The organism is Halodesulfovibrio marinisediminis DSM 17456, assembly GCF_900129975.1.
Classification (GTDB): Bacteria; Desulfobacterota; Desulfovibrionia; order Desulfovibrionales; family Desulfovibrionaceae; genus Halodesulfovibrio; species Halodesulfovibrio marinisediminis.
The window spans coordinates 519,045-749,730 of record NZ_FSRG01000005.1 but is presented as its reverse complement, the minus strand read 5'-3'; the positions used below and the strand labels follow the sequence as shown (position 1 = coordinate 749,730).

Annotated in this window: 199 protein-coding genes and 2 tRNA genes (1 of these 201 running past the window's edge); 131 read left to right on the top strand and 70 right to left on the bottom strand. The window is 45.7% G+C overall.

Annotated elements, in window-relative coordinates:
- On the top strand, positions 1-217 hold the final stretch of the coding sequence (locus BUR09_RS11245) for a DNA repair protein RecN (protein ID WP_074217024.1). Its footprint begins 1,385 nt before the window's first position; the window shows 217 of its 1,602 coding nt (coding positions 1,386-1,602); its start codon lies off the left edge, out of view; its stop codon occupies positions 215-217.
- A gap of 52 nt (positions 218-269) precedes the next feature.
- Here the strand turns inward: BUR09_RS11245 and rnr are convergent, their stop codons facing one another.
- The 4 genes from rnr to BUR09_RS16575 form a co-directional block, all read right to left on the bottom strand.
- The gene (rnr, locus tag BUR09_RS11240) at positions 270-2,432 is read right to left on the bottom strand and encodes a ribonuclease R (protein WP_074217023.1); all 2,163 of its coding nucleotides are present in this window, start codon (positions 2,430-2,432) and stop codon (positions 270-272) included.
- Positions 2,433-2,506: 74 nt separating this feature from the next.
- The gene (gene lpxK, locus BUR09_RS11235) at positions 2,507-3,655 is read right to left on the bottom strand and encodes a tetraacyldisaccharide 4'-kinase (RefSeq protein ID WP_074217022.1); all 1,149 of its coding nucleotides are present in this window, start codon (positions 3,653-3,655) and stop codon (positions 2,507-2,509) included.
- Between the two features lie 129 nt (positions 3,656-3,784).
- A complete protein-coding gene (locus tag BUR09_RS11230) occupies positions 3,785-4,492 on the bottom strand; it encodes a Bax inhibitor-1/YccA family protein (protein WP_074217021.1) in 708 nt (235 codons plus the stop codon).
- A 174-nt stretch (positions 4,493-4,666) separates the two neighbouring features.
- Entirely contained in the window at positions 4,667-5,965 is a 1,299-nt protein-coding gene (locus tag BUR09_RS16575) for a (Fe-S)-binding protein (protein ID WP_084539446.1), read from the bottom strand.
- 661 nt (positions 5,966-6,626) lie between these two features.
- Here BUR09_RS16575 and greA point away from each other — a divergent pair.
- A complete protein-coding gene (gene greA / locus BUR09_RS11215; RefSeq protein ID WP_074217018.1) occupies positions 6,627-7,100 on the top strand; it encodes a transcription elongation factor GreA in 474 nt (157 codons plus the stop codon).
- A gap of 116 nt (positions 7,101-7,216) precedes the next feature.
- Here the strand turns inward: greA and BUR09_RS11210 are convergent, their stop codons facing one another.
- On the bottom strand, positions 7,217-7,966 hold the full coding sequence (locus BUR09_RS11210) for a tetratricopeptide repeat protein (protein ID WP_084539445.1): 750 nt from the start codon (positions 7,964-7,966) through the stop codon (positions 7,217-7,219).
- Between the two features lie 158 nt (positions 7,967-8,124).
- On the opposite strand from BUR09_RS11210, the gene BUR09_RS11205 reads away from it, so the two are divergent.
- The 11 genes from BUR09_RS11205 (at position 8,125) to BUR09_RS11155 (ending at position 19,543) form a co-directional block, all read left to right on the top strand.
- Positions 8,125-10,383, top strand: coding sequence for a DUF3536 domain-containing protein (locus tag BUR09_RS11205; protein WP_074217016.1), 2,259 nt, complete (start codon positions 8,125-8,127; stop codon positions 10,381-10,383).
- A 199-nt stretch (positions 10,384-10,582) separates the two neighbouring features.
- Positions 10,583-11,389 carry a phosphate ABC transporter substrate-binding protein gene (locus tag BUR09_RS11200; RefSeq protein WP_074217015.1) on the top strand — a complete coding sequence of 269 codons (807 nt, stop codon included), beginning with the start codon at positions 10,583-10,585 and terminating at the stop codon, positions 11,387-11,389.
- 83 nt (positions 11,390-11,472) lie between these two features.
- Positions 11,473-12,366, top strand: coding sequence for a phosphate ABC transporter permease subunit PstC (gene pstC, locus BUR09_RS11195; protein WP_074217014.1), 894 nt, complete (start codon positions 11,473-11,475; stop codon positions 12,364-12,366).
- Between the two features lie 49 nt (positions 12,367-12,415).
- Entirely contained in the window at positions 12,416-13,300 is an 885-nt protein-coding gene (gene pstA / locus BUR09_RS11190) for a phosphate ABC transporter permease PstA (RefSeq protein ID WP_074217058.1), read from the top strand.
- 181 nt (positions 13,301-13,481) lie between these two features.
- Positions 13,482-13,766 carry a late competence development ComFB family protein gene (locus tag BUR09_RS11185; protein ID WP_074217013.1) on the top strand — a complete coding sequence of 95 codons (285 nt, stop codon included), beginning with the start codon at positions 13,482-13,484 and terminating at the stop codon, positions 13,764-13,766.
- Between the two features lie 12 nt (positions 13,767-13,778).
- On the top strand, positions 13,779-14,600 hold the full coding sequence (locus BUR09_RS11180; RefSeq protein WP_074217012.1) for a histidinol-phosphatase: 822 nt from the start codon (positions 13,779-13,781) through the stop codon (positions 14,598-14,600).
- Between the two features lie 9 nt (positions 14,601-14,609).
- Positions 14,610-15,314: a phosphoribosylanthranilate isomerase gene (locus BUR09_RS11175; RefSeq protein ID WP_074217011.1), complete on the top strand. Its 705-nt coding sequence runs from the start codon at positions 14,610-14,612 to the stop codon at positions 15,312-15,314.
- Positions 15,315-15,919: 605 nt separating this feature from the next.
- Entirely contained in the window at positions 15,920-16,903 is a 984-nt protein-coding gene (locus BUR09_RS11170) for a 4Fe-4S binding protein (RefSeq protein ID WP_074217010.1), read from the top strand.
- Positions 16,904-17,054: 151 nt separating this feature from the next.
- Positions 17,055-17,906, top strand: coding sequence for a zinc metalloprotease HtpX (gene htpX / locus BUR09_RS11165; RefSeq protein WP_074217009.1), 852 nt, complete (start codon positions 17,055-17,057; stop codon positions 17,904-17,906).
- A 295-nt stretch (positions 17,907-18,201) separates the two neighbouring features.
- Positions 18,202-18,840: a YrbL family protein gene (locus BUR09_RS11160; RefSeq protein ID WP_074217008.1), complete on the top strand. Its 639-nt coding sequence runs from the start codon at positions 18,202-18,204 to the stop codon at positions 18,838-18,840.
- A 277-nt stretch (positions 18,841-19,117) separates the two neighbouring features.
- Positions 19,118-19,543 (top strand): PaaI family thioesterase, encoded by a 426-nt coding sequence (locus BUR09_RS11155; RefSeq protein ID WP_074217007.1) that lies wholly within the window; start codon positions 19,118-19,120, stop codon positions 19,541-19,543.
- Positions 19,544-19,780: 237 nt separating this feature from the next.
- Here BUR09_RS11155 and ftsZ read toward each other — a convergent pair whose 3' ends face one another.
- The 15 genes from ftsZ to mraZ form a co-directional block, all read right to left on the bottom strand.
- Positions 19,781-21,322, bottom strand: a complete 1,542-nt coding sequence (ftsZ, locus tag BUR09_RS11150; protein ID WP_074217006.1) for a cell division protein FtsZ — start codon at positions 21,320-21,322, stop codon at positions 19,781-19,783.
- A 69-nt stretch (positions 21,323-21,391) separates the two neighbouring features.
- Positions 21,392-22,630, bottom strand: coding sequence for a cell division protein FtsA (gene ftsA / locus BUR09_RS11145; protein ID WP_074217005.1), 1,239 nt, complete (start codon positions 22,628-22,630; stop codon positions 21,392-21,394).
- Between the two features lie 17 nt (positions 22,631-22,647).
- Entirely contained in the window at positions 22,648-23,484 is an 837-nt protein-coding gene (locus BUR09_RS11140; RefSeq protein WP_074217004.1) for a cell division protein FtsQ/DivIB, read from the bottom strand.
- 6 nt (positions 23,485-23,490) lie between these two features.
- Positions 23,491-24,378: a UDP-N-acetylmuramate dehydrogenase gene (gene murB / locus BUR09_RS11135; protein WP_074217003.1), complete on the bottom strand. Its 888-nt coding sequence runs from the start codon at positions 24,376-24,378 to the stop codon at positions 23,491-23,493.
- A complete protein-coding gene (gene murC, locus BUR09_RS11130) occupies positions 24,378-25,745 on the bottom strand; it encodes a UDP-N-acetylmuramate--L-alanine ligase (protein WP_074217002.1) in 1,368 nt (455 codons plus the stop codon). Before murC ends, murB begins: the two co-directional genes overlap by 1 nt.
- Positions 25,746-25,748: 3 nt before the next feature.
- Entirely contained in the window at positions 25,749-26,891 is a 1,143-nt protein-coding gene (gene murG / locus BUR09_RS11125) for an undecaprenyldiphospho-muramoylpentapeptide beta-N-acetylglucosaminyltransferase (protein WP_074217001.1), read from the bottom strand.
- Positions 26,888-28,018, bottom strand: a complete 1,131-nt coding sequence (gene ftsW, locus BUR09_RS11120) for a putative lipid II flippase FtsW (RefSeq protein WP_074217000.1) — start codon at positions 28,016-28,018, stop codon at positions 26,888-26,890. The genes murG and ftsW overlap by 4 nt, the downstream gene beginning before the upstream one ends.
- Positions 28,019-28,058: 40 nt before the next feature.
- Complete coding sequence (murD, locus tag BUR09_RS11115) at positions 28,059-29,363, bottom strand: UDP-N-acetylmuramoyl-L-alanine--D-glutamate ligase (protein WP_074216999.1); 1,305 nt, start codon at positions 29,361-29,363, stop codon at positions 28,059-28,061.
- 10 nt (positions 29,364-29,373) lie between these two features.
- Positions 29,374-30,447 carry a phospho-N-acetylmuramoyl-pentapeptide-transferase gene (gene mraY / locus BUR09_RS11110; RefSeq protein ID WP_074216998.1) on the bottom strand — a complete coding sequence of 358 codons (1,074 nt, stop codon included), beginning with the start codon at positions 30,445-30,447 and terminating at the stop codon, positions 29,374-29,376.
- Positions 30,437-31,879, bottom strand: a complete 1,443-nt coding sequence (locus BUR09_RS11105) for a UDP-N-acetylmuramoyl-tripeptide--D-alanyl-D-alanine ligase (RefSeq protein WP_074216997.1) — start codon at positions 31,877-31,879, stop codon at positions 30,437-30,439. The genes mraY and BUR09_RS11105 overlap by 11 nt, the downstream gene beginning before the upstream one ends.
- Entirely contained in the window at positions 31,879-33,324 is a 1,446-nt protein-coding gene (locus tag BUR09_RS11100; protein WP_074216996.1) for a UDP-N-acetylmuramoyl-L-alanyl-D-glutamate--2,6-diaminopimelate ligase, read from the bottom strand. Before BUR09_RS11100 ends, BUR09_RS11105 begins: the two co-directional genes overlap by 1 nt.
- Position 33,325: 1 nt before the next feature.
- Complete coding sequence (locus tag BUR09_RS11095) at positions 33,326-35,251, bottom strand: penicillin-binding transpeptidase domain-containing protein (RefSeq protein WP_074216995.1); 1,926 nt, start codon at positions 35,249-35,251, stop codon at positions 33,326-33,328.
- Between the two features lie 106 nt (positions 35,252-35,357).
- Positions 35,358-35,651, bottom strand: coding sequence for a hypothetical protein (locus BUR09_RS11090; RefSeq protein WP_074216994.1), 294 nt, complete (start codon positions 35,649-35,651; stop codon positions 35,358-35,360).
- Positions 35,652-35,661: 10 nt separating this feature from the next.
- Positions 35,662-36,639 (bottom strand): 16S rRNA (cytosine(1402)-N(4))-methyltransferase RsmH, encoded by a 978-nt coding sequence (gene rsmH, locus BUR09_RS11085; RefSeq protein ID WP_074216993.1) that lies wholly within the window; start codon positions 36,637-36,639, stop codon positions 35,662-35,664.
- Between the two features lie 15 nt (positions 36,640-36,654).
- Positions 36,655-37,104 carry a division/cell wall cluster transcriptional repressor MraZ gene (gene mraZ / locus BUR09_RS11080; RefSeq protein WP_074216992.1) on the bottom strand — a complete coding sequence of 150 codons (450 nt, stop codon included), beginning with the start codon at positions 37,102-37,104 and terminating at the stop codon, positions 36,655-36,657.
- Between the two features lie 155 nt (positions 37,105-37,259).
- Between mraZ and pyk the strand changes: the two genes are divergently transcribed.
- The 18 genes from pyk to BUR09_RS11000 all read left to right on the top strand — a co-directional run bounded on the left by pyk (position 37,260) and on the right by BUR09_RS11000 (position 55,937).
- Complete coding sequence (gene pyk / locus BUR09_RS11075) at positions 37,260-38,672, top strand: pyruvate kinase (RefSeq protein WP_074216991.1); 1,413 nt, start codon at positions 37,260-37,262, stop codon at positions 38,670-38,672.
- 2 nt (positions 38,673-38,674) lie between these two features.
- Positions 38,675-39,673 carry an HD-GYP domain-containing protein gene (locus BUR09_RS11070; RefSeq protein WP_074216990.1) on the top strand — a complete coding sequence of 333 codons (999 nt, stop codon included), beginning with the start codon at positions 38,675-38,677 and terminating at the stop codon, positions 39,671-39,673.
- A gap of 175 nt (positions 39,674-39,848) precedes the next feature.
- A complete protein-coding gene (locus BUR09_RS11065; RefSeq protein WP_074216989.1) occupies positions 39,849-41,093 on the top strand; it encodes an efflux RND transporter periplasmic adaptor subunit in 1,245 nt (414 codons plus the stop codon).
- Positions 41,094-41,098: 5 nt separating this feature from the next.
- Entirely contained in the window at positions 41,099-41,827 is a 729-nt protein-coding gene (locus tag BUR09_RS11060) for an ABC transporter ATP-binding protein (RefSeq protein ID WP_074216988.1), read from the top strand.
- 26 nt (positions 41,828-41,853) lie between these two features.
- Complete coding sequence (locus tag BUR09_RS11055; protein WP_074216987.1) at positions 41,854-42,777, top strand: glycine betaine ABC transporter substrate-binding protein; 924 nt, start codon at positions 41,854-41,856, stop codon at positions 42,775-42,777.
- Positions 42,778-43,001: 224 nt separating this feature from the next.
- A complete protein-coding gene (locus BUR09_RS16875) occupies positions 43,002-43,169 on the top strand; it encodes a symporter small accessory protein (RefSeq protein WP_175566023.1) in 168 nt (55 codons plus the stop codon).
- A gap of 14 nt (positions 43,170-43,183) precedes the next feature.
- Entirely contained in the window at positions 43,184-44,779 is a 1,596-nt protein-coding gene (locus tag BUR09_RS11050; protein WP_074216986.1) for a sodium:solute symporter family protein, read from the top strand.
- Between the two features lie 496 nt (positions 44,780-45,275).
- Complete coding sequence (locus tag BUR09_RS16870) at positions 45,276-45,437, top strand: symporter small accessory protein (protein ID WP_175566022.1); 162 nt, start codon at positions 45,276-45,278, stop codon at positions 45,435-45,437.
- 16 nt (positions 45,438-45,453) lie between these two features.
- Positions 45,454-47,055, top strand: a complete 1,602-nt coding sequence (locus BUR09_RS11045) for a sodium:solute symporter family protein (RefSeq protein ID WP_074216985.1) — start codon at positions 45,454-45,456, stop codon at positions 47,053-47,055.
- 439 nt (positions 47,056-47,494) lie between these two features.
- Positions 47,495-48,751, top strand: coding sequence for an ABC transporter permease (locus BUR09_RS11040; RefSeq protein WP_074216984.1), 1,257 nt, complete (start codon positions 47,495-47,497; stop codon positions 48,749-48,751).
- Positions 48,751-49,971: an ABC transporter permease gene (locus tag BUR09_RS11035; protein WP_074216983.1), complete on the top strand. Its 1,221-nt coding sequence runs from the start codon at positions 48,751-48,753 to the stop codon at positions 49,969-49,971. The genes BUR09_RS11040 and BUR09_RS11035 overlap by 1 nt, the downstream gene beginning before the upstream one ends.
- Before the next feature lie 127 nt (positions 49,972-50,098).
- Positions 50,099-51,136 carry a TRAP transporter substrate-binding protein gene (locus BUR09_RS11030; protein WP_074216982.1) on the top strand — a complete coding sequence of 346 codons (1,038 nt, stop codon included), beginning with the start codon at positions 50,099-50,101 and terminating at the stop codon, positions 51,134-51,136.
- 8 nt (positions 51,137-51,144) lie between these two features.
- On the top strand, positions 51,145-51,687 hold the full coding sequence (locus BUR09_RS11025; RefSeq protein WP_245796731.1) for a TRAP transporter small permease: 543 nt from the start codon (positions 51,145-51,147) through the stop codon (positions 51,685-51,687).
- Positions 51,688-51,689: 2 nt separating this feature from the next.
- The gene (locus BUR09_RS11020; RefSeq protein WP_074216981.1) at positions 51,690-52,973 is read left to right on the top strand and encodes a TRAP transporter large permease; all 1,284 of its coding nucleotides are present in this window, start codon (positions 51,690-51,692) and stop codon (positions 52,971-52,973) included.
- A gap of 33 nt (positions 52,974-53,006) precedes the next feature.
- Positions 53,007-53,765 (top strand): M15 family metallopeptidase, encoded by a 759-nt coding sequence (locus BUR09_RS11015; RefSeq protein ID WP_074216980.1) that lies wholly within the window; start codon positions 53,007-53,009, stop codon positions 53,763-53,765.
- 128 nt (positions 53,766-53,893) lie between these two features.
- Positions 53,894-54,670 (top strand): acyl-[acyl-carrier-protein] thioesterase, encoded by a 777-nt coding sequence (locus tag BUR09_RS11010; RefSeq protein WP_074216979.1) that lies wholly within the window; start codon positions 53,894-53,896, stop codon positions 54,668-54,670.
- A 29-nt stretch (positions 54,671-54,699) separates the two neighbouring features.
- Positions 54,700-55,116, top strand: coding sequence for an acyl-CoA thioesterase (locus BUR09_RS11005; protein WP_074216978.1), 417 nt, complete (start codon positions 54,700-54,702; stop codon positions 55,114-55,116).
- Between the two features lie 29 nt (positions 55,117-55,145).
- Positions 55,146-55,937 (top strand): amidohydrolase family protein, encoded by a 792-nt coding sequence (locus BUR09_RS11000; protein WP_074216977.1) that lies wholly within the window; start codon positions 55,146-55,148, stop codon positions 55,935-55,937.
- A 412-nt stretch (positions 55,938-56,349) separates the two neighbouring features.
- Here the strand turns inward: BUR09_RS11000 and BUR09_RS10995 are convergent, their stop codons facing one another.
- The 3 genes from BUR09_RS10995 to BUR09_RS10985 form a co-directional block, all read right to left on the bottom strand.
- Positions 56,350-56,694, bottom strand: coding sequence for a ferredoxin-thioredoxin reductase catalytic domain-containing protein (locus BUR09_RS10995; RefSeq protein ID WP_074216976.1), 345 nt, complete (start codon positions 56,692-56,694; stop codon positions 56,350-56,352).
- Positions 56,691-56,948 carry a glutaredoxin family protein gene (locus tag BUR09_RS10990; protein WP_074216975.1) on the bottom strand — a complete coding sequence of 86 codons (258 nt, stop codon included), beginning with the start codon at positions 56,946-56,948 and terminating at the stop codon, positions 56,691-56,693. The genes BUR09_RS10995 and BUR09_RS10990 overlap by 4 nt, the downstream gene beginning before the upstream one ends.
- Before the next feature lie 130 nt (positions 56,949-57,078).
- Positions 57,079-57,576 carry a hypothetical protein gene (locus tag BUR09_RS10985; protein ID WP_074216974.1) on the bottom strand — a complete coding sequence of 166 codons (498 nt, stop codon included), beginning with the start codon at positions 57,574-57,576 and terminating at the stop codon, positions 57,079-57,081.
- Between the two features lie 277 nt (positions 57,577-57,853).
- Here BUR09_RS10985 and BUR09_RS10980 point away from each other — a divergent pair, with 277 nt between their 5' ends.
- From BUR09_RS10980 to BUR09_RS10965, 4 genes are all read left to right on the top strand, one after another.
- Complete coding sequence (locus BUR09_RS10980) at positions 57,854-59,908, top strand: elongation factor G (RefSeq protein ID WP_074216973.1); 2,055 nt, start codon at positions 57,854-57,856, stop codon at positions 59,906-59,908.
- Between the two features lie 243 nt (positions 59,909-60,151).
- Positions 60,152-61,285 carry a GGDEF domain-containing protein gene (locus tag BUR09_RS10975; protein WP_074216972.1) on the top strand — a complete coding sequence of 378 codons (1,134 nt, stop codon included), beginning with the start codon at positions 60,152-60,154 and terminating at the stop codon, positions 61,283-61,285.
- Between the two features lie 257 nt (positions 61,286-61,542).
- On the top strand, positions 61,543-62,277 hold the full coding sequence (locus BUR09_RS10970; RefSeq protein ID WP_074216971.1) for a lysophospholipid acyltransferase family protein: 735 nt from the start codon (positions 61,543-61,545) through the stop codon (positions 62,275-62,277).
- Positions 62,256-63,911: a ribonuclease J gene (locus BUR09_RS10965; protein WP_074216970.1), complete on the top strand. Its 1,656-nt coding sequence runs from the start codon at positions 62,256-62,258 to the stop codon at positions 63,909-63,911. The genes BUR09_RS10970 and BUR09_RS10965 overlap by 22 nt, the downstream gene beginning before the upstream one ends.
- Positions 63,912-63,998: 87 nt before the next feature.
- Here BUR09_RS10965 and BUR09_RS10960 read toward each other — a convergent pair whose 3' ends face one another.
- The 3 genes from BUR09_RS10960 to BUR09_RS10950 all read right to left on the bottom strand — a co-directional run bounded on the left by BUR09_RS10960 (position 63,999) and on the right by BUR09_RS10950 (position 65,767).
- Positions 63,999-64,520: a hypothetical protein gene (locus BUR09_RS10960; protein ID WP_074216969.1), complete on the bottom strand. Its 522-nt coding sequence runs from the start codon at positions 64,518-64,520 to the stop codon at positions 63,999-64,001.
- Positions 64,521-64,528: 8 nt separating this feature from the next.
- Complete coding sequence (locus BUR09_RS10955; protein ID WP_074216968.1) at positions 64,529-65,113, bottom strand: hypothetical protein; 585 nt, start codon at positions 65,111-65,113, stop codon at positions 64,529-64,531.
- 111 nt (positions 65,114-65,224) lie between these two features.
- Positions 65,225-65,767, bottom strand: a complete 543-nt coding sequence (locus BUR09_RS10950; protein ID WP_074216967.1) for a hypothetical protein — start codon at positions 65,765-65,767, stop codon at positions 65,225-65,227.
- Between the two features lie 250 nt (positions 65,768-66,017).
- Between BUR09_RS10950 and BUR09_RS10945 the strand changes: the two genes are divergently transcribed.
- The 14 genes from BUR09_RS10945 to fliS all read left to right on the top strand — a co-directional run bounded on the left by BUR09_RS10945 (position 66,018) and on the right by fliS (position 79,530).
- The gene (locus BUR09_RS10945; protein WP_074216966.1) at positions 66,018-66,800 is read left to right on the top strand and encodes a fumarylacetoacetate hydrolase family protein; all 783 of its coding nucleotides are present in this window, start codon (positions 66,018-66,020) and stop codon (positions 66,798-66,800) included.
- A 225-nt stretch (positions 66,801-67,025) separates the two neighbouring features.
- Complete coding sequence (gene rpsB / locus BUR09_RS10940; protein ID WP_074216965.1) at positions 67,026-67,790, top strand: 30S ribosomal protein S2; 765 nt, start codon at positions 67,026-67,028, stop codon at positions 67,788-67,790.
- Between the two features lie 23 nt (positions 67,791-67,813).
- On the top strand, positions 67,814-68,629 hold the full coding sequence (tsf, locus tag BUR09_RS10935; protein WP_074216964.1) for a translation elongation factor Ts: 816 nt from the start codon (positions 67,814-67,816) through the stop codon (positions 68,627-68,629).
- Between the two features lie 67 nt (positions 68,630-68,696).
- Complete coding sequence (locus BUR09_RS10930) at positions 68,697-69,467, top strand: glycosyltransferase family 2 protein (RefSeq protein WP_139296821.1); 771 nt, start codon at positions 68,697-68,699, stop codon at positions 69,465-69,467.
- 56 nt (positions 69,468-69,523) lie between these two features.
- Complete coding sequence (locus BUR09_RS10925; protein ID WP_074216962.1) at positions 69,524-71,065, top strand: aminotransferase class V-fold PLP-dependent enzyme; 1,542 nt, start codon at positions 69,524-69,526, stop codon at positions 71,063-71,065.
- Between the two features lie 26 nt (positions 71,066-71,091).
- Positions 71,092-71,808 (top strand): UMP kinase, encoded by a 717-nt coding sequence (pyrH, locus tag BUR09_RS10920; RefSeq protein WP_074216961.1) that lies wholly within the window; start codon positions 71,092-71,094, stop codon positions 71,806-71,808.
- A gap of 2 nt (positions 71,809-71,810) precedes the next feature.
- The gene (gene frr, locus BUR09_RS10915; protein WP_074216960.1) at positions 71,811-72,365 is read left to right on the top strand and encodes a ribosome recycling factor; all 555 of its coding nucleotides are present in this window, start codon (positions 71,811-71,813) and stop codon (positions 72,363-72,365) included.
- Positions 72,366-72,535: 170 nt separating this feature from the next.
- The gene (locus tag BUR09_RS10910; RefSeq protein ID WP_084539442.1) at positions 72,536-73,279 is read left to right on the top strand and encodes an isoprenyl transferase; all 744 of its coding nucleotides are present in this window, start codon (positions 72,536-72,538) and stop codon (positions 73,277-73,279) included.
- A complete protein-coding gene (locus tag BUR09_RS10905; protein WP_074216959.1) occupies positions 73,272-74,075 on the top strand; it encodes a phosphatidate cytidylyltransferase in 804 nt (267 codons plus the stop codon). The genes BUR09_RS10910 and BUR09_RS10905 overlap by 8 nt, the downstream gene beginning before the upstream one ends.
- Before the next feature lie 20 nt (positions 74,076-74,095).
- Positions 74,096-75,541, top strand: a complete 1,446-nt coding sequence (locus tag BUR09_RS10900; RefSeq protein WP_074216958.1) for a pyridoxal phosphate-dependent decarboxylase family protein — start codon at positions 74,096-74,098, stop codon at positions 75,539-75,541.
- 8 nt (positions 75,542-75,549) lie between these two features.
- On the top strand, positions 75,550-76,758 hold the full coding sequence (dxr, locus tag BUR09_RS10895) for a 1-deoxy-D-xylulose-5-phosphate reductoisomerase (RefSeq protein ID WP_074216957.1): 1,209 nt from the start codon (positions 75,550-75,552) through the stop codon (positions 76,756-76,758).
- A 35-nt stretch (positions 76,759-76,793) separates the two neighbouring features.
- A complete protein-coding gene (gene rseP, locus BUR09_RS10890; protein ID WP_074216956.1) occupies positions 76,794-77,867 on the top strand; it encodes an RIP metalloprotease RseP in 1,074 nt (357 codons plus the stop codon).
- Positions 77,851-78,627, top strand: coding sequence for a tRNA (adenosine(37)-N6)-threonylcarbamoyltransferase complex dimerization subunit type 1 TsaB (gene tsaB, locus BUR09_RS10885; protein WP_074216955.1), 777 nt, complete (start codon positions 77,851-77,853; stop codon positions 78,625-78,627). Before rseP ends, tsaB begins: the two co-directional genes overlap by 17 nt.
- Before the next feature lie 375 nt (positions 78,628-79,002).
- Entirely contained in the window at positions 79,003-79,530 is a 528-nt protein-coding gene (gene fliS, locus BUR09_RS10880; protein WP_074216954.1) for a flagellar export chaperone FliS, read from the top strand.
- Positions 79,531-79,636: 106 nt separating this feature from the next.
- On the opposite strand, the gene BUR09_RS10875 is transcribed toward fliS, so the two are convergent.
- From BUR09_RS10875 to BUR09_RS17225, 5 genes are all read right to left on the bottom strand, one after another.
- The gene (locus BUR09_RS10875; protein WP_139296819.1) at positions 79,637-80,365 is read right to left on the bottom strand and encodes a hypothetical protein; all 729 of its coding nucleotides are present in this window, start codon (positions 80,363-80,365) and stop codon (positions 79,637-79,639) included.
- A 139-nt stretch (positions 80,366-80,504) separates the two neighbouring features.
- Positions 80,505-80,840, bottom strand: a complete 336-nt coding sequence (locus BUR09_RS10870; protein WP_074216952.1) for a hypothetical protein — start codon at positions 80,838-80,840, stop codon at positions 80,505-80,507.
- Between the two features lie 17 nt (positions 80,841-80,857).
- Positions 80,858-82,270 (bottom strand): zinc-ribbon domain-containing protein, encoded by a 1,413-nt coding sequence (locus BUR09_RS10865; protein ID WP_074216951.1) that lies wholly within the window; start codon positions 82,268-82,270, stop codon positions 80,858-80,860.
- A gap of 101 nt (positions 82,271-82,371) precedes the next feature.
- Positions 82,372-83,352, bottom strand: a complete 981-nt coding sequence (locus BUR09_RS16865) for a YIP1 family protein (protein WP_074216950.1) — start codon at positions 83,350-83,352, stop codon at positions 82,372-82,374.
- Between the two features lie 111 nt (positions 83,353-83,463).
- Positions 83,464-84,012, bottom strand: a complete 549-nt coding sequence (locus BUR09_RS17225) for a YIP1 family protein (RefSeq protein WP_407645273.1) — start codon at positions 84,010-84,012, stop codon at positions 83,464-83,466.
- Positions 84,013-84,461: 449 nt separating this feature from the next.
- Between BUR09_RS17225 and ahbC the strand changes: the two genes are divergently transcribed.
- The 5 genes from ahbC (at position 84,462) to BUR09_RS10830 (ending at position 90,561) form a co-directional block, all read left to right on the top strand.
- A complete protein-coding gene (gene ahbC, locus BUR09_RS10850) occupies positions 84,462-85,649 on the top strand; it encodes a 12,18-didecarboxysiroheme deacetylase (RefSeq protein ID WP_074216948.1) in 1,188 nt (395 codons plus the stop codon).
- Between the two features lie 187 nt (positions 85,650-85,836).
- On the top strand, positions 85,837-86,829 hold the full coding sequence (hemB, locus tag BUR09_RS10845; protein ID WP_074216947.1) for a porphobilinogen synthase: 993 nt from the start codon (positions 85,837-85,839) through the stop codon (positions 86,827-86,829).
- A gap of 199 nt (positions 86,830-87,028) precedes the next feature.
- The gene (gene ahbD, locus BUR09_RS10840; RefSeq protein ID WP_175566025.1) at positions 87,029-88,141 is read left to right on the top strand and encodes a heme b synthase; all 1,113 of its coding nucleotides are present in this window, start codon (positions 87,029-87,031) and stop codon (positions 88,139-88,141) included.
- 35 nt (positions 88,142-88,176) lie between these two features.
- Positions 88,177-88,653, top strand: a complete 477-nt coding sequence (ahbA, locus tag BUR09_RS10835; RefSeq protein WP_139296818.1) for a siroheme decarboxylase subunit alpha — start codon at positions 88,177-88,179, stop codon at positions 88,651-88,653.
- A 111-nt stretch (positions 88,654-88,764) separates the two neighbouring features.
- Positions 88,765-90,561: a sensor domain-containing diguanylate cyclase gene (locus BUR09_RS10830; RefSeq protein ID WP_074216946.1), complete on the top strand. Its 1,797-nt coding sequence runs from the start codon at positions 88,765-88,767 to the stop codon at positions 90,559-90,561.
- Between the two features lie 336 nt (positions 90,562-90,897).
- Here BUR09_RS10830 and BUR09_RS10825 read toward each other — a convergent pair whose 3' ends face one another.
- The 6 genes from BUR09_RS10825 to aprB all read right to left on the bottom strand — a co-directional run bounded on the left by BUR09_RS10825 (position 90,898) and on the right by aprB (position 99,077).
- Entirely contained in the window at positions 90,898-91,641 is a 744-nt protein-coding gene (locus BUR09_RS10825) for a coiled-coil domain-containing protein (RefSeq protein ID WP_074216945.1), read from the bottom strand.
- A 94-nt stretch (positions 91,642-91,735) separates the two neighbouring features.
- Positions 91,736-92,887 (bottom strand): quinone-interacting membrane-bound oxidoreductase complex subunit QmoC, encoded by a 1,152-nt coding sequence (gene qmoC, locus BUR09_RS10820; RefSeq protein ID WP_074216944.1) that lies wholly within the window; start codon positions 92,885-92,887, stop codon positions 91,736-91,738.
- Between the two features lie 13 nt (positions 92,888-92,900).
- Positions 92,901-95,141, bottom strand: a complete 2,241-nt coding sequence (locus BUR09_RS10815) for a hydrogenase iron-sulfur subunit (protein ID WP_074216943.1) — start codon at positions 95,139-95,141, stop codon at positions 92,901-92,903.
- A gap of 5 nt (positions 95,142-95,146) precedes the next feature.
- Positions 95,147-96,385 (bottom strand): CoB--CoM heterodisulfide reductase iron-sulfur subunit A family protein, encoded by a 1,239-nt coding sequence (locus BUR09_RS10810; RefSeq protein WP_074216942.1) that lies wholly within the window; start codon positions 96,383-96,385, stop codon positions 95,147-95,149.
- A gap of 171 nt (positions 96,386-96,556) precedes the next feature.
- Complete coding sequence (aprA, locus tag BUR09_RS10805) at positions 96,557-98,554, bottom strand: adenylyl-sulfate reductase subunit alpha (RefSeq protein WP_074216941.1); 1,998 nt, start codon at positions 98,552-98,554, stop codon at positions 96,557-96,559.
- A 34-nt stretch (positions 98,555-98,588) separates the two neighbouring features.
- Positions 98,589-99,077 (bottom strand): adenylyl-sulfate reductase subunit beta, encoded by a 489-nt coding sequence (gene aprB, locus BUR09_RS10800; RefSeq protein ID WP_074216940.1) that lies wholly within the window; start codon positions 99,075-99,077, stop codon positions 98,589-98,591.
- Positions 99,078-99,844: 767 nt separating this feature from the next.
- On the opposite strand from aprB, the gene BUR09_RS10795 reads away from it, so the two are divergent.
- The 4 genes from BUR09_RS10795 to BUR09_RS10780 all read left to right on the top strand — a co-directional run bounded on the left by BUR09_RS10795 (position 99,845) and on the right by BUR09_RS10780 (position 104,375).
- Positions 99,845-101,461, top strand: a complete 1,617-nt coding sequence (locus BUR09_RS10795) for a 3-phosphoshikimate 1-carboxyvinyltransferase (RefSeq protein WP_175566021.1) — start codon at positions 99,845-99,847, stop codon at positions 101,459-101,461.
- Positions 101,394-101,654, top strand: coding sequence for a hypothetical protein (locus tag BUR09_RS10790; protein WP_139296817.1), 261 nt, complete (start codon positions 101,394-101,396; stop codon positions 101,652-101,654). Before BUR09_RS10795 ends, BUR09_RS10790 begins: the two co-directional genes overlap by 68 nt.
- 282 nt (positions 101,655-101,936) lie before the next feature.
- Positions 101,937-103,127, top strand: coding sequence for a pyridoxal phosphate-dependent aminotransferase (locus BUR09_RS10785; RefSeq protein WP_074216937.1), 1,191 nt, complete (start codon positions 101,937-101,939; stop codon positions 103,125-103,127).
- A gap of 174 nt (positions 103,128-103,301) precedes the next feature.
- Positions 103,302-104,375 carry a DUF6765 family protein gene (locus tag BUR09_RS10780; RefSeq protein WP_074216936.1) on the top strand — a complete coding sequence of 358 codons (1,074 nt, stop codon included), beginning with the start codon at positions 103,302-103,304 and terminating at the stop codon, positions 104,373-104,375.
- Positions 104,376-104,391: 16 nt separating this feature from the next.
- On the opposite strand, the gene BUR09_RS10775 is transcribed toward BUR09_RS10780, so the two are convergent.
- Complete coding sequence (locus BUR09_RS10775) at positions 104,392-105,555, bottom strand: hypothetical protein (RefSeq protein WP_074216935.1); 1,164 nt, start codon at positions 105,553-105,555, stop codon at positions 104,392-104,394.
- A 366-nt stretch (positions 105,556-105,921) separates the two neighbouring features.
- Here BUR09_RS10775 and ffh point away from each other — a divergent pair, with 366 nt between their 5' ends.
- The 20 genes from ffh to BUR09_RS10675 all read left to right on the top strand — a co-directional run bounded on the left by ffh (position 105,922) and on the right by BUR09_RS10675 (position 126,002).
- On the top strand, positions 105,922-107,469 hold the full coding sequence (gene ffh / locus BUR09_RS10770; RefSeq protein WP_074216934.1) for a signal recognition particle protein: 1,548 nt from the start codon (positions 105,922-105,924) through the stop codon (positions 107,467-107,469).
- A gap of 100 nt (positions 107,470-107,569) precedes the next feature.
- Positions 107,570-107,806: a 30S ribosomal protein S16 gene (rpsP, locus tag BUR09_RS10765; protein WP_066852338.1), complete on the top strand. Its 237-nt coding sequence runs from the start codon at positions 107,570-107,572 to the stop codon at positions 107,804-107,806.
- Between the two features lie 82 nt (positions 107,807-107,888).
- Positions 107,889-108,122 (top strand): KH domain-containing protein, encoded by a 234-nt coding sequence (locus BUR09_RS10760; protein WP_066852339.1) that lies wholly within the window; start codon positions 107,889-107,891, stop codon positions 108,120-108,122.
- A gap of 16 nt (positions 108,123-108,138) precedes the next feature.
- Positions 108,139-108,669: a ribosome maturation factor RimM gene (rimM, locus tag BUR09_RS10755; protein ID WP_074216933.1), complete on the top strand. Its 531-nt coding sequence runs from the start codon at positions 108,139-108,141 to the stop codon at positions 108,667-108,669.
- Positions 108,670-108,676: 7 nt separating this feature from the next.
- The gene (trmD, locus tag BUR09_RS10750; RefSeq protein WP_074216932.1) at positions 108,677-109,954 is read left to right on the top strand and encodes a tRNA (guanosine(37)-N1)-methyltransferase TrmD; all 1,278 of its coding nucleotides are present in this window, start codon (positions 108,677-108,679) and stop codon (positions 109,952-109,954) included.
- A gap of 58 nt (positions 109,955-110,012) precedes the next feature.
- Entirely contained in the window at positions 110,013-110,360 is a 348-nt protein-coding gene (gene rplS, locus BUR09_RS10745) for a 50S ribosomal protein L19 (RefSeq protein ID WP_074216931.1), read from the top strand.
- A 128-nt stretch (positions 110,361-110,488) separates the two neighbouring features.
- Positions 110,489-111,142: a ribonuclease HII gene (locus BUR09_RS10740; protein ID WP_139296815.1), complete on the top strand. Its 654-nt coding sequence runs from the start codon at positions 110,489-110,491 to the stop codon at positions 111,140-111,142.
- A complete protein-coding gene (locus tag BUR09_RS10735) occupies positions 111,136-111,540 on the top strand; it encodes a YraN family protein (RefSeq protein ID WP_074216930.1) in 405 nt (134 codons plus the stop codon). Before BUR09_RS10740 ends, BUR09_RS10735 begins: the two co-directional genes overlap by 7 nt.
- Complete coding sequence (rsmI, locus tag BUR09_RS10730) at positions 111,482-112,312, top strand: 16S rRNA (cytidine(1402)-2'-O)-methyltransferase (RefSeq protein WP_074216929.1); 831 nt, start codon at positions 111,482-111,484, stop codon at positions 112,310-112,312. Before BUR09_RS10735 ends, rsmI begins: the two co-directional genes overlap by 59 nt.
- Before the next feature lie 30 nt (positions 112,313-112,342).
- Positions 112,343-113,101: a PTS system mannose/fructose/sorbose family transporter subunit IID gene (locus BUR09_RS10725; RefSeq protein WP_074216928.1), complete on the top strand. Its 759-nt coding sequence runs from the start codon at positions 112,343-112,345 to the stop codon at positions 113,099-113,101.
- Positions 113,102-113,116: 15 nt separating this feature from the next.
- Positions 113,117-113,410, top strand: coding sequence for an HPr family phosphocarrier protein (locus BUR09_RS10720; protein WP_074216927.1), 294 nt, complete (start codon positions 113,117-113,119; stop codon positions 113,408-113,410).
- The gene (gene ptsP / locus BUR09_RS10715) at positions 113,410-115,197 is read left to right on the top strand and encodes a phosphoenolpyruvate--protein phosphotransferase (protein ID WP_074216926.1); all 1,788 of its coding nucleotides are present in this window, start codon (positions 113,410-113,412) and stop codon (positions 115,195-115,197) included. The genes BUR09_RS10720 and ptsP overlap by 1 nt, the downstream gene beginning before the upstream one ends.
- Positions 115,197-115,670 (top strand): SsrA-binding protein SmpB, encoded by a 474-nt coding sequence (gene smpB, locus BUR09_RS10710; RefSeq protein WP_074216925.1) that lies wholly within the window; start codon positions 115,197-115,199, stop codon positions 115,668-115,670. Before ptsP ends, smpB begins: the two co-directional genes overlap by 1 nt.
- Positions 115,671-115,932: 262 nt before the next feature.
- A complete protein-coding gene (locus tag BUR09_RS10705; RefSeq protein ID WP_074216924.1) occupies positions 115,933-117,312 on the top strand; it encodes an FAD-binding oxidoreductase in 1,380 nt (459 codons plus the stop codon).
- Between the two features lie 11 nt (positions 117,313-117,323).
- Entirely contained in the window at positions 117,324-118,661 is a 1,338-nt protein-coding gene (locus BUR09_RS10700; RefSeq protein ID WP_074216923.1) for a (Fe-S)-binding protein, read from the top strand.
- 189 nt (positions 118,662-118,850) lie between these two features.
- Positions 118,851-121,364, top strand: a complete 2,514-nt coding sequence (gene secA, locus BUR09_RS10695; RefSeq protein ID WP_074216922.1) for a preprotein translocase subunit SecA — start codon at positions 118,851-118,853, stop codon at positions 121,362-121,364.
- 399 nt (positions 121,365-121,763) lie between these two features.
- A complete protein-coding gene (gene argJ / locus BUR09_RS10690; RefSeq protein ID WP_074216921.1) occupies positions 121,764-122,942 on the top strand; it encodes a bifunctional glutamate N-acetyltransferase/amino-acid acetyltransferase ArgJ in 1,179 nt (392 codons plus the stop codon).
- Positions 122,943-123,084: 142 nt separating this feature from the next.
- A tRNA-Ser gene (locus BUR09_RS10685) sits at positions 123,085-123,178 on the top strand.
- Between the two features lie 462 nt (positions 123,179-123,640).
- Positions 123,641-124,393, top strand: a complete 753-nt coding sequence (locus BUR09_RS10680; protein ID WP_074216920.1) for a DNA/RNA non-specific endonuclease — start codon at positions 123,641-123,643, stop codon at positions 124,391-124,393.
- A gap of 220 nt (positions 124,394-124,613) precedes the next feature.
- Positions 124,614-126,002, top strand: coding sequence for an aspartate ammonia-lyase (locus BUR09_RS10675; protein ID WP_074216919.1), 1,389 nt, complete (start codon positions 124,614-124,616; stop codon positions 126,000-126,002).
- 90 nt (positions 126,003-126,092) lie between these two features.
- On the opposite strand, the gene BUR09_RS10670 is transcribed toward BUR09_RS10675, so the two are convergent.
- Genes BUR09_RS10670 through BUR09_RS10660 form a run of 3 tightly spaced genes read right to left on the bottom strand, consistent with a single transcriptional unit; the run spans position 126,093 to position 131,084 of the window.
- A complete protein-coding gene (locus BUR09_RS10670) occupies positions 126,093-129,296 on the bottom strand; it encodes an efflux RND transporter permease subunit (RefSeq protein ID WP_074216918.1) in 3,204 nt (1,067 codons plus the stop codon).
- Positions 129,293-130,351, bottom strand: a complete 1,059-nt coding sequence (locus tag BUR09_RS10665) for an efflux RND transporter periplasmic adaptor subunit (protein WP_074216917.1) — start codon at positions 130,349-130,351, stop codon at positions 129,293-129,295. The genes BUR09_RS10670 and BUR09_RS10665 overlap by 4 nt, the downstream gene beginning before the upstream one ends.
- Entirely contained in the window at positions 130,278-131,084 is an 807-nt protein-coding gene (locus BUR09_RS10660; RefSeq protein ID WP_074216916.1) for a TetR/AcrR family transcriptional regulator, read from the bottom strand. Before BUR09_RS10660 ends, BUR09_RS10665 begins: the two co-directional genes overlap by 74 nt.
- A gap of 504 nt (positions 131,085-131,588) precedes the next feature.
- Between BUR09_RS10660 and BUR09_RS10655 the strand changes: the two genes are divergently transcribed.
- From BUR09_RS10655 to BUR09_RS10630, 6 genes are all read left to right on the top strand, one after another.
- Positions 131,589-134,012 carry a Cache 3/Cache 2 fusion domain-containing protein gene (locus BUR09_RS10655; RefSeq protein ID WP_074216915.1) on the top strand — a complete coding sequence of 808 codons (2,424 nt, stop codon included), beginning with the start codon at positions 131,589-131,591 and terminating at the stop codon, positions 134,010-134,012.
- 263 nt (positions 134,013-134,275) lie between these two features.
- On the top strand, positions 134,276-135,127 hold the full coding sequence (locus BUR09_RS10650; RefSeq protein WP_074216914.1) for a glycerophosphodiester phosphodiesterase: 852 nt from the start codon (positions 134,276-134,278) through the stop codon (positions 135,125-135,127).
- 668 nt (positions 135,128-135,795) lie between these two features.
- Positions 135,796-137,529 carry an adenine deaminase gene (ade, locus tag BUR09_RS10645; protein WP_074216913.1) on the top strand — a complete coding sequence of 578 codons (1,734 nt, stop codon included), beginning with the start codon at positions 135,796-135,798 and terminating at the stop codon, positions 137,527-137,529.
- Positions 137,530-138,097: 568 nt separating this feature from the next.
- The gene (locus tag BUR09_RS10640; RefSeq protein ID WP_074216912.1) at positions 138,098-139,264 is read left to right on the top strand and encodes an efflux RND transporter periplasmic adaptor subunit; all 1,167 of its coding nucleotides are present in this window, start codon (positions 138,098-138,100) and stop codon (positions 139,262-139,264) included.
- The gene (locus BUR09_RS10635; protein ID WP_074216911.1) at positions 139,264-142,377 is read left to right on the top strand and encodes an efflux RND transporter permease subunit; all 3,114 of its coding nucleotides are present in this window, start codon (positions 139,264-139,266) and stop codon (positions 142,375-142,377) included. Before BUR09_RS10640 ends, BUR09_RS10635 begins: the two co-directional genes overlap by 1 nt.
- A gap of 77 nt (positions 142,378-142,454) precedes the next feature.
- A complete protein-coding gene (locus BUR09_RS10630; RefSeq protein WP_074216910.1) occupies positions 142,455-142,946 on the top strand; it encodes a MarR family winged helix-turn-helix transcriptional regulator in 492 nt (163 codons plus the stop codon).
- Positions 142,947-143,378: 432 nt separating this feature from the next.
- Here BUR09_RS10630 and larC read toward each other — a convergent pair whose 3' ends face one another.
- Entirely contained in the window at positions 143,379-144,542 is a 1,164-nt protein-coding gene (gene larC / locus BUR09_RS10620; protein ID WP_074216908.1) for a nickel pincer cofactor biosynthesis protein LarC, read from the bottom strand.
- A 223-nt stretch (positions 144,543-144,765) separates the two neighbouring features.
- Here larC and BUR09_RS10615 point away from each other — a divergent pair, with 223 nt between their 5' ends.
- The gene (locus BUR09_RS10615; protein WP_074216907.1) at positions 144,766-145,443 is read left to right on the top strand and encodes a CBS and ACT domain-containing protein; all 678 of its coding nucleotides are present in this window, start codon (positions 144,766-144,768) and stop codon (positions 145,441-145,443) included.
- A gap of 553 nt (positions 145,444-145,996) precedes the next feature.
- Entirely contained in the window at positions 145,997-146,314 is a 318-nt protein-coding gene (locus BUR09_RS10610) for a TusE/DsrC/DsvC family sulfur relay protein (RefSeq protein WP_074216906.1), read from the top strand.
- A gap of 187 nt (positions 146,315-146,501) precedes the next feature.
- Here BUR09_RS10610 and BUR09_RS10605 read toward each other — a convergent pair whose 3' ends face one another.
- The 8 genes from BUR09_RS10605 to BUR09_RS10570 all read right to left on the bottom strand — a co-directional run bounded on the left by BUR09_RS10605 (position 146,502) and on the right by BUR09_RS10570 (position 154,639).
- On the bottom strand, positions 146,502-146,777 hold the full coding sequence (locus BUR09_RS10605) for a hypothetical protein (protein WP_074216905.1): 276 nt from the start codon (positions 146,775-146,777) through the stop codon (positions 146,502-146,504).
- Between the two features lie 366 nt (positions 146,778-147,143).
- Positions 147,144-148,217: a nucleoside hydrolase gene (locus BUR09_RS10600; protein ID WP_074216904.1), complete on the bottom strand. Its 1,074-nt coding sequence runs from the start codon at positions 148,215-148,217 to the stop codon at positions 147,144-147,146.
- On the bottom strand, positions 148,201-149,430 hold the full coding sequence (locus BUR09_RS10595; RefSeq protein ID WP_245796730.1) for an ABC transporter substrate-binding protein: 1,230 nt from the start codon (positions 149,428-149,430) through the stop codon (positions 148,201-148,203). Before BUR09_RS10595 ends, BUR09_RS10600 begins: the two co-directional genes overlap by 17 nt.
- A gap of 269 nt (positions 149,431-149,699) precedes the next feature.
- Positions 149,700-150,497: a sulfite exporter TauE/SafE family protein gene (locus tag BUR09_RS10590; RefSeq protein WP_074216902.1), complete on the bottom strand. Its 798-nt coding sequence runs from the start codon at positions 150,495-150,497 to the stop codon at positions 149,700-149,702.
- Positions 150,498-150,539: 42 nt separating this feature from the next.
- On the bottom strand, positions 150,540-151,262 hold the full coding sequence (locus BUR09_RS10585; protein WP_074216901.1) for a FadR/GntR family transcriptional regulator: 723 nt from the start codon (positions 151,260-151,262) through the stop codon (positions 150,540-150,542).
- A 286-nt stretch (positions 151,263-151,548) separates the two neighbouring features.
- Positions 151,549-151,908, bottom strand: a complete 360-nt coding sequence (locus BUR09_RS10580; protein WP_074216900.1) for an ArsR/SmtB family transcription factor — start codon at positions 151,906-151,908, stop codon at positions 151,549-151,551.
- Between the two features lie 107 nt (positions 151,909-152,015).
- Complete coding sequence (locus tag BUR09_RS10575) at positions 152,016-154,034, bottom strand: sensor histidine kinase (protein WP_074216899.1); 2,019 nt, start codon at positions 154,032-154,034, stop codon at positions 152,016-152,018.
- Positions 154,035-154,330: 296 nt separating this feature from the next.
- Positions 154,331-154,639, bottom strand: a complete 309-nt coding sequence (locus tag BUR09_RS10570; protein ID WP_074216898.1) for a hypothetical protein — start codon at positions 154,637-154,639, stop codon at positions 154,331-154,333.
- 136 nt (positions 154,640-154,775) lie between these two features.
- Here BUR09_RS10570 and BUR09_RS10565 point away from each other — a divergent pair, with 136 nt between their 5' ends.
- The 18 genes from BUR09_RS10565 to BUR09_RS10480 all read left to right on the top strand — a co-directional run bounded on the left by BUR09_RS10565 (position 154,776) and on the right by BUR09_RS10480 (position 180,009).
- A complete protein-coding gene (locus BUR09_RS10565) occupies positions 154,776-155,936 on the top strand; it encodes a radical SAM protein (RefSeq protein WP_074216897.1) in 1,161 nt (386 codons plus the stop codon).
- Between the two features lie 126 nt (positions 155,937-156,062).
- A complete protein-coding gene (locus tag BUR09_RS10560; RefSeq protein ID WP_074216896.1) occupies positions 156,063-157,268 on the top strand; it encodes a glycosyltransferase family protein in 1,206 nt (401 codons plus the stop codon).
- Positions 157,261-158,625, top strand: a complete 1,365-nt coding sequence (locus BUR09_RS10555) for a glycosyltransferase (protein WP_074216895.1) — start codon at positions 157,261-157,263, stop codon at positions 158,623-158,625. The genes BUR09_RS10560 and BUR09_RS10555 overlap by 8 nt, the downstream gene beginning before the upstream one ends.
- Positions 158,622-159,734 (top strand): glycosyltransferase family 4 protein, encoded by a 1,113-nt coding sequence (locus BUR09_RS10550; protein ID WP_074216894.1) that lies wholly within the window; start codon positions 158,622-158,624, stop codon positions 159,732-159,734. The genes BUR09_RS10555 and BUR09_RS10550 overlap by 4 nt, the downstream gene beginning before the upstream one ends.
- Positions 159,735-159,759: 25 nt before the next feature.
- The gene (locus BUR09_RS10545) at positions 159,760-160,377 is read left to right on the top strand and encodes a histidine phosphatase family protein (protein WP_074216893.1); all 618 of its coding nucleotides are present in this window, start codon (positions 159,760-159,762) and stop codon (positions 160,375-160,377) included.
- A complete protein-coding gene (locus BUR09_RS10540) occupies positions 160,377-161,558 on the top strand; it encodes a glycosyltransferase family protein (RefSeq protein ID WP_074216892.1) in 1,182 nt (393 codons plus the stop codon). The genes BUR09_RS10545 and BUR09_RS10540 overlap by 1 nt, the downstream gene beginning before the upstream one ends.
- A gap of 111 nt (positions 161,559-161,669) precedes the next feature.
- Positions 161,670-162,473, top strand: a complete 804-nt coding sequence (locus tag BUR09_RS10535; protein ID WP_074216891.1) for a polysaccharide deacetylase family protein — start codon at positions 161,670-161,672, stop codon at positions 162,471-162,473.
- Between the two features lie 152 nt (positions 162,474-162,625).
- Positions 162,626-163,318, top strand: a complete 693-nt coding sequence (locus tag BUR09_RS10530) for an FtsX-like permease family protein (protein ID WP_074216890.1) — start codon at positions 162,626-162,628, stop codon at positions 163,316-163,318.
- Between the two features lie 9 nt (positions 163,319-163,327).
- Complete coding sequence (locus BUR09_RS10525) at positions 163,328-164,224, top strand: class I SAM-dependent methyltransferase (protein ID WP_074216889.1); 897 nt, start codon at positions 163,328-163,330, stop codon at positions 164,222-164,224.
- The gene (locus BUR09_RS10520) at positions 164,206-164,946 is read left to right on the top strand and encodes an ABC transporter ATP-binding protein (RefSeq protein ID WP_074216888.1); all 741 of its coding nucleotides are present in this window, start codon (positions 164,206-164,208) and stop codon (positions 164,944-164,946) included. The genes BUR09_RS10525 and BUR09_RS10520 overlap by 19 nt, the downstream gene beginning before the upstream one ends.
- Positions 164,946-169,919 carry an FtsX-like permease family protein gene (locus BUR09_RS10515; protein ID WP_074216887.1) on the top strand — a complete coding sequence of 1,658 codons (4,974 nt, stop codon included), beginning with the start codon at positions 164,946-164,948 and terminating at the stop codon, positions 169,917-169,919. The genes BUR09_RS10520 and BUR09_RS10515 overlap by 1 nt, the downstream gene beginning before the upstream one ends.
- Positions 169,916-171,892, top strand: coding sequence for a DUF6785 family protein (locus tag BUR09_RS10510; RefSeq protein WP_074216886.1), 1,977 nt, complete (start codon positions 169,916-169,918; stop codon positions 171,890-171,892). Before BUR09_RS10515 ends, BUR09_RS10510 begins: the two co-directional genes overlap by 4 nt.
- Positions 171,893-171,895: 3 nt before the next feature.
- Complete coding sequence (locus BUR09_RS10505; protein WP_074216885.1) at positions 171,896-173,851, top strand: OPT family oligopeptide transporter; 1,956 nt, start codon at positions 171,896-171,898, stop codon at positions 173,849-173,851.
- 476 nt (positions 173,852-174,327) lie between these two features.
- Positions 174,328-175,209: a formate dehydrogenase accessory protein FdhE gene (locus BUR09_RS10500; RefSeq protein WP_074216884.1), complete on the top strand. Its 882-nt coding sequence runs from the start codon at positions 174,328-174,330 to the stop codon at positions 175,207-175,209.
- Positions 175,209-175,928: a formate dehydrogenase accessory sulfurtransferase FdhD gene (locus BUR09_RS10495; protein ID WP_074216883.1), complete on the top strand. Its 720-nt coding sequence runs from the start codon at positions 175,209-175,211 to the stop codon at positions 175,926-175,928. Before BUR09_RS10500 ends, BUR09_RS10495 begins: the two co-directional genes overlap by 1 nt.
- Positions 175,928-176,542, top strand: a complete 615-nt coding sequence (locus BUR09_RS10490; RefSeq protein WP_074216882.1) for a molybdenum cofactor guanylyltransferase — start codon at positions 175,928-175,930, stop codon at positions 176,540-176,542. Before BUR09_RS10495 ends, BUR09_RS10490 begins: the two co-directional genes overlap by 1 nt.
- Positions 176,539-177,573 carry a GTP 3',8-cyclase MoaA gene (gene moaA, locus BUR09_RS10485; RefSeq protein ID WP_074216881.1) on the top strand — a complete coding sequence of 345 codons (1,035 nt, stop codon included), beginning with the start codon at positions 176,539-176,541 and terminating at the stop codon, positions 177,571-177,573. The genes BUR09_RS10490 and moaA overlap by 4 nt, the downstream gene beginning before the upstream one ends.
- Positions 177,574-177,885: 312 nt before the next feature.
- Positions 177,886-180,009, top strand: a complete 2,124-nt coding sequence (locus BUR09_RS10480) for a methyl-accepting chemotaxis protein (RefSeq protein ID WP_074216880.1) — start codon at positions 177,886-177,888, stop codon at positions 180,007-180,009.
- Between the two features lie 70 nt (positions 180,010-180,079).
- On the opposite strand, the gene BUR09_RS10475 is transcribed toward BUR09_RS10480, so the two are convergent.
- From BUR09_RS10475 to BUR09_RS10460, 4 genes are all read right to left on the bottom strand, one after another.
- Positions 180,080-180,556, bottom strand: a complete 477-nt coding sequence (locus BUR09_RS10475) for a glycine zipper 2TM domain-containing protein (RefSeq protein ID WP_074216879.1) — start codon at positions 180,554-180,556, stop codon at positions 180,080-180,082.
- Between the two features lie 144 nt (positions 180,557-180,700).
- Positions 180,701-181,399 (bottom strand): response regulator, encoded by a 699-nt coding sequence (locus tag BUR09_RS10470; RefSeq protein WP_074216878.1) that lies wholly within the window; start codon positions 181,397-181,399, stop codon positions 180,701-180,703.
- Between the two features lie 15 nt (positions 181,400-181,414).
- Positions 181,415-183,412 carry an ATP-binding protein gene (locus tag BUR09_RS10465; RefSeq protein ID WP_074216877.1) on the bottom strand — a complete coding sequence of 666 codons (1,998 nt, stop codon included), beginning with the start codon at positions 183,410-183,412 and terminating at the stop codon, positions 181,415-181,417.
- Complete coding sequence (locus BUR09_RS10460) at positions 183,412-184,659, bottom strand: ABC transporter substrate-binding protein (protein ID WP_074216876.1); 1,248 nt, start codon at positions 184,657-184,659, stop codon at positions 183,412-183,414. Before BUR09_RS10460 ends, BUR09_RS10465 begins: the two co-directional genes overlap by 1 nt.
- Positions 184,660-184,896: 237 nt before the next feature.
- Here BUR09_RS10460 and BUR09_RS10455 point away from each other — a divergent pair, with 237 nt between their 5' ends.
- The 5 genes from BUR09_RS10455 (at position 184,897) to BUR09_RS10430 (ending at position 191,135) form a co-directional block, all read left to right on the top strand.
- Positions 184,897-185,772, top strand: a complete 876-nt coding sequence (locus BUR09_RS10455; RefSeq protein WP_074216875.1) for a transposase — start codon at positions 184,897-184,899, stop codon at positions 185,770-185,772.
- 265 nt (positions 185,773-186,037) lie between these two features.
- On the top strand, positions 186,038-186,268 hold the full coding sequence (locus BUR09_RS10450) for a hypothetical protein (RefSeq protein WP_074216874.1): 231 nt from the start codon (positions 186,038-186,040) through the stop codon (positions 186,266-186,268).
- Between the two features lie 25 nt (positions 186,269-186,293).
- On the top strand, positions 186,294-189,332 hold the full coding sequence (fdnG, locus tag BUR09_RS10440; protein ID WP_084539438.1) for a formate dehydrogenase-N subunit alpha: 3,039 nt from the start codon (positions 186,294-186,296) through the stop codon (positions 189,330-189,332).
- Positions 189,333-189,335: 3 nt separating this feature from the next.
- The gene (locus tag BUR09_RS10435; RefSeq protein WP_074216871.1) at positions 189,336-190,046 is read left to right on the top strand and encodes a 4Fe-4S dicluster domain-containing protein; all 711 of its coding nucleotides are present in this window, start codon (positions 189,336-189,338) and stop codon (positions 190,044-190,046) included.
- A gap of 375 nt (positions 190,047-190,421) precedes the next feature.
- Positions 190,422-191,135: a molybdopterin-guanine dinucleotide biosynthesis protein MobB gene (locus tag BUR09_RS10430; RefSeq protein ID WP_074216870.1), complete on the top strand. Its 714-nt coding sequence runs from the start codon at positions 190,422-190,424 to the stop codon at positions 191,133-191,135.
- Between the two features lie 203 nt (positions 191,136-191,338).
- On the opposite strand, the gene BUR09_RS10425 is transcribed toward BUR09_RS10430, so the two are convergent.
- Genes BUR09_RS10425 through BUR09_RS10415 form a run of 3 tightly spaced genes read right to left on the bottom strand, consistent with a single transcriptional unit; the run spans position 191,339 to position 194,391 of the window.
- A complete protein-coding gene (locus BUR09_RS10425; protein WP_074216869.1) occupies positions 191,339-191,671 on the bottom strand; it encodes an STAS domain-containing protein in 333 nt (110 codons plus the stop codon).
- A 13-nt stretch (positions 191,672-191,684) separates the two neighbouring features.
- On the bottom strand, positions 191,685-192,125 hold the full coding sequence (locus tag BUR09_RS10420) for an ATP-binding protein (protein ID WP_074216868.1): 441 nt from the start codon (positions 192,123-192,125) through the stop codon (positions 191,685-191,687).
- Complete coding sequence (locus tag BUR09_RS10415) at positions 192,118-194,391, bottom strand: SpoIIE family protein phosphatase (protein WP_175566020.1); 2,274 nt, start codon at positions 194,389-194,391, stop codon at positions 192,118-192,120. The genes BUR09_RS10420 and BUR09_RS10415 overlap by 8 nt, the downstream gene beginning before the upstream one ends.
- Before the next feature lie 164 nt (positions 194,392-194,555).
- On the opposite strand from BUR09_RS10415, the gene BUR09_RS10410 reads away from it, so the two are divergent.
- Both BUR09_RS10410 and BUR09_RS10405 read left to right on the top strand, forming a co-directional pair.
- Complete coding sequence (locus tag BUR09_RS10410; protein ID WP_245796729.1) at positions 194,556-197,003, top strand: ABC transporter ATP-binding protein/permease; 2,448 nt, start codon at positions 194,556-194,558, stop codon at positions 197,001-197,003.
- A gap of 35 nt (positions 197,004-197,038) precedes the next feature.
- On the top strand, positions 197,039-197,551 hold the full coding sequence (locus BUR09_RS10405) for a cyclic nucleotide-binding domain-containing protein (RefSeq protein WP_074216865.1): 513 nt from the start codon (positions 197,039-197,041) through the stop codon (positions 197,549-197,551).
- 481 nt (positions 197,552-198,032) lie between these two features.
- Here the strand turns inward: BUR09_RS10405 and BUR09_RS10400 are convergent, their stop codons facing one another.
- The 3 genes from BUR09_RS10400 to BUR09_RS10390 are packed head-to-tail and all read right to left on the bottom strand — an operon-like array spanning position 198,033 to position 199,661.
- Positions 198,033-198,644 carry a C-GCAxxG-C-C family (seleno)protein gene (locus tag BUR09_RS10400; RefSeq protein ID WP_084539436.1) on the bottom strand — a complete coding sequence of 204 codons (612 nt, stop codon included), beginning with the start codon at positions 198,642-198,644 and terminating at the stop codon, positions 198,033-198,035.
- A complete protein-coding gene (locus BUR09_RS10395; protein WP_245796728.1) occupies positions 198,631-199,140 on the bottom strand; it encodes a rhodanese-like domain-containing protein in 510 nt (169 codons plus the stop codon). The genes BUR09_RS10400 and BUR09_RS10395 overlap by 14 nt, the downstream gene beginning before the upstream one ends.
- Before the next feature lie 38 nt (positions 199,141-199,178).
- Entirely contained in the window at positions 199,179-199,661 is a 483-nt protein-coding gene (locus tag BUR09_RS10390; protein ID WP_074216864.1) for a MauE/DoxX family redox-associated membrane protein, read from the bottom strand.
- A gap of 158 nt (positions 199,662-199,819) precedes the next feature.
- On the opposite strand from BUR09_RS10390, the gene BUR09_RS10385 reads away from it, so the two are divergent.
- The 4 genes from BUR09_RS10385 to BUR09_RS10370 all read left to right on the top strand — a co-directional run bounded on the left by BUR09_RS10385 (position 199,820) and on the right by BUR09_RS10370 (position 203,971).
- On the top strand, positions 199,820-200,932 hold the full coding sequence (locus BUR09_RS10385) for a cobalt-precorrin-5B (C(1))-methyltransferase (protein WP_074216863.1): 1,113 nt from the start codon (positions 199,820-199,822) through the stop codon (positions 200,930-200,932).
- Between the two features lie 41 nt (positions 200,933-200,973).
- Entirely contained in the window at positions 200,974-202,203 is a 1,230-nt protein-coding gene (locus BUR09_RS10380; RefSeq protein WP_074216862.1) for a bifunctional cobalt-precorrin-7 (C(5))-methyltransferase/cobalt-precorrin-6B (C(15))-methyltransferase, read from the top strand.
- A 21-nt stretch (positions 202,204-202,224) separates the two neighbouring features.
- Positions 202,225-203,004 carry a precorrin-4 C(11)-methyltransferase gene (cobM, locus tag BUR09_RS10375; RefSeq protein WP_074216861.1) on the top strand — a complete coding sequence of 260 codons (780 nt, stop codon included), beginning with the start codon at positions 202,225-202,227 and terminating at the stop codon, positions 203,002-203,004.
- Positions 203,005-203,113: 109 nt separating this feature from the next.
- Positions 203,114-203,971 carry an AraC family transcriptional regulator gene (locus tag BUR09_RS10370; RefSeq protein WP_074216860.1) on the top strand — a complete coding sequence of 286 codons (858 nt, stop codon included), beginning with the start codon at positions 203,114-203,116 and terminating at the stop codon, positions 203,969-203,971.
- Between the two features lie 325 nt (positions 203,972-204,296).
- Here BUR09_RS10370 and BUR09_RS10365 read toward each other — a convergent pair whose 3' ends face one another.
- From BUR09_RS10365 to mqnE, 3 genes are read right to left on the bottom strand one after another with little or no spacing between them, the layout of a single operon-like run.
- Positions 204,297-205,142, bottom strand: coding sequence for a menaquinone biosynthetic enzyme MqnA/MqnD family protein (locus tag BUR09_RS10365; protein WP_074216859.1), 846 nt, complete (start codon positions 205,140-205,142; stop codon positions 204,297-204,299).
- A gap of 3 nt (positions 205,143-205,145) precedes the next feature.
- Entirely contained in the window at positions 205,146-206,258 is a 1,113-nt protein-coding gene (mqnC, locus tag BUR09_RS10360; RefSeq protein WP_074216858.1) for a cyclic dehypoxanthinyl futalosine synthase, read from the bottom strand.
- Between the two features lies 1 nt (position 206,259).
- Positions 206,260-207,384: an aminofutalosine synthase MqnE gene (gene mqnE, locus BUR09_RS10355; RefSeq protein ID WP_074216857.1), complete on the bottom strand. Its 1,125-nt coding sequence runs from the start codon at positions 207,382-207,384 to the stop codon at positions 206,260-206,262.
- A 292-nt stretch (positions 207,385-207,676) separates the two neighbouring features.
- Here mqnE and BUR09_RS10350 point away from each other — a divergent pair, with 292 nt between their 5' ends.
- Entirely contained in the window at positions 207,677-208,513 is an 837-nt protein-coding gene (locus BUR09_RS10350) for a 1,4-dihydroxy-6-naphthoate synthase (protein WP_074216856.1), read from the top strand.
- Between the two features lie 376 nt (positions 208,514-208,889).
- Here the strand turns inward: BUR09_RS10350 and BUR09_RS10345 are convergent, their stop codons facing one another.
- The gene (locus BUR09_RS10345) at positions 208,890-209,747 is read right to left on the bottom strand and encodes a DMT family transporter (RefSeq protein WP_074217051.1); all 858 of its coding nucleotides are present in this window, start codon (positions 209,745-209,747) and stop codon (positions 208,890-208,892) included.
- A gap of 50 nt (positions 209,748-209,797) precedes the next feature.
- A complete protein-coding gene (locus tag BUR09_RS10340) occupies positions 209,798-212,197 on the bottom strand; it encodes a tetratricopeptide repeat protein (protein ID WP_245796727.1) in 2,400 nt (799 codons plus the stop codon).
- A 186-nt stretch (positions 212,198-212,383) separates the two neighbouring features.
- Here BUR09_RS10340 and BUR09_RS10335 point away from each other — a divergent pair, with 186 nt between their 5' ends.
- From BUR09_RS10335 to BUR09_RS10310, 6 genes are all read left to right on the top strand, one after another.
- Entirely contained in the window at positions 212,384-212,896 is a 513-nt protein-coding gene (locus BUR09_RS10335) for a nitroreductase family protein (protein ID WP_074216854.1), read from the top strand.
- Positions 212,896-213,522 carry an MBL fold metallo-hydrolase gene (locus tag BUR09_RS10330; RefSeq protein ID WP_074216853.1) on the top strand — a complete coding sequence of 209 codons (627 nt, stop codon included), beginning with the start codon at positions 212,896-212,898 and terminating at the stop codon, positions 213,520-213,522. Before BUR09_RS10335 ends, BUR09_RS10330 begins: the two co-directional genes overlap by 1 nt.
- A 413-nt stretch (positions 213,523-213,935) precedes the next feature.
- Positions 213,936-214,568 carry a flavodoxin family protein gene (locus tag BUR09_RS10325; protein ID WP_074216852.1) on the top strand — a complete coding sequence of 211 codons (633 nt, stop codon included), beginning with the start codon at positions 213,936-213,938 and terminating at the stop codon, positions 214,566-214,568.
- A 119-nt stretch (positions 214,569-214,687) separates the two neighbouring features.
- Positions 214,688-215,425 carry a ComF family protein gene (locus BUR09_RS10320; protein WP_175566019.1) on the top strand — a complete coding sequence of 246 codons (738 nt, stop codon included), beginning with the start codon at positions 214,688-214,690 and terminating at the stop codon, positions 215,423-215,425.
- A gap of 396 nt (positions 215,426-215,821) precedes the next feature.
- Positions 215,822-216,583 carry a DUF4198 domain-containing protein gene (locus BUR09_RS10315; RefSeq protein ID WP_074216850.1) on the top strand — a complete coding sequence of 254 codons (762 nt, stop codon included), beginning with the start codon at positions 215,822-215,824 and terminating at the stop codon, positions 216,581-216,583.
- A gap of 83 nt (positions 216,584-216,666) precedes the next feature.
- The gene (locus BUR09_RS10310; RefSeq protein WP_084539434.1) at positions 216,667-217,602 is read left to right on the top strand and encodes a Tim44 domain-containing protein; all 936 of its coding nucleotides are present in this window, start codon (positions 216,667-216,669) and stop codon (positions 217,600-217,602) included.
- Positions 217,603-217,670: 68 nt separating this feature from the next.
- Here BUR09_RS10310 and BUR09_RS10305 read toward each other — a convergent pair whose 3' ends face one another.
- Entirely contained in the window at positions 217,671-218,345 is a 675-nt protein-coding gene (locus tag BUR09_RS10305; RefSeq protein WP_074216849.1) for a response regulator, read from the bottom strand.
- A 293-nt stretch (positions 218,346-218,638) separates the two neighbouring features.
- Here BUR09_RS10305 and BUR09_RS10300 point away from each other — a divergent pair, with 293 nt between their 5' ends.
- The 6 genes from BUR09_RS10300 (at position 218,639) to BUR09_RS10275 (ending at position 223,529) form a co-directional block, all read left to right on the top strand.
- On the top strand, positions 218,639-218,908 hold the full coding sequence (locus BUR09_RS10300; protein WP_074216848.1) for a phage regulatory CII family protein: 270 nt from the start codon (positions 218,639-218,641) through the stop codon (positions 218,906-218,908).
- A 96-nt stretch (positions 218,909-219,004) separates the two neighbouring features.
- On the top strand, positions 219,005-219,379 hold the full coding sequence (locus tag BUR09_RS10295) for a response regulator (RefSeq protein ID WP_074216847.1): 375 nt from the start codon (positions 219,005-219,007) through the stop codon (positions 219,377-219,379).
- Between the two features lie 181 nt (positions 219,380-219,560).
- On the top strand, positions 219,561-220,358 hold the full coding sequence (locus tag BUR09_RS10290) for an HD-GYP domain-containing protein (RefSeq protein ID WP_074216846.1): 798 nt from the start codon (positions 219,561-219,563) through the stop codon (positions 220,356-220,358).
- 17 nt (positions 220,359-220,375) lie between these two features.
- Positions 220,376-221,842, top strand: coding sequence for a hybrid sensor histidine kinase/response regulator (locus tag BUR09_RS10285; protein ID WP_074216845.1), 1,467 nt, complete (start codon positions 220,376-220,378; stop codon positions 221,840-221,842).
- Positions 221,843-221,862: 20 nt separating this feature from the next.
- Positions 221,863-222,810: a pseudouridine synthase family protein gene (locus BUR09_RS10280; RefSeq protein WP_084539432.1), complete on the top strand. Its 948-nt coding sequence runs from the start codon at positions 221,863-221,865 to the stop codon at positions 222,808-222,810.
- A gap of 266 nt (positions 222,811-223,076) precedes the next feature.
- On the top strand, positions 223,077-223,529 hold the full coding sequence (locus BUR09_RS10275; RefSeq protein ID WP_074216843.1) for a flavodoxin: 453 nt from the start codon (positions 223,077-223,079) through the stop codon (positions 223,527-223,529).
- A gap of 663 nt (positions 223,530-224,192) precedes the next feature.
- Here BUR09_RS10275 and BUR09_RS10270 read toward each other — a convergent pair.
- The 3 genes from BUR09_RS10270 to BUR09_RS10260 form a co-directional block, all read right to left on the bottom strand.
- Positions 224,193-224,702, bottom strand: coding sequence for a DUF456 domain-containing protein (locus BUR09_RS10270; protein ID WP_074216842.1), 510 nt, complete (start codon positions 224,700-224,702; stop codon positions 224,193-224,195).
- A 10-nt stretch (positions 224,703-224,712) separates the two neighbouring features.
- Positions 224,713-226,005: a phenylacetate--CoA ligase family protein gene (locus tag BUR09_RS10265; RefSeq protein ID WP_074216841.1), complete on the bottom strand. Its 1,293-nt coding sequence runs from the start codon at positions 226,003-226,005 to the stop codon at positions 224,713-224,715.
- Between the two features lie 85 nt (positions 226,006-226,090).
- Positions 226,091-227,116: a DUF1786 domain-containing protein gene (locus tag BUR09_RS10260; RefSeq protein WP_074216840.1), complete on the bottom strand. Its 1,026-nt coding sequence runs from the start codon at positions 227,114-227,116 to the stop codon at positions 226,091-226,093.
- A gap of 358 nt (positions 227,117-227,474) precedes the next feature.
- On the opposite strand from BUR09_RS10260, the gene BUR09_RS10255 reads away from it, so the two are divergent.
- The 3 genes from BUR09_RS10255 (at position 227,475) to BUR09_RS10245 (ending at position 229,262) form a co-directional block, all read left to right on the top strand.
- A tRNA-Leu gene (locus BUR09_RS10255) sits at positions 227,475-227,560 on the top strand.
- 556 nt (positions 227,561-228,116) lie between these two features.
- Positions 228,117-228,380 (top strand): RNA recognition motif domain-containing protein, encoded by a 264-nt coding sequence (locus BUR09_RS10250; protein WP_074216839.1) that lies wholly within the window; start codon positions 228,117-228,119, stop codon positions 228,378-228,380.
- 528 nt (positions 228,381-228,908) lie between these two features.
- On the top strand, positions 228,909-229,262 hold the full coding sequence (locus BUR09_RS10245) for a RidA family protein (RefSeq protein ID WP_074216838.1): 354 nt from the start codon (positions 228,909-228,911) through the stop codon (positions 229,260-229,262).
- 198 nt (positions 229,263-229,460) lie between these two features.
- Here the strand turns inward: BUR09_RS10245 and BUR09_RS10240 are convergent, their stop codons facing one another.
- On the bottom strand, positions 229,461-230,402 hold the full coding sequence (locus BUR09_RS10240) for a hypothetical protein (RefSeq protein WP_139296811.1): 942 nt from the start codon (positions 230,400-230,402) through the stop codon (positions 229,461-229,463).
- Positions 230,403-230,686: the final 284 nt, after the last annotated feature.

Sequence of the window (230,686 nt, the reverse complement as noted above, 5' to 3'; positions counted from 1 at the left end):
TGCCGAGCGTCAGCAGATGCTACTTATCACCCACTGGCCACAACTTGCCGCAAGGGCAGAAAAACACTTCCTTGTCCGCAAAGATGTTAGTGGCAGCGCAACCTTTACCAGCTGCAATGCCCTTTCTGAAACAGGTATTCGCGAAGAATATGAACGCATGGCCGGTGGTGGACAACAGGGCGAAGCTCTAGCCCGTGAGTTATTGGGAACTGGATAAAACAAGGCTTCACATGGTACCATGTGAAGCCTTGTTCTTATTATCTAATTAGTTACTGATCTTCAAAATCTTCTTCACGCAACTTAAAGTTGATTTCCATTCGACCTACATTCACATCATAAAGCCAAACTTTTACAACTTGTCCTAACGCAAATCTGCGTGCTGTACGTTCGCCCACAAGTTCATTTCGCTCTGAAAGATAGACATAGTAATCATCATCAATGCTGGACAACCGAACCATACCCTCTGCCATAACTTCTTCAAGCTCAACCCAGAAGCCAAAATCTGAAACGCCGGAAATAACACCTGTAAACTCTGCCCCAATATGGCTCAGCATGTACAGTGCAGTGATACGCTTCAAAATTTCACGTTCTGCTTCCATAGCAACACGTTCACGCTTGTTAAGGTGATCACTAATTGGCTGAATTCTATCCACAGGACGAATATTCTCGTAACCTTTCATCTTCAATGCATGCTTCAACGCACGGTGAACAACAAGGTCAGCATAACGCCTGATTGGAGATGTAAAGTGACAATAGCAATCCGAAGCAAGACCATAATGAGTCTGATGTACTGCCGTGTACTGTGCCTGCATCATAGTTCGCAGAGTCAGACGGTTAACCACAAACTCCTGCTCCGTTCCTTCAGCAATTTTCAGTACAGCCTGCAAGTTCTCCGCAGATGGTTCCCTTGGGAAAGCTTCACCAAGGTCCGTACGATGCAACATCTTAAACAGACCAGAAAGTTTATCAAGCTCTGGTTCAGGGTGAACACGATACAGAAACGGTACATCAACCTTGGTAAGGAATCGTGCAACTGCCTCGTTTGCGGCAATCATAAATTCCTCAATCATCATATGGGAGAAGTGACGAATTCTACGATCAATTGCAATGGGATCACCAACAACATCGAACGTAATTTTTGCTTCAGGCAAATCAAAATCAAGGCTACCACGATCAATACGTTTCTGCCTTAACAAATGAGCAAGCTCTTCTGCACGCTCGAGCATCGGTAACACAGGCGCGACAACTGCACGCTCTTTTTCATTCTTATCGACTAATGCACTTTGTACCTGCTCATAAGTCAACCGTGCTTTACTCTGAATTACTGCCGGATAAAACTTTGACTTACCGTAGCTGCCGTCTGCATAAAAATACGTCTCTGCCACCATTGCCAAACGGGGAACTCGAGGATTCAAGCTGCATAATCCGTTGGATAATTCCACAGGAAACATAGGCTCAACAGACTGCGGAAAATAGTAGGAGTTCGCACGCTCAACAGCTTCCTGATCCAAAACTGAATCTTCTTGCACGTAGTGACTTACATCAGCAATAGCAACCCACAAACGGTAACCATCACGCTGTTCTTCTACATAAATTGCATCGTCAAAGTCACGTGCGTCTGCCCCGTCAATGGTTACAAAATCAAGACTACGAAGATCAATGCGGTCAACAAAATCTTCCTCAGATGGAACTGAGGGCAGTGCTTTTGCGGCTTCAATAACCCCATCAGCAAAACTTGTTGGAATATCGTTATTAATTTTAACAAGACGTTCCTGTACACTGCCTTCTTCTTCGTTGCCGAGGCTTTCAATAATGGTTGCGGCCCATAATCCACCTTCGACCAATTCACTTGGTTCAACGACAAGCAACTCATTCTTGCGCGGACGACGATCCAGAGCATTACCTGTAGCAAGGATGGAGAAATTCAAACGAGAATCTGTAGGACGACAAATATACCCGTCCTTGCCCATCTTTTTAATAACACGACACGTTATTGTGTCACGAGCGCGCTCCAGAACACGGACAATACGTCCGTCAGGATTTTTACCTCTCTTACCCGGCAGTACCGCAACCATCACAGTATCGCCATGCATTGCAGTACCAAAAGCGGATGGTGCAACAAAAATATCTGCACGCCGCTTATCCTTTGGCAACACAAAGCCCACACCAGAGCGCTGTACCTGCAATTTGCCCGGGAGGAGGTGTAAATTTTTAGTCAACCCCCATGCGCCACCGCGCAGACGAATTATTTTCCCATCCTTTTCGAGAAATTCTATCATCGCCTCAAGATCGTCTCTCCATCGTTTGCTTAAATTCAGAAAACGATAAAAATCATTCATCTTAATCGGACGCTTTACTTCACGGAAAAGCCCAAGAAGGTCTTTAGGGGAAATCGGGCACTCACCGGATTTCTTTTTTTTCTTTTTTGCCATGCTATATGCTTATACCTTGAACAATGGTTGCTGAAAAATATTCACTATCCACATTGCCACAGGTTTTCGTTATATTATTTTTCATTTTTTAAAACAGGACGCGGACTCGTTGTCACAACAGCCGATTTTCGTCCTGTTTTTTTTCTGGAACCAGAAACCTCACGCATGGCAGCCCATTGCTCCTGCCACCAATCAGAGAACGTCTTGCCTGTAAACATAGAGTCCCCAAACTTTGTACGCAGGGCAAAAGTCCATACTTCAATCCCTAAAACTTCCGGAACCTTTACAGCATCTTTAGGTGTACAAACTAACGGCAAGCCTAAGTTACCCATCTCAGCAATTTCAGCCTCTGTGTACGCATGATGGTCTGCAAAACGCTGATGTTTGCATGGGGCGCGTCCCATAAATTTCTTTGCAGTCTCTTCTACCTGCGCAGGTTCTCCCACCCCGTTAAAAAGAATATAGTTTTTTAATAAAACAGGGCTATGGTTTTCTTTTGCCTTTTCAAAGACTTCTACCGCAGCGGCACTCACCGGAACAAGCTTTTGCGGTACTAAAGAGAAGCTGAACACAGGTACACCGAACTTACCAAGCCGTTCTTTAATAACACCTTTAAGCGGCGCTAGCGAGTCTGTTTTTATAAGAAAAGCATGTGCACGCGATAACGCACTCTGGTCCTCACGCCATGAGCCAGCAGGAATAACTCTATCCCACTCTGTTGTTAAATCTTCCGGTTTTAATAACACCAGATTCAAATCACGTTTTACAGCTAAATGCTGAAATCCATCATCAAGCACCATCAGTTCTGGCCTAAATTTTTTTTCCGCCCATGCACCAGAACGCATCCGCACAGGATCAACCACGATGCGTGCTTTGCGATGTGTATTGGCAAGCATAACAGGCTCGTCCCCCGCCTGCTTAGCTGTACTTTCCGGTGTAACAAGATATGGAGTTCTCGGCGGCGCAGCCTTGTAGCCTCGGGTAAGAACAACCGGTGAGTAATGATTACGCTCTGCCCATTCCAGCAGCCAGCTTACAACCGGAGTTTTACCACTGCCCCCCCAACTAATATTTCCCACTGCAACACATGGAGCCTTGGGAGAAAACTGCTCTTTCGCACCGGCTTCATACTGTTTACGGCGGTGCGACATAGCAAAAGAGTAAATTTTACTAAATGGATATAAAATCGGGTACAGTGCACGCTGCACTGGCAGTGAAGACATAACCTCTCCTGAGGGATAGCAGTTTCAACATATAGTATAGTCGGTGTCAGAAAATATGTCTCATGCAAAAAAAGGAGAGCCATTGCAGGCCCCCCTTATTTTCGTCATCTATTAGTGGAGATGAGAGTACTAGTCACGAGATGCTGCAAACAAGCGAAGCAGCATGAGGAACAAGTTGATGAAGTCGAGGTACAGGGTAAGTGCACCAAGAATTGTACCGCGGCGAACTGCGGTAGCATCATTTGCAGGCATGGTTTCACCCATTTCTGCAAGACGCTGGGTGTCGTATGCGGTAAGACCAGTAAACACAATTACACCGATCGCGCTGATCACAAGTTCCATTACGGTAGAACCAAGGAAAATGTTCACCACCATTGCGATAACGAGACCGAAGAGTCCCATCATCATGAAGCTGCCCATACTGGTCAGATCACGCTTGGTAGTCATTCCGTACAAACTCATAGCACCGAACATACCTGCAGCGGTTAAGAACGCTGAAGATATGGTGCTTGCTGCATACACAAGAAGAATAGCAGATAATGTTATACCGTTAAGCGCACTGTACAGTAAAAACAGCCCGGTTGCTGCCCCTGCAGAAAGTTTAGCAATTCGCGCACTCAGATACATTACCAAGCCAAATTGAGCAATGATCAGCCCGAAAAAGGTGAGCTGGCTACCAAAAACAAACTGCTGAACAGCAGGGGTAGTTGCAGTTAAAAATGCAAATACAGCGGTCACAACAAGACCAAGCATCATCCAGCCATACACGCCACGAAGATACGCGTTTACAAGCTCAGCACGGCGTACATCCGTTGCTGCTGCATTTCGTCCTAACATTCCATCCTCCGGAATTGAGTTATATTCAGTTGAGACTAATTTTTGTAATTTGTTAAAATCACGGTATCAAGCCCACTCCCGTATTGCAAGTCTATCAACACGAAGGGAATATGGTAAATAAAAAAAAGCCCAGTCATATGACCGGGCTTTCTATGGGCGTACGGTGTGGTCTGGTTATAAACCACAATTGCGAAGATCTTCGCCAAGGTATTCACGTTCATTTTCACCGAGAATCCCCAGAGACAGTGCAATAAGAGTCCACAAGTGAACAACATGATAGCCTGCTCCGTAGTATTCGGAAAGGTCGTGAATCTGTGAGTGGCAGTTGTGACACGGAGCAATGACATAAGGTGCACCAGTCTTAACAATCTGCTCGTTTTTAATTCTACCGTAGTAGCGGCGTGCATCTGGGAAGCCTGCCTGAAGAGATCCACCACCACCGCCGCAACAGTAGTTGTTGGACTTATTAGGCCATGTATCAATAAAGTTCTCTTCACCGACAACTTTTTTGATTACGTAACGCAGATCATCCGCCGCAGCATCGCCGTAGCCCTTACGAACGAGCTGGCATGGATCCTGTACGGTAAATTTAACGTTATTGACGTTCCAATCTGAATTAACCTTCAGAACTCCTTCTCTTACCCAACGGGCATAGAGACGGATAATGGATTCAATTTCAAACTTAGGCTTAATGCCGAATTTTTGCATTCCGGACCGGAGTGCGTAAAGTTCGTGGCCTCACTCGGTGTTGAGCCAATACTTGGCGCCGAGGTCCTCCACTGCCTTGACTTTGGTTCGAACAATTTTTTCCCAGGATTCATCATCCGCTGCGAACATACAGTAGTTTTCCGCAGCCCAACCATTGGAACCATAAGTCCAGTCATCACCGACACCGATATTCATGATTTTCCACAAAGGAACCATTTCATCCGGCTCAGTTACCGGCTCACGGGAGTTCTGGTTGAGGTAGTATTTTTTACCGAGTTCATCAAAAGGTACTTTAAGAGTTTCCATACCTTCCTGTTCGGTCTGCACTTCCTCGAGAACGTCTTCCACTACGAACTTAAAGTCCTCAGAGGAAGCACCCATTGCGCTGTGACCAGGGTTACGTAAGGCCACATCACAAGAGTTAATAATACCTTTCGGGCGGTCTTCACGCGGCCAGGCCTGACGCGCCTGGTACACGAGTTGCGGAATGTTGATCTGCATAGGGCAGACATACGTACACCGCTGACACATAGTACACATCCACACCCAAGGGGTAGAGGTGATTTCTTCATCCATTCCCAGTGCGGCAAGACGCAAAAATTTGCGAGGGTCCATATCCTCAAGTCCAGTTGCGGGGCAGCCTGCAGAACAAGCACCGCAAGTGAGACACATATTGAGGTTACCACCTTCCGGCAGTAACTGGGCTACACTGTCTATGAAAGAACCACCGCACTCCTTCTCAGGATGTTGCTTTGAATCTGACATATTACATATACTCCTTAACCGCTTTGCGCTGCTCTTTGTGTTGCGTTTTTCTCATAAAGCGGCTTGCGCTCTATTATAATGGGCTAGCACTGGTTACAAGGTAATGAGTACACCGGCACAACAAAAATTTTCTTGTTCTGCATCCATGTGCTCTTAAAGCCACTCTACCAGCGATCACTGTCCCACCTACATTTTTACAGCATTTACAACCTAATAAACAACGTATAAATAGACTATAGAGGAACCGCGATGGTCGCCAACCCTCAGTGGTTACACGCATTATAAAGAGCGCACCAACTATTTTGCTTTATATCGCAGGGCGGTTTCCCATCCTCATAACAGCATTTTTGTGTTACGTCATACTGATTATGAATGAAACCGGTTAACTTTGCATTTTATTGACACAGGCGAGACTTTGTTGGTAATTTGACACTCAAGTGAGTTGGTCATACCACCAACATCTTCTGAATATATCCTCAACAAATAACCTGTTATTTTCTGGTATATTCTCGCATATTCTACAACTACGTACTTGACCACTCGCCAAGTATGTTCTACCTCAGAATTACGCCCGCCACGTCGGGCGCTTTTTCTTGTGAAGAAGAAGCGGCCTCCTGACCGCCAGAAAAAAAGCAGGAAAGAATTTTTTAAGGGAAAAATGATGAGTAGTATTCCTATTTCTATTGAAGGCTTTGAAAAAGTTAAACAAGAGCTTGAAGCTCTGAAAAAAGAGCGCCCAGGAATCATTCAGGCTATTAAAGAAGCCCGAGAAGAAGGCGACCTTAGCGAAAACGCAGGATACGATGCAGCACGTGAGCGTCAAGGCATGCTCGAAGCACGTATCTCCTACATCGAATCCCAGATGGCTCGCTACAACGTTATCGACCTCAAAACCCTCGGTGGCGACAAAGTAACATTTGGTGCAACCGTGGAAATTGAAGACCTCGACACCGGTGACTTGAAAAAATACACCCTGCTCGGTCCAGATGAAGCCGACTACCAAAACGGCAGCATCTCAGTTCTTTCTCCAGTGGGCAAAGCTATGCTCGGCAAAGAAGAAGGCGACGAATTTGTTGTGAACGCACCTAAGGGGCGTATCTCTTACGAAGTTGTTTCCATCGATTTTGATTACTAGCAGCAGGGGCATCCTTCACCGGATGCACCCTACGCTCTCTATCAAGAGAAAAAGCCATGCCTCATCACACAGTTGTGATGGGGCATGGCTTTTTACGTAGATACAGCAAACTGCGATTACGCAGCGTTATTCATTTTTCTATCTAACAATTCGAAAACTTTTTTGGCTTCTGCAAACTCAGGGTTCACCTCTAAAGCTTTTGCAAGCATAACAAGCGCTTTTTTATACTCTTTAATTTCAATAAGAACGCGTCCTATATTGTACAACAAATGCTCATCCAGTGCCGAAAGCTTCTGCGCCCTGCTATAAAATTGCAGTGCTTGTTCATACATTTTATTTTTTCGAAGTTTAATGCCGAACTCGTTAAACATATGCTTATGTTCCGGAGCAAATGTAGCTTCTATTCCTACCAACTTCGAAAAAACGGCCTGCCCTTTGCTTATCTCGTTTCTGTCAAGATACGTCAGACCAAGGCCGAATGTAGCACGGACATTATCTTCATCCATTTCCAGAACCTGAAGAAATTCAACTTCAGCTCCGTAAGGCTGCCCGTTCACACGTAATCGCTCACCTCTGGCAATACCCTGAGCAACCTTACGCATGGCTGGATAAATTTTTTCTTGATAAAAAGCAGGTTCGGGAGAGTAGTCTGCCATAAGATTCTCAAATGAGACTTTATCGTACTTTTCAAACGGAATATGGCTCTTATTCAGCTTCCATAACGTAATGTCACCATTACCTTCTTGTTCTGCATATACCATTACTTCAATTTTATTTGTCCGCTTTGTTGCACCAAAGCCCACTCGTACTAATTTTTCAACAGAAAAAGCCCCACGAATAGGCTGCTCCTGATGGCTGCCTTTCATACACATACCTCTAGCTAATAAAAAAAGCTCATTACAACCTAGTAATACAGAATAAATAAACCATACATAGTTGTTATGTCGTTACATAATCATGCTAACGGCCATCTGTCATCCTTTTATGGTACAATTTTTCCGAATTGAAGCATTACGGAGGATATATGTCTCGTTATCTCTGTATTCACGGTCACTTTTATCAGCCCCCCCGCGAAGACCCATGGCTCGGCGAAATAATGCCGGAAGGCAGCGCTGCCCCTATGCTCAACTGGAATGAGCGAATTACACGCGAAAGCTACAACCCGCTTGCCTTTGCCAGACGTCTTAATGGCAATGGTAATATTATCGAACTGGTAAACTGCTACGAATGGATCAGTTTCAATGTCGGTCCGACACTCATGCGCTGGATGGAAACAGCATTCCCCGACCTCTACAACCGTATCATTGAAGCAGACAAAGCAAGTATCCGTAGGTTCGGGCACGGCAATGCCATTGCCCAAGTCTATCATCACAGCATTCTCCCACTGGCAAAAAATAGAGATAAAGAGCTCGAAGTGCAGTGGGCAATTGAAGACTTTGAAAGACGTTTTGAAAGACGTCCGGAAGGAATGTGGCTTGCGGAGTGTGCTGTAGACACAGAGACTCTTGAGGTACTGGCAGCACATGACATCAAGTTCACCATTCTTTCGCCGCATCAGGCAGATGCTATAGAAAACAACGGAGAATGGTACACAGTCAATGGCAACTCATTTGACACGTCCATACCATACCGTATCGATCTTCCAAGCGGACGTTCTATCGCTATATTCTTTTATGAGGCAGATATATCACAGGCAGTAGCGTTTGAACGACTTCTTGCTGACGGTGAAAAGTTTTGGAAAAAAATTGCGTCATTTGCCAACAACGGCATCCTTACAATCAGCACTGATGGAGAAACATACGGCCATCATTGTAAGTTCGGCGAAATGGCTCTTGCCCATGTAATAAACAACGCACGCACAGAGCGGGACAATATCGAACTAACAAACCTTGCAGCATTCCTTGCAAGTCATCCGCCGCAAATACAGGTTCGGTTGCATGAACCTTCTGCCTGGAGCTGCGCGCACGGCGTAGAACGCTGGCAGAGTAACTGTGGCTGTACTGATGGCGGCCATCCGGGGTGGAATCAAAAATGGCGCAAGCCCTTGCGTGACGCCCTGAATTTCATGAAAGACTGCGTGGACAATTACTTTGATTTAAAAGCACACGAATATTACAACGCACCAGAAAAAGCACTGTATGCATACGGTACTGTCCTTTCCGGAAAAACACACCTTGATGACTTCTTATCTGCTTATGTCCGTGATGGACTAACAGCCCAGCAACGACACGAAGCCACCCTTCTCATGTTTATGCAGGAGCAGGCACTTTCCAGTTTTGCAAGCTGTGCATGGTTCTTTGACGAATTAACGCGAATTGAACCCAAAAATGCCCTGTCCTTTGCCTTACACGCGCTAGACATTCTAGCAGAGTTTGAAGGGCACACTCGTCTTGATGACTTTGAAGAAATACTCGAAAGCGCTGTCTCCAACAAAACAGAACATAAAACAGGCAAAGACCTTTTACATGACAGAGTACTCCCCCGCAGAGAATCTGAAGCATCATTATTACTTCAGGCACTCCTACTAGTTGAGAACGACAAGGATTTTCCGCAAGAAGGAAAAACAAGCATTGTTTCATGGAACAATGTCACCGTTAAACTCACTCCGGACAATGTAGAAAACAACCACTTTTCAGGAAGTGCTGTCATATTTTGGAAGGACTCCAAGGTAGGAATTAATCTTACATGGCAATCTGCCAAACTCCCGCACGGCTTCATAAACAGCACTACAGTTAGCGCCACTGTTGAAGGAAAAGGGAAACAAAGTTGCAGCTACACCTCTCTGCCTCGAAATAAACGGCAGTCGATTACCTACCACTTCATGCAGCACGTAATTGATGACCTTGTCGCAACATACACCCCACTAGGGCTGGATGCTACAGTGCTCTTCGAAACATGGACTGAAAGCCAGTACGATCAACCAGCAGGCCATCTCTGGGAAATCATATGTCCAGCACTTATTGAAGGCTATATCTTCTCTGAGCACTGCGAAGTACAGCTTGATGCAGAGCAAATACGCTGCTTGCGCAGATACCTACTCCACTGGATCTCTCGTAAGCAATTTGACCCTAAAATAACAATGGACAAGGTAGAAGCAAAGTTAATCAAAATGCTCTCCGGCACTGCCCCTGATTACTTAAAAGCAGCCAGTGTCCTCCAGAGAGCAAAGGAGCTGTTCCCTGAAGCTCCTATGGATGCATTGCTTCACTTCCTTTGGCTGGAAAAACAGCATGATCCACATATTCGTAACATTGCGCGTCTCATTAACCTTGTTTTACCGTAAGTTCGACAGAAACATGCTACTTAAGGATGGAGAAAAAATCTCCATCCTTTTATTTTTGCAGGTAAAAAACACCGAAACATAGTTATCACATTGCGTCACAGACTTGTGCAACATGCGACACTTTTTCGTAACACTGCTTCATTACTTTCCACCCAACGCAACGAAAACTATCTATGCTTTTAATTTTGGAGGAATCATTATGCGTCCTTGGTACTATATTCTTTCTGCTTTTTTAGTTGTAACCCTTACTGTTCCTGCTATGGCAGCTAATTCTGTTACCGTAAAAGGCTCCACTACTGTACTTCCTATCATGCAACGTGCTGTTGAAGCATTCATCGCTGAAACCGGTACTCCAGTAGCTGTTTCTGGTGGCGGATCTTCAAACGGTATCAAAGCGCTTCTCGACGGCAGCACAGATATAGCTATGGCATCCCGCACAATGAAAGGAAAAGAGATCAAGCTTGCTGAATCTAAAAACATCAAACCGGTTGAACACGTTATTGCACTTGATGCTGTTATCCCTATTGTTCACCCATCCAACACAGTAGACAACCTCACTTCTGATCAGCTTAAAGCGATCTACGAAGGCAAAATTACTAACTGGAAAGAAGTTGGCGGCACCGACGGTAAAATTATCGTTATCTCCCGTGACACATCTTCCGGTACTTACGAAACCTGGCACAAAATTATCATGAAGAAAGCACGAGTATTCCCTGGTGCACTTCTTCAGGCTTCTTCTGGTGCTGTACTTCAGGCTGTAGCGAAAAACAAAAACGCTATCGCATACGACGGCATTGGTTACATCAACGATACGGTTAAATCACTTTCTGTAGACAGCGTCATGGGTAGCGCAAAAACTGCTAAAGACAAAACCTACCCAGTAGCACGGACCCTGCAGATCTACACCACTTCTAAACCTTCTCCAGATGCAACTAACCTCGTTGAATTCATTCTTTCTCCGAAAGGTCAGGATATCGTCGAGCAGGCTGGCTTCATCCGCCGCTAGGCAAGCAGCCGAACTATCAACCTGCCTTTCCTTACCTTCAAGGAGAGGCAGGTTTCATACATCTGCACTATTAGGGACATGCTATGCGGATTACAAGACAACATAAGGAAATGGCAATTCACGGCAGCTTTTTTGCCATTGCCTCAACGAGTATTCTCGTCCTTACCCTCATTATGTTTTTTCTCATTTTTGAGGGATTGCCTATCTTTCAAAAAGTTTCCTTCACGGATTTTATCTTCGGGCAATACTGGTATCCAACTGACGATCCGCCAGACTTCGGCATTTTCCCGATGATTGTCGGTTCCCTTGCGGTAACAGTGCTCTCTTCCTGTATTGCAATTCCCCTCGGGCTGATGACTGCAATCTATCTTGCAGAAATAGCAACACCACGCATGCGCGGCATCATCAAACCGCTTGTTGAAATGCTGCAAGCACTTCCTTCCGTTGTTATCGGTTTTTTTGGCATGGTGGTAGTAGCACCAATGCTTCAGGAGTGGTTTGGAATCGCCACAGGACTAAACCTGTTTAACGCTTCTGTGATGCTTGCTTTTATGGCAGTTCCAACAATCACATCTATTGCAGAAGATGCCATCTACAGCGTACCGGAGGAACTTAGAGCTGCCTCCCTAGCTCTTGGTGCAACAAAATGGCAAACCATTGCCAATGTGGTTGTCCCTGCGTCCCTTTCGGGCATCAGCACAGCTGTTATCCTTGGCATGGCACGTTCTATCGGTGAAACAATAGTTGTTCTCATGGTTGCTGGCGGCGCAGCTATGATACCGGGTTCAATTTTTGATCCGGTACGTCCAATGCCTGCTTCCATTGCCGCAGAGATGGCAGAAGCACCATACCAAAGTGACCATTACTATGCTCTCTTTGCAACAGCCATGGTTCTGTTCATGTTCACTCTGATATTCAACATTCTTGCAGCGTATGTTGCAGAAAAGAAAAAACAAACCGGCACGGCGTCGCTGTAACAGTAAGGAGAAAAGAATGTCCCAATTAGCAGACACCACAGGAGTCCCTATGGCACAGCTTCCTCCTGCCACATCCAAAACACACTCCATACGGCATTTAAAACAAAAATGCATGTTCACGCTATTCAAGCTATGTGTAGCTGTTAACGCACTTGCATTAGCCATTATCTGCGGCTTTGTGCTCTACTACGGCGCCCCGGCCATCTCTTGGGAATTTTTATTGGAAAACCCACGCAACGCCATGACTGAAGGCGGCATTTTCCCATGTATCCTAGGGACAATTGCCCTTTCTTACGGTTCCATGCTCATTGCCCTACCATGGGGCGTTGCTACAGCAATATACCTTCACGAATATGCAAGACCGGGCAAAGTTGTCCACCTGATTCGACTGGCCATTAACAACCTTGCAGGCGTCCCCTCTGTAGTGTTTGGTCTATTCGGCTTATCACTCTTTGTTACGGTTCTTGGAATGGGGGTTTCCCTCCTTGCAGGTATTCTCACACTCGCAGCTCTTGTCTTACCTCTTATTATCGGTGCCTCCGAAGAAGCGCTGAAGAGTGTTTCCCCCACTTATCGTGAAGCTTCATTAGGACTTGGTGCTACAAAATGGCAGACCATTTATCATATTGTGTTGCCAGCCGCAGCTCCTGGTATTTTAACCGGTGCTATCCTCTCTGTAGGACGTGCAGCCGGTGAAACAGCAGCTATCATGTTCACAGCAGCAATGTTCTTTTCACCAGAACTTCCACATTCCGTTTTCGACAGCGTTATGGCGCTGCCATATCACATCTATGTTCTAGCAACAGCAGGTACAGACATTGAGCAGACCCGCCACCTGCAATATGGAACAGCGCTTGTGTTGATTGCACTTGTTTTAAGCATGAACTTTCTGGCTATTATGCTTCGAGCACGTATGCAGAAAAAGCTCTCATAGGTTGTTACCCTAAAACTCGAGCCCACTATATACAAAGAGCCCGCAGAAGCCCGACCCTGCGGGCTCTTTGTATTTTATTCAATTCTAACAGATTGCATTGGTAGCTCCCCGCTTGCAGTGTTATTCGTTGCGAGCCTACGGTATTGTGTGTATTTTATAAAAAAAACTGCAAGGGAAACATATGCCTAACGAAAAATACCTTCTTAACGATGTGGATTTTTTTGGTATCAGAAACCGAAACGAAGCACGCGTGATTAAGATGATCAAAAAGGTTATGGAAACTCCTCCATATTATCAGCCATCTGAAAAAGACTTATTTGACATTTACGCATTAGCACTTAATTCTCTTCCAGCAAGGTATGCACAGCAAGGAACCATCGTTTTACGTGACCCTGTCCGTGACAATGAAATAGAAGATGCTGTACGCAAAGCCTTTGCAATCGTCGTTGAAAACCCTAAACCCTAATTCAGGATTAGTATGATCTCCGTTGATACCCACATACACACGCTGTTCTCCCACGGCAAAGCCACCCCGGAAGAAATGTACGAAGCTGCCATAAAAAAAGGGATTCGTGTATTCGGCTTTTCTGAACACTCTGCACGTCCACTGAACATGAATTATCCACGGGAATACAGAGACCATTTAGCAGCACATTGGGACACCTACATTGAAAAAGTAACAGCGCTGAAAGATAACAAAGACGACGTTACTGTTCTGCTGGGTATCGAGATGGATTGGATGGAAGGCAACGAGGATTTCATTAAAACCGAACTTGCCAAGCATGAATTTGACTATGTGCTCTGCGGCATTCATTTTTTGGAAAACTGGGGATTCGATTACGCAAAAGCGGACTGGGAGTCTCTCCACTACAATGAACTGGCAGCAATCTACGAAAAATACTACAGCACCATGATCACCATGGCTGAAACAGGTATTTTCGACACTATTGCTCATCCGGACATCATTAAAATTTTCTCCTGCGATGATTTTACTAAGTGGATTGCAACAGAAGAAGCGCAAGTTTTAGTAAACAAAGCTCTTACTGCCGTCCGTGACGCAGGCATGTCCATGGAGATTTCTTCTGCCGGTATCCGCAAATTTTGTCAGGAAATCTACCCAGGTGAAACAATCATGGGAATCGCCAGCAAGCTTGAATTGCCGATTACCTTCGGTTCTGATGCACACTCCACTACATCTGTAGCATTCAGCTTTGACAAACTGGAAGAACATGCACGTCGCTTCGGCTACAAGGAAAGCGTATACTTTAAAAACCGTAAAATGCATTCACGTCCGTTTTAACTGACACGTATGCTGAATAAACATTCAAAATTTAACAGCCTCACACAGATTGCTGGAGTTCACGATACGCAAGAAACTCTTATGCTTGCAGATTGTGGAGTGCACTGTGTGGGGCTGCCATTACGTTTGCCGGTCAACAAAGAAGACATCACAGAAGACGAAGCTCGCACAATCATCCGCGAAACTCGCAATAAAATTATTCCTGTCTGCATCACATATTTAGATCATGCTGAAGATATTATGCAATTCTGCCGTGAACTTGATGTCGCCCATGTACAATTACATGGCCACATTGAGTTAGAAGAGCTGCAAAAGCTTGCACGCATTGCACCACATCTTTACATCATCAAATCACTCGTCGTGCAGGCTGATGGCAGCAACAAAGAAGCACTCCTACAGGCCGTAACTGAAACAGCCCCTTTTGTTGATGCATACATTACCGATACGCACAATCCAAAAAACGGAGCCGACGGCGCAACTGGTCTGACACATGACTGGAGCATTTCCGCTCAGCTTGTGCAACACTCTCCACACCCTGTCATTCTTGCAGGGGGGCTGAATCCTGAAAACGTCGCCAATGCCATCCGCACCGTAAAACCGGCAGGTGTTGACGCTCATACCGGAGTTGAAGATTCTACCGGTAGGAAAAACAAGGCTCTCGTATGCAAATTTGCCAGTGAAGCAGCCAAAGCTTTTGCAGAGCTCACATCCTAACCGCCTCTCTCCCAAGGAATTACAGCACCTTTACCAATTCTATCTTCTTGTGAATCTCAGTGATTTACAGTATGTATCCTGCGTGGGCTAAAAGATTTCAAGAGCTGGCAGGCTCAACAGACAAGGAGTGACAGAATGGATTTCTTTTTCTTTTTTCTCGGCTTAGCTTGTGTACTTGGCGCACTGCGCTACATCAAAAAAACTAGCTAACGACCGCAACCACGTACCACAAAGTACGGGTTGACCGGACCGTCGGTCTTTTTTAGGACATGAACTGCTGCAGTACATGTCCTTTTTTGTGCCCTACAGCACAGCATTCCCGCATGTTATTGCTTACGATCTCGCTCTATGTGCGAGATTTTTTATCTTGTAACCAGATAGCAGCTTGCAGCCACAAAAAACACTATTCCATTAACTCCAACTGAGATTGGGTTCGTTATCCATAATCAGGCTTACAATACCCAGTCTAGTGTGAGGCAACTAGTTTGCTCTCATAAATAAAGAAATGTCAGCTAGGCGACAGATAGGTAACACCTCTCAGCGGTATTTCTTGGTAGGCATTGCTATATTTTTTTTTAACCAAACGTAGACGAGGTTTGAAGACTATGTCTCAAAAGATTGTGACGCCCCATGCTCTACGGCGCGTTATCCAGTGTCTTTTTCTCTTTTTCTGTCTCTTTATTGGCTACCGCCTCTTCCAGCACTTCCTCTGGGCAATCGGTCAATCTTCCGAGTTCGTTCCAAAGCCTCCGTCCGTTGAAGCCTTTCTTCCTATCAGCGCGCTTATGGCGGCTAAACGTTTCATCCTTACTAACAAATGGGACATGGTTCACCCAGCTGGATTAACACTCTTTTTTGCTTTCATCTGGATGGCGCTTCTTTTCCGTAAAAGCTTTTGTGGCTATATCTGTCCAGTAGGATTTGTATCCAACCTTGTTGAACAACTCGGACGCAAGCTAAAACTGCAAAAAGAACTGCCAACTAAAGTAGAACACATTCTTTCAGTACCCAAATATCTTATTCTAGGTGGCTTTGTGTACTTCATTGTTATCAAAATGAGCACACGTCAGATCGAAAGCTTCCTTACGCTTCCGTACAACTATGTTGCAGATTCCAAGATGCTGACATTCTTCCTAGCCCCATCTGGAACCACACTTCTCATCATTGCTGTCCTCGCGGCTCTTTCCCTTTTCATCCGCAACTTCTGGTGCCGCTTTCTCTGTCCTTATGGTGCGTTGCTCGGTTTATGCTCCACATTCAGCCCTACCGCCATTACCCGTAATACAGAAATTTGTGTGTCCTGTGGTAAATGTAGAAAAATCTGCCCATCAGCTATCCATGTTGACGAGCGCAGTGTTATACACTCACCAGAGTGTATAGGCTGTGCAGAATGTGTGGGAGTTTGCCCTGTTAATAAATGCCTTACCGTCCGCACGTTCAACAAGAAAGTTCCATTTGTAACTATCGCCATTGGTTGTTTGGGGACTCTAATGGTCTTTTATAGCACAGCAGTTCTAACTGGACACTGGTACTCTGAGACCACACCGGAATTAATCCGAAAGTTCCATATGCTCATCTTCAACAAATAATCTACAAAGAAGAATAACGTTCCAATAAGTTAGGCAACCTTTTCCACTCGAAAGGTTGCCTTTTTTCTGGCGCGTCTTATACATTCCAGTTAAAGGAATTATTCATATTCATTCAGGCAATTGTTTATTTTCGTAAGGAGACTCGAGAACAATGACAAGCAACTTAAAAACAATGATGTTACTTGCCCTACTCTCCGGTATTATTATCGTTCTGGGTGGTGCACTTGGTGGTAAAGGCGGAATCATTATCGCTTTTGCTCTGGCGCTTCTCATGAACGTGGGTAGCTACTGGTACTCTGATAAGATTGTTCTTCGCATGTACGGAGCACAGGAAGTTGGTCCTCAGGATGCACCTGTTCTGCATCAGATAGTAGAAGAGCTCGCGTACAAAGCTGGTATCCCTAAACCACGTATCTGTGTAATCCCAGAACAGGCACCAAACGCATTTGCAACAGGCCGCGACCCTGAACACGGCGTTGTTGCTGTAACTCAGGGCATTATGCAGCTTCTTTCCACGGAAGAACTAAAAGGCGTTCTGGCACACGAAATTGGACATATCACCAACCGTGACATTCTGATCCAATCCATTGCAGGTGTTCTGGCATCAGCCATCGTCAGTATCGCTAACTTCATGCAGTTTGCCGCTATCTTCGGTTTTGGCGGTGGAGACGATGAAGAAGGCTCTAACCCGTTTGCGGCGCTGCTGCTTGCGTTTGTGGCACCAATCGCAGCCAGCCTTATCCAGTTCGCAATTTCCCGTTCCCGCGAATACCTTGCTGACGACACAGGTGCAAACCTGTGCGGCAATCCGCTGTATCTCGCTTCAGCACTTGAAAAGCTGAATGCCTACTCACAGCGTGTACCAATGCAGCATGGTGGTGAAGCAACTGCGCACATGTTTATTGTTAACCCGTTTTCTGGCGCCAACTTAGCAAAACTGTTTAGCACTCACCCGCCAATTGAAGAACGCGTAAGCCGACTTCGCCAAATGGCACACAGGTAATCACAAGCCCCGCTCTTGCGGGGCTTTCTTTTTGCTTGCTAGGCTCTTTTACCTCAGACAAATCTCCGAAGAAAAAAAGCCAGTTTCTAGTAACCGACAGGTTGTCTACAATTAAATCTGATATTGTTTTAAGATATGGTAGACGTTCGCCTCACATAGTAAGGTCACCTGTACGATAACAACATACTTTCTATGAAAGGAACATAGCGATCGTCAGGAGACACTTGCTAAGAATTTAGCAAGAAGCTACAACGCGACTTTGACTTACGATTAATTTAGGACTGTAGAAAGAACTATGATTGAACTTGGTGAATTAATTTCTTCCGTTGGTGGTTGGAGCAATATTTACGTAGTAAAAGACGCACCTAATAAATGCGTGAAGGTGCTTGCACCACATCGTAAGTATCAAGGAGAAAAGCCCGATCCAAATCTAGTTGCAAAGAAAAAATACGGCATCGACAACATGCTCGAATTTGAATACGCCAACTACCAGAAAATTATGAAATGTGTGCCGGACAACCTCAAAAAAAACTTTGTCCATATAGATGGTATGCAAATGACATCCATCGGCGTTCGTGGCCTCGTCATGGAACGAGTCATGACAGCCGAAGGGACAACCGCACCAAGCCTTGATCACTACAAAGGTGAACCACTCCCTGATGCGTTCTTCTGCAAGCTTGAACAAATTCGTCGTGAGGTTTTCCATAAACACTCACTCGATCATTTCGGCGTAGCACTACGAAATGTTCTCGTTCGAGACAACCGAACCCCTGTGTTGATCGACTTTCAGAAAAACCGTCGAATTTACCGCAGTCAAATAAACCTCTACATCCCATACTTCACACGCCAGAAAGTAAGACGTAACTTTCAACGCCTTTACGAAGAAGCTCACGTACAAGACTGGACAACTGTTAAAGACTTACATTGCGACTAATACGTTACCTCTCAGAACTTTCTCAAAAACAAAAGCTCAGAACTCTTCTTTGGTTCTGAGCTTTTCTCATTTAAACAGCTCCCCTTATGCGGCACATATTCTTCTTAACGTATTCTATGGACAACAGCTAAGCGCTCACCCCACAATTAAGGATACACCCTGCTTAAAGATGAAGGGCAGATTCCTCCCGAAAATACAACTAAATTCTCCTGCCTTCTTATTCACTCATATTGTATTGCGATTGCAGAGAGCTTCATTTCTCCATACACTGTTGTGTATGAAAGATATTCACCACGAACTTATAGACTTTATTGAATCCGGCAGCCCATTTCATCGTTTTCTTAACATTCAAGTTATTGATGCAAAGCCTGGCTTCATAAAATTACGCCTGCCATACAAAGAAGAGTTTGGTGGAAACATGGAGCGTGGAATTTTACATGGCGGTATCTCTGCCATGTTTGTTGATATTATTGCAGCTTCTACGTTGTGGACCCACTTGGGACCGGAAGATAAAACCGCAACAATTGACCTTCGTGTAGATTACCAACGACCAGCGATGCTGGAAGATTTACTCGGTGAAGGCGAGGTTCGCATGTTGTCTAATTCTATTGCTAACGTACATGTACGCACCTACAGTGCGTCTACTCCGGATACCGTACAAGCTGAAGGACGTGCGGTTTTCCATATCAAGCGGAAAAAATAAGCCACCACTTAACCGTGGTGTTCCCGCGCGCTCTATTCACAAACAAAAAGCGCTGTTCAGTTTTACTGAACAGCGCTTTTAAACTGTTTCTAAGCAGAGAGGCGTGAGTACTGCTCAGAGACAGGGTCTACTATCTAAAGCGAAAGCTCATAGAACGCCCTTCCCCCGAACGGTGTGTCTGTAACAGAATCACTCTGTTCTATCAGCTACGCGGCACACCATCGTGTGCCTAATTTTTTAATCAGCCTGCTTACGGATAAAAGACGGAATTTCGAAATCTTCCTCGAAAACGAAAGTGTCTTTGCCTGGCTCATGAGCATGACGTACTTTGTGTGCACGCTGTGCAGCCTGTGCACTACGACGGATATACGTTGGCACGTTGGTGTCGTCTGCTTTAAAATCGTAGCCTTCACGTGCTGGCTCTGGATGAGTGATATCCATCTTGGGCTCAACACGAGGAGCAGCAACTGGCTGTGGCTGCGGCACTGGCTGTACAGGCTGAACGGCCTGTGCAGGAGCAGCTTGAGCAGTATAAACCTGCTGTACAGGCTGTGCTGGCTGCTGTGGCGCAGCTGGTGCTTCCTGAGTCTGAGGAGCCTGAACTGGCGCTGGCTGAACTGGCTGTACAGGTGCTGCCTGAGCAGGTTGCGCCTGAGGTGCCTGATATGCCTGTGACTGTGGAGCTTGGTATGCCTGAGTCTGCGGAGCAGAAGCTGTTTCGGCACGTGGTGCACTTGCACGGGCGGATGAAAGAGACGTTACGCTGCGTGCACCATTGCTGTTAACCGCAACGCCTGATCCGTTTCCCTGTGTTCCTGTATCCATAGTATCAATACCAGTAGCGATAACAGTAATACGCATTTCATCGCCAACAGTATCGTCGAACACAGTACCAAAGAAGATACGTGCATCGTCGTGTGCTGCTTCCTGAATTGCGCCAGCGGCTTCGCTAACTTCATCAATAGTAAGGTCAGGACCACAGGTAATGTTCATAAGAACACCACGAGCACCATCAATAGAAACATCTTCAAGCAGTGGACTGGTGATTGCCTTCATTGCAGCTTCACGCGCACGGCCTTCACCAACAGAACTGCCGGAACCCATCATAGCAAGACCGGACTCACCCATAACCGCTTTTACATCAGCAAAGTCAAGGTTAATGAGACCTGGAACCATAATAAGGTCGGAAATGCCTTTAACTGCGAAGTACAACACTTCATCAGCTTTCTTAAGCATTTCAACGAAGGTTGCTTTTTTGGAAGCCAAAGAAAGCAGACGATCGTTAGGGATGGTAATCAAGGAATCCACATGCTCGCGGAATGCTTCAATACCGGCGTCAGCAGCTTCCTGACGCTTTTTACCTTCAAAGAAGAAAGGCTTGGTTACTACACCAACGGTAAGAGCACCCATTTCTTTTGCTACCTGTGCAATTACAGGTGCAGCACCAGTACCGGTACCACCACCCATGCCTGCGGTAACAAAAACCATATCCGCTTCGCCGATTGCGTTACGAATCTGGTCAACAGATTCCATTGCAGCTTCACGGCCAACTGCAGGGTTTGCGCCTGCACCAAGACCTTTTGTGAGCTTATCACCAAGTTGAATCTTAATTTCTGCCTGGGAATTATTAAGCGCCTGTACGTCAGTGTTTGCAGTAATAAACGTAACACCTTTTAGTACGGAGCTAATCATGTTGTTAACGGCATTACCTCCGCCGCCACCAACACCGACAACCTTAATCTTCGCTTGGCTGTCGTTTTCTATTTCATGAAATTCCATACGCCTCTCCTTTTGCCAATACCTAGGTTACTTGTAGACCCATTAACGTATTACTATTTACAGGAGCGTCTAAGAGACATCTGTAAACCATTTTTTCATTGTAGTCAGTACACGGTTGAACATAGAACTTTCGCGGCTTGGACTACTGCTACTGAAATGAATATCAAAATCTTCTTTTTCAGATCCGTAATTGAGCAGACCAACCGCTGTTGCGAACTTAGGGCTGTTAACGACATCCTTCAGACCGCCCACGCCTCGCGGGTACCCGATACGGGTCGGAAGTCCAAAGATTTGCTCACCAAGTTCCTGGCAGCCTTCAATAAGAGAAGTACCACCGGTAAGAACAATACCCGCACCAATAAGATTCTTAAAGCCGGAACGAATAAGCTCCTGATCCACAAGAGTAAGAATCTCTTCCATGCGTGGTTCACAAATTTCTGCCAAAACTTGACGGGAAAGTTTTCTAGGCTCTCTACCACCAACGCTTGGTACTTCGATAACTTCATCACCCTGCACTATTTCAGCCAGTGCACAGCCGTACTTAATTTTAATCTTTTCCGCACTCACCATCGGAGTACGCAAACCAAAAGCAATGTCATTAGTCAGATTCTGTCCACCAAGTGGCAGCACAGCTGTGTGCTTAACAGAATCGTCTGCGAATACGGCAATATCAGTAGTTCCACCACCGATATCTACCAACGCAACACCAATTTCGTTTTCTTCTGCAGTAAGTACAGCTTTGGAAGACGCCCATGCTTCAAGCACAATATCAGAAACATCAAGGCCGCTTCTGTGACATGAACGCACAATATTCTGAGCGCTTGTCACTGCCCCTGTCACGATATGCACACGAACTTCAAGACGAACGCCTGCCATGCCGAGCGGATCAGCAATACCATGCTGATCATCGACAATAAATTCTTGTGGTAATGTGTGAATTACTTCGCGGTCAAGCGGAATAGCTACAGCCTTTGCTGCATCCATAACTCGTTCCACGTCACGGCTACACACCTCACCGCCCTTAACAGCAATCACGCCATGGCTGTTAAAGCCTTTAATATGACTACCGGCAATACCAGTATATACTGAGCCAATCTCACAGCCTGCCATTAGTTCTGCTTCTTCCAAAGCTTTCTTAATGGACTGCACGGTCTGCTCAATATTTACCACAACGCCTTTACGCAACCCAGTGGACGGAGCAGTTCCAATGCCTACAATATCGACCCCGCTCGGAGAAGGCTCCCCGACTACGGCACAAATTTTTGTCGTTCCAATATCAAGGCCCACTATGAGGTCGGACTTAGACATGCAACACTCCTCTTTATCTAACTTGCCGGATTGGATGTAGTACCAGTACTCACCCAGACATTTCTATCTTCAGCCTTAATACCACGAACACTTGTAAATTCACCGCGCCGCTTCAAATCATCTATTGTTGCGACAAGATGGCGCAGGTTGGATGCCCAGTTATCTACTCCAATACTCAACAGAATATCTTCTGATTCCAGAAACAACGTAATACCACCGCTTAAACTAAGCTTAATCCATGCAGCATTGTGTGATGAAACTGGAAGTCTGGAGGAGTCCAGTTCTGCCACCAGTTGCGGCAAACGCTGCAATAGATGTTCAGTTCCGTCATCTACAGAAAGAAAAGGAAGGGAGGCAAATTTGTACGTGCCTACGTAGTCAATAGGGTTTCCTTTTTCATCTGCATATACGATGCGATTCTCTTGCCGCATCCAGTAGCGCGGTTCGCGCTCTTCAATGGTAATTGCGAGATCGCCCGGCAACTGACGCTTTACTGATACGTTTTTAACCCAAGGGCTGCGCAGCAGGTTGTATTCGATATCGGAAATATTTACTGCGAGACTATTGTCACCATTTTTAAGGTGAGCAAGATTCAAAACGTCTTCTTGTTCCAAACGAACAGTTCCAGAAACCTGAATTTTTTGCACCGCAAAAAAAGTACTGTTTGTAATGGAACGATAACTGAATAACAGTCCGACACTTATTATGACAATAAATGCCGATCCAGTAAAGAGGGTTATCGCCCAAGAAAGCAACAAAGAAGTCGCTTTTGCATGGAAAAAATCGGAAAGCAGACGTCTATAGCTTTTGTTCACTAAAGAATATGGAGCTTTTTTTTGCCTTCTTGCAGCCATTATGCGTTACCCGATTACTTTTACTTCAAGCTCTAATGAATAACCGGTCTGTTCCAGAACAGTGTTTTGTGCCATATGTAACAACTCAAACGCTTCTTTGCTTGTACCGTTATTTATGTTGATAAGAAAATTTGCGTGCAACGGTGAAAATGCAACACCGCCATGAATTTTCCCTTTAAATCCGCACTGATCCAAAAGCTTTCCGGCACTCACACCTTCTGCAGGATTCTTAAAAACACAGCCTGCACTGTGTGCTGAAACAGGTTGAGTTGCTTTTTTTCTCGTTAGATTATCATCAATAACTTTTTTAATTTTTTGAGGATCAGTTTTCTGCAGCGTGAATGCGCTACTCAAAATAACGGGCTGATCGTTTACAGTTGGAATAGAAAAATGTCTATACTGTAATACTACATCTGTTTTTTTGAACACTACAGTGCCAATACTTTTTTCAAAAACTTCTACAGACTCTAAACAGTCTACAACCTCACATCCGTATGATCCGGCATTCATTGCCACAGCACCGCCAACGGTTCCGGGTACTCCAGCCAGTCCTTCCAACCCTGAATACCCACGAGTGGCGCACCAGTTTAAAAAACGGGGCAGGCGGAAGCCCGCCCCGACATGTACAGTGACAGTATCATCAGTTTCTTCAACGCACACAGGATCAGTCGTGACAGCCGGATTTATGATCACAAATGGCAGCTCGCCGTCTTTAGCAAGCAAATTACTACCACGTCCAATGACAAGCGGTTCGCCACCCAATGATGCAAGCAACTCCGGCAACTGTTCACAATCATCAGCATGTGTAAACACTACTTCCGCAAGAGCATCACCGCCCATGCGAAGCGTTGTTCGCTTACTGAATGAAAAAGACTGATGAACCGTAATCGCCATTAGCTAGCTCCGTCCAGATATCCCTGACCGACAGTCCAGATATTACCGGCACCAAGAGTAATAAAGATATCGCCGTCCTGTAATTCATCCGGCAGTTTCGCGGAAACTGCTTCAAAATCTTCGCAGTATTCCACTTTAGTTGAAGACGCCTGCCGAATACCGTGCGCCAATGATTCACCGTTAATACCAGGAATCGGAGATTCGGAAGCAGGATAAATTTCTGTCAGCAACAGCTTATCCACACCTTCAAACGCGATGCAGAACTGACCAAACAAAGCCTGAGTGCGACTAAAACGATGCGGCTGAAATGCTACAACCAGTCGACGCTCTGGGAAACATTGGCGTGCAGTGCGGATAGTTGCCGCTACTTCTACAGGATGATGCCCATAATCATCAATTACCAGAACTCCGTTACGTTCGCCCTTACGCTCAAAACGACGACCTACACCATTAAAACCTGTAAGGCCTGAGATGCATTTTTCAGCAGAAATACCGGATTCGATTGCAACACCGATTGCACCAAGAGCATTTAAAATATTGTGACGTCCTGGTTGTGAAAGTACAACATCGCCAATTTCTTTACCGTCTACTACAACAGTAAATTCGGACTTTTCAGCACAGCACTTTTCTATTGCGCGGATATCGTTGCCTTCTTCAAAACCGTAGGTGATTACACGACGCTTAACCTGCGGGATAAGACGCTGAACGCCTTTGTCATCGCCACACACAACGTTTGCACCATAAAACGGCACGCTGTTCATGAACTGGATAAAGGCTGAATCAATATCTTCCTGTCCGGAATAGAAATCAAGATGATCACAATCTACATTAGTAACGACTGTAATAATCGGGAAAAGACACAGGAAAGAACCATCAGACTCATCAGCTTCAGCAATAAGGAATTCACCTGCACCAAGACGGGCGTTTGCGCCGTATGCATTCAATCGGCCACCAATGATAACAGTCGGATCTGTGTTCGCTTCATCAAAAATAGCAGCTGTCAAAGATGTGGTGGTGGTTTTACCGTGGGTACCAGCAATAGCAATACCAAGACGGAGACGCATCAGCTCTGCCAACATCTCAGCACGCGGGATAATTGGAATCCCCTTTTCTGTAGCAGCTACAATTTCCGGATTATCATCAGAAATAGCAGTGGAACGCACAACAACCTGTGCATCCCCAATATTTTCCTCAGCATGACCAATGCTGACTGTTGCTCCCAACCCACGCAGTCTCTGGACAGGTGCCCCGTTGGATACATCAGAACCAGTCACGTTGAAGTCGAGGTTCAGTAATACTTCAGCAATGCCGCTCATTCCAGAGCCACCAATGCCGATCATATGGATATGTTTAATTTTAGAAATCATATTCTAATCCGTTGCTTCATTGTTTTCGGGCTCATCCTTATAAGGTTGAACCAGAGATTCAAGAGGGGCTTTAGGCAGCAGATCCATAACACCACTCACCACACTTGCTGCGGCTTCGGGTCTACCAAGTTTTTTTGCTGCCTTACTCATGGACTGAAGTTTTTCGTCGTTTGTAAGTAACTCAGTCACTATGGAATTCATATCTTTTTGAGCAAGCTCACACTCTTCCACCACCACGGCTGCACCTTGTGTTTCCAAATAACGGGCATTGTGCACCTGATGGTTATGCGTTGCATAAGGAAAAGGAATAAACAACGCAGGCTTACCGGCAACTGTCAATTCTGCAATAGTTGTTGCACCTGCACGGCAAATAACAAGATCCGCTGCTGCATACGCCGCAGCCATGTCTTCCACAAAAGGCTCAACAATGCAGTTTTTTATTCCCGCCTCAGCATATGCCGCCTGAACCCGTTCCAAATCTGCTTTGCCAGTTTGGTGGTGAATAACGCAGCCCAGCTTCTTCAAGGTCGGCAACATATCGACAACTGCACTATTTACAGCTTTTGCACCAAGACTTCCACCACAAATGAGAACGGATGGAGCTTCTATGTCTAGTTTTTTTGTAACCTTACGAATATCAGCAATCGCTGCCCGTACAGGATTGCCAGTCAACACAGTATAGTCCGGTTCGAAAGTTTCCTGTTCATCCGGCAAAGAAATAAAAATGCGCTCAGCAATTTTACTCAGCATTTTGTTTGTTAACCCCGGAACAGAGTTCTGTTCATGAATCGAAACCGGAATACCGCACAGTTTGCCGCCGACACAACCGGCAACTGCAGCATAGCCACCAAAGCCGATGACTAGCTCTGGATTAAATGTGCGAATAATACGCATAGCTTTGAGAGCGGAGACTCCAAGCCCGAACAATGCGCCAATGGCTTTTATACCGCGACCAAGCACCCCGCGCACAGGCAACCCTACAAAAGGAATACCTGCTTTTTCAACCAAAACGCGCTCCGGACCGTACTGACCACCAATAAACAAAAATTCAGCATCCGGAAAACGCCTGCGGATTTCTTCCGCAACGGCCAAAGCGGGAAATACATGTCCGCCTGTACCACCAGTAGTTAACACTACTCGTTTCATTTTCTACCCCTACCCTCGCGCTCTTCTTGCGAGCGGGAAAAATTCAGTAACAAACCAGTGCAGAGCATCATTGCAATAAGATTACTGCCGCCATAGCTCATAAATGGCATGGCAATTCCTTTAGGAGGTGCAGCACCCATAACTACAGCAAGGTTCAACACAGCGCCAAGGGAGATAATAAGAGCCAATCCAAAGGTAATAAACTTATCCCGAAGCTCTGCCTGCTTATACGAAATGGCAAATGCTCTGAAGAGCACCATTCCCATCAACACGAAAAAGAGGGACATTCCCAAAAATCCGAGTTCTTCACCAACAACGGCCATAATAAAATCGTTGTGAGCTTCCGGCAGATAAAACAACTTCTGCTTCCCTGCTCCAAGTCCCTGCCCGCTGAAGCCACCAGAACCGAACGCGTACAAAGACTGTACCAGCTGATAACTGATGCTGTCTGCATCCTTGAACGGGTCAAGAAATGCAAGAAGGCGTCTGAAGCGATACGGCGACTGTACAATCAACAGATATCCGGCGCCGAGAGCCAGCAGACCGGAACCTCCGAGGTATAATGGGCGGGTACCGCCATACCAGCACATGAAAAAGAGCAATGCTGCCAACACAGCCGCACCACCAAAGTCAGGCTGCCCCAACAAGAGGCCGCAAAGAAGAGCAGTTATAAAAAACGGCGGGATAACACCTTTTGAAAACGTTTTAACTAATTCCTGCTTCGTACTGAAAAAGTATGACAAATACAGCACCAGAGAAATCTTCGCGAATTCCATCGGTTGAACCGAAAATGGTCCGATACTTATCCAACGGCTTGCCCCGTTTACTTTAACTCCAAGCGGAGAAAGGGTAATAAGCAGGGCGCATATTGATACACCGAGCAAAGGATAATGCAGTTGGTAAATCAGACGCTTCGGGAGCAGCACGCTAACTCCCATAGCAATAAGACCAATGCCGGCAAACATAAGTTGCCTCTGGAAAAAGTGGTACTTACTACCAAAGTTACGCTCTGCCATAATGCCGCTGGAACTCAGAACCATTATCAGCCCGAACGCAAGAACACACAGGACCGCAATCAGCATAATCCAGTCTATTGAAATAGTTGTGTCTTGTCGCTTATCAGCCATGTAATGACTCCACACCTAGCCGGAATATTCCGGCGATTATCTATTGTTCGCTAAGCAGACTGGCAATGCGTCTAAAATCATCACCGCGTGCTTTGTAGTTCGCATACTGGTCAAAACTGGAAGTGGCCGGAGAAAGCAGCATCACATCTCCGTCATGTGCTTTACTCATCAATGATCGCGCAGCATCTTCCATAGATTCATGCCACTCAAGATCAACAACGTCATTCCATGCAGCTTCAAAAACCGTACGACTGTCACCATAAAGGCCTACAGCTCGAACGTGTTTTTTCAACAGCTCATTAAGGGAAGCTAAGTCACCGCCTTTGTAATGACCACCGGCAAGAAGCAATACGGGTTCTGCAAAGCTTTCCAGTGCTGCACGAACGGAATCAACAGTTGTAGCTTTTGAATCGTTCACAAAAACAACCCCGCGACCTTGAGCAACAGTCTCCAACGTATGCGGTGCAGTAGAAAAGTCTTCAACAGCATCAAGGGCATTCTCGAAAGTAACACCAAATCGGGAAGTTGCTGCATAGGCAGCTTCCATATTCAACCGATTATGCAAGCCTTTTAAAGGCGCTTCTGTAAACCGTCCGGTGTCAGAAAACACATGCTGCTCTGCACGCTGCAGGCCTGCGCTGTTGCTGGAAGCTGTGAGCTGTTGTGCTTCTTCACCCAACACGGCCATGTCGCCCTGTTCCATATTGGCAAAGAGCTTCAGCTTGGCATCAATGTATTCCTGCATGTCCTCATGATAATCGAGATGATCTTCAGTTACGTTGAGCAACACACCGACAGTCGGACGAAATTGACGACACGTCTGTAGCTGGAAACTGGATACTTCCAGCACAAGCACATCTGCTTCCTGCTTTTCGAGAACAAATTCGCTAAGCGGTGTCCCTATGTTACCACCCAGAAAAACACGCTTTCCGGCTTTACGCAGCATCGCATCGCAAAGGCGGACAGTGGTTGTTTTACCATTTGTCCCTGTTACAGCGATAGCGGGGATATGAGGAATACATGACCATGCAAGTTCCACTTCCGCCAAAACGACAGCCTGATCAGGAATAAACGAAGCAAGCTTGAGCATGGGAACGCCCGGGCTTGGCACGACGACATCTGCACCGGCAAACTGTTCTGCAGTATGAGGGCCGAATGCGGTCTCAAATCCGCATTCGGCAATAATTTTACGGAAGGATTCCGGAACGGACTCCTCATTCATATTCACAATGCGTACAGAAGCACCAAGTGAATGCAACAACCGTGCGGCAGCCTGACCAGAACGGCCAGTGCCGACTACTACGGCTTTGCACCCCGGTGTAACTACCTGTGGTCGATATTCCACGAGTAACTCCTTAACGCAGTTTCAGAACGCTGAGAGCCATTACGCCCAGCAGGATTGAAATAATCCAGAAGCGAATAATGACTTTGGATTCCGGAATACCACTTATTTCAAAGTGGTGGTGGATTGGGGCCATCTTAAATATTCTTTTTCTCCGAAGCTTGTAGGAACCCACCTGTAAAATTACAGATAAAGTCTCTACAACAAACAGACCACCGACAATGACCATCATCAGCTCCTGCTTGCACAGCACGGAAATAAAACCAAGCGTGCCACCAATAGAAAGTGAACCGACATCACCCATAAACACTTGAGCCGGATACGCGTTGAACCACAAGAAGCCAAGTCCAGCACCAACTAGCGCACCACAGAATACGGTAATTTCACCAACACCTGGTACACCTGCAACTTGCAAATACTGCGACAAGGCAGCGTGACCGGCAATATACACGAAGACCCCGTACACAAGTGCGGTAACAACAGCCGGAACAATAGCAAGACCGTCCATACCGTCTGTCAGGTTCACACCGTTTGACGTGCCGATAATAACCAGCATGGCAAACGGAATATAAAAAAGTCCAAGATCCGGACTTACGTTTTTAAAGAGCGGAACATACAACTCAGTGGAGTACGCCGGAAGCTGTACCAGCAGGTACAATGCTATTCCCGAGATCACTATCTGCCACAGGAACTTTGCACGGGCAGACAAACCCTGATTCTCTTTACGGCGCAACTTTGTAAAGTCATCCAGAAATCCGACCAAACCAAAACCTACATAAACCAGCAGGGTAAGCCAGACATACGGGTTACTTAAATCACACCATAACAGCGTACTTACGATAAGAGAAAACGCGATCAAAATACCGCCCATGGTTGGCGTACCAGCTTTACTGGTATGACAGGCCACCTCTGACTGAATGTACTGTCCGCATTTGATCTTTTTTAACCAGTTGATAAAATATGGACCTAAAGCAATTGAAAGAATAAGGGCAGTAAGCAACGCCCCGACGGTTCTAAATGAAATGTATTTAAATACATTCAAAAAGCTCAGATCTGAACTGAGCGGGTAAAGCAGATTATAAAGCACCAGTTATCCCCGTTGTTCTGTTTGGACAACAATTGTCACAGAACACAGAAACAAAACGCTCGAGCTTATTACCACGAGAGCCCTTAAATAGAATGGCTCCATCGTCTACACAAAGCGTTCTGCACAGGTTAAGAAATTGCTGCGGCGTTTCCACACAGTGGAATTCCCCGGTAAAGTTAGTCTCATCAAGACCTTCTTTCACCGCATCGCGGTTTTTGCCAATCCAGCACACAACATCGGCTTTAGATTCAGTAATCTTTTTGCCAAGATCTTTATGCGCCTCGTAAGCCTGCTCCCCCAGTTCCAACATTTCACCCAACACCAGAACAAGCGGCTTATCTTCTGCCAGCTCTGCCGCTGTTTCCAGCGCACGGACACAAGATAGCGGATTCGAATTATAACAATCGTCTATAACAAGCCAGTTACCGCGCTGAGAACAATTAAACCGTTTTTCCGGCAATGTTGCCTGCGCAAATCCCTGAATAATTTCTTTAGACGTAAGTCCGATAATATCTGCAGCGGCAGCCACAGCTATTACGTTTTCGGCTGCAAATGCTCCCCTGAACGGAGCAGTCACTTCGAACTCTTTGCCACAGAGATTTACACGGTATTTACCCTGAACTTCAGATACAGGCCCGCTGTATTCTGCATAATATGCACATTCAGGGTCTTTGATGCTGAAATACCGCATTTCATCAAACTTTTTAGCACAAGCTTTTGAAAGTTCTGGATAGTCAGCAGAAACAAGTCCTACACCACCCTGTTGAATATATTTCAAAAGCTGAGATTTGTAGTGGGCTACACCCTTGTCACCCAGTCCTTCTGTGTGACCTTCACCCACGTTCAAAATAATGCCGAGGTCTGGTCGCAAAATCGCACCAAGCTCATCCATATCGTTAGGCTGGCTGATACCTGCTTCCATAACCCAATATTTTTCATCACCGGAGGCACCGAGCATTGAAACCGGCAATCCGATCTGGTTGTTTAAATTAAGATGGTTTCTAGCTGTCTCTCCGCGAACAGAAAGAACTTCTGCAAGCAGTTCCTTTACAGTTGTTTTTCCAGCAGTTCCTGTAATTCCGGTAACAACCGCTTTGGTAAGCAGACGATGGTACGCAGCCAGTCTGCCAAGAGCTACAACACAATCCTGAACCATCAAAAGCGGCACACCACCATCCTGACATTCCATCCCCATCATCTCATCCATAGAGAAAGGAGGACGTTCTGCCACAATACCGCATGCACCACGCTCCAGAGCCGCCTTTGCGAAGTTATGACCATCGAAGCGCTCGCCTGAAATACAGAAGAACAGTTCACCGCGCTTCAGAACACGGCTATCAGTCTGTACGCCAACAGGCACGGTAGATTCCGCATCACCGAGAAATCCCACAGCACCCATCGCACTCTGAATTTGTTCGAGCGTTAACTTCACTAGAGCAACTCCTTAAGAATTGCCTGATCGCTGAATGAGACTTTCTTTGTGCCGATTACCTGATAATCTTCGTGGCCTTTACCGGCTACGAGAATACAATCACCAGGATTTGCAATGGATACTGCAAGCTCGAGAGCTTTTTTACGATCCACCTCAACATGCACTTCTTTACAGTCAGCAAGACCCGGCTTCACATCTTCAAGAATAGCATTAGGATTTTCAGTACGCGGATTATCAGAAGTAAGCACCGCCACATCAGCCCCTTTTGCTACTGCCTCGCCCATAAGAGGACGCTTGGTACGGTCACGGTCACCACCGCAACCGAACACAGTGATAATACGTTCAAACCCTGTTTTGCGCAGAGCAGAAAGAACGTTTACCAGCGCGTCAGGGGTATGCGCGTAGTCAACAAAAGCATAAATGCCTTTATCGGTTGGAATACGTTCAAGACGTCCGCAAACCCCGTTGTATCCGGAAAGACACTGCATCTGATCCGGCATGAGTCCCATACCGAGACCTACAGCCATAGCCGCAAGCAGGTTAGACGCGTTATGTGTACCCACCATAGGGGAAACAATATCCCACTCCTGACCTTCAAAGGTCATATGGAGCTTAAGACCATCTACGGTTGATTCAATAACCTCACCACGAAGAATGCGGCACCCTTCAATTTCAACATTAGTCAAAGTAAAGCCGATACCGTTAGCAAGTTCAGGCAACAGACGTTTACCATAGGCATCATCAAGATTTACTACGCCAAGCTTTCCGTCATCTGGAACCGAGGTAAAAAGCTTTTTCTTTGCTTCATAGTAGCTTTCCATATCACCATGATAATCAAGGTGATCCTGTGTCACGTTTGTGAGCACACCACCAGCAAAACGGATACCAGCGGAACGGTTCTGATCTAGCGCATGAGATGAAACTTCCATAAAAGCATTTTCTACACCGGCCGCTTCCATGCGGGAAAGCAAAGAATGCAGCTTCAGGCAATCCGGTGTTGTCATGCTGGCAACAATTTCTGTACCCGGCCAACGGTATGCAACCGTGCCGATAACACCAGTCTTGCGCCCCGCCTGAGCAAAAAGAAACTCCAGAATACTGGTTACAGTGGTTTTGCCGTTTGTACCAGTAACTCCCACCAATTTCAGATTAAGATTAGCTGTACCGAAACGGGCAGAAGCTAACTTGCCAAGAGTTTCTTTTGGATTTTCTGTCACGACAAACACAGCGTCTGTTGCGTCTGCCGGAATATTTTCTTCGCGGCACACAATATATGCTGCGCCATTCTCAATGGCATTTCCAATAAATTTTCCGCCATCAACGGAGGCTCCCGGAAGCGCGATAAACACGTCTCCCTGCTTCACTTTGCGGGAATCGATATGCAGCGTTAGCAAACCGGTTGCTACTTGCTGCTCCAGCTGTTCCATAGGTATAGTCTGCGCCATATTATGATTGCTCCGATAGCCAGAGAGTATATTGCTGTTTCCCACCGACAGGCCACTTTGCGCCCGCTGCCGGTTTTTGTTTTTTAACAAAAGCACCGCTACCTTTTACAGACGGGATAATACCCTGACGTGCATATACTTCCATTGCGAAGCGTATAGACTTGCCCCGTAAATCCGGAATAGACTTGCCTGCAATCTGTGGTTTGTCACCAACACCGAAGCGCCGTTCACCGTATTTTGGAATCAGCGTTGACGGAGTTGCGGTTGCAAGCAAGCGGGACTTTTCAAAGTCAGGTAAGGTGCCATTAAGAGCCATGTAGCGCATCGCGATTTCTTTAAACGCCGGTGCAGCAACCTTGCTCCCGTAATAGTTTTTAGCCGGTTCATCAACCACAACAAGCGTGATGAACCTTGGATTTAATGCAGGTACCAGCCCGACAAATGATGCTGTATACTTCCTGCCATACCCGCCACTGCGCGATGCTTTTTGCGCTGTGCCGGTTTTACCTCCAATAGAAACGCCGGAAATAGCAGCACTTTTACCCGTGCCGGAATCCACTACATCCTGCATCATCTTTAATACTGTATAAGCAGTTTCTTCTGAAAAAACTCGTTGGGAATTTTCTTTCAGCACATTTTCATTTAATGGAAAATTCTTCACCAAGCGTAACGGTTTTCGCACTCCACCGTTAGCAAGGGCAAGATAGGCTTCTGCCAACTGCGGCATTGTTGAAGCAAAGCCCTGTCCAAATGCCGCGTTTGCAAGATCAACCTGCGTCCACCTATTCAACGGACGTAAGATACCAGAAGACTGCCCAGCCAAAGGTAGTGCCGCTTTCTTGCCAAATCCTAACCGGACAAGATAATCACGATACTTGGTCGCACCAAGTTCGAGTCCTATTTTTGCGGTACCGATGTTACTGGAATACGTCAGCACCTTTTTTGCTGTAATCCACTGTAACTTTTTCGTATCGCGAATACGCACATTATGGAGTTTCCATTTACCGTTTTCACAGAAGTACAACGTATCCGGCTTGGTAATATGTTCTTCAAGCGCCGCAGCCATAAGAAATGGTTTTATTGTGGATCCCATTTCAAAGGCATCCTGCGCAATCCGATCCCGACGCTGGCTGGATGAGTACTGCCCATATACGTTCGGGTTAAACATCGGAGCCTGTGCCCATGCAAGAATGTCACCACTGGCAACATCTACCACCATGGCACCACCCCATCGGGCATCATATTTATTCACTGCATACTGCACAGCCTGTTCAGCAAAGAATTGAACTTCTGAATCAATGGTCAGAGCTATGTCATCACCCTGAAGCGGCGTGGTTTCCTCAGCTCCCTGTAAAAAGAGTCTGCGTCCCGCAGCATCGCGCTGCACAACAAACTTAGAAGATGATCCTGTAAGCGTTTTGTTAAACGCATATTCAATACCAGCCAAACCTTTTTCGTCTACGCCGACATAACCAAGCAAATTACCGCCCAGCATCTTGTTCGGATAGATTCGACCAAATTCAGTCTGAAGGTAAACGCCCTTCAAACCTTGTTTCTTAATTGCAGTGGCTGTTCTGTCGTCAATTTTGCGTTTTATCCAAACAAAATTCCGACCTTTTTTAATTTTCTTGCGAATATACTTAGGATCTACTCCAAGAATTTTGGCAAGACGCACAGATACAGTATACGGACTCTCTACTTCGTACGGGCGTACAAAAACAGATTTAATGGCAAGGGTAGATGCCAATACCCTGTTATCCCTGTCAAGAATCTTTCCTCGACGGCCTGTCACCAATTCCGATGTAAGATGTTGACGAAGCGCTCTGCCACTTAGATTCTGAGTATCCACAACTTGCAAACAGTATGCACGTGCCCACAAAGAGCACCATACGACTGCAATAAGCGCAGCAACGCACAAAAACCGCACACGGCTCCAATCCCACTTTTGTAAAGCAGAATCCCTGTTCACCGAGGCGGTTCTTTTTGATCGGGAATGTGATCTAGTTCGCGTTGCCTTGGCCACGGTCACTCCATCAATCCTTTATAGGTTTATCTGGCATTCGCCTTATCTGTCCGACCTGAGCAGCCTGCATTCCGAGCCGTGCGGCTTCTTTCTTCAGCCTGTAAGGCGAAAGTAAGTTATCTCGTTCAAGCTGAAGCCTTGCTGTATGAGCTTTCTTTTTATTAACGCTTACCTGAAGTTCTTTCAGGGCATACCCCATATTCACCTGCTCAATGTTCAACCACACTGTGGTAAGACACAGAGCTAACGTGACCACTCCGGAAAGGATCAAAGAAAGAATCCATACATCAACTTTTTTTGCCATCGGCTTCCCGCTACAGTTTTTCAACCACACGCAGTTTCGCGCTGGAAGAACGTGGATTTACCTTCAGTTCTTCAGCAGTTGCAGTAACCGGTTTTCTAGTAATCAACTTAATATTCGGTTTATGGTTGCAAATGCACACAGGAATCTGTTTTGGACAAATACATCCAGCAGATTCTTCCTTGAACATGCGCTTCACCATACGGTCTTCCAAAGAGTGGAAGGTGATTACTGCAAGTCGTCCACCAGGACGCAGATGATCCAGAATGCGTTTCAAAAATGCTTCAAGCTCTTCTAATTCGCTGTTCACCACCATACGCAGCCCCTGAAAAGTACGCGTTGCAGGATGGTTTCTGGACTTGGCACGCCATTTTGCCGGATATGCTTTCTCTACAATGGAAGCCAACTGTGTTGTTGTCTCGATTGGAGAAACGGAACGTGCTTCAATAATTGCCTTTGCAATACGTCCGCACATCGGATCTTCACCATACCGGCCGATAATAAATTTTAATTTTTCGTAGGAGGCCTTGTTTACAATGGTACTGGCCGGAGCCATTCCACCGGAAGGATCCATTCGCATATCAAGCGGCCCTTCAACCCTGAAGCTGAAACCGCGCTCAGGCTGATCAATTTGCATAGAAGAAACACCGATATCAATCAGCGCTCCATCTAACTCATCCCAACCTGCATCGCGCATAACCATTTCAAATTCACTGAATCTGGCATGGGCGGTTACAACGTGATCTCCAAACGGCTCAAGACGCTTACGTGCGCGCTCAAGTGTTTCAAGGTCCCTATCGATACCGAGCAGATGCGCTTTACCTTCTGCTTTTTTCAACAAAGCTTCGCTATGCCCTGCAAGACCAAGGGTGCCATCTAAGTAATAGCCACCCGGCTTAGGGTCGAGATAGTCGATCACTTCGTTCAGCAATACAGAGACATGATCGTCCCATTCTTGCCGGTTTTGTGCGCTATCCTGTTCGGAATTCATTACTTCACCTTATTCCTAAATCGGGAAATCAATCCCGCTTTCTGTTAATTCGTCGGCCACATCATCAAAGTTAAGTGTCATCAGATCTTCGAATCTGGTCTTATCCCAAATCTCAAACTTATTTCCCTGTCCGACAATCACTATATCTTTCTGAAGCCCACCATATACCACGTGGTCAGCAGGTATTCGGATACGCCCTTGCTTGTCCACAACAACTTCTTCGGCTCCGCCAATAACGAGTCTTCGAAAATGACGCAACTTAAGAGATGGATTTTTTAATCGGTGGAATTTTTGCTCGAACTCTTCCCAGTCAGGCAATGGGTAGCCCATTACGCACCTGTCATAGGTCGTAAGGACAAGATTCCCGCCTTCTGAGCGAGATAGAAGGATGTCCCTAAAGGCAGTAGGCAGCATCACCCTGCCTTTATTATCGAGACTTCGGTGGGATCGGCCTCTGAAATACATATTTAACCTCTACCACCTTTTACCACACTTTACCACCCCAACTATTATAAGAATGGGATCATCGTAAAGTTGTAACCTGTTGCATCCAAACTAAAACCGGTTTCACCTGTCAATTACGCTTGACAATATGTTCCAAATCACAAAATATCGATACCATGAGAACTAAAATTATTGCCACCATTGGTCCGGCCAGTAACTCCAGACAGAAACTGTCAGAACTTATCGAAGCCGGTGTACGGATTTTCAGGCTGAACTTCTCTCATGGCGATGCGACCATGTTTGAAGGTCTTATTGCACTGATCCGCGAACTCGAAGCAGAGTACAATACCCCTATTACAATTCTTCAGGACCTTTCCGGTCCTAAGATGCGTATTGGTCAGCTCAGCGAAGACAGCTATACGCTGAAGAAATATGACCGCCTTGTACTTGGCCCTTCCGGTTCTGAACATGTGCGTCAACTTCCATTCATCCCGTTCGATGTTCCTGAGATCATGGAAACTCTGGAACTCGGCGACAAAATCGTGCTCGCAGACGGTGTACTTCCGTTCCGCGTGACCGAAAAACTCGATCTTGGCGCATTTGAGATCGAATGTCGCAACGACGGGTTCCTGACCTCCCGTAAAGGTCTGGCTCTTCCTGGCAAGCCGATCAACCTTCCGGCTATGACTGAAAAAGACCAAAAAGACCTGCGTGACGGTCTACGTCTCGGTGTTGATGCGTGCGCACTCTCCTTTGTTCAGACTCCTGCTGACATTGAAGTTGCCCGCAAAATCATCCTTGAGGCCGGGAAAAACATTCCAATTATTGCAAAACTCGAACGCCAGACTTCTGTTCAGAACCTTGATGCTATCCTCGAAGTTACTGACATCATCATGGTTGCCCGTGGTGACCTGGGCGTTGAATGTCCCCTTCCACAGCTTCCAGCTATGCAGAAACGCATTATCGAAGCATGTAACCGAGTTGGTAAACCTGTAATCGTTGCAACCCAGATGCTTCTCTCCATGGTGAACAACCCTGTTCCTACCCGTGCAGAGACCACTGACGTTGCCAACGCAGTACTCGACGGCACTGACTGTCTCATGCTCTCTGAAGAAACCGCTATGGGCAACTTCCCTGTTGAGACAGTTAAGTACATGACCAACATCGCTCAGGAAGCAGAAAAATACTACTTTGAGCAAGACCGTGACATGACTCCGAGCAAAGACCAGTCCACTCCAGACTTCCTTGCATACTCTGCATGTCTCATGGCTGAAAAAGTAGAAGCCAAGGCACTTGTATGTCACTCTAACAGTGGCGCATCCGCCCGTCTGTTGTCCGCACGCCGTCCGGATCAGCTTGTTCACGCACTGACTCCGAACGAAAATGTTCGCCGTGCATTGAACTTCTCATGGGGTGTTGTAACCGATCCTGTTGACAAATCTATTGAAGCCCACCTACAACGAGCTGAAACATTTGTTGAAACATCCCCTGAATTCCATGCTGGTGACCGCATTGTTATTACTGCAGGACAGCCTAAACCGGGAGGACAAGCCAGGGGTACAAACTTGGTAAAAATCTACCACAAGTAAGTATGACAACAGCCCATTCCACTGCTTCCGAAAGCTTTAGAGAGGCCTATTACCAGATTGCAAAGTCTATTCTGGAGAGCTTCCCGAAGTACAGGCCACCACTGGACCTGTTTGTGTACAAAGATGAGTCTGCAACGCTTGAGACCTATTGCCGTAAAGGCCATAGACTATCCAATGAACAGGTAGATGAAATCCACAAGCTTTGCGATAGTGGAAGCCTGTTTGTAGCCCGAGCAGACCATGCGGTTTACTTTAAGCACATTGTCAAACAGCTTGACCTCGTACTTATTGATGAGAACCTGAAAGAGACTGAAATTGCTGAAGTAATTATTCAGGCGCTAACCATCCGCCTTGAAGAATTCATGAGCCAGCCTGTACGCCCAGTGTTTGAAACACTATACAAGGACGTCATGGTCTTCACCGAATTTCTCGCTCAAGACAAGTTCCGCATTAAGCTCTTCATGCGTCGTTTGGCAATGGGAGAACACACACTTTGTTCGCATTCGCTCAACACAGCGATAACCGGACTCTGGCTCTTCTTTGAAACCCGTAAGGATTTCAAACGCAGAGATTTGGACAAAGCGACACTGGCACTGCTATTACATGATATTGGAATGTCAAAAGTACCTTCCTTTATTCTAGCTAAAACAGAGCCGTTGAAACGTGATGAACGAGCGAAAATCATCGAGCACGCCCTGCAAGGCGGAAAAGTAGTACACAAACTCGGATTTGCTTTCGACGAAATGGTGCAGGCAATTATGCAGCATCATGAGCGGTTGGATGGGTCAGGGTACCCTAACAAACTCAAAGGTGATGATATTGGTTGGTTCGGCAGACTTACTGCTGTTGCAGATTCATTCAGCGCCATGATTACAGACCGTAATTATGCAAAGGCAATATCGCCTGCTGAAGCTGCCGCTTCCCTTCAAAAGGATGAAAAACGTTACGACAGTAAATATGCCTCACTGCTAAATGCAGCATACGCAACCAATCTGTTTTAGCATCACCGCTATTACGCCCATAAAAGACCACTACGGATGCAGTGGTCTTTTTTTATGCCTTCCCCCCGAAACGCGAGCGCATGATTATTCCCCTGTTTTACCCCTTTGAATAGCTATCACAGGCAAATATAGAGTACAGTTAACATTGTCACTACTTGCAAAAGGACACACGTAAATGGGTAAACGGACAACCATTATTCCAGCTGTGCTCATCATTCTGCTACTCGCCGTCGTAGCAGTATGGTTCTTTGTTGTCCGAGAGACTGGCACTACAGTCCGTGTGTTACAGACCGCCCCAGCAACACGGGGCAGCGTATCTGTTCAACTCAAATCCACCGGCATTATCAAGCCCCAAGTCGGTGCCATTGTAAAAACAGGCACTCGCGCCACAGGTGTTATTGAACGAATGCTCGTGCGTGTGGGAGACAAAGTTAAAAAAGGCGTACTCATAGCCAAAATCGACGATAGAGAACAACGTACTGAATACCAGTCTAAAGAAGCAGCGTTAAGGCAAGCACAAGCAGACCTAACAAACGTCAATAAAACATACCCCATTAAATTAGAGCAGGCACAGGCAACCCTCGATGGTTCCCTCGCAAAGCGCCGCTTCACGTACCTAACTTGGCAACGCAACACCGAACTTGTTGCAACCGGAGTTATGGAGCAAGCCGCACTGGATGAAGCCTATCAGAACTATGTTGTTGCAGCGACACAAGCGAAAGCAGACAAAGAAGCCCTCAGACTTGTAGAAGAAAACTACATAAAAGACCTGATCAATGCAGTAGAAGCCGTTGTTGCTGCACAGGCCGATCTTGAGAACGCCAGCATTCAAATCAGCTATACGGAAATCTACGCCCCAATCACCGGCCTTGTCAGTCAAGTCGCCATACAGGAAGGTGAAACTGTAGTTACAGGATTAGAAGTAGCAAACCTCATTACCATCCTCGACCCCACCCGTCTTGAAATGCTGATCTATGTTGACGAGACAGATGTAGGAACTGTTACCAGTGGGATGCCGGTTAATTTCACGGTCGACGCATACCCGAATGTTATCTTCCGAGGCATGGTTTCCAAAATATATCCAGAAGCTGTGATACAGGATAACATTGTGTACTATCAGGCTCTTGTTCCACTCTCACCACAAACAGCCCTCCAGTTACGACCTGAAATGACTACACAGTGCTCCATCATAACGAAAGAAATCGATGGAGTGCTCGTCATTCCCAACGAAGCAATCAAATGGGTTAATGACAAAAAACACGTTTATATAGTTGACGCTGATGGCAAAGCAAAACCTGTTTCACCAAAATTTGGAGTGATGGGAGAAAACAATACTGAAATTCTCTCAGGTATTAACGAAGGAGACAGGGTTGCCACTCGAATTATCATTCCAACCATAACCTCGGATAACAGTAAGTAAAAAGTATGAGCAGATCGGTAGTCGAAACAAAAGGGTTAACAAGAACCTTTTATCAGGGCGGTCAAGTCATTGAAGCCGTTAAGCCTCTTGATTTAATCATCAAGCATGGCGAGCTGGTAGCTATTCAAGGCACTTCAGGCTCAGGGAAATCCACCTTGCTACACCTACTTGCTCTTCTTGATCGCCCTACAGGCGGCTCGTATTTTTTAGATGGAACAGACACAGCCCAAATGTCCGACAATGAACAAAGCGACGCACGGAACAGGCTTACCGGCATTGTTTTTCAGAACTTCTACCTTATCCCATATGCAACGGCTGCAGAAAATGTGATGCTCCCCGGTCTCTACAGGAGAACTCCCCACCCCAACATACGCAGACGTGCCGAGGAGCTTCTTGATTCAGTAGGGCTTGGAGACCGTATCAACTTTAAACCATCAAGCCTTTCCGGTGGACAACAGCAACGGGTCGCAATCGCCCGTGCCATGTTCAACAATCCCCCTCTCCTGTTAGCGGATGAACCCACAGGACAATTAGATACAAACACCAGTAATGAAATCCTCGATCTATTCGGAAAAATAAACGAAACTGGTAAGACAATCATAATAGTAACGCATGATCCGCTCACAGCGGACAGTGCAAGACGTCGCATTATTTTTAAAGACGGGGAAGTACAGAGTGATCAAAAGCAGGTATCTGTCCGCAGAGGCACTAATACTGCTGACAGCACTACATAATAAGCAACAACAAGCGAGGAAAGATTATGTATAAGTCCCTCATCACTTTTCTTTTTGCATTAGCCCTCATAGCTTCAGCAGTTCCTGTATCTGCGGAGAAAACTCCTATTCGATTTGCTGTACCGCCATGGGCGGGTGCAATAGTAAAAGCCGAAATTGCCACTCAAATACTTGAGGCAGTGGGATACAAAACAACCATCATCTCCATGGATGCCGACGAAGCCTATCAGGCTCTTGATAAAGGTGAAGTAGACGTCTTTATGAGCGCATGGCTTCCAACACAAGAAAAGCTACTTGCCCCTCTGTTAAAAAAGAAAAACGTGCGTGTTGCAGGTGTTAACGTAGCCAAAGCCCACACCGGACTGTGTGTCCCCGGATATGCTGAAGCAAAAGGAGTTAAGACAATTGCAGACCTCGCACCGAATGCCACTAAATTTGAATCCACTATCTACACCACTGAGTCCGGATCCGGTATGTATTCGTTCGTTGAAGATCTCATCCAGAAAGATACCGACGGGCTTGGAAAATGGACACAGAAAGGTGAGCCTGTAAACAACATGCTCGATGATGTAATCAAAGCATTCAAAGATAAAAAATGGGTTGTTTTCAGCTGTTGGGAACCACACTGGATGAACATTACGCTTGATATGCGCTACCTGAAAAGCGCCGATGGAACAAAAATGCTCATCAACGAAAACACCATTAACACCCTTATCCGTTCTGACATCAAAACCGAATATCCAGATGCGTTCACTTTCCTTTCCCGCTTTAACGTAAACAAAATAACACAAGGGAAATGGACATACGATGTTTCAATTAAAAAACAGTCTGTTAAAGAAACAGCTACCTCATGGATCAAAGGAAATCTTAATGTCGTGCGCCAATGGCTGGGTAACCTCAAGGCTGCAAACGGTGATCGTGCCGGGAACATAATAGAAACAAAATTTTAATATTCACCAAAAGCAAACTTGACATTTTTGTATAAAAACATGTAGAAGAGATTTATGAACAAACTCACCACCATTATCTTTTTTGCGTTTTTTGGTTTCCGCGGCATTCAGGCCTGCGGATCGGTTGAGTGTGTTCGAACGTAACATAATCTAACACTATGCACCGATGAAACCGCAGGCGAAAGCCTGCGGTTTTTTTTGTACCTAATTACAAGGAGAAACACATGTTACTTGGACTTGGAAGCATTGAAACAGCACTACCATACTGGCTTTGTATTTTGTCTACCATTGGCTGCATCGCCTACGGAATTAAAAACTGGAACAACGCAGGCGAGCCTGACACCGTTACAGCTGAAGTCGAATTAATAGTGCAAGACAGCACTGACAACTAAGAGGAGAACTTGACGTGGCCGTCAAAATTATTACCGCGATGCTGTACTTCGCAGCAGTTTTTTATCTGGGCTGGAAAGGTTGGAAAGAGACCAAAGGCACAAGCGACTACATGCTTGCTGGACGCTCTGTTAACCCGTTCATCATGGCCATGTCATATGGTGCAACATTCGTATCCACCTCCGCTATCATCGGCTTTGGTGGTGTTGCGGCAATGTTCGGAATGCCTTTACTCTGGCTTGCCTTTCTTACTATCTTTGTAGGCGTATTCATCGCCATGGTATTCCTCGGCAAGCGCACACGCCGCATGGGACTTACCTTAAACTGTCACACCTTCCCAGAACTGTTGGGGAAACGTTACAATTCTAAATTCGTACAGTCATTCTCCGGTGGCATCATCTTTTTCTTCATCCCTGTTTACGCAGCTGCAGTACTCACCGGAATTTGTCGAATGACAGAGGTATCCCTTGGTCTGCCTTATGAGTGGATGCTCATCGGTATTACAGCCATTCTATCCGTCTATGTCATAACTGGTGGCATGAAAGCAGTAATGTACACTGACGCGTTCCAAGGAACCATCATGGCAGCGATGATGCTCTTCCTTATCGGCTACACATACTACCTCCTCGGTGGTGTCGTTCCCGCACATGAAAAGCTCACTGCCATGTCCCACCTCATGCCGCAGGCGCTTCAAAAGGGCGGCATCCTCGGTTGGACACAAGGTTCCGCGCAAGGCACTCCACTTTGGCTCGTTATCTACACAACACTTGTATACGGTGTAGGCATCGGCGTACTCGCACAACCACAGCTCGCCGTACGTTTCATGACCGTATCCAGCGATAGAGAACTCAACCGAGCAGTACTCTACGGTGCTATTTTTCTTCTGCTCACAGTATTCGTTATCTTCGTAGTAGGCGCGCTTTCCAACGCAATCTTCCTTGAAAAATTTGGTAAGATCAGCATTCAAATGGCTGGCGGTAACCTCGACAAGATTATTCCTGTCTTCATTGAGAGCATTATGCCGCCGTGGTTCTCAGCAGCATTCCTGCTCGCCATGTTCGCCGCAGCCATGTCTACCCTTTCCAGCCAGTTCCACATTGGCGGAACATCTCTCGCAAACGATGTCTCACAGGTTGTCATGCCTACCAAGCGTGATACAAAGCAGGTAAACCAGCTCGGCATCTTTGCCACTATCCTCGCAACACTGGTCTGGGCGTGGCTCCTGCCACCGTCCATCGTTGCGCGTGCAACTGCATTCTTCTTCGGTCTTACTGGTGCAGCATTCCTTCCTGCCTATATATTCGGCCTCTACTGGAAGGGTATGACCAAAGCTGGAGCCAAGCTCTCAATGGTAGGCGGATTTACCGTATCCATGCTTTGGATGCTCTTCATCCACAAAAAAGAAGCTGTTGCCATCGGGCTCTGTAAAGCACTCTTCGGCAAAGCCACCCTTGTGGCGGATGCAGCACCCGGTAGCGTAATGTTCCTGCTCCAGTGGGTAGACCCGAACGTTGTCGCTCTGCCTGTGTCTATGACCATTGCAGTCGTCGCAAGTCTGCTATCCCGCAGTCTTGCTGAAGATCACATTCAGTTTTGCTGGCAAAACAACTAACTGGGCAATCGTTGCTTGCTTTCGGCAAGCCTACGACCCCAACCTCCGGCGGCGCTTGTCAGCTGAACTTTAAGAACCTTTTTAAAAAAAGGTTCTTAAAAATCTCCTAAAACTTTTATCAGCGAGCCTAGCCCGTTACTTAAAAGCCTCACGGCTCATGCTCCATACCATTCCCCTAAAAAAGGCTGTCCTATGCACAAGGCCAGCCTTTTACTTTTCTCATCTCATAAATTCACAGTTTCGACGATATCGAAAAAATCACACTTTTCTGCTTTGTCGAACTTGACATTTTTGTATTAGAATGGATACAAAGAATCCATGAACACAATCAACCGCCATATGAACAGCTATTTTTATGCATATTATGGTTACCGCGTCTCCAAGACCTGCGGATCGGTTGAGTGTGCCTAATCGCACGCAAATAGATTAAGGAAAGTATACCGAAAAACCGCAGGTGAGAACCTGCGGTTTTTTTTTATGCAAAAAGGAGAAGCTGATGCTTTTAGGACTTGGAAGTTTTGAGACTGCTCTACCTTACTGGCTCTGCATCATATCAACTATCGGTTGCGTTGCGTACGGCATCGCAAATTGGAACAACGCAGGTACGCCAGACAAAATTAATATTGAATCGTTAGTGCAGGAAAGCACTGATAACTAACTGGAGAGAATACGACATGGCCGTTAAACTGATAACCTCACTGCTCTACTTTGGAATCGTCTTCTACTTAGGCTGGAAAGGATGGAAAGAAACAAAAAACGCCGGAGACTACATGCTCGCCGGACGTTCCGTTAATCCTTTCGTTATGGCTATGTCGTATGGTGCAACCTTTATATCCACCTCTGCCATTATTGGCTTTGGTGGCGTTGCGGCCATGTTTGGCATGTCACTTTTGTGGCTGGCATTCTTGAATATCTTTGTTGGGATCTTCATTGCGATGGTATTTCTTGGTAAACGTACCCGTCGCATGGGTTTAGTGCTCAATTGCCACACCTTTCCTGAACTGCTTGGTAAACGCTACAACTCTAAATTTATCCAAAGCTTCTCGGGCGGCATTATCTTTTTCTTTATTCCGGTTTACGCTGCTGCGGTTCTTACCGGCATCTGCCGCATGACTGAAGTTTCTTTAGGTCTGCCATACGAATGGATGCTTATAGGTATTACAGCAATCCTTTCCCTGTACGTTATCACTGGCGGCATGAAAGCCGTAATGTACACAGACGCGTTTCAAGGAACTATTATGGTTGGCATGATGGTCTTTCTGCTGGGCTACACCTACTACCTGCTCGGAGGCGTAGTACCGGCGCATGAGACACTCACATCTATGGCGCACCTTGTACCTGAAGCATTACAGAAAGGCGGTATCTTAGGCTGGACGCAAGGCACAAAAACAGGCTCACCACTGTGGCTCGTTATCTACACTACTATTGTATACGGTGTAGGCGTAGGTGTGCTGGCGCAACCACAGCTTGCTGTACGATTCATGACAGTTTCCAGTGATAGAGAACTCAACCGCGCTGTGTTGTACGGCTCTGTTTTCATCTTGCTCACAATTGGTGTTATCTACGTTGTAGGTGCACTTTCAAACGCAATTTTCTTAAACCAGTTTGGCAAAATCAGCATTCAGATGGCTGGCGGCAACCTTGATAAAATTGTTCCCGTTTTTATTGAAAAAGTAATGCCGCCTTGGTTCTCTGCCATGTTTCTGCTGGCTATGTTTGCCGCAGCCATGTCCACACTCTCCAGCCAGTTCCACATTGGTGGAACCTCTCTTGCGCATGACGTCTCCAGAAACCTCATACAGCGCAAAAACAATCTGAGCGCCTCATCCATCAGCCAACTCGGAATTGTTGCTACGATCATTGCTACTCTCGTGTGGGCATGGCTGCTTCCTCCTTCCATCGTAGCGCGCGCAACCGCATTCTTCTTTGGATTAAGTGGAGCAACCTTCTTACCGGCATACGTACTCGGCCTTTACTGGAAAGGCATAACAAAAACTGGAGCCAAAGTTTCTATTGTAGGCGGATTCACCGTTTCCATGCTGTGGATGCTGTTTGTCCATAAAAAAGAAGCAGCAGCCATTGGCTTATGCCAGACACTTTTTGGAAAAGTAACATTAGTTGCAGATGCAGCTCCGGGCAGCACCATGTTTCTCCTCCAATGGGTTGACCCGAACGTTGTTGCTCTGCCGATATCTATTGCGCTGGCTATCGGGGTAAGCCTCGTATCCCGCAGCCTCGCAAAAGACCATATCCAATTATGCTGGCAAAACTGCTAGCAACGCATTGGGCAAATAGAGATTCGTTATGGCAGCAGAAGAAATATCACAACAGCTGTGATGGCCTTGTGTTTCCCTGCTGCCATAACACACCTCCAATTACTTAGTTTATATTCAAAAGAACGATCTGATGTGCGTGTTGAGCTTGTCTCACTCCATACAATCAACTCAGCAACTACATTCCTGTTTATTTAGTTGCTGAGACATAAACATCCCGACCTTGCTTACACACGGATATCAGCATAGTTGCTCCCTCCCTGAGACACTTCCGTTCTTTTGAGTCCCCCTAGCGTCCGGCTTACAATGTGTGCGTAAGCCGGACGTTTTTTAAACAAGCTTTACCCAGCGGTTGTATAAGGTTAGTTCCAACACCGAAAACATCTTGAATTTATACGCAATCTCTCTTGTTCCAGTGCCCATCTAAGGTACAATACAATGAATGAACATCCGCAACCTAAAATCAGAACTTGCCTTTATGGGCAGAATAGGACTCCTCGCGCTGCAATCACTGTGGGCGTATAAGATACGCTCGCTCTTTGTTATTATTTCAATATCGTTGGGGATTGCTTCATTAACGGTCATTATTGCCGCACACGACGGTGCAAATCAAAAAGCAGAAGAGCTTACTGAATCATTCGGACCAGATGCCGTACTTGTGATAGGCGGTGATATTTTTACCCGTCCAGTGGGGCAACGAATGCTTACGCTTTCGTGGAATGATCTGATGCAGATCAAACGCTCGTTACCGGGAACATACCTCGTAGTGCCATTAGGAACAGTACGAGGGAAAAAAGTTCGGTACAAAAACAAAAGCTGGGACGTTGCAGTTGTTATTGGCACATCTGCCAACTATAGCAAGGCATGGAACTGGCCGCTCAAGTCCGGAAGAGATCTTACACAAGAAGACATTACACGGGGATTAAGAGTATGTTTGGTTGGCGAAGCCGTCTCCAAGGCTCTTTTTACTAAAAAGGAGAGCCCCATCAGTAAAACTATATTCATCGATTCGATCCCCTTGACCATTGTTGGAGAATTAACCCACAGGGGATTCACTGGAGGCAGTGGGGTAAGCATTGATGACCGTATCATTGTTCCTTTAACTACATTAGCACAACGCTTTGGTGCCAACAGACAATACTTCATAGGCCTGCGTATTAAATTTCTTGACGCAAAAAACATGCAGACCAATGTCGATAACCTAACCAGTTTCCTGCGTCATCTTCATAAGATCCCCTCTGGTGAACCAAATGACTTCACCATACTTTCTGCTAAAGAAGTACAAGAATTTCTCGCCGCCCTTAAAGGCGGATTAACAATATTTCTTGGCATAACAGCAGTCACCGCCATGATCGTTGGTGGTTTTGTACTGGCAAATTTATTCTATCTTTCCGTGTCCGAACGGACTGTTGAAATCGGGTTAAAACGTGCCATAGGTGCCACTAAAGGAGCAATAATACGGCAATTCCTGCTGGAAGCAGTACTCTTGACTATCATAGGAGGTATAATCGGGGTTGCGATGGGCATTACGCTGGCGCGAGTGCTTTTTATCTTTCAGCTTATTAAGATACAATTATCACTCAAAATTTTCCTAACTGCACTTGGAGCAGCCATGGCTGTCGGCATTATCTTCGGACTCGGGCCTGCACGACAAGCTGCAGAACTTGATCCAATCCGCGCATTACGGGGAGACATGTGATGCTAAACTCTTTACGTATAGCCCTTCGCTCCCTTGCCACGCATAAGCTCCGTTCTGCGCTTGCTATGCTTGGAGTCTTCTTAGGAACACTTGCGCTCACGGGTGTTCTCCACGTCTCTGAGGCATTCAAGGCACAGGCACAGGTGGAAATTGACAAGCTCGGCCCTAACCTGCTTGTTGCTCTTGCAGGACAACCTACCTTCCGACGCAACGGAGAATTGCGATTCGGCCGAGTTACCACCACGTTCAAAATGGAAGATGTGGATGCCCTGCTGGAAAACAATCCTTACGTAAAGCAAGGTACCCCGTTTGTTACCAAAGACTCTACCATCACCTACCGCCGCAACACCGTTAATTCTCAATTGATTGCTGTTAACGCAGATTTTCCCGCCATCCGTGCTGCTCCAGTAACCTTAGGAAGTTTCTTTACCAAACAGGATGTTGAACAACGGGCAAAAGTATGTGTTCTTGGCTTCACTATCGCTAATAAGCTATTCAAACACCATACACAGGCTCTCGGAAAAATAGTCCGATATAATCTTACAAACCTACGCGTTATCGGCGTTATGCCTAAACGCGGGCGTGATCTTGCCGGAACAGATCAAGATGAGCAGGTGTATGTCCCGATCACAACGTACATGCGTAGAATGTCGAATCAGGACTGGGTATCCGGAGTCTTTATGACCATGTACTCAGACAAGGATGAGGCAGCTGCAAAACTAACTGCAATTGCGATTATGGTGAAACAACACAAGGTCAAACGAAAGGCCGATGAAGACTTTCTTATCATTTCACCTAAGGATCTCTCAGCGCTGAAAACTCAGGCATTACAGCTTGTATGGCTACTGGGACTCATGAGCTCGTCGATCTCTTTTTCTGTCGGTACGATGGGGGTTCTTTCCATCATGATCCTGCTTGTACAGACACGAAAAATGGAAATCGGTATCCGACGCGCCATTGGTGCCCGCCGTAGCGCCATCATGACTCAATTTTTACTTGAATCAAGTCTACTATCCGGAATTGGCGGAACACTGGGGGCTCTGGTCGCCCTCGTCCTTATTACCGTCATCTACTACGTTGCAGGGTTTCCCTACGTATACAAACCCATCCTCATTGTCGGTGCAGCCATCGGCTCCTGCCTGCTCGGCGTCCTAGCCGGAGCATATCCTGCATGGGTTGCCTCTAATATCGATGTCTTGAGCGTGCTAAGAGATGAATAGCATTTTTTTCTAACTCATTGACATACAGATTCTTTTTTAGAACAGATACTATATAAAGTGTTATTGTAAGTTGTTGGTTACGAGGCAATTTTCAAGACAGACGCTACAGTTAACTTCGGAGGATGGAATGACATTAAATGAACTCTCATGGAGATCAATCCGACGCTCAATATTAGTGGGCTTTCTTATTCTCACAATTCCTACCGCTGTATTGGCAGGAACAAACATTAAGATGAGCTACAATGGCCCAGCTTCTGCTGAAGATAATGCCGTTCATGTTTTTGCTACTAGCTTCAAGAAACTTGTAGAAAAAGAGACCAACTCTTCCATCACTATTGAACTGTTCCCAAACAGCCAACTTGGCAATGAGCAACAACGCATGGAACAGGTAATGACAGACCCAATGATTAACGTTGCGTCTTTTGGTGGTATGGAAACTGTCTTTCCTGAAATTTTTGCGACAAACGTACCTTTCCTTTTTGAGAACTACCAGGCTGCACATATTTTCTTTGATTCAAGTCCAGTAATGGCGAAGATGCGCGAAGAATTTAAAGAACGTACAGGTGTCCAGTTACTGGAAGTTATCGAAGAAGGTGGCTTCATTGCATTCACCTGCAATAAACCGATCAAATCCCCAAAAGACTTTAAGGGACTAAAATTTAGAGCAATGGATGCAAGCCAAGTCGCCATGTATGAAGCCTTTGGCGCTGCTGGAACTCCTATCCCTTGGACAGAAGTCTATCTTGCATTGAAAACCGGTGTAGTAGACGGACAAATGAATCCCCCTACATACATCATCATCGGCAGCCTCTTTGAAGTACAGAACCACCTGACTCTTGCAAACGTACAGTACTCTGACCAGTTCCTGCTCGTAAACAATGCGATGATGAACGATCTTTCTGAGAAAGAACAATCTGCAATACGTACTGCAGCCAAGAAAGCAAATGAACTCACTCGAACATTTGTAGAATCTCAAGTTGAAAACCGAATCAAGTTCTTACAAGAAAAAGGAATGAAGGTGTACACTCCGACGCCTGAAGAAATGGCATCTTTTAAAGAACTTAGTACACCATCGTATATTGCATGGTTAAGCCAGCACATTGAAAAAAAATGGATTGAGCAAGCCATCACAGACGCGCAAAAAGCGAACAATGAGGTGCACTAGTGACCTCTATGGCTACCTTATGCCAAGATATATCCACTAAACTTGAGCGCCTTTGTCTACTTGGGGCAGGGGCGCTCCTGCTTATAAACGTGGCAACAGTAATGCTGGGAGTTTTCTCTCGTTTCTATCGTCCACCAATATGGACAACAGACCTTGCTAAAATCACTCTCGTCTGGATGGTGATGCTTGCTGCTGCACCAGCATTAAAACAAGGTGAGCACATGGCAATTACAATCCTTGTAGACAGGCTACCTCAGAATTCAAGACGCATTGTTTGTTTGCTACGTAAGCTCTGCTTCATAAGCATCCTTGCGCTTATGATTTGGCTTGGATTCACCTATACGTATAAAATGCGCCTCTTTACGATCATGACACTCGGAATAAAAAAATCGCTACCACTGATGGCCATCCCAGTCGGCATGACGCTTATGCTTATTGAGTATCTGCTTCAACAATTCACGCCTACTGGAGCGTTGGTAAACCTATCAACAACAGAGGCCTCACCCTCTTCTGACACAGAATATCAAGAGCACGGGATTAAGGAGAGATAGCCATGGCGATCATTCTTCTGTGCATCTTCTTTATTACACTTGCATCAGGGCTTCCGCTCTTTGCTGCCATGCTCTCCACTGCATTTGCCGGTATCATTTATATCGACAAGCTAGGACAGCTGCGTATTATGATTCAGCAATTTTATGGAGGTATGGAACCATTCTCACTACTGGCAATTCCTTACTTTATTCTAGTAGGGGAACTCATGAGTCATTCCGGCCTTACATCACGGCTACTACGTTTTTCTGAAGCACTGGTCGGACATTTAAAAGGCGGTCTCGGCTATGTTACTGTAGTTGCGAGTATCATTTTTGCCGGAGTAAACGGCTCCGCCGCCGCTGATGCCTCAGCAGTAGGTTCCATTATGATTCCTGCCATGAAAAAAGGTGGGTACCCTGATTCATATGCCGCAGGACTAACCGCTGGCAGTTCTCTCATTGGACCGATAATTCCACCGAGCATCTTCATGATCCTCTTTGGTGCAATGACTAAAACCAACGTCGGAGCCTTATTTATTGCGGGCGTTGTTCCGGGACTCTTACTTGGAATCGCCTTTATCATTATGCACCGTATCAGCGCCGCACGTCTTGCACTTCCTATCGTAAACTCCAAGTTCTCCTTTAAAGAACTCTTGTTATCTACAGGCGGAGCAATAGCAGCGTTGTTTGCTCCCGGCATTATTGTAGGCGGTATTCTTTTTGGATTTATGACGCCCACCGAATCAGGTGCTGTAGCCTGTGGCTATGTGCTTATTATGGGTCTAATGTGGACTCGTCAGCTTTCCCGCAAAGGGATTCTCCAATCCGTTTGCAATACCGTGCGCCTAACCAGCGTTATATTTATTGTTATCGGTGCCGCAACTATTGTAGGCTGGATACTATCTTCCGAACGTCTACCTCAACAGCTTGCACCACTTGTAATGCAATACGCGTCCTCCCCGTCTATGGTGCTCCTCTTTATTAGTTGCATCATCTTTCTCATCGGAATGTTTATGGAAGAAATTGCTGCACTTGTTCTGCTGACTCCAGTATTTAGTCCACTTGCAGCTCAAGCTGGTATTGACCCGCTTCATTTTGGTATTGTGATGACGTTAAACATCACAATAGCGCTTATCACTCCCCCTATGGGAGCATGTGTCTATATCGTTTCATCCGTCGGAAATGTTCCATTAGAAAAAATGTTTAAACATATATGGCCTTTTGTCGCAGTTGCGCTTATTTGCCAATTACTGCTTATTTTTGTGCCGGAACTATCCCTCTGGCTTCCACGCCTTTTGGGATATTAGGCACGTTGACCTATACATATTATTGGATCTGTCATGCCTGATAAAATTGTACCACCCATCCATGAGATCCCAGAACCATCATGGGAATCCGTTTATGCTGTCCCTTCTGTGGAATCACATGAAGAAATTGTACCGCTCTCTTATGCACCGGAACACATGCTCAGCCGTTCAATTTATTATGAACGACAAATTCCCGGAGCACTAACAGAATGTTACGCACGTGAAGGCGTTCTTGAACGCTTACTGCATGCATCTTCCCTGCTTCCGGCACATCTGCGTCTTGTAATTCTTGATGGATGGAGATCTGCTGAAGTCCAGTCATTCCTTTTTTCAGAATGCAAAAATGCACTTGCCATGCTTAATCCCGATAAGGCTGCAGATGATATTACCATCATGGCACAACAATATGTAGCCAAGCCTATGAAAGACACCAGCACACCTGCCCCACATTCTACAGGTGGTGCCATTGATATTGCCATTGCAGACCGTGCAGGCAAAAAACTATTCTTTGGTTCGCCGTTTGACTACCCGGGGCAAATTTCCAATACGCAGTATTTTGAAAACAAGCTGGAAAAAGGCTACGAGCTGACTGATCGCGAAGAAGAAGCCCTCTATAACAGACGCCTTCTCTACTTTGTTATGACTCAAGCAGGCTTTGTTAACTTCCACTGCGAATGGTGGCATTTTGAATACGGCACTCAGCGCTGGGCCTTGGCTACCCATGCAAAACACGCAATCTATACTCCTGCACAATTCTCACTTAACCCATATGCAAATCTGAAAAAAATATAAAAATATTCCGGTGGTTACGCTTCTCCTTTACGAAGTCGTAACCACCGAAACTAAAAAGCACCCCGCTCCCCTTGCCCTCGACAGATGTCAGTGGTAGCTAACATGCTTATTCAAAAGGGGAATTACACATGACATTGAAGGGCATAGAGTCTTACACCATTAAGACCTATCATACGGACCGGTTTGGCAAAGCTTCTCCTGCAGCCTTTGCCTCTTTTTTTGAAGAAGCAGCAGCAAACAACGCTCGCTTACACGGATTCCCCGGTGAATACCTGTTGCAACATGGCTTTGCTTGGGTACTCAGTAGACTCACCGTAACTGTCGACCGCTATCCATATGCTGGAGAAACCATCTCCATACACACATGGCCCTCTGCCCACACACCCAATTTAGCGCTACGTTGTTTTGAAGTTTTCGATGCTGAGAACCATCTCATCGCCGAAGGAACTACAGCTTGGCTTGTCATTGACATTGAAAAGCGTAAATTGGTTCCTGTTCCGGAATTCATTACCCAGAACTATCCGGCCAACAACCCGCCATGCAAAGAGTTTCCCACCCGAACCGTACCACGTTTGCGCTCACCAGAGCACGAATGCCCTATTATCAGCAGAAAAGCAGATATTGACATTAACGGACATGTAAATAACGTGCGGTACCTCGGCTGGATTCAGGAATCTATGCCGGAAGAATTTATGCTGGAGTACGAACCTGTACTTATCGACATCAGCTACCGTACAGAGTGCGGGGCCTTAAAAAAACTCACAAGCAAATCCGGTAAAATGGATGATGGGGATTACCTGCACTCCGTCTCACTTGACGAAACAGGCAAAGAGTTGTGCCGTGCCCGCACAGAATGGCGAAAACGGCAGCACACCCATGTGCCGTACTTACAGCACTGCTTATAATATAGACTGAATATATAGAGGGAATGACTATGGCAGAATTTCCAACTCCAGACACATGGCTTGCGCATCGTGTTTCCTATGGTGAAACAGATGCAATGTCTGTCATGTACTACGCAGAATATCTTCATTTGTTTGAGCGAAGCCGTAGCGAATACATACGAGAACACGGTATGAGCTACAGCAAGGTGGAAGAGCGGGGGATTATGCTTCCTGTGCGAGAAGCAAAGTGCCGCTACAAACGCCCTGCCCGCTTTGATGATCTGATTTACATCCGTGTAGGCATCAGCAAATGGGGTCGTGCGTCCATGACCTTTGAGTACGAAATTTACAACGAAGAAAAAGACACTATTCTTGCCACCGGCTCAACCGAGCACGCCTGTACCAATGAAAAAGGGCGTCCTGTCAAGGTTCCGGAATGGCTTAAAGAACTCTTCGTTGGAGACTAACTTTTTAGAATAAAGAACGCTGCACTATTATGTATATCGACTTCCACACTCACGCATTCCATCCAAAAATTGCCGCTAAAGCAGTTGAGCATCTTAACTCTCATTACGGAGTAACATGCCAATGTCCGGGCGTTATGGATGACCTTATCCACCGAATTAAAAAAGCCGGTCTGGATAAAATGGTGGTTCTCTGTGCAGCAACATCAGCCGCGCAAGTTATTCCGGCGAATAACTTTGCGTTGTCCCTTAAGGCTGCACATCCGGATGCCATCCCCTTCGGAACTATTCATCCTGATTTCGACGACTGGGAAAACCAACTCGCACGCTTGAAAGCACGAGGAATTAAAGGTCTCAAGCTTCACCCTGATTTTCAAGGATTCAGGATGGATGAAAAGCGCCTGCTGCCGATCATTGAAGCTGCACAAAATGACTTTGTCATGCTCTTTCACATCGGGGACAGATTAGCCCCTAAAGACAACCCGTCCTGTCCGTACAAGCTTGCGGCACTAATCGAGAATTTTCCTAAAGCACGTTTTGTTGCAGCACATTTCGGCGGTTACCACCACTGGCAGCATGCACTTGACGTACTCATAGGAAAAGATGTCTATATCGACACTTCAAGTACTCTTGATTTCATTGATGACCCAACACTCAGTGCGATCATGAAAAAGCACCCGCATGAAAAAATCCTCTTCGGGTCAGATTACCCGCTGTATAGTCCTGACAAAGAAATCGCTAAACTTAAAAAGCGGCTCAAGCTTTCACTGCCAAAGCTGGAAAACTTCCTCAGCAACGCTGCTGACCTTCTAGGCTTGGAATAGAGTTTTTTAATTGCGGAGCGTTGCCTCCAGCGCCCATAAAACCTGTTTCACTGTCGCTATCTGTAACCTCTCGTGCCTCGAGAACAGCTACCGCTGTTGAAACAAGGTTCTCTGAACTCACCAAAAACTTTTAACCGCGAGACAAGTACGTTTTTTCATGTAACCTCGCGGGGTATGATCACTACCTTTCGTAGAAAAAAAGGCTGCCCTAGTTAGATAGGACAGCCTTTTTTAATGAAAACAACTGAGCTATAAGCCGTAGTTTTTTCTGCTTATAAATCTTTCTCGCTAATCGCGGTCAAGAGGGGGCATCCCCCTTGCGGGTCCTTGTGCCAGCAACCGTTCACGAGGGACGAATATTTCGCGCCCTTGCTCGCCGAAGGCAATTAACACTCGAAAATGCCAAAACAAACTACGCTAAAATTTTTTCTGGTGGACGGCGTTCCGGAATTGCCACTTCGCCGTGATCTTCCTGATTGTATTCTTCAGTCACGTAGAGACCGCAATAACAAACACCAAATTCTTCTAAATCAGGATCGCGGTACTCACACGGACAAACGATGTCTCGATCTTTATCAAACTCACCGTTAGGCAAACGGCAAGGACATGCCATGTAACCATACTCTTCTTTGTTAATGAGCAGGCTTTCAAGAAGCGGCATGGTGATGGACATATCTTTGTTAAAATAAAATCCACGCGGCTCCTGAATCTTTTTAAGCATTTTATAAAGCTCTTCAGCGGTCATTTTCTTACTCATAAATTCAGCGCCTCCTCAACCTGGTCCTTATGGAAACCTATGATGATGCACTCACCGTCTTTTACCACGAGTGTAGGAAAAGACAGTTTTGGATTATAATTTCTTATAATATCAAGAATTTCCTTTCGCTCTTCGCCCTTGAGTTTATCAACAAAGATATTATCAAAATCGATCTCATGATCTTCTAAAAAAATTTTCAACCTTCTACAGTGAATGCAGGTTGAAAGTGCATACAGGGTACATTCTTTCGACATTTCGCCCCCATTTGGAATATATAGTAACCGTCTAGACAGACTGAAAAACTAAACGAAAAAACATCAGTCTGCTGTTCATATCCAATCAAAACAACATACAGCAGACATTATGCAAATTACTGGCACTTGCTCACGGTTCAACAACATTTGCGATCTCACGTGCAATCAACCGTATTGCTTCTTCTTCCGTATCAGCTTCGCGGCTTGTGACAACATCGCCATGCTCATCCTTACGCTCGAGAACAAAGCGCTGATGCTTAACTACGTCATCGTCAAAATCTTGCTCACTACCACTAAGGGAAAATTGCGTCAGCCGATGCGTAATCTTTACATATGCTTTTTCAAAAACAATCACCACATTGTCACGATTATTTTCTATGACAAACTGTTTTCCTTCAGGCAACGCAGCATTCATTTCTTCTACTGCCCGTCTCACTGGAACAAGTTTTTTTATTCCGGTTTCCCGAAGCCGCTCTATATTGGCCGCTACCTGTTCCTGCTTCTCCCGCCGTTGGCTCAATTCATCTTCCATAATCCGCGCGGGCGACTTTAGGCTTTTCAAAAAGTCTTTCACTATCCACACAACAAGAACAATAAAGATAATTCCAACAATAAGGTTGATGTACATACGTACTCCCAAATCAGCAGTATTGGCAGTGCCAAAAATTAAAGACGGATTATATTTCTACAAGTTACAATAAATTTCAACAGAAAGGTACGTATCCGTTTGAGAATTTGAAAATTTCTTCTGAGAGGTTGACAAGTATCGCAGCGTTATACAAGGTGGAACCATAGGGGTGTCCCCCTGACGCATCAGGGTAGCCCCCCCTCTAGACAAGTTATGGAACACCGCCGTTTGCAATATTGCAGGCATAATCCCCTAAAACCACATAAGGGAGAGGTATATGGCCAAGACACTTGATTCTCAGAGAACTTATGCCCTTGTGGGCACTGGAGGAAGTGGAAAAACCTCGCTGGCTGAAATGCTTATGTTTCAGTCCGGGGTTATCAATCGCCTTGGGAAAATTGAAGAAGGCACCACTTCACTCGACTATGAACCAGAGGAAGTAAAGCGAAGAGGTTCTATCCAGCCCGGCTTTGCCACCATTGACTGGAACAAAAATCGCCACTTCCTTATGGACGTTCCAGGCGACAATAACTTTGTAGGCGACATTAACCACCTGTTGTTCGGGGTTGATGGCGCCGTTTTTGTTATTGACGCCGTTGACGGCGTTCGCCCCCTTACCAGCCGTCTATGGAACTTTGTTCAGGATGCAGATCTTCCTTCCATTATCTTTATTAATAAGATGGATCGTGACCGTGCAGACTTCGACAATGCTTTCAATGGATTGTCTTCAATCCTTGGGGTCCGCCCTGTATTGCTGCAGATGCCAATCGGTCAGGGTGACGATTTCAAAGGTTACGTTGACATCCTGAACAACAAAGCATTTTTCTTTAATGAAGACGGCACAACAACAGCAGGTGACGTACCAGAAGACCTTGCTGACGAAGTCGCTGTACTTCGTGAAACAACCATCGAAAACATTGCAGAAAGCAATGAAGAATTGATGGAAAACTACCTTGAGACTGGGGAACTTTCTCAAGAAGAAATTACAACAGGGCTGCGTGAGGGCGTTCTCTCCCGCGAGCTCATTCCTGTTATGCTTGGGTCTGCACTTGAAAACCGTGGTGGTGCAGAACTTCTTAACGCCGTTCAAGATCTCTTGCCTTCTCCACTACAACACGCTGCATGGGTTGATAAAGAAGGTAACGAGCGCGCATCTTCTCCAGACAACCCGCTGGCATTACTTACTATTAAAACTCTGTCTGATCCATTCTCAGGCCAGCTCTCCATCATGCGCGTGCTCTCCGGTTCTTTCTCCGGCGATGCAGTACTGACAAACATTAACCATGAAGAAACAGAGCGCATTGGTTCTCCACTGTTTATGAATGGTAAAGAATCCACGCAGGCTAAAGGGGAAATCGGTCCAGGTTCCATCATCGCTGTACCTAAACTCAAAGTTACTAAAACCGGCGATACGCTGACAGACCCTAAAGCTCCGTTTGAAGTTCTTATGCCGGAACTTCCTCCTAACCTTATTTCATACGCCATCGCTCCAAAAGATAAAGGCGATGAAGATAAGATCTATGCTGCTGTCCACAAACTTCTTGATGAGGACATTACGCTTAACCTTGCACGCGATGCAGAATCCAGTGACATTCTGCTTTCCGGCATGGGACAGCTGCATATTGAAACCAGTGTTGAACGCGCCATGCGCCGCTACAAATGCGAAATGGTGCTGAAAACCCCTAAAATTCCGTACCGTGAAACAATTAAGGGGAAAGCACAGGTTCAAGGCAGACACAAAAAACAATCTGGTGGACGCGGACAGTTCGGCGATTGCTGGATTGAAATTGAAGGCATGCCACAGGGCTTTGGTTACGAATTCGAAAACGCCATCGTTGGTGGTGTAATTCCTCGCCAGTACATCCCTGCCGTAGATAAAGGTATTCAAGAAGCAGCACAGCGCGGCTGCCTTGCAGGATACCCTCTTGTAGACTTCAAGGTAAAACTCTACGACGGCTCATACCACTCTGTAGACTCCTCTGAAATGGCGTTTAAAATTGCCGGTTCCCTTGCCCTTAAGGGTGCAATGGAACAAGTGAAACCAACCTTGCTTGAGCCGATTGTACTAATGACCGTACATATCCCTGACGAGTTCATGGGTGACGTAATCGGTGACTTGTCATCACGTCGCGGTAAGGTTCTCGGCTCTGATTCAAAAACAGGTATTACGGAGATTAAAGCGCATGTGCCTATGGGCGAAGTGCTCCGCTATGCTCCAGACCTGCGCTCAATTACCGGCGGTCAAGGTGTCTTCACCATGGAATTCGACCACTACGAAGAGGCACCACCACCAGTAATTGAAAAAGTAGTTGCAGAAAAAGAAGCAAGTTAATCCAAAAGAAGAGCCCACAGTAATGCGGGTATAATACAAAGCCCCTCTTACCTGAAAGTGAGAGGGGCTTTTTCATGCTCACACAACTTCAATAAGTATCTCAACAAACCATCTGTAGAGCCCCAATTGCGGCCTAAGCTTATCATGTAGAGTACAATTAAGAACCAATATGCTTAAACATAAAGAACCCGCAACCTGCCTCAATAAAATTATGAAGGCGTAATCATTAACTCCGGAGGGAGCATGCGCCCTACAGACTTCACACTTAATGAACAATTACGAATAACAACTCACGAAATCAGCCGACGTAAACACCTCCTCGATCTTACTGACGATGAAATCAAAACGTTGAATGAAGCCAAGCCAATTATTCTCTCCGATCTAGAGAACATCACTAATCTCTTCTACAAAGAACTAGTGGAAATGGAAGGAGCTCCTCAACTAATTGGTGACGCAGAAACTCTACATCGCCTTAAAAACTATCTACAACGATACGTACGAACACTTTTTGAAGGCCCATACGATATGGACTACGTTCAATCTCGCCTCCGAATTGGCCTAGTTCACAAACGTATTGGAGTTCCCCCAAAACTATACATTGCTGCGTATAAAATTTTAAGTCGGATTCTAAGAGGTAAGCTACGCAGTGAAAGTAAAAAAATTTCCTGCGAAGTCTGTAGTGGCCGTTCCGGCGCCTTAGAAAAAGTTATGCTTTTTGATCTAGTTTTTGTTTTTGACACATTCATTCAAAGCCTTGTGAATGAAGTAAGTCAAAGCAAACAAAATTTAGAAGAGTACGCCCGAGAACTTGAAGTAACAGTCCACAACAGAACAAAACAACTAAAAGAGCAGGCAAGCAAAGATGGGCTAACTGGACTTTTCAACCAGCGTACTTTTTTTGAACATCTCAGAGCAGAAGTATCCAGATCTCAAAGGCGAGCTGACACATTCTCTTTGTGCTACTTTGATTTGGATAATTTCAAGAAAGTTAATGACATCCATGGCCATCAACAGGGCGACGAAGTTCTCATAGCCGTCGGCACGGCTATAAACAAAGTTCTACGACAAGAAGATACTGGAGCACGATACGGCGGAGATGAATTTTGCATAATTCTCCCACAAACATCAGCAGAACAGGCAAAAATAGTCTGTAAGCGACTTATAAAAATTTTTTCTGAAATCACCCCACAAGAATCTGTCACATTAAGTATCGGTCTTGCAGAATTTATTCCCGATACAAACATCGATCCTGACACACTCATAAAACATGCTGACAAGGCTATGTATTCATCAAAGAAACAATCAGGTCACTATGTCACCGTATACACTGATGAGCTCATTCCATCCGCCAAAAAAGTTTTCTACCCAAATATCTAATAAACTCAGCAAGTCCGTTTAAAAGATCATAACGGACTGGTCTTTTTGCGCCCTTTCTACAATGTACACAAGGCACACCAAGTTCATGCTAATAATCTTTCCACATAGAAATTTTTACAGCACAATAAAGTGCTAACAACTTTCTCCACCTCCATGGTACAAGCAGCGAACCGCCAGGCCAGCCCTCGGTTTGCAGAACTTGAGTCTGGTGTTGAATTTAGTTAGGTTACCAGCTCACATTTTTATTTGGATGACGTATGATACGCACAATCTGGTTTTATTTTTCATTCTTGCTTACGACACTGTATGTCTGCATTTTTATGCCGATTGCAGCCGCTATAGATAATTCTGGAAAAATGGTTCGTTATTTTGCCATGCTCTGGTGCAAAGCCGCGCGCGATTGCTCCCAAATTAAGCTTATTACAGATACGGACAATATTCCTACTGATCAGCCTGTGATTTTTGTTGCTAACCATCAGAGTCAATTCGATATCCCGCTTTCTACAGTTGCACTGCAAAAAGCAATGCCAGCTTTTATGGCTAAAAAGAACCTGCAAAACCTCCCACTTATCGGGCGCTGTTTCAGACTTTTCGGAAACATTTCCGTAGACCGTACCAACAGACGTGCAGCAATGCAGTCTCTTGAAGCTGCAGCTACCACTATCCGTAATGGCCGTTCTGTTATTCTTTTTCCGGAAGGCACACGCCAAGAACAGTTTGAAGAACTCGGTGACTTCAAAACCGGTGCAATTATGCTTGCATTAAAAGCAGGGGTTCCAATTGTACCTGTCATTATTGAAGGTACCGGTGATATTCTACCTAAAGGCCGCATTGCTCTCGGTACCCGCAAAAAAGTGTATATTACAGCAATGGAACCTATAAGCACTGCCGAATACACCGTAAAGCAACGTAACGAATTCAGCGACATGCTCCGCGAGCGTATGAACAAAAAATACATGGAGATGCGTGCATGTCACAAGAAGGAAGCCTAACTCTAACACCACTGGGTGGCATGGGCGAAATCGGTATGAACTGCACTATGTGGTCTACCGAAACAACAACCGTTATCGTAGATTGCGGTCTTATGTTCCCGCACGACTACCATCTCGGTGTTGATGTTGTTATCCCGCAGTTTGAGCACATCCTTAACCAGAAAGATAAAGTTAAAGGAATCGTGCTCACCCACGGACATGAAGACCACATCGGCGCCCTTCCATGGCTTATCCGCTGGCTTAGCGTTCCAATCTACGGCTCCCGCTTTACCCTTGCACTCGTTGAAAGCAAGCTGCGCGAGGCAGACCTGCTCAACCGCACAAAGCTTATTCCTGTAGCACCAAGGGAACGCGTAGAACTTGGTGACATGACCTTCAACTTTTTCCCTGTTTGTCATTCTATCATCGAAGGCTACGGCTTCGGTGTTGAAACTCCTGCGGGTAAAATTGTCCACACCGGTGACTTCAAACTCGACAACACCCCGCTCGACAACCACCGAACCGACCTTGAAGCCTTCCGTGCGTTCTCCGAAGACGGGGTAGAGCTTCTCCTTTCCGACTCTACAAACGTTGAGCGCGAAGGATTTTCTTTAAGCGAACGAGACATTAAAAGTGCTTTTGAAGAGCTTTTTGCCAATGCAAAAGGACGTATCATCGTAACCCTCTTCTCAAGTCATATACAAAGAATCCAACAAGTTCTCGACATATCAGCCCGTTACGGACGAAAAATTGCCGTCTCTGGCCGCAGTCTTGTTAAAAACATAGAGATAGCCAATGAGCTTGGTTTCCTTCGCATCCGTACTCCATTATACATGGACACACGGGAAATGCCGGAGTTACCGGACGAAGAAACCGTCCTGCTCGTTACCGGTTCACAGGGCGAGCCGCTTTCTGCTCTTTCCCGAATTGCACGTGGAGAACATAAGCATCTCGCAATCAAAGAAGGCGACACTGTTGTCATGTCTTCAAGGGTCATCCCCGGTAACACACTGGCGATCACACGCATGATCAATGACATGTATCGTATGGGGGCAGAAGTATACTATGAAAGCTTCCGTAATATACATGCCTCCGGCCACGCCTACCGTGAAGAACTCAGCGAGATGTTGCAAAGCGTATCTCCAAAATTCTTTATTCCTATTCACGGTGAATACCGACATCTGGTAAAGCACTGCCGCCTTGCACACCAATGCGGTGTTGAAAAAGACAACACATTTATTATTGAAGACGGACAGCCTGTCACCTTATGCAACGGAGCTCTTACCCGCGAAGCACCACTTGAAATGGAAGAAATTCTCGTGGATGGTAAGGGTGTAGGAGACGTGGGACTTACCGTTTTGAAAGAACGCCAAATTCTTGGCGGAGAGGGTATGGTGGTGGTCTTCATGGTGCTGGATGAACAGATCTGGGAAATCCTGCACGGCCCGACTATTGTCTCCAAAGGTTTTATCTTCGAAGCCCATTACGATCACGTTCTGGAAGACGCAAAATGCATCATTCTTGAACTTCTCGAGAACATCGGTCCAGAAGACATTGAGCTGCTGCAAGACAGAATACGCTCCAGCCTACGCCGATTCTTCCGAAAAGTGTTGGAACGTGACCCTGTTGTCGTTCCGGTTATCACCATGGTATAAAATAGTTATTACAAAAAAACCCGCTCAGGTTAGCCTGCTCGGGTTTTTTTCTTTTCTTATGTAAGGAACAAACGAAATAGTTGAATACTATCGTTCCATCCCTTCTGCTTTCTCTTTAACAAGCCGCAACATTATTCGTCGAATCCATCCGCTAAAGGGTTTTATAAACAGCCAATAGCAGTGGAAGAAGACCTTGGACATTGTACCGGTCACTGCAACTCTCGTTTCCGTACTCAAGCGAGTTGTCGTATCATCAATTCTGCTACACTGATAATTGCATCCAATGCGCATGCGGGCAGCCACACTGTTTGTAGCAAAAGCCTCTCCACTCTCAATGGGAACAGGGGCCTTATTTACCATAAGCCCTAGTACCAACTCATGTGGAGATTCTTCACCAAGCAAACTAAAATGTCCCTGATCGACCAACCCTTGTATGGTCAAATGCGTTGAAGGAATCCCGCGCAATTTAAAAAGCGTGGCAATTGTCTTTGATGCACCAAAATCCACACATTTCAAAGCATCAAATACAGATTCAACCGGCTTGTTCACAGTTATTTCGTGATACTCAACTGCATCAAACTCAGGGAGTAGCGAATCGAGAAGTCCCATAGTCGAGCTTACTCCTTCGTGAGAATAAAAAACGAATTAGACAATGCTTCACGGGGAGTGCGCAACGCCACAACCAAAAAGATTATCCATGTCGCTAAGCTGATAATATTTTCAAAGTTCTTCAGCTCCGCAGGAGTCACTATATTCTGAACCATAAGAGCACTTCCGATTAATGCCAACAGCAAGGGGATAATAAACATTACTATAGGCAAAAAAAGTGGATGTCTTCCGGCAAGAACACTTATCTGCCGTAACCAACAGTAAAGAACATAGATTCCCAACCCAAAAGAACAGGAAAGTAAGACAACGCTGCCAATAATAAAAGCCTGTGCTTGTTCCTGTAACGCAACGGCCCCGACGCCTACCAACAACAGGATGATTATTAACAATAATTTTGTGTTGGAACCGTTACCAAGGCGATACGCTGTATACATATTCCATATAGGAATAATCCAATGCCACCATGGTGCAGCAATATTTCTTCGCTTTGCAATTACCCAGCAAGGGAGAACTACTAAGATTGAGTACAACGTAAATCCGGCTATACAAAGTAACACCATTGCCACTACTCCGGTTTCACTCATCTGTGGCATACTTCCCTCCAGTCTTAAGCAAAAAATCCTGACACATTCAGGGATACCACACCGCGCAGAGCAACACCGTTATTTCATAGCTGCATAGCTAGCCGTACCTACTTAACGCCACTACAGGTAACAATTCCATCCAATAAGCTCAGCCTGTCTTTTTATGATCTTCAGCATACGTTTTCTAATCACGGAACTGAACGGCTTAAAGAACATCCAATACGCGCGAAAAATCCTGCGGGTAAAGTTGGATAAACACAATACACGAGTTTCTGTTGTTATCCTTGTTAGCCCCGGACTAATTTCAAACAAACTGAAATTCCAAGCCACCTTAATCTTGGCAGAAAGAGAATCTGTTAAAAATTCTTTTGCACTCGAAATGGGGACAACCCGCTTATTTGCTAAAAAACCAATTAGATGTTCAACAGGATAATTCTCAGCAAGACGAGAGAAGCCTATATCTTCCACAAGCCCCTGCAACGTCATCCTGCGGGTCGGTAATCCACGGAGTTTGAATAGTGTCACAATCAGTGTAGACTTTGAAAGATCCACATTTTTTGCAATTTCATACACCTCCTCAATGGGGCTATGAACAATAATTTCGTGACACTCAGTAAACGTATACTCAGGTAAAAACTTATCAATCAAAGCAGACTCTGACATTACGGGCTCCTGACAGAAATACAATATCGGCCATTACTATCAGACTGAAATTACTTTTAAAAACTGTTTCAATAATAATTGGATAAACTGCGCAATCGTACATAAAAAAAAGATGATTTAATACTTTTTTTGTTACAATGACCAATATTTGCACAACTATTGTCACTCTATAAAAACATAACACTGTCGTAATCATAGATTGGCTCTGTAAGCCATCCACAAAGTTCATAGTTCATTACAGGAGTGTGTCATGAAGATAGTTCGAGTCCATTATCAGTATAAAACATTCTATGCAGCCCTTGAAGACGGACTATTACGCTGCCTCACTCCACAAATTGGAATCACAGAACGTTTTCCACTGGAGCAGGCACAACTTCTCCCACTGGTGACACCGTCCAAAGTTGTCTGTGTCGGACTTAACTATAAAGACCATGCGGCAGAACTTGGAATGCCGCTTCCAGAAGAACCTATGTTCTTTCTCAAACCACCTTCCTGCATCATCAACACAGGTCAGCCAATTTATCTTCCCCCGCAATCAACACGAGTCGACTATGAAGCAGAGCTTGCCATTATCATAGGACGTGAAGCTCGATTCCTCGCTCCTCATGCAGTGCCGGAATATATTTTTGGTTACACCTGTGCCAATGACGTAACTGCACGCGACCTGCAAAAAAGTGACGGGATGTTCGGAAGATGCAAAGGCTTCGACACGTTCCTGCCAATTGGCCCCTGGCTTGAGACCAATATTCCAGACCCGTCAGACTTGACAGTGAAGCTATATAAAAATGATCAATTGATGCAACAGGGGCACACTTCTGATATGCTCTTCAGTCCATTTGAACTTATAGCAGACATATCCCACGTCATGACTCTATTACCCGGAGACGTTATTCTTACTGGAACACCGCATGGTGTAGGCCCTATTCAGGAAGGTGACGAAATACAGGTAGAAATTAAGGGCGTTGGAACACTAATCAACCCCGTAAAGAAATTTACACAGCAACAAGATGCCGCTGGGCTTCCTGTTCAATAAATTCTGCGATACAATCGCACACTGGCAGTACAAATATCATACAGAAAAATGTGAATGAATGGCATCAACACTTGCCAAACACATTTATTCGCAGTATGTATCCCTGCCTTTTAATACAAAGCACACTCCGACGCATCTTCCCTGGGTGCCTTTGGAATTCGTAAGGTTCTAAAGGTGGCGGGACTTGGCTCGGGGTGGAAGAAAAACCCATTGAAGGAGATTACAATGGCTTACGTAACTATGAAACAAATGTTGGAAACTGGTGTACACTTCGGTCACCAGACCCGTCGTTGGAACCCAAAAATGCGTCCATTCATCTTTGGTGCTCGTAACGGCATCCATATCATGGACCTCCAGCAGACCGTAAAACTTTACCGTCGCGCTCACGACAAAGTTGTTGAAACTGTTGCTAACGGCGGCAAAGTTATCTTCATCGGCACCAAGCGCCAGGCTCACGAAGCTGTGAAAACTGAAGCTTCCCGTGCTGATCAATACTACGTAACCAACCGCTGGATGGGTGGTACCCTTACCAACTTCCAGACTATCCGTCGCTCTATCGACCGCCTCAAAAAGCTCGAAGCTATGTTCGAAGACGGCAGCGTAAACCGCTACCAGAAAAAAGAAATTCTGAGCCTCCGTCGTGAAATGGACAAACTCGAAGCTACTCTTGGTGGTATTAAAGACATGGAACGCCTGCCACAGCTCGCGTTCATCGTTGACCCTAAGCGCGAAGACATCGCTGTTAAAGAATGCCGCAAACTCGGTATTCCTATCGTTGCAGTAACTGACTCTAACTGCGACCCTGACGTGATCGACTACATCATTCCAGGTAACGACGACGCTATTCGCGCTATCAAGCTTTTCGTATCTCACATTGCTGATGCATGTGCTGAAGGCGGCGCTATGGCTAAAGACGGCAAAGACGCTGAAGCTGAGATGGTTAAAGCTGCTGAAGCTGCTGAAGCTGCTGAAGCAACCGCATCCGAATAATTCATTCAGAGGGAGAATAGATCATGGCTATTACTGCTGCTATGGTTAAAAGCCTGCGCGAAAAAACCGGCGCTGGCATGATGGACTGCAAAAAAGCACTCGTAGAAAACGACGCAGACGAAGCTGCAGCACTCGACTGGCTCCGCCAGAAAGGTCTGTCCAAAGCTGCTAAAAAAGCAGGTCGCGCTACCTCTGAAGGTCTCGTAGGCTGCGTAGTTGAAGCTAACCGCGCTGCTATGGCAGAATTTAAATGCGAAACTGACTTCGTTGCTCGTAACGAAAAGTTCCAGGAAATCGCTGCTAAATTTGCTGCTGACGTTCTCGAAAACGGTGCTGAAGATTTCGCTACCCGTGTTGAAGCTGACGTTAAAGAAGCTATCGCTACCCTCGGTGAAAACATGTCTGCTGGCCGTGCACATCGCATGGAACTTTCCGGCGAAGGCGTAATCGGCTCTTACATTCACTCCAACGGCAAAATCGGCGTTCTCGTTGAGATCCTCGGTTCTGACGATGCAGAAATGGCTAAAGGTGTTGCTATGCAGATCGCTGCTACCACCCCTGTAGCTATCGACGAAGACGGCGTACCTGCTGACCTCGTTGCTCGTGAACGCGAAGTTCAGCGTCAGAAAACTCTCGAAGAGGGTAAGCCTGAGAACATCGTAGACAAAATCGTAGACGGTCGTATGGCTAAATTCTTCAAGGAAATCACCCTTGTTAACCAGCCTTACATCCGTGACGACAAAATGACTATTCGCGACCTTCTTAAAGGCGCAACAATTGCTTCTTTCGCACGCTTCGAACTTGGTGAAGACGACGCTAAAGAAGAAGACGCTGAATAGAAAAACTACGGTTATCTAACAGCTGATAAGGGGGGAGAGTTTTCTCTCCCCTTTTTTTAAGGAAAAAATTATGCCTTCAATCACTGGATTAGTTCTCACATACAACGGTGAAAGACTTCTCGACAAGTGCCTTGCATCGTTATCTTTTTGCGACAAAATCATCGTTGTAGACTCTTTTTCTACTGACGAGACACTGTCCATTGCTGAAAAATATAAGGCAACTATCCTTCAGAACCCATGGGACGGATTTAAAAGTCAGTTTGAGTTCGGCCTAAAACACATTGAAAGTGAATGGGTTATTTCACTTGATCAAGATGAAATTTGTTCAACAAAACTGAAGGAAGAAATCCTTAAAGAGCTGGATAAGACCGACTCTTCCACTACCGCTTTCCGTCCACGCCGACGTAATTGGTACTACGACCGCTTCATGAAGCACTCCGGATGGTACCCTGACAGATTGATCCGCATATTCCGTCCTGAATATCTCACAGTTACACAAAGCGGCTCACACGAATCCTTCAAGGCATCCGGTACGGTCAAAGATATCGACGCAGACATACTACACTACCCTTACGAAAGCTTTTCTCACCACCTCAGCAAAATCAACCTGTACGCTCAGGAAGGGGCAGACGATCTCAAGAGAAAACACCGAAAGGGCGGAATCACTGTAGCATTAGCTCATGCTATAATGCGTTTTATAAAAATTTACTTTTTCAAGCTTGGTATGCTTGATGGCAAAGCCGGATTCATCAATGCAATGCACGGCTTTTTTTATGTGTTCTTGAAATACGTTCGTATTAACGAAGGGGACTGGGGCACACCTTTTGATTCAGAATGATAAATGGGCGAGCTACAATTCCTTTTTCATTCCCTCAGTACTAAGGATCATTTGATATGAACAATATCCCTAAACTCATCGACATCGAAACACATAGAACAGAACAAAGTGGTTCCCTGTCTGTCATACAGTCTAATACACACCTGAATTTTCCAATTCGTCGTGTGTACTACATTCACAGCATTGAAGACGACAAGGCCCGTGGTTTTCACGGTCATAAAAAGCTTCAACAGTGCATTGTAGCCACATCTGGTCATGTCACTCTTAGCCTTGAAGGATACGGAAAGACATACTCATTCGAGTTAGATGCACCAAACAAAGGTGTACTTGTTCCAGCAGGATACTGGCGTGAAATGAGTAATTTTTCTAACGATGCCGTACTCATGGTACTAGCTTCTGACGACTACGAGCCGAAAGACTATATTCATGACAAACAAGAATTTTATGCATTCGATGCAAATCGAACCAACGTCGAAAAAGTAGGCTACCTTGCAATGCATCGACGTTATGAAGAATTTCGTCTCCAGTTGCAGCAGGTAACCGAAGAGGTTCTTGATGAAACAAGCTACATCATGGGCCCTCGACTCGAAAAATTTGAAGAGTCTTTCGCAGAATTCACAGGAACAAAATACTGCATCGGCACAGGTAACGGACTTGATGCTCTCGAAATCATTCTTAGAGCTTCTGATATTGGTGCAGGAGATGAAGTAATTGTAAGTGCTGGCGGTTTTATCGCCACACTCCTTGCGGTAATGCGCGTCGGAGCTACACCAGTACTTGTTGATTGCACCCCTTGGGGCAACATCAATCCGGTAAAAATTGAAGCAGCAATAACTAACCACACTAAGGCCATCTTACCGACACATCTTTACGGTATTCCAGCAGAGATGGATGAAGTGCGCAGCATCGCTCAAAAACACAACCTTCTTGTATTTGAAGATGCATGTCAGGCTCATGGTGCAGAATACAAAGACGGCACCTGTGGAGCACTTTCTGATGCAGCGGCATTCAGCTTCTACCCAACCAAAAACCTTGGTGGATTTGGAGATGGCGGCTGTTTAACAACAAGCAATGAAAAAATTGCCCAAACGGCAAAAAAGCTCCGTAGTTACGGTGCAGCTATAAAATATCACCATGAAATTGTTGGATTCAACTCCCGATTAGACGAAATGCAGGCGGCATTGCTGCAATTCCTTCTTCCATACCTGCCGGAGTGGAATGCAAAACGTCGGGAATTGGCATCGTTATACCTTAATCAATTATCAGTGATTGAAGAAATTGAGCTACCTGTGGTACATGATCATTCGACACCTGTCTGGCATGTGTTCCCAATCATGGTACCAAAAGATAAGCGCGACGCTTTTTGCAATCATCTTACAAAAAATCATATTGGGTACAACATCCACTATCCATTGGCCATGCATCTGCAGCCATGTTGTAGCCATTTACAGTATAAAGCAGGAGATTTTCCTGTAGCTGAAAAACTGGCAGCCTGCGAAGTCAGCCTGCCTCTCGATCCGTACCACACAACGGAAGAGATCAACTTTGTTATCAAGGCTGTTCTAGCTTTTTTCGAACATGAATCCGCAAAAAACTAAACAGCCCGAAACCATATGGGGAATAAATGGGAAATTTAAAGTTTAAACGTGTGCTTATTAAGCTTAGCGGCGAAGCACTTGCCGGTGACGGCAAATTTGGTATTGACCCGGAAACAGTTGCAGGTGTCTGCACAGAAATCGCAGAACTTGCTGATATGGGACTTGAGATTGCGCTCGTTATCGGCGGCGGCAACATATTCCGCGGTATTTCCTCTTCTGCAAAGGGCATGGATCGCTCCTCTGCTGACTACATGGGTATGATGGCAACTGTAATGAACGCAGTTGCTGTTCAGGATCAGCTTGAAAAACTGGGCCACCCAACCCGCGTTCTTTCTGCTATTACTATGCAGGAAGTTTGCGAACCGTACATCAGACGCCGTGCAGAACGCCACTTAGAAAAAGGTCGCATCGTCATTTGTGCAGCCGGTACTGGCAACCCGTTCTTCACCACCGATACCGCTGCAGCACTGCGCGGTATGGAATTAAAATGTCAGGCTATCATTAAAGCTACCAAAGTGGATGGCGTTTATGATAAAGATCCTGTAACAAATGATGATGCAGTTATGTTCAAGTCCCTCAGCTTTATTGAGGTACTTCAGAAAAACTTGCGAGTAATGGATTCTACTGCCATTTCGCTGTGCATGGAAAACAATGTACCAATTCTGGTTTGCAACCTGTTCAAGGGTGACGTCCGTAAAGTTATCCTTGGTGAAGATGTTGGTACAATCGTACACGGAGGCTAATCATGGATGAGATTCTTCTTGATGCCGAAGAAAGAATGGAAAAAGCACTGGTAGCACTCGATCGTGAATTCGGTCGCCTTCGCACCGGTCGCGCACACGCTAGCCTTGTTGACCACATCGTGGTTGACTACTACGGCGCACCAACCCCTATTGGACAGCTCGCATCCGTTGCTGTTCCTGAAAGCCGAACTATTACTATTCAGCCTTGGGATAAGGGTGCTTTTCCTCTCGTAGAAAAAGCTATCATGAACTCTGACCTCGGTCTGACCCCAATGAACGACGGTAAGCTCATCCGCATCTCTATTCCGATGCTGACTGAAGAACGTCGTCGTGAACTTGTTAAGCTTGCGAAGAAGAGCGTCGAGGATGCAAAAATTGCTATCCGTAACGTTCGTCGTGATGCTAACGAGCAGATTAAAAAGCTTGAAAAAGCAAAAGAAATTTCCGAAGACGATTGTCGTAGCGGCCAGGATGATGTTCAGAAACTTACTGACTCATTCGTTGCTAAAGCAGACGTAAAAGGTAATGAAAAAGAAGCAGAGATCATGGAGATTTAATTTCCAGACTGCTTCGGCTGAATTTCAGTCATCAAAAGGCCGGATGTCCTATCCGGCCTTTTTTGTTATCCTGTCATCCCCCGCCAGAACACCCTTTCTTGACGGGAGACGCCCTTTCCCCTTATAACTCAACGTTTCTTTTATTACTCAAACGCATGTTGAGGTGTGTTTTGTCAAATTCACAATTACTGGACTGGACAACCCCTGAAGCACTTCCTGTGCATGTTTCATTCATCATGGATGGAAACGGACGCTGGGCAAAACGAAGAGGGGAAGAAAGAACGGCGGGACACCGTGCCGGTTCTGAAACAGTACAGCGTGTTGTGCGCGAATGCCGGAAACTGGGAATCAAATACATCACCCTGTACACATTTTCCCGTGAAAACTGGGCACGCCCTAAAAAGGAAGTAAGCTTTCTCTTTGAACTGCTTGTCAGCTTTTTAAAGAAAGAACTTCCTTCCCTTATGGAACAAGACATTAGGCTCAACATTTTCGGTGAAATGAGTGACTTACCACTTACTGCTCGCACTGCATTGCAGCATGCAATGAAAAAAACCGAAAAGAATACCTCAATGACGCTTAATCTTGCTTTAAACTACTCTGGTAGAGAAGAGATTATTCGTGCTGTAAAGCAGCTGGTTGCTGATTCAGTATCTGCGGATGAAATAACAGAAAAAACATTTGCCGACAGACTGTACTCTTCCGGCATACCTGATCCTGACCTGATGATCCGCACAAGCGGAGAAATTCGCCTCTCAAATTTTATGCTCTTCCAGCATGCTTACAGCGAAATGTATTTCACCGAAACCTTATGGCCGGATTTCTCAATTGAGGAATTCCACGACGTGCTCAAGGCATATGCCGCACGGGAACGCCGTTTCGGCAAGACCGGAGACCAGCTTAACAATGACTAATTCACACAGACAACGTTGGACGACAGCCCTTATTGCCTTCCCTTTACTTATAGCCGTTCTTGTTATCGGCGACTGGGCACTGCTCGCAGGCCTTCTTGCAACCAGTGTAGTCGGACAATACGAGTTCTATTCCATGTTCTGGCCACGTCATGAAAAAATGACGCTCAAACTTTTTGGCTGCCTCATGGGCATCGCCATTCTCATTGCATCTTACCTTGCCCTTCCTACTGCTGTTATCGGCCTCATTGCCCTCACATTCTGGCTCAGCAACTTTGCATTTCTCGGTAAATACGGCATCAGCATGCGTGATGATGCAGACTTTACTCAGGCACAAATTCTTACAAACGGCGTGCTGTACCTGCCTTTGCTTCTTCAGGCCGCATTCAGCTTTCAACGTGTCGAACTTATCCTCGTACTGTTTGCCGCTTTTGCATCTGATATCGGTGGATTCTACGCAGGGCGTTTCTTCGGAAAACATAAAATCTGGCCTCGCGTCAGCCCGAAGAAAACTGTAGAAGGCTCCATCGGTGGCATGATCGGCTGCTGTATTATTACCCTTGCACTGGGATTAGGCTTCGGCACTGCTCCATGGTACGCGCTTATTCTGCTCGGCATCATACTTAACTGCGCATCACAGCTTGGTGATTTTTTCGAATCTGCACTTAAACGAACTGTCGGTGTAAAAGATTCCGGGGCAATCCTCCCTGGACACGGTGGTGTTCTTGACCGTGTGGACTCCATCCTTCTTGTGCTGCCAACCTACTGGTTTGCACAGAGCATTTATCCGTTCTTTTAACCTGCAGGCAGGAATGACTTATGGGTGAGACACAAACCCTTGATCTTGAAAACTTAGACAACCACCTTGAAAGAGTCACCTCTATCATTGGTGATTACATTAAGCACATCTCTGATGCACCAGTTGTTACCCAGACACCGATGGAAGACATCAGGGACTCTCTATTTGAGGATATGCCTATGGAAGGCACATCCCCAGATAAAATACTGGATCAGGTCGAAAAGTCTTTCAAATCTGTATGTACCAAAATCGGGCACCCTCGATTTCTGGCGTGGATCACCACCAGCCCTTCTCCTGCTGGTACTATAGGTGAACTGCTTAGTGTCGGTTTTAATCAAGCTCCCCTGCTATACAAGGGCAGTCCACCTGCAACAATTTTAGAAAAAGTAGTCCTCAGTTGGTTTGCAAAACTGTTTGATTACCCTGACACATGGGGCGGCACCCTTGTTTCTGGTGGTACAGTTGCTAACCTCATGGGAATGACCGTCGGTCGCCATGCACATGCTCCAGAAGTAGCAGACAGAGGTATGCAAGCTCTTAAGAAGCCCCTGATCGTCTATGTTTCTGATCAAGGGCATATGTCCATTTACCGTTCTGCGATGCTTCTTGGCATCGGTCACAACAACGTACGCAGTGTTCCAACAGATAATGAATGCCGCATGATTCCTGAAGAACTGCGCCGCATGGTGGAGGCAGACAGGATGGCCGGTATGCAGCCATACTGCGTTGTTGCACAGGCAGGTGCGGTATCCACAGGCTCAATTGATCCGCTAAATACCATTGCGGACATCTGTGAAGAAATGAATCTATGGATGCATGTAGATGCTTCATACGGTGGCGCCGCAATGATTTCAGATAACTTGCGCCACCTTCTTGATGGCATCAACCGCGCAGATTCCATTGCTGTAGACCCGCACAAGTGGTTTTTTATCCCTCTTGAATGCGGCATCACACTTTTTAAAAACAAGAAACAGCAAAAAGACACCTTTATCGCCAAAGCCGTATATCTTGGTCAGGAAACGGACTGGGATTTAAAAAACACAAACTTCCAGTTATCCAGACAGGGACGTGCTCTCAAGCTTTGGTTCGCCTTCAAAACATACGGCGTAAAACGTCTTGCTGAAATTGTTGACCGCAACCATGGTCATGCGAAACTTTTCCATAAACTCACAACTGAATCTCCAAACTGGGAACCGGTATGTGGTGTTGAACTATCCATGGCATGCGCCCGCTACATTCCTGACAACTGCTGTGCATGGTCAGAAGCAGAGCTTGATAATCTGCAAGTTGCCATCCTTAGCGAATTGGAAAAAAGCGGTCTCGGTTTTATGACTCCCGCACGTATTTGCGGCAAAGGCGTTATTCGTCTGTGCGTTGCCAACCACCGCACTACCGACGACGATATTACGCTGCTTTTCAACTTTATGACCGAGACAGGCGCAAAGCTTGCTGCTCAACATGCTTAGGATTCCCTGTGATACACTACATTTCATCACTACCGGACGCGACGTACGCGGCAACCTTTCCACGCTCGATAGTCATATTGGGCTCAACAGGTTCCATCGGTACTAGCGCGCTCAAAGTAATTGAAGAACAGCCAGAACAATTCACCGTTGTAGGCTTAGCAGGTGCCCGTAACCTCACCTTGCTAGCTGAGCAGGCTATTCGCTGGCGTCCGGCTTACCTTGCCGTTCTCACTGAAGAAGCAGCCGCTGAACTTCGCACCATGCTTCCAGCAGGGTATTCCCCGGAAATATTCGTGGGTGGTGATGGTTATGCTCAAATGGCACAACTGGAAGAGGCATCAACAGTACTTTCCGCACAGGTTGGTGCAGCAGGTCTTCGCGCGACCTTTGCCGCAGCTGAAGCCGGTAAAGTGATCGCACTTGCCAACAAAGAATCACTTGTTCTTGCAGGCGATCTTATCCGCGAAGTATGCAAACGCACAGGAGCTGTTCTCCTGCCGGTTGACTCTGAGCACAACGCAATATTTCAAGCCCTGTCAGGACACGACAAAGCTGAAGTCCGCCGAATTATCCTGACTGCATCAGGTGGGCCATTCCGTGGAAAGCAGCGTGATTTTCTATCAACTGTAACCAGCAAGGAAGCTCTTGCGCATCCTAACTGGTCCATGGGCCCTAAAATCAGCATTGATTCTGCAACGCTCATGAACAAGGGCTTAGAAATCATTGAGGCATATCATTTATATGGTGTTCCACTGGACACTATTGAAGTTGTAGTGCACCCTCAGTCTATCATTCATTCACTAGTTGAATACAATGACGGATCACAGATCGCCCACATGGGACCGCCGGATATGCGTATTGCCATCGGCTACTGCATTGGCTGGCCAAAGATCATGAAGACCGGAGTTACGCCGCTTGATTTAGTTTCCTGCGGTAACTTGACCTTTGAAGAACCTGATATACTTTCTTTTCCGTGTCTTGAACTGGCACGAGAAGCATTACGAGGCGGGAAAGGACTGTGTGTAGTTCTTAACGCGGCCAATGAAATTGCTGTAGATCTTTTCCTTAAAGATAAAATTAAGTTCCTGCAGATTCCGGAACTTATCAAAAAGGCAATGGACGCACACGATATGGTCACTCCTGCTTCTCTCGAAGACATCATAGAGCTGGATACTGCAACACGCGAACGCTCCTTAGAATGGGCACGCACCCTGTAGCCGGCACGACTTAACCCACGGAGTATCTAAGCAGTATGCTAAGCAGTGCAATTGCAATCATTCTTGTTCTAGGCGGGCTTATTTTCTTCCATGAGCTCGGGCACTTCAGCGTAGCCCGTGCTTTTGGTGTGGGCATCCGCACCTTCTCTCTTGGATTCGGCCCAGCAATATACAAGTTCAAGCGTGGTCGAACTGAGTACAGACTCTCCGCAGTACCTCTTGGTGGATACGTATCCATGGTTGGGGAGAACCCTGACGATGATATCAACTCTCCGGAGAATATAGAATTTTCTGAAGCAGACAGCTTTATAAAGCGTAAGCCATGGCAGCGGTTGTGTATCGTTGCTGCTGGTCCTATTGCCAACTTGCTGCTCTCATTTTTTATTTACTGGGCACTCTTCATCGCTAACGGACAACCCCAACTCATTCCTGAAATAGGCAGCGTTCGTCCAGATAGTCCTGCGGCTGTTGCCGGCCTGAAACAGGGGGACTCCATAAAATCTATTAGCGGAAACAATATTACATCCTGGGAAGATGTTTACATATCCGTCGCTAAAAGCGAGGGGAAAGAACTTCAAATGGTCATTTCCCGCGATGGTAATACCCTGACTTTTGACATCACTCCTTCCCTGCTTTCCCGTAAAAGCATTTTCGGAGAAGAGGAGCAATCGTACCTCATCGGCATTCTGGCTTCGGGAAAAACAGAGCAGATTGATCTCGGATTCTTCAGTTCTGCTTCAGCAGCTTTTGAAAAAACATGGTCAATGACCGTGCTCACCGTTCAAGGCTTTGTAAAACTTATTGAGCGCGTTGTACCTGCTGAAACTGTCGGCGGGCCGATTATGATTGCTCAACTTGTAAGCAAGCAGGCAGAACAGGGACTTGTTGCTGTTCTTGCTCTTGCGGCACTCATCAGCATCAACCTTGGTGTGCTTAACCTCCTTCCGATTCCAGTATTGGATGGCGGTCACATCGTAATGCTTGTATATGAAATGATCGTGGGTAAACCAGTTCCTGCCAAAGTAATGGACTACTCTATCCGCGTCGGAATTTTCTTACTGTTAACTCTCATGGTATGGGCCACATTTAACGATGTCCGCAGACTCTAAAAACACCCTTATTTTTAATAGTGCAGAAGCCCGCTTGCAAATAATTTGCGGGGAGCAGGGACAACTGCTTTTTTCTAAAGAACTCTTTTCTCCACGTCAGGGAATGCAGGTGTTGTTGCCTGCCCTCATGGACGGTCTGGAGAAAATGTCACTGTCTTTAAATGATATCGGACGAATTGCCTGTGTTCGCGGCCCCGGTTCCTTCACCGGTCTGCGTCTTGTGCTTGCAACAGCACTCGGTCTTGCACGCACTCACGGCTTCCCGATGGCCGGTATCGACTACCTTCCTGCGCTTGCAATGGATACCTGTACAATCACAGACAAGGAAGTTTGGGTTATCACCCACGCAAGACGTGGTCAGGTGCACTATCAAGCCTTTCAAGGATTCTCCTCTAATGGCCTGCCAAAGGCACTGATGGGGCCAACAGCCGGAACAATTGAAGATCTCGCGACTGCAATTAACACACGAAACACTGACACCGTACTACTTGGCACGGGCGTTCAAAAAAACCGTGAATTTTTTGAAGATAATATTCAGAATGCAGTTATTCTTGATGAGCGATTCTCACATCCTAAGCCGGAAGTCTTACTGGATATAGCAGCCACACTTGAATACGGAGATACTCCAGTTGCCCCACTCTACCTGCGACCATGTGATGCAGAAGAAAATCTCGACTATATTGTTTCTATGAAAGGGGTCGATCCGGATGAAGCACGTCAAAAACTTGCAGAACTGACCACCAGCCTTCCGGAAACATAAGATCACATCACTTCAAAAAAACATAAGGGTGAAGTACCATACTTCACCCTTTTCCTTTTTACACCCGCCAGATAGCCAAACAGAAAAAAAATATATCTCTGAAAGGCTAACCACTGTTCTTTATACAATCTTTATGATGTTCTTCTAAAGGCATCGTATTTAATGCCGATACACTTAGTAAGCACGAATGGTGACGAGTAGTTACGCCACCTCAGAGCTTGGCATTCACCTTGCTTTATCTATAGAGGCGTATTGCAAACAGGAAAATTTTGCCGCTTTCACATTACACTTTGTTCGTGTAATGTTCGGCAGTATGTTTACTGCAATCCCTCTAGTATCAATAATAGTTTGTTAGAAGTTTATGAGGAGCACGCAATGAAAACGGCCGCACAAGCCTATTTTTCTACTCAAGTTTCCACAACCTCACAGGGACAGTTGCTGATTATGCTGTACGAAGGCTGCATCAAGTTCTTGAATCAAGCCAAAACCAGCATTGAAGAAAAAGACGTGGCAAAAAAAGGCATGCTTATCACCCGTGCTATGGATATTATCAACGAGCTCGATAGTAGCCTTAACGCAGAAGCCGGTGGTGAAATTGCGAAAAACCTTCACGAGCTTTACCACTTCTGTAATACTCGATTACTGAAAGCTAACCTGATGATGGACACCACTTGCATTGATGAAGTTATCAAAATTATCGACGGCATCCGTGACGCCTACGCTCAGATTATTGATACTCCTGAAGCAATCGAAGCTATGAAAAACAATTCAGCCATGCCAAGTAAGCAGACAACAGCACACGCTAACTCCGGTGTCTTCAACCAGCAGCCTGTCAAGCCAGCAGCACAGCCAGCCAAACGTGTTGGTGCCGCCATGTACCAAAAAATGGCAACCTCCGCGTAGATCACACTCAATTTTCTTTGCTTGTAAATAAGCATAAAAAAAAGACCACATTATGATGTGGTCTTTTTTTATGTCCAATAGGAATTTTTTTCCGTCAGTACTTACATTAGAATGCTGCGTTCTCTTCTGAATTATTCTCTTCCTGCACAGCTGCCCACTGCCCTGTCCACTGTTTTACAGGATTTTTCATGGAACGAGCAATTGCAGTTGTAACAACCCACAACGGGTCAGAAGGGAGTCGGCTTTCTGCTCTAAACAGTAGGAAATCGCGGGTCCTATCTTTATCCATGTACGCAAACTGATTCATAGACCAAATCAAGGCACCATTTCTTGTATCGTAAATATCAACAGTAACGCCAAGTCGTGCCCCTGTAACACTGCCACCATCATAAAAATCAGTCAGCTTACCGGTTACCGCAAACAAGGCACCACGCTGACGAGCGAGGCGAATTGCGTAAGCAGGAGAATATGACGTTTTCAACTCTCTGAACTCAAGCACACAAAACGGTGCATCTCTAAGCCACTCTTGCCAAAACCCTTTAGCCACGGCTGTACCCGTTTCAAGCGGATCATGCAAAGTGACAGTTGGCAGAAACGGGAAAAATACTGCGGTTGGTGCTGCATCCGGTTTTGTTTGTGGAAACACAGACACATTCAAGTCACCACCACGAACCCATTCATCCCACACAATGGTGTCATCAAAGCGCATCTCCGGAGTAAAACCAGATGGAACAGGTTGGATTGAAGTTTGAACCTCGGGACTGGCACATCCACCAACTGTCAGCAAACCAGCGCAACACATTACCAGCATACAACATAATATTATTCGTTTCATAACAGCCCTTACTCAATGTCAGAAAAATGGCATTTAATTTTATCTTCCCTTAAACCCTGCAAAAAAAATGCCTGATAACAAGCGGCTTAAGTTAACCGAGTGCTTATCAGGCAATTTACTCAATTTTATTGCTGGATTTCTACTGAATGACATCCGTGGCAACTGGAGTTGCTTGCATTGTATTAAGCAAATGACGTTTTGAGTCGACTAAAGATTCATGCAGCTCCAACCGGCGCTGTACAGAAAGTCTCCGGAACTCAGCCCTACTGGTCAACTCAATAAGCTGCCCAGTCTCAGACTGAATACGTTTAATCCGATCCATAGGGGTTGCTTCTTCATTCGCAAACATTTCTGCCATCTGAGCTAATTCACGCAGTTCGGAAGCCAGTACTCGAATAGCCTCTGGAGATACTTTTTCTTTGTATCGGATGCTGTCTTTAATACTGCGAAACGCGTTAGCAAGCCATGCAAACATGTCCACAACTCCTTATGCTACATAAATGTAACTCCTGCAGCTACTGCCACGAGCGTTAACGCTGCAAACAATAGTAGAACAATACCTACCAGTACAACCGATTTAAATAATGACATATTATAACCAGAACGTACGCCGCTAACATATAATAAAGGTAGATACACAAGTGAAACTATCGCTCCAACAACAGGAAGCAGTAACCAACAAAAAGCACCGCTGCTATAGGACACTGTTTTAACACCGGTACTAAATGGAACAGAATCACCTCCTAGCAGCCTTGCTCCAATCGTAGTTGCGCCGCCAAGTATAAACGGAAATACAAGCAACATACTGCCAAGGACTGCCATTATTGCCGGAGCCACATTACCCCACACCAGTGTTTCAGGAATAAGTCCCTGCTGAGACAATATTGATTGCAGCACAGTGGCTACACTCGTCCAGTTGGCAGCCAAAAGTTGTACTCCGAACGCAATCCCCGCACAAGAAACAAAACACATAAACAGCGAAAAGAGCATAGGAAGCACCAATTGGGGCTTAGCATTTACTCCGCGCCAAAAACGAACCGGCTGCACAAACAACCCGCTGAACGTACTGAAAATTCGTCCAACCACGCTTAACCGAGAATCTTCCCAAGGAATAATGTTTACCTGTGAGCCGCATCCAGGCGCAAAAGACTCAGAGCACTCATGCTCATCCCCCATGGCGGCAATGGCATCCCAAATATCAGTATCACTTCCTGTTTCGGGTACGATATGCGCTGAAGCCGTCTCAACTGCACTGGACTCCTGTTCTTGCGCATATGCCCTCACAGCTTCCTCTTCCGCTTCTGTGGTGGCATCTATAGAAACAACGCCGCGCTCACGCAAAGCCTGAGCCGAAGCAGAACGCTTAATCAAAGCTCTTGGCTGCTCAGCTTCATCATCGGCGGCTTCCGCATACTCTTCAACAATTTTTGCCTGCACATCAACAGAAGGCGCTGACAATGTTTCATCGTCTTCTGTTGTCATATCCTTGGCAGCACCTTGCTGCATATCATCAGCGCTTAGCGCCTCAGAAGAATCTTGATCATTTTCTGCCTGATCTGCCTCTTCCTCTTTCAACAGCTGCTCTATTTCTTCCTGCATAGCCGCAACCATTTGAGACTCAATGTAGTCGTCTTCAATGCTTGCTTCAGGTTCATGACCATCGCCGGAAGCTTTCTTCATTGACGCAACCTCTTCAGCCTGTGACACTGTGTTTAATTCTTCTTTAACGCTCTGTGTCATTGGCACATCTTCTTCGTTGGCTACAAGAAGCTGTTCTTCGTCATGCAAAATGCGGAATCTAAATTTTGTTTTACAGCGCGGACACGTAGCAAGCTGTGCCTTAGCCGGAATTGAGCTTGCATTTATGTTTCGGGCAAACTGACACTCTGGACATGTTATAAGCATGAACCAACCCTCTTAAAATTGGACATATCCCACTCTACCAATCAGAGTGAGACGGACACTAACCAATACACTCGGGTGGCTGCAGTCACCTGTACCGTACGTTAGATAATCCCTTGCGATTTTAGACTATATACCACAAAGGACACAAGTACGAGTACCAGAATAATCACAGGGGGCAGCACACGACTATACGTCGTGTCATGCGCACTTTTCAGTCCTTTAACAATAATGACCAACTTCCAGACTCCGCCGATTAACGGGCCAACAACTGGCACAATAGAAAGAAGGTCAGCAGTTGCTGCATAACAGAGCACTCGAAGCGTAACTCCAAGCTTACCAGTAGCTGCTCCAGTCAGCTTTAATACTCCGTGAAGCACAGCTCCTGTCAAAAACAAGTACATTACGAGAATAAGCGGACTGATGAACATAATAGAAAAAAGCTCATCAATAGAAATCGGACCTACTGCTTCTGCAGGAATAAGCGGATTACCAAAAATACCCTGCCAGATGGTTTCAACAAGTACTGCAGCAAGTGAAATCAAAATAAAGTAACTGAACGGAATGGAAAACTTTCCTTCCTTATTCATAATCTCAAAAAATAAGGATGGCTTAAGCAATACGCCCTTTATTGTAGCTGCAATTGCAGGAAAGAAGCCAATCTCTTTTACTTCCGCCCATGGAACGTCATTCGGCATGCCATCCAAAGGCTGACCATCTGAATATACCATCCGTAACGGATCTTCTTCCGAAGATGGTTTGCTTGTATTCCAAAACTCATCTTCTGAAAAATCATCTTTTTCAGAAGATGTTCCCCGACGCATAGAAGGTGGGTACAAATCTTCCGGCTTCACCGGGCGCCGTGATTCCTCAAGCTCATCCATACCTGCATCCTGTGCTGATAGTGAGTCTGTCTGCGGTTGTTCAACATCCTGACCTAAAACAAAATCAGGTTCATTTTCTTCAGCTGGGCGGAAACGAAATTTTTTACTGCATTTCGGGCAGGTAGCGACAGTAAGATCAGGCGAAACTAAGTCCGGATTTACTTCACGCGTATACCCGCACTCTGGACAACGGATTTCCATATTCTATCCTTATATTGTTACGTGACAACCGACAGCAAACATAACAAAGCCGGAGCACTACTAAAGATCAAAGGGTATGACTTACATCAATGCCATATACAAAATCTTGCCTTAGGAAAAGAGTAGCCTGCACACGACAAAAAGCACTGAAAAATTCAAAGCAATAACAGGCAACACCCTGCTCCACTTGGTTTGGTGAACTGCTTTGAGACTGTAAGCTAGAAAAATTGAAGTATATATTACAGCGGTTATTGTTCCCGAATACGGAAAAACACTTAAATACAAACATGGCACAGCATAGCATACGCACATCATTGTTGCAGCATAAGATGCATTTTTGCCTCGAGCCATCCAAAGCAAAAAGTGTAAAAAAGCCGCCGAGAATACCAGTCCTAAGGCATAAAACGGCACAAGCATAACTTGCTGCCACATTATAGCCATTGGAGTCTGCCACAATGAAAACGCAAACACGATGCTGTAAGGAGCAAAATATCCATCACCAAAAAGCCCGACAAGATTTCCAAGCCCGATTCTGACAAAGGGAATGCTCATGAGAACTAGAACAGCCAAAAAGAGCCCACGATAACGTAGACGCTTGATTTTCCGTGTTGCAAAAAAATGTGTCGGTCTCACATACACATCTAAAAGCTTAACTATCATATATCTATTAATTATTTTGTAAAAAAGATGTGACACAACGTGTGCTGGCATATCTTATTATAATTCGTTATAAGACTACATATCAATACTGATTACTACTAACAATCAGATTCCTTCTGCGGAAACAAATAATTACGCAACTCTCATCACGCTTCGTACCAATACCGTTATCTTTTACTGATTGCAAAGACCTGCTTTCCTACCTTAGCGGTTCCAAATTATACGAAAAACTTTGATTGTATTTAAGACTCAGGAAATTCTTTGCCCTGTGCGAGGTAGTTTGGTAAGGAAAAGCTGCGTTGAACGTTAGATGTACGTAAGGCGCCTGCAAAATTTTTAGATACGTTGTTTCTGAGGGAATCATTCCCTTTTTGTTTTTCTCTTGGGGCTCCTTGAGCCTCACATCGGGTCAGACGGCTTTACGCCTTTTCATATTATAAGGAGTCACAATGATAGGCATTTCAAAACTTTACTGTGGTCAGGTTGAACCTTCCGACGCACTGCGCTACGGCAGGGACTCTGGCAAACTTCCTTCACACCTGCTGCAGTTTTCTAAAGATAAAAAGCCTGTTGTCGTATGGAATATGACCCAGCGCTGTAACCTTAAATGCGTTCACTGTTACGCTCATGCTATTGATCCTGATAAGCATAAGGATCTTATCGGCACTGAAAAAGGTAAAGAGATCATTGATGACCTCGCTCAGTACGGCGCACCTGTTATGCTGTTCTCCGGTGGTGAACCACTTGTTCGTCAGGACCTTGTAGAGCTTGCTAAACATGCAACCGATAAAGGTATGCGTGCTGTTATCTCTACCAACGGTACCCTCATCACCAAACAGAAAGCTCGCGAACTTAAAGAAGTTGGTCTCTCCTACGTTGGTATTTCTCTCGACGGTATGGAAGAAGTACACAACAAGTTCCGCGGCGTTCCTAACGCATTCAAAAAAGCACTCGAAGGTATTGAGAACTGTAAAGCTGAAGGCCTCAAAGTTGGTCTTCGTCTCACTATCAACAAGCAGAATGCTCCTGAAATTCCAAAAGTTTTCCAGCTTCTTAAAGATATGGAAATCCCACGTATCTGCCTGTACCACCTTGTGTACTCCGGCCGTGGTTCTGAAATCATCAAAGAAGACCTCGACCATCAGGCAACCCGTGACGTTGTAGATCTCATCATGGATGAGACCAGAAAGCTTCATGATGCTGGACATCCAAAAGAAGTTCTTACTGTAGACAACCACGCTGACGGTCCATACGTATGGATGCGTATGCTGCGTGAAGACCCAGAGCGCGCTAAAGAAGTATTTGAACTGCTTCAGTTCAACGAAGGCAACAGCTCCGGTCGCGGCATCGGCTGTATCAGCTGGGATGGCAGCGTTCACCCTGACCAATTCTGGAGAGAAAAAGTATTCGGTAACGTTCTCGAACGTCCATTCTCCGAAATCTGGGAAGATATGAACATCGAACTTCTTGCTAAAATGAAAGACAAAAAACAGCATGTTGGCGGTCGCTGCGCTCAGTGTCGCTTCCTCAACATCTGTGGCGGTAACTTCCGTGCTCGTGCAGAAGCTGTATACGGCGACGAATGGGCACAGGATCCTGCTTGTTACCTCACCGACGACGAAATTCGTCCAGAGTAACAACTCCCCCGCTTACCTTTGATTCTATCGGCTCCCGCTGTTCCGCTCTGGAAGAGCGGGAGTCCTTTTATAACCAGTTTCAGCAGCACACCAGCCTGCTTCTGTAGCACGCCGGTTCCATCAACTTCTTTCCACTCTTACTGCTGAAGCAAGACATGAACCGATCCTTAACGATCAGGAGGATTCAATGGCAGACTTCTATAGAGGACGTCGTCTTCGCAGCAGCGCAGCCATGCGCGCTCTTGTGAGCGAGAACCGCGTTACAGCGCAAGACCTGATTATGCCATATTTCATTGTGGATACCGAAGACTCCACATTCCGCAAAGAAATTCCTTCAATGCCGGGACAATTCCAGCTTTCTCTGGATGAATTTGAAAAGCAGCTTGCAGAAGCAGTTGCAGCAGGTCTCCGCTCCATCATCCTCTTTGGTATTCCTAAATGCAAAGACGCTACTGGTTCCGAAGGATACGCGGAAGACGGCATCGTGCAACGTGCAGTGCGCCTTGCAAAAGCTCGCCACCCAGAGCTTGTTGTTATTACAGACGTATGCCTTTGCGAATACACCGATCATGGCCACTGTGGCATTCTACAGAAGAAAGACGATGACGTAACTGTTGCGAACGATGCTACACTTGAGCTTCTCCAGCGTGTAGCCATTTCCCATGCAAAGGCAGGGGCTGACATTGTTGCACCATCTGACATGATGGACGGACGCATTCAAGCTTTACGTGAAGCACTGGATGAGGAAGGCTTCGTTAACCTTCCGATTATGTCCTACGCAGTTAAGTATGCATCCGCCTTCTATGGCCCGTTCCGTGACGCAGCTGAATCCACCCCGCAGAGCGGTGACCGTAAAAGCTACCAGATGGATCCTGCAAACAGCCGCGAAGCACTTCGTGAAGCCACCGCGGATGTTCTGGAAGAAACAGACTTCCTCATGGTGAAACCTGCCGGTGCTTATCTGGACATCATCCGTATGCTTCGCGACGGCTTTGATCTGCCATTGGCTGCCTATCAGGTAAGCGGTGAGTACTCCATGATCATGGCCGCAGCCCAAAATGATTGGATCGACCTCGATGCAGTTGCAATGGAATCACTCCTTGCCATCAAACGCGCCGGTGCAGATCTCATCATCACCTATTTTGCTGAAGACTTTATTAAACGCGGACTGGTAAAATAACATGTCTGATAAAAAAGAATCTCTCTGCGGTTGCGCTTCCAAAGATATTGGACGCATTGCTGAAAAAGCACCGCTCGGCCATATGCATGCACACAAGGAAGCAATCCTTGATACAGGCCTGCCTCCGCAGAACCGTCCTGCTAAAGCTGAAAAACCAGCAGGACATCCTGACATGCCTGCTGGACATCCGCATGGCAAAATGCCAGCCGGTCATCCTCATGGCAATGGACTCTCTGGTTCCATGGCGCGCACACTTGAAGACGGTTCTCCTTCCTGTAAGCTCATTGCATGGGAAGTAACCCGTTCCTGCAACCTGGCCTGTAAACACTGCCGTGCTGAAGCACACGAAGAGCCGTATCCAGGTGAACTCAACACTGAAGAAGCAAAAGCGTTGATCGACACCTTCCCTAGTGTTGGTAACCCGATCATCATCTTTACCGGTGGTGATCCTATGATGCGCTCTGATGTTTATGAGCTTGTCGCCTATGCGACAGAAAAAGGCCTACGCTGTGTTATGTCTCCTAACGGTACGCTTATTACCCCTGAGACTGCCCAAAAGATGAAAGAATCCGGAGTACAGCGCTGTTCCATCTCCATTGACGGCCCGAGCGCTGAATTCCACGACGATTTCCGTGGTGTTGAAGGCGCATTCGACATGTCTATGCGTGGTATCCAGTACCTCAAAGATGCTGGCATCGAGTTCCAAATCAATACAACTGTAACCCGCCAGAACCTTCCATACTTCAAACAGATCTTTAATCTGTGCGAAGAAATTGGTGCTGTTGCATGGCACATCTTCCTGCTGGTACCAACCGGACGAGCAGCACAGATGGGTGCAGAAGTTATTACAGCAGAAGAATACGAAGAAGTACTCAACTGGTTCTACGACTTCCGCAAAACCACTAACATGCACCTTAAGGCAACCTGTGCGCCGCACTACTACCGCATCATGCGCCAGCGCGCTAAAGAAGAAGGCCTTGCAGTAAATGCTGAAAACTTTGGCATGGACGCATTTACCCGCGGTTGTCTCGGTGGCACCGGTTTCTGCTTTATCTCCCACACCGGTCAGGTTCAGCCATGCGGCTATCTAGAGCTGGACTGTGGTCAAATTAAAGAAACACCGTTCCCGGAAATCTGGCGTAAGTCTGAATACTTCCGTCAGTTCCGTACTAAAGAAGAATACGACGGAAAATGCGGCGTATGTGAGTACCACAATGTATGCGGCGGCTGCCGAGCACGTGGGTACTCTATGAAAGGTTCGCACTTAGCTGAAGAACCCCTGTGCAGCTACACGCCACGACGTCAGAAATAATACAGCTTGTAACCGCCAATATCATCGAGGTCGAAATGGATAAACAACTGGAATCTGCGCTGAGCAGCACTGACCGCAAAGTTCTGACTATTATTCAATCCGGTTTTCCGATTGCTCCACGCCCGTACGAAGTTATCGGCGAGCAGGTAGGCCTTACAGAAGCAGAGGCTCTGGCGACCGTACGCTCTTTAAAAGAGCGAAAAATTATCAGACGCCTCGGTGCTAACTTCAACTCTAAAGGACTCGGCTGGCGTTCTACTCTTTGTGCCGCCAAGGTTCCTGAAGATAAAATTGAATCGTTTGTTGCGGAAGTAAACTCGCATACAGGTGTAACCCACAACTATCTGCGAGATCATGACTTCAATATCTGGTTTACATTTATCGGACCTAGCTGGGATGCTGTTGTAAACACCCTAGCCAAAATTACCGAAAAAACCGGCATTGAAATCTTAAACCTGCCAGCAACAGCACTATACAAAATTAAAGTAGACTTCAATTTGACAGAAAAATAGCAGACGTTAGATACATACGTTTTCTACAACAAAAAAATGGCGTAACTACTAAAAAAAATTAGCAGTTACGCCATTTACTTATCCTCTGTCCGGTAGTACAGAAGGCAAGCCATGCCATATGTCGACAATCCATTCTTTTTTATTCTTTTACTGATTATTTACACAGGTGCAGTAATCTTTCTTGCGTATCTTTTCCTATTACGCAAAAAACCAAGATGCATCTGCGCATTGTTATGGGAAAAGTTTATCACATTAAGAGATGTAAAAAGATTTAGTTCGAAATTTCGTTCAACACTATATAGTTCTAATGCTATTATTGCTATTCGATTTAATATTCATACTAATAATATTATTGCTATAAATGAAACTGGTGCTAGGCTTTTAAGCATAACTAAAACTCATGATTCTTTTGATCAAAAAATTACACACAAAGACTTTCTTTCTAAAGAATCTCTTGATGGACTTATAAAAGAACTTGATCAACATAAAAGAGTAGAAAACTATCCAGCTATATGCACTATAGATAATTCAGTTCATAAAATTCTTATTACTGCAGAAAAGTACGATAATGGTGACATTGAAGCAATGATCATCGACATCACAAAACATTTCAATATCTATCAACAGATAGAAGACCAAAATATTTTTCTACAAAATATCCTCAATGCACTTCCTGTCCCAGTTTTTGTTTGTGATAAAACACGCCAATACCCTTTCACAAACAAAGCATTCAATAAACATTTTGGAAACGTTCACAGCGACTCCTTTAAAAAATACGAGTTCCTCACTACCCCGCTTTTCAAACCTCATAGGGGACAAGAGAGCGGCTGTTCACAATTCCATGCGAACTCATTGCCTAAGTTTCATACTGAATTTGCAACATCTATAGATGGACAATTTCATCATTTTGAAGTTCAGAGACGGCCGTTAAGGACAAATAATGGTCATCTATTTGGAATGGTCGGTGTTGCAACCGACATTACCCATCGCAAACGTATAGAACAGGACTTACGCGACACAACAAAACGCTACAAAAACCTGTTTTGGAACGCTGCAGAAGGCATTACCACAGTTCAAAAAGATGGTCGATTAACAGAAGCCAATCCTGCCATGGCCACAATTTGTGGGTATGACTCTCCCGAACAACTTCTGGAAGAAGTTCCGTTCGTTGAAAAATTATGGCGATTTCCAGAACAACGCGCTGAATATGTACAAATTGTACTCGAAAACAAAACTGCTATCGGTTACGATTTCGAGTTTATCCGTAGAGACGGTACACTAGGCTGGATGACCATCAGCTCTAATGGAAAGTTTGATGAACATGGTAATCTTGAATATACCGAAAATATTATTTCCGACATCACACAGAAAAAACAATCGGAAATAGAACTTACCCGTAGTGCAACAATAGACAGCACCACGGGCATCAACAACAGACATGCGTTGGAAAATCACTTAGCCAGCCTACTGTCTGCAACCCCTGCGACTCCTTTCGCTGTCGTCTTCATTGATTTAAACAACTTTAAACCAATTAACGATACACACGGGCACTACACTGGTGACAGGGTACTGGAAGTTATTGCTCATCGACTTGTCGCCAACTGCCGAAAATCAGATTTCACTGCACGCCTTGGCGGTGATGAATTTATTGTCGTTCTTAGTGGAGTAGATAACAAACATACGCTCCACAACATCACTGAGGTTCTGCTCAGTGCCATTGAGGAACCAATTATTCTAGGCGACTTCACACATATTATTTCTGCCAGTGCAGGCGTCAGCCAATATCCTCATGATGGGGAAACCATCATTGACCTGCTTAAAGCAGCTGATGCTTCAATGTATGAAATGAAGCGTTCAAGTAAGGCCAGCAAGATCAACGAACAACTTCAGTTGCTTGCAAACAGCTAACCAGCGCTCTGCCACAACATCCTCTGTCATCTAGCATCGCAACTTCGTAACCCGCTTGGGTTGTTTTTCGACAACCTCACTCGCACGATTCCGTCCACCCCGCCTCTGCCAATGGGTCATGGTAGCCATCCAATTCTACTAACTTGTGTAGCACGCACTGCATAAAGATGTTTCATGCTCTATGGCTCTCTTCATCCGAGCCTACACATAGTTCCGCACAAATGTATATGGGGATATTTCAGAACAACTACCCACCCCCATCTTGAACACCAAAAAAAAGCCCAACTACAAGAGCAGTTGGGCTTTCTAACTGGATGGATTAAAGCTGAGCTAAGCTTAGAAACCAAATCCGCCGTCATCGCTACCAGAAGCACCGAAGCCGAAATCATCCGGTACAGAGCTGCCAGCTTCTTCTGCTGGTGCTTCTTCTGCTGGAGCAACTTCTGCACCTTCAGCTGCTGCAGCAACTGCTGCACCTGCAGGAAGGGTTGCAAGAGCATCTTTAACAGCACGGGAAACGATATCTTTAACAGAAGATTCAACTTCAGTTTCGTTGATTGCAACTTTGCCTTCGAAAGTTTTGAGTTCTTTCTTAGCTTTTGCAAGATCAGTCTGGGCAGCTTCAAGCTTACCTGTAAGATCTTCAACTTTTTTCTCAAGATCAGCAGCCTGAGCTTTAAACGGCTCAAACTCAGCTACGTTAGCCTGAAGGCCTTCGATTGCAGAAGACTGTTCTGCAACTGTAGCTTTAGCATCTGCTAATTTATCGAGCACGATAGAAATGCTTGCCATGTCAACAGCAGGAATTGGTTCAATAGAAACATTGCTGCCAAGCTTTGATGCCTGCTTCTTAGTCCAAGCATCAAATGGTTCGCCTTCTTCGTAACAGCACTGCATAAAACGTGGTTCCATGCTGTACAGCCAGCCTTTAGACATAGGTGCTACAACACCTTCTTCATCAGCGGAAAGTTCACGCTGAGAGAGGTAGCAAAGCAAATCAGAAACATCGGTGCCGCCTTTACCAGCGATCAAACCGAGGATTGTTTCCATTTTGAAAACTCTACGAGCTTCATCAGACATTTGGGCCTCCTATTATCAAGGAAAGATTTGTTTTTGTAATGGTCTTTTCTTGTTTTAAGAAGTGTGCCCGCCTAGGCAGGCACATAGTCGTTTCTTATTGGCGTCCCATGTGACGTACATAGGTAAGCGCGATGGTACGGTACACAATGTGGCCAAGTTTAGACCAAGGCAGGTACGCGAAGAGCATCCATACAGTTACCAAGTGGACGTAGTACACGGAGTACGCAATCTGGGGGATAGCGGCCAAGCGGAAGAGCTCGGATAATACGCCTGTCAGAGCGACTGCCCAGATGACATTCAACAAATACCAGTCATAGTAATTAGACTTGGTTTTTTCCGGATCTTTACCGCGACGAGTATTGGTAAGGATTGCCATACCAACGATCAGAGCGATAGCACCAAGGTTAGCCAGAATCTTAACAGGGTTAAGCAGGTTAAGAGGTGTATGCAAAAGATCGATCATCGGGATAACTTTGCCGCCCCAGTGGGATACAGCAATAAGTCCGGTTACTACCATCAGTGCAAGGAATGCGTAGAACACAAGTAGGTGACCAGTCTTACGGTCGGACTTGTCGTCGCCACAATCTTTGAACTTTTTATGAGTTGCAATCTCTTCAATCACAACATCAATGAAGCATCGGAACATGGATTTTTGCTTACCAAGTACGAGTACTTCACCTTCCGGCTTAAATGTAGCCAGCAGGTTCTTTGCACCTTTGAAGAAGATGCCCACCATTCCGAAGAAGGTGATCATGAAAATAGGGTCAATGGTGAAATCACCAGGGAACAACTTACCGTAAACAATCTCGCCTTCTGGGAAGAAAGAACCAATCTGCCCTGCACGGATGAACCAGATTACGGCCCAAATGATTGCAGGAATGGCAATGAGGTTAACCAGGTATTTAGGGCTGGAAAGCCATTTACCGATTACAGGCATCGGATTGATGCGCTGGTATGCCATGTTACGCAGAGCGGAAAGGAGATCGCCTGGTTTTGCACCACGCGGACACAAGTCAGAACAAGTACCGCAGTTATGACAAAGCCAGATATCCGGGTTGTTCAGAAGCTTGTCTTTAAGCCCCCAGGAAGCCCATACCATTTCCTTACGTGGGTAAGGATTGCTTGCTGGAGAGATGGGGCAGGCTACGCTGCATGTAGCACACTGGTAGCACTTTTTCAGCGAGTCCCCACCGACAGCTTGTAACTCTTTCACAAACTGAAGATCAGGTTCGATTCTTTGAGCCATTTTCCATCTCCTCCTAGTAGCCCTTAAATGGGTTAGGACCTTTCTCGAAGACCATGTCCATAAAGCTATCAATCATACCAGGTACTTTATCGTACTCGTCAATTGCAACTTCGAACTGTTCTACGCGGTCAGGTTCTACACCGAGGCGTTCCAAAGTTTCTGCAATGTTGTCTTTACGACGGTTACAGATCTCAGAGCCTTTCACAAAGTGACACTGGTAATCATCACCGTACTTACAACCGAGCAGCATAACGCCGTCAATACCCTTGGACATTGCATCAGCAACCCAGATAGCGTTCACAGAGCCGAGACAACGTACTGGAATAATACGTACGTATGGGCTCCATGATTTACCGCGGATAGCAGCCATATCAAGTGCAGGGTATGCGTCGTTTTCACATGCGAGAATCAGAACGCGCGGGCCGCCAACTTCCATGTCATCCGGTACATCGATTTCACGGATCATAGAACCGATCTGGTCAATGTTGTAGTTATCGAAGGAGATAACACGTTCCGGACAAGCGCCCATACAAGTACCACAGCGGCGACAGCGGCTGAAGTTTGGAAGCGGAGTACCTTTTTCATCATCGTCCAGAGCGCCGAAAGGACACTCTTCAGTACAACGCTTACACTGAGTACAACGTACAAAGTTGAATACAGGGTAGCTAAGGTCACCAGAACGAGGATGAACAGCGACACCACGGTTAGCTGATTCAATGCACTGAATAGCTTTCATGGTTGCGCCAATTGCGTCTTCTTCTGCTGCGTCCATCATCATTGGCTGACGAACACAACCTGCAGCGTAAACGCCGGTACGACGGGTTTCATATGGGAAACAGATGTAGTTGGAATCTGCAAAACCGTCGAAGAGATCAAGATCAGGGAACGCAGGACCCTGACGGTAATCAAAGTTCATTACTGGATCTTTCGCAGTAGTAGGAACAATACCGGTTGGAAGAACAACCATATCTACTGGAATTTCAACATCTTCACCCATGAGGGTGTTGCCAGCAGAAACGACGAGAGAGCCGTCTTCTTCTGTAATGCCTTTGATCTCTGCCTTGGACATCATAATGCCAAGACGATCCTGCGCTGCTTTGTAGTAACGCTCGTGAATACCAGGAACTACCATGGAGTCATACAACACGTATGCGCGTGCATCTTCATGTGCATCACAAAGGTAGTTTGCTTGCTTAAGGGCAATCATGGAGTTTACGTAGCTGGAGTATGCAAGGTGGCGTACAGATTCCAAATCTTCATGCACGTAACCTTCTTCTTTCTCTTCAGAAGCAGCTTCTTCAGCTTCAACTTCTTCAGGTGCTGCGTAGATGTCGCCGCCTGTCACAGCCTCAGTGTTAACGATAAATGCAACACGCTTAGCGTCAATTTTGCCTTCTTTAGCAAGCTTTTCATATTCAGCAGAAGTAACAACATTCGTCATGCTACCGTAACCGAATGGAGCGAGCAGTTCCTCATCCATTGGTTTCCAGCCAGCAGCGAGAACAACTGCACCTACACTGTATTCCTGACCTGCAACCTCTGCAGTGTACTGACCAGGAGTACCAGCGAGTTTTTCAACAGTTGCGTTAAGGACAACCTTAATGTTCGCGTTGGATGTTACTTCTTCAATTTTTGCTTCAAGACCGGTGTCATGAGCTTCTTCATACGGGTATTCAAGAGGAACAGTTTTGAGCATATTCAGTGCCTTACCACCGAGCTGTGCTTCTTTTTCCACGAGAATTACATCGTAACCGTAATCTGCAGCCTGCTTTGCTGCAGTAAGACCAGCCCAACCACCACCGAGTACGAGAATTGTTTTTACAGTTTCAAACTCAGGTGGCTCAGGAACTGCGGTTTTCTGAAGCTTAATGATGCCCATGGTCACATAGTCTTTTGCCATGGCCATCAGCAGTTCAGGAGCAGTACCGCCAGCAGCAGGGATAGTTCCGTCCGGGTTTTTGTACGCCATTGCACACTGTTCGCGAAGGTTTACGCGCTCAACAATAACGTTCTCAAACTCGTAGATATCCCAATCTACACGAGGAGAAGAACCACAGATTACGATCCCGTCAAGCTCATGCTCAACAATGTCTTTTTTGATTTCTTCACGTGCACTTGATACAGCAAGTACAGGAAAAACTTTTACGACAGGGCAGGTACCGCCAAACTTGTTAGATACGCCAGTGCTCAGCTCTTCTGCATCAATGATGCCGAGTGCAGACTGGTCAAAATATACGCCAATTCTTTCGGCCATTCTACCTACCTCCCGCGAACCGTCTGGATTGCTTTAAGCGCAGCGCTAGTACCAGACTGAGCAGTACGCATAACGTCCAGAGGCTTTTGAGCACAACCAGCAGAGAAGATGCCTTTTGCTTCGCCACCAACAACAAAGCCTTCATCATCAAGAGTAACCCCGAATGGGTTAGCTTCGCCTGCAAGACTTGGCTGCATACCAGTAGCAAGTACTACCATGTCGTGACGAATTTTAGCTTTGTGGCCTTTTACAGCATCTTCAACTTCAACAATCACATCACCTGTTGCTGCGTCTTCTTCCACACCAGCAACTTTACCTTTAACGAGATGCAGTTTCTCGTCGGCAACAGCTTTGCGCATAAACTTGTCATAACGACCAGGAGTACGCATATCGATGTAGTAAATTGTTACGTCAGCATCCGGGTACTGCTCTCGAACGTACAGGGCCTGTTTGAGAGAAGCCATGCAGCAGATGTAAGAACAGAAGCCAAGGTGGTTCTGGTCACGAGAACCTGCACACTGCACGAAAGCGATCTTTTCAGGTGATTTTCCGTCGGATGGACGGGTAATAGCACCATCAGTTGGACCGTTAGGAGAAGCAAGGCGTTCCATCTGCATGTTGGAAATACAGTTGGTGATCTGGCCTGCGCCAAGGTTGGTCAAGTTGGTAACGTCGTAAGGTTTCCAACCGGTAGCGAGAATGATGCTGCCAACAGAGAGTTCGATCTCTTTTGGAGCTTCATTCAAGTCACACGCATCAGAAGCACCAACTTTAATTGCGTCAGCACTGCTTAATTTTTTTGGTTCCAAAACATAACGGTTCGGGAACGCAAAAGGCGTGTCCATGTAAAGTGGTTTACGGGTTGCAAGCCCAAGGTTGAACTCGTCAGCAACTTCGCTTTCAAGAGAAGAAGCAAGTTCACCAAGGTCAGCGCTGCTTGGAGCAGTGCAGCGTGGAGCGATAGAAACTTTGACAGTAAAGTCTCCAGCTTCGCCTTCCACAGAATCCACAGTTGCCATTGTTAGGAACTTAACATTTGGATTCTTTTTAATACGCTGGAACTGAATCTCCAATCCACAGGATGGAGGGCAGAGCTTTGGAAAATATTTATTCAGCTGTGCCACTCTGCCGCCGAGAAATGGAGATTTCTCAACGATGTACACTTCGTAGCCGAGTTCAGCAGCTTCAAGAGCGGCAGTAAGGCCGCTGAATCCGCCTCCGACGACGAGTATGGAGTTCGACATTTAGCAATCCTCCCTACAATTGTTTCGGGCCTATAGTCAAAACGGCCTAAGCACAGACAATAAGTTGAGAGCACTTACTGTCTCAGCTTAGACCGAGTTGATAAGGGAAGAAAAAGGGGCGATTGCGGTGTCCCGCAACCGCCCCGGACGTTCAGTAAGAAGCTCTACAGATTATGCAGTTGGAATGATCTGGTAGTAAGGCTTCTTGAAGATGGTGGTTTCACCAGTCTTCGGATCGTACTTGGAGTTAACGAAGCACTTCCACTTGGAGTCATCAAGACCCATGAAGTCAGCACGGTAGTAGAAACCAGGGTAGCGGGTTTCAGTACGGAATGCGATGTGCTGCATGTGGAGACGTACAGTCCAGAGACGATGGTAGTTTTCCCAACAACGGAGAAGTTCGTGGAGGTCACGAGCAGCCAGTTTGAGGGAGTCTTCTTCGAGCATATCGAGGAGGTGGAAACCAGTGTTCAATGCTGCTTCAGAAGTTGTGTAGTAGGTACCTACACCACCACCGTATTCGTCAGTAGCTTTAACCAGACGCATCATGAAGTTCTTAGGAGAGATGTATTCTGGGTTAACTACTGGGTCAGTGGAAACTGCTTTGCCTGCTTCGTAGTTCTTGAACGGACGGTAAATGAGGTCCGCAAGATCTTTGGAGTCTTCAGCAACTGCAGGTTTGTAGTCTTTGTGGTCGATGCACCAGCGAACCATCTGCTTACCACAAATACGACCTTCTGCGTGAGAACCGGAGGAGAACTTGTGACCAGATGCACCAACACCGTCAGCACAAGTCCAGAGGCCCATAACGGAAGTCATACGGTTGTATACTTTACCGTTTGCAGCACGTACTTTGTAGTCTTCTGGAACCCATTCTTCGTCTGGACCGGAAGCCCAGATACCACAACAACCAGAGTGAGAACCAAGGAGGTAAGGCTCGGTTGGCATGATTTCAGAACCGGTTTCTTCAGGCTGAATGTTCATTGCAGCCCAGAGGTTAGCCTGGCCAACACACATGTCGAGGAAGTCTTCCCATGCTTCAGACTCAAGGTGCTTCTGTTCTGCAGGGGTAAGAGTTTCGAATGTGGTCTGCAGTGCAGTCTTGGTATCCATGTAAATTGGACCACGACCTTCACGCATTTCACGGAGCATCATGTGGTTACGCAGACAGGTAGGAATAATGTGACCTTTAGCGTAGCCGCGATCTTCGTAAGGCTTGAGCATTGCGCGGTTAGTTACGCAGTAGTCTTCGCCGCGGAAGTTAGTTGCTTTAGCTTTGAAGAGGAGGAACCATGCGCCAACCGGACCATAACCATCTTTAAAACGAGCTGGTACGAAGCGGTTTTCCATCATGGTCATTTCTGCGCCAACCTGAGCACACATGGTGTAAGTGGAACCTGCGTTCCATACTGGGTACCATGCACGACCCATACCTTCACCAGTTGAACGAGGCTTGTAAACGTTAACTGCACCACCACATGCTACAACCATAGCATTGGTACGGTATACGTGTACTTCGTTGTCACGAAGGTTAAAGCCTACTGCACCAGCGATGCGGTTTTCTTCGTTAGTATCGAGAAGAAGCTTAACGATGAAAATACGTTCCTGGATACGATCTTCGCCAAGTGCGTTTTTAGCAGCTTCAGCAACGATACACTTGTAAGCTTCACCGTTGATCATCATCTGCCAGCGACCGGAGCGAACTGGAGCGTCACCGTTACGGAGAGACTTGCCAGCAGCTTTAGCAGCAGCACCGTCGAGGTTTTTATCGTTCTCGTCTTTGATCCAGCAAGGGAGGCCCCACTCTTCAAAGAGGTGAACAGAGTCGTCAACGTGACGACCGAGGTCGAAGATAAGGTCTTCACGTACGAGACCCATGAGGTCAGTACGAACCATGCGAACGTAGTCGTCTGCAGTGTTGTCACCAAGGTAGGTGTTAATCGCAGAAAGACCCTGTGCTACAGCACCGGAACGTTCGAGAGCAGCTTTATCTACGAGCAGAATTTTGAGCTCAGGTGCGTATTTTTCAGCCCAACGTACGGCTTCAAATGCTGCACCACAGTTACCCATACCACCGCCAACCATGAGGATGTCTACATCATGTTCTACAATTGCAGGTTCAGCAATCGCAACGCCTCTTGGCTGTTCCTTAACGGGAATCATCGGCATGATAATATCTCCTTAGGAATAAATTCCGTAAAAATTAAACCGCAGAGGCCTTTTTGACCATGGTGATGTCAGCTTCTGCAACTTCAAACTTCTGACCCATTGCTTCGATTGGAGTAACGAGCTCTGCTTCAGTGAAGAGCAGTTCGTTATCGAGGTCAGTTGGTTCCGGCTTACCTTCGAATGGCTTAATGGAGCCTTCAGGAGTAGTACGGATAGGGAATTTGAAGCGTTTTACATTACCGTTACGGAACTTAACGGTCCACATGATGGAATCAGCGGAACGCATTGGAATACATGTGCCACCGAGCGGAGCAAAGTCAGCGTAAGGACGAGCTGTGATTGCACCCTGCGGACAAATTTTAACACAGGAGTAGCATTCCCAACATGCTTCTGGCTCCTGGTTGAATGCCTTCATTTCATCTGCATCGAGAATCATGAGGTCGTTGGGGCAGATGTACATGCAAGCGGTTTTCTCGCCACCTTTGCAGCCATCACACTTGGACGGGTCTACATATGTCGGCATACCTAATCCTCCAACACAACGATTAAGGGGTTTACCTAAAAAGCTTTTTTCCCACGATGGGGTCCACCACTCGATGGAGTCGATAAAGCAGGAACCTATTCCCGCCTCATTCGGGCTCCACCGAATCAGGAAGAGTTAGCGATGCGGGCGCTTTCCGTATCGCTTGTGAAAGTTCTAACAAAGCTTTGAAGAAAAGGTCAAGCATCTTGTGCACTTTTTTCACAAAGACTTTGCCTTTTTCTATAACAACCTGTTTTTACAATCACTTTTTCAAGAACCTAAAATCTTGCCCTTCTGTGAATAGCCAAATGGACAGTAGATATTTACAATTATTGGCAGGATGTTGCAAGCAATTCAGGCATAACTTTATACTTTTTTTCACTTACTCTTTCAGCCCAGCCTAGCCCACGTCTCCATTACCCTTAGATTTCAAACAGTTGACGAAGCCAAAGAACATATTTGTTATTTTTACCACTTGTTCACTCATTCACAAACGAGCTCTTTTTCACAATCATAATGCCTTTGTGAAAATATGCACATTGCGCTCTTCCCCTCTGATCATCACACCTTGCTCACCTTCTACCCACCCAAAAAACATTAAACAGCCATCCATTGTTCTATAAAACGCACCGACTCTATTTTTATGATACATTCCTTCGAACAGGACTTTTTGCAAGAAAGCCAGATTTCCACTTGCGACTCTAGCGGTTTCAGGCTAGGGGAACGCCACACCCACAAAGTAAGGCTACATTCCAATGAAAAAAAATATGACCCTAGTTGAAGAAATTTCCGAACTTGATCTTGAGCTTTTAAAACTGCTGGCTCGCCGATCAAAGCTTCTTAAGAAGACCCGCCGCCGTAAAAAAGAAGGTGCGGGTACTGATTCTATTTCAAATGAAAAGCGAATTCGTCTGGCATGGGAAGAAGCTGCTTCCAAATTCAGCCGAGACCCACGTCTTGCTCACCAGATGTTTACTTTGCTTCAGGATATTGATTTTATTTCCCGCGATGACGCAGAAGACCAGACCGGTTTCGGTCTTGCACCTAACACACAGCCTGTTAATGTAGACATTACAGGACCAGCTGCCCTGCTCCCGACTCAGATCTGGATTGCTCTTGCAGCTGCTAACGGCGTTGAGTGCAACCTGAACGGCATTTCTACCGCTCACCCTGTGTCTGACATCGTAAAAGCTTTCAACCAGGCTGGTGCACGTCTCAGCTGGAAAGGTAGCGACCTCTTCTGTAAGGAATCCAAGGCACTGGATTTTGCCGACAAAGTTATCTTTGCCGGTAACAGCGAGTTCAACGTATACCTTCTCGCACTTCAAGCTGCAGCCAACTACGGCACTCTCAAGCTGACTGGCGGTTCTACTCTTAAGGATGCAGACCTTTCTGCTTTCCGTAACTTCCTGCCACAGCTTGGCGCTCGCATCGCACATGTAGTGCCTCGTTCCAACGGCTTACCAGTACGCCTCGAATGCTCCGGTGCTATTCCGGAAACAGTAGTTCTTCCAGAAAGCCTTTCTGAAGAAGCTGTAGTCGCAACTCTGGTTGCAGCTACTACATGGGGCGTAAAAGTTACCCTCGACCTCTCTCAGAACGAAGCTGCAACTAACGCTCTTTCTGTTGTTGCACCTATCTTCGAATCTGCAGGTATCGAGCATGAGATTGAAGGTACCAGCCTTGTTATTCTTCCTGAAGAACCAGACTTCCCTGTGTACCCTGCAATCACTATGGACCCTACAATCTGCGCAAGCCTTCTTGCATACCCTGCCTTTGCGGGTGGTAAAGTTGTTCTGCGCGGCACATGGCCTAAAGACACCGCAGAGGGCGACGCTGTAGTATCCCTGCTCAAATCCGTAGGTCTCTCTGTTGCGGTCAAGCCGGACAGCATTATTGCTGCAAAACCGGAAAAAGGTCACTCTACCGACCCTGTTGACATGCAGAACCTGCCAGCATGCTACTTCCCGCTTGCTATGGCACTTACTTGCATTAAAGCTGCTGCCACCAAGAGCCCTGTTGAAATCCCTGCTGCACCAGCCGGCACTTCCCACGAAGTAATTGAGAGCTTTGCTGCACAGGCCAACATGCTTCTTGATGATAATAAAGTGCATCCAAATGCAGACATCCCTCATGCCAAACTCTGGACCAGCCCTGATGCTTTCTGGACTATGGCGCTTGGACAGCTTGCGTTTATCAACCGTCCGCTTCAGCTTTCCAACCCAGGTACTATCACCGATCTGATGCCTACATTCTGGATGTTCTACAACACACTTCCAGAACCAACCATGGTTCGTAAGCACAGGGAGGAGAAGAGTGGAGACAAGCCAAAAAGACGTAGAGTCTTTGCCGACAACAATTCCAGAGGTGGAAGCGCTGATTAAACAATACGATAGTGAACTTAAAGCTATCGAAGACGCATTCCGTGAATTAGTTGCATCAGAAGATCCCGCAAAAGGCATCTTCCATGCCAGCGAAATTCATGAGAACCGTCAAAAAAAGAACATTGCAGAAGTCAACAGACAGTTTGCAGTGAACAGACGGAACAGACTCCGCATGGAGGCTGAGCCATTTTAAAAGTAAAAAAACGCCGCACTACACAGTGCGGCGTTTTTTTATTCTCCGAAACTGGACAGTTGTCATAAGATTGCCTATCAATTTCAGTTACAATTTAGTAAAAAAATACCGACAAAACCTACTTCGTACCGCTTGCGAAGAGCTAAGCTTGTCAAATCTAATAAAATATAAAGACACGTCGCTCCAACACGGCATGCGACGCTCCAACCTTTAGAGCGACACAGCTGCTTAATATTTTTTGTCATCAATCTATAATTACGACGTATTCATACGAGGTATCTCATGCAACTTCTCTCCTCTCAAATTACCGGATTCATCGAGAACTCTTCATGGATCCGAAAAATGTTTGAATCCGGCATTGCTCTGAAGAAGCAATACGGTGCAGATGCAGTATGCGACTTCAGTCTCGGAAACCCTGACGTACCGGCTCCAGCAATGATCGAGGACATTCTCACAGACCTTGCCAAGGAAACAAACAAACCGTTTACCTTCGGCTATATGCCGAACGGCGGTTTCCCATGGGCACGTCAGATTATTGCTGACCTAGTCAAAAAAGAACAAGGCGTTGAAATTACAGCTGACGATGCTGTACTCACTTGCGGTGCAGCTGGCGCTATGAACGCATTCTTCCGCGCAGTTATGGAACCAGGCGATGAAGTTCTCGCCGTTGCTCCTTTCTTTGTGGAATACGGCTTCTACACATCCAACCATCAGGCCACATTCCGGACAGTTATGTCCAAACCGGACACCTTCGAGCTGGATGTTGATGCTATTGATGCTGCTATTACCCCAAAAACCCGCGCACTCATCATCAACTCCCCAAACAATCCTACTGGCGCGGTATACACCAAAGAAGAACTTACAGAGCTTGCAGCTGTGCTTGAGAAGCACACCAAAGCCAACGGTCGTCCTGTCTACCTGATTGCGGATGAGCCATACCGTTTCCTCGCCTTTGATGGTGTAGAAGTTCCAAGCATCCTCCCTCTGTACGACTACGCAGTAGTCATGTCTTCCTTCTCCAAAAATCTTTCCATGGCAGGAGAACGGGTTGGCTACATAGCCCTAAGTCCACGTATGAAAGATCGTGGCCAGCTTATTAACGGTCTCATGCTCACAAACCGAATCCTCGGCTTTGTAAACCCGCCAGTAGTTGGCCAGCACATGCTTAAAGCAGCGCTCGACGCACAGGTTGATCCTTCCATCTACGAAAGACGCCGTGATGCCATGGCAAAAGTTCTTTCTAATGCAGGGTACGATTTCCATCTTCCAAAAGGTGCATTCTACTTCTTCCCTAAAGCGCCAGGCGGAGATGACGTAACGTTCTGCAACCGCTTGATGGAGGAAAAAATCCTCGCAGTTCCTGGCACGGGCTTCGGTGGTCCGGGCTACTTCCGCCTCACATTCTGTGTAGAGGAAGAGGTAATCAACCGCTCAGCAGAAGGCTTTAAACGCGCAATTGAAAGCTTAGCCTAATAAAGTTACAAGAAATAAGGGTGTGGAACATTACCTCCACACCCTTTTTTTTCGTCCCTAAAAAGGCACCTTGAAAGTATTAAATAACTGATTTTGTAAAACAATAATAATATGTTCTTTTAAACTTCAACGATTTTTAGCTGGCAGCAATCAAACTCAGGGGGGCAACACATCATGCAAATTGATATGCATTATTACGGGACATATACCTTGGCACGAATTGCGGGACTAGATCAGGAAACGGCAGAACTCATAGCCAATTCCTCCCAGTTTGTTGATGACAACACTACTTCAACGACTATTCAATTTGCGGACGGTGGACAGATGACTGCCGTTGCCACGGGACATCATTTCGAACAGACAGAAAATATCTCTTCAAGTGCCCAACGGAGTATTTGGATTCCTTTCCACTTTCTCCCCGCAGCTTCTGGAGACACATTCACTGAACGGCTCATCTGCCGGAAGAACAGCACTACCGCCACAGAGATGGTCGACAATCACCTGCACCTATCTCACAAACCGTTTGCTCCCCAGCTGATGGGAATAGCTGCCCATGTGCTTGCAGACACCTTCTCACACTACAATTTTTGCGGCGCAAGCTCCCGAAAAAACACGATTGCTCAAGACTCTATCACAGTAATGGAACCTCTCAATGAAGATTCCGCTCTTGCTGAAGAACGGATGCGATTTTTTGAAAGATTCGAATACGTTCATCCAAACATCAGAATCTTATCAGAAAAGGAGCTCATGGGGACACTTGGACACGGCGCAGTAGCTTCATATCCAGATCTGCCTTACCTCGCTTGGTCATACAAAACAGAAGAAAATCCGAATCGAACCATACGCCGTTATAACACTGACGATTTCATGGAAGCAGCAGAAGCACTCTATGCCTTATTTGTGCAATTTGCGAACCAACGCCCTGACCTTGCTGAAACTTCACCAGTACCGTTCGATACTATACAAGACTCACTTGCAATCATCTTTGCGAGTCCCGGCAACAAGCATCAACGTTCGGGGTTTTGGCAATTTGCCATGGCTCAGGGAGTTTTTTTAGAAGGACGTCAGGAAGAAATCCCCCCTTACAAAGGGCAGATGTGGAAAAACAGCTGCGAAGAACTGGCAAGCTGTTCTGATTGCGCTCTAATTACAGAGATGGATATTTATAAATTTTATCAAGCAGCAGCGATACACAGAACCTATATACTTCAAGAGTTACTGCCCACGCACGACATCAGTGTTTACTAACACCCAGCTATTAAAATTAAGTGACCTTATGCATAGCAGCCGATAAAAACTCCATATAGTCTTCATGGGTCAATCCGACAAAGGCTACTGTACACTCTTCACCTTTATCGCGATCGACAGAGAAACCAAGTATCGCCTCCCCCTCCTTGCCAACGCAATCGGTAGGAGCGTTATCCCACAATGTCTCTACAGTTTCTGCACCCAAGAGAGACTTAATGCTCAAAGTGTCACGCCCAAGCTCAAATTTAGTTACCAAAATAATATCTTCCGGATGAAACTTAGCAAGATCAAGAACAAGGTCTTCATCTCCTCTTCCGGCGTCAAGCCTTAGAACGACGTTCTTTCCATATTCATCTGCTAATGCAATGGCTTGCCCCTTAGGGGGAAAAATATGCACAGGCCTATCACCACCTCCTGAAGTATGGCCGGTGAACCTATCTCCAGTCGGCTCCAACACTACAGGAACACCTATTTCTATCGGTTCACCATCATAAAAATATATCGAAGCATCATTGTCGGTAGTCAGGACCTCTCCACTAAGCACTTCTTCTACTATATCCATACGCAGTACGACTTCAGGGTGCTGTACACTCTCAAAATCTGATTCAGAAGACACTTCAACAAAAAAATTATCTGTCGGCTGAGAAAACAAATCCGACAAAGAAAAAGGTGAGGAATCAGAATCTGGATGATAATGATTTTGGGGCACAAGACTAAGCGTTGGGGATTCACTATCTATCTCTCCATCACTAACAGAGAGGAATGAAGAATGCCGACTCAAGCTGCTGACAACTTGTTCCGCAAAAAAAACGAAAGGACCAGATTGCGCTGCAACATTTAGTGCAAATGAGGAATCGTCCATAATACATTCTGGAGAGTCCCATGTTGCTTCTAGAGTAAAAAATGTCGGCGGGTCTTCTTCAGAAGGAAACGCTCCCAACAGATGTTCACTTTGGGGTAAAAGAAACGAATAATCGCCAGCAACGCTCAGAGAATCATCTGAATTATTTCCGATAAAAAGCAAAGATGACTGCTCATCATCTTCATGCCCTTCTTCAGAAGCTAAATTAATCTGCTGGCTGTCTTCACCACTGGCTGCAGATGTTGTCTGTCCATCTTCACTCTCTGACTTTTGCAATAAAAAACGATGAATAAGAGAGGCAATACGAAATGTAGACATATTTCAATAAGAATCCTTTCGCTCAATTAAAATGAATCTACGAATTCAAACTATATTTATTCTCCATGCTATTTATTTGATATTATAACATGTTGAACAAGACTAAAGGATCGATTGAGCATCAGGTTATAAATTATGCTTACAACATCAAAACTCTCATTTTAATAACCGACAAAAACAATACACTATTTATCTTTGCTAACCGGCAGCACATATCTATCCTGAAATGCCCACTTTCCTTTCATTATGAAATGCAGTACACCTCGCTTGCCGGTTGAGGTGCTTAGTCATCTGCTATTCTAAACTTGACTTATTTCGTAATCTCACTTAACGAACCATCTCTTATGTCTATCTTGCGGAGTGCTGATGTTTGAGACCTTATCTGACAGATTAAACGGTGTATTTGAAAAGTTCAGTGGTCAAAAGACCTTGAACGAAGAAAATGTACAGGCTGGCCTGAGAGAAGTGCGCCTTGCGCTGCTCGAAGCAGACGTTAACTTTAAAGTTGTTAAAGAATTTATCGCACGTGTTGGCGAAAAATGTCTTGGCCAGGATGTACTGAAAGGTGTCGACCCTGCACAGCAGGTAATCAAGATAGTACACGACGAGCTTGTAGACCTGCTTGGTGGTGACACCACTGAGCTGGATCTCGCTGGTGCAAAACCGGCAGTCGTTATGATGGTCGGCTTGCAGGGTTCCGGTAAAACTACCTCTTCTGCAAAGCTCGCCAACCTGTTGCGCAAGCAAAACAAAAAGCCGTTCCTTGTTCCGGCTGACGTTTACCGCCCTGCTGCGATTGACCAGTTACACACACTGGCAAAACAGCTGGGTATTCCTGCGTATCAGTCCACTCCGGACATGAATCCGGTAGACATCGCATCCGCCGCTCTTGATGAAGCAAAAGAGCAAGGGTACGATGTAGTATTGATCGATACCGCTGGTCGTCTTCATATTGACGAGCAGTTGATGGAAGAACTTGCTACGATCAAAGGCAACGTTTCTCCACAGGAGATCTTGTTCGTTGCGGACGCAATGACCGGTCAGGATGCCGTAACCGTTGCAGAATCCTTTAACGAACAGCTTGAAATTTCTGGTGTAGTACTCACCAAAATGGATGGTGACGCACGTGGTGGTGCTGCGCTTTCCATTAAATCCGTTACTGGCAAGTCCGTTAAATTTGTCGGTATGGGTGAAAAACTTTCTGAGATGGAAATTTTCCATCCGGACCGTATTGCAGGTCGTATCCTTGGAATGGGCGACGTGCTTACGCTCGTTGAAAAAGCGCAAGCTGAAGTAAGCGAAAAAGAAGCCGAAGAAATGGCTCGTAAGATGCAGAAAGCGGAATTCGACTTCGAAGATTTCCGTACCCAAATGCGCCGCATGAAAAAAATCGGTTCACTGGACAGCATCTTGAAAATGATTCCGGGCATGGGCGCGCTCAAAAACAAATTGGGCGATCTTAATGTGCCGGATAGCGAACTGAATCGCGTTGAGGCTATTATCAACTCAATGACGAATCAGGAGCGTCGTAATCCACAGCTCATCAACCAGAGTCGTAAAGAGCGTATTGCTAAAGGTTGTGGTCTTAAACTCAAAGACGTTAACGACCTTATCAAAAGTTTTACGCAAATGCGTCAGATGATGAAACAGATGATGGGCGGCGGCAAGGGCAAAAAAGGCAAATTCCCTAAACTTCCTGGCATGGGCGGTTTAGGTGGCGGCGAACTGCCTGATATGAATGCTCTTGGCGGCATGGGTGGCTTACCTGGTATGGGCGGTCTCCCGGGCATGGGCGGCTTACCTGGTATGGGCATGGATGATTCCTCCGGCCCAACAAAAAAAGAACTCCAGAAAAAGCGCGACGCACGCAAAAAAGAAAAGAAAAAGAAAAAACAGGGTCGTAAGAAAAAATAATTACGCTCCTGAATAAAGAAATACGCTGACTCAACAATGTCAGTATTGCTTTCTTAAAAAAAAACCATATGATTACAAAATATAATGGGAGAACAACAATATGGCCGTTAAGTTGAGACTGACCCGTATGGGCAACAAGAAGCGTGCATTTTACCGCGTTGTGGCAGCTAACAACCTGAGCCGTCGCGACGGACGTCCTCTTGAATACCTCGGTTACTACAACCCTATGGTTGAACCAGCTGAAATCAAGCTCGACATGGAAAAGATCGAGAAATGGCTTGCAGAAGGCGCTGAGCCTACTCCAACCGTTCGTGGTCTTATCAAAAAAGCTAAGTAGCTTTTTCTATTGACAGCTTTCTCTCAGCAGGTCATCGATAGTTAATATTGATATCATGCTGAACAACGAGTGGAGGTGAGTCGTGTTGAAAGATCTAGTTGAGTACATCGCTAAGTCACTGGTGGACAACCCTGACGAAGTTATCGTTACCGAAGTTGAAGGTGAACAGACATCTGTTCTGGAACTCAAGGTTGCAAAAGAAGACCTTGGCAAGGTAATCGGCAAACAGGGACGCACTGCTCGCGCAATGCGCACCATCCTCGGCGCCGCCTCCACAAAAGCCAAGAAACGTTCCGTTCTGGAAATTCTTGAATAGAACGTCCTAAGGGCACATGACTGAAACTCATTTCATTGAAATTGGATTGATAGTCAAGCCACACGGATTGCGGGGGGAAGTCTGCGTTAATTACTTCGCAGACTCCCCTTTTCTGTTGAAAGGCTCAGTCTGGCTTCAAAAAGGCAAAAGTAAACCTGTTGAACACAAGGTTATCTCTTCCCGCCCTCACAAGGGGCAGGAATTACTTACGCTTGAAAGTTGCCGCGACCGAAACTGTGCAGAAGAATTACGCAATGTGAAGGTTTTGGTTCCCGATGCTGATTTGCCGGAACTCACTGAAGAAGAAGTGTACCTCCACCAGCTTGAAGGAATGAATGTAGTGCTTGAAGACGGCACACTTGTTGGCCGCATCACAGCATTCCAATTCAACCTCGGTGCAGAAGTCTGGGTTATTACAACTGAAGACAAGAAAGAAGTACTCTTCCCTGCTACAGAAGAATTTGTCAGCAACATCGACATTGAAAATGAAACTGTTACCATAGCGCCGCCTCCCGGCTTACTGGAACTGTACTTAAGCGAGAAGTAGCGCCATTATGCAGTTTAACATTGTTAGCCTCTTTCCAGAGTTTTTTGACTCTGCGCTTACATGTGGGCTTATGAAAAAAGCGTCGGACTCCGGTCTTGTCGCTTTTGATTTTCACAACCCGCGTGCATTTGCAACGGACAGACATCAAACCGTCGACGACCGCCCTTATGGTGGCGGCCCTGGTATGGTCATGATGCTTGATCCGCTTGTACAAACACTGCGCAATATCAAAAAGCCAGGGCGCATCCTCATGATGGCGCCTAAAGGAAAGCCTTTTACCCAGTCCATGGCTAAAGAGCTTTCCAAGAAAGAAGATATCACTATTATTTGCGGACGGTACGAAGGCTTTGATGCACGCTTAGAAGAGCTTTTCGACATTGAACCAGTTTCCATCGGAGACTACGTTCTTAATGGTGGAGAAACAGCCGCTCTTTCAATAATCGAAGCCACTGCCCGTCTTGTTCCGGGTTACATGGGACATGAAGATTCCGGCGAAGAGGAAAGCTTTTCCTCTGGACTGCTCGAGTACCCCCACTATACTCGCCCTGTCGAGTATGAGGGGTTAACCGTACCGGAAGTTTTACGTTCAGGTGATCATAAGCGCATTGCAGAGTGGCGTAAGGAACAAGCCTTAAAACTAACCCTGCATGAAAGACCCGACATTCTTCATAACGCCCCACTCGACGCTAATGACTTGGAAATTTTGAAGAATGAAGACAGAGAACGCATCGGACGAAATCTTTATTGCGCATTGGTACACTATCCAGTTGTCAATAAAGAAAATAAATCTGTTGCAGTTTCTTTGACAAACCTCGATATTCACGATATAGCCCGCTGTTCATGCACCTATGGTCTCGGTGGGTACTATATTTCAACGCCTATTGAAGACCAACAGCAGATGCTTGCAGATATTCTCAAGCACTGGGTTACAGGCGCGGGAACAACAGCTAACCCTGACAGAGGGGAAGCCCTGCAAATTATCAAGGGTGTCCGCTATGTCGAGGAAGCGATAGAGGATATTATAGAGCGTACCGGCCAACGCCCTCTACTGGTTGCGACGAGTGCCAGAGGGGCTGGCGACATGCATTACGAACAACTTCGTGACGTAATGGTGGACCGACCGATACTGCTCCTTTTTGGTACAGCTCACGGTCTTGCGCCGCAGGTTCTGGATATGTGTGACAGAACTCTGCGTCCTGTAAGATACTTGGATGGTTATAATCACTTATCCGTAAGAACCGCAGCTGCTATCATAATTGACCGGATATTAGGTGATGCCTTATAGGCTAAACCGTATCGTAATTTTTTAACGCAGCCTCGTGCTGCGAAGAAAGGCTTTTAACATGACTATTATTGAAAAAATCGAACGCGAACAGCTTCGCATGGATATCCCTGAGTTTAATGCTGGTGACACTGTAAAAGTTCACATGCGTATTATCGAAGGCGAAAAAGAACGTATCCAGGTATTCCAGGGTGCAGTAATTCGCATCAGCAAAGGTACCACCAACGCAACTTTCACCGTACGTAAAATTTCTGACGGTGTTGGCGTTGAGCGTGTATTCCCTATGCACTCCCCTTCCATCGAGCGTGTTGAACTCGTTCAGGAAGGCCGCGTACGTCGTAGCCGCCTTTACTACCTCCGTAACCTCAAAGGTAAAGCTGCTCGTATCAAGCCGAAAAACCGCTGGTAGTCTCAGGACTTCATCGATTTGGTTACAAAGGGAGTTGGCAATGCCAGCTCCCTTTTTTGCGGTCAACAAACGCTATATTCTCTGTCCAACACATGCTACCCTGTATACTGTAATATAACGGTACGATTATGAACCAGAATACGCTTACGCTTTTCACGGCTTCGTCTGAAGAAGCAAATTGGGCAACCCCCTTCGCCGGTATTGACGAAGCAGGTCGAGGCTGTCTTGCGGGTCCTGTAGTAGCAGGAGCCTGTATTCTTGATCCGTCCAATCCTATCGAAGGTCTTACGGACTCTAAAAAGCTTACCGAAAAACGTAGACAGGCTCTGTATCCCCAAATTAAAGAAAAAGCTCTTGCATGGGGAATCGGCGTAGCTTGGCCACAGGAAATTGATCGTATTAATATTTTGCAGTCCACCTTTCATGCAATGCATAGGGCAGTACAATGCCTAAAAGTTACTCCTGTCCTGCTGGCTATTGACGGCAACGCCACAATCCCGAAAGAAATTGTAGGCAACATCGACCAGCAATGCATTGTAAAGGGAGACTTAAAAATTCAGGCTATTTCTGCAGCATCAATTCTTGCAAAGACCTTCCGTGACGACCTTATGGTCAAACTCGACAAACGATACAGTGGATATGGCTTTGCAGGACACAAAGGCTATGGCACAAAAGCACATATTGAAGCCATTGCCGCAAATGGCCCATGCAGAATGCACAGGCTCACGTTTGCAAAGGTAAAGCCTGAACCACCAAAGCAGGAACAAAACTCGCTATGGTAGCACACCACCTTACAACAGGCACAGCTGGTGAAGACGCCGCAACTGAACACCTCGTTGCACACGGCTACTCCATTATATCCCGCAACTGGCGCGCAAAGCAGCTTGAACTGGATATTGTCTGCACAAAAGGTGACGTTGTTATTTTTGCTGAAGTAAAAACTCGCTCCTGCTCCGGCATGGGCACGGCACTCACAGCCTTGACCACGCCCAAAATAAAAAAGCTATGCAAAGCTGCACAGCTATATATTTCACAGAACAATCTTTGGGATACCCCCTGCCGATTTGATCTCCTCGCTGTGACCAAAACCGGCACCGAGTATCAGGTGGAGCACATACAAGATGCCTTCGAACTCTCCCTGCTTATGGGTGGTGGCAACACCACTTGGCAACCATGGTGACCTTTCTCCTAGAGCACGCGAAGTGCTTGAAGCAGTTGATATAGTTCTTGCGGAAGACACCCGCCGTACTGGCCTACTTTTAAAATCTACAGGTGTTACCGTCAAAAAATTGGTAAGCTTTCACGACCATAATGAGGAAGCGAAAGCCCCCGGTATTATTGCTGCGATGAAAGAAGGTCAGGTCTTTGCTGTTGTTTCTGACGCAGGCATGCCGCTTTTTTCTGATCCCGGCTACCGTCTTGTTAAACTTGCCCGAGAACAGAGCATTAGGGTTTCCGTTGTTCCCGGCCCAAGTGCCCCGCTTACTGCACTTGCAGGTAGCGGAATCGCCCCTCAGCCATTCACTTTCATCGGTTTTCCCCCTCGCAAAACCAGTGACCAGAAAAAACTTTTTGAAGAATTTTCTGCTCTGCGCTCCACGCTTGTGTTCTTTGAACGCAAAAACCGTTTAGCAGCAACGCTTAAAACCGCTTTTGAAATCCTTGGTCCTCGGGAACTCTGTGTTGCTCGAGAATTGACCAAGCTCCACGAGGAGTTTATCTTAGGTCGGCTGGAAAACTACGATGAAATACCAGAAGATTTATTAGGCGAAATAACAGTTGTTATCGGTCCTCCAGAATCCAGCGGTAAAACAAGCGAAGCAGAACTGCGAAAACTTATTGCTGAAGAGACTGAGCTTGGCGGCAAGCCGAAAGAGATTGCCCGCCGTGTAAAGGAAGAAGCTTCTGGCTGGACAGTAAAAGCCGTGTATCAGTTCATGCAGGACAATTAATCCCAACCTGTTGTACGCTCAGGATTACTCATGCTTACTGCCCGCACTCTTATAACCTGTTTTCTCCGTACTTACCTTGTAGGTACAGGATTCAACACTCGCGGCCTGCAAAACACAGGCTTAGTGTTTACTATGGAACCGGGACTGCGGGAACTTTACAAAGATCCAGAGGAACTGCGTAAAGCCAGAAGCCGTTATCTGGAGTTGTACAATACACACCCCTTCTGGACACCTCTTTTAGTAGGCGTGTTTCTTTCCATTGAGTCACATATAGCACGCGGCAACCTGCCGGAAAAAATGCTCAGCTCAGTTAAGGAAACAACAACCTACACTCTGTCAGCAATCGGTGACTCCTTTTTTGGAGGCAGCTTGCTTTCCATGTGGGCACTATCCACAGTCTGCATGCTTGTTGCAGGATTTGATTATCTAGCCCTGACATGGACGCTGCTACTTTTTGCAGCCTTGCAGGTCTTCAAATTCTTCACTTTTGTTTTCGGAATCAGAGACGGACTGAAAATGATTACCCGCCTTAAAAACTGGGATCTTATCAACTGGGGCGAGCATATTAAGATCGCGAACTCCTTTATCCTCGTTTTTATGCTCTATCTTTTCTGGCCGGGAACCCACAGCATTCCTGAGTGGACGCTTATTGCAGGAGCTCTACTAAGCGCAAGTTTTGTTGTGGGAAGACTTCATTTATCACGCGTATTACTGGTATATCTTTTACTCTTTCTCATGTTTTTTATATTACCGTGGATTAGCAAAGTTATTCCACTTTCCCCCATTTAGAGGATTTAACAACCAATGGAATCTACAGGTGAAAATAACAGCTTAGAACTAATTGTTTGCGTAAAAAATGAGCTAGGCCTACACGCACGTCCGGCTGGCAAAGTGGCTCAACTTGCACAATCATTTCAAGCTGACATTGCTCTTTGTTTGGCAGATCAAAGAGCAGACGCTAAGTCCATTCTGGACATCCTTTCCCTTGCAGCACCGCAAGGTACAGAAATTTGCATCAAAGCTTCCGGCTCCGATGCCAGTGAAGCCCTTGAACAGATCAGTCAACTTTTTCGTGACAAGTTCGAAGGGGAAAAATAGTGGCTCGTAAAATTCTTCGCGGCATTCCTGTTTCTGCAGGTATATCTATCGGCAAGGCATACTTTGTTAACCGTCAGAGAGAACGCCGCATTCCGCGCGAAACCATTCCACACCATCTGGTGGCCGTTGAAACCCAGCGCCTTCACAATGCTGTTGAAGAGGTACGTAAAGGTTTCATGGATGCGCGCGCACGTGTTCCTGAAGAATTAAAGGAACACGGAGCCATTATCGACTCCCATTTGATGATTTGTCAGGACCCGAAACTCATCAAGTCTGCAGCAAAAAACATTGCTGAACGTGCCATCACTGCTGAATGGGCGCTGGAACGCTCCATCAACACCATCGCAAAGGCGTTCAGTGCCATTGATGACCCATACATTCGCGAGCGCATGCAGGACGTACGCGTTGTTGGTGATAAGATTATGCAGGCGCTCATAGGCACCCCGAAGCCAGCAGATTTACCGGCAGGTCGCCGCGTGCTCATGGCGCATGATCTCACACCGGCAGATACCATTGAGCTTGAAATCAGCAGAATTATGTCATTTGCCACTGCAGAAGGTGGCAAAACATCTCATACAGGAATTCTTGCCCGCTCACTGCAAATCCCTGCCATTGTAGGCGTTGGAGACCTTGAGGAATCTATCAGGGATGGAGACCTTGTCATCATCGACGCTCTCAAGGGACTTATCTTCATTGACCCAAGTGAAGAAGAACTTGCCCACTACGGTGACAGGAAATACCAATTTGAAGATTACCAGAAAGCCATTGTAAAACAATGCCATCTTCCGGCTGAAACGGTTGATGGATACCGTCTTGAAGTATGCGCCAATATCGAACTTTCTGAAGAACTGGTGCAGGTAAAAGACAATGGCGGTGAAGGAGTAGGGCTCTACCGTACCGAGTATGCGTTCTTTAACAAGAACAACATGCCGGACGAAGAAACGCTGTATGAAGAATACGCAACACTGGCAGAACAACTTTCACCGGGCAAAGTGATTCTGCGTACGCTGGACGTAGGCGCAGACAAGCTTCTTGAGGAACAGGCAAAGCTTGAAGAAGCCAACCCTGCTCTAGGCTTACGCGGCATCCGATTCTGTCTGCGATATCAGGAAATGTTCCGCATGCAACTGCGAGCCATGCTGCGCGCATCCGTGCATGGCAACGTATCCATCATGTTCCCTATGATCAGTGGCTTAAAAGAGTTGCGTCAGGCACGTTTTGTACTTAACTCTGTTAAAAGCGAACTTGATGCCGAAGGCATTGCCTACAATCCGGATATTCCAGTAGGCATTATGATCGAACTGCCTAGTGCAGTAATGATTGCAGACACCCTAGCCCGTGAAGTAGATTTCTTCTCCATCGGCACAAACGACCTTATTCAATATTCACTGGGTATCGATAGAACAAACAAACATGTTTCCTATCTGTACCAGCCGCTGCATCCGGCCATTGTACGGTCTATTAAATACGTCATTGATGCCGCACATAAAGAAGGCATCGAGGCGTCCGTATGTGGTGAAGTAGCATCAGACCCTTATTGTGTCCCAATTTTGATGGGGATGAGGGTTGACGGAATTTCCATTGCGCCGCAAGCTATTCCGGGAATTAAACGCATAATCCGCCAGATTGATATGGAAGAGTGCATTAATCTGTTAGGTGACGTGCTTACACACGCTACCGTATCCAGAATTAATACCAAAGTTCGCAAGCGTATCTTCAAACGCTTCCCAGAAGAACTTTCATTCTTCGCATCACTCATTGAGCAGGATGATATAACGGAACCGTAATGAGCAAAAAGAAAAAAAAGAAAAGTGGCGGCAGCTCTATTGCCGTCAATAAAAAAGCACGCCGTTACTACGAAGTGCTTGATACACAAGAAGCAGGCATTGTGCTGCAGGGTACTGAAGTAAAATCACTGCGCGCTGGGCAAGTGGCCTTTAAAGACAGCTACATCAACTACAAAGACGGTGAAGCATGGCTTGTAGGCTTGCACATTGCTCCGTACGAAAATGCCGGCTACTCAAAGCACGATCCAGATGGCGACCGTAAACTTCTGCTTCACCGTCGTGAAATCGAAATGTGGATGAGCAAGGTGGAACAAAAGGGCCTTACTGTTGTGCCATTGAAACTTTATTTCAAAGGCTCCCGCATTAAGCTGGAAATCGGTCTGTGCCGTGGTAAAAAGCTGCACGACCAACGTGAAACTATTAAGCAGCGCGATGCTGCCCGCGATCTTGCGCGCCAAATGATGGGCCAATAATTCTATCTTTTCTATGCCGGAAACAACGCACTCGTGCGTTCTTTCCGGCATATTCTATTGTAGAATGCATAGCCTTCAACAGCGTTTTGCCAACAGGATACCTACGCTGGTAGAGAACCAATTTGTTATAGCAACTTACACTCTCTAAAAGCCAGTTTTGAAAAAGGTCTCCCTAAATTCTCCAACAACTTTATTTGCGAGCAAAACTTGTTTAATGAATACGCCTAATGGAATATTCTCCAAACAAGTTCAGGATAAATGTATGTCGCTGCTTTCTCTTCCACATCGTAGATTTTTACAGGATCTTTTCCCAAAAACAGACTGCCTGCTGACACCGGAAGAAATGGTTGTATTCGAAGCGGATGCAAGCCGTCTTGAAGGCACTCCCCTTGCCGTTGTGCGCCCTGAAACAGAAGAGCAAATTATCGAGCTTATGCGCTGGGCACATAAGGAACGCATTCCATTGTACCCACGCGCCCGTGCAACAAACGTTGTAGGTCTGTGCGTGCCACAAAAGCCGGGGATTGTTGTTTCAACGCTGAAGATGAATTCCATCCTAGAAGTAGACTCAGACGACTTTATAGCGCGGGTTCAGCCGGGGGTCATTACTGGCGACCTGCAAAAACGAGTTGAGCAGGAGAAGCTGTTCTACCCACCTGACCCTGCGAGTTTAGGAATATCTACAATCGGCGGTAACGTTGCCACTTGTGCAGGTGGTATGCGTGCGCTTAAATACGGTGTTACCCGTGAGTGGGTATTAGGCTGCAAAGCTGTTCTGCCGGGTGGCAAAACCATCACCTGTGGCGGGCGTAACCACAAGAACGTTGTAGGACTCGACCTGCTTCGTCTGCTGACCGGCAGTGAAGGCACCCTTGCCTTCATGACAGAAATTACGCTGAAGCTTATTCCAAAGCCAGAATCCACGGCATCGATCCTTGCTGGATTCGCTAACCTTGAAGAAGCGTTGCATGCCATCAAAGTTATGTTTAAGGCCGGCATGCTTCCAGCAGCTCTCGAGTTTATGGGACCTGAAGTCCTGACAGCATTGCAGGATGCCGGAGCTGTTCCGTGGCCTTCCACCGTTACCGCGTCCTTACTTCTCCGCTTCGACGGATCACATCAAGGTTTGGAAGCAGACTTGGAAAAAGCAGGGGCTATATTCAAAGCGTGTAACGTCCTCTGGTCTACCACAGGCATTGGAAAAGAAGAGGAAGAACCACTTTGGGATGTTCGACGTTCCATTAACCCTGCGTCCTTCAAGGTAGCACCAGATAAATATTCTGACGACGTCACTGTCCCACGCGGTAAACTTCTGGAAGCTGTGACAGGCATCCGTCAGATTGCCAATAAACACAGCCTTACAATTCTGACTTTTGGTCATGTGGGCGACGGCAATATTCACGTCAATATCATGCACGATGCTTCAGACCATGACGAGTTGGCCCGAGCAAAAAGAGCTAAAAAAGAAATTTCGAACTTTATTCTCTCCTTACGAGGAACTCTTTCCGGCGAGCACGGCGTTGGGTTAGTAAAAGCGCCATATGTTCACCTGCAGCTCAGTGAAACTGAGCGCTCTCTTATGAAACAGATCAAGCACATTTTTGATCCACATTCCATCATGAACCCGGGCAAAGCGTTTTAGGGGACAGGACAATGACACACGAGAATACTAAAAATACCCATCCTGAAGCCAACGCCCCTGCCCAAAAAGAGCGTGAAGCAAAATGCATCCTCTGCGGAAAATGTGCTTCTGTATGCCCTGTGTTCCTTACTACACAGCGAGAAGAGCTTACACCAAAAGCCAAGCAACGCACCATTGTCGCTCTAAAAGAGAACAAGCAGAAGCTTAATCTCACAGATTGCAACAAGCTTGCAGAAATGTGCCTATCCTGCGGAAAATGTGCTCAAACCTGCCCGCAAGGGCTCAACTTCCCTCGCCAGCTTGCGAACATGCGCGCCGCTCACTCCGGATGGCGCCAGTGGGTCTGGAAGCGTTGGGTAAATCAAGGCAACGTGCTCTGGCCTATGCTTTCCACCCTGAGTAAAGCTGCTCCGGACTCCAAAGGCAAAAACGAGGCCACCCGCTTCGTTCAGTCTATTCAGGCAATGCAGTCTCCAAAAGATATTCCTGAGTACGTTACTGTTGCCCGATACGACAAAGAACTTGCCAAAGAACAGCGTGTACTCCTGTTCTCTGGCTGCACCGCTAGTCGTGTACAAAAGAACTGGAAACGCAAAAGTGAATCCATTCTGAAAAATCTTGGCTACCAGCTTCTTCAAACAAAAGGCCTTACCTGCTGCGGTCTCACACTCGACCACGCCGGTATTCCGGATGCAGCGCACAAAAGCCGTATGCAGAACCTTCGAGCATGGCGTGTAGCAGAACGTCCTCTCATCGTAACCTTCTGCGCAACCTGCTATCTTGGACTTGCTGAATATGCCAACGATGACTCATTGGACTGGGCTGAAGGCGAAAAAGAAGCATGGAAAAAAGCACTACGTCCTCTTTCCACGTTATGGGGTGATTCTCTATTTACTGTTGATGCCCCTGCCCATCTTCTCATCAGATACCACCAACCATGTCATTGGCATGGCAAAGATGCAGACTATGCATGGCTGAAAGAAGTTCTCTACGAGGAAATCAGTGCGCCAGATACTGCATCATGCTGTGGTATGGGCGGCATTGCCCAGCTTGGCAACCGCAAACTTACCCGTACCGTTGCCAACCGTTGCTGGGAAAACTTATTGCAGAAGCCACCTAAAAAGGAAGACTACATTCCGTGCTACAGCAAGCCAGTGGGCACCTGCCTGTGTGACCTCTACGACAATGACGAAGAGGAAGAAGGGCAGGACTTGTGCGGCGGAGTTGAATGCTCCTATCTTGTTATTACCGGTTGCAGTGGTTGTACTCTTCAGCTTCGTGGCACAGCACCAGTACGCAACGGCGAAAAAATAAAGGTTGGACACTGGCTCGATATTATCGAACCATAATCGTTTCAAGATGTCCTAATTGGGCAAAACACAGGCTGTGCCCCTTGCCAATCCTCATTGCGTTATTAATTGAATTCCAGTACCAATGGTTGGATTGTCCTGTGTTTCAGTGACAAAGATAACATCTCAATTATTACAAATTTTCCTCCATATTCATTTGGAGTCTTATACTGTTTTTCAGGAGAAAGAATGATCAACTTCATTATCAAGAAAGTATTCGGCTCTCAGAACGACCGCTACTTAAAAAGCCTGCGTCCGGTGATCACAAAGGTCAACGAGCTTGAACCTACCATTCAGGCTATGCAGAATGAAGACTTCCCAGCACGTATTGCCGAACTCAAGGTAGAAGTTGCCAACGGAACAGACCTTAAAGAAATTCTTCCTGAAGTTTTTGCGCTTGTCCGTGAAGCAAGTGTGCGCGTACTCGGCATGCGCCATTACGACGTACAGCTGATTGGTGGCTGTGCACTGCACGACGGCAAGATTGCAGAAATGAAGACCGGTGAAGGTAAAACCCTTGTTGCTACCCTGCCGGTTGTTTTGAACGCGTTATCAGGTAAAGGCGTGCACGTAATTACAGTGAACGACTACCTTGCAACACGTGACGCAGAGTGGATGGGACAGCTCTACAGCTTCCTCGGCCTTACCACAGGCATCATTGTTCATGGTCTGAACGATGAAGAACGTAAAGCTGCATACGGTTCCGACATCACATACGGTACCAACAACGAGTTCGGTTTCGACTACCTGCGCGACAACATGAAGTTCTACAAAGAACAGCTTGTACAACGTGAGCACCACTTTGCTATTGTCGACGAAGTTGACTCCATCCTCGTCGACGAAGCCCGTACCCCACTCATCATCTCCGGTGCGTCTGAAGACTCTACCGCAATGTACGGACAAATCGACACAATCATTCCTTATCTCAAAGAAGAGACACACTACACCATGGATGAAAAAGCCCGTTCTGTATCCCTTACAGACGAAGGTGTTATCCGTGTTGAAGAACTTTTGAAAATTGACAACCTGTACGACCCAAGCAACATCACCCTGCAGCACCACGTATTGCAGGCACTGAAAGCACACAAAATCTTCAAGCGCGATGTTGATTACATTGTGAAAGAAGGTCAGGTTGTTATTGTTGACGAATTTACCGGTCGTCTCATGCCTGGCAGACGCTTCTCCGATGGTCTGCATCAGGCTCTGGAAGCAAAAGAAGGTGTTAAAGTTGAAGCAGAAAACCAGACTCTTGCTTCCATCACCTTCCAGAACTACTTCCGCATGTACGAAAAACTGGGCGGTATGACTGGTACAGCTGACACCGAAGCTGTTGAATTCCAGCAGATCTACAACTTGGAAGTATGTACCATTCCGACTAACCGTCCAATGCAGCGTAAAGATTTTCCGGATGTTATCTACCGTACCACCCGTGAAAAATTCAACGCAATTGCAGACTCCATTACTGAACTGCATAAAGCAGGTCAGCCGGTTCTCGTTGGTACTATCTCCATCGAAACGTCTGAAGTGCTTTCTCAGCTGCTCAAACAGCGCCGCATCCCGCACAACGTTCTGAACGCGAAGCATCATGAGCAGGAAGCTCAAATTGTTGCTGAAGCTGGACAGAAAGGTCACGTAACCATTGCTACAAACATGGCTGGTCGTGGTACTGACATCGTGCTTGGCGAAGGCGTAAAAGAAGCTGGCGGTCTGCATATTCTTGGTACAGAACGTCACGAATCCCGCCGCATCGACAACCAGTTGCGTGGTCGTTCCGGTCGTCAGGGTGACCCTGGTTCCTCCCGTTTCTACCTCTCTCTGGAAGACGATCTCATGCGTCTATTCGCATCCGAGCGCATGTCCAATATGATGCAGAAACTCGGCATGGAAGAAGGCGAGCCGATCGAAAACAAAATGGTTTCAAAAGCAATCGAAAACGCACAGAAACGCGTTGAAGGTCGCAACTTTGAAATTCGTAAAACTCTCCTCGACTACGACAACGTTATGAACCAACAGCGTGAGGTTATCTACAGCCTCCGTCGTGAAATCATGATGAACGAAAGTCAGGAAGAGCTTATTCAGGAATTCCTCGATGATCTTATGGATGCACTCTACGAACAGTGGAATGCAACCAAGCCTGAAGATCGCAAAGAGCTTGCAGAAGCACTGCCAGTACAACTTGATGAAGTCTTCAACCTGTCTGCATCCATCAACCTTGAGTCTGTTCCTACTCAGGAAGACGCACACAAAGCTGTTCAGAATCGCCTTGAAGTGCTCAAAAACGATGCAAAAGAAGTATACGAAGATGTTCTCCGTTACTTCCTGCTTGAAGAACTCGACCGCTGCTGGAAAGAGCACCTCCTCAACATGGACCACCTGCGCGAAGGTATCGGCCTCCGTGGCTACGGTCAGCGCGATCCAAAACAGGAATACAAGCGCGAAGGCTTCGAACTCTTCCAGGACATGCTGTTCCGCATCCGCGAAAACGTGTTCAAGGCACTCACCCGTCTGCGTATTCAGCGTTCCGAAGAGGAAGAACAGCAGATGCTACGTGACGAATTCCGCCACAAAGAAGAAACCGACGTTACGTACTCCGGCGGAGAAGAAGAAGCAAAAACAGCAAAGCGTGCTGAACCTAAAATCGGTCGCAACGCTCCTTGCCCATGTGGCAGCGGCAAAAAATACAAAAAATGCTGCGGAGCATAGTCTAAGAATGCCTGCGGCGCTTAAGGTTCTTTGCCTTGGGCGTGTCTCCGACGGGGATTGGCTCTGCCCCTTGACCCGAATAGCGAAGAATGCACGCCCCCAGCATCAATTACGACTTTATGACGTTTTAAAAAGGGTGGAGTTTTTAACTCCACCCTTTTTTATTTATTGAAAGGTAGTGAGGCATAAGCCGCGTGAGAACATAAACACTAGCTAGCCTCGCAAGCAAAAGTCTTTAGAGATTCCTGAAAACCTTTCTACTTAGAAAGGTTCTCAGGCCGACCGAAGAGACCTTAAAACTAACTGCAACTCCTCATTGACATTCTGAGCAGTCTCGCAAATTATGACGTATTGACTAATGGAACCACGTTTTAACAACTAACAAAGACGAGAAATGCTGTGGATACTCCTAAGGGATACAAATACGCTGCCATTGAAGGGAATTTAAAGTATTCTGGCAGACTCGACCTTGCGCTTATCGTAAGTGAAACACCTTGCGTTGCCGCAGGAACATTCACCACAAATAAATTTCAGGCTGCTCCTGTGCTGGTTGCCAAAGAACTTGTTGAAACTTCTACTCAAGTTCAAGCTGTTATGATCAACGCAGGCAGCGCTAACGCATGTACCGGCGAAGAAGGTCTTGCTAACTGCAAACGTACGCTGGAACTTGTTTCTTCCCGACTCGGGCTTACTTCCGACGCTATTCTTCCTGCTTCTACCGGTGTTATCGGTTTGCAGTTCGATATGGAAAAATGGGAAGCTGCTGCACCAGCTCTTGCTGACGCTGTGGGCAAACATACTGGCGATGACTTTGCAAAAGCCATTATGACCACAGACACCTTCCCTAAAACAGCCAGCCGAACAATTACTGTTGATGGTAAGCCAATTGTCATTGCCGGTATGGCAAAAGGTGCAGGCATGATTTGTCCTAACATGGCAACCATGCTGGGCACTGTTATCACCGACGCTAACATTGATGCAGCAATGTGGAAACGCATTGTGAAAACTGGTGTTGACGGCTCATTCAACTGCGTTTCTGTAGATGGCGACACTTCTACAAATGACTGTGTATTGGCATTAGCTAACAGCGCTAGTGGTGCTTGCATTACCGAAGCTAATGAACAAGAGTTCCAGCAGGCTGTAACTGCCATTATGCGTGAATTATCCTACCAGCTGGTTCAGGATGGCGAAGGTGCCACTAAGGTCATGCAAATTAAAGTTACCGGTGCTAAAAACGATGCCGAGGCTGATCAAGTTGCACGAACCGTCGGGCACTCCCCACTGGTAAAGACTGCCATCTACGGTAAAGATGCTAACTGGGGTCGTATTGTTGCTGCCATCGGTCGGAGTGGTGTTGAGTTCGAAGCAAACGATGTACAACTTTCCATGTGCGGCATTGAATTGTTCAAAGATGGTCAGCCTACAGATGCTGATTTTGACACCCTGCTCAAGCCATATTTAGAAGAACGTGACATTCTCATCGACATTGTTCTTGGAAACGGCGATGGTAAAGCAGAATTATTTGCATCCGATTTGACCCATGAATATATTACCATCAATGCAGATTACCGCAGCTAGCAACGCTTTACACGGAAAGTAGCAAAAGACACCGCATAATTTAAAATTATTTTTAAAATTGCGCTTGACAGTTACCCCCCGTTTTCTGTAAACACTCTTTCGTCGCGACGGAGGAATGACTTCGTTAAGACCACTAACAAACGGTGAGGTGTCCGAGCTGGCCGAAGGAGCTCCCCTGCTAAGGGAGTATACGCCTTAAAAGCGTATCGAGAGTTCGAATCTCTCCCTCATCGCCACAGTGTTGTTATGGGTTGTATCGAAAGATACAACCCTTTTTTTTATGCCTGTCGCTCGAGTAGCACACACTTCTCACCCTCAGCTTCATCCAGGCTGCCGCCTATCCTCACCAAGCCGATGACAAATGTTTAAAAATGTCACCAAACGTATAGTACCCATTACACTTCTACCATTTCCGGACATTCAGCATTGCATTACAAGATATCCTGATTTGGATATTTCTTTCCTTTTTTATGGTTCTCTATGCCATTCAAAACGTATCCACATACCCTTCTCTGCACCCACACGATTTTTTCAATTAATACTCTATAAAATAGTACGAGTGACCATTCAGACTCTATATGTACTTTTATTACATTTCATCCATTCTATAATGTTGGCTAACGTAAAAAACGCACAATACATTCGTATCGTGCGTTTTTTCTTGATATGTATTCCAGCTTTTATAGAAGGGATTATTAATGAAAAAGCTTCTGCAAATTGTATGTCTTGTTCTTCTTACAATCACTCCCTCCACGTTACTAGCAGAGATCTACAAAGAGCTTATTCCAAAAGAAAACATCTCAGACTACATTGTACATCATGAATATTATTCTCTCGGGTACGATGAAGAAACAGAACAAGCAGCGTGGGTTATGTACGAATATACTAAAGAAGAAGCCAGCACCCCTCGTGTTCAAAGAAAAGACAGATTCCGACCTGACCCCGCCATTCCTACACACTCTGCCACCCTGCAAGATTACAAAAAATCAGGTTTCGACCGAGGCCACCTTGCTCCTGCCGCCGATATGGCTTTTTGCACACAGGCAATGCGTGATTCGTTCCTCATGTCGAACATGAGCCCGCAACGTCCAAAGTTTAACCGCGGCATATGGAAAAAACTTGAAGCACAAGTCCGCAAGTGGGCTGAACAAGACACAATAATTGTAGTAACCGCAGGTGTCCTTTCAGGAAATCAGTACATCGGGCGCAACCATGTTCTCGTGCCGGAAGCGTATTATAAAATAATCTACGTCCCATCACAAAACAAAGCTATCGCTTTCCTATTGCCCAACAAAGGGTCGAAGAAAAAATTAAGCTCATTTGCTGTATCAATTAATACTATCGAAGCACTAACCGGCATTAATTTCTTTTCCGCCATGGAAGATTCTCAGGAAGACACCCTAGAAAGCCAATGCAACATAACAAGCTGGGATTGGGCTAGGACTAAATAGTCCCCCTTCAAAATCCCACCATTAGATAACACTCGCGATTAGGTTGTTTTCATGTTTAACTACACCTAACGTTAATATTTTACGTGCGTTAGGCACCCACAACTATTCAAATGCTCTTCATCGCGCCCCGCTTATTCGGGCATGGTGAAGCTCATGAATGGAATAACAAGAGCACCGCCTAAAGCATTTTCATCAACAGCCATTACGTTGCGGAGTCCCCATGAACGAGCAATACCGCATTGAACATGACTCTCTTGGCGATTTTCAAGTCCCTAAGGATGTGTACTACGGAGTACACACAGCCCGTGCCCTCCAGAACTTCACCATCACCGGCATCCCCTTGCACCACTTTCCGGAACTGGTCACATCACTGGCGCGTGTAAAAAAAGCATGTGCCCTCACAAACTTTGAAAGTAAGCTTCTTACAGATATCCAAGCCAATGCCATTATTGAAGCCTGTGACGACATCATAGACGGTGAATACCACGACCAATTCGTCGTCGACATGATGCAAGGCGGTGCTGGCACCTCCACAAACATGAACGCCAACGAGGTTATTGCAAACCTTGCTTTGGAAAAAATGGGTTTCCAAAAAGGTGACTACACACACCTGCACCCTAATGATCATGTTAACTGCTCACAGTCTACAAACGATGTATACCCAACAAGTGCACGAATTGCTGTTTTAAGTATCTGCAAAGAACTTACAGATCAGCAACTGGAACTTAGTGCTGCATTCAAAGAACGCGCAGAAGAGTTCACCTCCATTCTTAAAGTCGGCAGAACCCAATTACAGGACGCAGTACCTATCACTCTCGGATCTGAGTTCGCAGCGTATGCAGTAACCATTGAAGAAGATGTGGAACGTGTCATACAGCTGTCCCAGTTGCTCAAAGAAATCAACCTTGGTGGTACCGCAATTGGTACATGTATCAACACACCGCCGCACTTTTCATATAAGGCTGTTCGACACCTTAGTGATCTTGTGGGGTATGAACTAATTCCTGCCGCTAACCTTATCGAAGCATCCTCCGACATGGGAGCATTTGTCACCTTCTCAGGCACACTTCGCCGCATCAGCGTCAAGCTATCCAAGATATGCAATGACCTCAGACTGCTCAGCAGTGGTCCTTGCGCTGGTTTTGGAGAAATCAGCCTGCCAGCAGTACAGGCAGGCTCTTCCATCATGCCGGGCAAAATAAATCCAGTTATTCCAGAAGTCGTCAATCAGGTTGCCTATCAGGTCATCGGACATGATCTTACTGTAACAATGGCTGCTGAAGCCGGTCAGCTCCAACTCAATGTTATGGAGCCGGTTATTATTCTCAATGTACTCCAATCTGTCCGCATGCTGGTGAATGCAATGCACGCCCTTGCTACAAAGTGCGTCAATGGTATCACTGCGAATGAAGGACGCTGCACTGAACTTCTTCACCAAAGTTCTGTTATGGCCACAGCCCTTGTGCCGATTATCGGATACGAAAAGGCTGCAGACATCGCCAAGCTCTCTCTTAAAGAACGTATTCCAGTTGCAGAAGCAGCGGTCCGGCTGGGCATCATGACCAAAGAAGAGGTCTACGAAGCGTTCAGCACATGCCACCTTGCATAGCGCATAATTTTTTCTCAATAAGCCATACAAAAACGCCCCTGACAGACAAAGTCCGTCAGGGGCGTCACTATTCAGGATAACAGGTAGCGGCTAAGCGGCATCACCCGGTGCGGCCTCTGCACCTTTATGTTTTTTACTTTCCTCTATGGATTCTTTAAGTACTGCTTCAATTTCATCTTCCAGTATATCCTTTTTGGTCAATTTTCCCCAACGTGCTTTTGCACCATCTTTAAGGGAGCAAAGTACTGGGACAACAAGCAGTGTAAGCATTGTCGCAACAAAAAGACCAAAAATCACAGCCACAGCCATAGGACTCCACCACTCTGTAGAGTCAGACTTCGTGATAAACGTAAACGTAAAGAAGTCAAAACTGATACCCACTGCCATCGGCAGCAAGCCAAGAATAGTAGTGATCGCTGTAAGCAATACAGGGCGGAAACGTGTAAGGCCGGCTTTGATAAGGGCCTCACGTGTTTTCATTCCCTTAGCCCGCAATTGTTCAAAGTAGTCAATAAGCACAATTGCGTTGTTAACAACAACACCAGCCAATGAAATTACCCCTACACCTGTCATAACGACACCGAACGGCATTCCACAAATAAGAAGCCCGCCGAATACGCCGATAAGTGACAATAACACTGAGGTAAGAATAATAAATGGTGTTGCCATTGAGTTAAACTGCGCAACCAGCACAAGGAAGATCAGGAAGATAGTTGCAACAAATGCTTCAGAAAGAAACGCCTGCGCCTTACGCTGTTCTTCCTGCTCACCGGTAAAGGTGTACGAGTATCCGCGAGGCCAACTCATTTCTTTAAGACGAGCATCAAGATCACGAATAACATCGTTCGCAAGTCGTCCTTCTACATTTGCAGAAACTGTTACTACTCGTTTCTGATCTTTGTGGTTAATTGCACCAAGACCGGATGCAAGCTTAACAGATGCTACAGAGGTAAGCGGAATTGGCTCACCAGCAGGACCGGATACAGTAATTCGGCGTAGAGCTTTAATAGACTGACGCTCGTTTTGCGGAAGCTTTGTCAGAATATCATACTCGTCTTTTCCTTCACGGAAGACGCCAACCTTAACACCGTTGATCGCAGCCTTAATAGTGTATGCAATTGTAAACGTATCTAGGCCAAGCAACGCAGCACGCTCTTTATCAACACGAATCTGAACTTCCGGCTTACCGGAAACAAAGTCATCTTTTACGTCAACAGGGCCCGGAATATCTCGTATGATGCCGCGAATATTTTCGACAATAGCACCAAGCTCATGCATATCCTTGCCGTAGACTTCAAGATTTATCGGAGAACCGGTTGGAGGGCCGCCTTTCTCTTCTTCAACTCGTACTTCTGCACCGGTAATCATAGCGGTGAGACGGTCACGTACTTCGTTAATAATGTCAGATGATTGGAGACCACGCTCTGCAATCGGTTTAAAGTCCAGTGTTACAGCACCAAGATGTGTCCCAGTGCCACCACCGCCAAAGGCCCCACCGGAACCTGAGCCGGTATTCGCAATAACAAAGCGAACATCTCCATATTCTTCACCAACGCGTTCAACAACACGCATAAAACGATCAGTAGCATCAAGGTTTGTTCCCACCGGAGCCTTGATATTTACGTTTGCTCGTTTCGGTTCAGCTTTAGGAAAGAACTCAACGCCCTTGCCATATATGCCAAAAGCAAAAATGGAACCAAAGAACATTACAATAGAAATTGCGAGAACAGCACAGCGATGATCCAGAGACCAATTCAACATCGCTAAATAGATGCGACGTCCTCCGGTAATGTTTTCCTCGCCGCTATCTGCAAACTTAGGCGGGGTCGCAGTCTGGTAGCGTGAAGAAAGGACCGGGTTAATCACAAGCGCAACAAACAAAGAACCAAACAAAGCAAGAATAACTGTTCGAGGCAAGTAGGACATAAACTCGCCCATAACACCCGGCCAGAATATCATCGGGAAAAAGGCGCCTACCGTTGTCAGAGTTGAGGTAATAACAGGCCATGCCACCTCATTTGTACCATCCATTGCCGCTTCGAAACGGCCTTTGCCTTCCTGCATGTGCCTGTATATATTCTCTACAATAACAATGCCGTTATCTACCAGCATACCGAGGGCCAAAATAAGCGAAAACAGCACAACCGTGTTAAGCGTAATGCCCAACATACGCAGTAGTACAAAGGTAATGAGCATCGAAAGCGGGATCGCAATAGAAACAAAAAACGCTGATCGACCACCGATAAAAAAGAATACAACGCCAAGTACCAGAACAAGACCTGTAAGAATGTTGTTCTCAAGGTCAGACACCATCATGCGAACGTCATCTGCTCTGTCACCCACAACATCAAGTTGCAGGGTCGGAGGAAGAAACTTCTTTGCTTCTTCAAGAGCAACAGTAACGCCTTGGTTTACCGCAACAATATTCGCACCACTTCGCTTAATAATTTGAAGTGTAACAGCATTCTGCCCATTCATACGGCTTCGGGTAACTGGATCTTTGTAATGGTCACGAATTGACGCAATATCACGAAGATACACAGGCTTACCGTCACGCACGAACGCAACAATATTATTAATTTCAGAAGGATTTTGAAAATCCTCCGGCACTCGCACTTGATAGCGGGCATCACCAATATCCATGGAACCGCCCGGCATGTTCACGTTGCCCTTTTCAACCGAATTCACCAATGCGTTGAATGGCACATTGTATGCCGCGATACGGTCGAGGTCGAACTCTACATGAATCTCACGTTCAAGGCCGCCGATAAGACGTGCATCAAGAACACCTTGAACAGATTCAAGCTTGTCCTCCAAATCTTCTGCAAACACTTTAAGCCGCTTTAGACTAAACTGCCCCGACAGAACCACCTGCATTGTCGGCAGGTCTGAGAAGTTTGCTTCAGAAACAAGAGGATCATCTTCTAGATCACTTGGAAGATCCCCTTTAGCCTGATCAACCTTATCACGCACTTTTTGCAATGCATCATCGATATCTACACTTGGTAAAAACTTAATAGCAATGGCGGATTCACCATCTTTGGATGTTGATCTAAGCTCTTCAACATCAGCGAGCCCTTTAAGTTTTCGTTCAAGAGGAACAGTGACAAGCTTTTCAATATCTTCAGGGGCAACACCGTCGTATGTAGTATTAACGAAGATATATGGGATTGTAATATCCGGTTCAGCTTCACGCGGCAGTGAAAAGTAACTGCTTAAACCAGCTAATACTACAAGCCATAAGAATACAAATACAACGGACTGCCTTTTCAACGCTACTTCATTAAGTATCATCGAACGTCCACCTTCACGCCGTCTTCAACTTCCCGATGGCCTGCTACAATGAGATTTTCACCTACATTCAAGCCGGCAAGAATCTGTACTCTGTCGCCGTCAATAACACCGAGCTTTACGGTACGCGCTTCAGCTACCCCGTTTTTCTCAACAAACGCGATACGTTCTCCACCCTTATCAATAACAGAAAAAAGTGGGATAGAAACAATATCGTTAAGGGAACGCCGCACAAAGCTTGCGCGGGCAATCATCCCCGGACGGATACGACCATCAGTATTTTGCACAATGAGACGAACAGGGAATGTTCTGGTTGCGGGGTCAGCTTTCCATGCAACAAAGTCGACCACCCCGTTCCATTCTTCTCTCGGGTACGCATCAAAAACAACTGGCGCAGTCAGTCCCTTAGAGAGAAAACGTACATCCATCTCCGGTACATTAAAGGTAATCTTAATCTGGTCAACGTTTACAATATTTGCAATCGGATTGCCCTTGGAAACATATTCGCCCGGATCAACATTAACAGTGTTCACCATTCCGGCGACAGGAGACACCACGATACCATGTTCATATTTAACTTCTGCTTCACGCAAGTTAGTTTCTGCAACGGTAAATTCAGTTTCTGCCTGTTCAAGTTCCTCACGGGAAAGTACGTTCCCCTCATAAAGTTTTCTACGACGCTTTAGCTGATGCTTTTTCATCGTAAGGTTCGCCTCCGCGCGATCCTTTGCAGCCTTAAGCGCTTCAAGGTCAATACGGACAAGCTGAGCATCAGCTTTAACAGAATCCCCTTCTGTCACGCCAACCCACTCAATTAAACCATCCTGCTCGGCAGCCAATGAAACGTCATATATAGCTTCAGTTTCACCCGGCAACATTATTGTATCGGTGATTGCAGCAGGGGTAAGCTTTTCAACTTTTACATTTACAACATATTCTTTTGATTCAGGTACATTCTGCGCAGTTTCACTTGCTTCACCGTTGCTACACGCCGTCAAGCTTACGAGCATGCTTGCCACAATCAGCATCACACAAATGAGGGAAATCAATCTCTGCATCCATCAACTCCGAATAATTCTTAATGCCCCCAATAGAGAAGGCAGTAATATGTTGCGCAATACCATACACTTGCTCATCAGTAAAAAACTCCTGACTTCGTACTGACAACAAGTCATCGATATGCATAGCATAGAAAAATAGCTGCGAAAAATAGCCACTGGTTAAAGAATCAAGCTGCCTTGCGCCCCAAATATTCCCTGTCATGGCATCAATAATCGGGATGACTATCCCACGAAGCTCAAGCCAGTCCCTTTGCGAGACATGCAAGAATTCTTCAAAATCATTAATAAAAGCATCAAGTAACAGCTTATTAAGATTCCGGTATTCCTCACCATGCCAGAGGAGCATCCGGCTTACACAGCCCAAGGTAAAACCAAATAACCTTTCTTCAGGTTCTGCAAGGTCTGTCACCCCACCGTGCATAGGGTATATACCCCGTATTTCGTGCAAAAACTCTTCAAGCACAGCAGCTAACAAGCTATTTTTATTTCCAAAATGATAATTAACAGCAGATACGTTTGCATCTGCTGCATGGCAAATTTCACGCACTGTTGCGTTGTGCCCTTTCTGGGAAAAAATAGTACGAGCCGCATTAAAAATGCGGCTACGCGTATCTGACGCATCATGCGCCTGACTGCGCTGTTCCTTCCATGCGTTTAACGCTTGCTCCCTTGAATCATAATAATTTCGCGCAATTTCTTTAAATCGTGCGGGAATTACCTTTTTATCCATTCACACCTCACCTCAATACCTCGATCAAATTCAAACACCGTTTGAAACTTTATTTCAAACGGTGTTTGAATTTGTCAAGGCATTTTTATGAACCAGACAACATATCTAAATTCTTATATAAAAACACCACAACAAGAGATGGACACTCTCCTTTCCGCATGCGGCACTTCTACCATATTTCAATACACATTTTAACATGCATAAACAATTAGTTACACACGTAAAACCGCTAAACACCTACATCCAAGAACATAAAGCTTCTACTAAAAATTCCGATATGAAGAACATAAGGTTTACAGTTCACATGCTTCTCTAAGGAAAGTTTTATTTGCTATCAGGATCAAATATTCCATAGCCGATACTTCCTTAAGGGGTCTTGAGAAGCATTGAATAAGCCATGAAGCGACATACAGGGCACTGCAAAAATTATTCATTAATTAGTTACGTCATTACCAAACAAGTGATGTATCGAAAAAGTTAACCTAACTATCGGGGGCAAGAAAAATGGAGCTTAATTTTAACCGTAAATTAATCGGCTCTGTATTGCTTGTAATTGTTACATTGCTAGGTGTTCTTAGCTGGAGCAACTACAAAGTTTCACATGGTGCACTGGTTAATCTTGGTGACCAATTCATAAGCACTATGGTTGTAGGACTAAAAGATAGCGTAGAAATGCAACACCAAATCACGCTGGAAAAGCTTCAGGCTGACGTAGGTATTTTTGAAGATGAAATTGAATCCTATGGCGGACTAAATCTTGATACAGGCAACATTATCACGACAACAATCACCAACCAAATTACTAAGCAGTCGGAGACAGTATCAATACCAACTCTCAAGCTTGGAAAAGGATATGCTGCAACTGTTTTGAACAAAAGCAACGAGCTTGTAGACAAAGTGCAATCGATTGTTGGTGGTACTGCAACAATTTTTCAGGTTCTTCCAAACAAGCTCCTTCGAGTTTCGACCAACGTAAAGAAACTTAATGGCAATCGTGCCACGGGCACCTACATTCCTTCCAGAAGTGCTGTATATCAAACAGTTATGAGCGGCCAAACGTACCGAGGCAGAGCTTTTGTCGTAAACGCTTGGTATGTTACAATATACAAACCACTCAAAGATGTTCAGGGGAACATTGTTGCCGTCGTTTTCTGTGGTCGTCCAATGATGACTCCGCCGCTGCTCGAAGTGATCAAAAAAATTACATATGACGGACACGGTTATCCAATGATCGCCCGCTCCGACGGATCTTTTGTTTATCATCCAGATGCATCTCTGATGGCTAACGGCAACATGAACAGCACCGAATTCGGCCGAACGATGATGAAGAACAAAAACGGCTTTTCTCACTACACCTACAAAGGAGTAGAACGCCTTTCCTTCTCACAAACAATTGAATCCAGAGATTGGCACGTTTTCTTCACAATCCCTGTAGAAGATCTCAGCCTCGGAGCTGACGAAACGTTACAAGAGCTTGCCATTATAAGCATCTGCGCCGGCATTATCCTTTCCAGTATTCTTCTCATATTCCTTCTTCGTGCCTTGTTGCGCCCGCTTGAAGACTTGAGCGCCACAACAAAAAAGATTGCGGAAGGAGATCTTAACGCCCGCTCAAACTACACTCTGAATGATGCCATCGGAGGAACAGTAACTTCTGTTAACGCCATGGTTGCCGAGCTGAAAAACAAGCTTGGATTCTCTGAAGGTGTTCTTAATGGTATTCCTACCCCTTGTTCCATCATCGGCCCTGATTTTAATGTCGTATGGACCAACAAGCAGCTTTGCGATTTTATCGGTAAAACCGGTACACCAGAAAGCTATGTTGGGATACGTTCAGGTCAGTTCTTCTTTGATGACGCAAGTGCTGACACCCTGTCAGATCAGGCTATCCGCTCTGAACAAGCTATTGAGAAAGAAATTGAATACACGCATCCTACAGGAAAAAAACTCTATGTACACGCCAGCGTTACTCCATTCTACGACATGGATGGCAACCTTCTTGGCTCTGTAGCCTTCTGGCATGACATGACAGAAATTCGTGAAAACGAAGCTGTTATACTTCGTCAGAATGAACGTATTGCTGACACAGCAGCACAGGCACACTCTATTGCAGACCAAGTATCTTCAGCTGCTGAAGAGCTTTCTGCCCAGGTAGAACAGTGTAGAGCCGGTGCATCCACACAGGCAGAACGAGTTGGAGAGTCAGCCATTGCGATTGAAGAAATGAACGCTACAACTCTTGAAGTGGCCAAAAACGCATCCGACGCGGCAGAAAACGCCGAAGACGCTCGAACAACAGCCGATAATGGTGCAACGGTTGTAAACCAAGTAGTCTCCTCCATTGACGAAGTATCTTCCAAAGCTGAAGCAATGCTCACCACCCTTAACGAGTTAGGGGCTCAGGCGGACGGTATCGGCAATATTATAAGTGTAATCAACGACATTGCTGACCAAACAAACCTGCTGGCACTTAACGCGGCAATTGAAGCTGCTCGTGCAGGTGAAGCTGGGCGTGGATTTGCAGTTGTTGCAGACGAGGTTCGTAAACTTGCAGAAAAAACAATGGATGCAACAAAAGAGGTTGAATCTGTTGTGCAAGGAATCCAGCAAAGCACTGTCAATACGCTCAACCATATGCAGGATGTGTCTACACTTGTTGAATCTACTAATTCGCAAACACAAAATGCAGGCGAAGCTTTGGGACAAATCGTTGATAGGGTAATGGAAACTTCGGACAGAGTACGTTCCATTGCCACTGCAGCAGAAGAACAGTCAGCCGCCGCAGAGCAAATTTCCGGAGCAACCGAAGAAGTTAACCGCCTTGCGGATGAGTCTGCACAAGCACTTACAGAATCAGCACACGCAGTCGTGGAACTTTCCCGACTAGCGCAAAACCTGAAAACGCTCATTGACGACCTTCAGCAATAATAAATAAACGAAGCCCGTGCTCAACGCACGGGCTTCACTTCTTTACTGCCACAAAACCTTCGTGTTACCCGCTTCCGCTTCACAAAAAACAGCTGCATCAATTTTTGCTACCCTCACTCCACCACGTCTTCTCTGCTTCCCTCTCTGTTCTATGGATGATATGGCGTCCTTGTCGGTAATTATTCCATGCAAGTACGTTTTGCTGCCATAACTCCTTGCTATTTAATTCAACCTAACTCTGGCAGCCTGTACAGGAGATTCCTGTGTTTACTAATAAAGCGAACGAACGCATTACCTATGCGCACCGTGGTGCACGAGCCTACGCTCCGGAAAACACCATGCCCGCGTTTCACAAAGCCTTAGAATTAGGTGCTGAAGCGATTGAGCTTGATGTAAACCTGACAAAGGATGGATACGCCGTTATTTTCCATGACTTCGTACTCACCCGCACTACCAACATTGCAGAACTCAAACATCTGCAAAAAAATGGCGAAAAAACAGGCATCCATCACCTTACTCTCGAAGAAGTACGATCACTTGATGCAGGTAAATGGTACGCAGAAAGCGATCCTTACGAACAAATTAAAAGCGGCACTGTTCCTGCTAAAATCGCAGAAGGATTTACCGGAACAATCATTCCTACACTGGATGAACTTCTCTTTTTCATCAAAGCGTCCAACATGCTGCTCAACCTTGAAATCAAAGATCAAACTAAGATCGACGATAACACCCACACTATCGTACATACGATCCTAGAACATATTCAGAAGCATGGTTTGGAAGAACGAATCCTAATCTCTTCTTTCAATCACGATTACCTCAAGACGATCCATGCAGAAATGCCAGAAATGGCGTTAGGAATTCTCACGGAAGAACGTATCGAAAACCCTGTTGAGTACTGCAAACAGCTTAATGCTGTTGCCTACCATCCATGCCGGACATTCACCACAGCAGACGACATCAAAGACCTGCGTGAAGCCGGAATTTTGGTCAACATCTGGACAATCAACTGTGAGCACGAACTCTACGCGTTTGCCAACTGGGGGGCCAACGGACTTATCTCTGATTTCCCTGACCGTGCTGGTACCGCCATACAACTAGTGACTTCGCGTTAACAGCACACCGCTAACAGGAGTTCTCCAGATAAATAATTTCAGGAAAAAATGGCATAATCACTCTCCACTTCAAGACATGCACTACCAACTGATGCTGTCGCGAAATATTTTGATTTGCCATTATCCGGAGAACTCCTATTGAAATGCAATACTCATCCCCACCACCTAGTCTACATGAACTACAAGTTCTCACTTCCTTTGTGGCGCTGAGCCCTGACCTTTCGGCCTTGCAGGTAAAAAGAAACCACTCACCTGATAGATAGTGCTTTTAGAGTCAATACTGATACAATGTTCGAACGTCTGATGTTACTCACAGCTAGTAAAGTATCTACCTTGGCAGGCAAGTCAGCATTACGCGTATTCAGAACAACAGAGTTTACGGCAACATCTCGAGTACAAGGTGATATGATAATAACCGCACAAGGTCTGAAGCACATGGAAAGGATTGATGCCGGAAGCATGCTGAATTCGTATGAAGTCAGATACAACTTGTTCAACGAAAGCGGACAAAAAACTGAGATACACCGTACAATGCAAGTATCATCAACACGTTACCAAAACTCATAAAGAACACTTCTCTTCTCCTTTCATCCAGACGTGTTACATGATATTGGCTCCGTACCTAATACGACATTTTTACGCTGTATAATTATATATAAGGAAAGATCATGACTGAACGTGAAGCTCTTGCTCGTCGCATCGACATGGCAGCTGGACGAACTCCAGTAGATACTCTCATTACCAACTGTAAGGTTGTTGATGTTTTCTCTCAGACAATTTTTGAAAGCCCTGTTGCCATTGGCGACGGTAAAATTGTCGGCTTCGGTGAATATGAAGCTGCCAAGATCATTGATGCCGCTGGTGGATACGTTATGCCTGGCCTGATTGACGGTCACGTTCATATTGAATCTTCTGTTGTTTCTCCAGCTCAGTTCGCAAAATGCGTTCTACCATACGGTACAACCACTATCATTGCAGATCCACATGAAATCGCTAACGTCTGTGGGCTTGAAGGTATCCGCTACATGCTGGATGCATCCAAAGACCTGCCGCTGAACGTACGCATCATGCTTCCTTCCTGTGTGCCAGCGACCCCATTCGAAAACTCCGGTGCCACTCTTGAAGCAAAGGAACTTTCCGAGCTCATCGACCAAGAAGGCGTGCACGGGCTTGCAGAAGTTATGAACTTCCCTGCTGTTATCAACAGTGACCCTGCAATGCTGGATAAAATTTACATGGCTGCATCCCGTGACCGCGTAGCAGACGGTCACACCCCTGGTTTATCCGGTCGTGACCTCATCGCCTATGCTGCGTCCGGAATCAAAACTGATCACGAATGTTCAACCGTAGAAGAAATGCACGAGCGCATCCGCCTCGGCATGTACGTGCTTATTCGTGAAGGTTCTGCAACCAAAGACCTTCGTGCACTTGCAAAAGGTCTTACCGATGCAAACTATCGCCGTTGTGTCTTCTGCACCGACGACCGCGAACCCGCAGACATTCTTGCAAACGGCCATCTGAACAAAAACCTCAAAATTGCTGTTGAAGAAGGCGTTAGTGCACTTCAGGCAATCACCATCGGCACTCTGAACGCTGCTGAATGCTACGGTCTCAAAAGCAAAGGTGCTGTCGCACCTGGTTACGATGCAGACATCATGATTGTTCGCGACCTCACTGACTTTGAAGTAAGTCACGTGTTCACCAATGGTGACCATATTGCGAAAAATGGCACCCTGCTTATTGAAACACAGGAACTTGTACGTGAGTCTGTTCGCGATACCGTGAACCTTTCCGACATCTCTCTTGGTGCCCTCAAGCTCAAACTTTCCAGCAACAAAGTACGCACAATGCGCGTTATTCCGGATACCGTTCTCACCGAGTCCGTCACCAAAGAGGTTGTTCTGGATGAAGAAGGCTGCTTTAACGCAAAGCAGAACGAAGGACTTGCAAAAATTGCTGTGGTAGAACGACACAACGCCACCGGAAATATCGGTCTCGGCATCTTTGAAAACTACCACATCAAAAACGGTGCAATTGCCACCACCATCGCTCACGATTCACACAATATCGTTGTGGCAGGTGATAACGACGAAGACATGCTCGTAGCCATCAACGATCTCAAAGAAATCGGCGGCGGCATTACCCTCGTTCGTGAAGGTAAAGTACTTGGACACCTTGCACTGCCAATTGCTGGACTCATGTCCGATCAGCCAGCGCAGGAAGTTGCAGCAAAAATGGAAGAGCTGTTGACCCTTGCAAAAGAATTCAACATCAACCCTAAATTGCAGCCGTTCATGACCCTCAGTTTCATGAGTCTTCCTGTAATCCCGGCTCTTAAGCTTACAGACGGCGGTCTCTTCGACGTAACCACATTCTCATTTGTGCCTGTTGAAGCTGACTAAGGCTTACCTCGACAGACAGGAGAACACCAGTCATTGTCACTTGTGACCACAGCCATTTAAAATAATAAGCACCCCGTAATAAAAAAAGCATGCACCGTTCAGTGCATGCTTTTTTTATTTTCGGACCCTTTTTAACAGGCTGAGTAACAAAAGAAGTGCTTAATCCTTTTATAATGCTTCCCTCTAGGAAGGGACGACATAGCGGAAGCAAGATTTCAAAAAATTACGTAACTACCATATTGATGACAACGACTCCATAGCATTAGGTACTTACAATGACTCAATTCTTAACGGGATTGCCTAGCTAGACTACTCATTAAAGACTAAAGTTTTTTTGCTACCTAGAGCACGGAAGAAAGGCTTCACTTCTTTTTAGGGCGGATAACTTAGACTCTTTCACACCCAATCACATCAGTATAATATCTTAATTTTAAATCATCTTTTCTTCTCATAAAAATCCATCATTCATTTCTTGACCGACTCCATGGCTAATTATACTGATATTGGCTACCTGCCTATTAATTAGCGTGCTAACGATTATATATACCTATTGGGAGGGCATTCTCGAATGACAAATAGAAACTTCTTACTACTGATAATATACGCACTTCTATCTCTGACTTTGTTGATGAGTGGATGCAGCAACGAAACATCTGCATCTCAGGCTGCAAAGACACCTCCGCCGCCAATGGTTGCGACAAGTATTGTTGCTAAAAAAGATATCCCGCTCACCCGTGAGTATGTTGGACAAACAGCCGGCTCCCGTGAGGTACAGGTACGTGCCCGTACTGGCGGTATCTTACTGGAGCGTACCTACATTGAAGGTAGTTGGGTTGAAGAAGGCGACGTACTTTTTAAAATTGACCCAAAACCAGCTCAGGCTGCGTTCGATCAAGAAAAAGGTGACCTGGCAAAACTTGAAGCAAAACTTCAAAACGCTAAACTTGAGCGTAACCGTATTGCTTCCCTTCGTGATGCAAAAGTAGTCAGCGAACAAGAATACGACGACGCCGTTGCTGCATTTGAAAGCGCCCTTGCAAGCGTAGAGGCAGCGAAAGCACGTGTTCGCGAGGCAAAAATCAACCTTAGTTACACTGAGGTTACGGCTCCTATTTCCGGCATCACCAGTAAAGAAACACGCTCTGAGGGCAGCCTTATCACTCTTGATGAATCCGGCAGCCTACTCACCACAATCACAGTGCTTAACCCTTTGTATGTCAACTTTTCCGTTCCGGGTACAGAAGCTCTGTCTATGCGCCGAATGATGGACAATGGTAGTGCCCGACTTGCAGAAGAAGGCTATACCCTGCAACTGCAGCTGACTGACAACACCCGCTTAGGTGAAACAGGTAAAATTAACTTTGCAGACAAAATGGTAGACCCTAAAACTGGCACAATCCGTATGCGTGGGCAGTTTGAAAACAAAAACGGGCTGCTGCTTCCAGGGGAATTTGTGCGTGTAATTATTGAAGGAGCCATTCTCAATAAAGCTATCACCGTACCACAAAGCGCAGTGCTGTTTACCAGTAACACACCACTCGTATATGTACTTGATAAAGACAACGTAGCTTCTCCTCGTCCTGTAAAGCTTGGCGAAACAGTGGGTAGTGACTTTATTATTAAAGAAGGCTTGCAAGGCGGCGAACGAATTGTTTCTCAAGGCATAATTAAAGTTCGTCCAGGATCAGCTGTAAATCCGGTTTCAGCTAAAGCAGCCGCTCAAGGGGACGCGTAATGTTCGCACGTTTTTTTGTTAACCGTCCCGTTTTTGCTACGGTACTTTCTGTGCTTATCGTACTTGCGGGCTTTCTGGCGATGAAGGCGCTGCCTATCGCTGAATTTCCGGACATTGTTCCCCCAGAAGTCGAAGTCAGTGCGAGCTATCCAGGTGCCAGTGCGGAGGTTATTGCACAAACCGTTGCGGCCCCGCTTGAACAGCAGGTAAACGGTGTACAAGACATGCTGTACATGCGTTCAGTCAGTGCCGGTGACGGTTCGCTGACCTTGTCTGTTACCTTTGCGGTAGGTACCGACCCTGACCAGAACACTATTAACGTAAACAACAGAGTACAGGCTGCACTTACCTCTCTGCCTGAAGAAGTACGCCGTCAAGGTGTTACCGTAAGTAAAAAATCTTCTAACATGCTGCAGGTACTCAGTGTTTTCTCTCCGGACGGACTTTACGACACGGTGTACATCAGTAACTACGCCCTTGTTAATATTATAGACGACTTAAAACGTCTGCCCGGTGTAGGTGACGCTGTAGTGTTCGGTGCTCAGGATTATTCCATTCGTATATGGATTCGTCCTGACCGCCTCGCACAGCTTGGACTCACACCTTCCGATATTGCCTCCGCAGTGCGCGAGCAGAACGCCCAGTTCGCAGCTGGCGCTATCGGTAAAGACCCGCTCTCTTCCCCTGTAGAGTTAAGCTATACTGTTACGACACAGGGACGTATGACTAATCCTGAAGAGTTCGGAGAAATTATTCTGCGCGCCAACCCCGACGGTACAATACTCCGCCTTAAGGACGTAGCCCGTCTGGAACTTGGTGCACAAACATATTCACTGCGTGCAAAAAACAACGGTAAGCCATCAGTTGCACTCGGCATTTACCTTTCCCCGGGGGCTAATGCCCTTGAAACAGCTGAAATTGTTTCCAATAAAATGGCAGAACTATCTCAGCGTTTTCCTGATGGAATTGAATATTCCATTCCGTACGATACAACCACGTTCGTACGTATTTCTGTAGACGAGGTTGTAAAAACACTCATCGAAGCATTCGTGCTGGTATTTGCTATTATCTACTTGTTCCTGCAGAACTGGAGGGCCACACTTATTCCATGTCTGGCTGTACCAGTATCTATTATTGGTACTTTTGCAGGTATGTATCTACTTGGCTTCTCCATTAACACACTGACACTCTTCGGTCTGGTACTAGCAATCGGTATCGTAGTTGACGACGCTATTGTTGTACTGGAGAACGTAGAGCGCATAATGAGCACTGAAAAGCTGCCGCCAAAAGAAGCCACGATCAAAGCTATGCACGAGGTTACCGGACCTGTAGTTGCTATTGTTCTGGTATTGTGCGCAGTATTTGTACCTGTTGCATTTATGGGTGGACTCGCCGGTGAAATGTATAAACAATTTGCGGTTACTATTGCTGTATCTGTTACTATTTCCGGCATCGTAGCGCTTACCCTTACTCCTGCGCTCTGCGCACTGATGCTTAAAGAAGATCACAGCCAACCTCTGGCGCCATTCCGCTGGTTCAACCGATTCTTTGACAGTATTACAGCAAGATATACTGACGGCGTACGGGTACTGCTGAAACGTTCAAGTATCACCATAGCACTTTTTTGTGTGGTTATCGGCATTACATGGAATGTTTTCCAGAAAGTTCCAGGGCAGCTTGTACCAAACGAAGACAAAGGTACCCTTATTGCCATGGCCATGCTGCCTGATGGCTCATCCCTGTCACGAACCGATGCCATTACAGATGATCTTGTCGGGCGTGTTCTGAGTACAGAAGGGGTAAGAGGTACTATTTCGCTTGCCGGCCTTGATCTATTCTCCGGCAGTATGAAGTCCAATATGTCTACGACCTTTATCACACTTGATGACTGGAAAAAACGTAGTGAGGAAAACTCTTCCTTTAATATTGTAAAAGGAATCTTCCGCGACACCTACTCCATTGTGGACGCTTTTGTACTGGCCTTCAACATGCCACCTATCTCCGGAATGAGTAACACCGGCGGTTTTGAAGCATTCCTGCAAAGCCGAAGTGGTGCAGGTGTGCGTGATCTTGCGGAAAAAGCACAACTGGTTGTTAAGGCAGCAGCTAGCCGTCCGGAACTTGCCAACGTAACCTCCAACTTCAGCGTTAACGCTCCGCAACTGGATATCAGGCTGGACAGAGAAAAAGCCAAGTCTATGGGCGTACCTGTAAGCCGTGTGTTTGAAACAATGCAGGCAACATTCGGTGCTTATTATATCAACGACTTCAACAAGCTTGGACGTACCTTTAAAGTACTAATTCAGTCTGAATCTGACTACCGCCGTACTCCTGAAGATATCAGTAACGTGTATGTGCGTTCTAACAACGGAAAAATGATTCCACTGACAGCGCTAGTTACAGTAAAACAAGTTACTGGCCCTGAGGTTGTGGAACGTTTTAACGTATTCCCTGCCGCAAAAATCCTTGGTGGTCCGGCCCCCGGTTACAGTTCCAGTCAGGCACTGCAAGCCATGGAAGAAATTGTTAAGGAAACCCTGCCTGCTGAGTACACTCTTGCGTGGACTGGTTCCGCGTATCAGGAAAAAACAACTGGCGGAACCTCCGTTCAGGTATTCGTACTCGGTCTGGTAATGGTATTTCTTATTTTGGCTGCACAATATGAAAAGTGGAGCCTCCCTCTGGCTGTTATTATGGCAGTTCCGTTTGCACTCTTTGGTGCAATCCTTGCGAACTTCAGCCGAGGGCTGGCAAACGACGTGTACTTCCAGATTGCGCTTGTTACTCTTGTGGGTCTTTCCTCAAAGAACGCAATTCTCATTGTTGAGTTTGCATCTATGCTCCACAAAGAAGGTATGAGCGCCTATGATGCCGCTGTAGAAGCTGCAAAACTTCGCTTCCGCCCAATTGTTATGACATCCCTTGCCTTTATCCTTGGCGTTGTACCTTTGGCTATCAGCTCCGGTGCTGGTGCAGCCAGCCGTCACTCCATCGGCACTGGCATTATTGGCGGTATGCTTGCCTCCACATTTATTGCAACTCTTTTTATACCTTCGTTCTATCGCGCCATTATTGCGTTTACTGAGAAGGCATTAAAAAAAGATAATAAGTAATCAACCTGATTGAGAATAGAGCTGATTGCGTGTATCCATACGCTTTCAGCTCTATTTTTTTGTAACAGGAATTTTCTATGTCATCTCCATTACGAGCCAAAATACATAACGCCCCGAGAGAAGGCGGTAAAAAACTTGGGCTAACAATCTCTGAAGTTTCAAGAGAGTGGCGGCAACTGATTGATCAACGATTAATGCACCTGGGCGTCAGCAATGCCCGATGGATTGTACTTTATACATTAGACAAGCTTGGAGAACCTGTTTCTCAAAAAGTCCTCGCCGAACATATAGGTATTGAGGGACCTACTCTTGTACGTATGTTAGACAGGCTGGAAAATGACGGATTGATTCGCCGCAAACAATCAAAAAAAGACCGGCGAATAAAACTTGTTGAGTTGTGCGAAAAAAACGATGACTTGCTGGACTCTATGATGGAAACTGCCATTGGCATCAAACAAGAGCTCATTCAAGATATACCAGAAGAAGACCTTGCAACCTGTCACAGAGTACTGCTCACTATCAGGGAACAGCTGTTAACTAAACTTGATAAAAAGATCGATCTTGATTGATTGTCTTATAAAGAAGCTAGCAAATTAAAAACTTCATTGCTTAATTAGCTAATTTACCTGCATCTTTCCCTCTGGCGGACTGAGATAACAACCCTTGCCCTGAAAAGGAGACACCCCTTGATTTGGGGTATAGTTACTAAAAAAAACATACCGGTCTCCCGTGAATATTTTTCTTGGCATCATGCCCTCATTTATTCCGGAAACCGATATGGTCTTTTTCTATATTTAAGTAGCGAAAGAAACCGCGTGAGAAGTTTAGAAATAAACTATCCTCATCTGACAAAAGCTATACAAAGAAAGCAGGTCATCTTTTCTCAACCTGAAACTGTTTTCGAAAACCCCAGAATACAACTCACGACAATGAATCTAATTTCCTACCAGCTAGCTGGAGCAATATCGTACATCGTGAAAAAGCTGCTATAGGATTACTAGTTACTTTTTCTTGTCAAACAGCATGTACCGAAGTTCTGGCAGACTACGTCCAGTTTTTTTAGAGAACTTAAGAAGTTCTTCATATTCAGGCTTAGAAATTGTCATACCGTCAATGGTGTAACTTTTTCCTTCCATTTCGCCAAAGGGAGTCTCTGTACGTTCTTCCTTGCGCGGCAACAGTACACGCTCTGTCTTCTGTCTGCGGATTCCAAGCGTGTGGGTATGAGCAAAAAACAACTGCTCAATTTGCGCAAGGTCTTCCGGCTTACAAAGCACTTTAAGGCTACCTGCGGGACGATTCTTTTTCATAACCCCAGCCGTGAAAAACACGTCGAGAGCTCCAGCATCCATAAATATGTCAAAACATCGACCAAGTTCTTCGCCTGTGAGATGGTCTATGTGACTTTCTAGAACATAGATTTCATCTACACTTACCGCTTGGTCGAAAGAGGAGCTTTGCTCTTGTTCTAGCAGGCTGATGCGGATCCCCCCACCGGATTCTCGATGTCCGTAGCCTGTACCTGTATTCAAAAGCACTCCCTCGGGACCAGAAGTAAAATCTGTTACGAGCTGGTCTATAAGGAGCGCCCCTGTAGGCGTTATCAACTCTTGTTCATGCTCAGTTGCGAACACAGGCTTTCCTTTGAGAAGCTCAAGTACTGCCGGAGCGGGAAGCGGCAACGTCCCATGTTCAGACTCAACTGTTCCGGAAAACCACGGAAGTTTCGACGCGGCAATATTAGTAATACCAAACTGCTCTACTGCCCAGAAAGCACCAACAACATCCACAAGAGTATCTATCGCCCCCACTTCATGAAAATGCACTTCCTGCACGGTCTTGCCATGTACGGCAGCCTCTGCTTCTGCAAGACGATTAAATGCATAAATTGAACGCTTTTTCACTTCAGAAGAAACAGCAAGCCTTTCTATTATAGCCAGAATTTCAGGCAAGTGACGAAGAGGCTGTCCGTCCGGCCATTCTACAGAAAGAGTTGTTCCAACGATTGATTGGCGTAATGTACTTGTGGGAGTTATTGATAAGTAAATCCCCGCTTCAATGAAAATCCGCTGCAATTGCGACAAATCAACACCAAGTTCATGCATGGCAGCCAAAAACATATCGCCGCCAAGTCCGTATCTACAATCCAGATACAACGCTTTCATTCTCTATTTCCTTCCATCGCAGAGAGATTACAAACACCATAAACCGTAACATACAGTATAACATACTAATCTGATCTAATATCTACTAAGCCAACAAAGGTGCAAAGTACAGTCGCTTTGGCAGAGTAATTTTCGCTTGTTCACCCATAAAATAAATGCTTATATATAAAACAAGTATACTATAAATGAACAAAAGTATGAGTGTATTTCAGGAGGAAAAATCATGCTGATTCGCGACTGGATGGCAAAAGATGTAATTACTGTCTCGCCCGATACATCAATGATGAAGGCCTCCAAGGCTTTAAAAGCAAAAGACATTAGCCGTGTTCCAGTTGTGGATCACGAGGGACGTGTAGTTGGGATTGTCTCAGATCGAGATATTAAGGAAGCGTCCCCTTCCAAAGCTACAACGCTTGATGTTCACGAGCTCTACTACCTGCTCTCAGAAATCAAAGTTAAAGATATCATGACAGTTGACCCTGTTGTTACTAGCCCTACCAACACTGTTGAAAATGCTGCCATGCTAATGATTGAAAAAGACTTTGGTGGTCTTCCTGTAGTAGATGATGACGGCAAGCTGGTTGGTATTATTACCGTTAGCGACATTTTCAATGTTCTCATCACAATTACCGGTGTTCGCCACGGTGGCGTTCAATTCGGCATTCGCTTGCCTAACGAAGCAGGCACATTGCGCCCTATTCTCAACATAATGCGTGAGCATAAAGCCCGTATTGTTTCCATCCTCTCTTCCATGGAGGAAGAAGAAGGAAAAGGCACACGTGATGTGCATATCCGCATTATGCCAATGGAACGTACTAAAGAGAACCAGATCATCGAAGAGCTAAAAAGTAAATTCAATGTGATCTTCTGGGCACGCGACAACGTTCACCCACAACAATAGTACATCACCTATTCTGTAATCCGACAAAGCGGCTCACCTGAGCCGCTTTCTTTTTCTAGCTACCCAATAAAAGTGATTACTCGCTACCCTTGATATCCGTACCTTTCCCCGATAATATATCAACACTACTACCGCCCAGTTGCAACCATGCAACCGGTTTTATAATTCACACCTAAGCCACTCTGGACTAGCACTTCTGTTGGCAATTCTTTTTTTCAGCAGGCTACGGTAACATGTTATTATCCGTAACAATATCTACAGTTAAGGACGCTTGTGTTTTTTTGTACACTATGGCATCTTAGCGCCGGTGATAGCACTTGTTTTTCGATTTTTCTTGCCTCGTAAGACAACAAGAAAAATCGAATTTTGTTGGCTTGCCCATTGACAAAATGACTATCACGGCTTTAACAAGTCAGTGTTTGCTTTATAGAGCAAATCTGGATGGAGACAAGCAGTGGATCACTGCTTTACATCAGGTTGTCAGCTGTTGCTGCAACCCGGCATATGTCTGAGCTAAATATAACGCTTATAGACCATGTCCAAGGAGGACAAAATGGCTGAAATTACTTATGAAGGTAAATCTTTCGAAGTTGACGAAGACGGCTTCCTGCTTAAGTTCGAAGAATGGTGCCCTGAGTGGGTTGAGTATGTAAAAGAATCCGAAGGTATCACCGAGATTACTGAAGATCATCAGAAAATCCTCGACTTCCTTCAGGACTACTACAAAAAGAACGGTATCGCTCCTATGGTGCGTATCCTTTCCAAAAACACCGGCTTCAAACTGAAGCAGGTATACGAACTCTTCCCTTCCGGTCCTGGTAAGGGAGCATGTAAGATGGCTGGTCTTCCTAAGCCTACCGGCTGCGTATAGTCAGCTGATCTTACAGTTTGAGCATGTAAAGCGGGAGATTTATTCTCCCGCTTTTCTTTTGCCCGATAAACACCATATGAGACGCAAAAGCATTCTACCCTACAAAAACACACGTCCCCTCAATGCTTTTGCACCAAGGGGACACATGCCACAACTAAATCGCCTAACAGCTTGATATGAAAATAGCTTAATGCTCGGTAGTCATATCTGCGTTATCAAGCAAATCAATCCATTTCCTCTCTTCTTGCAACAACTCGTTTTCCAGAGCTAATTGCACAGACTCTTGTGTTTCACGCATTGTTCCAAACAGGTTCTCTACGTGTCCCACTATATCACGCATTATCTCGGGAGAGACTACGAAATCGCCGCAGTCATTTTTCTTAACAGAACGCAGCGTTCCGGAAAATTCTGAAAACTCTTTCCCAAGTTTTAAGATCATATTATCCATTGTGTTTTTGAGCACGGTGACCCTCCTGCTTACATATTCCATTCTCTGAATCAGTCCAAAACTCTTTAACCAGATAAAAAAGTTGAACTTTCAAGATGCCGCCTAAAACATCCGCAGAGAATACAATCTAGCCTATTAATTTTACAGGACTTTTTAGCCTGTAAATGCTTTTCCTTTTCGCTTGAAATGCACACTAGACCGCAGGTCATTTTGCAACAAGTATATTTTTTTCCACAACCAGTGTAAAGTTAGGAACAAATCCAAGTATTTTAATGATACAGGGGATTTTCAAGCTTAAAAAATAGGGGCAACTATAACCATGCTCATCGTACTAATTGAACTAAAAGTAGCAAGTAACGCCTTAAAAAACCAATTATTTCTTTAAACATTAGATTCTAATGACACGGCTCGACATAAAAAATCACACAGACTCTTCTCAGCCCACGCGGTGTCTACGTTGACAGCTACCTTGACCTTCAACATGGTTGCATAATCAGCACTTTTACACAGACTTCGAGCCTCTTGTGGAAAAAGTTCGTATCCTGCTAGAAAGCTTGGTATGTCTGCATTCATACATCGGTATGTACATACTGACGTGTTCAACAGGGCGAACATTGCCAACGGATCATGCATATGCGCACCGACAAGCTTTCGTTCGGCAATACTCCACTTCAGCCATGGCTCAATACTCCGAATAAGATACTCTCCTAATGCCCCTCTTGCGACAGACCTCATTTCTTGCAAATGAGTATCCCGTAAGTACACGTGACTTGTTACATTAGCAGAGATAAATCGTACCGGAATTCCAGCCTGCAACACCTCTGCTGTTGCCTGTTTATCGTACCAAGTATTAAACCTAAGGGTTGTTTCCCACACTTCTGGAGGGATATCGGCGGTATCCCATTCAAAGGCAAGTTCCCCCTCCCGAGGCTCAAACGTGCCTCCCATATGCACTACTTCCTTAATCAACGGTGCGATATCAGGTGCTTTCCGAAGTGCAAGAGCAAGATTTGTAAAACTTCCCAGCGCAACAACCACAACCTCATGTGGATTTTTCTGAACAACATCAATCAACACATCTACACCAGATGGAAGACCGGAAACATCAACATCGGGTATCACCGGAGCAGTATCCCAATAAGTTGCTCCTGTTCCGGCAGCTTTTGCATCCAAGAATTGATGATGCAGCCCCCTATCACCAGAAAGGGGGGTTTCCGCCCCTAATCCTACTGGAATATGTGTCATTCCGAATTGTTTGAGTAGATACAACGTATTCCGTGCTGCCTCGTATGCCCTGCAATTACAGGCAGAAGCAACTATTGCCTTTACGTCTATTTGCTCAGAAACAAGACTTACAATCAGCGCTATGCCGTCATCCAAATCACGTACAGGCATACCAAATGCGTTGTCTGTATCAACAACAATCGGAATAGATTTACTATTTTTTAAGGACATGCTTTTCCCAGCCTTTTTCCAATACCTCCAACCACTCAGAAGGAATTTCAGGAACGGCTACGGCGTTCAACTCAGCAGGTTTCAATGTTGCTACGCCAAGGTTAACCGCAGCAAACTGTGCTGCCGTATCTGTAGGTAGCTTATTCATATCCAAAACAGGAAAATCCCCCCACACTTTTGGTGAAAATTTGGAAAGTTGTGCCTCAGGAGAAATCAGATAGTTCATTACAACCAGTGCACCGGACTTATTGGAGGCATTTTTGGGAATTGCTGTAAAGTGCGTATTGTAAATAGAACCTTCATTCATAACAAAAGTACGCACACTTTCTGGGTAGGTTCCATCTAAAATACGGTTTTGTGCATGGGTCGGGTGATATGCCATCATCATGTCAATTTCACCACGTGAAAACAGCGTAGCCTGAAATGCAGGATCCTTAGGGTATGCTCTTCCCTCCTGCCACAGATATGGAGCGATTTCATTCAAGTAGGCCCAAAGCTTTGGTGCATTCGCATCATACAGCGCTTGATCAAATCCACCTAAATACTGCGTATGCCCACCTGTTACAGCATAGAAGGCCTGACGAATAAATGCAGAGCCTGTGAAATCCGGTGGAGACGGGTAGGTAAATCGTCCCGGATTCTCTTTTACCCACTCTTTTAGAGCTGCAAAGGATATTGGTGGTTTCGGTGTACGGACGCTGTCGTACTCAAAAACAAATTGAGCGCGACCATATGGAGCCTCATACCCTTCAACAGGATATCCAAAATCTGTGGAGGCTTCATCAGGATTCACATACGCTTTAAAGTTAGGTAAAAGCTGCGTCACAGGTCCTTCAAGCAAATCTGTTTTTCGTGCATTTTTAAAATTTTCCCCATTAATCCAAAGCAGATCAATGCTGCCTTTTGCTTTTCCGGCACTCTTTTCAGCAAGCATTTTGTTCATGAAGACAGGTGCACTCATTGGCACTCGCTCAATGGTAACCCCGTACTGTTCCTTAACAGCAGGCGTAACCACATTATCAATCCAATCGTTCACATTATTCATGCCGCCGTACATATAAAAACGCACAGTCGAACCCTTTGCGAGTGCCACATGCTCTTCCCAGCTACTGTCTTTCACACCCTGCTGCTTTTCTTCAGAACCACAACCAGTTACCAACAGAAGCAATAAACATGCTGCCCCTATAACCAATAAACGGATAACCTGTTTCACATCCACCTCGTACTGTTGAATGCCAGAGACAAATGACTGAGTTCACATTTTTCAAATTACGTCGAGCACAACAGCGTCATTTCCATACCCGCTATCACAAAACTGTATGCTCAAATTTCCCGGAAATCAGGGACGTAATTTCACATACGCGAAGAATATCCTAAGATACCAACCATCAACCTGCATCCCCACTTACCACTACGCATAAAAAAAGGCACTCATTCTAACATGAATAGAGTGCCTCAATAGATTATGCTGATTTGTATCAGTTAAAACAAACTCAATAGCATTTTAGTTGCCACGACAAACAACAATATCGCAAAAATTTTCTTAAGCTTTACGACAGGTAAGGAGTGCGCCAGTTTCGCTCCGAGGGGAGCTGTAAACCAACTAGCACTAATAATTCCGAGCAAAGCCGGAATATACACATATCCAAAAGAATACGCCGGAGTTATCGGATCAGAAAGCCCTGTAGCCACATATCCAATAGTTGAGGCAACAGCGATTGGGAACCCGATAGCAGAAGCAGTCCCAATAGCGACATGCATCGGTACATTACAGAAAGAAAGGAACGGAACAGACATAGTACCACCGCCGATACCAACGATACTGGACACCATACCGATTACACCGCCAACACCGGTAATACCCACTGTTCCCGGAAGCTCACGGCTGGATTTAGGTTTGATGCCAAGCAGCATCTGTGAACCCACGTAATAGAGAAAGCAAACAAAAAGGCCTTTCAAAAATCCGGAAGACATACGTGAAGCAACTTCTGCCCCAAGCAAGCTACCGATAATAATGCCCGGTGTAATCAGACGAAATACATCCCACCGAACTGCACCACGCTTATTATGCGCTCTAAAACTTGCCACTGAGGTGAACATAATCGAAGCAAGGGAAGTACCCAGCGCCAGATGCATCAACACTTCAGGTGGAATTCCCTGCAATGTATAACTAAACACCAACAACGGAACAATAACCAAACCGCCGCCGATACCCAGCAGCCCTGCCAGCACACCTGCAAATGCCCCAACAGCCAGATACAAAAGCACCACTGAAATCATAGAAATTCTCCATTCTCATTACAACAAATAAGGGGCGGATTGCTATTCCCCTTCCAATTCGGAAAGCGCCAGCGACTCAACATACGCTATGTGTTCATACATCTCCTTGCGCGCCGTCTCAGGATCTCTATTTTCAAGCGCGCGTAAGATACGTTCGTGCGTCTCAATAGCCCAGTGTCTGCGATGACTGTTCTCCAAGGTAAATTCTAAACTTTGCGCTACAATATCGTGAATACGCGTCACCATTTCCAGCATAACGCTGTTTCTGGTTCCAGCAGCAATTAACTTATGAAATGCACAGTCTGCTTCGGAGCCATTACGCCCCTGACTGATTTCTTCAATTTGTTCATCCAGAATACGCCGCAACTCCTGCAGCTCTTCTTCTGTAATATACTGTGCCGCAATAGCAGCTATCTGCGGCTCAATAACCTTTCGTAATTCGAGCACTTCGACGTAACGACACTTATTTCTATCCAGTGCCGCAGAAACGGGTTTTCTCCCCTGTGCTTCTTCTATTTTGCGCACATAGGTTCCATCCCCTTGTCGTGAAAAAACAAGCCCCTGCTCTTCCAGCTTACGCAATGCCTCACGCACTCCATGGCGGGATACCGAAAAAATTTCTGCAAGCTTACGTTCTGACGGAAGACGTTTACCCGCAGGAAATTCTCCACGGGTAATGAGATCTCGCAACTGTTCGGCTATGCTTTCATGCACCCGACGCTGCTTAGCACTCTGACTGTTTGTTTCTTTTCCAGACGACGGCATACGTACTCCTTACATATGTAACTCACTCTACCATGGTCGGTTTACCAGAGCTACACATATTGGTCAGACCAATATCGACTTGATAGCAAGTGCAAAATTATCTGTAAACCCAAAAGACCACGCACATCCAGCTCCATGTGTATCTCATGCAAGTAGTACATTGATATAATGCTACTTTTTGTTGACATAAAGATACTACACCACAAAAAAGCCAAGCTCTACCTGCGCAATGCGCTGCTGGAGCTTGGCCATTTTTTTAGTATGTCAGTGTTGACTGGGGAGAACATTACCCTTCAAGAATATGTTCGAGAGCTGTAGAAAGAAGTACAGTCACATGATCATCAGCAAGGGAATAATATACGTTTTTTCCAACTTTCCTATACCGGACAAGCTTTGCTGCCCGTAACAATCGTAGCTGGTGTGAAACAGCCGGCTGACTCATTCCGATAATCGTCACAAGATCACATACGCACAGTTCATGATGCGACAATGCATTAAGAATACGCACACGAGTTCCATCGCCTAAAATCTTGAATAATTCTGAAAGACTGCTCATATGTTCAGCAGAGAGCATGGCCTTTCGTACTTCTGCCACTGCTTCATCATGAACACATGTTATCTGGCAAACAGGTGTAATTTCTGCCACCCGCTCCTCCTGCAAAGTTAATATACCAACAGAGTAATTCTGCTTATCGGTAACGATACTGCAGTATATCTAGAAAGTCTATTTCGGCAGATTCAAAAAAAACAGAGCTAGTCAGTCACATTAACAGCGCCTAGAGGGACAGCCACCCGAACCAATGTCCCCTGCCCCTCAAGCGATAAAATATCCAGTGTACCATTTGCAAGTTCAACGCGTTCACGCATACTGCCAAGCCCAACACCGGCTCTTGAACAGTTCTCTACAGAAAAGCCCTCGCCGTCATCCTGAATATACAACACACAACTATGACCTTCCTGCTTGATATGAAGCGATATATTACTTCCTCGGCTATGCTTTGCTGCATTGGAAAGTGCTTCTTGAGCGACACGAAAAAGGACGGTCTTCTGCAATTCACTGAAAACGTGTTCCGAAAGATCAAACGTGCTGGAAAACATAAAGGCAGGATGCATTATCGATATCTCATTGAGCAACCAACGTAATGCTGCAATGAGTCCCAAATCATCAAGAATTGTTGGACGCAATGCCATAATGATGTGCCGCAGTTCTACAATTGCTCCTTGTAACAACTCTATCATTTTACTCAGTTTTTCAGGAGCCACTTCCGCTCCACGCTCCATGCGCGCAACTTCACTTTCCAACAAATACTTAATGCCGGAAATTGTCTGTGCGGTGCTGTCATGCAACTCCCTGCCAATCCGCTTACGCTCATCTTCCTGTGCAGAAAGAACACGCTTGGAAAGCAGCTTCATCTGCTCTGCCGTGCGTTTTTCAAAAGTAATATCTTCTGCATAGATCGCAACGGCACTGATATCCAGACTCTCTGTAAATACAGGATAAAAAGACACATTCCAGCACCGATTCACGTCCGTCTCAATGTGTTCAGCAACTCCCATAAGCAAAACAGCTTCAAATGCGCTACGCCATACATTCACAACCTGCTTGTCCAATCTCGCAAACACATTCACACTGTCGGCAGGCTGCCCTACAGAATGAAATTCCAATTCAGCTGCGTGGTTCATCGTAATAACCTGCCCCTGCGTATCAACTAGCAGAGCGCAGTCGCTCATTGAGTTCATTAACGCCTTTAAGTTATTTTGATGCTCATGAACCTTACGCTCAGCTTCAATTCGTTCACTAATATCAATAATGAAGGCGTAAATAAGCCTGCGCCCTTTATTTTTAACCCCGGCAAAGTGAACTTCTACATATTTCATCTCACCATTTGACTGACGATGCAGAGCAGTAAAAGAAACATGTCCAGAGCGTTTAACTTCTTCGATTCTGTCTTCAATAGCCGCAACAGACATCCCCGTAATATCTTGTAACGACTGTCCAACCATATCATCCTGTTCATATCCGTAAAACTCTGCCGCCCCGATATTTATTTCTTCAATTTCAAATGTCACCGAATCCCAGATAAAACGTATGCCGTGCTTATTAAGAAAAATATTTCGGAAACGCTCTTCACTTTCAACAAGAGCCTGTTGCTGCAGCCTGCTTCGCTCAACCTGCTCTTCGAGCATGTTGTTTAGTCTAGCAAGAACAGTCGTACGCTCTTTTACTCGTTCTTCAAGCTCGTCACGTGTTTGCTTCAGACTAATCTGGGCAGTCTTCTGATGGGTTATATCTGTAGCCACGAAAAAATATATACGCCGAGCCTCATCAGCTTGCACGACCTGTGTTCGAGTCTCAAACCAAATATACGTACCGTGCTCACTTAACTTACAGCACTCTCCGCGTATTTCCTCCTGAGACCCTCTTACTGTAAAAAGGCTTTCTCCAACACAACGCCACAAACTGGTTGATTTCTGCCTCAGCTTTTCAGCTCCGGCCCCTTCCAGTGTACCAAAATTGTCCTCAAAGCACTCATTCCAGTACAGGGGAGAACAATCTTCTGAAAACAATGCAACTGCTATTGGTCCTGTATCAAGAACCTTGAGCAACAAATTGTATGGAAGAACTGCCTGCGCAGAGGGGCGCCCCGCCGAACAATAGGCGGCTTCAGCATCGCAAACATGCTCCGCAACCAATGTTTCAAAGTCATTAGCAGACGGCTGCTCGTCAAGACCATGTCTCACTCGCCCATTTTTTTCTGAAACACCTGCCATGCAATTCTCCCATACTGATATAAATACTTTAGCTACTTATACTCATACGAAAAATTTGGTTAATTGCAACACGTTGCGCTACTTTCTAAAATAGTTCTCCATAATTATTTCTTTTATAATTAAACAAAGCACCATCGCAAAGCCTCTCACAATCGGTAACTCACTATTATTCATACTTATAATAACAAAAACACCCTACAGAGAGTACTCTCTGCAGGGTGTTATCTGCTTTAGAAAACATATCAAGTTTCCCTAAAAGAAAAGGGAATCATAAGCAGTAGTGTTTTATACCACCTCTACACGCTCACGCTCTCCATAAGTTCTGTAGCTAATGAAGCAATACGGTCAGGATCATCACAGGAAAGCAATTCCTGTAACGATTCAAACGGAAGCATGTTGACATCATAGTCAACAGTTAGCGTTTGCGTAAATATGTTCAGGTTTGTCTTTTTGATAGCAGAACTTCCACTTTTAGCTGCGTTCTGCAATTGCGGCAGCTTAGGGTGATTACGAATGGCTAAATCAACTTTAACCTTCAATCTTCCCGGCGTATGTTGTTTTACCGTAAGGTACTCTTTTAATTCTGCTAAAACCCGTAAATCCATTATACCATATCTCCTGCGACACGCTCGCATCAGAAGCAATCTGACGTATTACAAATAAAAATTTTTCTAGAAAAAAAGCAGAGGTTCATTACCACTTCACCTCATTATTTGCAAACCACATCAAGGAACTTTAACCATGTTAAATTACAACAAATCAATGATATGGAACATGACAAGGAATTGTAATTTTCAATGCTCATACTGTTATTTCCCGCATAAAAATGAAAAAATAACAAATCCTATCACTTTTGAATCACTATTAAACTTCCTTAACAAAAATGATGACGTCTGGTTAGTTGGCATGACCGGTGGAGAACCTTTTATTTATCCGAATTTTGTTTCTCTTTGTGAGCAACTTACAAAAAAACACTTCATAGGTGTTGATACCAACCTCAGTTTATCAAAAGAAATTAAAGCATTTGCAGAAAAAATATCTCCTTCACGAGTTAATGATATTTATGCATCATTACATATTGAAGAACGAGAAAAAAGAAATGCAGTTCAAAATTTTATTGACAATTACCATACGCTTGCAGATGCAGGGTTCACTATTAAAGTTAACTACGTATTGCATCCCACAATGGAAGCCCGATACCCAAAAGACGTTGCATTCTTTAAAGACAACGGCATTCCCATTACCCCGCGTCCATTCAAAGGCATCTACAATAATTTAAAATATCCGCAAAATTACTCGTCTGAAATCAAAAACATCTTCGCCGACCATCCGACGGCAGGAACCAAGATGGTTTTCAACTTCCGCGGTGTTGACTGCAAGAGCGGGCAAACATTTATACGCATGGAACCAGACGGAACCATCTTCCGCTGTCCTGGAGACAGAACCGTTCTTGGTAACATTCATGAAAACGTTAATCTTTATGCCTGCGCTACCCCATGCAACGTCAACAGATGTCCATGTCAGGGAATTAACTACGTAAAACTCAATCCAGCTGAAGGCTGGTTTATTGAGGGAATGCGTTTATTCCTCACAGGCGCAGAAAAAAATGCAGCCAACGCATTCCGCCAAACTCTCCTCTATGACAGCGAACATTCCAGTGCGCTAAATAACATTGGAGTCTTTGCATACGAGAACAAAAACTATGCGCATGCAAAACGACTTTTTGAACAAGCGCATAACTTCCACCCACAAGTCCCACTATTTAAACAAAATCTTGAAATCGTGAAAAACACCCTTGAAGGAGACAAACAGTTATCTATCCATCCTGAAATCAGTGAAATTGTGCGCCCCAGCGTCGTAAATTACGAGTACTCTGTAACACCTGAGCAAAGCACTGAATGAGGGGAAATAACAATTCAACACAACGCATTACAAAAACTATAATACTATTTTTCCCCGTAATGATTCACACACTTAAATACTTGCGCATGCGACTGTGAAATTCTTACCAAGGTGCAGTAAATACTCATGAGTTCTACATACAACATCCTCATGTACTCACATGATACCTACGGACTTGGGCATATTCGACGAACAATGGCTATTGCACGACACTTAAGTGCTCCTGGGGTTAACATTCTTATTCTGACAGGTTCCCCTATAGCCGGTCGCTTTCCCATTCCTTCCGGTGTCGATTTCGTACGCATTCCGGGAATGATTAAACAAAGCAACACGGTCTACGTACCGCACTCCATTAAAGTAAATCCGCAAAAGGCATTGGATATCCGTCAGGAAATCATTACTGCTACCGCAAAATCGTTTGATCCTGATCTGTTCATAGTGGACAAGGTCCCTGTAGGGCTCAAAGGTGAGGTACTTCCCGTGCTTCAATGGTTTAGAACCTCACGCCCCAATACCAAAGTAGTACTGGGACTGCGCGATATTCTCGATGATTCTGCCTCCACACGTGCAGAATGGAATGAAAAAAACTACTTCAATGTACTGGACAATCTGTATTCTGAGATTTGGATTTACGGTCAGGAAGATTTTTACAATCCCATCGTTGAGTACGGTCTTCCGGTATCTATCAGCAATAAATGTATTTTCACAGGGTACATTCCCCGCCAGACACCCAACAGAAAAGTCACGCTTAAACAACTTCTGAATGGAAATGGAAATGGAAGCGATGACTCCACCAAGCTGGTTGTTGTTACGGCAGGTGGAGGAGGCGACGGCTACCACATGCTGGATACCTACCTATCCATGGTAGAAGAAACTCCTGACCTTCCATTTAAAACCTATATGGTTTCAGGTCCCTTTGTCCCGCAGGACCTACAAGATTCTCTCGCAAAACGAGCCAAAAAAGCTGGGGTTATTTTCGCCACGTTCCATAAGCGACTAGAAAAAATCATGGCTGCAGCAGATCTCATTGTCAGCATGGGCGGGTACAATACAATCTGTGAAATTTTATCACTTAAAAAAACATCACTTATCATTCCGCGTGAAAGCCCGCGGCTGGAACAACTCATCCGTGCACGCGTATTACAGTCCGCCAAACTGGCAGACTATATTAAGTGGGATTGCCTCACCACATCTTCACTGCGAGAAAAAGTAACCACCATGCTGGAAGACACTTCACAATATGAACAAAGCATTAACGCCTTCTCCATGACTGGACTTGATATCATTCGCTCCCGATTATCCGCGTTCAAAGGAGACTCTATCGATGCATAATACTCCCACACTCGGTATGATCCTGAAAGGATACCCCCGTATCTCAGAAACATTTATTTCAAACGAAATAAAACTGCTGGAAGAGCAAGGCTTTGCTATTCATATTTTCTCAATGAGAAAACCACGTGAAAATTTCTCACATAAGTCCGTAAAATCCATCAATGCAAAGGTTACCTATCTTCCTGAACATATTTCTCTAGGTTTTCCACGTCTGCTATGGAACACAATTTTATGTGCCCTGCTACACACCCGTACCTTCTGGAAGACGTTCAGATTCTTTCTCTCCCGCTTTAAGGAAACCCCAAAGGTACATACATGGATAAAACACTTCATGCAGGCATGCGTCGTTGCCAACGCTGTGGAGCCATTCAACATTACCCACCTTCACAGCCACTTTGTGCATACACCGACATCCGTAGCCATGTATGCAGCCAAGCTTACTAATATTCCGTTCAGTTTTACTGCCCACGCAAAAGATATCTACACCCAAAAACCGGAACGCGTTGCCCAGAAAATGCAACATGCGCTTTTTGCAGTAACCTGTACCAAATACAATAAACTTGCACTGGAAACCATTGCACGCACATTCCCATCCCCTAAGGCTCCTCCTCTTTATGCATTGGCTCCTATTAAAGACGGCTCTCCGGTTCGAACTCCTCAACCGGGCTACTGCCCTGTGCACACAATCTACCATGGAATAGACCTCTCTCTATTCTCCACGCAGCAAGGCAGCCTTACAGCCGATCCTCCATACTCCATTCTCACAGTGGCACGGTTGGTAGAAAAAAAAGGGCTGGATACCATCCTAGAAAGCCTACGCCTTCTCTTATTACGAGACATTCCTTTCCGGTACACACTTATTGGTGAAGGTCCGCTACAGGAGAAGTTAGAAGGCCTCATTTACCAATACGGGCTTACAGAATTTGTAGAATTCACAGGCACATTGACACATGAAGAAGTGTTAAACCATTACCGCAAGGCCGATCTATTCCTGCTTGGATGCACGACAGCTCAAGATGGCGACAGAGATGGCATTCCTAATGTCCTTGCTGAAGCAATGGCAATGGGCGTTCCTGTTGTGGCAACTCGCGTATCTGGAATCCCAGAGCTTGTAGAACACAACAAATCAGGGCTGCTCGCTCCATGTGATGACGCGGAAGCCCTTGCTGATGCCACAGAACAGCTGCTCACAAACGAAGCACTTCGGCAGACCATTATTACCGAAGCTGAACGTAAGGTGCATAGAGTATTCAACAACAGACAACTTATTATTCAACTTGGACACATTTTTGAAAAGAATGGTGTTGTAAGAGAAGAAATAGACCCCCTGTCAGAATTAGAATGGTCGTCATCATGAGAATAGCGTTTTGCACTCCGTTTAAACCACTAACACATTCTCGCATATCCGGTGATGTGACCATTGCAGACAATTTAGCGACCTTTTTCCGGACGCAAGGACACGACGTGTGGATAGTTCCACAACTAACAACCCAATATCTTTGGAAAAAGCCTCGGAAATGGGGTGAAGCATTCACAACCATTCATCATATTAAAAAAAAATTACAAAAAAACAGAAGACCAGATGTATGGTTTACCTACCACTCCTACTACAAGGCGCCAGACATTCTCGGTTCGTTGGCTGCAAAAGAAGGCATTCCCTACACCGTGTTTGCGCCTTCGTACGCTGCTAAACGGAAAAAAAGCTGGGAGACAAAACCCGGATACTACCTCAACAAAAGGGCTCTTCAAAAGGCAACGCATCTTTTTACAAACAAACTTCGTGACATAGATGGACTAAAAATGATTGTCCCCCCCAGCCGTATCACGTTCATTCCTCCCGGAATCCAAACTAAAAAGTTCAAACGGGATGAAACAAAACGTGCAGAGTATCGCGCTGCATGGAAAGCAACAAACAGCATTGTTATCTTAACAGTAGCCATGCTGAGAGAAGGTACAAAATCAAAAGGCGTGGAACACGTCATCACAGCTTGTCACAGCCTCTTAGAACAAGGACACGACATTAAACTTGTGATTGCCGGAAAAGGCGTCATGCGTTCTCATTTAGAAAAAAAAGCACAGAAATTATTACCAAACAAGCATCAGTTCTTAGGCTTAATTCCCCCTGAGAACCTACCTCAAATTTATTCCAGTTGCGACATCTTTGCCTTCCCTGGAATAAACGAAGGACTTGGCATGGTATATTTAGAAGCACAAAGCTGTGGACTGCCAGTTGTTGCATGGGATCATGATGGTGCCCCACAGGTAGTGCATAACGGAAAAACGGGAATTATCACCCCGTCATATAATGATACCGCATTTGCACAGGCCATAGGTTCTCTGGCGGCATCATCAAGACTTCGAAAAAAAATGGGATCAGCTGCAACCAGCTACGTTGAAACTCATCACAACATAGAAAAAAATTATAGAGAGTTGGACGCACAGCTTCGCGCCCTTGTAAAAACATAAGCCAACGCCTGCACAAGAGATTATCATGAAACAAACACAGATAGGTCTCCTGCGTCACGCCCCCACAGCATGGAATGCCATTAAACGAATTCAGGGGCAGTATGATGTTCCGCTTCAAGAAGATAGTTTTGAACATATCAACAGCTGGGCTTCCTCAATCAAAAGACACTCTTGGACACGAATTGTTACCAGTGATCTTTCACGCGCCCACCTCACCGCACTTGCCTTAAACAGATACCTGCATGTTCCGGTTGAACTTGATTCGCGCCTGCGGGAACAGGACTGGGGCATATGGACAGGTGATTCTATCAGTCGCCTGCGTGAGATCGACTCTGAAGAAGTTGATCGTCAGGAAGCAGCGGGCTGGGACTTCACCCCTCCGAACGGTGAAAGCAGAAAAGAAGTACTTAGCAGGACCCTTGAGGCATTGCATGAAGCAACCCGCCGTTGGGAAGGAGAAAACATTCTAGTCGTAACCCATCAGGGGAATATTTCGACTGTTGCTAACCACCTGCTGCAAAAAAAATTTCTCCCTGAAGAAGGAAAACTTATCAAAAAGTATACTCTTCATCGTATCTCTGCTGAAACAATACCACCTGAAACAACACAGTTTTCGGTGATTGCTCTTAACGAGGTGCTGTAATGCGTGTTGTCCACTACTGTCAGCATGTACTGGGCATGGGGCATTTTTTCCGCAGTCTTGAAATAGACAAGGCCCTTGCGGGACATGATGTTACGCTCATTACAGGCGGCACCCCTGTATCCATATCTTACCCTGATCATGTGCAGGTTGTTGAGTTGCCTTCCCTCTCGATGGATGAAGAGTTCGGTACGTTTATCCGTAAAGATACCAAAGGGAACAAACAAGTACTCACAGAGCAAGAGCTTGAAAGTATAAAAAAACAACGCACCGCAATTCTTATTGAAACAATCAAGAAGTTGCAGCCTGACATTTTTCTTGTTGAACTTTTCCCTTTCGGGCGCAAACAATTCAGCTTTGAACTTATGCCCGTGCTTGAGCTTGCCAAACAACACGCTTTTCCCAACATGCAGATTGTGTGTAGTGTGCGTGATATTCTTGTTGAAAAAACAAATCAGAAAAAATTTGAAGAGCGGGTTTTGAACATTCTTAACACGTACTTCGATGCTGTCCTTGTGCACACAGATCCAGAGGTAATCACACTGGAAGCAACCTTCCCGCGTATTAACGAAATCAAAATTCCTGTCTTCAACACAGGCTATATCACCCCGCTACCGCATGACATCAATCCTGAAGCCGTACGCAAGTCACTGTCTATCGCCTCCGATATGCCTTTTATACTCGGTAGCATCGGCAGCGGTTCTGTCCATCCAGAAATTATAGAAAATCTTGCTGCAGCCTCAATTCAGCTTAATACATCCACGCCGCACGCATTACTGATCTCAACAGGGCCTTTCATGCAGCCCGAAGTCCAAAAACGTATTCGAGAAAGTTGTGCACCTCATCCGCATATTACAGTCACGGACTTCATCCCCGATTTTATCAGCTATCTCAGCGCAGCAGACCTCTCCTTAAGCATGGCTGGGTACAACACCACCATGAACCTGCTGGCAGTGAACACATTCGGCCTCGTCCATCCTTTTGATCAAAACCGTGAACAAAGGATGCGCTCAACAAACCTGGAACAGCTTGGAGCACTAAAAATTCTTGAGCAGGATGATATGATTCCTGACAACCTTAGCTCCATGCTCAACCAGTACCTCAACCACCCGGCTCCCCCACCGCAACATCAAGTTGATCTGCAAGGAGCGGCAGAGTCTGTCCGAATCTTAGAAAACCTATAATAAGCTGAACCAATAAGAAATAGATCTACAAACATCATAAGGCTCAAGCTTCAAAGGAAGAATACGGCAGAATATTAATTTTTATTTTTAGATAATTGGAGGCAGTGACCTATGGCAAAACAACGACCATACATTTCCGCTCTATGGCACGCAGTTCCTTCCAATATTCAGGCAAGGCTTGCACAAAGTATTCAAGCAGGCATTGATACCTATATAAAATACGGACGCCCCATGGGAGAAATGCCGACAATCTTTTTCCGTGCGGACGACATTGCCATTCCATCAACACCTTGCCGAACAATGCTTCAAATCTTTGCAGAGCACGACACGCCGCTGGCACTTGCCACTGTGCCTGCATGGAGTACTAAGTCTCACGTTGATGCTCTACTTTCAATCGCACCTGAAAAAAACCACTTATGGTGCTGGCATCAACACGGGTGGTCGCACGTGAATCACGTCAAACAAGGCCGCAAATGCGAATTTAGCACCGACAGACCTTATGACGAATGTGCTGAGGAGCTTCAGAAAGGCTTTGAGACGCTAGCTTCCTTGTTAGGTGATACTTTCTATCCGCTCTTCACACCACCATGGAACAGAATTTCATATTCCAACATACAAACTTTAAAAGAAATAGGCTGCAAAGCTATCTCGCGGACAACATCTGCCCCACATCAAAACATCCTGCCGGACATTCCAGTTAATGTAGATCTCCATACTCGTAATGAACTGACAGCAGAAAGCGCCTGGAACGGCCTGCTATCAGAACTAAGCGCAGGCATTGCCTCCGGTCGATGTGGGGTCATGCTCCATCACGACAGAATGAACAAAGCTGCCGAAGACTTTTTGAAACGACTTCTGATAATCTTGCAAAGCTACCCCGTACAACCTGTTCCCATATATGCCTATATGCTATGATGGCGATTACTCATGATTTTGCTCGAACATAGACCAGCGCTGTATAGTATGCGGTCAGAGCATGTTACCTTCGCTGCATAACGCCATGAAGAAGGAAGCCGCTCCCCAGCAGACTGACATACTATAGTACGCTGCGTACCATAGGAACATCTATGCCGGAAAAAACAACACACACCGATTTTTTTGCCCATGGTGACAGCCAGCGTATCGGCTTTCCGTGGAGCAAATCGTTCGATTTTGCGGTTCAAAGTTTACGGAATCGATTCACCCGCTCGCTCATCACTATGAGCAGCCTTATTCTTGCTGTTGCATTTCTGGCATTTATTCTAACTAACTTGAATATCGCAACCGGCCTTGTCCAGTTTGGCGGCACCCAGTTTGCGTCACTCCTTTCAGAAATGGGATTCGATGTAGACACGACACTCGGCACGGTAACAACCGGCCCAAAAGAACGCTGGATTGTCATACTATCCCTTCTTGTCTGCACTGTAGGCATCGTTAATGCACAGCTTATGTCCGTCACCGAGCGCTTCCGCATTATCGGCATATTTAAATGCCTCGGTGCCCTTGATTCCATTATCCTGAGATTATTTCTTATCGAAGCAGCAATTCTCGGCATTATCGGAGCAGCCATCGGCGCAGCGGCAGGCATTGCCTTTGCGTTCCTTAATGGCCTGGTCAACTTCGGTGTAGCATCATTAATTCTTGTATCATTGGTCGATGTGTTTATCTCTTTTCTTATTGCCACAGCCACGGGTTTTACCCTGAGCATCATCGGCGTCTTGTATCCAGCTATCCTTGCAGCACGTATGGACCCAGTAAAAGCACTCAATGCGCAACATTAGGAAGTACCCATGACACGCACGCTTTCACAATCAAAACGCACCCGCTTACTTAAGGCACTTTGGTATATGTTGCGCAAGCCGCATAAGGCACTGAAAGCAATTTATCGCGATAGATATGATGCTATATGGTGGCAACAATATGTGACCCAAAATTACGGTCTTGAACTCGGACTACCGCAGATAAACCTGCTCGACCTTATTCCAGAGTTTGAAGAAACTATTTCGCCCTATGCCATGCTGGAAGCCGCCGCAACGCCTATGGACATCGCCCTGCTTAAAGGTCTTGCCCGTTCCTTTGAGGACTGTGACTATCTTGAAATAGGCAGATGGCGCGGCGAATCCATCACCAACGTGGCTCCACACACTAACAATTGCTATTCACTGAGCTTATCTCCAGAGCAACAAGCACAAGCTGGATTCAGTAGCTCCATGATCCGACAGGATGGATTCTTTATTAATGCAACACAGTACCCAAATATTACATGCATTAACTGTGATACTCTCTCGTTCGATTTTTCAAGACTGAATAAAAAATTTGATCTCGTCTTTATCGACGGCGACCATCACGCAGCAGCGGTTACCAGCGATACAAAAAACATTTTCCCGCTCTTAAAAGACGATGACTCCATGATTGTATGGCACGACTATGCCAACTCACCCGAAAAAATCCGCTGGGCAGTTCTGGCGGGTATTCTGGATGGACTACCGCCAGAAGAACACAAAAACCTCTATCACGCCTCAAATACCCTTTGTGCTGTCTACACACGCAAACCGTTGTCAGCTACGTATCAGGAGTTTGCCATAACTCCGGATAAATTTTTTGAAGTAACCATCCGCGCCCATAGGCTGGAAGCTCCGGCAATCGGGCATAGCCAGGGAGAGGCTCGATGGAAGAGAAGCAAATAATTGTCCGTGTGGAAGGTGTAAAAAAGACCTTTAAAATGGGTAAGCAGCTCGTCCATGCTCTGCGTGGTATCAACCTGGAAATTTATTCTGGTGAATACCTCTCTATCATGGGGGCTTCCGGCAGTGGTAAAACAACGCTGTTCAATATGGTCGGCGGACTGGACAAGCCGACGGAAGGGAAAGTTTTCATCGATGAAGTCGATATCTCCCAGCTGGATGCGTATGAATTGGCATGGCTACGAAACCGTAAAATTGGATATATCTTCCAGACATTTAACATCATCCCAACATTGACCGCGCTGGAAAATGTCACCCTGCCTATGACGTTTGCCGGACTGCATAGCGATGCGGCAACAGAGAAAGGACTTCAGCTACTGGACTTGGTCGGTCTTGGCGCCCGACACCAGCATAAACCTTTAGAGTTATCCGGTGGCCAGCAGCAACGTGTCGCCATCGCGCGTGCATTAGCAAACGATCCTGCAATCATTCTTGCTGACGAACCCACAGGCAACCTTGACCAACGAACTGGTGAAGAAGCTATTGAATTACTACGCACCTTGTGCAGAGAACGCGGCGTGACCATCATTACAGCAACACACGACTACAAAATGATCAACGTCTCAGACCGTGTTGTCTGGGTTAAAGATGGTCGAGTTGATAAAATAGAACGCCGTGACGAGTTAGATATTTCTCTTGGAACAATCGGAGAGAAGGAGCATTAATGAACTCCATCTTTGCCATAGCACCCCGAAAAAACACAAAGCAATGTTTGGCATTGTTCCTTGTGCTCTGTCTTCTGTTCTGCTGTGCAGTTCAAAACAGCGCTGCAAAAATATCTTCTGACAGTGCAAGTAAATTCAGAAAGACCACCTATGCGCTCTCTCTTCTCCATGACAGATATACTGGTTCACAGGGAGCAAAAGAAGCCGCCCGCTTTATCCACGAACACTTCAAAGCCGATTTCACTAATAATGACAAAGTGAAAACAGGCATTCAGTCTTTTCTTATTCCAGTAACACATTTCAAAATAGGTACACTGAAAAAAAACGACACCATTCCTCAGCAAACCGTTGTATTACCACCTCTTCGGCTTAATGCCGTCACCCCGCCAACGACTCCTGCTAAAGGTATTACTGGCCAGATCATATACGTAAAAGGTGGCGACCTTTCTGAATTTAACGGTAAAGATGTTCAGGGTGCCATTGTTATTATGGACTTGGACTCAGGAAAGAACTGGATAAATGCAGCCCAGCTGGGTGCATCAGCACTTATCTACGTAGACCACATAAATAATAAACCGCCCACTAAAGCACTTTTTAACGACAAGTTCGAACTTACTCCAATAAACTTCCCCCGTTTCTGGATTTCACGCGAGAAGGCTGTGAAACTGTTTGGCGATCTTAATACGCTATACAGCCAAACCATGGCTCAAGACAGAGACATTATGGTTACTGTCTCTGCTAATGTGCAGTGGGTTCAGGCAGAAGGGGAAAACGTATGGGCATTCATTCCCGGTACAGGAGAAAATGCAGACGACAACTTCATGCTCATAGAAGCATTCTACGACACAGAATCATTTGTTCCTGAACATGCTCCCGGTGCTGACGAATCAACGTCTATTGCCACCCTGCTCTCTATTGCAGAACGGCTGGAAAAAAATCCGCCTAAAAACTCCGTATTACTGCTCGCGACATCAGGGCATGCCCAAAGCAATGCCGGAATGCGATCCTTTGCATCACTTTTAACACAACCACTTGATGACATAAAAAAACTCTCTGTCACTCTTAAACAAAAAGCTTCCGACACACGCGAGACTGTTGCAATACTTAATAATCCAGACCTGCTGTCCACACCAGAGTCATTGAGTATCTACTCCCCACGAGAATGTGAACTGCTTCGCCTTGCTCTGGAATCAGTGTCCAAAACTCAGGTAGACTTGTTCACTCGTGAAGTTACCCGACTGCGTCTTGCGGCAACAGGATCTAAAGAAGACAGTGACCGTATTAAAGAATTGGCTGCTAAGCGATTAGAGCTCCGCAATCTCGTCTGGCTAAGTTCTAAACAACAGGCACAACGTCCTATCCCCCCTAACGAACTCAATCTATTACGCAGTCTTGTTGCACTTGCCCTTGCAGAACAGCAGGAACGTTTTGCAGACCTTGTCGTCAGATTGCGTAGTGTAGAAAGCAAGCGCTTATTAAAAGAGACTATTGGCAAGCGAACATTACAAGCGGGCTTTGGTCTGTACCTCTCTACACACGGTACAGGTATAGGTGGATTTACCCGTGGATATCTCTATGAATTGAAGCAAAGCGTTAAACGAACATCATTCTTTGCTCCATTATCAGAACTCATTACAGAACAGGCTAAAAAACTGCCGAACTATGACGAACTATGGCAAGATTCACTTCATCCGACTCCAACAAAACCATGGCAAAGTTATCTACCAGATATTCCCACATTCAGTGGTGAAGTGCTGGCTCTCGCAGGCTTCCCCGTGCTCACTCTGGCCTCGTTACATGACTTCCGTCCATTGTGGGGAACCCCGTATGATGTTTTAGATGCAATGGATCAAAACTACGCACTTGAGCAGAATGAATTTGTCACCTCGCTGATTGCAAATTTATCCAACACGTCTCTCCCTGCTATTACCCGCGGTAGAAACGGATTTGCCACTCTTGGTGGCAGCGTAAACTTACAACGGCAGGGCGAACCATTTCCTGACAAACCTGCTGTAGGCACCCTTATTCTTGCATATCAGGGACCATCACGATTCTATTCCATGGTGAACACTGATGGTAGCTTCGAACTACCGGGACTTGCCACATCGCAGCAAACTATCCATAAAGCCGTAATTGAGGCCTTCAAAATTAATCCTCAAACAGGTCTCGCAGTATGGGCAGTGGACAAACCAAGCACTGGTAAACGCAATTACCGTGTAAAAATGCGCCGCAACACTATGGGGACACAGCTCACCATGTTTGACTGCGCCCAGTCTACTCTGTTCAACCTGCTTGATGCCCGTACTCTTGCATACCTCTACCGAACAGAGATTATTGATGCACGAACGGAAACCAGTCCATTGCGTTACTGGTATTCAAGACTGGACACCCGCAGTTCCACGCTGGGTACATTCTTTCTTGAGCCGGATGTCCCTTACAAACTGACCCTTTCGGATACCGTCCTAGGCAAAAAGGTATTGCTCCTTAACAACAGCCCTGAAGACCCCCTTGGGAAAGGGTACCTGACCAGCAAATGGCCGGTAATTCCATTTACTGAATACCACGCAGCCAAAGATATGTGGACGCTTCTTGTTCCCCGCATCAAGAACTTGGAAGAAAAAGGAATTCGCAACGAACGGATAGCCGACCTTTACCGACAAGCACAAGCATACGGAAAACAAGCAAAAGAATACTACACCCAAAAAGACTGGGTTGGTCTGCTCAACGTCTCGCGTGCTTCTCTTGCAACTGCGTCACTTGTCTACAACGATATCGAAGGAACCCAACGTGACGTTCTAACAGGCGTACTCTTTTATATTGCGCTGTTTATTCCGTTTGCATATTGTCTTGAAAGACTACTCTTCGGCTTTGCTTCCATCTACAAACGCATCTCAGCGTTTCTTGGCCTGCTCATTCTTACCATTCTTATTGTCTACCTTGTCCACCCTGCGTTCCAATTAACGTATAGTCCACTTGTGGTAATTCTGGCATTTTTCATCATTGGGCTATCCTTCCTTGTATCGGCACTGATCTTCCTGCGTTTCGAACGGGAGGTTAAAAGTTTCCAGCAGCAGGCGCACAACATCCGCGTTTCTGAAGCAAAAAAAAGTGCAGCATTTGCAGCCGCCATGGCCATTGGAGTAAGCAACTTACGCCGCAGACCATTACGTACAGCGTTGACCATCATAACACTCACGATCCTGACGTTCACTATTATGAACTTTACCTCTACCAAAAGTATCCGCACTGCCGGATGGGTAGAGTTCAGCAAAACTGCTCCCTACCACGGTCTGCTTCTAAAAAATCCAAACTGGCGGGATATGCCGGTTGAAGCACTGCAGATTACAAATGATCTTTTCGGAGCTGAGGGTCTTATTGCTCCGCGTGTATGGTTTGAAATTGAGGACAAGACACGTGCTCCATTCCTGCCGATGGAATACAAGGACAAACAATCATCAGCGCGCGCCCTCATAGGTCTGGCTCCAACGGAACCCGACATGAGTTCGCTATGCAAGCATCTCGTATCCGGCTCATGGTTTGAAGAAAATGACCAACACGCCATTATCCTTCCAGAAGACATTGCGAAACAACTCGGCATAACACACATAGGGGCAATTGCACCCAAAATCACCTTCTGGGGCATTCCTTACACAGTACGAGGAATCATAAAAAACAAGGCATTAGCAAAAAGCAAAGACCTTGATGGTGAACCTATAACACCGATCATCTACCCGAACATGGCTGCTTCTGACTTAAGCGATACAGAAGCTGAAGCATTAACCCGCGGAGAAGACTTGCTCCGCTATGAAAGCAGGTATGAACACATAAGTGGTGCGCGAACTGTTATTATCCCCGCCCGCACACTTCTTGCTGAAGGCGGCGCACTCAAGGCTATTGCCATTAAAACAGGACAGAACAAGCCTGACGATGTAAACCACGGCCTCCTGAATATTGGCTATCGATTTGGCATGCTCATATTCAGTGGTACAACTTCCGGAACGTACCTGTACTATGCTACCAATTTCATAAGCTATAGTGGGCTCTCCACTATTCTTATTCCGATAGGCATTGCGATATTGATTGTTCTGAATACGATGATCGGTTCTGTGTATGAACGACGCAGCGAAATCGGTGTCTATACCTCAGTAGGGCTTGCACCATCCCATGTTGCCTTCCTTTTTGTGGCAGAATCATTGGCCTTTGCCGTTATCAGTGCGGTATTCGGCTATCTCATTGCACAGACGATTTCCGGATTTATGGCAGGAACAGCGCTCTGGGCAGGCATGACTGCCAACTACTCATCCACCGCCGGTGTCATGGCAATGCTTCTCATTATTGTTGTTGTGCTTATATCCTCAATCTACCCTTCAAAGATGGCATCTGAAATTGCCATCCCAGATGTAACCCGCGCGTGGAAACTTCCAGAACCGGAAGGTGATGTCATGCGCATCCAACTACCGTTCCTTGTTCGAGCCTCTGAACAAGCATTCGCCGGTGGATTCCTATTTGAATACTACCACGGACATGCAGATATCTCGCATGGGGACTTCTCAACAGAAAAGCTCACATGCAGTTTCCTGCCTCCTGAAGATCTGGTGGAAAAAGGACTTATTCCAGATGCAGTGCAACAAGATACTGCCGGAGACGCCTGCCTGGCTTTTGATTTTAAAGCATGGCTTTCCCCGTTTGATTTTGGTGTGCGCCAACACGTGCAGCTTATTATGTGCCCATCCGAATCGCACCACGGTTTCAAGGAAATTCATGTGGTGATTACTCGCGAGGCTGGAGAGAAACGAGTATGGCAAAATCTTAACAAGCCGTTCCTCCACGGACTGCGCAAACAGCTCCTGATATGGCGTTCCATCGAAAAAAGCGCCAGAGAAGAGTACGAAACGGACTTCAAAAATGCTCTTGCTGCAAAAGGAAAAGATATTCCGCATACAGCTATGGAAGATAAAGGAGACAGCGCATGAACACGTTACGACTCCCAGCTCTAGTTTTCGCCATTCTTCTTGGCTTGCTCATGTGCGCGGCAGGTCCCTTTAACACAGCATGGCTGGAAGGGACTCCCCTAGGTGGCGGTCATTTCCCTCTTGCGCCGTTCTTTATTTCTTTCATTTTATTTATTGTTACGGCAACAATTGCGTCGTCAACAAATTCAAAACCTATTCTTAACGGGACAGAACAACTTGTTGCCTGGCTATTTATGGTCATAGGAATAGGCATTGGCTACTCAGGTCTTGCTGAATCATTTTTCCTCAATATTACGGCACCAATTTACTACGAGAGCGGTGGCTATAGCTGGGTACAAACCCTCAGCCCGTACCTGCCAGAATCTTGGTACATGAATGATCCTGCTGTAGTGAAGCCCTTGTATGAAGGATTTACTGGCGGGCATGAGATGAGCATCATGCAAGTCGTACAACAAATTCCTTGGGCAGCATGGACAGGCGTTCTTTTGCTATGGGGACTGTTTATCATGATCGCCTACCTCACTATGCTCTGCCTCGTAAATCTGTTTGGCAGACAATGGGTAGAAAACGAACGCGTAAACTTCCCACTGCTGCGAGTCCCACGTTTTTTGAGTGAAGCGCTGGATGCAGGACGCATGCAGGAGTTCCTTACCAATAAATTTTTACTATGGGGCATCGCTATCCCCGTATTCCTGCATACGATTAACGGGTTAAGTTATCACTACCCATCGATTCCACAATTTCCACTGATTGTACTCGCTGGACAATACTTCCCCAAATATGGACTTTTTTCGGGCTTCAACAAACTGCAACTATACTTAGTTCCCGCATATATTGGCTTTGCCTTTCTTGCGACACGCCAAATCGCCTTCAGTTTTTGGTTCTTTTACATTTTTGGTGCATTCTTCATGGGTGTTCTCTACGTGATGGGCTTTAATATTCCTCAGGCAGCTATGGGGATCAATTTCGGTCCTAACCTTGCCCGCCCCGCAGAGGCGACCGTCATCGGTTCAACCCTTGTGTTCTTCCTGTTCATCCTCTGGCTCTCCAGAGAGCATCTCTACAAAGTTTTTAAGTCCGGCTTGAAGAATACGGAAGTGCACAATGGTGAAATTATTCCTGCAGCATGGTCATTATGGGGGGCAATTTTTGGAACCATAGCAATGATGGTCTGGTGCCGCTGGTTCGGTATGTCCATAGGCAGCGCTGTTGTCATGCCTGTACTATTTTTTATTATTCTACTGGTTGTATCCCGTGTTATTACACAGGGCGGTCTACCGCAATTTATGCTTACAGCTGCACCATCAGACGGTGTTGTTGGCTTGATGGGAACCCGTTTCCTCGGTCCCGCTGGCATTGCGCTTACTGCCGTTATACAGAAAATGATGTTCCTCGACGTCCAGGAATCACTCATGCCGAACCTTGTACACGGCAGTAAAATTTCAGAACAGGCAAAAAACAAACGCCGCTTCTTCATTGCTCTAACAATTCTCCTTGCTCTATGCGTCTGCACGGCTTTTTGCTCTATGCTTATTCTTGGATACAAAACCGGTCTTCGCGATCTCAAGCTAGAAGTTGAAACACAGTCCGTACTTTCAATCTACGAGAATGCAGGCAGGTTAATCGATGCACCACTCAGCGCGAACTCATGGATTACCTCCTTCGCACTTCTCGGTGTAATCATCATGGGCACCCTTGTATTCTGTTTCTATAAATTCCCATGGTGGCCGCTTCATCCAATTGGATTTATAGCAGCCTATAGTAAAAGTATGCGCATTCTGTGGGTTTGTTTCTTCCTGGGATGGCTCTGCAACTATCTGGTACTGCACTACGGAGGGACATCACTGTATCGAAAAATCCAGATGGTCTTTGTAGGACTCATCATAGGTGACATGCTTATGGGAGGTATCTGGGCCATTGTGAGCTTGTTCTCTGGAATTGTGTATCCAGTATTTCCGGAACTGGGGGGCTAGGTTATGTATCAAGATAAAGAATTACAGGAATATCGAGACCTACTCCAGCCACCTACCGAGTTTGAACAAGGGTTTGACTGGAAAACCATCATTGGTGCCATATTTATCGGTTTCCTTATGATGCCGGGCAGCATGTACTTGCAGCTTGTCATCGGTCAGGGAATCGGTCCTGCTGCGCGCTGGGTAACCATCATCCTCTTTGCTGAAGTAGCAAAACGTTCTTATACCGAATTAAAACAACAGGAAGTATTCCTTCTATTCTACATGGCGGGTGCGGCGCTTGCATCGCCATTCTCCGGCCTATTATGGAATCAATATCTGGTTCAATCAGATGCAGCCAAGATGCTTGGTCTCACAGAATTTATTCCTACGTGGATTGCGCCACAACCAGGGTCAGAAGCCCTGACAGAAAGAACCTTCTTGCATCAAGACTGGCTTATTCCAATACTGCTCCTTGTAGGAGCTCAACTTGTACAGCGCATTGACCACTTCGGGCTAGGATACGCCCTGTACCGACTCACATCCGATGTAGAACAACTACCGTTCCCGATGGCACCAGTTGGTGCATTAGGTACAATGGCTCTTGCAGAATCAACAGAGGACAGGAAATCCGGCTGGAAGTGGAGAATATTCTCCATAGGCGGGGTCATCGGTCTTGCTTTCGGCTTCTTCTACATATTACTTCCGGCACTTTCTGACTTACTTTTCGAGGAACCGATACGTCTGATTCCGATCCCATGGATTGAACTGACACGCCACACCGAGTCTGTTCTTCCTGCGGTTGCGACTGGTTTGCAGTTCGACCTAACATTGGTCTTTGTTGGCATGGTGTTACCCTTCTGGGCAGTTATTGGCGGTCTTATAGGATTAGTTGTAACTATTGCCGCAAACCCCATCCTTTTCGATTTAGGAATTCTTCACCGCTGGAAGCCAGGAATGGAAACCGTTGAAACAGTCTTTGCGAACAACTTCGACTTTTATATGTCCTTCGGTATCGGGCTTGGACTTGCAATTGCGATTATTGGTATCTGGCAGGTCATACGCTCTTTCAGATCAAAAACTGGTGAGTTGGACTTTTCCAAGCTGTTCAATCCGCCAGCCGGACGTGGTGACATTAATTTCTGGCTTTCCATCGGCATCTATTTCTTCTCAACCCTTGCGTACATCCTCATTTGCCGCTGGCTTGTTCCAAGCTTCCCATGGGTATTCTTCCTGATCTACGGTTTTGTCTACACACCAATCGTGTCATACATCAGCGCCCGTATGGAGGGTATTGTAGGACAATTCGTCTCCTTGCCCTTTGTGCGCGAAGCAAGTTTTATTGCCGGAGCAAAATACTTCGGCTACAGCGGAATAGAAATCTGGTATGCCCCAATCCCACTGCATAACTACGGGGAAGCAACTGTGAAATTCCGTGAAATTGAACTTACCGGTACAAATCTACGCGGCATCATAAAAGCTGAATTCTTTGTATTCCCGATTGTTATTATCGCCTCACTCCTATTCTCCCAATTCCTATGGAAACTGGCTCCAATACCGTCAGCAAGCTATCCCTATGCACAAAAAATATGGCACTTGCAGGCTCTGAACTCACTTTTACTACAATCATCAACACTTGAAGGAAACTCACTGTTCTACCAGGCATTAAGTTTCTCCTATGTAAGCTCAGGAATCGGGCTGGGACTGATTATGTACGCTCTTCTTTCTGTATTTGGACTTCCTGTCATGCTCATCTACGGTGTCGTACGCGGACTCGGGCAATCCACACCACACGGCATTATTTTAGAAGTAGTCGGAGCCCTGTTGGGACGCTATTTCTTCCTAAAAAAATATGGAAAAGAATGGCGGCACTACGCTCCTGTATTGCTGGCGGGATTCTCCTGCGGAATGGGCCTCACAGGCATGCTTGCCATGGGCTGTACCTTAATTTTAAAATCGTTAAGCCAACTAGCCTATTAACACACAACATACCTACTCATTTTACAATACAAAACAGACAAGCCGGAAAATCTACATTCGATTTTCCGGCTTATTTTACTCCATGCCCTGTTGTTGACATAACATAATCAAACCTTACTTTATCATTTATATCTATGTAAATGACTTCGTCTTCTTTACCTACATCCGGTACATAGTGCTTCCTTCACAGAACGGCATTCGTCCTGTAAACAGAAGTGCCGCAACAACACCGGAACCTCGTTACGTATTTCTTCATCATTTCAATACATAACATTTGTTGTGCTTTTACATTCAAAAACAATGTTCATTCTGGTCATTTCTGGTTCTCTTTTGTCACACAAAGTCATCTGTAGTTTTCGCAAAAATTCTCGTTGTGTAACACTATGAGCAGGAAATAAAAGCGTTGTCCTCAATCGTAGTCACGATACAGTACGGACACCTGAATGTTCAGATATAAATCTTCCTGAGGAGATAGCATGGAATTCAATCTGGAATTAGAAACTAAAAGACTTGAACGTAAACTAGCCCAAATCGCTGAAAAAGGTTTCCTGCCTCAAGCTCTTTTACAAATCGTAAGCAACACTGCGGCGCTACAGCTTGCAAGCCGCGTCAATGTATCTATACAGCCATTACGCCCTCAGGTCACAGCTGACATGCACATTCAAGGCGCGCCGCTTGTAAACAGAGCTGCATTTACATACGACCCTAAAGAAACCGCTATTCTCTTTGGTAAGCTTCTGGCTATGTTAGACAAAGCAGAGGAACCACTGGCATCTTCTGCAATCAAAGTCCGTGAAGCAATTGAAAGAAATGAATTAAGCATTCAGGAAGCATGTGAAGCATTTATTGCTGAAGACAACATGTTCTACGCTGACTGGGCTGCCCGAATCCCAGAATCTCCGAGCCTCGTTCGCTTCCTGGCTCAAGGCAGCCTCACCCCGTCATTAGAAGTACAGACAGAAAGTTTAAAAGAACACAGAAGTGACGAAGAACCATGGCCTTACGGACACTGTCCGCACTGCGGTTCCCAGCCTCTTATTGCTACTTTAAAAGAAAAAGAAGGATTCAAGCATCTTACCTGCTCTTTCTGTCGCCTTGAGTACCGTGCAAAACGTTTGCAGTGCGCTTTCTGTGGAGAAGAAGACCACAATAAACTCGAGTACTTTAAGGCAGATGGTGAACCGGGGTACGAAGTCCATGTTTGTAAGACATGCAGCTGTTACATTAAAGTCAGCGATTTCCGTGAATTTGACCGGGTGAGCATCCCAGTACTTGATGATCTTGAATCTCTCACTCTCGACATTCTAGCACGTAAGCAAGGATACGCTCGCCCTACACTCTCAGCATGGGGGTTCTAATGCCGAAAAATGAAACTCGTTGCAGCTGTGAACCGAAACCTGTTACGGTTACACAGTATAAAGACGGCCAGTGGGCTGTGCATCCTGACGTTGTAAGTATTGAAGTACCGATCAAACTGAACTTCAATGATGAATCATACACACTTTGGGCATGGCCTGAACACCTTGAAGATCTGGTAGCCGGCCACGCATTGCTCGATCTCGGTGGTGGCAGTACTGAAACCACGGTTGAAAAAGTCAGTGATGACGAATTTACTGTAACTGTTGGTGATGCTATCGAAAATACTCTTGAACCTGGCAAATTACATGGTTCTGAAATGCTCGAAGCAATGGCAAAGTTTATAGATGAAGAAGGGATGTGGCATGGCACAGGGTGTTTCCACCGTGCCGGTGTGTACGATGCAAACTCTCACACCATGCTTCACCGAACAGAAGATATTGGACGGCATAACTGTGTTGACCGCCTCGCCGGATGGGCAAGCCGAACAGGAACGCCTTTATCCGGCCTTGTTCTGATGATTTCTGCACGTGTAACAGCAAGTCTGTGCGCTAAGGCAACCCGTGCTGGATTTAAATTCATCGTCAGTCGCTCAGCAGTAACAAGTGCATCCATTGGAATGGCACAAGAACACGGCATTACTCTTGTCGGTTTTGCCAGAGATCAAGAAAAACGTTTCACCGTCTTCCATGACCTGCAGACACCGAGGGTTCTGACCTAATGCATGCAAATGGTTCTGACCATCTCACCGGAATTGTTCTTGCCGGTGGGTTAAGCTCCCGCATGGGGCATGATAAAACCCGCATCCATGTGCATGGAGATTCCAAACCTGATCTGCTTGTGTACACATGTAGACTTCTGGAATCTGTGTGTTCGGAAGTCTGGATTTCCAGCAGGGATGTCAGACCGCACGCTGACGGCTATCTATGGGTAAAAGATGAAATTGAAGGCAAAGGGCCTATAGGAGGTGTCATGACCTCCTTGCGCGCTGCGCAGGGCCCTGTGCTTGTTCTGTCCTGTGATCTGCCGTTTATGAATGCGGAAATGTTGCAAAAGCTCATTGATTTCTGGAAACATAAACCTGAAGGTACGTTGCATACCACATTTATTCAGGAAGAGACTGGCTTTATCGAAGCCCTTGTCTCAATCTATGAGTTTGAAGCACTGCCCCTTTTTGAACAAGCTGTTGATGACGGGATGTATAAGTTAAGTCGCGTTGTTCCTAAAGAACAGCAACACTGTTTACCCTACACCCAGCAAGAATCACTGCCGTTCTTTAACGTAAACTATCCCGCAGACCTTGAAATGGCCCGCCGGATCATTGCTGCCATATGACACATACAACTATTAGTCCTCAGACAAAGTCACCCATTGCTCTTACTGATAGCCATGGACGAACTGTCAACTACCTGCGAGTGTCCGTTACTGACCGCTGTAACCTGCGTTGCATGTACTGCTGGTCTGCAGATGGGATGAAATTTATCCCTCATGAAAACATTATTAGCTATGAAGAAATTGCAAGGCTCGTCGATCTTTCTGTAGACATGGGAGTAAGTAAAGTGCGTCTTACGGGTGGTGAACCATTTGCCCGACGCAATTTTCTTGATCTTGTAAAAATGCTGCTCTCCAGACATCCCGATCTGGATCTGCGTCTCACCACAAACGCAACCATGATGAATGGTAAGGCCAAAGAACTGGCTGCCCTAGGTGTCCGCCACATAAACATTTCTTTGGACACCTTTGACCGAAACAAGTTCCAGAACATCACAGGCCGCGACATGTTGCGTAACGTGACTCGTTCTATTGATGACTGTTTGGCTCACGGACTCAAAGTTAAAATTAATACAGTAGCCCTGAAAGGTATTAACGATGACGAGTTGCCTGTCTTCGTTAACTTTGCAAAAAGCAACCCTGTAGACGTCCGCTTTATTGAATTCATGCCTATGGGAAGCTGTAGCGCTTGGAATGAAAGTAACTTCTGGTCTGCTGATGATATTCTGAAAGAAGCATCCAAATTGGTGGTTCTCACCAAGCTTGAAAAAGGCGAGCGACGCTCTGGCCCTGCAAAGCTATTCGGCATAGAAGGCGGCAAAGGACGCCTCGGCTTGATTACGCCGATGTCTAACCACTTCTGTTCCTCCTGTAACAGATTGCGCATTACTGCTAACGGAATGCTGCGTACCTGCCTGTTTTCAGACAGTGAAATTGACTTGCGCACAATGCTGCGCAAACCGTCTATCACTGACACTGACATTGCTAACGTGATGCGCGAAGCAAACGTTAACAAACCACTTGGCGTAGAGTTACTTAACGCCAAAAAACAAAATGAAGTGGCGTTAAAACGTATGAATGCCATTGGCGGTTAGATTAGCTAACATATAGCCACAAGAAACTCATTACCTCGACCTATTGCTGGTCAGATAAAAAAAGAGCAGGTGCCTAAGCATCTGCTCTTTTTTTATCTGACCAGCAGGAATTAATTTTAAATATGTAACACATTGTAAAAAAAGAATTACACAAGCATAAACACCGTTTTTGTCAAGAATACCAAAAAGATATCCTAAAGTATTACCCCAACAACCCGATCTAAAAAAACAATCAACACATCAAACGTTACTCGGAAAACAATCATCTTAACATGTATTCACACTCTCACCCCATCTACTCTGGAGCTACACATGAACTTCAAATCGTTAAAGATGAAGCTGCTTGTACAAATTTCCGCTTGCTTCATTGTTTTTTTAGGTCTTCTCCTTACGATTTCTATCAACTCCATACGTGAAGAAGCGTTTGAGTCTGCACATCTTTTATCCAAAGAAGTTATACAAGAACATAAGCTTGTTATTGAAAAAGAATTCAACCATGGCTTTGTCATTGCTCGCACTCTTTCACAAACAATCACAGGGATACTCAGCTCCGAGTCCCCGCGTAGCAGACAACAAGTTGTTAATATGTTGAAAGATGTCGCAATCAACAACCCACAATTATTCGGAATCTGGCTACTCTTTGAACCTAATGCTTTTGATGATGACTCTGCCTACCTAAATGAAAAAAATTTCAACACAAGCAATGGCCGATTTGGCCCATATTGGAGTCGTATTGGAGGCTCTCTTAAACTTGCACCATGCAATTCAACCACAGGTTCATGGTATACCAATAGCCGCGATACCCTAGAAGAATATGCGACTGAAGTCACAACATACACAAGCTCAAGTGGAATCCCATTTACCATTTCCAGCATATCTATCCCGATTATTAAAAACGGAAAAGCCATCGGAGTCGTCGGCGTTGATGTTGCGACAAATTTCCTCAAAGACCTTGTGAATACACTTTCCGCGTATAACGGAAATTGCAGTTTAACGTTGATCGCTTCAAGCGGTAAAATTCAAGCTCACACAGGCAATCCCAATGCACTGGGTGCACCGATTGAAACAATAATTCCCAATGGCCAATCACTGTTCCAACATGCACAGCAAAACAACTTTACTCAAATACAAGATGAAAATTTCCTCCGTGTTTTCATACCAGTACAGCTAGGAAAAACAAAAAACAAATGGATCGCAAGCCTTTCCGTCTCTAAAGATACTGCTCTGGCCTGCGCTAATGATCTGACTATAAAAATGATTCTAATCGGTATTCTCTGCATTCTCGGTGCACTTGGTATCACGTTCTATCTTGCCGGATTTATCGCCCGTCCAATAATCCAAAGCTCTGACGTTATTGCTGAAATCGCACAAGGCAATCTATCTGCCCGTTGTAATCCAGAAGGACGCGATGAAATTGCAGCAATGCAGCACGCCGTAAATGCCATGGCAGAAACGCTTCAGCAAAATATTCATGAAATAGAATTTAACATGAAAGAAGCCCGTACCCGTTCAGAAGAAGCTGAACGAGCTACAAATCAAGCAAAAACAGCTGAAGAGAATGCGCTACAAGCTTACAAACAAAGCCAAGGGGCAGCTAAAGAACTTGATAAACTTGTCCTGAATCTCACCTCGACCTCATCAGAACTTAATGCACAAATTCTGAGCACTGCAGAAGGCGTAAACCAGCAAGATGCCCGCAACAGTGAGACTGCCACAGCTATGGAGGAAATGAACAGCACTATTCTTGAAGTTGCTCGAAATGCTTCAGAAGCGGCTGCAAGTGTAGACGTTGTTTTTCATGAGGCAGAGTCCGGCCTTACTGTGGTGAATGAATCAGTTTCTACAATTCAAAATGTATCCGCTCTTACAGAACAGCTAACTAAGGAAATGAGTGAACTTGGAGTACAGGTTGAATCCATTGGAGAAATACTTAATGTAATCAGTGATATTGCTGATCAGACCAACTTGCTTGCACTTAACGCAGCCATTGAAGCAGCACGGGCAGGTGAGGCAGGACGCGGTTTTGCCGTTGTTGCAGATGAGGTGCGTAAACTTGCTGAAAACACAATGGAAGCAACAAGACAAGTAGGAACAGCTATACAGACTATTCAAGCCGGAACCCAAAAAAACATTGAAGCAATGACCAACACCGCCAATGCTGTTGAAAATGCTACAGCATTGGCCACCAAGTCTGGAATTGCTTTTGAACATATAGTAGCCAAAGTCACACCTGCAACAGATCAAGTAAGAGCAATTGCAACAGCAGCTGAACAACAGTCCTCTGCCAGTGAAGAAATAACTCAGGCTATTGAAGAGATAAGCCGTATTTCTTCTATGACGACAGAAAAAATGGCAGAAGCTGAGTCCGCCGTACGTAATGTTAATTCTGTCTCTGACTCACTTAAAGTAACTATGAATAAGTTGTTATCAATTTAATTAGTTTGATTCAAAAGTGGACATAAAAAAAGCGACCCTAAGGTCGCTTTTTTTATGTCGTACTCATAAACTAATATGGAAGGACTCTTGCCCGTCCGTTCGGTGAAGTTATCACACGGACGCGTTGTCCTACGCTAAAGTTTGATCCTTCAGCAGCCTGTACTATAGATACAGAGCCTCCAGAGTCTAATCTTACAGTAATCTGTACACCGTCTGTTTTCTGGAATTCATCTTCAGCAAGTGCACCAGCAGCTGCGCCTAACAGTGCGCCACCGACAGCACCTACCACTTGTCCGGAACCACCACCGATCTGACTACCAAGAACGCCACCGGCAATACCGCCGCCAACCAGGCCAACACCTGTATTCTCGTCTTTAATAGTCACCGCGTGCATGCGGGTAATTGTTCCATAGCTGATCTTATCAGCCTGCATCGCCTGATCGCCGCTGTACACATTAGGATTATATTTATTTGTACAACCTGCAAGAACAGCCAGCGCAAGCAATACCAGAAGTAGTTGATACCGTTTTGTTGTTGACCAGGTCATGTCTCACCTCCTGATAGTTAGGTACCTCGTAAAAAAATACAAAAAAGTCACCTGCCCGGACACGATTTTTTTCATCATCCCCTCTCAATTCAAGGATATGAAACAATCAACGCGCTCTAACTATCAAGTATTGTGGGCAATATCCTAAAAAGCTACCTCATGTATATTCTCTACAAACGATGCAAATCTGGTCACACCCATTATTTCAAAAACATTACGGAAGTTTTCTGACAGACCGGAAATAACAACCTTACCACCATTGTTATAGAATGAGCGAATAGAGTCAGTCAGCAAGGCTATTGCAGCACCGTTGATAGAAGTGTTTTCCGCAAAATCCAAGACTACCCGTTGCGCCTGTCCAGCGCCCTTAAATGCATGCTTTATTTCTGCTTCATCTGCAGTACCAAGGGTACCACAAACGGTTATTACCATTGTATCATTTGTAAATCGTGTGGACAGCGTTACAAATTTCTCTGTGTTCAATTTTATACGCTCTTGCACACGTTCAAGAGCTTTTTCAAGCACTTCAAGACGAAGAGGCTTGTTGATAAAGTCAGTAGCATCAAGGTTAAGCGCTTGAATAGCAACATCCATATCGCCGTGCCCTGTAATTACCACTACTTCAACATTAGGCTCTTCTTCTTTAAGACGACCGAGCAACTCAATACCATCCATACCCGGCATTTTAATATCGGTCAGCACCAACGGCGGGCGATGCTCTGCAAAAACCTCAAACCCGCGTTCCCCAGAGTCCGCCAAAAGCACTTCATGCCCTAACGTACTCAATAACAATTCAAACATTGTTAGTGTAGGTTGCTCGTCATCAACAACTAATATCTTCATACAAATTACCTTTCCCTAATTGGCTACAAGAGCCACCTCTTGACGCGGGAAACGAACAGTAAAGCATGTACCGTCACCTACTGCACTTTGAATGTTGAGTTCTCCTCCAAACTCGCGAACAATGCCGTAGGAAATAGCTAGGCCCAATCCCATTCCTTGCCCTGTGGCTTTTGTTGTAAAGAACGGTTCAAATACCTTCTCAGCCACGTGGTCTGGGATACCGGTTCCGTTATCTTCAACAGACACAGATACCCCTTCGTCGTCATATTCTGTACGAATCAGGATACGGCCTCTGACTTCCGTCCCCTCTTCATGTCTCTCTACAATAGCGTCACGGGCATTAATAACCAAATTCAATAGTACCTGCTGCAACTTGTTATGCTGTGCAGTAATGTACGGCAATGATGGATCAAGTTCCGTGACAATATGAACATCTTCAATGCGGAATTGCCTGCTGAGTAACGACACAACAGACCCTACCGGCTCATTCAGGTTTACGTCTTCAAGCAGTAAGTCAGCCTTACGACCGAACGACCTGAGTGTATTGATAATGTCCGAAGCTCTGTCTACTTGTGTGCTGATTTCTGTAACAACCTGAACATATTGTTCCTGTGGTATTTCAATATCCTGTTCATGCACCATGGTTAAGAAATCACTGCCCATGCGGATTGCGTTCAACGGCTGATTCAACTCGTGTGCAACCCCTGTGGACATCTCACCAAGAGACTTCATTTTAGATGCCTGAATAAGTTGGGCATCTTTTTCTACCAGATCAGTAACATCAGTTGTGGAAACAATAATTGCAGGACGAGTACGGTAGCTGATTAGACATGCCGTAAGGTTGACATACATAGGAATATTGCCTTTGCGTAAATGCACAATACGCGCAGACTTCATTGCCTCTGCACACAACTCATCGTTACTGAAGTACTCAAAGCACTCCTTAGCATGTTCTTCAGCAAGTACTGAGTAACGCATACCAACCAGTTCTTCGCGAGAATACCCGTAGATTTCTTCTGTACGCGGGTTGGCATCCACAAGTTTCTGTGTATGCACATCCACAACAAAAATAGGATCAGGTCCACTGCGGAACAAAGAACGGTATGTGCTTTCGGATTCCTGCAATCTGCGACGATACAGACGGATAGACCACACCATATTACGGAAGGATGTGGTCAACTGCTGTACTTCATCGCCATCACTTGGTTCATTATAAAACGCGCATTTCTTACAACGATGTGGTCTCGCCCCCGTTTTATTCGCACCAGCCCGTTGCTCATCAAAATGCCAGCAAGGCAGGTCCGTATCGTGGAAGGCAGGACACGCGATATCCTCCTCAGTATTTACAAGATCGGCTGAACTAAAATTCCCCCGTGACAAGTCATCTGATATTTTAGTCAACGTCATAACAGGATCGGCAATATACTTTGCCAGTCTGTGACTGACCCAAAACGTGATTATGATAACCGCGGAGATAAAGCCCAAGAACATTGCGCGCAACTTACCTACAAGGCTATCTATATGCGCCTTAGATAACCCCACATGAACCGTACCTATCTGGTAAATACCCTCTTTAATGGGTACAGCAATATCATACGCTTCATGCTCTCCAAGTGGCACCACCTCTACGCTCTTCTCCACTCTTTCGGTAACAGGGTTAACCCCCTTTAACCTTTTCGGAAAAGGTGTCGTAAACGTATGGCTGAGTATTTTTCCGTTCTTTCCTTCAACATAAATGTACGCAACAAGATTCCGGCGCTCGTTTAGTTGTTTTTCATCAAAAAGAACATTCAGCAGGTGGTCAGTATCATTTTCTAAAATATATTCGGTTCCGCGCGTTGCAACACTATGCGCAATAGCAGTGCCACGCATCTCCAGCTCAGAAGTCAGACCGGAAATAAGAATCCAGCGAGCAAGTAAAGCAATAGTGCCGCTGATGAGCAGGATTACTATCAGAATAGAAAAGAAAAATTTATTCTTCAGACTGAGCTGTGCAAATTTTGAGCGAATCATTACTGAATAGGCTCCTCAAGTTTGACCAAAGCACGACGCTTCAACAATCGGTCAGTATCATCAATCAATTTAAATTCGCCGTCATCCAACACGGTAAAATACACCATATCCAGCCCCTGATGGTCTTCAGGAGTAAACGCTACAGATGCGCAACCGCCAAGCGGAAACTCGTTCATCGACTCCAGAGCCTTCATAAAACTTTCGCGGGTTAAATTACGGCCTGCTCTGCGCAGACCTTCAACGAGAACCCGTGCATTCAGATAGCCCTCTAGCCCAACCGCGCTAGGAACATCATCCGGATAAAACTCTTTCAAATGGCGTAGATAGTCATCCGCAATTCCCATCAAATCATGAACCTGAGGTGCAGATGGTGGGGGCACAACTTGTGATACAAGCACGTTTCCCTTTATGTCGTCCGGCAGACGTCTGGCAAGCTCTTCCGCACCAACGAACGATAAATTAAAAAAAACGGCGTCAAGCCCGAGGGCGTTCGCTTTCTTAATAAATTCAGCACATGGCTCGTAGGTGCCGACAAGAACAACTGCGTCAGGTTGTGCGCCGACTATACGATGCAATGCTTCATCGATATCTACTCCGCCCCGAACATATGAGCCCCGAGCAACTGGTGCAAGCCCTACTTCACGCAAAGCAAGTTCAGTTCCCATAAGTCCGTCAAATCCATAAGCATCATACTGATAAAAAACTGCAATGCGTTTACGCTTCATGCGGGAAACGAGCAGATCAACAGCAGCTTTGGTTTCCTGATAATACGATGCCCGAATATTAAAAACAAAAGGATTAAAAGGCACACGTAACGCATTGGCACCAGTAAAGGCTCCAACAAGCGGGATTTGTGCATCTTCTATAAGCGGTAAGACACGAACTGTGGTCGGGGTTCCAACGAACCCGAAGAGAGAAAAAACATTGCCTGTGCTAATAAGCTGATGCGTATTAGCAAGGCATCTGGTGGGATCATATCCGTCATCAATAGCCTGCAAGGTAATCAGCCGACCATGCACCCCGCCAAGAGCATTTACATTACGCAGGTAACTCAACGCCCCACGTAGGGTCTGCGTTCCAAGATAACTTGCGTGCCCCTCCAAAGCGAGCGAAGAACCAAGGGTGATTTCTGTAGAAGAGACACCGGGCACCGTAGTGTGCTGCACAAGTTGTTTTACTTCTGTCTCACATCCTAACAGTGCAAAAACAAGCACTGCCCAAGCCGCAAACTTGAATGCTCCTCGCATACACTCTCCCTGAAAAAGCAGAAAAAACACTGTTTATCTTATTAAAAGATGTATACTCTCAGGTAGTTATTCGCAAGTTCTTTGTAAGTAAATGCTATGTCTTACATAGATCCTATGCTGATCTATACAGTATTTTGAGAAATTTATAACGCATAAATATAACTACACTTGATTGTGCAACCAACTAAAAACAATGTAGTTCTTGCGCTAGTGTCAATTTAGCAGTAATTAACCTGTATGCAAGAAACAGCAGTTTTCGACACCTCAATGCTTGATTCTGAAGAAGCCGCATTAGAATACCTTCTTTCTTTTTGCTGGCCTTCCGGCGTACAGTTTTGTCCAAGATGCGGACAACACAAACTTTATACGCTTTCGGGAGGTCGATACCGTTGTGCGAATTGCAAATATACCTTTCAAGATTTCAGCGGCCGTTGGATTAACAACGGCAGCCTTTCATCGTCCACATGGCTCCATCTGGCGCACATGTTCCTGCAGGAATATACCGTGCACGAGCTGGCACAGGAAGTTAACCTTTCCTACAACGCTGCCTACAAGGCAGTGACCACAATCCGTTTCGCCCTGCTTGCGCACGCAACTGACGCCCGTCAACTGCTCGGGCCGGAAACAGGACTAGGTAAGTACATTAAAGGGAAAAAGCTCACTGGTGCACCACCAGCACGAGCCAAAGGCGCCATTCCTGTATTCGGCATTATGGAACGCAACGGCTGGGTTTTTATTGACCTTATCAGTGGTATTGAAGCGGAAACCGTCTTCCACTTCAACCACAGTTTCCATCTTTCCCTCTTCCGTGCTGGTAACATTATATATACAGGTAAGTACCGTCAGTATGATGCACTGATTCTGTGCGGCGATGACTCCCTTCCGTATGAATATATACGAAAATACGACCACGAATTTCCGATCAAAGAAGGTTCCTTCTGGGAATTCGCACACTCACGCTTAAAACGCTTTAAAGGCATTACGCCTCAACGTTTCCCGCTTTATCTCAAGGAACTTGAATTCCGCTATAACAACCGAGATGGAGATATACTTTCCATGTTGTTGTCCCAGTTGTGCGACCTTGTTCCTGACTTCGACCCATTTAAAAAGTAAATACAAACTACAGCCTTTCACATGGTAGATAATTACGCCTAACAGGTGCCAAACCGTGCGTATATAAAGTGTCACATCATGCGCAATCAACTTCTGAAAACTACTAATATATTGAATTTTAAAACTAAACACCACCTACCGAGTGCAATAGATATTCTAAGTTCCTTTTTTTTGTAGAATGAGTTTTTTCATCGCAACATATCCTCATCATTACGATTACCTCGTGTCTCCAACACAGTGATCAATTTGGGAAAGGATTTTTGTTATGGAACGTAGAACTCGTTCTCAACACAATGAAGTGAATTTGCTTCCTTTTTCAGGACTCGGAATAGCCCTGCCCTGCGTTAACGCACGTGCAGAGTTCAGCAGGCTCGTCCCCATTGCTGCTGAAGCAGAGTCCCCCCAGCAACCATTGCGACCTGATTTCATGCCGATATGTAACGGATACGGATTCAGGCTGTTGATTGCGCTTGGTCGAGAAATCAGAGGCAGATAACAACACTTCATTATCAGGAGGAACAATGACAGTCTCCCGTAGGCAATTCCTCAAGCTTTCTGCAGGCGCTGCCACCGCGTCTGCATTTGGCGGACTCGGCATCTCCTTAAAGCCGACCGTTGCGAAAGCTGAGCTCCAAAAGCTTAAGTGGGCAAAGCAGACAACTTCTATCTGCTGTTACTGCGCAGTAGGCTGCGGCCTTATCGTGCACACTGCTAAAGACGGTGCGGGTCGCGCTATCAACGTAGAAGGTGATCCGGATCACCCAATTAACGAAGGTGCTCTTTGCGCTAAAGGTGCCTCCATCTGGCAGCTTGCAGAAAACGCAAACCGTCCTCAAACTCCATTATACCGTGCACCTAACAGCACAGAATGGAAGCAAGTCTCATGGGACTGGGCACTCACCGAAATAGCTAAACGTGTCAAAAAAACCCGCGACAAATCTTTCCAACTTAAAAACGAAAAAGGCGAATCAGTTAACCGCACTGAAGCAATCGCCTCCGCAGGCTCAGCAGCCATGGATAACGAAGAATGCTGGGCCTATCAGTCACTACTCAGATCCCTTGGCTTGGTGTACGTAGAACACCAAGCACGTATCTGACACAGCGCAACTGTAGCGGCTCTGGCAGAGTCGTTTGGACGCGGTGCGATGACTAACCACTGGATCGACCTTAAGAACAGTGACTGTGTATTAATCATGGGCAGTAACGCTGCCGAAAACCACCCTATTTCCTTTAAATGGGTAATGAAGGCTAGAGACAAGGGCGCAACCCTAATCCACGTTGACCCTCGCTTTACCCGTACCTCCGCTAAATGTGATGTCTACGCACCTATCCGTTCCGGTGCTGATATTCCGTTCCTTGGCGGTATGGTCAAATACATTCTAGATAACGACAAATACTTCCACGACTACGTAGTAAACTACACCAACGCATCTTTCGTTGTCGGAAAAGACTTTGACTTTGATGACGGAGTGTTCTCCGGTTTTGACCCTAAAAAAGGTGCTTACGACAAGTCCAAGTGGGCTTTTGAACTGGATGAAAAAGGCGTTCCAGTTCGAGATAATACATTGAAGAACCCGCGCTGTGTATTTAACCTGCTTAAAAAGCACTTCGCACGGTACGACGTGGATACAGTTTCTACCGTTACCGGCACTCCTAAAGAAGATATTCTCAAGGTTTACGAAACATATGCAGCATCCGGTGCGCCGGATAAATCTGCAACCATCATGTACGCAATGGGTTGGACGCAACATACAGTTGGAGTTCAGAACATCCGCACTATGGCAATTGTTCAGCTTCTGCTCGGTAACATTGGTGTTGCAGGTGGCGGTGTTAACGCCCTGCGCGGAGAATCCAACGTACAAGGTTCCACAGACCACTGTCTGCTCGTCCACATTTTGCCGGGCTACCTTGGCACACCAAAATCCAAATGGGCAGACCTCGCAGCCTACAACAAGAATTGTACTCCACAATCCGCAGACCCTATGTCAGCTAACTGGTGGGGTAACAAACCAAAGTACGTAGCCAGCTTTGTGAAAGCAATGTATCCGGAAGCTTCTCCTGAAAAAGGGTATGAAATGCTTCCGAAGCTTGATGCGCACAAGCCGATGACTGAGTATTACTGGCTGTCTATGTTTGAAAAAATGCTCAACGGCCAGTTTGAAGGTTTCTTTGCATGGGGACAAAACCCTGCCTGCGGTGGGGCAAACGCCAACAAAAACCGTGAAGCAATGACCAAGCTGGACTGGCTTGTTAACGTAAACATCTTTGACAACGAAACAGCCTCCTTCTGGCGCGGTCCTAACATGAATCCTAAGGACATCAAGACAGAAGTATTCTTCTTGCCATGTGCTGTTTCTATTGAAAAAGAGGGCTCCGTTACTAACTCCGGCCGCTGGATGCAGTGGCGTCATCAGGGGCCAAAGCCATATGGTCAGACACTTCCTGACGGTGACATCATCCTTAAACTCACCGACAAACTCCAGCAGATCTACAAAACAGAGGGCGGCGCATATCCTGATCCTATCGTAGGCCTCGGATTAAAAGACTGGCAGAACAGTCACGGCCACTTTAACCCTCATGGCATTGCCAAACTTATTAACGGTTACTTCATAAAGGATACCGAAGTTAAGGGCAAAAAATTCAAAAAAGGCCAACAGGTTCCAAGCTTTGCGTACCTCAAAGACGATGGTTCCACTTGTTCAGGCAACTGGCTCTACTGTGGCTCATATACAGACAAAGGCAACATGGCTGCACGCCGTGACAAAACCCAAAATGGCGCACAGGCAAATATCGGCCTGTACCCTAACTGGGCATGGTGCTGGCCTGTAAACCGCCGCATTCTCTATAACCGTGCATCTGTTGATCTTACCGGTAAGCCATACGCACCTAAAAAAGCGGTTATTGAGTGGACTGGTGACAACACCAAATGGCAAGGCGACGTTCCTGATGGTGGCTGGAAACCGGGCACAAAACATGCCTTCATCATGCGCAAGCACGGCTTCGGTCAAATTTACGGTCCAGGTCGAGCAGAAGGTCCATTCCCAGAGCACTATGAACCGCTCGAATGTCCTATAGCCAAGAACCCGTTCTCTTCTCAGCTGCATAACCCGACTGCATTCCAGATTAAGTCGGAAGAAAAAGCAGTTGCCAACCCTCACTTCCCATACGTCGGTACTACCTACCGCGTAACCGAGCATTGGCAGACTGGTCTCATGACCCGTTATCAAGGGTGGTTGATTGAAGCAGAACCACAACTGTTCTGTGAAATCAGTGAAGAACTGGCGAAAAAAGAAAATATCGCTAATGGCGAAACCGTTAAAGTTGCCAGCCTACGCGGCGAACTCGAGTGTGTTGCCATCGTAACCAAACGCATCAAGCCTTATAAAGTGCACGGGCAAGACGTTCATCTCGTCGGCCTCCCTTGGCACTATGGCTGGGTGACACCAAAACACGGTGGCGATTCTGCAAACCTCCTCACACCTTCTGTGGGCGATCCTAACACCGGTATTCCGGAAACTAAGGCGTTCATGGTTAACGTGAGCAAGATAAAGAGAGCGTAAGCCATGGCTAAAAAATTCCTTGTCGACCTTACCCGCTGCACAGCATGCCGTGGCTGTCAGGTAGCGTGCAAGCAATGGAAAAAGCTTCCAGCTGAACAAACAGTCAACTGGGGCTCCCACCAAAACCCTAAGGATTTAAGCTTCAACACATTGCGGCTCGTCCGCTTTGAAGAAGTGGTAAATGAAGGCAAAGTTGACTGGCTGTTCTTCCCGGAACAATGCCGCCACTGTTACGAGCCGCCTTGCCTCGGACAGGCAGAACTAGATGACGAGCGCGCTGTAATTCAGGATGAAGCAACCGGTGCTGTCATATTTACTGAATACACCAAAAACGTAGATGCAGATGGTGTCCGCGAAGCATGTCCGTACGATATTCCACGTAAGGATCCTGCAACCGGACAACTCTCCAAATGTGACATGTGCATTGACCGCATTCAGAACGGCATGAAGCCAGCCTGCGTGCTTTCCTGCCCGACAGGTGCAATGACCTTCGGGGAAGAAGAAGAGATTGATGCTCTGGCACAAGAACGCCTTGCTGCTGCTAAGAAACGTTATCCCAGCGCTATTCTTGGTGATCCGGACGATGTACGCGTTGTCTATCTATTCCAGCAAGACCCGACCAAGTACTTTGAAAAGGCAATTGCAGCAGCTTCACCAACCATGATGAACCGTAAGCAGATGTTTGCCCGCTTACTCGGAACAACAAAAGCATAGTAGCTTCAGCCCCTCAGACATGAGGCACGCAGCAGATGCTGCGTGCCTCTCTTCTTTGCTGCGGTTGGCTAAATTTATAACCTCATAACCATCGGCAATCCTCCAACAGGCAAAGAGTCTGCCCAGCCCTCACAAGCCCCCGCCCTTTTGGCCGCAAAGAATCATTTTAAGTAAGAAAAGACTACATTTTCAAACTAGTTCGACAGTCCACCGACCTAATGTAGCCCGCTATTTTGTAAAGACCGAAACTCCCTTGAGCATACGCACGTACATTGCTCCACTAGAAAACTGTTCTGTTTTGAAAGAACAGTACTTGATTTTTCCTTTGCCGAAGGAGAACATAGATTTTTTAAACAACCTATTGAGGTTTGCGCTATGAAAGCAGTCAGCATTGTTGGATACAAAAAATCAGGCAAAACTACCCTCACCCGCAAACTTGCAGATGCCCTTGAAGCACGCGGCAAGACCGTGACGATTGCCAAATTCACACACACCGGTTTAGCCAAACCAGATACAGACACCGGTCTCTTTATGAAGGAAGGCAGAACTGTTATCGGACTTGGTGGAAACGAATGCACTGTTCACTGGGGGGAGAAAAAAATGCTACCGGATGTACTCCCGTTAGCACAGGCTGACTATCTGCTTGTTGAAGGCGGAAAGACAATGAGCTGGCTGCCACGCGTCATCCTTCTTCGTAGTCCTGATGAACAAAAAGTAATGGATAGAGGACTTGCCATTGCTTCATTTGGAGAAATTAAAGCAGAAGAACTTCCAAACTATTCCGATGCAACGCTTGAAGAGCTTGTGGACTGTATTGAAGAAAAGGCGTTTATGCTTCCTGCACTCGACTGCGGGGCTTGCGGCGAAGAAAGCTGTGAGATTATTTCTCAAAAAATTGTTGCAGGTAAAGCCACCATGAAGGCCTGCAAATCCATTAATAATTCCGCAATGACCATCACGGTCAACGGCTCGCCTGTCGGCTTGAACCCCTTTGTTGAGAATATCATCCGCGGCGCTATTGAAGGAATGCTTGGTTCCTTGAAAGGCTATGCACCGGGTAGCGACGTTGAAATCAAAATTTCCAAATAAAAAAATCCGATCAGGATTCCCTGATCGGATTTTTTTAAACACAAGCAATAGAATAGATGCCTTCCAAAAATTTCTGGCAGGAACATACTACTTGTAATAAGCACAATAGAATTTTTACAGAATGGTACATATAATAGGCAACACTCGTCCTGCACTATCAATACAGCCTGATACGTCCGAATGCATAGAATGCTGCAACCTTTTTAAAATTCATTCACGGCAGCATCGCGAGTTGAATACATGCCAAACAACTGATCATACCCTGAAATTTCAAATACTTCTTGAATGTAATCACGTGCGCAACATACTGCTACTTTTCCACCGGCTGGATGAAGCTGTTGATACGCCATTACAAGAACACGCAACCCTGCGCTGTTAATATAATCAAGTTCTTCAAAGTCAAATAGCAAGCGGGAATTTCCGCCACCAATCAATTCTTCAACTTTTGTTTCAAGCTCTTTTGTATGGGAACCATCCAAACGATTGCTCATGGCAAGAACCGTACAATTTGGTAATTCAATGGTTGTTAATGCCATATCAGGCTCCTTTCTAATGAGTTTCAGTATCTATTTTCGTACAAATAAGAACGTAATTTTTGCCATCAACTCGATAATAGGTAAACGAATCCATAAGGTTACGCACCAGATGGACCCCCATTCCCCCTATAGGCTTACGCCTTTTATCTATCGGTTTATCCAGCTCCGGCTTCTGTATTTTTGAAATATCAAATGCCTTACCGCTATCAATAATCTTAGCGAAAAACACACCCCGATCAATGCACACTACAATATCTATTTCCGGCTTCTGAGTATCATTAAACGCATAATCAAAAATATTACTTATCAGCTCATCAAGTGCGAGAGTAATCTTAAACACAACAGACGACGCTATAGAATGTTTTTCTGCCATTTTGTCTATAGCAGATACCAATTGAATAAATTCATCACGAGAATGAATTATTACTCTATAGCAGGTACGCGTGTTATTCATTGTTATTCTTCTCTTCCATGAAGAAATCAAGATTACAAATACTCACATTTTCACAGTCTTTATTCGCGTTCTTATCCTTCTTAAGCACAACAAGGGTCACATCATCTACATTAGGAACATTCTTTTGCCATTTTTCGACTGCTTCCAATATACAATCACGTATTTCTTCTGCAGTCTTTGAAGCATGTTCACGAATAAGCTCCCGTAACTGCTCCTTACCATACAAATCTCCATACCCACCTTTACGAGCTTCCCATATTCCATCAGTACCTAATAAAATGATAGCACCTTGCTGTGTAAGCTCTATTTCACTTTCCTCATAGTTAACACCTCCCATAACCCCAAGCGGCAAGCCTTTACCCTTCAATTCGGTAAATTCATCCTGCTCCGGAAGATAAACTATAGCTGGATCGTGTCCTGCTCTAACCCATCGCAAAAGATCACTATGTCCAATCATCTCAAGATAGAACAGCGTCATAAACCGCCCAGTCCCATGTACGTCCTGAGTAAGTAGATTGTTTACCTGAGAAACTCTGCGTGACGCACTGATACGTGCACATTCAGTATGGACTCGCAACAACGCACGAGCAGTTGTCATAAGTAAAGCTGAGGCGACTCCGTGCCCTGAAACATCCCCTACGACAATGGACAGAATTGACTGGTTATCACAATTTGTCATGTAGTAATCATAATAATCGCCCCCCGTCTGATCGCAGTAACGGATTGCACCGGAAATCTGCCATCCCGGAAATCTCGGGTCTCTGGCCGGAAGCAGGTTCTCTTGAATCTCATGCGCCACATCCAGCGCTTGTTGCGTCTCTACCAGATGCTCTAACTGCGGCCCTATCCGGTTAAAGGTCTCCACAAGTATATCGCGTTCGTCGCCGGTTTTAAGATCAACTCGCGCGCTAAAGTTACCTTGTGCGAGCTCCTTAAATGAAGCCACCATCATGTTCATAGGCTTAGAAATAGCCCGACTGGCATACACGGCAAAAAGAAATGTTAAAAAAATGACCACAACAACAGCTATTTCAACCACACGCTGTTGAGCTGAGCTTGCCCAGTGAAGATAGGCAAGGACCTTGTTCGTCAAATGCATTACGTCTTCTTCCGGCACCACCGTAATGAAGTAATTATTACCTTTAAATGGTGCCCACGCTACAAGGCAATCCTCTCCCCCCCATGGCATCAAGAGCGTGCCGGATGTGCCGGAAGCAATTGCATTCATAAACTTAGCCTTTACTTCGTTATCCTCAAATACAACCCAATGCTTTTTGGATGTTCCCATAATCCAAGAATACTCGTTATCTTCCTTACTCTTCCTCTGTGCACTTGCAATAATGCGAAGCCCGGCACTGCCTGTAACTTTGTCATCAGCCTCTTCAGCCAAGATCAGCCGTGTCTGATTTGACCATGCTGCCGTAATACTCCCACTGGAAAGCCCTTGTTCCATAAGAATATCAAGCCCTACTACTCCAATAATTTCTTTTTTCATATTGTATAACGGTGCGGAAACCGTAAACAACAGTCTTCCTGTCGAAATATCCCGAAGAGGGGCACGCCAAACAATCTTCTTTTCTGCCATTGCAAGCCGATACCATAAACGATCTCGCGGATCATATCCTTCAGGCATACCCGCATGAGCAGGATAATACGCTAACAGTCCGGATTTAGTTCCAATGTAAAGATTGTAAATGAATGAGCCGTATGATTTTTTTAATTCCTTAAATAAGGGAAGCAGCCGAATCAATTTTTTCGCTTCAAGCTTTGCGGCGGCTCTTTCGGACTGATTCTGAGGCAGGAAAAAGGCAATATTACCAAGGGAAATATACTTGCTTATGTCACTGCCATATTTGACCATATACTGACGAGTTGGTGCGTGCAGGGGGTCAACAACAAGATCTTCAGGATAAGGCAAATCCGGCTTAATCTCATCCGAATATAGGGGCTTCACATCAACAGGTGGAAGCATATCGAGGAAATGCTGTGCAGCGAATGCCACAACATCAAGAATTATCCCCCGCATCTGCTCACTGTTTTCTAAATTTTTTGCTGAATTAACAGCGATATTTTCAATAGAGCGGCTGGCCTGTTCGACAAGGTCATTACGAGTACTCTCATACAGATACTCTTTAATATCTGTCTGTAACTCCTGCACAGTGAGCACTGCACCGCAAATAGGCAGCACGCTGAACAGTACAAGCGTGAGAAACAATTTCCAACGTAGGGACAATCTATGAATAAAGGTCAACCTCTTAAGTTCCATTACGCATTGTACCGTACCTTGCATCTTAATATTTTTATATATCCCCGTGGGATGTGCCTTTTACACTCCAAAGGATACTAAGCATGGCTGAAAAACTCCCCCCGATTACAAAGCGTTCCATGTACTTTTGGGTATTACATAAAAATAAACCCCTGCAGCTAACAATGATTACGATCATTGTCATAACAGTAGGCATGCGGCTTGTTCCTATTGAAATGCAAAAGCGCATCGTTTCTGAAGCTATTCAGTTGAAAAAAATCGATGCACTTATCTATTACTGTATGATTTATATCTCTGCGGTTTTTTTAGCCGGTGTACTTAAATACGCTATCAATATTCTTCAATCAAAAGTCGGGGAAAATACTCTCTACAGAATCAGAAAACATCTCTACGACCACATCCTAACCCTACCGATGCCGTTCTTTCGCAGAACTTCCCCTGGACTTGTCGTTTCCACACTCATGACAGAGCTACTCCCGATGGCAACATTTGCAGGAGCAGCTATCTCAGCACCTCTGGTAAATATTCTGACATTCTTCGCATTTGCTGGATATATGTTCTACCTCGACCCCATTCTCGCAACAATCTCCATCTCAATATACCCTGTTGAAATGATTGTTATTCCAATTTTACAACGTAAATATAACAAGCTGAACCGCCAGAGAACAAACAGCTTACGGAGTACAAGCAGTATCATCAGCGAATCCACAACGGGGATTCATGAGATTCAAGGAAACTGTGCGTTCTCGCTTGAAGAAAATAAATTCCGTAAGGCTGCACGCTGGCTCTATGACCTCACATACCGACTGCTCATAGTTAAATTTGGCATCAAGTTTACAAACAATCTGTTCCAATCTCTGGGACCATTCTTTCTTTTTCTTGTCGGTGGCTACCTTGCAATTGAAGGAAGATTTGAATTAGGTGCCCTGGTTGCTTTTCTATCTGCATACGAAAAGCTCTATGACCCGTGGAAAGAGCTTATGGAGTTTTACCAGCTCTATCAGGACTGCGTTGTGCGTTATAAACAGGTCATGGACTACTTTGATCTAATGGCAGAATTTCCTTCAGTTCCTGTTGACCGCGATGTCTACAAATTGGAAGGAAATATTCTGATTAAAGACTTGTCATTCACCATCGGGACTAATATCCGCTTGCTGGACAATATCAATATGCAAATTAACGCCGGTGAACATCTAGCGCTTGTAGGATTCTCAGGCAGTGGCAAATCCACCCTTGCAGGTGCCGTAAGTCAGATGCTGCGATATACCGGCGGCAGTGTGCAGGTTGACGGGCATGAAGTTTCGCAAATGTCCAAACAAGACATTGCAGAAAACATGGGGATTGTTGCCCAACATCCTTTCATTTTTGACGGCACAATCCGAAACAACCTTGTATACAGCAGTGAAGCGCTCATGCGACAACGGGGTGAAACAGAACCGAACCTGCCGGATCTAGACAGACTTATTGAGGTCGTCCAACAGGTTGGTCTTTTTGTTGATGTGCTCGGTTTTGGTCTACGCACAACATTGAAGAAGGACAGCCCTCCTGAGTTAATCGAAAGCCTCATTCGTGCCCGTGAACAATTCCAGCAGTTGCATGGTGCTCAGCTCAGCAACGATATTGAATTTTTCGATCCAGAAAACTACCTGCAATACGCGTCTATCGCAGAGAATATTATCTTCGGTGCTTCACGTGATGAAAACATCACCCTGTCAAACCTGCACAAGGTACCTCAGTTTGTAGCCTTCCTGAAAGAGGCTAACCTGCTTCTACAACTTGAACTGCTTGGCTGTCTTATTGCCACTCGAACCATTGAACTTATCCGCAACGCCCCTGACGAACAGGAACTGCTACAACGCAGTCCAGTCCCGTTGGAAGAACTTCCAGCCTACAATCGCATTGTAGAGCAGTTACACAAAGCGCAATCACTGGAAGAAGGGCTGGTTAAACTGGATGATGAAGACCGCGGAGCACTCCTCTACCTGAGCCTCAACTTTACTTTAAGCCAGCATTCAATTGCTTCGATTCCTGAAAAAATCTTCAATTCAATAAGTGAAATACGTACCTCGTTCAAAACGTATATGGATAATCACATGCCAGATACGTTTAACACCTACTGCCGTGAAAGCTATGAGCATGCCCTCACAATCATGGATAATATTGCTTATGGACATATCAAGCTTGATAACGCGGGTGCTGAGGACCGTGTGCAGCAACATATGAACCAGCTGCTCATTATTGAAGGTGTATTGGAAACCATCCTTGAAATTGGTCTGGAACATAATGTCGGCAATATGGGCGAAGACCTTTCAGGCGGTCAACGCCAGAAGATTGCACTCGCACGTGCCTTCCTCAAGCAACCGCCAATTTATATCTTTGATGAAGCCACATCCGCTCTTGATAATGCATCACAAGCACGCATTCAGAATGTTATGGAGAAGATGCTCAAGGGCAAAGCCACTATCTTGTCTGTTGTACATAGACTCGACACACTTCCGGGATATGACAAAGTGGCAGTACTACGCAGCGGTAAACTTGTTGAACAAGGCACCTACACCGAACTCATAGAACAAAAAGGGGCCCTCTACGAACTTGTACATGGTGCATCATAACCGCTCACAACCTTACAAATAATTCAGGAGTAACCATGAATACAGACACCAATGCTCCATCCTGTGAATACGATAAGAACCTCGATCTACTGCTTAAAGCAGAGATTTTCTCTAAAATACCGGTAGAACGCCTTCGCTCTTACGCCCTGCTGGTAAAACGCATGAACTATCAAGTTGGAGAACACGTTTTTCATCAAGGCGACGTAGACAATAAAGCATACTTACTTGTTCAAGGATCACTTTCTATCACCCACAGCTATATGGATAAAACAAGTACACACGGAACAATCAGTCAGGGAAAAATATTCGGTACGCTGGCACTTATTGCCGATACAGAACGCCTTTTCTCTGTAAAAGCACTTACTCCTGCAACCTGTCTCATTCTTCCACGCCCTAAAGGACTAAGCGAACTTGATAAAGATCCAGAAAGTGCAAAAATATTCCTGAAAATTATAGCAGACCGAATAAGTCATTGGGAAAAGGGATGCTTAATCGAGGCAGCGACAGTTGAAAGTTGCCCATGCAGATATGGAGTAAGTTTAATTTAAAAAGCAGCGACACTCTTTTTTTACAAAAACTAACAACGTTTTTTCCCACGTGCACTTTTTACCATTTTTGTTATAACCAGCAGTAACAATTCAGTATCACATAGGCATTGCTATATTTTCCACCACCAATGCTGTTATTTTTAACTTGCCACCGATGTTGATTGAGTATACAACCGAATCAAGCTACAAGGTGTAGCTACAACTTTCTCTCTGCAGCACCTTCGGGTGCGCTCATTGCCACTCCAGTCTGTCATCGACTAGCCCGCGTTTGACAGACTGCTCACCGAGAGAACAGTGGTCTTCTCCTCTGTCTTTAAATATATGCCTGCAACATATATAAGATCTCTCGGTCGGCGAACCGGCTTGCCCACACCTTGCCGGTTCGCCAACCCTTTTCTTCTCCAACGTTCCCCAACGAACAATAAAAAATGCCGTATGTAACACATACGGCATTTTTTATTACGTTACTCTTACTGTGAATCTACCGATATACAGCTGCACATTTTCTACACAGGCTCCGAAAGACGCTTCCTATCCGCATTCCCAGAACCTGTACTTTAGTAAGTGGAGGACGAGCCGGTTGCTTAAAAAGCTTCCCGCCACGCTCTGCAATAATAATACGTGCAGCAAGTTCGGTGGCATTCCCAGTAAGCATAGTACACTGCGCAAAATGCTTTGCTGAATCATCTTTAACATGGCGAGTCAGGGTACGACAGCATGAGGATTTGTGATTTCTTACAAACGCATCATGCAGATCCTTGCCACATTCACGGGCGTACGCATTACTCGTTGCGAGACGCCCCTTTCCTGTGAACATCCCCACTGAAGCAAGCCCGCCTGCAAGTGCACCGCACATACAACCGGCTGTGCCTACTCCCATACAGAAGGTTGAACCAAGGTTTATGGCTTCCTCTTCAGAAAGAGAGCCGTCAAAAGCTTCATTCAAAGTAACTAGAACCGCCTCAGCACATAGCAGTGCCCGCGTTTCAAAAAGATTCTCCGCTTGAAGCTTCAACTTTTCAACAATAGCTTCTGCTTCTGGAGACAATTCAGTGTCAGCAAGCGACACCGCAGAATACTTATTTAACTTCATCTACAGGGTATCCGGCTTCTTTCCATGCCTTAATACCACCAGGGTGACGATATACATTGGTATAGCCAAGTTTACGTGCCCACATGGCACCGTTATGAGAACGGGTACATTTTACAAAACCACAGTAGAATACAAGCATACGATCTTTGTCTGGACCAAGCAGTGCTTCAAAATCTGCTTGAGTTTTTCCTGCTGTTTCGTTGGTGTCCCAACTCTTCATATCTGGAATAGGAAATAAAAACTGTTTTGCACCAGGGATGTGATTTTTTTTGTAGGAAGCTTCGTAAGGCATTGTATCAATGATGAGCATGTCACTTTTACCAAGCGCATCGTTCAAATCCTTAGAGGAAATAACGTCATAATCACCACGCTGCACTTCTTTAACGAGTTTGATAGATTTCCCTTCAAGTTCCACTTCGGATTCACCAATGCCCATGAATCCACTCAACATAACAACCCCAACCAGCAACACACAACAAACTAAAATCTTACGCACAACACACTCCAGTCAAAATATCTTTTTGTATACAACGACTACAAAACTCGGGCAGTCTGATTTCTTCGCATTGAAGAAACAAATAAAAAACAACAAGCAGCCAATAAGCCTACATCCCTAATGAATGCCTCGCGCAACGCACTACCATCATCATATCCGGAAGGAACTTCACCTGCGGCAAAACAGCCGCAGTCAGCAATAACAAGTCCTTCATGCATGGCATAGCCAAGCACTGCCAAAAACGCCAACGTCATGGCAGTAATAGCGGGTAAACTTCCACGCACATTCAGAATAAGGCCGAGGCCAGCGAGGACTTCAAAAAACGGAAGTCCGAAGGCTACATACGGAAGCAACCACAAAGGGACCACGCCAAATTCTTCAATGATGATACCAAATCCACGTATATCCCAAAGCTTTGCGGCTCCCGCATACGCAAACACAGCGCCGAGCAGCAAGCGCACTACCAGCACAACTGTAGTGCGTTGAAAAATACGTGAGGAAATATTATCGAGCACACTCATAATCACCCTTTTATCACCCTGATGTTTTTAATCAAATCGATAATACCCATTACAATCACTTCGTTGTATCAGATTTATCTATGACTGCAGTCAAAGTTATAGATGACTGGCCGACTAATGTTTTTGCAATTTAAACCGCACGGCAGTATAGGTTGGGCATGCCTAAAAAGAGACTACGAGAAGGTTATACAACAGGCTCATCAGCATCGGCAGCAGCCGGTGCAGCACTCCGCCTGCTGCTTATGCAGCAGACCGTAAACGTGCTGGGAATTGCCCTTCCACCGTTTTTACCGGAAAACGGAGCTTCTGATGCGCCAAATCAGCGACTGGAAATTCCGATCCACACCGTCTGCCTTAAAGAAGATTGTGCTATGGGCAGCGTTATAAAAGACGGTGGTGACGACCCTGATGCAACAAATGGCTTACACATTGAAGCACACGTATCGTTACTTCCTAACACAGAAAATATTATCCTCGAAGGCGGGAAAGGCGTCGGGAAAGTCACACTCCCAGGTTTACCCGTACCTGCAGGAAACCCTGCAATTAATCCTGAACCACAGGAACAAATAAAAGCAGCAGTTCGTGAAGCATGCAATGCAGCCGGATATACTGGCGGCGTGCGTGTTCGTATAGAAGTCCCCCTTGGAGAAGAACGGGCAAAGAATACCATGAACTCCAGACTCGGAATTCTTGGCGGCATATCCATTCTCGGAACCCGCGGAACAGTAAAGCCATACAGCCACAGTTCTTGGAAAGCGACTATTCTGCAAGGAATGGATGTCTCACTTGCGGCTGGTGCCGAATGCGTTGGTTTTTCCACGGGCAGACGTAGCGAACGGTTGCTTATGGAAAGACTACCGGAATGGAAGGAGCTGGCCTTTATACAGGCTGCAGACTTTGTACAGTTCTCTCTGGAATCAGCTGCAGATAAAGGCTTCAAGTGCGCGGCTTGGTCTTGCTTCTTCGGGAAACTGGTTAAGCTGGCACAAGGACACGCCTATACGCATGCGAAAACAGCCCCCATTGATTTCATACTACTCGCACAATGGTGCCGCGAGGCAGGTATCAACGATACATTGATTGCTGAAATTGAAGGAGCCAACACGGCACGGCAAGTGTTGGACATCATCAACGATGATCCTCAAAAAGAAGCTGCTTTACAACACATCGCTATCATTGCACGTGACACCGCACATGCATGGGCAAAAAACAGCGTCAATATTACTGTCTATCTATTTGATTTTGATGGCACACTGCTTACAGTTGTTTAGTGGTACCAGATTGTTGCAACCGGAAACCTGCTGGAGGGATTATGGCTATTCATGTAGTTGGTCTTGGGATTGATCCCGACACGCTTCCTGAAATTCACGAACAGATTATTACAACTGCAGATGTACTTGTTGGAGGAAAACGCCAACTGGAAGCATTTGTCGATCTTGATGTAGAAACCATTCCCGTTACAGCACCATTATCCGATGTATTTGCAGCTATGGCTGCCAGCTACAACGCACGAAAAGAAGTTGTTGTTATTGCAGACGGTGACCCGTTGTTCTTCGGCATCGGTGAACGAATCATTAAAGAGTTCGGCTCTGAAAACGTAGTAGTGCATCCCAACACAGCCACAGTGCAAGCTATTGCTTCGAGAGCAAACATCTCATGGCAAAACATGCGCATGCTGTCCCTACACGGGCGCAATGACTACACCCCGCTCTATACAGCACTCATGCAGCATGATCATATTACTGTGCTCACAGATGACACCAACATTCCTGCAGTCATCGCCCAGAGACTGCTGGACAGAGGGGTTACATGGTTCAACATCGGTATATTTGAAAACATGGGGACAGATGAAGAACAAATTTCCGACTGTACATTGGAAGAAGCTAGCAACCGCAGCTTTTCCAAACTCAATGCCGTACTACTTGAACGTACCGGACAACCGGAACAGCCATTGCGAATAGGTATTCCAGATTCCCAATTTGCAACCGAGCGCAAGCTCATTACAAAACGCCCTGTACGTTCTGCCTCTCTCGGCGTGTTGGAATTGGAGCCACATCACACCATGTGGGACATTGGGGCAGGAAGCGGTTCTGTCAGCATAGAAGCGGCCCATCTCCTATCGAAAGGTGCCGTTTATGCAGTTGAACGCAAAAGCAAACGAGTTGCGCTCATCCGTCAGAATCGGGCACGCTTTGGCGCCGTCAATATGGATGTACTGCACGGCGATGCTCTGGAATGTATAAAAGACCTGCCAACTCCGGACAGAATCTTTATCGGCGGCGGGCTAGGGTCTAACACAACTCTCCTCGCTCCACTCTGTGAACGACTCCAATGCAACGGAATCATCGTTGTAAACAGTACCCTGCTCTCAAGTCTTGAAGCGGCTAAAAATCACTTCAAAACTATAGGCTGGGAGTACGATGTTACAATGATCCAAGCGGCCGCATCTCGTCCGCTTGCCGACGACATCCGACTCGACAGTATGAACCCAATATTTATCATCAGCGCACGCAAACCAGTGCCTGAAAAACAATCAGATTAGAAAACGTTACTCGGAATATATATGACAACCACACGTCCTGAATGGAAGAGCGCACCAGTATGGTTTATCGGTGCAGGCCCCGGTGACCCCGAACTCATCACTGTTAAAGGCGCCCGCATGATTGCAGAGGCGGATCTCGTACTCTATGCCGGTTCACTCGTACCGACAGTCATCATTGAAGGTGCAAAAGAGTCTGCAACAATCATGGATTCTGCTCCAATGAGTCTTGAAGAAACACACGCCGCAGTTGTAGAAACAGTCCGTAAGGGTGGCACTGTTGCCCGTGTACACACTGGCGACCCTAGCCTGTACGGTGCAATCCGTGAACAAATGCGTCTACTGGACAAAGAAGACATCGGCTACGGCACTATTCCTGGTGTAACTGCAAGCTTTGCAGCCGCGGCAGCTTCTGCAACCTCTCTCACCGTGCCGGAAGAGTCACAGTCTGTCATCATCACCCGCCTCGAAGGACGCACGCCAGTACCGGAAACCGAAAAACTACGCGACATGGCAAAACACCGCTGCGCGATGGCAATCTACCTTTCTGCAGCACATCCGAAACGCCTTGTCGAAGAGCTGCGCGCTGGTGGACTTGAGGACGACATCGTCGTTGTAGTTGCCTACCGAGTAGGCTGGCCTGAACAAAAAATCGTGCGTACGACAATTGGAAATCTCTGCGAAACAGTTGCAGAACATAACCTTACGCGCCAGACAGTCTTCCTTGTTCTCCCAGGTGAAGACAATGAAGAGCATTTCTCAAAGCTTTACGATGCGGGATTCCTGCACGGATTCAGAAACTAGCAATACAAACAACGGGCAGGGGGGACCCTGCCCAAAAAAATATTCCTCAAGCAGTTTTTTCTAAAAAACGGTCAAGAAACACAATTTGCTTCGTGGTAAATAGGATCAGATGAACACGAAGAAAGTACATATTCGCGAACAGATAGCACAGTCGCAGCGATACATAGAGGAACATCTAAATACAACCGTTCCCCTTGAATCACTGGCGGAACAATGTGGATATTCTCCACTCTATTTTCACTCTATTTTTACAGGAATAGTCGGTGAAGGAGTAAAAGAATATCAACGCCGTCTGCGTCTGCAACGCGCCGCGACTCAGCTACTTTTTTCTGAAACATCACTCATAGAGATAGCTCTGGACGCAGGGTACGAATCTCAGGAAGGATTCTCGCGCGCATTCAAAAAGCGATTCGCCTATTCACCACTCAAATTCAGAAGACTGCAATCTGACTACAGTTTTCTGTCTGGAGGCAAATTAATGGATACCCCCACCCAGCACACTGACCTCGAAGTCACAATAAAAAAATGTGCACCCATAACCGTAGCAGCGGCACGCCACATCGGCCCATACAGTGAATGCAAAACCGCATTCTCCACCCTCTGCAACTGGGCTCGAGAACAAGGTCTCTATGGCAGTTTCAGACAAGTCTTCGGCATATCGCATGATGACCCACGGACAACGCCAGCAGAAAAGCTCCGATATGACGCATGCATGGAAATTCCAGAAGATTTCGTAGTCGCAGGCGAAGCACAGAAGTACACCATCCACGGTGGACGCTACGCATGCTGCATCCACAAAGGATCATACGCAAAAATACCCGAAACTTTCGTAGCCATGCTCGGCAGCTGGTTCCCCGACTCCGGTGAAGAGCTCACAAACCACCCGCCGCTCGAAGTCTACCTCAATTGTCCATCTAGCACCCCAGAAGATGAGTTGCTTACAGAGTTACGTATTCCGCTCAAGTAGACTGTCAAGACAAGCATTATGTCTCCGACGGCTGGGGAAAACCTTTCTGTGGAAAGGTTTTCCCCAGACCCCTTTCCAAAGACTTTTATCAGGCGAAAGAATTTCGTTCATCATTTCCTTACACGGCTTTATTGCACTTGTTTTTCTTAAAAAAAAGGTTGCCCTAATTCATTAGGACAACCTTTTATATTATATGAAAGATAATGATGCATAAGCCGCGAGAAGACCATCATTAACGAACGTTCCTCGCAGTTAAAAGTTTTTGGAGAGTCCAGAGAAGCCTTTTCTCAAAAAGGTTCTCTGGCCGCCGGAGGCATTTCGTGCATCAGCATTGGTGCGAATAAAATTCAAGCTCCGGCGCTGCTGGTATTTCATTTGCTTCGGCGAGCCGCTTGAAGAACAAGCGTAAGCCTTTCTGCTCTTCTTCGCCGAGATGATAGACAAGACTTTGGAAGTATTGCGTCAATCCTTCTTTGTCCATGTAGCCAGCTTTTTCTGCAAGCTCGATGACGGTCTGAATATTCTCATCACCCCAGTTCTTTGCATTCCGAAAAAGCTCTGCAGGATCCTGTGTAAAACATCCGGACTCGACAGATTTACGAGACACGATCCAGACACCGAAAATGAACGGAAGTCCTGTCCATTCGCGCCATGCTTCACCAAGATCAAGGCGATACGGATAGCGGTCGTCATTTCTGAGACGCAGTGCTTCGTCACCGATGCAGAGTGCTGCTGTCGGAAGCTCACCACGATCAATGTAGTCAGACACAGAACCAGTTTTGTAAGATACATCAAGCTTCAGACAATCACGGAAAAGCATACGCAAAAGCGCGGCTGATGTATGCGACTGAGCTGTAGTAAGTATTTCTTCTCCACCAAGCTCTGAGATAGGCTTCTGACTGATGAGTAACACACTCATTACAGGACCGGCGCTACCAATGGCGATGTCCGGTAAAAGGAAATACTTCTCCGGATGCCGTGCATACTCAAAGGAAGAACAAGAAGATACGTCTAGATTTCCCGCGTCCATCTGTTCATTTAATTCTGCTGGAGTGCCATAAACAAGGTCAAAGTTTTCACCGAGCAGCCCCGTTTCCAGTGGATGATAGATAGGAAGTACGTTCAGATAACGAATGCGACCAACGCGCAGTTTCTTTGCAGGTTTCTGCACGGGTTACGCTTCCTTGTTCTCTACAAGAGAGTAATCCATTGTACGCTGCTTTGGAGTAAAACCGGCTGCTTCAACAATGTCATGAATTTCCTCGCGAGTGAGACGGAATGATGTACCTGCCGCCGCAACAACGTTCTCTTCGATCATTAATGAACCGAAGTCGTTTGCACCGTAAGAAAGAGAAAGCTGAGCAATCTCTGGACCCATTGTAACCCATGAAGCCTGAATATTCTCGATGTTATCAAGAACGATACGGGACATGGCAAGCACACGCAGGTAACCGGCACTTGGCTCAGGACGACAAGTAATGTTGGTATTGCCCGGCTGGAATGTCCAAGGGATGAACGCAGTGAAGCCGTTTGTTCTATCCTGTACTTCACGCACAGCAAAGAGATGTTCAATGCGGTCATCAAGTGATTCTTCGTGCCCGAACATCATAGTCGCGGTTGTATTCAAGCCTTGGTAGTGAGCTTCTTCCATAACAGCAAGCCAGCGTGTTGCGCTGCATTTGTTAGGAGAAACCTGTTTACGGACTTCATCCACAAGAATCTCTGCACCACCACCTGGAATAGAATCAAGACCAGCTGCACGAAGACGCGCGATAACGTCTTTTACGAGCAACTTTTCGTTCTCTGCAAAGAATACAATTTCTGGTGGGGAGAATGCATGAACGTGGATGGAAGGATATGTTTTTTTAATCCAGCGGATCATATCCTCATAAAATTCCATGGTCAGGTTCGGGTTATGACCACCCTGCATAAGAATCTGAGTACCACCGAGTGCGATGGTTTCTTCTATCTTCTGCCCCAGCTCTTCACGGCTAATAACATAACCGCCTTCGGTGTCAGCTTTTTCCGGTGCAACATAAAATGCACAGAATCGACAAGCACAGCTACAAATATTGGAATAGTTGATATTACGATCTGCAACGTATGTTACAATCCGCTCAGGATGCTTTGCAAAACGTACGTGGTTTGCAAGGTAGGCAAGCGTATGCAGACTTGCTTCATTATACAAAACCTGAGCCTCGCCACGATCAATACGATCACCGCGAAGAACTTTTTTAGAAACTTCAATTACAGCGTCGTTTTCATGAAATGGACTATGAACAAACATGCTATGCCTCCTGCTCTACTTTCACTGGCTTAAAGAAGCTGTTACGACGAACCGGATTAAAACCGGAACGAACAATCATCTCCTCGAGCTGCGGGATGGTCATAGCCTGATCTGACTGTGCCCCTGCATCGTGACCGATTTTCTCTTCAACAATAGTTCCGTCAAGATCATCAGCACCAAAGTGTAGTGCAGCCTGCGCAAGCTTTACGCCAAGCATAACCCAGTATGCTTTGATGTGCGGAATGTTATCCAGCATGAGTCGGGAAACTGCGATGGTGCGGAGCTTATCAAGCCCTGTGTGCTTGCCTTTGCGTTCTTCTGGAAGCTCAAGCATGCTGTTTTCAGTAAGGAATGGAAGCGGAATAAAACAGGAGAAGCCGTTTGTTTCGTCTTGAAGTCTGCGCAACTTGTCAAGGTGATCCAAGCGATCATCAATTAATTCAAGATGTCCAAATAACATGGTGCAATTTGAGGTGATACCAAGGTTGTGTGCTTCACGCGCAACATTCAACCATTCATCACCTGTTGCTTTTCTTGGACAAATCTTTTCACGTACTTCAGGTGCAAAAATTTCTGCGCCACCGCCCGGCATGGCTTCAAGGCCGGCAGCTTTCAAACGCCCAAGTACTTCCTGAGTAGAGATATTTTCAAGCTCAGCAAAGTGTGCAATCTCTACAGCCGTAAATGCTTTTACAATAATACCTGGGTAAGTTTCTTTGATGCGTATAATGGCTTCTTCAAAAAAGCTCAGTGGTAACTTTGGATGGCAGCCGCCAACAATATGTACTTCATCGTATGGAAGACCGTCTTTAGGATCAAGCTTAGCTACAATCTCATCTACGCTCAGACGAAATGCACCTTCCTGCTCATCTTCTTCTTTCTGGTAGGCACAGAAAAGGCAGGCATTTACACAAACATTTGTGTAATTGACGTGACGGTTAAGAACATAATACGTGGAATCTCCATGCAGACGGGTACGCGCATGATGCGCCAACGCGCCAAGGGCGTTTATGTCTTCACAAGCGAAAAGCTTTCTACCATCTTCAATGGAAAGGCGCTCACCGTTCATGACCTTTTCAAATACACTGCCCAATCCCAGACGGGCATAGTAATCAGCATCTAACATAATCACGGTCTCCAGATGTCTACTAAAAACAACCACTCACCATGCGTTATCGAAAGACAGTATCCCGACATACTGTTACTACCGCAGGATGAAAAGCAAACCTAAACGTTCCAATTTACCTAACAATAAATGCACCGTATAAATAACGAGCGGTAACTGATGTGTGTGGTCTTCGGCCGGCTGAGTATCTGCTTGCATGCGCGCTATGTCAACCGTAAGAATATGTACAACCTAACCGCACTTAGTGCGTTACCTTTAAAAACAACAAACTCCTATCTATTGGAGGTTTATTATGCAGTTAGAACTCGGTATTTCTCCCTGCCCTAACGACACATGGATTTTCTACGCTCTAGCAAACAACAAAATAGACCTGCCATTTGACATCACAATGTACATGGCCGACGTAGAAGATTTAAATATTCGAGCACGTAAAAGCGACATCGCTGCAACAAAACTCTCCGTAGCTGCAATGGTAGACTGCCTTGATGACTACATTCTGCTCCGTACCGGCGGTGCACTCGGCAGAGGCTGCGGCCCGATTGTCGTCACCAAACAAGACACATGCTTCCAGTCCGCCAGAGAAGCAGACAAAAAAGTTGCCATTCCGGGCAAGCTCACCACTGCAAACATGCTCCTCTCACTCAACAATTCACTCAAAGGTGAACGAGTAGAAATGATCTTCGACGAAGTCATGCCAGCAGTACAATCCGGTACAGTTGACGCAGGAGTTGTCATCCACGAAGGCCGCTTCACCTACGAAAACTTCGGTCTCAAAAAAGTTCTCGACCTCGGCCAATGGTGGGAAAATACAACCAACCTCCCACTCCCGCTCGGTGCAATCGCAATTCGTCGCGACCTCGGCATGGATGCCGCACGCCAGCTTGAAAAAGCTATCCGCGCCAGTCTTTCCTACGTGCAGCAGAATCCAGAAGAAGCCACTGCGTACATTAAAGAACATGCGCAGGAAATGGACGACGCTGTAATCAAAGAGCACATTGCGACCTTCGTAAATGAATTCTCCATGGAACTCGGTACAGACGGTGAATACGCTATCCAGCTCTTGCTCGAAAAAGCATTCGACATCGCAGGCAAGCCAATGCCTGATCTCCCGATCTTTGTTACTGATTAATCAGAGCTAAAAGGTCTACGACGCTTCTTGCCTCCGGCGGCTTAAGAACCTCTTGCAAGAGGTTCTTAAGAATCTCCAGAAACCTTTATAAGCGAAGACAACCCGTTAGTTATTACATTGGTAGCCGCAAGGGGATCACCTTTCTACAACCCGAACTAACAAAGAACTCGTAGCTTTTTGCAACAAAAAAAGGCTGTCCCGACATTTTGAGGACAGCCTTTTTCATTTCGTAAAAAATAATGAGGAATAAACCACGAGTGTTCGTAAGAAACGTGCTGACATCGCAGGTAAAAGTTTTTGGAAGGGGGTCTGGGGGAGAATCTTGTTTCAACAAGGTTTCCCCCAGCCGTCGGAGACAAAATAAATACTCACAGAGCTAGTTACGATTCTTCGCCACAGCTTGCTGCCCATAAATGCCCATACCGATGGCAAAGAGGACAAGCGCGACGCCGAAAAGACCGTAAGCGCCTGTAGGCCGATTAAAGAGTACCACATCCCACACAAATGCGAGAGCTGGTTGCAAAAGCATGAGGAGCCCTGCAATTGCAGCTGGCAGGTTCGGGAGTCCTTTGGATATAAACGCCCAGCCTATGCCCTGGCAAAACACGCCATAGGTAACGAGATACAGCCAGTCGCTGGCAGTGGGAATTAAGAACGAATCCCCTTTAGTTTGCATAACCATGCCGACACTCGCTGCTGTAACCAAAGAGATAATGCCCATATTGGCAAACAGCGGCAGTTTTTTTTCTGTAGACTGCGACTGACGCAGACATATTATGTAGCAAGAATACGAAATTGCCGTCAGGATACCAAAGATAAGTCCCCAAAGAATGTCAGACGAAACTTCATTAATGTCCAACCCAATAAGCAGGAACAGACCAATCACAGCAAGAGGTAACGCAGCAATGAGCCGCTTGGAGATAATTTCTTTAAAAAGAAGTGCACCAAATGCTGCTGTTGCAAAGACTTGCAGGTTACCTAGAATGGTTGCCAAACCAGGACCTACGTAACCAATTGACCTGTGCCAGCACTGAAGATCTACGGCAAAAAAAAGACCGGTTAATACGACTAGCCCCCATATTTTAAGAGGGACAGAAACCTGCTCACGGCTAACAAAAGAAAAGATCATGAGCGTGATGCCACCAAACAACACCCGATAAAACGCGGAACTGTCTGGAGACACACTGGAAAGACGAACTAATACTGGTGAAAAACTAATAATCAAGGCACCCATTGGCACCGCTATATAAGGCGAAGAAAAAAACGCCTTCAACTGCTGAAGCACTATAATTCACCTGCTTTCACAAGCGCCTGATGCGCATCCTGTTTCTTACCGCACGCCTCCAGCGCACGGGCAAGCTGGAGCCATGCTCCCTTGAAGTCCGGCCGCAGAGCAGCTGCTTGTCTGGCAAGCACTTCTGCGATCTCCGGATCTTCTCCCCCATCCAAATAAATACGCGCCATAAGTTCCAGCGCTACCGCATCCTGTGGATTGTACAGCAATGCCTGATGAAGATGCTCACGAGCTTTATCCGGATCATTTTCTTTCATACATAAACGTGCAAAGTTACGCTCCACAAGCGGTTTGTTTTCTTCCAAAGCGCGAGCGCGTTCAAAGAACGTGCGTGCTGTGGAAAAATCGCTCTCCATTTCATTCACCTGCCCAAGGCGAATAAGAGAGAAAAAGTGTTTCTCATCATGCTGCAGGCAAGTATCATAATAGTTGCGAGCAGCTTTAAGGTTACCAAGCGTCTGAGAAATATGTCCAAGATTATACAACGCCATCACATCATCTTCGTCACGGGCAAGTGCACCCTCGAAGTGTTTACGAGCCTCTTCTGAACGCCCTAATCCGGCGTAACATACTCCAAGAGAGTTCCATGCCATTGTGTTATCTTCATCAGCAAGCAATGCACGCTTATATTCTTCAATGGCACCAAAAGAATCATTCTTGGAATAGAGCTTGTCTGCACTGATATTAAGCGCAAGTGAATCAAGAATTCCCACACGTGGAGCCGGAAGCAGCATGGCGTATTCAAGCGCCTTAAGACAGCATTCCAACGCATCACCTTTCCGGTAATCCAAATATGGATAACAGAAGATGCCCACCGCAGCTTCGATTCCAAGATTCGTCAACAGACGCTCACACAATTCATTAAAGAGAACCTGTACAAACTCCGGTTTCCCTTCGGGGTAGAAGCAGATAAGAGAGTTAAGGCCGTATCTGCCCCCAATCATGTCAGTACCGAGTATATCGCGACACTGCTGTGTGGCTTCAGCTAAAATCTGTTCCCCTGCACCACCATGTATATTCGGAATACGGGAGAGACGGATAATCGCTAATGCAAAAGAGTCGGTTGTTTCCCGTTCTTGGGTAAAACGAGCAATAAAATCTCGGTGCTTATACAATCCAGTGAGTGAATCAAAATGCTCAGCTTCGTCATTCCGGTCTATTGTGACCCCAACGCCTTTTTCTTCCGGTAATAATTTAATGGCATCGGTTGGTTCTACAGCCCATGTTGGGTCACCCATGTGCATAATCTCGGCAATAGCTTCTGTTTCACGAACCTCCATTAATACAAGTTCCCCTTTGTAGAGAGGATGCCTATTAATAAGAGAAGTGGCAGAAACGCCATCAGCATACTTGGAATTATAGTTACATGACCAGACTGAAAAACGCTGACCTTCTCGCGCCCCCATAGCACCCCCCAAATTAACCACTACACGGCTGACCGGAAGCACTTCGCGCACAGTACCGCCCTCATGCAACAAGCGGTTGAACCCAAGTACATGCGGAATAGTAAGTGATTCTCCAAGCCGCTTTGCCACGCCAGCACCTATACGTGCTTTACGTAGTAATAACCGACCTTGCTCATTGCTTTTCAACTCAAACTGCGCCCCTTCAAAATCCTGAGGAAACGCGGCATAGCCTGCGGCAATGTCTACACCGACACGATGTTCTGTAATGTCATGAACTTTCTGGATAGATCGAAGAGTACGAACAGCTTCTGCAGCAATTTTTCTACATGCACTGGAGGTTCCGGCAGGAACAAGAATAGCGTATTCATAGTCACCGCTGTTACACACTAAAGCCTGCTCCGGAGCAACAGAGATTAGCGCATCGGCAAATTCTACTGCCAGTTCTTCAGCAAACAAATGACCAAACTCAATCTCAACCGAACGGAGTCCGGAAAGGTTGAGAAGCACTACCCCGACAGAAGCTCGATACTCTTCGCTACCCGCAGTGCGAGGTTCCCCGGAAAGATGAAAGCCTTCGCGAATCATACACAGCTCGCGATTAGCCGCATGGAGCAAATAATCACGAGTGAACAAGCCGTTCTGTGCATTTGTGATACTGGATTTTATACCCTGAATTTTTTCAAGAGCCAGTGTTGCAACGGCAGGAAGTATAGCAATTAAAGTCTTTGGCGCACGAATAGTTACGCCTCTGGCTACAAATTGCCCGTAAAATTTGTTGTTCATCGCAAGCGGCAACAACAGCTTTTTTTCTGTTGCATCCCATACGGCTTCCAGACTTTGTATTTTTCGGGGGAAATACAAACTGTATGATGAAAAATTGATAATAGATTTAATCGATTCAGCGAGTAGATGCTCATAAGTTATGAGATCATATCTGCTTAACTGTGTCCGCTCTGAATTAAGAATATCTATTTGCGCTTTCATAACCATTTTTTATACATAGGTTACACCACAAAGAAAAGTATGACGTGCCTTTCGTCAAATTTTTCAAGACCCTACACCTACTTTCAGGACTGCTCGGTTTTGTGGTATTAAATAAAAAAACACGCAACCAGAATAAAAACACACCGTAACAACCTCTAGTATAAGATAAAAAAGAGAGGAAACAGCATGTCCAATCCTGTTCTTGCTGCTATCCAAGAGCGTCGCAGCATTCGAAAATTCACTGATCGCGAAATAACCAAAGAAGAAATTACCGCCATGCTGGAAGCAGGACGCTGGGCACCGAGCGGAAAAAATAATCAGCCATTCCGTTTTATTGCCATCCGTCGCAATGACCCGCGAATAGACGGATTAGCAGATTGCACGATTTACTCACATATCGTAAACAATGCAGCTCTGATGATTGGTATCTTTCTCGATAAAGACTGCCTGTACCATGAATTGAAAGATCATCAGTCCGCTGGCGGTTGTGTCCAGAACATCATGCTCGCAGCACATTCACTCGGTCTCGGCTCTGTATGGCTGGGACAAATGATGAATAATGCTGAACAGGTTCTTGATGTTCTATCCTTAGATTCTGATAAATATGAATTCATCACGTTTATTGCCATCGGCGAACCTGCACAGGAAGGCACATCCTCACGCAAGCCGCTGGAAGATATTATGCTGGAGCCGTTTTAATGCAAGTAAAAACATTTCCTTTAGGTCCACTTGAAACAAATTGCTACGTTCTATCCAACGAGGGAAAAGCTATTGCAGTTGACCCGGGCGGTGAACCGACTGCTGTTATCGATTTTCTCAAAGAAGAAGGTCTCACTCTTACTCATATTCTCATTACCCACTTCCACTTTGATCACTTATACGGAATCAAAGCATTGCACGAAGCAACTGGTGCAACAGTTATCAGTGGAAGTGACGACGTATTCCTTCTTGATACTGAAGTTGGTCAGGGCGGTATGTGGGGCTTCCCAAAAGTTGATCCATTCACCTTTACTTCTATCGAAGAAGGCGACCACGCTTTCATGGACTTAGAGTGTAAAGTATTTGCCACTCCAGGGCACTCCCCAGGTAGCCTTTCCTTCTTCTTCCCTGCTGCACAGGTAGTTTTTGTAGGCGACCTGTTATTCTTCCGCGCTATTGGCCGTACCGACCTACCGGGCGGTGATTTTGATGTTCTAAAAAAATCTGTAACAGAAAAAATCTTCGCACTCCCACCGGAAACCGTAGTATATTCAGGTCACGGACCAAGTTCTTCCGTAAAAGACGAACAAATCAACAACCCGTATTTTTCTGATTTCCAGCGTTAAGATGATGTATTCAGGCATCTAATTGATGCCTGAATACATCATGACAACAAATATTGATGCGCATTCTACACAAAAGATTGCACATCCAGCGGTAGCATTTCCGACCATAAAGCGGGTTTGTCATCAATCTGGAGTTATCATGCCAACACATGTTGAAGACAACGATACTGCAGTTGCAGATTTACGAAATAAATGTTGAGGGTTAGGACTCGAGATAAGTTTCTATCTCGGCTTCCAGAAGAAGAACAGAATACTTCTTCTGCTTCCTGCTAAGGCACATGCTCCTCTAGAGTATGCATTAAAAAAATACCCTCAATGGAATTGCGAAATCCAAACAGATGACGAGACAGAGCTCTCTGCTCTGTGCAAGCGCGTTGCTAAAGAACAACCTGCAACCGCTGGAGAATAAAACTATGAAGACACAACAACTTACCAATGCTCTCCAGATATTAGCATGCAGCGCCCGTAAAAATGGCAACACTGACAGCGCAGCCAAACTCTTTGCCCAAGGATATGAAGCTGCGGGCGGAAAAACTCAAACTCGCTATATGCGCGACTATACAATCCGCCACTGCACCGCTTGTGAAGCATGTGCTGTTCCCGGCACCACAAAATGTGTACAGGAAGGAAAAGATGACAGCACAGAGCTCTACTCTATGTTGTTAGAAGCACCAGCTCTGTTTATCAGTTCGCCAATCTACTTCTACCATCTACCATCCATCTTCAAAACATTCATAGATCGCTGTCAGTGTTTCTGGTTCCGCGAGTTTAACCGCGACCCATTTGTTCTCTCTCTTCCACCTAGGAAGGCCTACATCTGTCTTGTTGCAGCCCGCCCAGTCGGTGAACAACTTTTTCAGGGCTCATTACTGACACTCAAATATTTCCTGTCTCCGTTCAATATTAAGCTTGCTGAACCACTGCTTATTTACGGTAAAGACGGTCCAGATGAACTCGCCAATGACCCAGAAACCAGAGTGCAAATCGTTGAATATGCAAAAGCTGCGCACAACGATACAGTGCCTCTTTATTCAACCCGAAAATAACGCACGGTCACCAGAACATGCATAGTGTTTTTGCCTTACTCAAGAGTACTGCCGCGTTTCTGGGATTAGATGAAACTCGTTGCGTTTCATGCTTTGCCCCCTACAGTCCTGTAAAGGATGTGTCGTTTCGTTCTTTGTACGAGGAACAAAATAACCTGCCTGAAAAAACTGAATACACCAAAAGGCTCCATCATCAATGGAGCCTTTCACCTCAACTCTGCCCAGATTGCCTGCGGCAACTGGCACCACGCACACAAGGCTATTGTCCCGACTGCGGTATGCTATACGCCAAAGCTGTCGGACAACCTTCGCGCTGTTCAGCCTGCATGGTTAGCTCCCCACCGTGGACATACCTCACATTTTATGGTGCCTACGAAGGCATCCTGCGTGAACTGCTCCTTAAACATAAATTCCATGGCAGACTGGATGCAGGACTCACGCTCGCCCGCCTGCTTGCAGCCATCTACTCTCCTCACGAAGTCACTCCCGCCGCTGTCGTACCTATACCGTTGCACAATTCCCGCCTTCTGCAACGCGGACATAACCAAAGTATGCTCTCCGCCAAGCTAATTGCACAAAAAATCGAAGTTCCGCTTCTGCCTGAGCTACTCCGCAGAAACCGTGAAACAACGCCTCAAGCAACCTTGAGCAAAAAGGAGCGCAACCAGAACCTTTCTGGAGCATTTACTGCGACTATTCCTCCAGAGCTTAAGAATGCCCATATCCTGCTTATTGATGATATTGCTACCACAGGATCCACCTTACGACAGGCGACTAAAACACTACTGCAAGGCGGCGCTGGTTCCGTTGAAGTTGCGTTTATGGCACGCACCCCTGAACCTGAAAATGTCAAATAGTATAAAGACAAAGTACGAACAGCTGCGCCCCGCTAATCAGATGACATATCGCTAAGAACACCAGGGAATATCTGTTCATCAATACATCCTCAGTTGCCTCCGTTTCTTTAATGAGAAGACAAAAGCACCCTAGTCTATAGATTGCTCCTCACTCGTATTTATCCACGTTGGCGTCACCCGAACCGACCAGCAAAACAGTTTTCCCCATTCTTTCAAACCAACGACCTCCCTGACATCCCCTCTAAAAATTAAAAAACTCACCTGCTATCTCTCGCGCCTGTCGGATATGTGACACACTTTTAGTCTTTTTATTTTATTGGTGACACGATTATGCAAATCGTGTAACCACAGCATAGGTGTTCAACTCTATTCATTTTATAAGTAATAGGAGCAGTTATGCGTACTACCATTCTTACCCTTATTGCCTTTATGCTTGTTGCCAGCCCTGCCTTTGCTCATTTCGGTATGGTAATTCCTGATTCAAATGTTGCCACACAAAAGACACGTAGCTCCAACCTTGAGCTGTCATTCTCCCATCCTTTTGAAATGGTAGGTATGACCCTTGAAAAACCGAAACAATTTTTTGCTGTAGTTAACGGTAAAAAAACAGACCTGCTCCCGACTCTTTCTGAATCAAAAGTAATGAATGAAAAAGCATGGAAAACAACATTCCGTTTCAAACGTCCAGGTGTTTACCAGTTTGCTATGGAACCAACTCCGTACTGGGAACCGGAAGAAGACTGCTTCATCATTCACTACACAAAAACATACGTAGCAGCATTCGGCTCTGAAGAAGATTGGGATGCACCGGCTGGACTGCCAACAGAAATTATTCCGCTTACCCGTCCATACGGTCTGTACGCAGGTAGCAGCTTTACCGGTCAGGTTCTGAGAAACGGTAATCCGGTACCAAATGCTGAAGTTGAGTACGAATTTTACAACAAAGAAGGATTCACTGCGCCAACTGAGCACCACATCACTATGGTGACAAAAGCAGACAGCAACGGCGTGTTCACCATTACCTGCCCAAAAGCTGGCTGGTGGGGATTTGCAGCACTCACCACTGCAGACTACACTATTACTGCACCGTCAGGCAAAGAAAAGCCTGTTGAATTAGGCGCAGTTACATGGATTAAAGTGGAAGACTTTAAAAAATAAACAGGTACTAACCTGTCTCGGGTCTTGACTCATACCAAATTATAGTTACATGGTACGGGCATACCTATTACATGGAGAATTGTATGAAAATGATTCGCCCTATTGCCTTACTCCTAATGCCAGTCCTTGCCGCCGTACTTGTTCTCGGCATGGCTGACTTTGCAGACGCCAAACGTTTTGGCGGGGGTAGGTCATTCGGCAGCAAGCCGATGTTCAGCAAGAGCTATTCTAAGCCCGTACAAAAGGCTCCGCTGAACCAAAACAAATCCACTGCCACTCAAACTCAGCAACCGCGCAAAGGCCTCTTCGGTGGCATGGGCGGCATGTTCGGCGGTCTCCTCGCAGGAACATTGCTTGGTTCCTTACTCTTCGGTGGCGGGTTCGGCGGTATTGGTTTCCTTGATATCATCCTACTTGTATTGGCGTTTTTCTTTCTCCGCAAAATGTTCCGTTCTCGAAGAATGGAAACGCAGCAAACCGCCTACCAAGGCGGGGGGCATGCGAACTATAACCAGCAATCATATGCACCACCTGAAGACAATTATTCTACCATGCAACGTCAGTCGCATGATGCATGGTCAAACCTGCGCAGTACTCCTGCGGGCGGAAGCCACGCACAGGATGTACAGCCAGAGGTAACAACTCCGGCAGGATTTGACTCAGAAGACTTCCTAAAGGGTGCCAAGATGGTATTTAACCGTCTGCAGCAAAGCTGGGACAGCAGAGATCTTGAAGACATTAAAGAGTTTACGACTCATGAAGTATTTGAGTCTATTAAACAACAGGCTAAAGAAGACCCTGTGCCTTCACGCACTGAAATTCTTATGTCCAATGCCCGCTTGCTTGAAGTAAAAGAAGAAGGCGACGGCATTCTTGCCACTGTCTACTTTGATGTGCTGATGCGCGAAGACCAGTCCGCACAGCATCCTGAGCAGGTACGCGAAGTGTGGCATTTCCTGAAAAACCACAAGGACGACTCCATGTGGCTTCTCGACGGTATCCAGCAGTTGGAAAGCTAGTCGGACTCCGCACAATAATACGAGAAAAGGGGAAGCATATGCTTCCCCTTTTTGTTTTTGAAATTCAATTACGCAGTCAATTCAGGTTTTTTAAAGATTATGCCCTGCTGAGCAGCAAACTCCCTGAGTTCTGCTGCGGAATGCACACAAAGCTTATGCATCAGATTAGAACGATGTTTTTCAACTGTCTTAATACTTACCACAAGCATGTCCGCAATTTCCCTGCTTTTATATCCCTCTGCCACAAGCTGAAAGATCTCTTCTTCACGCGGAGTCAATTCAGCCAACGGTGAGGCTGTGCCTGAAGCCACGCCTCCGTTCAGGTATCCCCTGATGACATTATTTGCCACGCTCGGAGAAATATATGTTTTTCCGCCCAGTACGCTGGTCACTGCAAGTAGAAATTCTTCACTGGTAGCATCTTTGAGAATGTAGCCGTCTGCTCCGGCAGATAATGCAGAATGAACATAGTCGTTGGCATCATACTGAGTGATAACGAGGACTTTAATGTCAGGAAAACTACGTTTAATTATTTTCGTCGCCTTCAAGCCATCAAGCTTTGGCATTGATAAGTCCATCAACACCAAGTCAACGCTCCGGGTTTCGCACAACTCTACAGCCTGATACCCGTCGCCAGCTTCGCCCACCACTTCGAAGTTTTCAAAAGTTTGTAATAATGATTTCAGCCCCTCACGCAATAAAACATGATCTTCAGCTAAAACAACACGATACAAATCTTCCATTAAAATGCCTGCCTGTTAGATTTACCCCCAATATAACCACACAAATAGCCAATGTGTTTATCTAGTTAACACGCTAAGTATGCTCTTTTCCTACCCTTATAGGAGTAGTAATCAGACTATACCCTACCATAAAAATACGGACAATCCCAATACAAAAATACAGCATCAGCCTAATTCACGCACGACGAACTATATGGTCTATTTTATATCAGAGTAGGAGAGTATCCACAGGACCTCACAACGACTGTGGATATATGGTAATTCGTCTAACCTTGATAGTAAGGATGGCTTTTATGAGAGAAACTGTAACTCGCGTGACACAAAACATGGTTCTAGGCGCACGGCAGTCAAAATGGGTAGCAGAGCAAATCGGAAAACCTTACCCAACTATGATGCGTGAATTAAATCCGTATGACCAGAGTGCAAAACTTGGCGCGGATACTCTACTCGACATCATGCGTGCCACCAAAGACATTACTGCCCTTGAATTTATGGCAAAAGAGCTTGGTTACGAACTCAGCCCTGTTCAGCTCGAAATGGATCACCCTTTCACCGACGAGTAACCAACATATTTTTCATGTTCACTGCCAGACGATTTGATACAATCGTCTGGCAGTTGCTTTTTATGGGCACGCTGACACCACTTATCAAGGCTAGTTATGGAAAAGCAAAGAACAATTCTTATTGCTGATGATCGCCCTGAAATACGGACACTTGTACGCATTACACTTACAAGTGACGGATTTAATGTAGCTGAGTGCAAAAACGCTCAGGAGGCAGTCAGCCTCGCCAAAACACTTGCCCCCCATCTTATCATCATGGATATCGACATGCCTGGTAAATATAACGGCATCACTGCAACCAGCATGCTGACAGCAGACCCTCAAACAGCCAATATCCCAATCATTATGCTCACAGCATTAAAAGGTGCAGCCAAAGAGTGTCTGGATAGCGGCGCTTCTGCCTACCTCACAAAGCCGTTCAGTCCTATAGACCTATTAAAGAACGTTCAGCAATTTGCGCGCAATAAGTAATACCATAACAGCTGAGTACTATTCCCTTCCTGAGTCTCAGTGCAGTAAAATACACGCTATACATTCTATTCTCATAGTACATATCCGAACAAGACGCATATGATTACAAGAGGGCTTGCATTCATGCAAAGCCTCCCTGCAATCATGTATTGCTGCAAATTTTCTTTGAAGGATACACGCTATGCCTAACGACAAAACCTGCCAGCTTGAACTCAAAGAAGCCCACGCTCAGCTTTTCAAGTATGCTGAAGACCTCCATAAAACCATAACCATGCTAAAAAATTCACACCTTGAGTTGGAGATGGCTTATGTTGATACCGTAAACAGGCTGGCACAGGCTGTGGAATATAAAGATGAAGCCACTGGCGACCACGTCCTGCGTATTTGTTTTTTTAGCGCAGTCCTTGCCCATGCACTTGGCCTGTCGAATGAAAAGGTACTTCGCATATACAACTCTGCCGCCATGCATGATGTCGGGAAAATAAGCATTCCTGATTCAATCCTTCTAAAACCGGGACCACTGACAGCAGAAGAATTTGAAATAATAAAGACCCATACAACAGTTGGTGCAAAAATATTGTCAAACTCCAAATCCAGTCTTCTTGAAACGGGACAGGTTATTGCCCTAAACCACCACGAGCGCTGGGATGGAACAGGTTATCCAAACGGACTTAAGGGTTCGAGAACTCCGATAGAAGGCCGTATAGTGGGACTAGTTGACGTTTATGACGCTCTTCGCTCCGAACGGCCTTATAAGAAGCCATACTCTTTGGAAAAAACTACAACCATTATCCAGCAAAGCTCCGGAAAGCATTTTGATCCTCGCATTGTGAAAGCATTCTTTGAAAACCTACCACGCATTACATATATTGATGATATGTTGCGCAGTCCGAAACAACATGACGTTGAGCGCCTCTTTAAGGAAGTGCTCCCTGACTGCCCGTTGACCCACAGTTTTTCTATCACGAGTATCTTATAACGCGAGAGCCAACTGCTATGAATACAGGACAAACGCAATATATACTCATTGCTGTAGCTGATTCAAAAATAGCATCCCAGCTTAAAGAAGGGATAGAGTCATCATGTGGCACTCCATGCCTCATTGGCGTAACCTCTTCAGAAGCATTCAGCCTTGCCTCGCAAAACAGCGACCAACTGGCCTTGGCAATTCTTGATACAGCGCTGACAGATCTTTCAGAAAGTTTGTTCTACGTAACAGCAGAACAAAGCATCCCCACTCTGCTTCTTAGTGACGACTATACCGAAGCATGCACTTCTTGCGCCATGTCCCCTACAATCATTGATGCCGTACTCAAAAACAGCGACCTTGTTTCCAACGTTATCGAAGTAGTGCAACGCCTTCATCAAAACAAGAATACTTACGTCCTCATCGTCAACAGTTCAGCATCGATACGACATTTCCTCTCATATGTTGTCTCCAACTATATGCTGAACCCCCAAATAGCACGATCCGGCAAAGAAGCTCTGCGCCTTCTGGAAAAGCAGAATTTTCCTTTGATACTTATCGATGCCTACCTTGACGACATGCCTGGAGTTGAACTCACACGACTCATCCGTAAGCAGCATCCGCCAGAACACACATCAATTATCGGTATTTCCGGTAACTCAGACATGCATATTTCAGCCATGTTTCTTAAAAGTGGCGCCAGTGACTTTCTCAACAAGCCATTCAAACGAGAAGAACTGTACTGCCGAATGATTCAAAACTTAAAAATGACAGAACTGCTTCACCATCTTGATCAACTTAATGTTTTGAAAAATAAGATGCTTGGAATGGCTGCTCATGACCTCGTAACACCAATCACCAGCATTCAAGGACTGGCATCCATTCTCGAAGAAGGCTATGCAGGCAGCCTTACGCCAGAGCAAAAAGAAATCGCACTTGCAATTTCCTCAGCAAGTAGTGACATGCTCACACTCGTTACAGACATTCTAGACGTTTCAACTATTGAAAGTGGCCATATGTCCATTGAAAAAGAACTTATAGATCTTAATGAGATAGTATCCCAGCAAGTCGCCCTTGCCGAACTCTCTGCAGCAAGAAAATCTCTATCACTCCACCAAAAACTGGAGCCACTGGATACCATTCAGGGAGACCCAAAACGAATTGCACAACTTATCGACAACCTTCTCTCTAATGCCATCAAGTTTTCTGAGCCGGAAACCACTATCCACATCAACACAAAACAAGATGACCTAGCAATCCAACTTATTGTAAAAGACGAAGGTCCGGGAATCGCTAAAAACGAGCTTGAGCAACTATTTACCCCCTTCTCTAAGGGAACAGCTACTCCAACCGGAGATGAATCCAGTCATGGTCTGGGATTACACATCGTAAAGCGTATTGCTAGCGCCCATAATTGTGTTGTAGATGTAGCGAGCACATTAGGTAAGGGCACACAATTTACAGTCAGCTTTCCTTTACAGGCTGCTTCAAAATAACTTTTTCCACTCCAGGCCACATGATACCAAATCTCTCAACAGCTACTGTTCCGGAACACATGAATAACACCCGCCTTGACGGCGCACTCTCTCTATTCCTTCCTGATGCTGGCATACGTACACGCAGAAGGATTTTTGACACTCATACAGTCCTGGTTAACGGCATTCCCCGCTCAAAAGGCCATACGGTATCTACTGGTGATCAAATTCTTCTTGTAGAAAAAACAGCTCCTCAAGAGACAGCTGAAAAATATGAAGAGAATGCAAAAGATACTATTCAGGACAGCTCTTCTGAACTGAAGAAAGAACTATATATAGTGCACGAAGATGCCCTCTTTGCTGCAATCTACAAACCGGGCGGACTGCACACCGCTACTATAGCCGGAAAAGATACATCTAGCCTTGAAACTGAACTACCCAAGCTGTTTGCAGATGTGCCGCTGCCTATTCTAGTAAACAGACTTGACCACCTGACATCCGGCATGGTTATGGCTGCAAAGTCAGAAGAAGCCGCAGCCCTGTTCAGAGAAATTGAAAACGCAGGAGCTGTAGAAAAAATCTACCTTCTTCTTGTCCATGGTTCCGTGCCTGCGCCACTTCAAGTCACTAACAAACTTGATATGGCTAAACGCAAGGTAACCAAAGTACTTCCAGAAGCAGACCCTGATCCCCTACGCCACACAACATTCCTCCCACTTCTGGAAACCACAGTACCTGGCGATCCTTCCAGCTCCGCAACCCTCCTCATGGCGGCCATAAGTAAAGGTGCACGCCATCAAATCCGTGCCCACATTGCGTCGCAAGGCTTCCCTATTGTCGGTGACCCGCTTTATGGCGTTGCAGAAACACATCCAACCCAGATCATGTACCTCCACCACTACCAAATCGAACTTGGTACCTTTGCTGCCACGTGTCCTCCAAACTGGCCCTCATGGGATCTGTGGAAGAATTCAATTCCTAACAAGTAATCAGCACGTTACAACAAAACTTGTGATTTTCTGTATTTTTTAATTGAAAAAGACTTTCAATTTCAATATAAAAAACTCAACCCGAACATAGTTGGCTAAAAAAACATGAAATTACACACCATCATTACTCCTTCGCAGCCTACCGGACCGTCTCCCCAACGGCGGTCCGGTCTGTATGGCCTCCAGACATGGGAAACATACTCTGTCTACTGTAGATAGCTGTTGCATGTTACGTGCAACAGCATAGCCAAACAGGAGATAGTATTATGGCATCAGTATTCATTACGTACGGTTCCACGACAGGCAACACCGCATACGTTGCAGAAAGCATTCAGCGCACACTGGAACAAAGCGGTCACCAAGTTACTATCAAAGATGTTGCAGACATCAACGTTACTGACCTTACTAAAACGTATGATCTTTGCTGCCTTGGATGCTCCACCTGGGGCGATGACGAAATTGAACTACAGGATGACTTCATCCCTGTATTTGAAGAAATTGAACATGTTGATCTTTCAAGAAAAAAAATCGCTTGCTTCGGCTGCGGAGACAGCAGCTACGAATACTACTGCGGCGCTGTAGATGCCATTGAAGAATCATGCAAAAACGCAGGTGCATCAATCTTCACGGACTCACTCAAAATTGATGGTGATCCTAAAGCCGAGCAAGCAGACATTGACGCATGGGCGCAAGACCTTGTTGCTAAATTAAACGCATAATCCAAAGGGGTTTCCTATGAAAAAGTCCTTAAGTATTAGCTCTCATCATCACGCACAAGCTATCCGTAAGTTCTTTAACAAGTCCCGGATACTTAAAAATGCCCCCCATGCACCTCATACGGACACCCCCTCGCAGCATGATGAGAACCAACAACGCCCATAAAAAAAGGGAACAGGTAATACAGTACCTGTTCCCTCCTCTTACCAACGACTAGCGAGGTGAAAAGTATGAACAAACGAAACATCATCGAAACAATCGCCTTTGCATCCTCAGTAGTTGCACTGCAAATTACCGCAGCAACCCTGATAATGTAACACAAGCAGATTTCCACGCTGGGCTTTGCCCCCAGCCGAACGTTCCACAGGTGCCATAAACTCGGTCTCTTCACTGATATGCACCTGTGTTCCGGCTCTATTCCAGCCCAGCATAATAAGCACCCCTAACACACGCAGGGGTGCTTTTCTTTTTTTCTGCCTCCGGCGTCAGCGAGAACAGCTCGTAGTTTATTCGCTGGCAGCCACAAGGAAATTACCTTTCCGCAATCCTTGATGAAAGTAAGCTCCTAGACTCTAAAAAACAAAGTAACCTCGCGGTAGAAGGCATAAAAAAACAGGCTGTGAAATTTCCACAGCCTGTTTTGTATCTTTTAAGAATAAAGCTAGCTAGGTCCAAATGTGCTTTGCACCATAGACAACGACAAATACGCCCACGCCAAACTTGATGCTCATACCAAGAAATTTGCCATAAAACGCGCCTTTAGCCGCAACCATAGCACCATGTAACTCACGTCCGTGTGCTATCTCGAAGATAAGGCAACCTGCATACGCGCCACCAAGTGCACCAAGCAAGGCACCTAACCCAAGAAAGAATGGCGCACCGATAATAGCACCACAGATGGCACCAATGATGCCGCCAAGATTACCTTTCTTTGTCCCACCGTACTTTTTAGCGCCCATTAACTGGGAGATAAATTCCAGTGCCTCACCGAGCAGCACAAGTCCACCGGTAAGCACAAAGAACATGGTATTCATATCTGCGGACTGCGCAGGATACATGAATTTCCATAAAACCAGCATCCCCATAATCAGGAAGTTCGCTGGCATACTCAAAAAGTGAAGGCCAAGAAACATGACCATCAGAGCCGTAAAAACAACTGCAAGAACTGTTTCCACTCAGTTTTCCTTATTCTCGTTTATCTACCACTCGCTGTGCTTTGCCTTCTGCCTTAGGAAGACTGTTGTGCTGGACGATTTCAACACGCGGCGTGATAAGAATTTCACTACAAAGCCGTGAAGCTATTTTGCGTTGCAGTCCCTGAAGGACACGCATGTCCTCTACAAAGTGTTCGTCCTTAATTTCCACTTTTACCCGCAACTGGTCTATAAAATTCTCACGCTCAAGCTCAATTACATAGTTCTCGCCTACTTCATCGAACTCCATAAGCACACGTTCGATCTGCATAGGGTAAATATTAACCCCTTTAATAATAAGCATATCGTCAGCGCGACCTAAAATTCGATCAATGCGTCTATGCAATCTGCCGCAAGGGCATTCGTCGGTAATAAATCGAGTAAGGTCTCTGGTTCGGTAACGGATAATTGGCATACCGGTTCGGCATAAGGTGGTCATAATAAGCTCACCAACCTCGCCTTCTGCTACAGGCTCCAACGTTTCCGGATTCACGATTTCAGGGAGAAATGCATCTTCCCAAATGTGCATTCCGTATTGTTCTGTACATTCAAAAGCAACACCAGGGCCATTCATTTCTGACAACCCGTATGAGTTATATGCCTTCGCACCGAGAAGTTCCTCAATGCGCTGACGCGCTTCTTCCGTATGCGGCTCCGCACCTGTAATGATGATGCCCAGCGGCAAATCTTCTGGCGACATGCCCATGTCGCGCAGTGCAGCGCCCAAGTACAAGGCGTAAGAAGGAATAATGTGCGCAGCATATGTGTTGAAATCTTTCATTAACATAAACTGACGCTTTGTATTCCCCGGTCCTGATGGCATGGTAAGACAACCAAGACGCTCAGCACCGTAGTGTAATCCCAGACCACCAGTGAACAGACCGTAGCCAGTCATATTCTGGAACACATGCTCTGGGCGCACACCAACCATATGGAGACAGCGAGCCACAAGATCTGACCAACTATCAAGATCGCTCTGGGTATAATGAATAACGGTCGGAGAACCTGTTGTTCCGCTGGATGCATGCATGCGCACGATATCTTTTCGCGGAACAGTATTCATTTTATCCGGATACTGGGCGCGAAGATCATCTTTTGTTGTCACAGGCAACTTGCGTACGTCTTCAACACTCTGAATAGAATCAGGAGTAATGCCCATTTCATCAAATCTTTCACGATAAATTGGAGCCTTAGCAGCCTGAGCTACAGTTGTGCGTAAGCGGGCAACCTGTGCCTGTTCGATTTCTTCCCGTGACCATCCTTCTGCCGGATCAAAGTATATCATTCTACAACCCCTTATTCTCTAGGTGAGGAGGGATTATACGTGCCTAGCAGACGATGTCAATTTCGGCATTGTCGAAATTAAATTTTTATTCAATATTCTGCGAAGCTTTAAGCAGGCCAAAGCATCCGGCCAGCATCATATCACCACCAGGAGCAATTAAAACACCCTGTCCTTCCAGAATACTGCGCTTTGGTCCAAGCAAGTATGTTGGGAAAAAGCCCTCAGCTTCAGCCGGCAATTCAAGGTACATGCAACCGTGACCACCAGCATCACGTACCATGTCATCAGTAAGCCAGCCACGACGAAACTCTTTAAGGTCATGAAGCAACTCTTCTTGAGTCAACATACCGGTATGATGCTCGTACACACCACGAATCTTTTCCTGATACACAAGAAAAGCTGAAATATGGCTGTTACCGACATTTACAATGGTAACCCCTGTACGCCAGCTTCGCTGCGCCACTTCCGGAACATACAATGCACCAAGAACAGCCGCAGAAGCACTGTCAGCTACACAACCGCCCCCAGTAGCCTTTTGTATAGTTGCCAGACGAGTAAGGGAGTCTGCAGGTTTCTTATATAACAATGAATACGGATCACCCTCATGACGGGAAAGTAACTCCTGCCACATGCGGAAGCGGCCAATTCTATTACTTTCCTCTTTATGCACACCATGATCCTGAGCTGCAACAATCACTTCATCAGGATTAGGCAGACCAGCCATACCAAGATATGCACTCCACCAACCGGCATTGTAGTCACAAAGCTCTATCGGAACAAAACCTGAAGGACAGTCTTCACAGATCGTAATACCAAGAGCAGCTACACGCTTTGGATCATCATTCAACGCGTAGGCTGCGTCAGGATGGATAGCAACATGCAGTCCGGCATCAAGATGTTTTTTCATTGCACCAAAGAAACCGCCGCCCATATTTGAACCGAACATATAAATGTCGCGCTTAGCTTCGGTAAGCTCCATAATGCGCTTTGCAATCATCTTAGCGGGAGAAGGCAACACAAATTTGCTGCAATTTTCCAATTCCACATCGTCACGGTAATACAAAACATCTTGAGTTCCGCTACCAATATCAAGAAAGAGAGTTGATTTCATATAAATGCTCCAAGGGAGTTGTGTAACGTCTAATAGAGAATCTTGCCGTATAAGAAACTACTTTTTTTGAATTAATAAACAAGATCACTCAAGTCTCTAATTTTATGGACCACAAAAAGCTAGATGTTTTGTTGAAGCATAAAAAACATATTTTAATCAAAAACTATAAAAAACTCATTTAATCAAATAGATAAACAAACAAAACGGCTTTCAAGCTATCTACACCTCCAAAAAAAACAAAAAAAAAGCAAAAAAAGCCTTGCCAAGCACAGCCGTTCCGCATAAACACTTTTCCGCGCTGAGGAAGAACAGCTTAGCGCAGCCTCAGAGCGACGCACTAGCGAAGCTCATATTAAGTGCCCAGGTGGTGGAATTGGTAGACACGCTATCTTGAGGGGGTAGTGGGCCACGCCCGTGGGAGTTCGAGTCTCCCCCTGGGCACCATGCACTTATAAAAGATCATACGAAAGTATGATCTTTTTTTTTGCCTTATCGCTGGCAGCCCCACCCGAATCATTACCCCAACCAGACCATCCTACTCAAAAAAGAAATAGCTCACCTACACCATGCGGTAGCTTTTTCAGCTCAATCATACCTAGTCCGTCGAATAGAATTCTTATCTAATTTGCCACATAAGAAACTACTTATTTTTAACAAAACGATGCGGCACACTTAACTTTCTTCAAGCACCACCACACTGTAACCGCATACATTGATTCGGCGTTATTTCAACGAAGCCAACACAATAAAAAGCCATGTTCTTTTTTTCATAATCAAAACAGAAGGTTATTTTTAAGTGTTTTTTATCCATGCATTATATTTTTTCTCGCAAGAAAAGCTAAAAAAAGAGAGGAAACGATTGACCAATACCTCTAACGCGGATACGGTGCTTTAATCGTATTTACATCGTGCTCCCGCTTCTCTCGAAGTTGCAGCACACACGCCCCGAACAAAATATACATTGTGGCGGGGGAGAATCCTTTCTTTGGAGTTTTTTGTTTTGAATAAGAATATTTATGTTGGCAACCTTTCCTGGGGCTGTACTGACCAAGACCTTCGCAACCTTTTTGCTGAATTCGGCGAAGTTGCATCTGCTCGTGTAATCGAAGATCGTGAAACCGATCGTTCCCGTGGTTTTGGCTTCGTGGAAATGGATGCTGACGGTGCGACTCAGGCTATTGAGGCACTTAACGGTACCAGCTTCCAGGGCCGTGACCTTCGTGTAAACGAAGCTCAGCCTCGTGAACGTCGCCCACGCTACTAGTTTATAGCATCGACGATCAAAGCCCACCTTTTAGGTGGGCTTTTTTTTGGGGTTTGATCAACCCCAAACCATTTTTTAATTTTATCACCTGACCTGCCCCCTCTTTTTCTCTATTTAAAGCACTCTACCCAACTCAACCATCAGCTCTTCAATTCTGAACGTTGTATCTACTCAAAAAACAATGTATTTTTTTCAAGTTCGCTTGTAGGAAAATAAAAAATAAAGAAATGTCGACAAATCACATGTTGACATCTTCTCTGTCTTGAACGAAGCAAACAACGCCACTGACAATATATTCTTCTGGCATCCTATCTTGGCTACTTCTCATTACGAGGAGTAGATAGATACCATATTCCGTAGATGTTACACTCCCATACGGTTCACACGAACCGAATATGGAGTAATTTTAGGTAGTTTATCTATGAGGCAGCACTCGACACTCTTAAAAAGCCAGTGACGTCCACGCCTCTGTTCTTCTAAATACGATAACATGCCTGCAACTAAGCATGGCATAAAAAGGAATGTATAATGAGCGATATCAAACGCATGGAAATCGGCACCCGCATGAGCAAAATCGTTATCAACAACGGCGTAGTTTACCTTGCCGGTCAGGTAGCTGATAATGCAGACGAAGGCATTAAAGAGCAGACCCAAAACATGCTCGCTAAAGTTGAAGCCCTGTTAGCCGAAGCAGGCAGTGATATTGAACATATCCTTTCTGCTACTTTATACATTCGTGACATGAAAGACTTCGCACAGATGAACGAAGTATGGGACGCATGGGTTCCAGAAGGCCACGCACCTGCTCGCGCTTGTGTTGAAGCCCGTCTTGCACGTCCAGAACTTCTCGTAGAAGTTTCTATCGTAGCAGCACAAAAATAAAGAACAAACGGCAGAGTGAAGTCTAACTATACTTCACTCTGCCGTTTTCTTTTTTACTTACTACCAACATACCCTATCCCGCAGCCCCCCTCTCCTTCACCGTTACACCATTAGGGCTTATCATTATATATAAACACGCTCAGAAGACCGCCACGCAAAAGCACATCAGCCCTCCTGCCTATCGAGCCTTCATCTCAATTACTGCGCATAATCTCCGCCAATAAATTTTTGAGAATCTATCGCATCCTCAACTCGCAACAGGAATGCACCAATAAAAAAGCATATTGCGCCAAAGGTCAGTCCCACACTAGCCAGTACTGGAGCAAAAACATCTCCTGTCTGCGGCAAATAAAATGCGACAGCACTGGAGACTTGAAATGCAATTGATCCAGCAATATTCACCCACACAATCCACCATTCCTCTGACCGGAATGGCTTAACCATCGGATCACGAGATATTTCGAGCCATGCGAAAGCACATGAAATAAGGAAGCAGATACTTCCCAGCATCCCCGAGCCCCAGATAACAACATCCATTTGCAATGGCGTAACTAAAAAAAACGGCGAGATGCAGTTAACATTAAAAAGCAATGTTCCAACAAACTGCACCAATGAAGACAAGTAACCAAGATTTTTCGGACGCCATGCCCAGCGTATCCAATGACAACGCTGTGTCCGAAACAAGGCTGGATTTGTAATATCCTTATTAATTGATTCGACTAGCTGCAGGTATGCTGCGGATGTGAAAAAAATAGACCCACAGAAAAATATCACATTAAAAGCTGGTGCCAATGAAGCAGGTAAAAAACCAGGAATCGCAAACAGGGAAGAACCAACCATAAACAATACTGCGACCCAATAATTTATCTTTTTTGCGCAAACAACATACTCTGTTTGCTCTTTCTTGCTAAGCTGCATTGGGCGAATCCAACGCACCCCTTTTCGAACCGGCCGTGCGGCATAGTGGTTATGACCATCTTTATGATGCAACCACACATGCGTCACAAAAGGCCCAACAGTCTCATACTCCAACTTATGTTCGCCTAATCCAGTCATAGCCTTCCTGCTATCTTTTTTAGAATCATGAAGTTCAGACCTCTTCCCGGCAACACACCAGCCTATCGATTTTTCTGACCACAATTCTCTGCCGCAACTCCTCTACATTCTTTATCCTCTTGCACGTATGCTTTTTTTGCATTGAGAAACTGCACACACCCTTAAAAAAAATCACTGCAAATCAAATACATTAGAAAGCTCCCAACATTTTCTCTTCAAGACACAGAGCGTTACGACAGTTTTTTCCTTTTTTTTTGAAAAAAAGACTTGCCAAACGCGCGCAATACACATAAATACTGATTCCGCGTTGAGGGAAACACACTTAACGCAAACCTCAGAGTGACGCATTAGCGAAGCTCACAATAAGT

Excerpts from the sequence above, each read along its gene's own strand:
- rnr (WP_074217023.1), bottom strand. The coding sequence starts at position 2,432 with ATGGCAAAAAAGAAAAAAAAGAAATCCGGTGAGTGCCCGATTTCCCCT.
- lpxK (WP_074217022.1), bottom strand. The coding sequence starts at position 3,655 with ATGTCTTCACTGCCAGTGCAGCGTGCACTGTACCCGATTTTATATCCA.
- BUR09_RS11230 (WP_074217021.1), bottom strand. The coding sequence starts at position 4,492 with ATGTTAGGACGAAATGCAGCAGCAACGGATGTACGCCGTGCTGAGCTT.
- greA (WP_074217018.1), top strand. The coding sequence starts at position 6,627 with ATGAGTAGTATTCCTATTTCTATTGAAGGCTTTGAAAAAGTTAAACAA.
- BUR09_RS11210 (WP_084539445.1), bottom strand. The coding sequence starts at position 7,966 with ATGAAAGGCAGCCATCAGGAGCAGCCTATTCGTGGGGCTTTTTCTGTT.
- BUR09_RS11205 (WP_074217016.1), top strand. The coding sequence starts at position 8,125 with ATGTCTCGTTATCTCTGTATTCACGGTCACTTTTATCAGCCCCCCCGC.
- BUR09_RS11200 (WP_074217015.1), top strand. The coding sequence starts at position 10,583 with ATGCGTCCTTGGTACTATATTCTTTCTGCTTTTTTAGTTGTAACCCTT.
- pstC (WP_074217014.1), top strand. The coding sequence starts at position 11,473 with ATGCGGATTACAAGACAACATAAGGAAATGGCAATTCACGGCAGCTTT.
- pstA (WP_074217058.1), top strand. The coding sequence starts at position 12,416 with ATGGCACAGCTTCCTCCTGCCACATCCAAAACACACTCCATACGGCAT.
- BUR09_RS11185 (WP_074217013.1), top strand. The coding sequence starts at position 13,482 with ATGCCTAACGAAAAATACCTTCTTAACGATGTGGATTTTTTTGGTATC.
- BUR09_RS11180 (WP_074217012.1), top strand. The coding sequence starts at position 13,779 with ATGATCTCCGTTGATACCCACATACACACGCTGTTCTCCCACGGCAAA.
- BUR09_RS11175 (WP_074217011.1), top strand. The coding sequence starts at position 14,610 with ATGCTGAATAAACATTCAAAATTTAACAGCCTCACACAGATTGCTGGA.
- BUR09_RS11170 (WP_074217010.1), top strand. The coding sequence starts at position 15,920 with ATGTCTCAAAAGATTGTGACGCCCCATGCTCTACGGCGCGTTATCCAG.
- htpX (WP_074217009.1), top strand. The coding sequence starts at position 17,055 with ATGACAAGCAACTTAAAAACAATGATGTTACTTGCCCTACTCTCCGGT.
- BUR09_RS11160 (WP_074217008.1), top strand. The coding sequence starts at position 18,202 with ATGATTGAACTTGGTGAATTAATTTCTTCCGTTGGTGGTTGGAGCAAT.
- BUR09_RS11155 (WP_074217007.1), top strand. The coding sequence starts at position 19,118 with ATGAAAGATATTCACCACGAACTTATAGACTTTATTGAATCCGGCAGC.
- ftsZ (WP_074217006.1), bottom strand. The coding sequence starts at position 21,322 with ATGGAATTTCATGAAATAGAAAACGACAGCCAAGCGAAGATTAAGGTT.
- ftsA (WP_074217005.1), bottom strand. The coding sequence starts at position 22,630 with ATGTCTAAGTCCGACCTCATAGTGGGCCTTGATATTGGAACGACAAAA.
- BUR09_RS11140 (WP_074217004.1), bottom strand. The coding sequence starts at position 23,484 with ATGGCTGCAAGAAGGCAAAAAAAAGCTCCATATTCTTTAGTGAACAAA.
- murB (WP_074217003.1), bottom strand. The coding sequence starts at position 24,378 with ATGGCGATTACGGTTCATCAGTCTTTTTCATTCAGTAAGCGAACAACG.
- murC (WP_074217002.1), bottom strand. The coding sequence starts at position 25,745 with ATGATTTCTAAAATTAAACATATCCATATGATCGGCATTGGTGGCTCT.
- murG (WP_074217001.1), bottom strand. The coding sequence starts at position 26,891 with ATGAAACGAGTAGTGTTAACTACTGGTGGTACAGGCGGACATGTATTT.
- ftsW (WP_074217000.1), bottom strand. The coding sequence starts at position 28,018 with ATGGCTGATAAGCGACAAGACACAACTATTTCAATAGACTGGATTATG.
- BUR09_RS11100 (WP_074216996.1), bottom strand. The coding sequence starts at position 33,324 with ATGGCGCAGACTATACCTATGGAACAGCTGGAGCAGCAAGTAGCAACC.
- BUR09_RS11090 (WP_074216994.1), bottom strand. The coding sequence starts at position 35,651 with ATGGCAAAAAAAGTTGATGTATGGATTCTTTCTTTGATCCTTTCCGGA.
- rsmH (WP_074216993.1), bottom strand. The coding sequence starts at position 36,639 with ATGAATTCCGAACAGGATAGCGCACAAAACCGGCAAGAATGGGACGAT.
- mraZ (WP_074216992.1), bottom strand. The coding sequence starts at position 37,104 with ATGTATTTCAGAGGCCGATCCCACCGAAGTCTCGATAATAAAGGCAGG.
- pyk (WP_074216991.1), top strand. The coding sequence starts at position 37,260 with ATGAGAACTAAAATTATTGCCACCATTGGTCCGGCCAGTAACTCCAGA.
- BUR09_RS11070 (WP_074216990.1), top strand. The coding sequence starts at position 38,675 with ATGACAACAGCCCATTCCACTGCTTCCGAAAGCTTTAGAGAGGCCTAT.
- BUR09_RS11065 (WP_074216989.1), top strand. The coding sequence starts at position 39,849 with ATGGGTAAACGGACAACCATTATTCCAGCTGTGCTCATCATTCTGCTA.
- BUR09_RS11060 (WP_074216988.1), top strand. The coding sequence starts at position 41,099 with ATGAGCAGATCGGTAGTCGAAACAAAAGGGTTAACAAGAACCTTTTAT.
- BUR09_RS11055 (WP_074216987.1), top strand. The coding sequence starts at position 41,854 with ATGTATAAGTCCCTCATCACTTTTCTTTTTGCATTAGCCCTCATAGCT.
- BUR09_RS16875 (WP_175566023.1), top strand. The coding sequence starts at position 43,002 with ATGTTACTTGGACTTGGAAGCATTGAAACAGCACTACCATACTGGCTT.
- BUR09_RS16870 (WP_175566022.1), top strand. The coding sequence starts at position 45,276 with ATGCTTTTAGGACTTGGAAGTTTTGAGACTGCTCTACCTTACTGGCTC.
- BUR09_RS11045 (WP_074216985.1), top strand. The coding sequence starts at position 45,454 with ATGGCCGTTAAACTGATAACCTCACTGCTCTACTTTGGAATCGTCTTC.
- BUR09_RS11040 (WP_074216984.1), top strand. The coding sequence starts at position 47,495 with ATGAACATCCGCAACCTAAAATCAGAACTTGCCTTTATGGGCAGAATA.
- BUR09_RS11035 (WP_074216983.1), top strand. The coding sequence starts at position 48,751 with ATGCTAAACTCTTTACGTATAGCCCTTCGCTCCCTTGCCACGCATAAG.
- BUR09_RS11030 (WP_074216982.1), top strand. The coding sequence starts at position 50,099 with ATGACATTAAATGAACTCTCATGGAGATCAATCCGACGCTCAATATTA.
- BUR09_RS11025 (WP_245796731.1), top strand. The coding sequence starts at position 51,145 with ATGGCTACCTTATGCCAAGATATATCCACTAAACTTGAGCGCCTTTGT.
- BUR09_RS11020 (WP_074216981.1), top strand. The coding sequence starts at position 51,690 with ATGGCGATCATTCTTCTGTGCATCTTCTTTATTACACTTGCATCAGGG.
- BUR09_RS11015 (WP_074216980.1), top strand. The coding sequence starts at position 53,007 with ATGCCTGATAAAATTGTACCACCCATCCATGAGATCCCAGAACCATCA.
- BUR09_RS11010 (WP_074216979.1), top strand. The coding sequence starts at position 53,894 with ATGACATTGAAGGGCATAGAGTCTTACACCATTAAGACCTATCATACG.
- BUR09_RS11005 (WP_074216978.1), top strand. The coding sequence starts at position 54,700 with ATGGCAGAATTTCCAACTCCAGACACATGGCTTGCGCATCGTGTTTCC.
- BUR09_RS11000 (WP_074216977.1), top strand. The coding sequence starts at position 55,146 with ATGTATATCGACTTCCACACTCACGCATTCCATCCAAAAATTGCCGCT.
- BUR09_RS10995 (WP_074216976.1), bottom strand. The coding sequence starts at position 56,694 with ATGAGTAAGAAAATGACCGCTGAAGAGCTTTATAAAATGCTTAAAAAG.
- BUR09_RS10990 (WP_074216975.1), bottom strand. The coding sequence starts at position 56,948 with ATGTCGAAAGAATGTACCCTGTATGCACTTTCAACCTGCATTCACTGT.
- BUR09_RS10985 (WP_074216974.1), bottom strand. The coding sequence starts at position 57,576 with ATGTACATCAACCTTATTGTTGGAATTATCTTTATTGTTCTTGTTGTG.
- BUR09_RS10980 (WP_074216973.1), top strand. The coding sequence starts at position 57,854 with ATGGCCAAGACACTTGATTCTCAGAGAACTTATGCCCTTGTGGGCACT.
- BUR09_RS10975 (WP_074216972.1), top strand. The coding sequence starts at position 60,152 with ATGCGCCCTACAGACTTCACACTTAATGAACAATTACGAATAACAACT.
- BUR09_RS10970 (WP_074216971.1), top strand. The coding sequence starts at position 61,543 with ATGATACGCACAATCTGGTTTTATTTTTCATTCTTGCTTACGACACTG.
- BUR09_RS10965 (WP_074216970.1), top strand. The coding sequence starts at position 62,256 with ATGTCACAAGAAGGAAGCCTAACTCTAACACCACTGGGTGGCATGGGC.
- BUR09_RS10960 (WP_074216969.1), bottom strand. The coding sequence starts at position 64,520 with ATGGGACTTCTCGATTCGCTACTCCCTGAGTTTGATGCAGTTGAGTAT.
- BUR09_RS10955 (WP_074216968.1), bottom strand. The coding sequence starts at position 65,113 with ATGCCACAGATGAGTGAAACCGGAGTAGTGGCAATGGTGTTACTTTGT.
- BUR09_RS10950 (WP_074216967.1), bottom strand. The coding sequence starts at position 65,767 with ATGTCAGAGTCTGCTTTGATTGATAAGTTTTTACCTGAGTATACGTTT.
- BUR09_RS10945 (WP_074216966.1), top strand. The coding sequence starts at position 66,018 with ATGAAGATAGTTCGAGTCCATTATCAGTATAAAACATTCTATGCAGCC.
- rpsB (WP_074216965.1), top strand. The coding sequence starts at position 67,026 with ATGGCTTACGTAACTATGAAACAAATGTTGGAAACTGGTGTACACTTC.
- tsf (WP_074216964.1), top strand. The coding sequence starts at position 67,814 with ATGGCTATTACTGCTGCTATGGTTAAAAGCCTGCGCGAAAAAACCGGC.
- BUR09_RS10925 (WP_074216962.1), top strand. The coding sequence starts at position 69,524 with ATGAACAATATCCCTAAACTCATCGACATCGAAACACATAGAACAGAA.
- pyrH (WP_074216961.1), top strand. The coding sequence starts at position 71,092 with ATGGGAAATTTAAAGTTTAAACGTGTGCTTATTAAGCTTAGCGGCGAA.
- frr (WP_074216960.1), top strand. The coding sequence starts at position 71,811 with ATGGATGAGATTCTTCTTGATGCCGAAGAAAGAATGGAAAAAGCACTG.
- BUR09_RS10905 (WP_074216959.1), top strand. The coding sequence starts at position 73,272 with ATGACTAATTCACACAGACAACGTTGGACGACAGCCCTTATTGCCTTC.
- BUR09_RS10900 (WP_074216958.1), top strand. The coding sequence starts at position 74,096 with ATGGGTGAGACACAAACCCTTGATCTTGAAAACTTAGACAACCACCTT.
- rseP (WP_074216956.1), top strand. The coding sequence starts at position 76,794 with ATGCTAAGCAGTGCAATTGCAATCATTCTTGTTCTAGGCGGGCTTATT.
- tsaB (WP_074216955.1), top strand. The coding sequence starts at position 77,851 with ATGTCCGCAGACTCTAAAAACACCCTTATTTTTAATAGTGCAGAAGCC.
- fliS (WP_074216954.1), top strand. The coding sequence starts at position 79,003 with ATGAAAACGGCCGCACAAGCCTATTTTTCTACTCAAGTTTCCACAACC.
- BUR09_RS10875 (WP_139296819.1), bottom strand. The coding sequence starts at position 80,365 with ATGAAACGAATAATATTATGTTGTATGCTGGTAATGTGTTGCGCTGGT.
- BUR09_RS10870 (WP_074216952.1), bottom strand. The coding sequence starts at position 80,840 with ATGTTTGCATGGCTTGCTAACGCGTTTCGCAGTATTAAAGACAGCATC.
- BUR09_RS10865 (WP_074216951.1), bottom strand. The coding sequence starts at position 82,270 with ATGCTTATAACATGTCCAGAGTGTCAGTTTGCCCGAAACATAAATGCA.
- BUR09_RS16865 (WP_074216950.1), bottom strand. The coding sequence starts at position 83,352 with ATGGAAATCCGTTGTCCAGAGTGCGGGTATACGCGTGAAGTAAATCCG.
- BUR09_RS17225 (WP_407645273.1), bottom strand. The coding sequence starts at position 84,012 with ATGATAGTTAAGCTTTTAGATGTGTATGTGAGACCGACACATTTTTTT.
- ahbC (WP_074216948.1), top strand. The coding sequence starts at position 84,462 with ATGATAGGCATTTCAAAACTTTACTGTGGTCAGGTTGAACCTTCCGAC.
- hemB (WP_074216947.1), top strand. The coding sequence starts at position 85,837 with ATGGCAGACTTCTATAGAGGACGTCGTCTTCGCAGCAGCGCAGCCATG.
- ahbD (WP_175566025.1), top strand. The coding sequence starts at position 87,029 with ATGCCAGCCGGTCATCCTCATGGCAATGGACTCTCTGGTTCCATGGCG.
- ahbA (WP_139296818.1), top strand. The coding sequence starts at position 88,177 with ATGGATAAACAACTGGAATCTGCGCTGAGCAGCACTGACCGCAAAGTT.
- BUR09_RS10830 (WP_074216946.1), top strand. The coding sequence starts at position 88,765 with ATGCCATATGTCGACAATCCATTCTTTTTTATTCTTTTACTGATTATT.
- BUR09_RS10825 (WP_074216945.1), bottom strand. The coding sequence starts at position 91,641 with ATGTCTGATGAAGCTCGTAGAGTTTTCAAAATGGAAACAATCCTCGGT.
- qmoC (WP_074216944.1), bottom strand. The coding sequence starts at position 92,887 with ATGGCTCAAAGAATCGAACCTGATCTTCAGTTTGTGAAAGAGTTACAA.
- BUR09_RS10815 (WP_074216943.1), bottom strand. The coding sequence starts at position 95,141 with ATGGCCGAAAGAATTGGCGTATATTTTGACCAGTCTGCACTCGGCATC.
- BUR09_RS10810 (WP_074216942.1), bottom strand. The coding sequence starts at position 96,385 with ATGTCGAACTCCATACTCGTCGTCGGAGGCGGATTCAGCGGCCTTACT.
- aprA (WP_074216941.1), bottom strand. The coding sequence starts at position 98,554 with ATGCCGATGATTCCCGTTAAGGAACAGCCAAGAGGCGTTGCGATTGCT.
- aprB (WP_074216940.1), bottom strand. The coding sequence starts at position 99,077 with ATGCCGACATATGTAGACCCGTCCAAGTGTGATGGCTGCAAAGGTGGC.
- BUR09_RS10795 (WP_175566021.1), top strand. The coding sequence starts at position 99,845 with ATGACCCTAGTTGAAGAAATTTCCGAACTTGATCTTGAGCTTTTAAAA.
- BUR09_RS10785 (WP_074216937.1), top strand. The coding sequence starts at position 101,937 with ATGCAACTTCTCTCCTCTCAAATTACCGGATTCATCGAGAACTCTTCA.
- BUR09_RS10780 (WP_074216936.1), top strand. The coding sequence starts at position 103,302 with ATGCAAATTGATATGCATTATTACGGGACATATACCTTGGCACGAATT.
- BUR09_RS10775 (WP_074216935.1), bottom strand. The coding sequence starts at position 105,555 with ATGTCTACATTTCGTATTGCCTCTCTTATTCATCGTTTTTTATTGCAA.
- ffh (WP_074216934.1), top strand. The coding sequence starts at position 105,922 with ATGTTTGAGACCTTATCTGACAGATTAAACGGTGTATTTGAAAAGTTC.
- rpsP (WP_066852338.1), top strand. The coding sequence starts at position 107,570 with ATGGCCGTTAAGTTGAGACTGACCCGTATGGGCAACAAGAAGCGTGCA.
- rimM (WP_074216933.1), top strand. The coding sequence starts at position 108,139 with ATGACTGAAACTCATTTCATTGAAATTGGATTGATAGTCAAGCCACAC.
- trmD (WP_074216932.1), top strand. The coding sequence starts at position 108,677 with ATGCAGTTTAACATTGTTAGCCTCTTTCCAGAGTTTTTTGACTCTGCG.
- rplS (WP_074216931.1), top strand. The coding sequence starts at position 110,013 with ATGACTATTATTGAAAAAATCGAACGCGAACAGCTTCGCATGGATATC.
- BUR09_RS10740 (WP_139296815.1), top strand. The coding sequence starts at position 110,489 with ATGAACCAGAATACGCTTACGCTTTTCACGGCTTCGTCTGAAGAAGCA.
- BUR09_RS10735 (WP_074216930.1), top strand. The coding sequence starts at position 111,136 with ATGGTAGCACACCACCTTACAACAGGCACAGCTGGTGAAGACGCCGCA.
- rsmI (WP_074216929.1), top strand. The coding sequence starts at position 111,482 with ATGCCTTCGAACTCTCCCTGCTTATGGGTGGTGGCAACACCACTTGGC.
- BUR09_RS10725 (WP_074216928.1), top strand. The coding sequence starts at position 112,343 with ATGCTTACTGCCCGCACTCTTATAACCTGTTTTCTCCGTACTTACCTT.
- BUR09_RS10720 (WP_074216927.1), top strand. The coding sequence starts at position 113,117 with ATGGAATCTACAGGTGAAAATAACAGCTTAGAACTAATTGTTTGCGTA.
- smpB (WP_074216925.1), top strand. The coding sequence starts at position 115,197 with ATGAGCAAAAAGAAAAAAAAGAAAAGTGGCGGCAGCTCTATTGCCGTC.
- BUR09_RS10705 (WP_074216924.1), top strand. The coding sequence starts at position 115,933 with ATGTCGCTGCTTTCTCTTCCACATCGTAGATTTTTACAGGATCTTTTC.
- BUR09_RS10700 (WP_074216923.1), top strand. The coding sequence starts at position 117,324 with ATGACACACGAGAATACTAAAAATACCCATCCTGAAGCCAACGCCCCT.
- secA (WP_074216922.1), top strand. The coding sequence starts at position 118,851 with ATGATCAACTTCATTATCAAGAAAGTATTCGGCTCTCAGAACGACCGC.
- BUR09_RS10680 (WP_074216920.1), top strand. The coding sequence starts at position 123,641 with ATGAAAAAGCTTCTGCAAATTGTATGTCTTGTTCTTCTTACAATCACT.
- BUR09_RS10675 (WP_074216919.1), top strand. The coding sequence starts at position 124,614 with ATGAACGAGCAATACCGCATTGAACATGACTCTCTTGGCGATTTTCAA.
- BUR09_RS10670 (WP_074216918.1), bottom strand. The coding sequence starts at position 129,296 with ATGATACTTAATGAAGTAGCGTTGAAAAGGCAGTCCGTTGTATTTGTA.
- BUR09_RS10665 (WP_074216917.1), bottom strand. The coding sequence starts at position 130,351 with ATGCAGAGATTGATTTCCCTCATTTGTGTGATGCTGATTGTGGCAAGC.
- BUR09_RS10660 (WP_074216916.1), bottom strand. The coding sequence starts at position 131,084 with ATGGATAAAAAGGTAATTCCCGCACGATTTAAAGAAATTGCGCGAAAT.
- BUR09_RS10655 (WP_074216915.1), top strand. The coding sequence starts at position 131,589 with ATGGAGCTTAATTTTAACCGTAAATTAATCGGCTCTGTATTGCTTGTA.
- ade (WP_074216913.1), top strand. The coding sequence starts at position 135,796 with ATGACTGAACGTGAAGCTCTTGCTCGTCGCATCGACATGGCAGCTGGA.
- BUR09_RS10640 (WP_074216912.1), top strand. The coding sequence starts at position 138,098 with ATGACAAATAGAAACTTCTTACTACTGATAATATACGCACTTCTATCT.
- BUR09_RS10635 (WP_074216911.1), top strand. The coding sequence starts at position 139,264 with ATGTTCGCACGTTTTTTTGTTAACCGTCCCGTTTTTGCTACGGTACTT.
- BUR09_RS10630 (WP_074216910.1), top strand. The coding sequence starts at position 142,455 with ATGTCATCTCCATTACGAGCCAAAATACATAACGCCCCGAGAGAAGGC.
- larC (WP_074216908.1), bottom strand. The coding sequence starts at position 144,542 with ATGAAAGCGTTGTATCTGGATTGTAGATACGGACTTGGCGGCGATATG.
- BUR09_RS10615 (WP_074216907.1), top strand. The coding sequence starts at position 144,766 with ATGCTGATTCGCGACTGGATGGCAAAAGATGTAATTACTGTCTCGCCC.
- BUR09_RS10610 (WP_074216906.1), top strand. The coding sequence starts at position 145,997 with ATGGCTGAAATTACTTATGAAGGTAAATCTTTCGAAGTTGACGAAGAC.
- BUR09_RS10600 (WP_074216904.1), bottom strand. The coding sequence starts at position 148,217 with ATGTCCTTAAAAAATAGTAAATCTATTCCGATTGTTGTTGATACAGAC.
- BUR09_RS10590 (WP_074216902.1), bottom strand. The coding sequence starts at position 150,497 with ATGATTTCAGTGGTGCTTTTGTATCTGGCTGTTGGGGCATTTGCAGGT.
- BUR09_RS10585 (WP_074216901.1), bottom strand. The coding sequence starts at position 151,262 with ATGCCGTCGTCTGGAAAAGAAACAAACAGTCAGAGTGCTAAGCAGCGT.
- BUR09_RS10575 (WP_074216899.1), bottom strand. The coding sequence starts at position 154,034 with ATGGCAGGTGTTTCAGAAAAAAATGGGCGAGTGAGACATGGTCTTGAC.
- BUR09_RS10570 (WP_074216898.1), bottom strand. The coding sequence starts at position 154,639 with ATGGATTTACGGGTTTTAGCAGAATTAAAAGAGTACCTTACGGTAAAA.
- BUR09_RS10565 (WP_074216897.1), top strand. The coding sequence starts at position 154,776 with ATGTTAAATTACAACAAATCAATGATATGGAACATGACAAGGAATTGT.
- BUR09_RS10560 (WP_074216896.1), top strand. The coding sequence starts at position 156,063 with ATGAGTTCTACATACAACATCCTCATGTACTCACATGATACCTACGGA.
- BUR09_RS10555 (WP_074216895.1), top strand. The coding sequence starts at position 157,261 with ATGCATAATACTCCCACACTCGGTATGATCCTGAAAGGATACCCCCGT.
- BUR09_RS10550 (WP_074216894.1), top strand. The coding sequence starts at position 158,622 with ATGAGAATAGCGTTTTGCACTCCGTTTAAACCACTAACACATTCTCGC.
- BUR09_RS10545 (WP_074216893.1), top strand. The coding sequence starts at position 159,760 with ATGAAACAAACACAGATAGGTCTCCTGCGTCACGCCCCCACAGCATGG.
- BUR09_RS10540 (WP_074216892.1), top strand. The coding sequence starts at position 160,377 with ATGCGTGTTGTCCACTACTGTCAGCATGTACTGGGCATGGGGCATTTT.
- BUR09_RS10535 (WP_074216891.1), top strand. The coding sequence starts at position 161,670 with ATGGCAAAACAACGACCATACATTTCCGCTCTATGGCACGCAGTTCCT.
- BUR09_RS10530 (WP_074216890.1), top strand. The coding sequence starts at position 162,626 with ATGCCGGAAAAAACAACACACACCGATTTTTTTGCCCATGGTGACAGC.
- BUR09_RS10525 (WP_074216889.1), top strand. The coding sequence starts at position 163,328 with ATGACACGCACGCTTTCACAATCAAAACGCACCCGCTTACTTAAGGCA.
- BUR09_RS10520 (WP_074216888.1), top strand. The coding sequence starts at position 164,206 with ATGGAAGAGAAGCAAATAATTGTCCGTGTGGAAGGTGTAAAAAAGACC.
- BUR09_RS10515 (WP_074216887.1), top strand. The coding sequence starts at position 164,946 with ATGAACTCCATCTTTGCCATAGCACCCCGAAAAAACACAAAGCAATGT.
- BUR09_RS10510 (WP_074216886.1), top strand. The coding sequence starts at position 169,916 with ATGAACACGTTACGACTCCCAGCTCTAGTTTTCGCCATTCTTCTTGGC.
- BUR09_RS10505 (WP_074216885.1), top strand. The coding sequence starts at position 171,896 with ATGTATCAAGATAAAGAATTACAGGAATATCGAGACCTACTCCAGCCA.
- BUR09_RS10500 (WP_074216884.1), top strand. The coding sequence starts at position 174,328 with ATGGAATTCAATCTGGAATTAGAAACTAAAAGACTTGAACGTAAACTA.
- BUR09_RS10495 (WP_074216883.1), top strand. The coding sequence starts at position 175,209 with ATGCCGAAAAATGAAACTCGTTGCAGCTGTGAACCGAAACCTGTTACG.
- BUR09_RS10490 (WP_074216882.1), top strand. The coding sequence starts at position 175,928 with ATGCATGCAAATGGTTCTGACCATCTCACCGGAATTGTTCTTGCCGGT.
- moaA (WP_074216881.1), top strand. The coding sequence starts at position 176,539 with ATGACACATACAACTATTAGTCCTCAGACAAAGTCACCCATTGCTCTT.
- BUR09_RS10480 (WP_074216880.1), top strand. The coding sequence starts at position 177,886 with ATGAACTTCAAATCGTTAAAGATGAAGCTGCTTGTACAAATTTCCGCT.
- BUR09_RS10475 (WP_074216879.1), bottom strand. The coding sequence starts at position 180,556 with ATGACCTGGTCAACAACAAAACGGTATCAACTACTTCTGGTATTGCTT.
- BUR09_RS10470 (WP_074216878.1), bottom strand. The coding sequence starts at position 181,399 with ATGAAGATATTAGTTGTTGATGACGAGCAACCTACACTAACAATGTTT.
- BUR09_RS10465 (WP_074216877.1), bottom strand. The coding sequence starts at position 183,412 with ATGATTCGCTCAAAATTTGCACAGCTCAGTCTGAAGAATAAATTTTTC.
- BUR09_RS10460 (WP_074216876.1), bottom strand. The coding sequence starts at position 184,659 with ATGCGAGGAGCATTCAAGTTTGCGGCTTGGGCAGTGCTTGTTTTTGCA.
- BUR09_RS10455 (WP_074216875.1), top strand. The coding sequence starts at position 184,897 with ATGCAAGAAACAGCAGTTTTCGACACCTCAATGCTTGATTCTGAAGAA.
- BUR09_RS10450 (WP_074216874.1), top strand. The coding sequence starts at position 186,038 with ATGGAACGTAGAACTCGTTCTCAACACAATGAAGTGAATTTGCTTCCT.
- BUR09_RS10435 (WP_074216871.1), top strand. The coding sequence starts at position 189,336 with ATGGCTAAAAAATTCCTTGTCGACCTTACCCGCTGCACAGCATGCCGT.
- BUR09_RS10430 (WP_074216870.1), top strand. The coding sequence starts at position 190,422 with ATGAAAGCAGTCAGCATTGTTGGATACAAAAAATCAGGCAAAACTACC.
- BUR09_RS10425 (WP_074216869.1), bottom strand. The coding sequence starts at position 191,671 with ATGGCATTAACAACCATTGAATTACCAAATTGTACGGTTCTTGCCATG.
- BUR09_RS10420 (WP_074216868.1), bottom strand. The coding sequence starts at position 192,125 with ATGAATAACACGCGTACCTGCTATAGAGTAATAATTCATTCTCGTGAT.
- BUR09_RS10415 (WP_175566020.1), bottom strand. The coding sequence starts at position 194,391 with ATGGAACTTAAGAGGTTGACCTTTATTCATAGATTGTCCCTACGTTGG.
- BUR09_RS10410 (WP_245796729.1), top strand. The coding sequence starts at position 194,556 with ATGATTACGATCATTGTCATAACAGTAGGCATGCGGCTTGTTCCTATT.
- BUR09_RS10405 (WP_074216865.1), top strand. The coding sequence starts at position 197,039 with ATGAATACAGACACCAATGCTCCATCCTGTGAATACGATAAGAACCTC.
- BUR09_RS10400 (WP_084539436.1), bottom strand. The coding sequence starts at position 198,644 with ATGAAGTTAAATAAGTATTCTGCGGTGTCGCTTGCTGACACTGAATTG.
- BUR09_RS10390 (WP_074216864.1), bottom strand. The coding sequence starts at position 199,661 with ATGAGTGTGCTCGATAATATTTCCTCACGTATTTTTCAACGCACTACA.
- BUR09_RS10385 (WP_074216863.1), top strand. The coding sequence starts at position 199,820 with ATGCCTAAAAAGAGACTACGAGAAGGTTATACAACAGGCTCATCAGCA.
- BUR09_RS10380 (WP_074216862.1), top strand. The coding sequence starts at position 200,974 with ATGGCTATTCATGTAGTTGGTCTTGGGATTGATCCCGACACGCTTCCT.
- cobM (WP_074216861.1), top strand. The coding sequence starts at position 202,225 with ATGACAACCACACGTCCTGAATGGAAGAGCGCACCAGTATGGTTTATC.
- BUR09_RS10370 (WP_074216860.1), top strand. The coding sequence starts at position 203,114 with ATGAACACGAAGAAAGTACATATTCGCGAACAGATAGCACAGTCGCAG.
- mqnC (WP_074216858.1), bottom strand. The coding sequence starts at position 206,258 with ATGTTTGTTCATAGTCCATTTCATGAAAACGACGCTGTAATTGAAGTT.
- mqnE (WP_074216857.1), bottom strand. The coding sequence starts at position 207,384 with ATGTTAGATGCTGATTACTATGCCCGTCTGGGATTGGGCAGTGTATTT.
- BUR09_RS10350 (WP_074216856.1), top strand. The coding sequence starts at position 207,677 with ATGCAGTTAGAACTCGGTATTTCTCCCTGCCCTAACGACACATGGATT.
- BUR09_RS10345 (WP_074217051.1), bottom strand. The coding sequence starts at position 209,747 with ATGGGTGCCTTGATTATTAGTTTTTCACCAGTATTAGTTCGTCTTTCC.
- BUR09_RS10340 (WP_245796727.1), bottom strand. The coding sequence starts at position 212,197 with ATGAAAGCGCAAATAGATATTCTTAATTCAGAGCGGACACAGTTAAGC.
- BUR09_RS10335 (WP_074216854.1), top strand. The coding sequence starts at position 212,384 with ATGTCCAATCCTGTTCTTGCTGCTATCCAAGAGCGTCGCAGCATTCGA.
- BUR09_RS10330 (WP_074216853.1), top strand. The coding sequence starts at position 212,896 with ATGCAAGTAAAAACATTTCCTTTAGGTCCACTTGAAACAAATTGCTAC.
- BUR09_RS10325 (WP_074216852.1), top strand. The coding sequence starts at position 213,936 with ATGAAGACACAACAACTTACCAATGCTCTCCAGATATTAGCATGCAGC.
- BUR09_RS10315 (WP_074216850.1), top strand. The coding sequence starts at position 215,822 with ATGCGTACTACCATTCTTACCCTTATTGCCTTTATGCTTGTTGCCAGC.
- BUR09_RS10310 (WP_084539434.1), top strand. The coding sequence starts at position 216,667 with ATGAAAATGATTCGCCCTATTGCCTTACTCCTAATGCCAGTCCTTGCC.
- BUR09_RS10305 (WP_074216849.1), bottom strand. The coding sequence starts at position 218,345 with ATGGAAGATTTGTATCGTGTTGTTTTAGCTGAAGATCATGTTTTATTG.
- BUR09_RS10300 (WP_074216848.1), top strand. The coding sequence starts at position 218,639 with ATGAGAGAAACTGTAACTCGCGTGACACAAAACATGGTTCTAGGCGCA.
- BUR09_RS10295 (WP_074216847.1), top strand. The coding sequence starts at position 219,005 with ATGGAAAAGCAAAGAACAATTCTTATTGCTGATGATCGCCCTGAAATA.
- BUR09_RS10290 (WP_074216846.1), top strand. The coding sequence starts at position 219,561 with ATGCCTAACGACAAAACCTGCCAGCTTGAACTCAAAGAAGCCCACGCT.
- BUR09_RS10285 (WP_074216845.1), top strand. The coding sequence starts at position 220,376 with ATGAATACAGGACAAACGCAATATATACTCATTGCTGTAGCTGATTCA.
- BUR09_RS10280 (WP_084539432.1), top strand. The coding sequence starts at position 221,863 with ATGATACCAAATCTCTCAACAGCTACTGTTCCGGAACACATGAATAAC.
- BUR09_RS10275 (WP_074216843.1), top strand. The coding sequence starts at position 223,077 with ATGGCATCAGTATTCATTACGTACGGTTCCACGACAGGCAACACCGCA.
- BUR09_RS10265 (WP_074216841.1), bottom strand. The coding sequence starts at position 226,005 with ATGATATACTTTGATCCGGCAGAAGGATGGTCACGGGAAGAAATCGAA.
- BUR09_RS10260 (WP_074216840.1), bottom strand. The coding sequence starts at position 227,116 with ATGAAATCAACTCTCTTTCTTGATATTGGTAGCGGAACTCAAGATGTT.
- BUR09_RS10245 (WP_074216838.1), top strand. The coding sequence starts at position 228,909 with ATGAGCGATATCAAACGCATGGAAATCGGCACCCGCATGAGCAAAATC.